Below are 230,686 nucleotides of genomic sequence, written 5' to 3' on the forward strand. Positions count from 1 at the left end.
CAGACCGCGGATTTTCATTTCACCCCATCCTCTAAATGCATTTCCTACGCTCATCCGAATCTTGTCTACACTTTGAGGGTTGTTAGCAGGAGTTCGCGTATTCATGTACCTCGTTGTTGAAGACGATCCCGTCGTCGGCAAAATTCTCAGACATCTGATCAAGCAAACGGTTGGAGACAACGTCGTGTATGCACGCTCCATGGCGGAGCTGAAATCGCAACTGGTGAAATATCAGGGACGCTTCCGGAGTGCGTTGGTCGACCTGGCGTTACCGGATGCAGAAGAAGGTGCGGCGGTTGAGGTGGTGATGCAGTGTGGCGTTCCTTGTGTGGTGTTAACCGCCAGTGAGGACCCGACGGCAAGGGACAAGTACCTGAAAGCCGGTGTTGCCGACTTCGTTAACAAGAACGGCCGCTATTGGTATCTCTATGCGGTACGTATGCTGCGGCGTTTGAGCCTGAATCAGGACATTAATGTCTTGGTGGTTGATGATTCCAAAATGTGTACCGCCACCATGCGACGGATGCTGGAGACCAACCGCTATCGCATTTATGAAGCCGTCAGCGCTGAGAATGCCTTGGAGGTGCTGGAGCGGCGTTCGGATATACATATTCTGGTGGTCGATCATGAGTTGCCGGGTATGAACGGTTTGGAGTTGGTGCAGTTCGTCCGTTACAAATACCCGGACAGGCCGCTGGGTATTATTGCTGTATCCGGATTGAACAAAGGACGCGAGCAGTTGACGGTGGACTTTATCAAGTCGGGTGCGGATGACTTTTTGCCAAAGCCGTTCGATCAGCAAGAGTTCATGTGTCGTATCACCAACAGCACCCAAGCCACTGAGGCGTTTCTGAAGCTGCAAGAGCAAGCTTCCAAGGATTACCTTACGGGTTTGTACAATCGACGCTACTTTGCCCAACAGGCAGGCCTACAGTTAGAGCGCTATCAAAGCAGCACCAATACTCTGGCATTGCTGGATATCGACTTCTTCAAAAAGATTAACGATGAATACGGTCATCAGGCCGGAGACATTGTCCTCAAGCGTTTGTCGGAAGAGCTGCTACAGGCATTTCATCAGTTGCTGCTTGCCCGTGTTGGTGGTGAAGAATTTGCCTTGTTGATGCCAACCGTACCATTGGACAAGGCGCAGGCGCTGATGGATGGCTTCCGTCAGCACATGGAGGGCATCGTGATCGACGTGGAAGACGGCGACTATCTGCGTATTACCCTTAGCATCGGCATTTGTGAATCGGCCAACGCTTCGGTTGAGCAAATGTTTTCTGTGGCAGACGAATGCCTTTATCGCGCCAAGATCGGTGGCCGTAATCAGGTGGTGGGCGTCGTCGAATAAACGCTCTGTCGTTGCAACAGACCGTCATCCTACTTGGGTTGGATTGTACCGGGACAGTGTATTCCCTATTGTGTCGGCATGAACCAAGGAGGATGTCATGTCCGAGCAAGATACCATTTTTGGCCAGATCGCCCGTGGCGAGGCCGACGCCAACATTGTGTTTGAAGACGAGCAGGTAGTTGCTTTCCGCGATCTTTTCCCTGCTGCCCCTACCCACATTCTGATCATTCCCCGTAAACCGATTCCACGCCTCTGTGACGCCGCTGCAGAAGATCAGCAGCTGCTGGGTCATATGCTGCTGGTTGCCAACAAGGTGGCTGAAGCAGAAGGTCTGGGCGACAAGTTTCGGCTGGTGATTAACAACGGTGCCGATGCCGGGCAGTCGGTGTTTCATTTGCACATGCACGTGATCGGCGGCCGCTCACTGACCTGGCCTCCGGGCTGAGGAGTGGTGACGATGAAGTTTGAATCGATACGGGCCCATCTGCACGACGGTCGTTATCTGGTTGTGGACGACTGGCAGTTGCAAGCTGGCCAGCACTGGGCCATTGCCGGAACCAATGGCAGCGGTAAAACCGTGTTGTCGGGCTTGTTCGGCGATCTGGTCCGACTCAGCCATGGTAGCGCGACGGATTTGCCTGACGACGTGGTGTACGTGTCTCTGGAGGCTCAGGCCGAGCTGATTGAGCATGAGCGCAAGACCGACGAAAGCGATATCACTGACATGGCCCACAAGGGCACGCTGGTGCGTGAACTGCTTGAGCCGGTCGAAGCCGTTGCCGAGCTGATCGATGGCCTTGGCATTCGCCATTTGCTGGATCAGGGCTTTCGGTCGTTATCCACAGGGGAGAGTCGCAAGGTGCTTTGGGTCAGCCGTTTGCGGGATGACCACGACCTGCTGGTTCTGGATGAGCCTTATGAGGGTCTGGATGCGAATAGCCGCGAATACGTCAAGCAATGGCTGGATCAGCTGGCGGCCAAAGGGCGCAACATCATCTGGGTGGCCAACCGCATGGATGAGCTGCCGGACTGGATTACTCACATTGCGTTTATCCACAACGCCGAGTTGGTCGCCAAAGGTGAGCGTCAGCAAGTGCTGGATATCCCCGAAGTGCATGCTCTGGTGGCCTTTGACCGTGAATTACCAGAGTTGCCTCCGGCACCGGCAGAGCCGTTGCAGCTGGAAGACGGTGACCCCTTGGTGCGTTTGATCGATGGCAATATCCGCTACGACGAACGCACGCTGTTCGACCAGCTGAACTGGGACATTCAGCCAGGCCAGCACTGGGCCGTTCAGGGACCCAATGGCTGCGGTAAAACCAGTCTTTTGCAAATGCTGACTGGGGATAACCCACAGTGCTATCGCAACAACTTGCGTCTGTTCGGCATTCAGCGTGGAACGGGTGAGTCGATCTGGGACATCAAGAAGCACATCGGCATTGTTTCGGCCTCGTTGCAGTGGCAGTACCGGGCAACCACCAATGTATTGAGCGCCTTGCTGTCAGGCTTGTATGACAGTATTGGCCTGTATAAATCGGTGGGAGACAGCGATAAAAAGCTGGGTCTGCAATGGCTGGAAATTCTGGGTTTGCGGGACAAGGCCAACAAGAGCTTGCAGCATCTGTCCTACGGGGAGCAGCGTCTGGTGCTGATTGGCCGGGCGCTGATCAAGCAGCCAGCCTTATTGATTCTGGATGAGCCGTGTCAGGGGCTGGATGATATCAGCCGTCATATGGTGCTGGCGTTTATCAATCGACTGGTCAGCCAGCAGCGCCTGACCATGCTTTATGTGACTCATCATGCAGATGAAATTCCGGCCGGCTTCCAGCATCGGTTGCAGTTTCAGCCGCAGCCAGATGGCGGCAGCGCGGTGCTTCTGAAGGGGCCTGAGACGGCATAACTGTCCGCCCGGAAGCCCAGGCCTCAGCACTTCAAGCCTCAGAAACAAACAGGGCCGCTATGCGATACAGCATGGCGGCCCTGTTTGGTTTGGCAGCAGCACTGAGTTGTCCGGTGCTCTGTGTTCAAAGCTTGTTAAAAGCCGTTATGGGTTTTGTGGTGCCTGGGCTACTTCCGGGTTCTGGATGGCTTGCAACTGGGCTTCCAGCTGTTGAATGCGTTGCTGTAGTGGCTGACGGATGCTGTCAGCCTGCTCACGGGCTTTTTGCACCAGTGCCAGGGTTTGATCCAGAAATGCCATGTTGCGCAGGTCACCGGCGTTCAGGGCCTCAGCCAGCTGATGCAGGTAGCTTTCAAATCGCAGCGCAGCATGCTCGGCGTCATCAATGTCCATGTTGATGATGCTTTCGGCTTCACGGCCAATGTACAAGGCATGTTGAGCGGCACGCAGAGCACGCAGACCCACATCGGTGGACAACTGGCGATTGCTGTATTGTTCGCGGATGGTGTCTTCAGCTTCCTCGGTGATGGCTTCGGCATTGCTGAAGGTTTCCGGAGCGTAGTCATCAACCCCTTCTTTCTCGGCCTTGGCGAGGGTTTGCAGGGCCGGACGCCAGTGGATTTCCAGCATGGTGTCGCGTTCCAGCTCGTCCATGTCGGCCATCAGATCGTTGATGTCCCCATCGATTTTTGCGGCTTTGCCTGCTTCGATCAGACGGGCCAGCTCCATAATCTGGCTGCGAATGGCGCGGTATTCTTTTGGCAGCACCTTGTCTGCCTTCACATCATCGAGCACGGCTTTCTGACGCAATACCTGCGACAGCAAGTCCCGCACCTGTACACGGGTGACTTCGGCGCTTTCTGCCAGTGTTAGTACCCGTGCGGATGCCGCGACGGAGGCTTCGCTGTTGGAGGCCAGGTCTTCTTTACGTGCGAGTTTGATGGCGTCGTTCATTTGCTGCCAGTGCAACGGCGTCAGCAAGGCGTAGTTTTCGCCCTTGGCTTTGGCAATGGCTTCTTCGGCTTTTTCGAGAGCCGATTGGGTATTACCGGTCAGTTGCTCGGCACGAATGGCAGCCTGGCTTTCGAGGCTGTCTTCATTGGCAATATGGCGGGTCGCACAGCCACTGGAGAAAATGGTGGCAGAGACGGTCAGTGCCAGCAGCAGCGATTTGAGCGGGTCGATCTTGAAGTACATCGGGGTCGGAATCCTCACGATACGGCACAGTCGTTATGCCGCATCGTCGTCAAGTAGGTCAGCTCAGAATAGTCACTCTGAGACTGACCGAAATGTGATCAGTTTCCTTATTCTGATCAGTCCAGCATGGATTTGTCACGAACGGCACCCTTGTCAGCACTGGTGGCGAACTTGGCGTAGGCCTTCAGGGCGGTGCTGACTTTACGAGGGCGCTGTTCTGCCGGTTTCCAGCCGATGGCGTCTTGCTCTGCGCGACGCTGATCCAGTTCTTCCGCGCTGAGCTCAACATTGATAGAGCGGTTCGGGATATCGATGTTGATGATATCGCCGTCTTTCAGCAGGCCGATGGCACCACCAGAGGCGGCTTCCGGAGAGCAGTGACCGATGGACAGACCAGAGGTACCGCCGGAGAAGCGACCGTCAGTCAGCAGAGCGCATTCTTTACCCAGGCCTTTGGACTTCAGGTAGGAGGTCGGGTACAGCATTTCCTGCATGCCCGGGCCGCCTTTCGGTCCTTCGTAGCGGATGATGACAATGTCACCGGCAACGATTTCATCGTTCAGAATGCCCTTAACGGCGTCGTCCTGGCTTTCGAAGATACGCGCACGACCCTGGAATACATGGATGGATTCGTCCACACCGGCGGTTTTCACCACACAGCCATCGAGGGCGATGTTGCCGTACAGAACTGCAAGACCGCCTTCCAGTGAGTAGGCGTTGTCGATGCTGCGGATACAGCCGTTTTCACGGTCGCCGTCCAGCGTTGGCCAGCGGGTGCTTTGGCTGAATGCGGTTTGCGTCGGGATACCTGCAGGGCCCGCTTTGTAGAACTGCACGACCTCTTCGCTTGGGTTGCGCATGATGTCCCACTTATCCAGCGCATCTTTCATGGTGGCGCTGTGAACGGTCGGCAGGTCATTGTGCAGCAGGCCTGCGCGATCGATTTCACCCAAAATGCCCATGATGCCACCGGCGCGGTGAACGTCTTCCATGTGGTACAGCGGTGAGTTCGGTGCCACTTTACACAGCTGGGGAACCACGCGTGACAGACGGTCGATGTCTTTCAGGTCGAAGTCGACTTCGGCTTCCTGAGCCGCAGCCAGCAGGTGCAGAATGGTGTTGGTCGAACCGCCCATGACGATATCGAGGGTCATGGCGTTTTCGAACGCCTTGAAGCTGGCGATGGAGCGAGGCAGTACAGACTCGTCGTCCTGCTCGTAGTAACGCTTGGCGTTTTCAACAATCTTGCGACCGGCTTCGAGGAACAGTTGCTCGCGGTCAGCGTGCGTTGCCAGTACTGAGCCGTTGCCCGGCAGGGCCAGGCCCAGCGCTTCAGTCAGACAGTTCATCGAGTTTGCGGTGAACATGCCAGAGCACGAACCGCAGGTCGGACAGGCGCTGCGCTCGTATTCGGCGACTTTCTCATCAGAGGCAGAATCGTCAGCCGCGATGACCATAGCATCCACCAGGTCGAGCTTGTGCTCAGACAGCTTGGTCTTACCAGCTTCCATCGGGCCGCCAGAAACAAAAATCACAGGGATGTTCAGGCGCAGAGCAGCGAGCAGCATTCCTGGGGTGATTTTGTCGCAGTTAGAAATACACACAATGGCATCGGCGCAGTGTGCGTTAACCATGTATTCCACAGAATCCGCAATGATTTCACGGCTAGGCAGGCTGTAGAGCATGCCGTCGTGGCCCATGGCAATACCGTCATCGACGGCGATGGTGTTGAATTCCTTGGCTACACCACCGGCTTTTTCGATCTCACGAGCAACCAGCTGGCCAAGGTCTTTCAGGTGCACATGGCCTGGCACAAACTGGGTAAATGAGTTCGCAACGGCAATGATGGGTTTCTGGAAATCATCGTCTTTCATACCGGTCGCGCGCCACAGGGCACGAGCGCCGGCCATATTACGACCACCGGTGGAAGTCTTGGAACGATACTCAGGCATGGTGTCTCTCTTTACTGCGTTTCAGGTTGCAGGCAGCTGCTTGGCACTCAGGTGAAGCAGCTATTATTTTGGGCCGCCGGGCTGCGAGTCGAGTCTGGGTGGAGCCGACGGCGGGGTCCCGAATGGCGAAAGGCCAACAGTTTATCAAAAGCCGGGCCGCGACGCAGTCTGTGCTGATGATTATTGCAGCAGGGGCGGAGCGCCATGCGGGTTTGGCTACTTGTCCCGGTCAGCAGCCATGATGTGGACAAGCAGGGACAATACGCAGTTATCCAGTGTTTCTGTGGATAAAAGTCGGGATAACTTTGGGGCAATGGTCCAGAACACCGATGCTACGGGTCTGTGATGGGATTCGTACGTTTTTTGATCAGTCCGGTGGTTTGTGGTTACTACCAATTGCCTTTCTAAAATCCCAATAAAATCAAAAACCTGCGAAAAGCCCTATACGACGCGGCTGAGCAAGGGAAAAACCCGGCCTTAGAATGGCGTTTTCAGGCCTGAAATATGCGCAGTGATTGTTTGAAAGTTGATCAATAGTCGTCGTTGCCAGAGCAGGGTAGAAATGTGGATAAGGTCAGGCTGTCAAGTCACAAGGTTGTGAATAACTCATGGATAAATTCAGGATAGCGGGTTAATAAGCAACAAAACGGCGAAAATGTTCGCTGTTTCCGGGTGCTCTGTTGCGCCTTTTGGATGGCAGTTATCAGAAAATGGCGCGAGTCATAAGCCGCCAGAGTCAGTCGCTGCATGTTGTCAGGAGGTTGCCGGAAAGCTGTCAGCGTTATGTAAGACAGTCGTCGTCAGGCCCCCTTTGTGACCAAACAGCAGCGGCTATTCTTCACCCGAGGGGCTGAATTTGAGATACTCCTGCCCCTTCTTCTAATACCAGATCTGATTCCCTGCTTATGAAACCGCAAATCGCCGAGTTATTGTCTGCTGCTGTTGTTCAACTGAAACAGGACGCCGTCCTGCCCGCTGATTTCGAACCCCGAATTCAAATTGAAAACACCCGCGACAAAGCGCACGGCGATCTGGCCACCAACCTGGCCATGATGCTGGCCAAGCCCGCTGGCAAAAAGCCACGTGACCTGGCCGATTTGCTAGTGGCAGCCCTGCCTGAGAACACGCTGGTGGAAAAAGTGGAAATCGCCGGTCCAGGCTTTATCAACTTTTTCCTGAGTCAGGAATCCACCGCGTCTCTGGTGAAAGCCGTACTGGAAGCAGGCGACGCCTACGGCCGCAACAATTCCGGCGAAGGCAAAAAGGTACAGGTTGAGTTCGTTTCTGCCAACCCGACTGGCCCGTTGCATATTGGTCATGGCCGTGGTGCAGCAGTAGGCGACTGTATTTGTCGTTTGCTGGAAGCCAACGGTTGGGACGTTACCCGTGAGTTCTACTACAACGACGCTGGTGCCCAGATCAACAATCTGGCGCTGTCTGTACAGGCTCGTTGCAAGGGTTTGACGCCGGACGACGAAAGCTGGCCTGCCGATGGTTACCGCGGTGAATACATCGTCGATCTGGCCAACAGCTACATGAATGGCGACACCGTTGAGTCCGAAGACCAGTCTTTCACTGGCGCCAAGGATGCCGACGACCTCGACGCGATCCGTCACTTCGCCGTAGCGTACCTGCGTCGTGAACAGGATCTCGACCTGAAAGCCTTTGGCGTCGATTTCGATGTCTACTTCCTTGAGTCTTCCCTGTACACCGAAGGCAAGGTAGAAGAAGCCGTCCAGACCCTGATCAACAACGGTTACACCTACGAAGACGGCGGCGCGCTGTGGCTGCGTACCACCGACTTTGGTGATGACAAAGACCGCGTCATGCGCAAGACCGACGGCGGTTATACCTACTTCGTACCAGACGTGGCTTACCACCTGAACAAGTGGCAGCGTGGTTTCTCCCGCGTGGTGAATGAGCAGGGTGCTGACCATCACTCCACCATTACCCGTGTGCGTGCTGGCTTGCAGGCGCTGAACGCCGGTATTCCACAAGGCTGGCCAGACTACGTACTGCACCAGATGGTGACCGTGATGCGTGGTGGTGAGGAAGTGAAAATCTCCAAGCGTGCCGGCAGCTACGTGACCCTGCGTGACCTGATCGACGAAGTGGGCCGTGATGCCACTCGTTACTTCCTGGCCGCTCGTAAGGCCGATGGTCAGTTGACCTTCGACATCGATTTGGCCCGTGAACAGTCCTCCGACAACCCGGTGTACTATATTCAGTACGCTCACGCGCGCGTGTGCTCCATCTTCCGCAAACTGGATGACGCTGGTTGGAGCTGGAACAAGGAAACCGGTCTGGCAGCACTGGACAAGCTGGAACTGGATTCCGAGAAAGAACTGATTGTAAAACTGGGTCGTTTCCCTGAAGTGGTTAAAGCCGCTGGCAAGTCCAACGAACCGCATCAGGTGGCCAACTATCTGAAGGAACTGGCGGGTGATTTCCACACCTACTACAACTCCGAGAAAACTCTGGTGGAAGACGAAGGCGTTCGTAATGCTCGTCTGACCCTGGCGGAGTCTGTGCGCCAGGTACTGGCCAATGGTCTGTACCTGCTGGGTGTGAGCGCGCCGGAAGAAATGTAAACGTGACGGTCATGGCGGCTTGTTAATATGGCCGCCTGACACGCCGTAGCAGAAGGACGCAGCAGGAAGTCGATATGTCTGAAAGCCGAATCCCCGGTTGGGTATGGGTGAGCACACCCGCATGTGCCATCGCCTTTGCCGGATTCCTGATTTACCTGAACACCCTGCCGTCCAGCGATGAAATGGAAGCGGTGCAGGGCGACGCCCGCAGTGTGTTGCAGCAGGGCATTGACCGCGCCCGTGATAAGGTGGCAGAAAAAGCCGCCGAGTCGATGGGCGAGGAAACCCAGGCCGCCTACGACTTCTACAAGCTGCTGGAAGAACAGAAAGTCGAAGCGCCCAAGGTCGAGGCTTACAAGTCGACTCCCAAAGGCGCAGCCACCCAATACCAGTACATCCTGCAAGCCGGTTCATTCCGCAACAGCGAAGACGCCGATCGGATGCGCGCCAACCTGCTGTTGCTGGGGCTGGATGCCTACCAGCAAGCCAGCGATAACGGCAATGGCGTCTGGAATCGGGTATACGTTGGTCCTTTCACCAATCGCTCGAAATTGAACAAGGCGATGGATATTCTGGTCAGTAACAACATCAGTCCACTGACACTGAAACGTCCACTGCCAACGGCAAGCAGCGACAATTAAGCGGTTCGTCCGGTATTCGCTTGCTGGCAGCTCACAGTCATTCCAACTGGAATACCGCGGAGACCGCCATGACCCAGCAAGCCGATACCCTCAGCTATACCTACCAGACACCGGAAGGCGTTCGTCAGGGCAGTTATCTGTACTGGCCCTGCACCGACGCCTCAACCAAAGCCCCGCCAGTACTACTTTGTGTTCACGGTCTGACCCGCAACGCCCGCGATTTTGATCCACTGGCGCAAGCCCTGACCGAACACTATCAGGTGATTTGTCCTGACGTTGCCGGCCGTGGCGACAGCGAATGGCTGCACAACCCGATGAACTACGGTTACCCGGTGTACGTGGCGCAAATGCAACAGCTGTTGCAGCAGTTGATGGTCAAACACGACGTCAGTGAGTTTGACTGGGTGGGCACCTCTATGGGCGGCCTGATCGGCATGATGCTGGCGGCGCAGCCAATTTGCCCACTGCGCAAACTGGTGATTAACGACGTCGGCTTTTTTATTCCCAAAGCCTCCCTCGACCGGCTGGCCGATTACGTTGGCAAATCCACTGATTTTCTCAGCATGGACGACGCCGAAGCCTATATCCGCGACATCGCTGCCTCATTTGGGCCGCTCACCGATGAACAATGGCAGCACCTGACCCGCTACAGCGTGGAAGAGCGTGATGGCAAGCTGCAACTGCGCTACGACCCTGCCATTGCCAACGCCTTTTCCGGCGTGCCCATGACCGACGTCGACCTGTCAGCGATCTGGCAAGCCGTGACCACCGATGTGTTGTTGATCCGGGGGGGCGACTCCGATTTGCTGTTACCCGAAACCGCGCGTGAAATGGCCTCGCAGGACAACGTACAGCTGGCGACCTTTGCGGGCATTGGCCATGCGCCGGCCTTGATGGCGCGGGATCAGATTCAGACGATCAAGCGCTTTTTAGTGGCGGCTGGCTAAAGCCCTCAAATTTGGCCATAACGCACACAAAGATGGCGTATTCAGGTCATTATCCGGTACCGTGGCAGCCACAATAAGGTTTCATGTCCGGGTTTGATCAGGGGAGTGCCGAATGCAGGCGGAAAACATCGAAATTCTGGAATTCCTGCGTCAGCATCATCCGTTCAAGGATCTTGATAACGCCATTCTGGAGCGCATTGCCGGCCAGACCGACGTGGCCTATTTCAAGGCCGGTACCCAGATTCTGAATTTTGGCGAAGCCATTACCGACTGGTACATCGTCCGTAGCGGTGCAGTGGAGGTCTATCGTCGTTCTGGTGAGCTGTACGACCGCCTGACCACCGGGGATTATTTCGGCCAGTTTGGTTTGTTGCGCAACAAGCGGATTCGTTTTCCGGCCAAGGCGCTGGAAGACACGCTGGTGTATCTGATTCCCGAGCCGCTGTTCAGCGAGTTGTTTGAAGAATACGAAACCTTTGCCGATCAGGTTGAGGTGGAAGACCGCACCCGTTTGCGCCAGGCGATGGCGCGTCAGGCCGACAGCAATCAGCTGCTGAGCGCCCCGGTTGAAACCCTGATGTTACGCGAGCCATTGACGGTGCCGGTGACCCTGTCGGTACGCGATGTGGCGATTCAGATGTCGGAGGAAAGCGTCAGCTGCGCTTTGGTGGTAACCGAATCCGATGATCAGCCGCTGGCGGCCAACCGGCTGGTGGGTATCGTTACCGACAAGGACATTCGCAACCGCCTGGTGGCTGAAGGCTTGCCCTACGACTCCAGCGTTGAAGACATCATGAGCACCCGCATTGCCAGCGTTGAGCACAATCAGTTTGTGTTTGAAGCGATGCTGATGATGCTGCGGTTCAACGTCCATCATTTGCCCGTGATGCGCCATGGTGTGCCGGTGGGGGTGGCTACTCTGCCTGATGTTATTCGCTATGAATCCCAAAACAGCCTGTTTGTGGTACGCAGTATTTTTGGGGCGCAAACCCTGGATGAGTTGAAAGCACTGCAACCGGACGTGCGTAATTGCTTCAGTCGCATGGTAGCGGAAGACGCTAATTCCCACATGATTGGCACCGCAATGGCGGTGATTGGTCGCAGTTTCAAGCAGAAGCTGCTGGAAATGGCCGAAGAAGAGTTTGGGCCGCCGCCGGTGCCCTATTGTTTCCTGGCGTTGGGCTCGATGGCCCGGGAAGAGCAGCTGATTGTGACCGATCAGGACAACGCCCTGATTCTGGACAACCGCTACGACCCCAAGCTGCATGAAGACTACTTTATCAAGCTGTCGAATTTCGTATGCGACGGCCTCGATGCCTGCGGCTATACCTACTGCCGTGGCGGCATCATGGCGACCAATCCAAAGTGGCGTAAAACCCTGCAACAGTGGGGCGACAGCTTCCTCGATTGGATCAATAACCCGGTGCAGGAAGTGTTGCTGAACAGCTTTATCTTTTTCGACCTGCAAGGGGTGTGGGGAGAAACCCAATGGGCTGAACAGCTGTCGGCGCTGGTGGCAGAAAAAGCCAGCCGTAGCCCCAAATTCCTCGCTTGTATGGCTCGTGGTGCGCTGGGACGAACGCCGCCGCTTGGGTTCTTCAAGGGCTTTGTGATGGAAACCGACGGTGAACACAGCCGCTCGATCAATATGAAACGCCGTGGCACAGCACCGCTGGCGGATTTGATTCGGGTGCACGCGCTGGCGGTGGCGAGCAAGTCGCATAACTCGTTTGATCGGCTCGACGACGTGATCGAAGCCGATATTTTACCGCCGGGCAGCGGTGCTGACCTGCGCGATGCGCTGGAGTTGATCGCCATGGTGCGGATTCGCCATCAGGCGCTGGATCTGGAAGCAGGTCGTGACCCGGACAACAGCATTGAACCCGACAACCTGTCCGATTTTGAACGCCGAACCCTCAAGGATGCCTTTCAGATTTTGAGCAACGCCCAGAAATACCTGAAGTTCCGTTATCAATTCGGACGGGCGTTCTGATGGCCGGCTTTCAACAACGCTTTGCCAGCAAGCTATCTGGCGGCGGTGCAGGGCCGGGCAATGAGCCCTGGCCGGTGTTTTTTGCCCGCATGGCCGAGCAGGCCCAGCACCCGTTGCTGAAACGGTTTTATGCTGCCGGAACCCCGGCCGGTGATACGCCACTGGCCGAGGTCCCGCTAGTAGCCATCGATTTTGAAACCACCGGCTTGGATGCCAGCAAGTGCGACATCGTCAGTGTTGGCATTGTGCCCATGACCCTGAACCGCATCTACAACCGTCAGGGGCGACATTGGTTGGTGCGGCCCCGTACGGCATTGTCTGCCGATTCGGTGGTGTTTCACGGCATTACCCACAGCGATATTGATAACGCACCAGATCTCAGCGAGCAGCTGGACGATATTCTCGAACACCTGCAAGGCAAGGTGGTGATTGCCCACTGTTGTAGCATTGAACGCAACTTTCTCGATATGGCGGTCAAGGCTCGTCTGGGCGAGGGCGTGGTGTTTCCAATGCTGGATACCATGGCTCTGGAAGCGGGCATTCAACGCCAGCCGACACTGATCGAACGAATGTTCGGTGCTCGGCGCAAGTCCATTCGGCTGGCCGACAGCCGCGAGCGTTATGGCCTGCCGTTTTATCATCCTCACCATGCATTGTCGGATGCGCTGGCCTGCGGCGAGTTGTTTCAGGCCCAGATCGCCCATCATTACTCCGCCGCCACCGCGATTGGCAATTTGTGGCAATAAGGCCTTTTCACCGATCAGGGCGCTCAGTGCTGACATTCTTGCCCTGCCAATAATCGGCCTGCCATGAATTGACCAGCGGCTTGCGCCATACTGAAACCTGTACGGATCACAATGGTGCAAACGATTCCGGGGTTACCCATGAAGCAGCTGGTATTGATTGGCTACGGTGCGATGGCGCAGGTTATTTGCAAATACCTGCCGGAAAACCTGACGTTAGCGGGCGTGATTGCGTCTGAGCGCAGTGCTGCACGGCTGCGCGAAGCGTTGTCGGGCGTCAAAGTGGTCACGCAATTTGCTGATCTGAGCGTACAACCCGACCTGGTGATTGAGTGCGGTGGTCAGGCGTCGGTACGCCAACACGGCATGGCGGTCGTTGCGGCGGGGCTGCCGCTGGTGGTGATTTCCAGTGGTGCACTGGCCGACGATGGCTTTCGTCAGCAACTGGTTCAACAGGCTCAGCAGGGCGGTGGCGAAATTCACGTTCCAGCAGGTGCCATTGCCGGTATGGAAACCCTCGCAGCGGCCCGTATTGCCGGTATCGACCGGGTTGAATACATCTCCCGAAAACCGCCACAAAGCTGGCAAGGTTCGATGGCCGAGCAGGCGTTCGACCTTGCCACCATCAGCGAACCAACCGTGCTGTTCGAAGGCAATGCCCGCGATGCCGCTCTGGGCTTCCCGGCGAATGCCAACGTGGCCGCCACCATTGCCCTGGCGGGCATCGGCTTTGAGGCAACGCAGGTTCGCCTGATTGCTGATCCAACCATTCAGGGTAACCAGCATGAACTCACAGCGCGGGGGGATTTTGGCGAGCTGGATATTCGGGTGCTGGGTAAACCCTTGCCGGATAACCGTAAAACCTCGGCGTTGGCGGCACTGTCGCTGGTGCGCCAATGCCAGAATCTCAATCAGTGCCTGAAAATCTGACCCTGTTATCCAATCTCAAATTTCTGAATTTGTAAGTTATTAATAATAAAGGAAAAAGTCTGTTATCTTTGCGGTTTTCTGTATGGATAAACAGGTGTTTCTTGGCGAGTTTTGAAACCCATTTGAGTGGTGCGGCGCTGGTCAGCGCGATGTCGGCATCGGCGGCGGTTGTCAGCCAGTGGTGCTCAATCGAGCAGGGTGTTCTGTTGTTTTTTCTCGGTGCGCTGGGTGGCGTGCTGCCGGATATCGACTCCGACACATCGCGCCCGGTGATCTGGCTGTTTAATGTATTGGCGGCAGCGGCCTGCGCCTTATTCCTGTGGCTAGCGACTCCTTGGCTGGCAAGCTGGAGCAGCTCTGGCGGCAGTCGTATTGTGTGGGGCTGGCTGGGTATGGCCTTGGTCTGGTTGCTGGCAGGGCCGTTGGCGATGCGGATTTTCTTCCGCTTCACCATTCATCGGGGCTTGTTTCACTCACTGCTGGCAGCACTGTTTTTTGGCCTGGCCACGGTATGCATTGCCTGGGCTCTGGCACAGCAACCCGCGCCGTTCAGCTGGCTTTGCGGCTTGTTTGTGGCGGGCGGTTTTGTGGTGCATTTGCTGCTGGATGAGGTCTACGCCGTCGACTTCAATGGCGTACGCCTGAAGAAGTCGTTCGGCACGGCCATCAAACCCTTCAGTGTGGATAACTGGTCCGGCACCCTGATGCTGGCGCTGGTGTGTGGTGCCTTGTGGTACTTTGCGCCTTCGACGGAAGGGCTGGTGCAGGAGCTGCAGTGGTTGGCGGTGCTGGGGCGCTAGCGTGCTGGTATCAGGTAGCCATTCACCACAGATTCAACCCAACCGCTCAATCCTGCCGAGATCAAAAAGCCCCTGCGAGGCAGGGGAAGAGGACTATCACATGGTTTACATGTGATTCTGGACTTGGGCAGGGGCTGGGTCAGGGGAAAAGTCTGTTTCTGTGCGCGACCGTTCATACACCTCAATCGCTGCGGCAAGGTCTTCCAATGCGGTGCCTGTCGACTTGAACAGGGTGATCGCCTGTTTGTCTATCCGGCCACTGATTTCTTGCCGGCACAGGCTGCCGAGGTCGGCAATGATGCTTGCCATCTCAAAGCGACCTTCTGCTGCCGCTTGCAGTAAATCTCCGGCTTCGTGGCGGGCACCCTCAAAGGTATCAACAAAGACCTGTGCTTTTTCCAGACAGTGGCCATCGGTCTCCCGCATCTGTGGGGTAAAAGCCCCGACCAGATCCAGATGAACGCCCGGCGTGAGCCAGTCTCCCTTGATGATGGGGCTGCTCGCCAGCGTAGCGCAGCTGATGATATCGGCTTGTTGGCAGGCTATCGGCAGCTGTTCGGTGGTGATGACGGCGGAGTCGGTAATGGCGCTGAAAGCACCGGTATAGCCGGTGTACTGGCTGGCCAATGCGGCGGCTTTGTGTGGCGAACGGCCATGCACTAACAGCCGCTCTATCGGACGCACGGCGGCATGGGCTTCAATCAGCATCGGGGCCAGTTTACCCGTGCCACATATCAGCAGGGTCTTGCTGTCAGGGTTCGACAGGTAACCTGACGCCAGGGCCGAAGCTGCTGCGGTGCGACGACGGGTCAACTCGTTGCCGTCCAGCAAGGCCAGTAAGGCACCGGTTTCGCCATCAAACAGCTGATAGACACCGTGGATGGCTGGCAGGTTACGCTGGCTGTTGGCTGGGAATACGGTCAGGTTTTTGATGCCAATGTAGCCATCCTGTTGCCAGGCTGGCATCAGTAACAAGGTGGCGGTTTGGTGTGCCTGTTCAATGGTGTGATGGTGACGTGGTGGCACCACAGCACCGTTGATAAAAGCACCCTCAAGTCGGTTGATCAGACGATCCCAGGGCAGTAACTGTTGGATGCGGGCTGCATCGATCATGTTCATGGAGAGCCTCCGGTAAGGGCATCAGCTGAGCCGGAGCTCAGCTGACACAAGGTTTATTTCCAGGGGTTATTTCCAGGCTGGACCGGACATGAGTTCGGGCAACCAGAGCGCGGTATCCGGAATCGCCAACACCGCCGTCAGTACGATCAGCTGAATGATGATGAACGGCACCACACCACGGTACATGTGCGGCAACGTGATTTCCGGCGGCGTGATGGCACGCAGGTAGAAAATGGACGGTGCCAGCGGCGGTGTCAGGTAGCTGGTTTGTAGCACCACCAGGAAGGCGACACAGAACCACACATCGTCAAATCCGAGCATGCGCACCACCGGCATGGCCACCGGCACAATGATCAGCACCACGGACATCATGTCGAGTACAAAACCGGCAATAAAGGCGATGAACAGAATCATGCCGAGAATGGCCCAGGGCTCCAGACCGGTTCCCATCAACACCGATTGCACTGTTGCCATGCCGCCAGCGGCAAAGAACACTCCCGCAAACATGTGGCCACCCAGCACAATCAGCAGGATCATGGCGGAGATATTAACGGTGCTCATCAGTGACTGACGCATCACCGCAAACGACAGGTTACGGTAGCTGGCAGCAAGAATGATTGAGCCCAACGCACCACAGGCGGCGGCTTCGGTCGGGGTTGCCAATCCCATCAGAATGGTGCCCAGTACGGTGAAAATCAGTAGGGCTGCGGGCAACAGGGCGGTCAGTGTCAGGCGCAGTTTGTCGGCCAGGGAAACCGTCACCTCATGCTGCTGTAGTCTGGGCGCTACCGATGGTTTGAGCCAGGCGACGGCAATCACATAGAGAATAAACAGCAGTGCCATCAATAAACCGGGGAGCAGCAAACCACTGAACAGCTGTCCGACCGAAACACCGGCAACCGGTCCCAGCACAATCACGGTAATCGACGGCGGAATGGCGGTGCCCAGTGAACCACTGGCGCAAATAACCCCGGACAGCAGGCTCTTGTCGTACTGGTGTTTCAGCATCACCGGAATGGCCAGCATACCAATGACCGCCTCGGTGGCACCGACCACCCCACTGGCGGCGGCGAACACGGTGCCCAGCAAAATAGCACCCACGCCAAGTCCACCTGGCATTCGGGCGGTCCAGATATGAATGGCCTTGAACAGGCGTTCGGCAATACCGGCTTTTTCCAGCATGGCGCCCATAAAAATAAACAGCGGTACGGCGGCCAGTACGGAGTTGGAAGCCGTCTCTTCGATCTTGCTGAGCAGCTGATAGGCGGTGACGTCACCAAACAACATCAGCCCGAAAATGGACGCCACCAGAATCATTGCAAAGGCGATTTGAAAGCCTGCAAAGATGAACAGCATCAGCAGCGGAAACATCAACAGTGAGAGGTAATCAGCCATGGTGTTCAGCTCCTTGTTCACTGCTGTTGTGTAGTCTGTCTTCCATGCCCATCAAGGTGTAAAGCGCCTTGATCAGCTCGGCCAGCAGTTGCAGCGTAAGGATCAGGAATCCCACTGCCCAGACGCTGTAAACCGGCCACATCAACGGGTTCCAGGCAGAGCGGCCAGAGCGCTCGCTGGTTTCCAGGGCTTCGTGAAAGTAGAGCACCAGCTCCCAGCTCAACCAGCCGCTCAGTGGCAGGAACAGCAGGTAGCAGCAGCACTGGATGGCAGCATTGGTGCGGCGGGAAAGACGCAGCGATACAACATCGACGGTCACGTGCTGGCCCAGACGCAGGGCATTGGCGATGGCCAGCATAAAAATCGCGCCCATGACCATATAACTGATTTCGAACGCCCAGAGCGTGGGGCTGTCCAGCAGGTAGCGGCTGAATACCTCGATAACGAGCGCGGCGATTAAAGGCAGAATCAGCAAGGCTGACAGCACGCCAGCGACGCGAGTGACCACCTCAATGGCGGTGATTGGTTTCATCATGATTTTCCGGGATGTAACAAGGGGAGAAGCAGGGCAGCTATGGCTACCCTGCAAGGGTGAAAGGCCTTAGGTTGTGGATTATTGTTCGTTCGCGCCAATTTGCAGGCGGTACTCCGGCCACAGACTGATCTTCTGCTTGAAGCTGCGTTGTGACTGCAATACGCGTTTGAACCATTCGTTCTTGCTGGCGTATTCGTCTTCCCATTGGCGGGTTTCGGCCAGAATTGCGCTCTGGAATTCCGGGCTCAGGCGGACAATTTCGTTGTCACCTTGCTGCAACTCCTGATAGGCGCTGAGGTCGGCGTAAGACGCGGCCAGCCAGGAATCAAACACCGACAGCCTGGCTGCCTGACGCACCAGATGGCGGCTGGCGTCGTCGAGCTTGTCCCAGACTTTCTTGTTCACTTCACATTCCAGTACCCCACCGGACTGGTGAATGCCTGGTAGCACCACGTAACGGGCGACGTCCTGGAAACCGGTTGGTTTATTCATCTCCGGAGAGCCCCATTCAGCGGCATCAATAACGCCGCGTTCAAGGGCAGAGTAGATGTCGCTACCGGCCATAACCACCGTCGATGCACCCAGTCTCGATGCAATTTCAGCCCAGGCGCCAGAGGTGCGAATTCTCAGCCCCTGAAAATCCTCCAGGGTACGAACCGGCTTGTTGGAGTGCAGGAAAATTTCGGTGCCCAGAATGGAGCACGGGAACGCGACCACACCAAATTCTTCCAGACGGAACTGCTCATACAGCTCAACGCCGCCGCCCTGATACATCCACAGCATGAACTCTTCTGGCGTCAGGCCAGATGAATGCCCAGCCAACAGCGAGGTGGTCGGGTTTTTGCCGTAGTCGTAGTTGATGTAGTTGTGGCTCACGGTGGCGACGCCAGAGCGCACGCTGTCAGTAACCTTCAGGGAACTTCCCAGGGTGCCGCCGGGAAATACCTTGACTTCGATTTCACCGTGACTCAGTGCCTTCACGTGATCGGCAAACGACTGGGCATCACGCTCCAGCCAAGGACCGCCGGACCACGGTGTTGCCATGCGCCACTGTTCAGCAGCGCTGGCATTGACGGAGCCCAGGCTGAGGGTTGCTGCCAGAGCGGAAACGATGGTGGCCCGTTGGTGTTGGCGGAACGAGCGGGTCATCGCGGAGATCATATGGGTCATGCGTTGTTTCATCTTGCTGTCGCCTCATTATTGTTGTGGTGCTGTTGTGGGAATAGTCAGGATGGGGTGGCGGACTCGGTAGCCGATCAGGGCTGACCAAGCTCGCGCTGCATTTCGTTGGCGCGCTCGGCACAGGCTTGCATCGCTTGTTCGATCATTTCGCGAAAGCCGTTGTGTTCCAGCGATTGAATGGCTTTTTCGGTCGATCCTTGTGGTGACATCACGTTGCGCATCAGCTGGGTTGGGTCCAGCTCGCTTTGCTGCGCCATGGCGGCTGCGCCAAGGGCGGTCTGGGCGGCCAGTTGCCGTGCACAATCCGCCGACAGGCCCTGCTGAATACCGGCCTCTTCCATGGCAGCCAGCATCAGAAAGAAATACGCCGGAGCACTGCCTGAAATGGCCGTTGCGGCATCCATCAGCTGCTCTTGCGGCAGCCACTGCACCAGCCCGGTGGCAGAATGAATGCGCTGTGCCAGCTGGCGCTGGTGGCTGCTCAGATTGTCACTGCCGTACAACGCGGTGGCGCCAAGGCCGATCAGCGCCGGGGTGTTGGGCATCGCCCGGACAATGGCCAGATGGTGGCCCAGCCAGCTTTGCAAGGCGTCGATTGGAATACCGGCAGCGATGGAGATGATCAGTGGATTGCGCTGGGCCAGAACCGGCTGCAGCTCGCGACAGACCGCTGCCATGATTTGTGGTTTGACCGCCAGGATCACAACATCGGCCTGTTCGACGGCGGTCGGGTTATGGCTGCTGGTGTGGATTTGGTAGCGTTGCTGAATGGTCGCCAGACTTGCGGTGTCGGGAGAGGTTGCGGTGATTGCCGAGGCTGGATAGCCCTGCTGGATCATGCCGCCAACGATTGCACTGGCCATATTGCCAGCACCAATAAAACAGATGGATTCTGCCATTTAATTTCCCCGTTATTGTTATTGCAGATCTTCTGTCCGCTCTTTCGAAACATAAAATCACGCAGGGGATTGGCTTATCTTGTTCGATTCTCAGATTTTTTTGTTCGATTCTCCGGGGTTTAAAATGTGTTCTGAAAAGCTTATCAAGATCACCGTAGAATGTATCGCTATGTCATAAATGATGAATTGACTTGCCGGAAACTATCCGGTAGTCCTAATAAAAAGCGTTCTCGACTAGAAGGAATTGGTCATTAATTGAAGAATTTCAGCGATGCATACCCAGATAAGAAAAATGTCGCTGTCTAACAGCTGCATGAATCACAACCATGATTATCATCAGCTTGTGATAGCCCATCATGGAATAGCCGATTTTGAAGTTGAGGGGTTAGGAGGACGTATTGACCCCTTTAATGGATGTATTGTTCCGGGTGGAGATATGCACTATTACGAGGGGCTGGGAAACAACAGTCACCTGGTGATCGACATTCCCTCCGATAGCCTTCCCGACTCTCTGGCCCGACTGTTTGAAGGCGGGCGCTACTTCCCTGCAGACAAGGGGCTGCGCCACCTGCTGGTGTACATGTACCAGGAATCGCAAATCTGGAATGCCTACCCTGATGCGGCCGATGGCATCTCAATCACCTTTTTATCGAGCCTCTACCAACGGGTATTTTTTGCGGAATCCAGCACTGGTTATGTTGGTGGAAGAATCGATATGGGAATGATTGATGAATATATCCTGAGGCATATTGACCAAAAGATTTCTGTTGCCACACTTGCCCGTTTAAATAATTTGTGTACAGGCCATTTTCATGATCTTTTCCGACGTTTGAACGGAATTACCCCCGGCCAATACCTTCTGGAAAGTCGTATGAAACATGCCCGGGAATTGGTACTTGGATCCGGACTGCCAATTATTGATATTGCAGAGCAGGTTGGATTTTCCAGCCAAAGTGCTTTGACCCATGCATTTAGAAGACATTACGGAGAAACACCGGGAAGACTCAGACGAGGCGGTTAACCTGATAACTTCTGGCTCATATATTGGCCGAAATTTTCTGTTTATATTCGAGAAGTGTTTTTTGATATTGGATATTCGATACATGCCATTCAATATTGATAATTGAATCAGGTTTAATTATTTGCCATTACGATGGCATGCCCTGTGGACCATCGAAAACTGATGACTGATGCTGGCAAAGTTGAAGGGGATGTGACTTACCGGTGGATAGCTGGCTGCTGGATAGCTGAACGCCAGAAACAAAAAAGCCCCGCAATTGCGAGGCTTCTTTGAGGAATTTGGTGGTGCCCAGAGGCGGAATCGAACCACCGACACGGGGATTTTCAATCCCCTGCTCTACCGACTGAGCTATCTGGGCGTCTTGGCTGACGTTTGGTGTCTCGCTCAAGTGGGACGCATTAAACAGCCATCCCGTTTTTCTGTCAACAACTTTTCTGAATTAATTTTCAGGTTTTTCAGGCACATAGCCTTCGGCCTTGTCGAAATCGCCGCCGCTGAGGAATTTGTCCCGCTGTTCGGTGAGGTATTTGCGGGCTTCCTTGTCCATCATGTTGAGGTGTTTTTCGTTGATCAGGCGGGTCTGGTGCTCGGTCCATTCGGCCCAGGCTTTGGCGGATACGTGGTTGAGGATGTCTTCACCCACTGGGCCCGGGAACGGGGCCTGTGCAAGGGCTTCCAGTTCTTGTTGGTATTTGCGGCAGAAAACGGTGCGGCTCATGAAAAACTCCCGTGTAGGCTGTGGTTTGATGCTCAGAGTTGGTTTTGCAGCAGTTTGATGACGGGTGCGGCCAATCCGAGTTCGCTCGGTTGGCGGGGATTGTACCAATGCACTGTCTGCTCGCCTATGTGGTCGGTCAGGCGCTCCAGTTCAACTTCTACCGGGTGAATATGCAGGTGGTAGTGGCTGAAGGTATGACGGAAGCTGCTGAGCTCCTGAATCTGTTTGACCCGATCCCCGTAGCTGGCTGCAAGCTGTTGTTCGGCGTTGGCCAGTGAGTCGGCTTCGGGGAAGCTCCACAGGCCACCCCAGATGCCGGTTTGTGGCCGTTGTTGCAGTAAAAACTCACCGTTGGGGTTGCGGATCATCAGCAGCCAGGCGTGTTTTTCGGGCTTTTCTTTTTTCGGTTTGCTGTTGGGGTATTGGGTCGGTTTGCCGCTGGCGTAGCCCGCACAGCCTGGTTGCAGTGGGCAAATGCCGCAGGCGGGTTTACTGCGGGTGCAGAGGGTCGCGCCCATGTCCATCATGGCCTGGGTGTATTCCCGGTGGCTGTGCTCTGGTGTCAGTCGTTCGGCAATGTCCCACATGGCGTTCTGAACGGCGGTGGTGCCGGGCCAGCCTTCAATGGCATAGAAGCGGGTCAGCACCCGTTTGACGTTGCCATCCAGAATGGCGGCGCGTACGCCCATGCTGATGGATGCAATGGCGCCTGCGGTTGAGCGGCCAATGCCGGGCAGTTCGGCCAGCTGTTCGACGCTGCGGGGAAATTCTCCGAAATGCTTTTCGACGACGGTTTGGGCGCATTTGTGCAGGTTGCGGCCTCGGGCGTAGTAGCCCAGTCCGGTCCACAGATGTAGCACCTCGTCCTGTTCGGCGGCGGCAAGCGCCTGTACTGTCGGAAAGCGTTCCATAAAGCGCTGGTAATAGGGAATAACCGTGGCGACCTGGGTTTGCTGCAACATGATTTCAGACACCCATACCCGGTAAGGGCTGATGTCTTGCTGCCACGGCAGGTGTTTGCGGCCATGCTGGTGGTACCACTCAAGCACGGTTTCAGAGAACGCCCGATCGTTGTGAGGGGCGTTGGCGGTGATCTGGCTCATCAAATTCTGGCGCTGTTTCTGGTGCTTTTTTGGATTATTTGCTGCTTTCCAGTGTCATTGCACGGGTTTTGGCCAGAAATTCTTCGAGTTGTGGCACGTCCAGCGGTCGGCTGAACAGATACCCCTGGCCTTCGTCACAGCGGTTTTGGCGCAGGAATTCTACCTGATCTTCCGATTCAACGCCTTCTGCCACCACTTGCAGGCCCAGTTTGTGGGCCATGGCGATGACGGCGGCGGTGATGGCCATGTCATTGCTATCGACGGGGATGTCTGTGACGAAGGATCGATCGACTTTTAATACTTCAATCGGCAGGCTTTTCAGGTACGACAAGGATGAATAGCCGGTGCCAAAATCGTCGATGGCAAAGCGGATGCCGTAAGAGCGCAGGGCCGACATGGTAGCGATGGCTTTTTCGACGTCCAGCATCAGGGTACTTTCGGTGATCTCCAACTCGAGGTTGGAGGGCGACATGCCGGTTTCTTCCAGGGTTTTGCGGATCATGTTGGCGAGGTCGGGGTCGGCAAATTGTTTGGCTGACAGGTTGACGGCGATGCGGGTGTCGAATGGCATGTCGCCAGAGGCGATAAATGACTGGATCTCGCGGCAGCTGTTCTGCATTACCCAGCGGCCAATATCAATGATCTGGCCGGTCTCTTCGGCCACCTTGATAAAGCGGTCTGGTGGAATAAAGCCCTTGATGGGGTGGTGCCAGCGGATCAGGGTTTCAACCCCGGTAATGGCGTAGTTTTGCAGGCTGACCTTGGGCTGATACACCAGGCTGAACTGGTTTTCGTGCAGGGCGTCGCGAATTTCCTGCTCCCAGGCCAGGTGCTCCAGAATCTCCTTGTTCATTTCTTCCGAGAAAAACTGGTAGTTGTTGCGACCCAGCTCCTTGGCTTTGTACATAGCCAGGTCGGCGTTTTTCATCAGGGTATTCGGGTCGGTGGAATCCTGCGGCGTCAGGGTTATGCCGATGCTCACCGAGGTGTTGATGTCCTGGCCTTTGATACGAATGGGTTCGGCAAGGGCTTCGAGGATTTTTTCTGCCACGATTTTTACGTCGGAAATGCGTTTTACGTCGGTCAGCAGGATGGTGAACTCGTCACCGCCAATGCGCGATACCGTGTCCTTGTCGCGCACGTTGGCGCTAAGCCGGCGCGATACTTCCTGCAACAGCAGGTCTCCGGCATCGTGGCCCATGGAGTCGTTGATGCGCTTGAACTGGTCCATGTCGAGGAACATCAGCGCCAGAGTGGATTGGGTGCGCTCGGCGGATTTGATCGATTTCGACAGCCGGTTCTTGAACAGTCGCCGGTTGGCCAGCCCGGTCAGGGCGTCGTAGAAGGCGAGGTTTTCCATCTGTAACTGGGCGGATTTCAGCTCTGAAATATCTGAAATCGCCCCCAGATAACCGATCACTTCGCCATCCCGGTCGTGCATCGGGCTGGCCATTAAATGAATCCAGGCATGACTGCCGTCACGCTGTTGCAAGCGCAGGTCGAGCTCAATGCTTTCTTGTTGGGAAACCAGATTTTCCCAAGCAAAGCGGGTGGCTTCGAGGTCGGCGGCCAAAATACAGCTGAACCATTGTTCGATGTCCGGAATCTCGTTGGTGAGGTTGTGGATATCCCGCCAGCGCTGGTTGACGTAACGGAGCACGCCGTTTTTATCGACCTGAAAGATGCCCACCGGCGAGAACTCGGCCAGTTTGCGAAAGCGCTCTTCATTCAGCTTGAGGGTTGATTGGTCGGTTTCGGTGGCGTGCAGCAGCTCGTTTACTTGCAGCAGCAATTTGCCGTAGTCATCGGAAGCCTTGCTGGGCGTTCGTAGCGAGTAGTTGCGCTCGCGGGTGATGCGGGCCAGAAAGTCGGACAGGTCTCGTAAGGGGCCGAATAGCCCTTCCCGAATACGAATCGCCACCAGAAAAGCCAGTGCCATGGAAACTATCCAGATGGCAACACTGATTTGAAGGAAGCGCAGCAGTCGCTGTTGTACCGGCTGGTCATCGTGATTGATGCGCAGCGAGCCAATCACGTTGTTGCTGATGGTGAGTGGCACCACCAGGGTATTGGTACTGCTGACGATACCATTGCTGGTGGCTGGGCAGCCCGATGCGACCGCGGTTTCACGGTCGTAATGGGCCAATAAGCCACCTTGCTGGTTGTACAGGCAGCCTCGGGTGATGGCGGGGTGAACGCTGAGTGATTGCAGGTCGGCCTGTAAAGTGTCGAACTGCTGTTGTTTGATTTCCTGCGCTGCCGAGCGGGCTGCCATTTCTGCAATGGTGTTAATGCGTTGTTTGCTGGCATGACTGGTGAGGTAGTACTCCAGTCCGACGTAGGCGCCGCCGGAAAGCAGCAGCGTTAGCGTGGTGGCAATCACAACGACGATGGTCAGGCGCGCTTTCAGATTGTGTTGGCGGAATAACATGAATACAGCCGTTCCCTGTTAATGCGCCTCTCCGCCGGTGTTGGACAAATACCGTCAGGCCTGTCGACCGGGCGCAGCAATGAAGTTCGCCAACAAGTATGGTTCACAAAATCGGGGTTTGCCGGATTAGACCGAATGTAACTGTACGAACGAGCGTTAATTTTTGTCAGTGTGTGCCGAATGGCCAGTAACTGGCTGAATAGGCTGAGCAGGCTGAGCAGCAGGAGGGTTTTAAGCAGGGTGAGGTTTAGGTAGGGTGAGGTTTAGGTAGGGTGAGGTTTAGGTAGGGTGAGGTTTAGGTAGGAGCGGGTGTATGAGAGAGCTGTAGAAGGTAGCGGGAGGCAAAAGACGCAGGGAAGAGGAATAGTAACTGGGCTGGGGCTTGTCGCCATAAAGGCAACGTGCCTCAGCCCGCAGGTGCGAGAATCAGGCAGCGTTCTGGCTGCCGTCTTTCTGCTCGGCTTCCTGCTTCAGTTCTTCCAGCAAGGCGTCCATACGCTTCGAGGCATTGCCCGGGTTGGTACCTTGCAGGCGGTTGCTCATCTGGTCGCGGTAGGTTTTCACCATGCTCAGACCGGATACCACGGCGTCGTAAACGCGCCATTGGCCATCGTCAGACAGGTAAAGCTTGAAGTCGATCGGGATCACGTTGCCGTTGGTCTGGGTCAGCTGGCCCTGTACCAGTGCGCGGTCGCCCTTGTCGTTGATGCGAGCACTTTCAAAGTTCAGCTTCTCACCACTGAACGCCCGGAATGCGCCGCTGTAGGTGTGAATCTGCAATTCGCGGAAGCGCTCAATAAATTCGGTGCGCTGTTGCGGGGAAGCCAGACGCCAGTATTTACCCATCGCACCCATGGCGATTTTTTCCTGATCAATGGCTGGAACGATGTAGGTCATCACCAGTTGCTTGACCATCTCTTCGGAGCGGTCGGCTTCCGGCGTCTGTTTCAGTTCTTCAATCAGGCCATTGGTCGCCTGGCTGACCACTTCAGTGGGGTTGCTGTTCGCCCAGGCATTGAGGCCGATCAGGCCGAAGGCCAGTACCGCTGCAAAACGTTTGAGCATAGTCATCCTGTTATCCTTGTATTTGTCTCGCTATCTGGATTCGCTGAGTATATTGGGTTGTTAACTCTTTAAAATCCGGCTGTCGCTGGACAGATTGTTGCTATCCCGGCACCAACCTGCCGCCGTTTCACGAAAGTCTCGTCGCTGAGCCGCTGCTGCCAGTTCAGCCGGCAATTGCGTCATCAGTAAGCTCACTTGCTCGTGATCGGCCCATTGTTGCAGCAGGGTGATTGTCTGATGCATGACGCCACGGCGTTGGGTAATAGAGCGCACTGCGGCGTATTCAAGTGTGACCATGTCACCATTTTGCGAACAAAGTATGACACCAACGAGGCGGTCGTTGAATCGCGCTGCAACCAGCCAGTGGCCCTGTTGCAGTGCACTTTCCAGCGCTTCCGGCAGCAGGATTTCGGTGCCTGCATCTTGCTGGATTTTGGCTATATCCTGCCAGTCGGCGGCATCGGGTTGGCGAATATGTTCAAGTTTTACCGGCACGGGAGCTTCTCTTTCGCAATATTAGGCTGGGACAGCGTATCTGGTGCGCATGTTCCCTGGAGGTTTTTCACCTGGGTCTCTATGAGTAACCCGGTGCCCACGCAGAGCCGCGCAGTGGTGTTCATAGAGTCCCCGGCACTTTATAATGGTTTCCTTTTTCTTTGGCGAGAGTTTGGAGTTGTTCCATGGCCCGCACCGCAACGGTCGAACGTAATACCCTGGAAACCCAGATCAAAATCTCCATCAATCTGGATGGTACTGGTAAAAGTAACTTCGACACGGGTGTTCCGTTTCTGGAGCACATGATGGATCAGATTGCCCGTCATGGACTGATTGACCTCGATATTTTCTGCAAGGGCGACCTGCATATCGATGATCACCACACGGTGGAAGACATTGGTATCACCCTGGGTCAGGCGTTTGCTGAAGCCATCGGCGACAAGAAAGGCATTGTTCGTTACGGCCACAGCTATGTGCCGCTGGACGAAGCGCTGTCTCGCGTGGTGATCGACTTCTCCGGTCGCCCGGGGCTGAGCTTCAACTGCGATTTCACCCGTGGCAGCATCGGCCGTCTGGATACCCAGAACTTCTGGGAGTTTTTCCAGGGCTTTGTGAATCACGCCAAGGTGACCTTGCACATTGACAACATCAAGGGCTTTAACGCGCACCATCAGGCCGAGACCATCTTCAAGGCGTTCGGTCGCGCCCTGCGCATGGCGGTGGAAATGGACCCTCGTATGGCCGGTGTGATGCCGTCTACCAAAGGTTGTCTGTAAGGCATTCAGGAAGGATAACGTTTTGACCAGTAAAACATGCGCCGTGATCGACTACGGCATGGGCAACCTGCACTCTGCTCACGGTGCCTTGCAGGCGGTGGCCGGTGATACCAAAGTGATTGTCACCGGTGATCCCGAGATCATTCGCAAGGCTGACCATGTGGTACTGCCGGGCGTGGGTGCGATGCGTGACTGCATGGCCGAAATCCGTGCCCAGGGCATCGACCAGGTGGTCGCTGAAGCCCGCAAGACCAAGCCATTGCTGGGTATTTGTGTTGGCATGCAGGGCATGATGGATCGTTCGGAAGAGAACGGCGGCGTCGACTGTCTGGGCTTGTTCCCGGGTGAAGTGCGTTTCTTCGGCAACGACCTGATTGAAGACGGCGAGAAGCTCAAGGTTCCGCACATGGGCTGGAACAAGGTTCGCCAGATTCACCATCCACTGTGGAATGGGATCGAAGACGACACCCGTTTCTACTTTGTGCATTCCTACTATGTTGAAGCCCAGCGTGCCGAGCACGTCAAAGGCTCTGGCCACTACGGCGTTGATTTTGCTGCTGCCATTGGCGAAGACAACGTCTTCGGGGTGCAATTCCATCCGGAAAAGAGCCACAACGCCGGTTTGGCCCTGTTGAAGAATTTTCTGGAGTGGGACGGTCAGGCCTGATCGTTCTCTCCCTGCTGCTTAAAAGGTTTCTCTCATGCTTGTAATTCCAGCCATCGATTTGAAAGACGGCCAATGCGTACGCCTGCGTCAGGGCCGTATGGACGATTCCACCGTATTTGGTGATAACCCGGTTGAAATGGCCCGCCGTTGGGTCGATGGCGGTTGCCGTCGTCTGCACCTGGTGGATCTTAACGGTGCCTTTGCCGGTACCCCGGTTAACGGCGAAGCCGTGACTGCCATTGCCAAGGAATTCCCGGGTCTGCCTATTCAGATTGGTGGCGGTATCCGTACGCTGGAAACCATTGAAGCCTATGTAAAAGCGGGCGTCAGCTACGTAATCATTGGCACCAAGGCGGTAAAAGAGCCTGAGTTTGTAAAAGAAGCCTGTGCGGCATTTCCGGGCAAGGTGATTGTTGGTCTGGACGCCCAGAACGGTTTTGTGGCTACCGACGGTTGGGCTGAAGTATCCGAAGTGAAAGCGGTGGATCTGGCCAAGCAGTTCAAGAACGACGGTGTATCTGCCATCGTGTATACCGACATTGCCCGCGACGGCATGATGCAGGGCGTGAACCTGGAATCTACCGTGGAACTGGCGGTGGAAGGCGGCATCCCTGTGATCGCTTCTGGTGGTGTCACCAACATCGACGATATTCGCAATCTGGCCAAGGTTGCCAACAAGGGTATTCTGGGTGCGATCACCGGTCGTGCGATTTACGAAGGCACTCTGGACGTTGCTGAAAGCCAGAAGTTGGCTGACGAACTGACTGGTCAGGCGTAAGCAGGAGAATTTCCATGGCATTGGCCAAGCGCATTATTCCTTGCCTCGATGTCGACAAGGGCCGCGTTGTCAAAGGCGTGAACTTTGTTGGTATTCGTGACGCTGGCGACCCGGTTGAAATCGCCAAGCGATACAACGATCAGGGCGCTGATGAAATTACCTTTCTGGACATCACCGCCAGCCACGAAGGCCGTGACACTACTGTGCATATGGTGGAAGCCATTGCCGAGCAGGTGTTTATCCCGCTGACGGTGGGTGGCGGTATTCGTGAGCTGGCGGATATCCGCAACATGCTGAATGCCGGTGCCGACAAGGTGTCTATCAACTCGGCAGCGGTCTACAACCCGGAATTTGTTCGCGAAGCGTCGGAGAAATTCGGTGCCCAGTGCATTGTGGTGGCGATCGATGCCAAGCAGGTTGGCGACAACCATTGGGAAATCTTCACCCATGGTGGCCGTAAACCAACCGGTATCAACGCCGTTGAGTGGGCTGTGAAGATGGCTGAATACGGCGCCGGTGAAATCCTGCTGACCTCTATGGACCGTGATGGTGTGAAATCCGGCTTCGATCTGGGGGTGACGCGGGCGATTTCCGATGCGGTGAACATTCCGGTCATTGCCTCTGGTGGCGTTGGCAACCTCGACCACCTGGTTGACGGCGTGCTGCAAGGCAAGGCCGATGCCGTACTGGCAGCCAGTATTTTCCACTTCGGTGAATTCACGGTTGAACAAGCCAAACAGCACATGGCCGCTGCGGGCATTGAAATGCGCCTGTAAATGGCCAAAAACTGAACATTCGAGGGTCAAACTTTGTTGCGTTTCGTGGAATAATGCCCAGACGTTTTCAAAGGATTGATGTATGGCCCTCGGTGTTCGACGCCCGCTTGTTTGGGCGGCGTGTTTTATTGCTGTGAGTTCCGCTTCTCAGGCCGATGTGTTTGATGAGTTTGAGCCAGACATTCCTACCGTTCTCAGTCCGGTGCGCCTGCACCAGCCTCTGACTGAAGTTCCAGCCAGTGTTACCTTGATCACCGCCGAGCAAATACGCCAATGGGGTATTCGCCGTCTGGTCGACGTTTTTCAGTATGTGCCGGGCATGTTTGTTGCCCAGGAACTCGACAGTAATCAGTCCAGTGTGGTGTACCACTCCGGCGATGTGGCGTTGGCGCGTCGTCTTGAGGTGCTGGTGGACGGTCGCTCTATCTATCGGGCCACCTTTGCCAGTGTCGACTGGGATCAGCTTAATGTTGCGCTGGATGATATCGAGCGTATTGAAATCACCCGCGGTGCCAGTGCCTCAGCCTACGGCATGAACGCCTTTCAGGGTGTAATCAACATCATTACCCGCCACCCGGCTGACAGTGCCCGGGCCGCATTGCGGCTTTCTGCAGGCCAGCAACAGCGTAAGCAAGGCTATGGCAGCATTGGCTTTGAGGCCTTTGGTGCGCCGACGCGGTTATCCCTGTTTGCTCACCATGAAGGCGAGCCAGCCTCCGATAATCCGGTCGAAATGCCAGAGCAGAACTGGGTCGAAGGGGGCCACTGGAGTGGTACAGCGCAGCTGGATGACGATTCTGAATTGAACTGGCAAGTGGGTCGTCAGCGACTGCGTCGTAATCTGTTGGGGGATGAAAACTTCCACACCGGTCAGCCGCAGCAGCAGTCCATCACTGACATGGTGCAGCTGAAGTTGAAAAGTGCCGATGGCTCCAGCGGTAGTTGGCAGGCACGTGTTGCCTGGCAGGCCGAGAATCAGGAAAAACAGTATAAGGCTTGCACTCCGAGTATGGCCTATGACGCCGATCTGGGGCGCTTGTACCGCAACAATCGGTCGCTGGCGATTGCGCTGGGTTATGGCGTTTTGCCGCTGAGTAATCCATCGACATCTGCGGCCGAGCGCCAGCAAATTGAACAGGTTTATCAGGGCCTGGCTTATGGCGTGGTGTCGGCATCACAGTTGGAAGCCTATCTGGCGTCACAAGGGCAAAGCGCTCAGGTGTCTGAGCAAGACTACGAGCTGGTTCGTACCATTGCCGCCCGAGCGGTGAGTGCCGACGCTCTGGGGGAAGTCACTTGTGGCGATGGAGACTACGACCTCTACGAACAACGGCTGGAAATGGAGTTGGAGTACACCCGCTGGTGGAGTGATACCTTGCGTTCGGTGCAGGGGCTGACCTTTCGGCGCGACGAAGCCGCTTCGGAAACATGGTTTGGCGGCAAGCTATCGCAAAGCAATGTGATGGCGTTTTCCAGTGTTGAATATCGCTTTCAGCCAGATTGGCTGGCTTTCCTGTCGCTGACTGCGGATTACCAGCAGAACGACGGCGCGTATTTTTCACCAAGGCTGGCATTGACCCACCTGCTGGACGATCGCAGCAGTGTCCGCTTTCAGTACGCCAGCGGTCATCGCTCGCCAGATCTGGCGGAGCGTTATATGGCGGCCTCTGCTCAGGTGAACGGCCTGACGGACAACTACCTCGGGCTTGCCAGTGGCGAGTTGTTCCTCAGTACTGACGCCTCTGATTGGGAGGGTGAACTGCACGGCGAGTCGATTCACAGCTGGGAGTTGGGATATTACGGCATGTTCAGCGACCCGCGCCTGAGCCTGGATGTGAAGGTCTTTCACGAGCGTATGCAGCGGCTGATTCACGGCAAGGTGAGTTTGCTGAATGGCAGTATGGATGAACACTCTGGTATGAGTCTGACCGGACTGGAGTGGCAGCTTGATTGGGCCCTGAGCAATCAACAGAAGCTGTGGTTGGTGGGGATTGTTCAGAACCGCTCGACGGATTCAGACCGAGGCCAGGAATTGACGGTCGGTGCCGAGAACAGTATGCGTCTGGCCTGGACTGGCCAGCGTGATGATTGGCAATGGATGCTGGGCGGCTGGTTTGATCAAGGTCGTTACCACAGCGGTGGCAGCTATTCCCAGTCTGAGCTTTACACCAAGCGTCGTGTGACCGGGCGGCTGGCACGCAGTTTCCATCGTTGGGAGGTCGCACTGGAAAGCCAGTACGATCCACTGGCTGGGCGACTGCAATATGAACGCAATGAGCGTTGGAACAATTGGCTGACGGCTCGCTGGAGTTGGTGAGGGTTTGTTTACCTGAATCGGCAGCTGACACAGACCATCAACAAAAACGCCCCGACTGCCATTGGCAGCCGGGGCGTTCTTTATGGAGCAGGGATCAGTACAGAACGCGGGCGCGAATAGTACCTTCCACTTCCATGATTTTTTCCAGCGCCAGGTCACTGGTGGACTTGGCCACATCGATCACAACGTAACCGATGTCTTCAACCGTTTGCAGGTACTGACCAGAGATGTTGATGTCGTTCTCTGCAAAGATGCGGTTGATGGCGTTCATCACGCCCGGCACGTTCTTGTGGATGTGCAGGATGCGGTGAACGTTCGGGTTGGATGGCAGGGCAACTTCCGGGAAGTTAACAGAGGCCGTGGTGGTGCCTTTGTCGCTGTAGGTGGCCAGTTTTTCACCCACTTCCTTACCGATGTTTTCCTGTGCTTCCATGGTGGAACCGCCCACGTGTGGGGTCAGGATCACGTTGTCGAATTCACGCAGAGGGCTTACGAACTCGTCGTCGTTGCTGCGTGGCTCAACCGGGAATACGTCGATGGAAGCACCCAGCAGTTTCTTGCTGCGCAGGGCGTCAGCCAGAGCGTCAATGTCGACCACGGTGCCACGAGCCAGGTTCAGGAAGATAGAACCTTGCTTCATCTGGGCAAACTGTTCAGGACCCATCATCCACTTGGTGGATTCGGTTTCTGGTACGTGCAGGGTAACCACATCGGCCAGACCCAGCAGCTCTTCCATGGAGCCCACCTGAGTGGCGTTACCGATTGGCAGCTTGGTGACGATGTCGTAGAAGTACACCTTCATGCCCAGGCTCTCAGCCATCACGGACAGCTGGGTACCAATGTTGCCGTAACCCACGATGCCCAGCTTTTTGCCACGGATTTCGTAGGAGTTGGCAGCAGATTTCTGCCAGCCGCCACGGTGACAAACGGCACTCTTCTCTGGCACGCCGCGCATCATCATGATGATTTCGGCAATGGCCAGTTCAGCAACAGAACGGGTGTTGGAGTATGGAGCGTTGAATACTGCAATACCGCGCTTGGTCGCCGCTTTCAGATCAACCTGGTTGGTACCGATGCAGAAACAGCCAACAGCAATCAGCTTCTCTGCTGCTGCGAAGATTTCTTCGGTCAGCTGGGTACGGGAACGAATGCCGATGAAGTGAGCGTCTTTGATGCGCTCTTTCAGTTCTTCGTCTGGCAGAGACGTTTTCAGGTATTCAATGTTGGTGTAACCGGCGGCCTGGAGCGTGTCCAGAGCGGATTGATGCACGCCTTCCAACAAGAGGAATTTGATCTTGCTTTTGTCGAGGGACGTTTGTGCCATGGGGTACCTTCTTGAGGTGCAGACCAGCAATGGGCGGTCCGGATTATATAGAGATGTGCGGTCGGTCTGTCTTTACAGAGTGCCCACAGGGAGAAAGATCTCCGAAAAACAGGTCGCATATGGTAACATACGTCGCTTTCAAATGTGATACTCCGTCCCAGTCATCATCGCGATGATCCCTCAGGATGGCATGACGAATTCTCATAAATCCCCGGATAAGCCCTGGATAATCAAGCCATGACGCAATTGACCCTAGACGCCCTTGTTGAACGCCTGTCGGCCATTGTTGGTGAAGACAAGGTTCGTACCGATGCCGATTCCCTGGAAACCTTCGGTAAGGACTGGACCAAGATCCTCGATCCCAAGCCTTCTGCCATTGTATTCCCGAAAACCACCGAGCAGGTACAGCAGATTGTGCTGCTGGCCAACGAAGCGGGTCTGGCACTGGTGCCGTCCGGTGGTCGTACTGGCCTGAGCGCTGGTGCGGTCGCGGCCAATGGTGAGGTTGTGGTTGCGTTTGACTACATGAACCAGATTTCCGACTTCAATGCGGTCGACCGTACTGTGAAGTGTGGCGCGGGTGTGATTACCGAGCAGCTGCAACAATTTGCCGAAGACAATGGCTTGTTCTACCCGGTGGATTTTGCTTCCTCTGGTTCCAGCCAGATTGGTGGCAATATTTCTACCAACGCCGGTGGCATCAAGGTGATCCGCTACGGCATGACCCGCGACTGGGTTGCTGGTTTGACGGTGGTAACCGGTAAAGGCGAGATTGTTCGTCTGAACAAAGACCTGCTGAAGAACAACACCGGTTACGATATGCGTCACCTGTTCATTGGTGGTGAAGGCACGCTGGGCTTTGTTACCGAAGCGACCATGCGCCTGACCCGTCCGGCCAAGAACCTGACTGTACTGGTGCTGGGTGTGCCGGAAATGACCGCCATCATGAACGTGCTGCACAAGTTCCAGTCTGGTCTGGATCTGACTGCGTTCGAGTTCTTCTCCGACAAGGCACTGAAAAAAGTACTGGCTCGTGGTGATGTGCAAGCACCGTTTGAGACCGAAACCGAATACTACGCACTGCTGGAATTCGAGGCCGACACCGACGACAAGATGGATGTTGCCATGCAGTTGTTCGAGTCCTGCATGGAAGAAGGCTGGGTTTACGATGGTGCCATCAGCCAGAACGAAACCCAGGCGGCTAATCTGTGGCGTCTGCGTGAAGACATCTCCGAAACCATTTCTCACTGGACGCCGTACAAGAACGACTTGTCCGTAGTGGTTTCCAGGGTACCTGAGTTCCTGGCGGAAGTAGAGGAAGTGGTAGTACGCGAATACCCTGACTTCGAAATCGTCTGGTTCGGTCACATTGGTGATGGCAACCTGCACCTGAATATCCTCAAGCCGGACGATCTGGCCAAGGAAGAATTCTTCGAACGTTGCGGTAAGGTTTCCAAGTGGGTCTTTGAAATTACCGAGAAGTACGACGGTTCGGTATCGGCCGAGCACGGTGTTGGTCTGACCAAAAAGCCATACCTGCACTACTCCCGCTCCGCTGCTGAGATCGCTTACATGAAAGCCATCAAGGCCACGTTTGACCCGAACAACGTGATGAACCCGGGCAAGCTGATCGATATGGACTGATCGGTTCGTACCGATCAGACACAAAAAACCGGCGCGTGCGCCGGTTTTTTTATGCCTGCTGATCTGACCTGAAAGTCAGAACAGCAGCTCAGGGGTGGCGCTCAGGCCGCTGTCGTTATCTTCACCGGTTTGCTCAACGTAGTCTGGCAAGGCGGTTTCCGTCGGCACGTTCTCCTGACGGAAATACTCGAAGATGCCGTTGTTCTGGCTGGGTGCTGCCAGCAGCCCGGTTTTGGGGTCAATACGAACTGACACGATGCCGTCGGGTTGCTCCAGCTGCACTTCGGGCTCGGTTTCCAGTGCCGTGCGCATGTAGTCGACCCAGATTGGCAGGGCGGTGGTGCCACCTTGAGCCCAGCGGCCGAGAGTAGACGGTTGATCGAAGCCGACCCACACCGTGGTGACCAGATTCGGGTTGAAGCCCGAGAACCAGGCGTCGAATTGGTCGTTGGTGGTGCCGGTCTTGCCTGCCAGGTCGTGTCTGTTCAAAGCCTTGGCCCGACGGCCGGTGCCGCGCTGGATCACGTCCTTGAGCATGTTCACCATCAGGAAGTTGGTGCGTTCGTCCATCACGCGTGGCGCAAACACCGGTGACTGTGGTTCAAACACAGCGTCGTTTGCGTCGTCGGAGGATGGTGTTGCAGCACCGGTTGAGAGGTCTTCGCTGATCAGTGCGTCGCTGGCTGCAATGCCGCTGCCGCGAGATTGCTCTTCGGTGGTTTCGTTTTCCAGCATTGCCAGAGTGGCGGCTTGTTCGGCTTCGGCTTTCAGGTCATCGCAACCGTGACGGCAGGCAAGGGCCGGATTGGCCTTGAACAGCAGGGTGCCAGCGGAATCTTCAATGCTATCTATATAGAAGGGCTGAATTGCAAAACCACCGTTGGCCAGGGCGGCATAGCCGGTGGCCAGCTCGATCGGCGCGACCGCGCTTGCACCCAGTGCCAACGATAAATCGGCACTCAGGCGACCTTTCGGGAAACCGAACGGCTCGATGTAGCGAACTGCGGTACGTGGCCCCATTTGCTTCAGGATGCGGATAGAGACCAGATTCTGGGAACGATACAGGCCTTCACGCAGACGCGTTGGGCCATAGAATTTGCCGCTGTAGTTTTCCGGGCGCCAGGTGCTTTCAAGTGACGCATCGCGGAATACCACCGGGGCGTCATTGATGACGCTGGCCGGCGTAAAGCCGTTTTCCAGTGCAGCACTATAAATGAAGGCCTTGAAGGAGGAGCCGGGTTGGCGCAATGCCTGGGTAGCACGGTTGAACTGGTTGGCGGATTGTTCAAAGCCGCCGCTGAGTGCCTGAATCGCACCGTTGTTTGGGTTCAGCGACACAATTGCACCTTCGGCTTCCGGTGGCTCGCCCAGTAACAACTGGCCATCGCGTTCTTCAACCCAGATTTGCATGCCCTGACTTAATACGTCGGCGGTTTTTTCCGGTTTGGCTCCGGTGGCGTTAACGTGGATATAGCGAGCAGCCCATTCCACGCCAGCAAATGGCAAGCGGGCAGTGCCGTCTTCCATCACCAGCCAGGCTCCGTCGTCATCTACTTTGGCAACAATCGCGTGTTGCAGGTTGCCCTTGCTGTCTTCCTTGCTCAATAGGTGTTGCCATTGTTCTATGGTGGATGCCCAATTGATCTGGCTGTCGCTGTTCTGATCTTGTGTTGCCCACTCAGGGAGATCGTCGCTGCTGGTGTTGCTGTTGTCTTCTTCGCCCAGCAGAACCGGTTTGACGCTGTTGGCTTCCCAGCGGTAGCCATGGGCGCGGTCGTAGTTCAGCAGGCCGCGTTGCAAGGCCAGGGTGGCCGCTTCCTGACGGCGGCTGTCGAGCGTGGTTTTAACCACATAGCCTTCGGTGTAGGTCTTGTTGCCATAGCGTTCCACCATGTCGCGGCGCACCATTTCGGCAATATAAGGAGCGGTTACTTCGGACGTGGCGCCATGGTATTCCGCCGTGATTGGGGCAACCAGAGCCTTGTCAAACTGTTCGGTGGTGATCTTGCCCAGTGTGTGCATCCGGGCCAGCACGTAGTTACGACGGGATTTGGCGCGCTCCGGGTTGCGGATCGGGTTGGCGGCGGAAGGCGCCTGCGGCAGGCCGGCGATCATGGCCGTTTCAGCCAGGGTTAATTCGTTTATTGATTTACCGTAATAAACCTGGGCGGCGGCTTCGATACCATAAGCCCGTTTGCCCAAATATATTTTATTAATATAAAGCTCGAGAATTTCTTCCTTGCTGAGCGTTTTTTCGATTTTTAATGCCAGTAATATTTCCGTGAATTTACGGGCGAAGGTTTTCTCGCTGCTGAGATAGTAGTTCTTGGCGACCTGCATGGTGATGGTACTGCCGCCGGATTTCTTTCTGCCAGTGCGAATCAGTTCCAGCGTGGCGCGCAGAAGTCCTTTAATATCGACGCCATAGTGCTCGAAAAACGCATCATCTTCGGACGCCAGCAGTGCATCGATAAAGGTCTGAGGGACTTCGCTGTAAGGCAATGGGGATCGACGTTTTTCGCCGTACTCACTGATGAGCTTGCCATCAGCAGTATAGATTCGCAGCGGCGTTTGCAGATCGACGTCGCGCAGCTGTTCAGGATCGGGCAGATCCGGGGCCAGATATAGATAAATGGCCATGCAGACAATGCCCGTTCCGGAGGCGATTGCCAGTATTAGCCAGCTGAAGAATTTTATTGCAGATTTAAGAAAGCTCATAAGATAAATAGCGTTGACAGCGTAGTCTCTTGCGCAGTCGCGGCATTATAAGCCTTTTTTGTCCTTTTTATAGGATTGTGCTTATAATGACCGCCCAAATATAGGATTATTCTGAGCTTGTTGATGCAAGCTCTCGATTTTCAAGGGGATTTTGTGGTGCTGGCTAGCTTGTTTGGCAAGAAGGGCAAAGCCCTTCTTGGAGTGGACATCAGTTCCACGTCAGTTAAGGTCCTGGAATTAAGTCACTCTGACGCCGGTTACCGGGTTGAAGCCTATGCTTCAGAACCCCTGCCTAACGATGCCATTGTGGAACAGAATATCCACAATGACGAAGAAGTCGGCGAAGCCATCAAAAGGGCGCTGACCAAATCCCGTTCATCTGCCAGTAAGGCAGCGCTTGCCGTCGCCGGTTCCGCGGTGATTACAAAAAATATTCAAATGAACGCCAATCTGAACGATGCCGAGATGGATATTCAGATTCGCGCCGAAGCCGACCAGTACATTCCCTACCCGCTGGAAGAAGTTTCCCTCGACTGGGAGATTCAGGGCACCCTCGAAAATAACGACGGTGTGGTGGATGTTCTGCTGGCGGCCTGTCGTTCCGAAACGGTCGAACGTCGCAAAGATGCGGTCGAGTACGCAGACCTCGAAGCTGCAATCGTGGATATTGAAGCCTACTGTACCGAACGCGCGTTCGAGCTGATCAAGCCGCAACTGGAAGACGAATCCCAGCAAACCGTGGCGATCATTGATATTGGTGCGACCATGACGACACTGAGCGTGTTGCACAATGGTGCTTCTATTTATACTCGCGAACAGCTGTTCGGTGGCAATCAGCTCATTGAAGACATCATGCGTCGCTATGGCCTCAATCATCAGGAAGCCATGCTGGCCAAAACCGGTGATGGTCTGCCGCCAGAATTTGAGCAGGATGTGCTGGAACCGTTCCGTAACGCGGTATTGCAGCAAATCAGCCGCTCCTTGCAGTTCTTTTTCTCGTCCAGTCCGTTCAACGAAGTGAACAGCATTGTTCTGGCTGGCGGCACTGCGGCCCTCGATGGGTTGGCAGAGAAGGTTTCGGAGGAAATGGGGATGCCAACTCTGGTGGCCAATCCGTTCCGCGATATGGCGGTGTCTTCGAAGGTTAACGTCAATGTGCTCAGCGCTGATGCACCATCGCTGTTGGTTGCTTGCGGTCTTGCGATGAGAGGGTCCCGTTAATGGCAAATATTAACCTGTTGCCGTGGCGTGAAGAGCTGCGGCAGGAGAACCAGAAACAGTTTCTGATGCTGGTCGGTTTGGTGGCGGGTGTCGCTGCCTTTCTGATTTTCAGTGTCAGTGGGTATTACGACGGCGAGCTGAGTCAGCAGAACGCACGTAACAACTACCTGAAGAAAGAAATTACCGCCATCGACAAGCGCATTGCCGAGATCAATGAGCTGACGGATACCCGTAAGCAGCTGATTGAGCGCATGGAGCTGATCCAGAATCTGCAAGGTAACCGTCCGGTGATCGTGCGTTTGTTTGATGACCTGGCGCGTGCCGTACCGGAAGACCTGTTCTATACCTCACTGGATGTCACTGGTGACCGGGTGCTGGTGCAGGGGGAGGCCAAATCGAACAACCGGGTAGCCGCGCTGATGCGTACCTTTGATGAATCCGAGTGGTTCACCGACCCGTCTTTGTTGGGGGTGAAGGCACTGGACAATGGCCGTAACCAGTTTGAGGTCGCCATGAAACGCGTAGAACCTCGTAACAACGAGGAGCTTTAAGATGGCTGCCAAGGGTTTCGACTTCAACGCCTGGCGTGAAAAGCTCGGCGAGCTTGATGTTAACGACATCAATGAAATCGACTGGAACGACATGGGCAGCTGGCCGCTGCCGGGTAAGATTTTCTTCTGCGTACTGGTGTTTGTCGCTGTCATTGTGGGTGGTTACTTCCTGCTGGTTGCTGATACCAGCGAAAGCCTGGACCGCGCTATCGCTCAGGAAACCACGCTCAAGAAAGACATCGAGCGCAAGGCGTTTCGGGCTGCCAATCTGGATGCATACCGGGCCCAGCTGGCAGAAATGCAGGAAAGCTTCGGCTCCTTGCTGAAGCAGCTGCCAAAAGACACCGAAGTACCGGGTCTGGTTGACGACATCAGCGCCACTGCACTGGGTGCCGGCTTGCAGTTGGACGCGATTTCGCCACAACCACTGCGCGAAGCGGAATTTTATAACGAGCTGCCGATCACCATTGAGGTGCGTGGCGGCTATCATGAAATGGGTGCGTTTGTGTCCGGTGTGGCGGCTTTGCCACGAATCGTGACACTGCACGATTTTTCGATTTCGTCGGCCAAGCAGGGCAGTGGTGAGCTGAAAATGAAGATCCTGGCCAAAACCTATCAGTACGGTGGTGGCGAGGATGACTAACATGTTCCGACTGATTGCCGTCGTACTGGCTGGATCGTTTCTGGGAGCTTGCTCGGAAACCGGTAACACCGACTTGCAACAATACGTGAAGCAGACGATGGCCAAGCCTCGTGGCCGTATTGAGCCAATCCCGGTGTTCAAGCCGTACGAATATTTCAGCTACAGCGCAGCGGGCCTGCGTTCGCCGTTCGAGTTGCCAGTGGTAGTCGATAAAAGCCTGAGCGGCATGGCGCCTTCCAGTAATGTGCGGCCGGATTTCGATCGCCCGAAAGAACACCTTGAGCAATACCCGCTTGGCGAACTTTCCATGGTGGGTACCATGCGTGGTGCGGATGAGGTGCTGTGGGCACTGATTCGCGACGGCGATGGTAGCGTGGTGCGAGTGCACGAAGGATATTACATGGGCCAGAACCACGGACGCATTCTGTCAGTGTCTGGCAACCGGTTAAGTTTGATTGAAATTGTTCCGAATGGCCTGGGTGGCTGGGTTGAACGTCCTAAAACAATAGCTCTTGAAGGATTAGGCGGAGAAAACTGATATGAACCTCTTTAGCACTCTGGCCAGAACGCTGGTCGCGCTGGGTGTGTTGCTGGCCTCTGGTGTAGCCTCCGCCGCCATGCTGAACGACATCCGTTTTTCGTCCTTGCCGGGCGATGTGACTGAAATTCTGCTCGAATTTGACGGCGCGGCTCCGGACATCAGTGGCTACACCATTGAAAAGCCTGCGCGTATTGCCATTGATATGCCTGGTGTTGTCAGTGGTCTGAAATCCAAACGTCATCAGATTGGTGCCGGTAACGCCCGTTCTGCGGTGGTGCTGACCACCCAGGATCGCTCCCGTCTGGTGATCAACTTGTCTCGCATGGTGCCTTACACAACAACCGCAGAAGGCAACACCCTGCTGGTTCGCGTGGGCTCTGAGCAAGCCCCTGCTACCATCGATACGCCAGACACTGGCGCGATGGTTGCCGTGACTCCGGCTCGCTCGGCTGCCAATGCCGCCCTTAAAGTGGTTAACGTCGATTTTCGCCGTGGTGAGCTGGGCGACGGTCAGGTCCAGATCATGCTGAACGACCCGAAAGCATCTGCCAATATTCGTCGTGAAGGCTCCAAAATTATCGCCGATCTGGAAGGTGTGCGTCTGCCGCGTGAGCTCAGCCGTCGTCTGGATGTAACTGACTTTGCAACGCCGGTTCAGTACGTCGATGCCAAGGATCACGAAGGCGGTACCCGCATTGTGATCGAGCCAACTTCCGATGATTTTGAGTATCTGGCCTATCAGACCGACCGTTTGCTGTCGATCAACGTATCCGAAGAACAGGAAGAAGTCGCCGCCGAGCGTAAGAAGAAATTCCCGTTCACTGGTGAAAAACTGTCACTGAACTTCCAGAACATCGAAGTCCGTGCGGTATTGCAGCTGATTGCTGACTTCACCGGCCTGAACCTGGTGGCCTCTGACACGGTTCAGGGCAGCATTACTCTGCGCCTGCAAAACGTACCCTGGGATCAGGCGCTGGATCTGGTGCTGAAAACCAAGGCTCTGGGCAAGCGTCAGATGGGCTCTGTGCTGCTGATTGCTCCGGCGGAAGAAATTGCCGCGCGTGAGAAGATTGAACTGGAAGCGGTCAAGCAGGTTGAAGAACTGGCGCCGCTGGTGCAGGAGTTCATGCAGTTCAACTACGCCAAGGCCGCTGATATTGCCAACATCCTGACCTCCGGTGAGGGTGGCCTGCTGTCCGAGCGTGGTTCTGCGGTCGTTGATGAGCGTACCAACACCATTTTGATGAAAGACACTGCAGCCAATCTCGAGAAGGTGCGTGAAGCACTGGTGATGCTCGACGTACCGGTTCGTCAGGTGCTGATCGAAGCGCGTATTGTCAGCGCATCGACCACTGTGGGTGAGGAAATGGGCGTTAAGTGGGGCGGTGGCTTCTACAAGGACAACGGTTCCAACTGGACCACCGCCGGTGGCAGCCAGACCACTTTGTCCGAGGCCAATCAGATCCTGTTTGACCGCGCCTCCGGTGACAGCAGCAGTGAGCTGAGCCTGTCTGATTCCAACATTGTTGATTTCGCTGCCACGGCCAGTAATGCGTCGACCTTTGCGATTGGCTATCAGACGGCGGACTACCTGCTCGATCTGGAACTGTCTGCGATTGAGACCGACGGCCGTGCAGAAATTGTTTCCCAACCACGTGTGATTACCGCCGATGGTCAGACCGCCTTTATTGAATCCGGTACCGAGATTCCATACCAGGAAGCGACGTCCAGTGGTGCAACCTCGACCTCCTTCAAGTCAGCGGTACTGCGCCTTGAAGTGACGCCGCAGATCACCCCGGATGACCGCATTATCATGGATCTGGTGATCAACCAGGACTCGGTAGGTGAGACGACCGCATCGGGTATTCCAACGATCAATACCAACGCTGTGCAGACACAAGTGTTGGTAGACAATGGCGAGACAGTGGTACTTGGTGGTATCTTCCGGTCTGAGCAGGTTAAATCCGTCAGCAAGACACCGTTCTTTGGCGATTTACCGTTGATTGGTGCACTGTTCCGCTATACCAGCAACTCGGATGACAAGAGCGAATTGCTTGTCTTCATTACACCGAAGCTGCTGAAGGACTCGTTTAATACAAACTAGAATATGTCGTCCGAACAATCGATTTTCCTTGTAGGGCCAATGGGGGCTGGAAAGACCACCATTGGCCGTTTGCTTTCTGGTGATTTACACCGCGAGTTTGTGGACTCTGACAAATTTATCGAAGAGAAGTGTGGGGCTAACATCCCATGGATCTTTGATATGGAAGGGGAGGCAGGCTTTCGCGATCGTGAAGAACAGGCGATCGATATTCTGACCCAGCGAACAGATCTGGTCCTTGCGACCGGTGGCGGTGCAGTGATGAGAGCGGAAAACCGTAAGCATCTGCGTGGCCGTGGCGTTGTTGTCTACCTCTGCACCTCGGTAGAACAGCAGATTGCCCGTACCGCCAAGGACAAAAACCGTCCCCTGCTGCAAACGGAAAACCCTGCCCAGGTATTGCAGGAACTCTTCAAAAAACGCGATCCGCTGTACCGCGAGGTCGCCCATATCGTATTGCAAACCGACCAGCGCAACCCGCGCTGGGTCGTTAACGAAATCCGCAAGCGCGTCAAGGCTCTGTCATGAAAACCGTGAACGTTGATCTGGGTGATCGTAGCTACCCGATTTATATTGGTGAATCCCTGTTTGAACAGCCTGAGCTGCTGGCTCGTCACGTGCATGGCAAGCAGGTCATGGTGGTGACCAACGAGACCATTGCGCCACTGTATCTGGCCGCCATTGAATCGATGCTGGCAAGCGCTAATCTACAGGTAGATGCGGTTGTGCTGCCGGATGGCGAAAAGTACAAGACGCTGGAAACGGTTAACCTGATCTTCGATGCCTTGCTGGAAAAAGGCCATAACCGTACGACTACGCTGATTGCCTTGGGTGGTGGTGTGATTGGCGATATGTGTGGCTTTGCGGCCGCCAGTTACCAGCGCGGTGTGAATTTTGTGCAAGTGCCGACCACACTGCTGTCGCAGGTGGATTCTTCCGTCGGCGGCAAAACCGGCGTAAACCACCCGTTGGGCAAGAACATGATTGGTGCATTTTATCAGCCGCAAGCCGTGCTGATTAACACCGACACCCTGAAAACACTGCCGCCGCGTGAGCTGTCTGCGGGCATGGCGGAAGTGATCAAGTACGGCCTGATCGCCGACAAGCCATTCTATGACTGGATTGATGCCAATATCGACGGCTTGATGGCAGGCGATTCAGAATTGCTGGCTGAAGCCATTCGTGTTTCTTGTGAATGCAAGGCCGACGTGGTGGCACAGGACGAACGCGAAGGTGGAATTCGTGCCATTCTGAACCTGGGTCACACCTTTGGTCATGCCATCGAAGCCCATCAGGGGTATGGTAATTGGCTCCATGGTGAAGCCGTGGGAACGGGTATGTTGATGGCGGCGGATTACGGCTGTCGCAGCGGTGCGCTGACCAATGCCGAAGTCGCCGACCTGAAAGCCATGCTGGTGAAAGCCGGCTTGCCGGTGGCCGCTCCGTCCGATATGTCCATCGAAGATTTTCTGTCGCGCATGCAAATTGACAAAAAAGTGCTGGATGGCCGGATACGTTTGGTATTGTTGCAGTCTATTGGCAACGCTTTTGTAACTTCAGACGTGGATCAGCAGCTTTTGCGTCAGACCCTGCAACAGGGTGCGCTGGAAAGCTACTGACCAAGGCAATGCAGGAGGATGTATGACATCCACATTGGACGCCACCGCTGCCGGCATGGACGCCTATCATTCCCCGGCTCGCTATCTTGAGCTGATTTGCCATCTCGGAAACTATTCACCTTTGTTGGTCGCAGTGTCCAGTCAGGATGCTGCGCAACTGCAGCAGTTACGCACGGCTGTTGTGGTTCAGCATCAAACGACCTCTGTTGTGATTGCTCTGACTGCCAATCAGCTTGGCAGTCCGGCCTTGTTGACCGGTCTGGTCGCCCAGCAGTTGGGTATTCAGTCACTACCGGCGGATGAGGTGTCTGCCCGGGAAGTGTTGCTGGAATTTGCTCGCCGCCGGGCGGAAGATTCAGACCCCGCCATTGTCATTATTGATCAGGCAGAGCAGCTGTCCGACGACATGCTGGCGGCGATTGGTCAGTTGGCCCTGATGGCCAGCCATGCGATTTCATTTTGTCTGTTTGGTCTTAAAGGCTTTGATAGCCAATTGCGTGAAGGCCCAACAGCGGCACCGGTGTACCGGATTCAGCTGGACACCATGACTGCCGACGATGCCTCCGCCGCCTTCGACGATCTGGAGTTCGATTTCCCCGGTCAGTTGGACGAACTGGAACTGCCGGATGATTTTGACGCCGATCTGGTTGAGTTGTCGGCCGATGCTCGCGACAGTCAGCACCTGCATACCGCTCCGGCTCATTCCGCCAAGGCATCCACCGAGCCTCTGTCTGGTGCGGATGAGGAGCTTCTGGCTTCCTTGAAAGCGGCGTCCGCCAAAGTGACCGAGCAGGCGCAGGATTCTGCTGCCAGTCACAAAGTCATTCGGAGCAAGAGCCTACAGGGGCGGTTAAAGGCGATGATGGCCGGATTCTCGATGCCGCAAGGCAAGGCGTCTATTAAACCGTTGTATCTTATTCTCCCATCCGTTGCGCTGCTGATGCTGTTGGCGCTGGGTTGGCTGTACTCGTCGGAGGAACAGCAGGCGGTGGAAGTCACTCAACTGGAGATCCCGGATGTGGTTCGCAGCAGCGGTACGTCTTCGGTTGCTACTATCAGTAATAGTGGTACTGGAGCCAATGCTGACTTAAACGATTCGGCGTCGTCTTCTGCGTCTACTATTAATAAAGGTAATAACGGTTCACTGAACACGTCATCTGAACCGACATCGCCTTCCACCGATACGCCGGCTGCCATCGCTGACACCGTAGCCAGTGAGTCTGAACAGCCGCCTGTTGCTGCGGTTGCGCAGCAGAGGGCCTCTGAACAAGCGACTACTGATGCGGCAGTCGTTAGTGAAAAGTCGCCAGAATCTTCTGAAACAGTGGGCAATGTGCCCGAACAAGCAACCGCCAGTGGAAGCGCCTATCCGGCCTGGCTGATGTCCGGTGACGGTTGGGGGGTGCAGTTGATTGGCACCTCGGATCAGGCCGGTGCAGCGGCGTATGTTGAACGCTGGCAGCAGTCGGCTGCTGACCATTTGTTGTGGTATCGCACCGAGCGTAACGGCAAACCCTGGTTTGTGGTGCTGGGTGGCGAATTCAAAACGCGAGAACAAGCAACTAATTGGGCCTCCGGATTGCCCGCAAAAATGAAAAATGGCACCCCATGGGTGCGAAAACTTGGCGCAGTTCGTCCTCAAATCGAATTTAATTAACCTGCCTCTTGGCCCAGTGTTTGCTGGGCTTTTCGCCTTGTTATCCGGCTGAAACAGTCGGATTGATCACGCCGTAAACGCCCTCCAATTGTGAGAATCGGCCCACATGTGTAGAATGTGTGTCCTTTTGTCTCTAAATTGCTCGCATTTTGAGCAGCCTGCTGACCCGTCAGCAGAGCATAAAACTAATAGAAATTTTTGGTGAGAGCTGTTCTATGAGAACTGGTCTGTATACTCCAGGCGACTACAAAGACAACTGTGGTTTTGGCCTGCTAGCCCACTTGAAGGGCCAGCCTAGCCATGAGTTGTTGACGACTGCAATCCAGTCCCTGACATGCATGACGCACCGTGGCGGCATTGCAGCGGACGGCAAAACCGGTGACGGCTGTGGCCTGTTGCTGCAAAAGCCGGACTCTTTCCTGCGCGCCGTGGCGCAGGAAGGTGGTATCGAGCTGCCAGCACAATACGCCGTCGGCATGCTGTTCCTTGATTTGGACGACGCCATTGCGGCCGAACAGAAAGCGGCCATTACGACAGCCATTGAAGGTCAGGGTCTGACCGTTCTGGGCTGGCGTCTGGTGCCAACCAACAACGACTGTCTTGGCCCTATGGCTTTGGATTGTCTGCCTCGTTTCGAACAGGTCTTCATCGCTACCGATGCTGAGCTGAGCGATGCCGAGTTCGATGTAAAACTGTTCTACGCTCGCCGTTACGCGGAAAAGGCGCTGGTTCAGTATCCGGACTTCTACATTGCCAGCTTGTCTACCCGCGTACTGTCGTACAAGGGTCTGACCATGCCGGTCGATCTGCCGAATTTCTACCTGGATCTGGGTGACGAGCGTCTGGAAACCGCCATTTGTGTGTTCCATCAACGCTTCTCCACCAACACCATGCCGCGCTGGCAGCTGGCTCAGCCTTTCCGCATGCTGGCGCACAACGGTGAGATCAACACGATTCAGGGTAACCGCAACTGGGCCAACGCCCGCGCCAGCAAGTTTGACAGCCCGCTGCTGCCAAACCTGAGCGACATCGCGCCGGTTGTGAACACCACAGGTTCTGATTCCTCCTCCATGGACAACATGCTGGAGCTGCTGACCACCGGTGGCATGAGCCTGTTCCGTGCTATCCGTATGATGATTCCACCTGCCTGGCAGAACGTGGAAACCATGGATTCTGACCTGCGTGCCTTCTACGAGTACAACTCCATGCACATGGAGCCGTGGGATGGTCCTGCCGGCCTGGTAATCACCGACGGCCGCTATGCGGTCTGTGGCTTGGACCGAAACGGTCTGCGCCCATCCCGTTGGGTGATCACCGACAACGATTTCATCACCGTTGCTTCCGAAGTAGGTACTTACAACTACGCTCCTGAGTCTGTGGTTGCCAAGGGCCGTGTTGGCCCGGGCCAGATCCTTGCGATCGACACCCAGGAAGGCAAGTTGCTGAAGACTGACGATATCGATAACGCCCTCAAGGCCGAGAAGCCTTACAAGAAGTGGCTACGTGAGAACGCCATTCGTATCGAAAGCTCGCTGTACCTGCAGCACGCTGGTCTGGACGACATGACCGGTGACGAGCTTATGTCGCACCAGAAACTGCATCTGGTCACCAACGAAGAGCGTGATCAGGTTCTGCGCCCAATGGGTGAAGAAGGTCAGGAAGCGACGGGTTCCATGGGTGACGATACCCCAATGGCTGTGCTGTCTGGTCGTGTTCGTCACGTTGCCGACTACTTCCGTCAGCAATTTGCTCAGGTAACCAACCCGCCGATCGACCCGCTGCGCGAAGCGATCGTTATGTCGCTGGAAACCTGTGTTGGTGCCGAGAAGAACGTTTTCGAACAGACTCCGGACCATGCTGAACGTATCATCCTGACGTCACCGGTACTGTCTCCGCTGAAGTTTGTTGGTCTAACCAGTAATAAGTCTGATGCTTTCCGCACCCAGCGTCTGCCACTGGCATTCGACCCTGCGGTAGGCCTGAAGCAAGCGATTGTTAACCTGACTGAGGCCGCTGCCAAAGCGATCCAGGACGGTGCTGTGATCCTGATTCTGACCGATCAGGAAGTGGAAGAAGGTCAGCTACTGATCCCTGCCGTGATGGCAACCGGTGCGGTGCACCATCATCTGGTTCAGAATGGCCTGCGTACCAGCGGTAACATCGTGGTTGAAACCGGCGATGCCCGTGATGCACACCAGTTTGCTGTGTTGCTGGGCTTCGGTGCGACTGCTGTTTACCCATGGTTGTCCTACGACATCCTGACCGATCTGCATCGTTCCGGTGAACTGCTGGGTGATCCGCTGAAGTCTCACCACAACTACCGTAAGGCGATTCGCAAGGGCCTGATGAAAGTGATGTCCAAAATGGGTATCTCTACCATCACTTCCTACCGCGGTTCCCAGTTGTTCGAAGGCGTTGGCCTGAGCAAGGAAGTGGTTGATCTGTGTTTCCGTGGTGTAACCAGCCGTATTGGTGGTGCCACCTTTGAAGACTTTGAAGCCGACCTGCAACTGGTTGCTGACAAGTCCTGGAAGAAGCGCAAAAAGCTGGATCAGGGCGGCCTGCTGAAGTACGTTCACGGTGGCGAATACCACGCCTACAACCCGGACGTAGTAAAGAACATCCAGGATGCCGTACAAACCAACAGCCAGGCTGCTTACGACCGTTTCGCCGAGCTGGTGAACAAGCGCTCTCCTGCGACCCTGCGTGACCTGCTGACCTTCCGTAAGGACGTGCAGCCAATCGATATCAGCGAAGTGGAACCGGCTGAAGCCATGTACCCTCGTTTCGATACCGCGGCGATGTCCTTGGGTGCTTTGTCCCCTGAGGCTCATGAAGCACTGGCAGAAGCCATGAATGAGCTGGGTGGTCGCTCCAACTCCGGTGAGGGCGGTGAAGATCCGCTGCGTTATGGCACCAGCCGTAACTCCAAGATCAAACAGATTGCTTCCGGCCGTTTCGGTGTGACCCCGCACTACCTGTCCAGCGCTGAAGTGCTGCAGATCAAGGTGGCTCAGGGTGCCAAGCCGGGCGAAGGTGGTCAGCTGCCAGGTGGCAAGGTGAACGATCTGATCGCGACCCTGCGTTACTCTGTGCCAGGTGTGACGCTGATTTCCCCACCTCCGCATCACGATATTTATTCCATTGAGGATTTGGCCCAGCTGATCTTCGACCTGAAGCAGGTGAACCCGTCTGCGCTGGTTTCCGTGAAGCTGGTTTCTGAGCCAGGCGTCGGCACCATTGCTGCGGGTGTGGCCAAGGCCTACGCCGACCTGATCACCATTTCCGGTTACGACGGCGGTACTGCGGCATCCCCGCTGACGTCCATCAAGTACGCTGGTTCGCCATGGGAACTGGGTCTGTCCGAAGCGCATCAGGCGCTGCGTGCCAACGACCTGCGTGGCAAGGTTCGCGTACAAACCGATGGTGGTCTGAAGACTGGTCTGGATGTGGTTAAAGCCGCTATCCTGGGCGCTGAATCCTTCGGTTTCGGTACTCTGCCAATGGTTGCTGTGGGTTGTAAGTACCTGCGTATCTGTCACCTGAACAACTGTGCAACCGGTGTTGCTACCCAGGACGATCACCTGCGTGACAAGCACTACATCGGTACTGCCGATATGGTGAAGAACTACTTCCGCTTCCTGGCTGAAGAAGTACGTGGCTGGATGGCTCAGCTGGGTATTCGCACCATGAGCGAACTGGTAGGTCGTACCGATCTGCTGGAAGTTCTGGAAGGCGTTTCCAGCAAGCAGCGTCACCTCGACCTGACTCCAATGCTGGCCAACGATCAAATCCCGGCCGACAAACCGCACACTGTTGAAGTTGAGCGTAACGCACCGTTCGATGAAGGTCTGCTGGCTGAGCGCATGGTGGCGGAAACCATCGGTGCCATCGACGCCAAGCTGGGTGGTCATTTCGATTTCGAAATCACCAACTGCGACCGTTCTGTGGGTGCTCGTCTGTCTGGTGAAATTGCCAAGCGTTATGGCAACCAGGGCATGTCCGACAAGCCAATCCGTCTGAACCTGAAAGGTATTGCTGGCCAATCCTTCGGTGTCTGGAACGCTGGCGGTCTGGAAATGGTTCTGGAAGGCGATGCCAACGACTATGTGGGTAAAGGTATGACCGGTGGTAAGCTGGTGATCTACCCGCCAAAAGGCTCCACCTTCAAGACCAACCACACTTCTATCGTAGGTAACACCTGTCTGTACGGTGCGACTGGCGGTAAATTGCTGGCGGCTGGTCGTGCTGGTGAGCGTTTCGGTGTGCGTAACTCCGGTGCTCATGCCGTTGTTGAAGGCGCAGGCGATCACTGCTGTGAATACATGACTGGCGGTGTGGTGTGTGTACTGGGTGAAACCGGTTACAACTTCGGTGCTGGTATGACCGGTGGTTTTGCTTACGTACTGGATCTGGATAACAGCTTCGTCGATAAGTACAACCACGAACTGGTGGACATCAACCGTATCTCCAACGAAGAAACCGAAGCCCATCGCAATCACCTGCGTAGCGTCATTCGTGAGTTCGTTGCCGAGACCGGCAGTGCCTGGGGTCAGGAAATCCTCGACGATTTCGAACGCTTCATTGGCAAGTTCTGGCTGGTTAAACCGAAGGCCGCTGATCTGCAGCAGCTGCTGAAAAACACCCGTGCTCGTCCTGAGTAAGCACGGCTAAACACTGGACGAGTAGAGAGAGGTTCACGATGACAGTACGTCTGAACAATAATTTTCAGTTTGTTGAAGTGGGTCGTCAGGACCCGAAGAAGAAAGCTGTATCCCTGCGTAAGAAGCAGTTTGTAGAAATCTACGAGCCATTTACCCAGGAACAGGTAAATGACCAGGCACACCGTTGTCTGGCCTGTGGTAACCCATATTGCGAATGGAAGTGCCCGGTACATAACTACATCCCGAACTGGCTGAAACTGGCCAGTGAGGGCAACATTCTGGAAGCGGTTGAGCTGAGCCATCAGACCAACTCGCTGCCGGAAGTGTGTGGTCGTGTTTGTCCACAGGACCGTCTGTGTGAAGGCTCCTGTACCCTGAACGACGGCTTTGGTGCGGTGACCATCGGTAACGTTGAGAAATACATTACCGATACCGCCTTCGCCATGGGCTGGAAGCCGGATATGTCCAAAGTGGTACCGACTGGCAAGCGTGTTGCCATCATCGGTGCCGGCCCTGCGGGCTTGGGCTGTGCGGATATTCTGGCGCGTAACGGCGTGACCCCGGTGGTGTTCGACAAGTATCCTGAAATCGGTGGTCTGCTGACCTTCGGTATTCCTGAGTTCAAGCTCGAGAAAACCGTCATGTCCAACCGTCGCGAAGTGTTTGAAGGTATGGGCGTTGAGTTCCGCCTGAACACCGAAGTAGGCAAGGACGTCGATTTCCAGGATATCATCGATGAGTTCGATGCCGTGTTCCTGGGTATGGGTACCTACAACTACATGAAGGGTGGCTTCCCGGGCGAAGATCTGCCGGGCGTTTACGACGCGCTGGATTTCCTGATCTCCAACGTCAACCGCAACCTGGGCTTCGAGAAAGACGAAGCGGACTTCATTTCAATGAAGGGCAAGCAGGTCGTGGTTCTGGGTGGTGGCGACACCGCGATGGACTGTAACCGTACTTCCATTCGTCAGGCCGCCAAAAAGGTCACCTGTGCCTACCGTCGTGACGAAGAGAACATGCCAGGCTCCAAGCGCGAAGTGGTTAACGCTCGCGAAGAAGGCGTCAAGTTCCTGTTCAACCGTCAGCCTGTTGCCATCATTGGTGAAGACAAGGTTGAAGGCGTTAAGGTAGTCACTACCGAAATGGGTGAGCCAGACGAGAACGGTCGTCGTCGTCCACAAGTGGTGGAAGGTTCTGAAGAAATCCTGCCAGCGGATGCTGTGCTGGTGGCCTTCGGTTTCCGTCCAAGCCCGGCGCCATGGTTTGAGAAGTTCGGCATCGAACTGAACAGCTGGCAGGGCGTGGTTGCACCAGCCGAGCAGAAGTACGCTCACCAGACTACCAACGAAAAAATCTTCGCCGGTGGTGACATGGTACGTGGCTCTGACCTGGTGGTTACCGCCATTTACGAAGGCCGTAACGCCGCCGAAGGTATCCTTGATTACCTCGATGTGTGACACATCTCATAAAATGTGATGAACGGTAGAAAACGCGGCTTCGGCCGCGTTTTTTGTAGGTGGTCGTCAGTAAGCCGTAAGTGTTATCCTCCAGCGTCTGTATTTGTCAGGAATTGCCTCAAGGGAGTTTGCCCGTATGTCATTTCGCAGTTTATTGGTCATGTTGATGTTGGCTGGCGGTCTATCGGCGTGTGGCGGTGGCGGCTCAGTGTCGGATGCCAATACGGGTGGTTCGTCTTCAGGTGATTCCACTGGATCTTCCGGTGCGACCGTCAGTCCTGCACTGGGCAGTGGCACGGGTGCCGATTTTGAATCCGGCGTGATTACCCTGTCGGCTGATTATGCCCTCGTGGGTGGCAGCGTCACCGTGACGGTGGATGGCGTTGATACCAACAGCGAAAACGAAAGCCTGACAGACACCTACGGCTATGTATTCAGCGCCGGGTGTGACTCTGCCGAATTCTCCATTGCCAGTACCTTCAGTTCGACCAACTCGGTCAGCACTACCTACCGTAACCGTGGTTGCCCTGATGACGATACCATCACCGTTAGCATGTATAGCGTGGACGCCACGGATGACTCCCTCGGTTCCCTGATCGCAGAAGCGACCACAAGTATTCAAACGGATTATCCATCCCTTGGCTCGTCATCCGGTGCATCGTTTGTGGAAGGCGAGATCGAAGGTGACCTGGAGCTGACCGATGAGGCTGGCACCAGCCTGTCGGTGAATCTGGTTAACCCGCTGGATTCCAATGCCCTGATTACCGATTCAACTTATATTGGCCGTTGGTTCAGTGATTGTGAGGACGGTACGTTTTCGATCATTCGCGCGACCAACTCAACGGGTACCTTTGAAAACCAGTACCTTGCGGACTATGCCGACTGTGCGGGCGACAACAACATCAGCCTGCTCGTCTCGGGCTCCGATACATCAAACTGTAGCCTCGATGACACCAGTGGTTGTTACGCCACATTGAATGCAACCATTGAAGTAACCCTCGGAGAAGATCCTGAGCTGGGTGTACTGGTTGATGACACCTTCTATGCAGAGCTGCTGGTCAACGGCATGCGTGAGAGCGAATACGGTGACAGCCCGACGTCAGACTCTGTGGATGACGAAGACAAACTGGCTGCCGGTGGCACCATGCTGATCAAGGCCAATATCGTTGATGCCAACAACAGCAATGGCCAGATTTCTGGTACGACTTACGGTGTTAGCCTGACATCCGGCTGTGTGGCGGACGGTGATGCAACACTGGACGAAGCAGAGAAAACCACCACGTCCGGCGAAGTTCGCTTCACTTATACTGCTGCCGGCTGTTTGTCCGATGAATTTCAGGCCCACCTGTATACCGTCGAAGACGGTGCACTGGCTACACGTCTGACCACGACGGCCATTACCGGCATTATCTTTATTCAACCGGCAGAGGTTGGTGGTATCAGCTTCGACAGTGTTGATGATACGTCGCTGGCCATCAAGGACACCGGTAACCCGAATATCCCTGAGTATACGACGGTGTACTTCACCGTTTATGACCAGCAAGGTCAGGCTGTTGAAGGCCAGGAAGTTTCTTTTGAGCTGACCAATACCACGGGTGGCATTACCCTGGGCAGTGGCACCGCAACAGCGACCGATGTGTCGGATACCAATGGTGAAGTCTCGGTCTTGATCAACTCTGGCTCCAGCCATGCGGTGACCTCGGTGCGAGCATCCACCGTATCCGGCGCTGGCGTAACCATTTCCACCAACTCACAGCCAATCACGATTACGACAGGATATCCGGACCAGGACAGCTTTGAGCTGGTTGCCGATATCTTCAACCCACGTGGCTACGATTATTCTGGCTCCGAGGTTGAGCTGACCGTATTTGCCTCTGACCAATACCAGAACCCGGTCGCGGATGGCACCGAAGTTAACTTCACGGCCGAAAGTGGCACCATCACCAGCACCTGTGTGATGAGCGGAGGCTCTTGCTCTGTTACCTGGTACAGCAGCGGCACCCGCCCTGGCAATTTCGATGAGGATCTGCACCGTGTGAATGAAACCTATCCGGTGGATGACCCGGGCACTGCCGAGGACGAGACCGCCAACACCATTCTGGGTATGACGACCATTACTGCATACACCACAGGTGAGGGTGGTTACACAGACACCAACGGCAATGGCTTGTTCGATGTTCTGGACAGCGGTAGCCCAGAGCCATTCGTGGGTCTTGCAGAAGCCTTCCGTGATGATAACTGGGACGGTGACCTGAATGTGTATGATGGTGCCCCGGTTGAGAACTTCATGGACTTCGATGCCGACGGCTACCACGATTCAGCGGCTTCTTCCGTGTACCAGGGGATTACCTGTTCTGACAGCGCCCTGTCCGCAGGTCACTGTGCCAGCCTGACCCACGTACGTGACTCTATCCGTATCATTCAGAGTGACTCCAATGTGGTGATGCGTTTGTATGAGTCAGCCGATGGCGTCACCTTTGTTGAGAACAACAGCCTTACCTTGAGCGCTACAGGCAGCGGTTCTTTCTACATTCTGCTGCAAGACGGCAATGGCAATTACCCGGCCGAAGGTGTGAACCTGGCGGTGACCGGTGATGGTTATGACATCTTCGACAACAGTGGTGACGTGAGCACCAATACACTGGGCTTCCTGCGCTCAATTAATTCAAGTTACAGCGGTTTGCCGACCTTCGGTAAGCTCTACTACGTTGAATACGACGACGACGATGACCCGGTTGATATCGAACTGACGGTCTCCCACTCTGACTTTGAAGGCGTGTCGATGCGTCTGACCGCACCTTGATTAGTTCTTTCGACTTGCTACCACTGGAATCAATTCAGGGGTAGCAATCTCTGCTATCATCCGGCACTGAATTTTTCGTGACGGATGATGGCATGTCCCAACTCAAAAACGATCGTTTCCTCAAGGCTCTGCTGCGTCAGCCGGTAGACCGTACCCCTATCTGGATGATGCGTCAGGCGGGCCGCTATCTGCCTGAATACAAGGCTACCCGTGCCCACGCCGGTGATTTTATGTCGCTGTGCAAGAATCCTGAGTTGGCCTGTGAAGTGACCATTCAGCCGCTGGAGCGCTTCCCGCTGGATGCTGCCATTCTGTTCTCCGATATTCTTACCATCCCGGATGCCATGGGCTTGGGTCTGTACTTTGAAACCGGCGAAGGTCCGCGTTTCAACAAGATCATTCGCACCGAAGCCGATGTACAGGCGCTGTCAGTGGTGAACACGGAATCTGACCTGGATTACGTGCTGAAAGCCGTGTCGACCATCCGTTCCGAACTGAATGGCCGGGTGCCTCTCATAGGTTTCTCCGGTAGCCCTTGGACGCTGGCAACCTATATGGTCGAAGGCGGCTCTTCCAAAGACTTCCGCCATATCAAGGCGATGATGTACGACACGCCGGAAGTCATGCACCAGTTGCTGGATGTGTTGGCCAAATCCGTGATTGATTACCTCAACGCCCAGATCAAAGCCGGTGCCCAGGCGGTACAGGTGTTCGATACCTGGGGCGGCAGCTTGAGTGATGTGTGTTACCGCGAGTTCTCGCTGAAGTACATGAAGCAGATTGTTGACGGCCTGATTCGTGAGCACGATGGTCAGAAGATTCCGGTCATTCTGTTCACCAAGGGTGGCGGTCAGTGGCTGGAAGCCATGGCCGATACCGGTGCCGACGCGCTGGGCCTTGATTGGACCACCGATATCGGTAACGCCCGTGCTCGCGTGGGTGACCGGGTGGCGCTGCAGGGCAATATGGACCCGTCGGTATTGTACGCCTCACCGGCGACCATTCGTGCCGAGGTAAAACGCATTCTGGACAGCTACGGCAAAGGCTCTGGCCAGGTATTCAACCTGGGCCACGGTATTCACCAGTTCGTCGACCCGGAACACGCCAAAGCCTTTGTTGAAGCGGTGGTTGAGCTCAGCCCTGAATATCATCTGTAAGCCTGACCACTGACGCGGCCTGACCGGTTCAGGCCGCGCCCTGCGGGGATGGCAGGGCATTGCTGACTCTGTGTCGCTGATTTTTGACTTGACCCGCCAGGCCTGCAAATCAGCTTCGTGATTCAGCGTCGCCCTGTCATCCGGAGCGGGCACCGGGTTTTTCAGAGGGCCCCTGGTGTTTGCTTGCTGGTAATCCTCTTGTCAGCCTCGCTTCAACCTCATTAGCCCCTCCTCAAAGTAGTATTGACGCTGGCTATCTGTCGGAGACAGGCAGTCAACTCATGATCCTAATCATGCTAAGCTCCAGTATGTCTGTAATGGTCGGAAATGCCCCTTTGGGCCCCGGGTGTGACCAGCCCGGTATGATGGACTTAACTGACAGGGCTTTGCCTTTATATGAACGTGTTCTGGATATTGCTGTTACCCATTCTGGGTATTATGGCCCCCTTGCTTGCGGCCAGACTCGGGCGTTCCGCCTGTGCCTGGGCCACGGCAGTCGCGCCTTTTGCGGCACTCGTTATCCTGATGCAGCAAACCTCGGGAGTGTTTGCAGGTCAGGTTGATACCTTCTCCATGGAGTGGATTCCGGTCCTTGGGCTCAATATCGAGCTGCATCTGGACGGACTGGCATACCTCTTCGCCTTACTGATTCTCGGTATTGGCCTGTTGGTCATCCTCTATGCCCGCTATTACCTGTCGGCGCAGGATTCGATGCCCAAATTCTATACTTACCTGATGCTGTTTATGGTGGCCATGTTGGGCATTGTGCTGTCCAACAACCTGATTCAGCTGTGGTTTTTCTGGGAACTGACGAGCATCAGTTCCTTCCTGCTGATCAGCTTCTGGTCTCACCGTACCGATGCCCGTAAGGGTGCTCGTATGGCGTTGACCATTACCGGTGCGGGTGGCCTGGCGCTGCTGGCGGCCTTGTTGATGATTGGCCATGTCACCGGTACTTATCAGTTGGATGAAGTGCTGGGAATGTCCGATGTGGTACATGCCAGCGGCTATTATCCGGCCATTCTGGTGCTGTTCCTGTTGGGCGCTTTCACCAAGTCGGCGCAGTTTCCGTTCCACTTCTGGCTTCCTCATGCCATGGCAGCACCTACGCCGGTAAGTGCTTACTTGCACTCGGCGACCATGGTGAAAGCCGGTATCTTCCTGATGGCGCGTTTCTTCCCGTTACTGGCCGACACCGATGCCTGGTTTATTGTGGTGTCGCTGACGGGTATGGCGACGCTGTTGGTCGGTGCTTACACCGCGTTGTTCAAACACGATCTGAAAGGCTTGTTGGCGTATTCCACTATCAGTCATCTGGGTCTGATTACCTTGTTGCTGGGTCTTGGCAGTCAGCTGGCGGCGATTGCTGCTGTGTTCCACGTGATCAACCACGCCATTTTCAAGGCGTCTCTGTTTATGGCAGCGGGGATCATTGATCACGAGTCGGGCACCCGTGATATGCGCAAACTCAATGGCTTGTTCAAGTACATGCCGATTACCGCCACGCTGGCGATGGTGGCCGCAGCCTCAATGGCCGGTGTGCCGTTGCTGAACGGTTTCCTGTCGAAAGAGATGATGTTCGCGGAAACCCTTAACCAGTACACCCTTGGGGCCTTGTCCTGGTGGATTCCGCTGTTGGCGACCGTTGGTGGTGCGCTGTCGGTGGCGTACTCGCTGCGCTTTATGCATGACGTGTTCTTTAACGGTGAGCCGATTGGCCTGCCGAAAACCCCGCACGAGCCACCACGCTACATGCGGGTGCCGGTCGAGGTATTGGTGGTGCTGTGTTTGCTGGTGGGTATCTTCCCGCAGTTTGCCGTCGGCGATTTATTGAACGCTGCGTCTTCAGCGGTGCTGCAGACCCGCTTGCCGGAATTCCATTTGCACATCTGGCACGGCTTTAACGTACCGCTGGCGATGAGTGCAGTGGCCATTACCGTTGGCTCTATGCTGTATATCAAGCGTCGTCACCTGTTCCATTTCCAGGGCCAGTTCAACGAAATGGACGCCAAAATGATTTTCGAAGGACTGGTTCAAAGAACGGTTCGGATGGCAACGGCAATCCAGAACTGGCTGGATACCGACTCGCTGCAGCGGGCGATGTTCCTGTTGCTGTTGTTGGCGCTGGCGATGGTGTCTTACCCGCTGTTGAGCATGGATTCTGTTGAAGGCTCGCGGCCGCAAATCCCGACCAACTGGGTGGTGACTTTCTGTACCGGCCTGTTGATTGTGTCGACCATTCTGACCGTCTGGTGGAGTCATCGTCGTTTGCGGGCGCTGTTGGCGCTGTCGGTGGTGGGTCTGGTGGTGTCGATCGCCTTTGCCTACTTCTCGGCACCGGATCTGGCACTGACCCAGCTGTCGGTTGAGGTGGTCACCATTCTGCTGTTCCTGCTGGCGCTGTTCTTCCTGCCCCAGCACAGCCCGGCGCTGGACAGCTCCTTGCGCAAGATTGTTCGAGACCTTGGTATTGCCGCCATGTTCGGCAGCGTGGTGGGGACCATCTGCTACGCCATGCTGACGCGGCCGTTGCACTCGATTTCCGAGTTCTTCCTCGCCAACTCGAAATCCGGTGGCGGTGGTACCAACGTGGTGAACGTGATTCTGGTCGACTTCCGTGGCTTCGATACCCTTGGTGAAATCACCGTACTGGGCATTGCGGCGCTGGGCATTTACAAGCTGCTGGCGCGTATTACGCTGGCGATGCCAACCGCCAACAGCGATGGCATTCCATGGTCGAAAGAGAGCCACCCGGTGCTGCTGGCGCTGATCTCGCAGAGCTTGCTGCCGCTGGCGCTGCTGGTATCGGCTTATATTTTCCTGCGTGGTCACAATATGCCAGGCGGTGGTTTTATCGCTGGTCTGATTACCGCCATTGCCTTGATCCAGCAGTACGTTGCCCACGGTGTTGAGTGGATGAAGCAGCGTATGCCGATCAACTATCAGGGGCTGATTGCCAGTGGCCTGTGTATTGCCATTTTGTCCGGGGTGGGTAGCTGGTTCTTTGGCCACAATTTCCTCAAGACCTGGTACGACTATTTCTACCTGCCAGGCATTGGCAAGTTCGAACTTGCCAGTGCCATGGTGTTTGATCTGGGAGTGTATTTGACCGTGATTGGTGCAACCCTGCTGATTCTGGCCAACCTCGGCAAGATGACGACGTCTGAGCGCTTGCGGGGAGGTCAGGAATAATGGAGTTCAGTTTTGCTCTGGGTGTCGGCTTTCTGGCCGGCGCCGGTGTGTTCCTGATGCTACGAGGCCAGACGTTCCCGGTGATTCTGGGGCTGACCTTGCTGTCGTATGCCGTCAACCTGTTCCTGTTTGCCAGCGGTCGACTGATGATCGATGGTGCCGCGATTCTGGGCACTGCCGAGGCGTACTCTGACCCACTGCCACAGGCACTGGTGTTAACGGCCATCGTGATCGGCTTTGCGATGACGGCCTTTGTGATCATTCTGGCCATCCGTGCCCGTACCGATCTTGGTAATGACCAGGTCGATGGACGTGAGTCCTCACTGACCAACGGTGAGTTGCTGGATCGCAAATACCGTAAGGACGTCAAGGAGGCCAAGCGATGATGACGCATTTGCCGGTCTTGCCGATCCTGATTCCGATGGTGATTGGTGCCTTGATGCTGATCCCGCCGTTTAATCAGGTTAATGCTGTGCAGCGCACATTGGGTGCTCTGGCATCCGTATTGATGCTGATGATCTCGATTCTGTTGTTGGTGGAAGTGGATACCAGCGGTACTCATCTGTACGCCGTGGGTGAATGGCAGCCGCCGTTCGGCATCCTGATGGTGGTCGATCGTTTGTCGGCCATTCTGCTGGTGTTGACCAGTGTGCTGACGTTGTCGGTGCAGCTGTTTGCCAGCTCCGGTGAAGACAGCCACGGCCGTTTCTTCCAGCCGCTGCTGATGTTTCAGGTCATGGGCATTCAGGGTGCATTCCTGACCGGCGACATTTTCAACCTGTTTGTATTCTTCGAAGTGCTGCTGATTGCCTCCTATGGCCTGCTGGTACACGGTGGCGGCAAACAGAAAACCGCTGCCAACGTCCACTACGTGATCCTCAACCTGGCCGGTTCGGCCTTGTTCCTAATTGCGCTGGGCATCCTCTACGGCACCTTCGGTACGCTGAACATGGCCGATATGGCCCGTGTAGCACCGACCATTGAAGGCGGTAACCTGACGCTGGCCAAGAGCGGCGCCTTGTTGCTGGTAGTGGTGTTTGGTCTGAAGTCGGCCATGCTGCCGTTGCAGTTCTGGCTGCCAAAAGGCTACAGCGCCGCCCCTGCGCCTGTCGCGGCCTTGTTTGCCATCATGACCAAGGTGGGCATCTACAGCCTCTGGCGGGTGCATCTGGGGATCTTTGGCTCTGAAGCCGGTGGTCTTGCGGATCTTGCACTGCCATGGATCTGGCCATTGGCGTGGTTGACGCTGGTGGTGGGGATTGTCTCGGTTCTGGCCAGTGAAACCCTGCGTCATTTGGCCGCCAATCTGGTGATGGTGTCGGTCGGTAGTCTGCTGTTGATGGTGGCCACTGCTACCGAGACGGCGACCAGTGCTGGTTTGTACTATCTGGTCCACAGCACGCTGGCAACGGCGCTTATCTTCCTGGTGGCCGGACTGGTGGTGAACCAGCGTGGCAAGGCCGAAGACCGTTTGGTATCGGCGCGTGCCATGCCGCAGGCGGCATTGATCGGCACCGTGTTCTTTATTGCAGCGCTGGCGCTGATTGGCATGCCGCCGCTGTCCGGCTTTATTGGCAAGGCGCTGATGATGCAGGCCACACTGGATGCAGGTGAGGCCAGTTGGATCTGGCCGCCGCTGCTGATTTCCAGTCTGGCGGCTCTGGTGATGCTGTCGCGCACTGGCAGTACCCTGTTCTGGCGTACCCGTGAGGGCAAGCCGGGTACGGCTGAGGTGCATCCGTTGCAATGGGCGGGCATCGCGGTCTTGCTGGTGGCTTTGCTGGCGCTGGTGGTTGGTGCTGGCTGGATGAGCGAATTCAGCGAACGTGCCGCGGCCGATTTGTTTGAGGGCATTGATACCTCGGTTCTGGCGGGAGGTGTGTCGAAATGATCAAACGTCTTTTTCCGATGCCGCTGCATGCCGTCATGCTGACGTTGGTGTGGCTGTTTTTGAACGATTTCAGCACCGGTCATCTGGTGCTGGGCTTGATGCTCAGCATTGGTATTTGCCTGTTGGTAGCGCCGATGAGTGACGACCATCCGAAGGTACAGAAGCCGTTCAAGGCGCTGAAATACTTCCTGATGGTGCTGTGGGATATCTTGCTGTCCAACTTTGAAGTGGCGATCCGGGTACTGTCCCCGAACTCCAGCCTGCGTCCCGGTCTGGTGGCCTTGCCACTGGATCTGGAAGGGGAATTCCCGCTGGCGGTGTTGGCCAGTACCATTTCGCTGACACCGGGCACCGTCAGTGTCGATTTTTCCGAAGACATGAAGTGGCTGTACGTGCATGTGCTGCACATGAAGACCGAGGACGATGTGATTCAGTCGATCAAGCAGCGCTATGAAACGCCACTGAAGGAGATTTTCTCATGCTAGCAACCGTACTGCTTGGCGTTGCCGTGCTGGTGGGTCTGGCGCTGGTGCTGAATGCCTGGCGTCTGATCATTGGTCCGACCGTGACCGACCGCATTCTGGCGCTGGATACCATGTACATTAACTGCATCGCGCTGATCGTCTTGCTGGGTATCTATTTCCAGACGGCGTTGTACTACGAAGCGGCGCTGCTGATCGCCATGTTGGGCTTTGTGAGTACCTCGGCGTTGTCCAAATACCTGTTGCGCGGCGACATCATTGAGTAGGAGAGAGTGCAGTGACCGTACTTGAATGGGTTGCGTCGTTTTTGCTGGTATTGGGTGGTTTGTTTGTGCTGATCGGTGCGGTCGGCATGGTCAAGCTGCCGGATATTTACACCCGCTTGCACGCGCCGACCAAAACCACCACGCTGGGGATTGGCTGTATCCTGATTGCTTCCATGTGTTTGCACGTGGCCGAGGGCCGTGGCCTGAGCATTCAGGAAATGGTCATCAGCCTGTTTCTGTTTATCACCGCGCCGGTGTCGGCCTATATGATTGCCAAGGCATCACTGCACCGTCGGGTGTCGATGCTGAAAGGTACGGCCAACAGCGAGCTGGCTGAAAAAGTCCGTGATCGTAAAGCGCCAGAGCAGCCGACCACGGATGAGCAGCGTCCCGCAGAGCACTGATCGCCCGATCAGATCGCTTCGAGCGCCTGTTGCAGGCGCTCAACCCCAATCACCGTCATACCTTCCGGAGACTGTTTCGGCATATTGGCCTTGGGCACAATGGCACGCTTGAAGCCATGTTTGGCGGCTTCCCGAATACGCTCCTGACCGGATGGCACCGGACGAATTTCACCCGATAATCCCACTTCGCCAAACACAATCGTATCCTGTGGGATGGCGCTGTCGCGGAAGCTCGACAGGGCGGCAATCAGCAAGGCCAGGTCGGCACTGGTTTCGGTTACCTTCACACCACCCACGACGTTGATGTAGACATCCTGATCGCCGAGGGCGATACCACCATGGCGGTGCAGTGCCGCCAGCAGCAGGTTCAGACGGTTTTGATCGAGACCGACTGCCACTCGCTTGGGGTGACCAAAATGGCTGTCGTCAACCAACGCCTGAATTTCTACCAGTAGCGGCCGGGTGCCTTCCCAGATCACCATCACCACACTGCCCGGCGACGGGTTGTCGTCGCGGCTGAGGAAGATTGAGCTGGGGTTTTTTACTTCCCGCAGGCCGGTGTCCAGCATCGCAAACACGCCGAGTTCGTTAATGGCGCCAAAGCGGTTCTTGATGCCTCGCAGGGTGCGGTAACGGCTGTCGCCGGAGCCTTCCAGCATGATGGAGCAGTCGATCATGTGTTCGAGCACCTTCGGGCCCGCCAGTGTGCCGTCTTTGGTTACGTGGCCCACCAGTAACAGCACGGTGTTGGTTTGCTTGGCAAAGCGGGTCAGCATGGCGGCACTTTCGCGTACCTGCGACACCGAGCCCGGAGCCGACTCCACCCCCTCGACGTGCATTACCTGAATCGAGTCGATCACCACAATGGACGGCTTGTGTTGCTGCAAGGTGTTGATCAGCTGTTCGACGCTGGTTTCGCTGAGCATGCTGAGCTTGTCGGTAGGAAGTCCCAGTCGATGGGCGCGCAGCGCCACCTGTTGCAGGCTTTCTTCACCGGTCACATAAAGGGCTGGCATTTGAGCCGCCAGGTGACACATGGTTTGCAGCAGTAGTGTGGACTTACCTGCACCCGGATGGCCGCCAATCAGAATGGCTGAGCCCGGCACCAGACCACCGCCTAACACCCGGTCGAACTCCTGCATACCGGAGCTGAAGCGCGGCCGTTCGGCCAGGTCGACGCTGGCCAGCGTCTGGATTCCCGCTTGTCCGGCAGCACCGGCGTAGCCTCCAAAGTTCTGGCTGCGGGCAGCGGTTTTGGACGACGACACCACAAATTCCTGCAAGGTGTTCCAGGCACCACAGCCGGTACATTGGCCCTGCCATTTGGAGTGGTCTGTGCCACAGTCATGGCAAACGTAGGCGGTTTTTTTCTTGGCCATGTCGTTGAACTCTACACCCTGCTATCTCGATGGAATGCAGAATAACACGCTGCACAAGGGCAGTGGGGCGGGCATAATGGCCACCAATTTGAATTTCACTACGGGAGCTGACATGTCGTTCGGTCGTCATATCGCCTTGATGAGCTTTTTGCTGTCGATGGGCACCATCGCGGTTACCTACTGGGTAGCGGCGCTACAGGGCACGGCAGAAATCTGTAACCCCTTTATTGAAGGCTGTACTGACATTACCCACACCGGCATGAAGGGCGATGGTGGCTTTATTTTCCGTGGCGGCATGGTCGCAGCCTGTGTGTATTTTGTGGTCTGGTGGATGCTGATGTCGGTATGGCTGGCACCGGTGGCGGGCAAGGTCAGTCGTGGTTTTATGAGCTTTTTTGGGGTGCTGGCGGCGGTAGGCCTGCTGGCCGGTACGGCGGTGTTGCTGCCGGAAAAAGCCGACACCAACTGGACCGTGCACGTGAAGGGCGCCAACCTGTTTTTCCAGGGCATGCTGATCGCTTTGACCATTAACTACGTACTGATTTTCCGCGCCCGTCGCAGCGGTTTTCAGGTGCCGTCTTTCTGGCTTAAAACCGTGCTGATTGCGTTGCTGTGGTTCCAGTTTATTGCGTTTGCGGGTGTCACCATCGGCGTTGAAATGACCAACGGCAAGCGCATCATCGAATGGTGGGCGACGCTGTTTATCGGTTTTTACTTTATCAGCAGCTGGTGGGACTGGAAGGACGTGCGCATTAGCACCGGGCAGTAGTAGCGGGGCTGGGGTGCGCACTGCGCACCGGAAGCCTGTTTCCTTTCTGATTAAAAATCGCCCCAGACATACTGCAATACCGACACCGCCGCCAACGCCGCGGTTTCGGTACGCAAAATACGTGGGCCCAAAATCAAACCCGAGAATTCCGCCTGTTGGGCCTGTGCCACTTCGGCTTCGGTAAAGCCGCCTTCCGGACCGACCATCAGTGCAATGCTGTAGGGTTTGTCGAGGGTGGCCAGAGGTTTCTGGTTGTGCGGGTGCAGAATCAGTTTGATGTTGGCATCGCAAGCCGCTACCCAGTCGCTCATGTGCTGTACTGGTAGAATCTCGGGGATGCGGTTGCGGCCGCTCTGTTCACAGGCCGAAATGGCCACCTTGCGCCAGTGCTCCAGTTTCTTGTCCATGCGATCGCCTTTCAGGCGCACGTCACAGCGCTCACTGATCAGTGGTGTAATGGCAGAAACCCCCAGCTCGGTGGCTTTCTGGATGGTGAAGTCCATCTTGTCGCCTTTGGAAATCACCTGACCCAATTGAATGTCCAGCGGCAGCTCGTCATCGCTGTGGTTGATGCTGCGTACGCGCACGTCAGCTTGCTTTTTGCCGGCCTGAATAATCTCTGCCTGATACTCGTTACCGTCGCCATTAAACAGCCGAATCGGGTCGCCAACGGCCATGCGCAGCACCCTGAGCAGGTGGATGCTGGCCTGTTCTTCCAGACTGATGGTGGCGTCGACGGTAAGGGCTTCAGGGGTGTAAATGCGTGGGGCGGCCATGGTATCAGCAAACTCGAATGTCGGAGCCAGCATCATACCAAAGCCAGTTGCGGTCAGTCTGGCTGATCTAGGTGTGGGTTGGCTTTTTCCGTGGCTGCTTCAGGGGCCGTGTTGGGAACAGCGGCCAACGCCTTGGCATCAAGGGTGGCTTTTACCTGTCGCCGTTGCAGCTGCATCATATGCTGAACCAACACTTCAAGGTTGTTTTCATCGACCGGCTCGAAGGCTGCTCGCACCAGAGAGATGCCGGGTTCTGAACCGGCTTCCAGCGCCACTATGCGGGAGGTCAGCACCAGATTCATATGGTCTGGCAACAAGGTCAGGTGCAGCCGGATAAAGCGGGCACCTTCAAGGTTTACCGAGGTTTCAAAACGGATGCCGCAGGCGCTCAGGTTGATGTCGACCGGCTTGTCCGGGATCGATACATTGGGGTCCTGATCCAAACCGGCGACCCGGTTCAGTTTCTGGTTCATTAACTGCAACAGCTGGGCAATGTCCGGGTGCTTGGATTCCACCCGATACAGCAGGGTCGAAATCTGCTGTTCCAGTTGTTGCAGGGAGCCGATTTCCGGGGCAACGTCTTCCAATCGTTCGATGATCTCAAGCCCCAGCAGGGCGCGGTCGTCCAGGCGAAAGTATTCACGTCGTTCGACGCCATCCCATGGCGTATTGGAATCAGAAGATTTCATTTGGTCTCAACTCAAAGTCTTCTGGTGCAGCATTCACCGCATCGTTGATTCTGTCCATATCCGGTTCGATTTCCGGCTCGTCGTCGTCGGAGTTAGGTCGGGTACGCAGGATAATGATTTCGACCCGACGGTTGCGTGCCCGGGAGAGGGTGTCCTCATTCGGTACCAGCGGCCGTGCCGAGCCATGACCGACAATCTGGAAGCGGTTTTCATCCAGTTCCGGGGCAATAAACAGCTCTTCTGCAAACGCCACCGCCCGAGCTGCCGACAGCGCCCAGTTGGAGCGGAAGCGGCCGCCACTGACCGGGATGTCGTCGGTATGGCCTTCCACCGAAATCATGCCCGGAATGGTTACCAGCGCGGCCCGGATCTTGTCGATTACCGGCAGAAAGCGGTCGGCAATGTAGTCGGAGCCGGAGGCAAAAGTGCCTCTCTGCTGAATCCGGATGATGATCTTCTGGCCAACAGTTTCAATTTCAATCTGGCCCTGGGCAATTTCTTCTTCCAGCAGGTTGGCCACCTGCAAGGCGTTTTCTTCGGTCGCCTCGTTGCTTTCCGACGGTTCCGGCTGGGTGATGGTTCGGGTTTGTTCGCCCATGTCGTTCTGGGCTTCTTCCTGCTGGGTGATTTCATCCTGACACATCACCTCCAGCGAGCTTTTGGTGATGTCGCTGGTTTTTTGCCGTACCTCGTTGATCGGGGTCGGTTCCGGAATCGATGGACTGAAATGACGGGCAATCACACTGGTGCCTTTTGGCGGATCATCGGCGTTGACCACGGTTTGCACACCGAAGGCATTCCGCAGCTCACCGGCCAGACGCTTGAACTTCAGTGCGTCCATTTCCGAGAACGACAGCAACAGTACGAAAAAGCACATCAACAGCGACATCAAGTCGGCGAAGGTCGCTACCCAGCCGGGTAGCCCCGCGGGGCAGGGGGGGCAATCCTGTTCTTCTTCAGCAGACATACGGCTTATTCTCCTGAAGGTGCGCGTTTGCCTTCGGCAATGTAGGCCTGCAGCATGGATTCAATCACACGCGGGTTCTGTCCGGCCTGAATGGCCAGCAGGGCATCGATGATCATGGCGCGTAAACGGTCTTCCTCGTCCTTGCGCAGCTTGAGCTTGTCGGCAATCGGCAGTGAGAACATGGTCGCCAACATGGCGCCATAGAGCGTGGTCAGCAGTGCCACGGCCATCGCCGGGCCAATGGTTTTGGGGTCATCCATGTTGGCCAGCATGGCCACCAGACCAATCAGTGTACCGATCATCCCCATCGCCGGGCCGGTATCACCAAGGGCTGCGAAAATAGACGAGCCAACGTCATGGCGGTCGCTGGCCAATTTGGCTTCCTTCGACAAAATGGTGCGCACCACGTCCGGGTCATGGCCATCGACCAGTAGCTGAATGCCTTTTGACAGAAAGTCGTCGCTGACTTCCTTGCCCTCCAGCGACAGCAGGCCGCCCTTGCGAGCCAGGCCTGCCAGTTCAACCACTTCTTCAATGATGACTTCCGGCTTGCTGAGCTTGAACGAAAAGCTTTTGCCCATCACCTTGCCCAAACCGAGCACCTGGCCGAGTTCGTATTTGATCATTACGGCAAAAAAACTGCCGACAAATACGATCAGGATGGAGGGTACGTTGATGAACATACCAATATCACCACCCATCACCATCGCCATGACCACGATGGCGAATGCACCAATAATTCCTACCAGCGTCGCGAGATCCACAACGGCTCCTTTTTGAATTCACAGAACCCTGAAATGAGTTTAGACAAACATTTGGTTTCTTCCTCCGAGTGGTCAAAATCCGTCCCGCTGACTTGTTGAAGCGGGGCGCAACCGCTACTGTTGCGCCATGGAACACAGGTGCAGATATGTCTGAACAACAGAATTTTGATTTTGAGCAGTCGTTGGCCCAACTGGAGGGCCTGGTGGAACAGCTGGAAAGCGGCGAAATGACACTGGAGCAATCGCTGGGTGCGTTTGAGCAAGGGGTGCGTTTGACCCGCGCCTGCCAGCAAGCACTGGCCGATGCTGAGCAAAAAGTACGGCTGCTGACGGAACAGAACGGGCAGAGTGTAGAGCAAGCCTTTACACCGCCGCAGCAAGGCGGCTTTGAATGACCGATCTGAAAGCCCGACTGGGTCAGGTACAGCAACAAATGGACGGCCTGCTGCAACAGGCTGTTGACCAGCTTGGCAGTCTTGACGCCCGCCTTGCCGAGGCCATGAACTATGGCTTGTTGAATGGTGGCAAACGCCTGCGCCCACTGCTGGCCATGGCTGCAGCAGAGGCTGTGGGTGGCCAGAGCGAGCAAGCCCATTCTGCGGCCGTGGCGATGGAAATGATCCACAGCTACAGCCTGATTCACGATGATCTGCCAGCCATGGACGACGACGATCTGCGCCGTGGCAAACCCACTACCCACATCGCTTACGACGAAGCCACCGCGATTCTGGCTGGTGACGGCTTGCTGACCGGCGCGTTTGAAATTCTGCTGGCAGATGCCACCTTGCAGCCGGGGCAACAGGTCGCCATGACCCGCTTGCTGGCACGCGCCGCGGGTGCTGCGGGTATGGTTGGTGGCCAGTCGATCGACCTTGGCCATGTTGGCAAGGCCATGACGCTGCAACAGCTGGAAGCCATGCACCGTGGCAAAACCGGTGCCTTGATTCTGGCGTCGGTGCAACTGGGTGCCATGGCGGTGCAATGGCCGCTGCCAGACAGTAGCAAGCAGGCACTGATAACCTATGCCGAAGCCATTGGTTTGGCGTTTCAGGTGCAGGACGACATTCTTGATGTCGAGGGTGATACCGCCACGCTGGGCAAACAGGCAGGTGCTGATATGGCACTCAACAAGCCAACCTACCCGGCTTTGCTGGGGATGGACGAAGCCCGTTTGAAAGCCCGTGAACTGGTCGAACAGGCGCTGCAAGCGTTGGATTGCCTGCGTCAGCAGGGGGGCGAAACCCGCCTGCTGGAGCAGTTGGCGCGTTACGTCATCGAACGGGATCATTGACTACAATCCCCCTGAATAACGGGTCAGCAACGGTTGGCCTACTCTTTGACGGCCACAATCGTTAGAATGGTCGCCCTTTTTTGCCAAACCCGCATCAGCTCAGACGCCGACGTCCGGGTTGATTGACCGGAAACTCGACCGTGATGTTTACCGAAATACCGAGTTTGCGCCCGGAAACACCGTTACTGGACGCAATAAACAGCCCTGCCGACCTGCGAGAATTGCCGCCAGAGCAGTTGCAGGAAGTTTGCCGACAACTGCGCGAATTCCTGCTCTACAGCGTTGGCCAGTCGGGCGGGCACTTTGCTGCCGGTCTGGGCGTGGTCGAATTGACCGTGGCCCTGCATTACGTGTTCAGCACCCCGGACGATCAACTGGTGTGGGACGTGGGCCATCAGGCGTATCCGCACAAGGTACTGACTGGCCGTCGTGAGCAAATGACCAAAATCCGCCGTGAAGACGGACCGGCGGCATTCCCGACGCGCGACGAATCCGACTACGACACCTTTGGTGTGGGGCATTCCAGCACCTCCATCAGTGCGGCGCTGGGCATGGCTTTGGCGCATCGCCAACAAGGCCGTGAGCAAGACACCGTGGCCATCATTGGTGACGAAGCCATTACCGCCGGTATGGCGTTTGAAGCCCTCAACCATGCAGGCCACGAAAAGGCCGACATGCTGGTTATCCTCAACGATAACGACATGTCGATCTCCAACAACGTTGGCGCTCTGAACAAATACCTGACTCGAATCTGGTCCAGCAAAACCTACTCCGCCATGCGCGCAGGCAGCAAAAAGGTACTGGAGAAGATTCCGGCGGCGTGGGAATTTGCCCGCCGTACCGAAGAACATATGAAAGGCATGGTGGCTCCGGGCACCCTGTTTGAAGAATTCGGCTTCAATTACTTTGGCCCGGTTGATGGCCATGACATTGAAGAGCTGGTGAAAACACTGCGCAATCTGTCCGAACTCAAGGGCCCACGCTTCCTTCATATTGTGACGCGCAAGGGCAAGGGCTTCCTGCCAGCAGAGCAGGACCCTATTGGTTATCACGCACTCAAGCCGGTCGCCAGCAGTGCCAGTGCGGGTAAGTCGAAGCCGACCTATTCGAATGTGTTTGGTGAGTGGCTGTGCGACATGGCCGCTGCCGACCAGCGTTTGGCGGGCATTACCCCCGCCATGCGTGAAGGCTCTGACCTGATTCGTTTTTCCCATGAATACCCGGATCGCTACTACGATGTGGCGATTGCCGAACAGCACGCTGTGACGTTGGCGGCGGGCCTGGCTTGTGAAGGCAGCAAGCCGGTGGTGGCGATTTACTCCACCTTCCTGCAACGGGCCTACGATCAGCTGATTCACGACGTTGCGCTGCAAAATCTGGATGTGCTGTTTGCCATCGACCGTGCTGGTCTGGTCGGCGAAGATGGCCCAACCCATCACGGTGCCTACGATCTCAGTTACCTGCGCTGCATTCCGAATCTGGTGGTGATGACACCATCCGATGAAAACGAATGCCGTCAGATGCTTTACACCGGCTATCAGTTTGAAGGCCCGGCGGCGGTGCGCTACCCACGTGGCAGCGGTACCGGTGCGGCGCCAGAAAACACCATGCGATCCTTGCCAATGGGCAAAGGCCGCATGATGCGTGAATCGGCGGCGGGAGCAGGTAAGCGAGTCGCCATTCTGGCGTTCGGTGCGCCTTTGGCCAACGCGCTGCAAGTGGCGGAATCGCTGGATGCCAGTGTTGCCGACATGCGTTTTGTGAAACCGATCGACCATCAGCTGATTGCCGAGCTGGCAGCCAACCATGACCTGCTGGTGACGTTGGAAGAAAACGCCACCATGGGCGGTGCTGGCAGCGCCGTACTGGAATCCATGGCCGAGCAAGGCATTGCCTGCCCGGTGCTGTTGCGCGGTATTCCGGATCGCTACATTGAACACGCCAGCCCGGCCCGTCAGTGGCAGGACATTCAGCTGGATACCGAACAGCTTCTGGCCGCCATTGAGCAACGCCTGAGCCGCATCTGAGCGGCTTCTGATTCATAGCCAAGGACTGCTGACGGCTACGGCAGCCCGGTTTATCAATCATCTATCAATCTCGGATACCCGTCTGATCCCCTCAAACACACTCCGCAACCCGCGTTGTTATTCGGGGTTACAAAGCCGCCCTGCGTTTTCCCGAAAAACTGCTTAACTTACTGGTAACACTGTACGTTAGGGGGTAGCGGTGGTCGTCAATCGCTTGCTCGTTTTACCAGCCTTGATTCTGGCCGCAGCCTTGTGGTTTGCGCCGACCAGCACCGTTGCCTGGGTGGTTGTCGCCATGGCGGCAACGGCGTGGGTTTTTCGGTCTGCGCCGCGGTCTGACACTGCGCTGTCTGAAGCTGGTTTGCAGCCAGAGCCTGAAGCGCATGCGGCGGCAACCGATACCGGCGCGGGTCTGGTCATTTCTTTCGAACGCTTGCAGCAAATTGAACAAACCGAGCGACTGGCGGCGTTGGGCCAGTTATCGGCGGGCATTGCCCATGAAATCAACAATCCGGTGGCGTATGTCGACAGCAACCTGCGTGAGTTGCAGCAAGACTTCGACAGCCTGCGTGATTTCATCAAGTCGATGGATAGTGCCGCCGACCTGATCGGCCGGGATCATCCTGCCACCCAGCACATGCTCTCGGCTTATCGTCAGAATCGCATTCCTGAAGTGCTCGAGTTCTTGCCTGACCGTCTGGAAGATGCGGTGAATGGCATTGAGCGCATTGGCCAGATCGTCCGTGACATGAAGCGGCTGGTGAAGGGCGGTCACGGCCCCAAGGTGCCGTGCGTTATCAATGAAGAGCTGCGAGCCATTGTTAACATCGCCAAAACCCGCCTCAAGGGTGGCTTGTCGCTGGACGCCGAGCTGCTGGACGTCAGCCCGACGCTGCTGTGTAACGCCTCCCAGGTTGGTCAGGTGGTACTGAATATTCTGGTTAACGCCATTCAGGCAGTAGACCCGGAGTCTGGTCATATCCGCTTGCTGGAACGACTGCACGAGCGTGAGCTGGAACTGGTGATTGAAGATAATGGCCCCGGCATGACCGACGAAGTTCGGGAAAAAATATTTGATCCTTTTTTTACCACCAAGAGCGACGACGACGGAACCGGTATGGGGTTGTCCCTGAGTATGCAGTTGGTGCGCGAACACAACGGGCGCATCGAAGTGGAGAGTGAGGCTGGCAAGGGCACCACATTCAGGATTTTCCTGCCTTTGCCCCGGCAAGAGGAGAGCGGCAATGTTTGATGATTTCGTGGTTGAAGACACCAATGAAAAGTCCGGTAGGATTCTTCTGGTCGACGACGAACCGGCGGTATTGCAGGCGCTGAAACGATTGCTGTATCGCCAATACGAAGTGGTAACCGCAGAAGGTGGCGAAGCCGCGCTGCAAATACTGGAAGACGAAGAGTTTGATCTGATCATTTCGGACATGCGGATGCCCGGCATGACCGGCGATGTGTTGCTGAAAACCTGTTACGAGCGTTATCCGGACATGGTGCGGGTGCTGCTGACCGGCTATTCCGACATTGAATCGACCATCAAGGCGGTTAATGAAGGCAACATCTTCCGCTACGTCAACAAGCCATGGGACAACCAGGAGTTGCGCGGCATCATTGCCGATGCCCTGCAAACCGCGGTACTGAAAGACGCCAACCAGCGTTTGCAGGCGCGCATCGTTGACCAGAACGCCGAGCTGGCTCGCTTGAACAAGGAACTGTCGAGTCAGGTTGAGGTTAAATCCTCGGAAGCCGGTGCCGCAGAGGCCAAGCTGGATACTGCCTATCGCAGCCTGGTACAGGAATTCAACAGCATGGTGCACCTGCTGGTGGGCATCGTTGAGCAGCGCATTGGTGAAGAGCCGGGCAGCAGCGAACGACTGGCGCGCTTGTCGAAGTTGTTTGGTGAATTTGCCGGACTGGTGGGGCAGGAAATTCAGGACCTGTATTACGCCGCCTTGTTGAAAAACATCGGCAAGGTGCCACTGCCAGATGTGGTGCTGGTGAAGTCGCTGACCGATATGAACCTGGTCGAGAAAAAAGAGTACTCGCGCTTTCCCGTGAACGGCCAAACCACCCTGATGCTGCTGGAGCCTTTGCAGAACTCCGCCAATATCATTCGCTCGCACATGGAACTGTTCAACGGCAAGGGCTTCCCCGACAAGCTGGAAGGCAAGGCCATTCCGTTGCCAGCCCGACTGCTGCGCATTGTTACCGACTTTGCTGACCTGCAACGGGAGCACAACTTTTTGGGCGAGAAAATGAAAGACGCCGACGCCCGCGCTTTTCTGTTGAAATCCGCGGGCAGCCGCTATGACAGGGAGCTGGTCGACCTGTTTATGGAAGTGCTGGACGACTTTGGCGAAGGTGTAGCGTCGAATCTGGACAAGGTGCCGGTAGAAGAAGCGCGTGCCGGGATGGTGCTGGCATCCAGTTTGGTCAGCCCGGCAGGCGTGGTGCTGTTGTCAGAAGGTACCAAACTGACAGACCGTCATGTGATCAAAATGGCCGCGCTGGCGCGTCAGTACGAAGGTCACAAGATCTTGCTGACGGTGAAAGAAGGGACGGATTAAAACCAGATAGACTGAGCTGCCAGCTGAACGCTTCAGCTGGCGTGGTCGTCCTGATGAGTGATCTCGGCCGCAGGCGCTGCCTGAGCGGTCATCATATGGCCCAGTTTGCTGGCCTTGGTGTTCAGGTAACCGTCATTATGAGGGTTGCGGCCGACTTCAATCGCTACGCGCTCCACCACGTTCACACCGGCATCGCTGAGGGCTTTGACCTTGCGCGGGTTGTTGGTCATCAAGCGGATGGAATGAATGCCCAGATGGCTCAGCATCGGCTCACACATGCTGTATTCACGCATATCTGCACCAAAGCCCAACTGTTCATTGGCTTCTACTGTATCGGCGCCCTGATCTTGCAGGTTGTAGGCGCGAATCTTGTTCAACAAACCAATACCACGACCTTCCTGACGCAGGTACAACACCACGCCGTGGCCAGCTTCGGACACGGAACGCAGAGCGGTTTCCAGCTGATAACCACAGTCACAACGCATGCTGAACAAGGCATCGCCGGTCAGGCACTCTGAGTGCGCGCGAGCCAGTACCGGTTCACCATTGGCCACATCACCCATCGTCAGAGCGACGTGCTCTTTGCCGGTAATCGTGTCTTCAAAGCCGTGCATGGTGAAGACACCGAAGGGCGTCGGCAATTTGGATGATGCGATGTACTGAATGGTCAAGGCTTCCACCTCCGATGAAACAGGCGGCGTAGTCTACCAGCAGTCGCAGTGTTCACCAAAGTACGGGTTACAATGGTCAGGCGTCATCGGCTGTCGTTTGTTGGCACTGGCAGCCGTTACATGGGAGCAGGGGCGCAGAAATGGCCAAAATCGGCACAAATCTGAGCTGAATCGTCGTTAAACTGTGCTCTGTGGTTAACCCCCGCCAACACTGTGTTTCATTCATGCAGGTGCGCTTTTTATGTTGATCGTGATGTCAGTGCTGATTTTGTTGGCCATCGTGTTGCTGCCCAATCTCTGGGTGCAGTATGTGCTGCGCAAACACAGCAAGGTGCGCAAGGATTTTCCTGGCGACGGTGCGGACATGGCGCGCCATCTGATTGCCCGTCATGGCATCGACGGCGTGGTGGTAGAAAGTACGGAACTGGGGGATCACTACGACCCATCAAAACGAGCGGTGCGGCTGACGGCAGACAAGTATTCACGCCGTAGCCTGACCGCCGTGGTGGTCGCTGCCCATGAAGTGGGTCATGCATTGCAGCATCATCGTCAGGAGCCCATGTTCATAACCAGGGGGCGGCTGGCAGTGTTGTCAGCCTGGGTGCAACGGCTGGCTCCGGTGGCGCTGTTGGCCACGCCGCTATTGGCGTTTGTGAATCCGGCGGTCAGTCGTTGGTCAATCCTGATTGCACTGGGAGCCATGCTCATCAGCACATTGGTGCATCTGGTAACCCTGCCGGTGGAATTGGATGCCAGCTTTGGCAAGGCGCTGCCGATGTTGCAGCAAGGGGAATATCTGGATGCCCGTGATATGGCCAAGGCAAGGACGATTCTGCGGGCGGCGGCCTTTACCTATGTGGCAGGCTCATTGATGAACCTGCTGAATGTGTGGCGTTGGTTGCGATTTCTGCGGCGCTGACGCCAATGTGTGGCGTTGGTAGCGTTATTTTAGAGGATTAGCCAAGCCACCAGGCGGCTAGCTGGATAATCCCCAAAGCCATCAAACCCGCGAGAATATCGTCCACCATAATGCCAAAGCCGCCGTGCACCTGATCGTCGAGCCAACGGATTGGCCAGGGCTTGAGAATGTCGAAGAAGCGGAACAGCACAAAGGCGGCCACGATCCACGGCCAGCCCGCGGGCAGGGCAATGCAGGTAATCCAGAAACCGACCCACTCGTCCCAGACAATGCCCGGATGATCGTGCAGGTTCATGTCATGGGCGGTTTTTCCACACAGATAAATACCCAGCACACTGGTGGCTACCAGCATCACCAGATACGCCGTCATCGGCAGGTCTTGTAACAGCAACCACCAAACCGGGACGGCTGCCAGGGTGCCCCAGGTACCCGGTGCTTTGGGTGCCAGGCCCGAGCCCAGTCCGAATGCCAGCCAATGCTGCCAGCGCGTGAGTGTGTTGGTGGCCAAGGTGATTCCCCCGCAAGAAACAAGGTCGGGGATGATAAGGCAGCGGCCGCCGAATACAAAAACTATTGACCAGCCGCGGAGCTCGGATCAGGCGGATTGAGCGCTGGCCAGCGGTTGCTGTGGCACGTCTTCAACGCCGAGTCGGGCCGGGTCAATCACCATAATGGTTGGCCGCACGCCCTCCACCAATTTGACGTGTTTGAGCCAGCCGCAGGCAAACGACGGCAGGAAACCATCGGAGCTGGAGTCCCGTTGGGGCTCGCTGGTCGAAAAGACCTCACCGATGGTTTCGACTTTCAGGCCAACCATGCTGGTGTCGTTTTTTTGCAGCATGATGATGGTGGGGCGCAAGCTGCCAGACACCAGTTCGCGGGCGTCGGCAAACAGGTCGCGTAGCCGTTGCAGGGTGGTTTCACGGTGGTGTTGCAGTTCTTTCAGCGCCTGTTGCTGGTGGCCGTCGGCGGCCAGTGTCAGCAATTCACCGGCCAGCTGATGGATACGACGGTGGGGCTGGTCAAATTTTTTCAGCAGGTGGGTCAGGTTCTGGTCATCGCTGTGGAAGTCGTTGTACCAGCGGCCAAATTTGCAGGTGTCGGGGTCGCGGCTGAGCGCAAATTCCTTGTTGTTACGAAGGGCCTGCTCGAGGGCATCCATCCACTGAAGGTGGTCTTGTTCCCGGTCTTTTAGCAGTTGGGTCAAATCCTGAATTTCGTGGCGCTTGGATGCCGCCCCCAGCAGCTCTTCCATGCCCAATAGCTGGCACACCTGCTTTTCAAACTGCACCGTGTTGATCATCTTCTTGCCGTTCTGGGCGATCGGCGTTTCCGGCAAGCTGTTGTCGGCGGCGATGTAGCGGACCCGATTCAATGACACGGCGTAGTGATTGTCATCGTGTGAAAAGCTGAGATATTCCATGGCAAAACCTGATGCTGATAGGCGTTTTCGCGGTTGCCCTGAGTATAGTCAAGGCTGACGGTTTTGCCGGGCGGGCTTCAAATGGTATCCGTGGGGTCAATGTCCAGGTGCCAGCGCACCTGATGGAAGCCTTTCAGACTTTGCAGGTAATCAATCAGGGGGTCGAGCTTGCTGTGCAAGCCACCACGTTCCGGGCTGAACAGCTGCAACTGCTGGCGGAAGCGACCGGCGCGACGTTCCATAATGGCTGGAAACGGGCCAACCAGCACCAGCGGTGCCGGGCCATCGCTGACCTGAATGGGTGTGGATATCTGTTGCAGGAAGCCGCGGGCCTGATGCAACAGCTGCTCGGCCAGATGCTTCTGCGGTGATTCGGCCCGCAAAATCGCCATATAGCCGTGGGGCGGCAACTGCTGGTGCAGACGTTCTTTTAACAAGGTTTGGGCAAGGGCGTGGTAGCCGTCGTTGATCAGCAGGTTCAGCTGCGGATGGTCGGCGTAGAGGGTCTGAATCCAGACTTCGCCCGGGTGTTCGGCCCGGCCAGCCCGGCCAGCCACTTGCAGCACCAGCTGAGCGGTGTGCTCCATGCCGCGGAAATCGGCGCTGAACAAACCGGCATCAGCATCCAGAATCACCACCATGGTAACAGCCGGAAAGTGATGGCCTTTGGCCAGCATCTGGGTACCAATCAGAATCCGTGGGCCAGGCTCGTGAACCTGCTCCAGCAGTTCTTCAAAGGCATTACGAGTACGAGCGGTATCGCGGTCGACCCGGGTGATAGGCACCAGGGGGAACAGCACAGCCAGGTCTTCGGCCAGTCGTTCGGTGCCCTGACCCAGTGCGGTGACCTTGTCGCTGTGGCACTTGGGACAAAAGGCCGGTACTCCGTGCTGGTGGTCGCAGTGATGGCAGTGCAAACGCAACGGTGACTGGTGCAGTGTCATGCGGGCATCACAATGCTGGCATTCCGCCAACCAGCCACAATCGGGGCAGGCAAACAGCGGCGCATAGCCCCGGCGGTTGATAAAAATCAGCACCTGACGACCGGCTTCCATGTGTTTCTGGATATTGGCCAGCACCGGCTGGGCCAGCCCGAAGGTCAGTGGTTGATGCAAAATGCTGTGCAGCTTCATGCCCGGTGGCCGGGCGTTGCCCGCACGCTGGGTCAACTTCAGATGCAGGTAGCGACCGCTGAGGGCATTGTGGAGAGTTTCCAATGCCGGCGTTGCCGATCCCAACAGCACCGGCACGCTGGCTTTCTGGGCCCGCACCAGCGCAAAGTCGCGGGCGGAGTAGCGCACCCCATCCTGTTGCTTGAACGAGCCGTCGTGTTCTTCGTCCAGTACGATCAGGCCAAGCTCTGGCATCGGTGTGAATACGGCGGAACGGGTGCCAATCAGAATGCGGGCCGTGCCATTGCGGCACAGGCTCCAGGCCTGCAGGCGTTCACGGTCATTAAGACCGGAATGCACCGACACAATCGGTACACCAAAGCGTTCCTTGAAACGCTGTACGGTTTGCGGTGTCAGGCCAATTTCCGGCACCAGCACCATGACCTGATCACCGCGCTCGAGAGCAGCAGAGATCAGCTGCAAATACACTTCGGTTTTGCCTGAGCCGGTAACACCTTCCAGCAGCGCCGGTTTGAAGCTGCCTAATAGCGGCAGCAGGGCATCGAGGGCTTTTTGTTGTTCGCTGTTTAATGGCAGCGCTTCGCGCAGCTCGGTTTCGACCTCGGGCACTGGCAGGGTACGAGTGGCCTCAATCAGGCCAAGCTCCTCCAGGCGGCGCATTTGCGCAGCACCAAAGCCCTGGCTGGTGAGTGCCTTGTGGGCCCACTTGGGTTGCTGCTGAAAACAGGCCCATAGCGCCTGTTGCTGACTGCCACGCAGGCTGGGTTCCTGTTCATGGGGGCGGCGATGCCAACCGTCTTCCAGAGCTTCGTCCAGTGAACTGCCCTTACGCAACAGCGCGGGCAGCATCAGCTCCAGCACTTCGCCAATGCTGTGGTGGTAATAGCGGCTCAGCCACTGTCCCAGTTGCAGCTGTTCAGCGCCGAGCACCGGCTCATTGTCGAGCCGCTCCAGCAAGGGTTTGAGCTTTTTCTCGGGCACGTCGGTGTCGGTTTCGGTCGACAGTACAATGGCGGTCAGCAGCTGCTGACCAAACTGCACCCGTACCCGCTGTCCGGCCTGCCAGTCACTGCGTTGGCTGCCCTCGGTGGGCAGGTAATCAAAGCTGCGCCGTAACGGCACTGGCACGGCAACCCGTACAACGTAAAAAGACATGAAAAAACTTGCTGGTTGAAAAGTGTCTGGTATTATGCGCGTCCTTATTGTCTTCGCAAGGGGCTGGATCGCTTGAAAATAGCCAAGCCAGCCATATAAAGCCGAGGCAACCTTAACTTGGTAGCCTGTTAATCAGGTCAATAACAGTAGCGCGGTGGCATCCTACAAGGTGTTAGCGGCGTGAAGATTTCGAGGTGTTCCATGAAAGACGGTATTCATCCAGCATACGCTGAACTGACTGCAACCTGTTCTTGCGGTAACGTGATCAACACTAAATCCGCCAAGCCAGGCGAAATGTACCTGGACGTGTGCTCTGCATGTCACCCTTTCTACACTGGTAAGCAGAAAGTGGTAGACACTGGTGGTCGTATCGACCGCTTCAAGAAGCGTTTCGGTGGTTTCGGCAAGTAATTTTACTGCCACACCAACGCTCACAAAAAAGCCCGCCATTGTGCGGGCTTTTTTGTGAGCGTCGTTTGGGCGACGTTGCGGAAGAGTCTTGTAGGTTGGGCGGGCCCCAGCCTACGATGGTTCTGTCGACATCCGACATCCGACTCTTCAGCCCCTGTGATCTGACACAAACGGGTTGCTGCGGCGTTCTTGTCCGAAGCTGGATTCCGGGCCGTGGCCTGGAATAAAGCGCACGTCATCACCCAGCGGGAAGAGTTTTTCACGGATGGAGTGAATCAGGTCGTCGTGGTTACCTTTGGGGAAGTCGGTGCGGCCAATGGAGCCGTTGAAGAGCACGTCGCCCACTTGTGCCAGCTGTTGTTCTGGCTGGTAGAAGATAACGTGTCCCGGGGTGTGGCCGGGGGCATGGATAACGTTCAATTCCACGTTGCCTATCTGCACTGTGTCGCCGTCGTTAAGCCACTGATCGGGCGAGAATCCTTCCACCGGCGCAAAGCCGAACATCTGTACTTGCTGGGCCAGGGCGTCAATCCAGAAGCCATCGTCTTTGTGTGGGCCAATGACCGGCAGCTGATGTTTGCTGGCCAGTTCGGCGGTACCGCCAACGTGATCCAGGTGACCGTGGGTCAGCAGGATTTTGTCCGCTTCTGCGCCCATCTCGGCCAGTGCCGCTTCGATCTTTGCGATGTCGCCACCGGGGTCAATGATGGCGGCTTTTTTGGTGTCTTCGCACATGAAGATGGTGCAGTTCTGCGCAAAGGCAGTAACGGGAATGACCCGGTAGATCAGTGCCACGGTGTTGGCCCTTCGCTGTTGTTATCGTGAATGGTGGTTGCGACTGGCAGTGTATCAAACTCCCGTCCTGAGCATCGAGAAGCTGCTGCTCTACACACCGCCTGACAAACAGCCCGGCTCAGAAGCAGCCGGTTTAAAAGCCGGTCAGCGTGGGCGTCAGCTTGCTGTACTGTGGCATCACCATGCCGACGTTGGCGTTCACAAAGGTCGGGTCGGCAATGACGTAACGCTTGCCGTTTTGCTGCCAGGCCGTCCCTTCCACCTGGCCACGGAAGTTGATCGCCGTTGCAACATGGCCCGGGAAAGACACTATCACGGTGTCCAGTCCCAGCAGTTCGTTGACCAGCCAGGAATAGAGAATGGCGCGGTCTTCGCAGTCGGAGTAGGGGTAATACAGGGTCTCGGCCGCAAACAGGTAATTCTCCTGCTGGAATTGCTGTTCGTCGGTTTCATAGGCGAATGCTGTTTGCACAAAGCGAATCAGGCGGTTGGCGGCTTCCAGTTCGGTTTGATCTTTGACCAGTGGCTGCAACTGTTGCAGCAATTGTTGGCCAATGGCGGTGGGTACGCCAGCGCGGAAATAGCTGGCTAATGCCAGTTGCGGGTATTGGGCGTAGTAACCGACGTAGCCTTGCGGCAAGTCCAGTTGCACCGACCAGGGTTGGCCGTTGTATTTGAACCTGAGAGTACGGCGCTCGGTGTTGCCGCCCGCGACAAACCGGTTGGGTTGATCGAAGCGGATCGGTGCTTTACCCAGATCGTGTTGGCCGTCGTAGGTGTACACAGAGCTGGCGGTCAGGTTATCGCCGTTGAGGTTGACCGAGTAGTAGCGCTTGCCGTTGAGCGTAAAGAAGGTGACACCGTAAAGTTGCTCGGAGGTTGCGATTAACAGGTAAACCTGTTTGTCGTCATAGGCGACGCGGGCATCGTAGCCAGCCTTGACCAGCAGGAACCAGCTGGTGAGTACCCGGCTGTGTTCGGAAATATTAAGGCTGCGAACAAATTGGTCGAACAGTAATGCTGCACCCCAGTCGTTCAGTTGCAGCTGCTGGACGGTTTGCTGTAGCTCACTCACCAATGCCTGATGCGGGGTTTCCGCGAGGGTTTGCCAGGCCTTGGCGATGCCGTCGCTGCTGACGCGACGGAAGAAGCGTTGCTGGCGAAAGGTTTTCGGGTAGTGAATGGTGATGCGGTCGCCAAAGAAATCCAGCTGTGCCTGCCGCTGGTTTTTCGGTGCGGCTGGGGTGGCTGTTGTATCTGAATCTGTATCTGCGTCTTTTGGTCGTGGTGTCGGCTTGTCTGGTACTTCTGGCAGTATAGGCGGCAGGGTGACCAGCGGCGTGTCGTCTTTAATGATCGGTTCCGGTTCTGGTGCTTGCGGAAGATCGACAGGCTTGGGGGTGTTATCGCGCTGTTCCGGCGCGGAGATATCCACAACCTCCCACTGCTGTTGCAGGAATCCCAGAAATGCCTTGTCGTTGGCATCCAGATAGGCCTGATATTCCTTGCGGGTTTGTTGTAGCCATTGCTGGTATTCGGAATTGGCGAGGCTGCTAAGTGGCAGTAACGCCAGCGCACCGGCAAGTAATCTGGTGGACAGGGTCATCACAGAACAATGAGCCATATCGGCCCTCACAACGAATACAGTGTCAGAAACAACAAAGCCGGCAATCGCCGGCTTTATCGTCTGGCGAGTCGGTTACTCGCCTTTCATGGCAGCAATGTCTTCTGCCATTTCATCGAACGCTTTTTCAGACTGGAATTTCTGCCACAAAGCGCGATCGTTGGCCATCGAGGTCTTCAGCGCGGTTTCGGCAATTTCACTGACGCCTTCCGGGTTCAGACCAACCAGCACGGCCAGACCGCCATTTGGCATCGAAACCTGCTTCAGGATACGGGTGCCAATCAGGGTTTCCGAGGTGATCTGCTTGGTCACCGAGGTGTTCACCAGATCGACGGTTTCATCGTCGCCAGCGCCGGTGGTTTCGGCATACTGCTTGATCATGTTGGACACTTCCACCTTCATGGTGGTGGCCAGTTCCGCACGGGCTGCAGCAGAAGCCATTTGCTTCATGAAGTTCATGCCTGCACCGGACTTGTCGGCAAAGCCAACGGCGGTCAATCCAGCGCCTTCAGGGGCTTCACCACACACCCAGGCAGGTGCCGGTTGGTTGGTGCCCGGGTAAGGACAGTCGACGGCCTGGGGTTTGGTTTCACCACAGGCGGCCAGGGTCGCGGCAGCAGCCAGCATGACCAGGGTAGTACGAATCTTCATCATCTTCTCCTTGATAGGGGAGGCAAAGCCAGAAGGCTGTGACGGTCAAATGCATCGTGTTGGCAGCTTATCACGCCGCTGCCACACTGCGATGCCCTTTTGGGTACAGAACAGTATGCCAGCAACTGGATGGCCGGATACAGGTTGCAGGTCAGATTTTCGACCATCCATGTGACCGTTTTGCGGGCTGTTTAGCTGTGGCAGTGACCGCCCGCGTGAGCATGGCCGTGGGCCAGTTCTTCGGCGGTCGCTTCGCGAACGCTGCTGATCTCGACAGTAAACTCGATGGTTTTACCTGCCAATGGATGGTTGGTGTTGACTTCCACCATAAAACGGCCTGGTTTGATGACGCGTACCTTGCGTGGACCATTGTCCGTCTGAACGTCGGCCAGCATGCCTGCTTTCCATTTTTTGGCCCCTTGCAGGTGCTTGACTGGAATGCGCATGGTGGCGTCTGGTTTCGGTTGGCCGTAGGCCTGTTCCGGGCTCAGCGTTACAGTGAATGTGTCGCCTTCCTTATGACCTTCCACTTCGGCTTCAAAGGCTTCCAGCATCTGGTTGTGGCCGTGCAGGTACAAAATGGGGTCGCTGTTGGCAGCGCGGGTGGATTCGATCAGTTCGCCGCCTTTTTCAGACAGTTCGTAATGCAGTTCAACGACGGAATTTTTGGTAATCATGGTGTGTCTCTTGTCTGGGTGTGGCGCGCTTGCGGTCACGGCGTGTGTCCGGGCGAAGCGTGCCTCTGGCTGCGCAGTGTCTACACCGGCGGGCGGCTTGGCAATAGTCTGTTTGAGAACAATTCTGGTCTGCGCTGTTAGCCCCTTGATTTCAAAATTGTTGCCCCCATTTCTCTCCTTTAACCGAAAGCCGACAGGAAAAACGTATGACAACGATTGTATCCGTACGCCGTGGCGACCAGGTGGTGATTGCCGGTGACGGCCAGGTTTCCCTGGGCAATACCGTGATGAAAGGCAACGCCCGCAAGGTTCGTCGCTTGTACAACAACAAGGTGCTGGCCGGGTTCGCAGGCAGCACGGCGGATGCATTCACCTTGTTCGAGAAATTCGAAGCCCAGTTGCAGCAGCACCACGGTCAGCTGACCCGTGCGGCGGTGGAACTGGCGAAAGAGTGGCGTTCCGACCGCGCACTGCGCAAGCTGGAAGCCATTCTGGCCGTGGCTGACCATACCGCTTCCCTGATTATTACGGGCAACGGCGATGTAGTGCAGCCGGAAGAAGATTTGATTGGTGTGGGTTCCGGCGGTCATTTTGCGCTGGCGTCTGCCCGGGCGTTGTTGCGTAACACCGATATGAACGCCCGCGATATTGCCGAGAAGAGCCTCGCCATTGCCGGTGAAATTTGTGTCTTCACCAACGACAATATGACCATTGAATGTCTGGAAGGCGCAGACGTCAACGGCGGAGAAAACGTATGAGCCAGATGACTCCAAGAGAAATTGTTCACGAGCTGGACCGCCATATTGTCGGCCAGCACGATGCCAAGCGTGCGGTGGCGATTGCCCTGCGTAACCGCTGGCGTCGGATGCAGCTGAATCCTGAGCTGCGCGACGAAGTGACCCCAAAGAATATTCTGATGATTGGCCCGACCGGTGTGGGTAAAACCGAGATCGCCCGTCGTTTGGCCAAGCTGGCCAACGCGCCGTTCATCAAGGTGGAAGCCACCAAGTTCACCGAAGTGGGTTACGTTGGTAAGGACGTTGAATCCATCATTCGTGACCTGGTTGAAACCGGCATCAAGCTGCTGCGCGAGCAGGAAATGAAGAAGGTCGGCAACAAGGCCGAAGAAGCCGCTGAAGAGCGTATTCTGGATGCCCTGCTACCGCCAGCCCGTCCGGCTTCTGACTGGGATACCACCACCGAGCCGAAGCGCGAAGATTCTTCTACCCGCCAGGTATTCCGCAAGAAACTGCGTCAGGGCGAGCTGGATGACAAGGAAATCGACATCGAAGTGGCGCAAGCGCCAATGGGTGTTGAGATCATGACCCCGCCGGGCATGGAAGAGATGACCAGCCAGCTGCAAAACATGTTCTCCAATCTTGGCAACGAGAAGAAAACCTCTCGCAAGATGAAGATCGCCGATGCCATGAAGCTGATTCGTGACGAAGAAGCCGCCAAGCTGGTGAACATGGAAGACCTGAAGGTTCGTGCGGTCGAGCTGGTGGAACAGAACGGTATTGTCTTCATCGACGAAATCGACAAGGTTGCCAAGCGTGGCGAAAGCGGCTCTGGCGGTGACGTCAGCCGTGAAGGGGTTCAGCGTGACCTGCTGCCATTGATTGAAGGTTGCACGGTTTCCACCAAGCACGGCATGGTCAAGACTGACCACATCCTGTTTGTGGCGTCTGGCGCGTTCCATCTGGCCAAGCCGTCTGATCTGATTCCTGAACTACAAGGCCGTTTGCCAATTCGGGTTGAACTGCAGGCACTGACGCCGAACGATTTCGAGCGCATCCTGACCGAGCCTAGTGCATCACTGACCGAACAGTACCGTGCGTTGCTGAAAACCGAAGGGGTGGATCTGGAATTCCGCGAAGACGCCATCAAGCGCATCGCAGAAATCGCCTACGACGTGAACGAAACCACCGAAAACATCGGTGCCCGTCGTCTGCACACCCTGCTGGAGCGTCTGCTGGAAAAAGTCTCGTTTGAAGCCACAGACCTGACCGAAGCCGTTGTGATCGACGCCGCTTATGTGGACGAACAACTGGGTGCGGTGGCCAAGAACCAGGATCTCAGCCAGTTTATTCTCTGATATCTGTCATTGAAGAAAAATGAAGAAACCGGCCGTGCATCGCACCGCCGGTTTTTTTATGGGCGTTTTGCGGCCATAAAAAAGCCCGCTTCCGGGGAGGAGCGGGCAAGGACGCCAATGGCGTCGTCGAGTAGAGAGCGTCAGTCAAACATGGATGGCGTCAGGCCCGGAAACGGGCAATCAGCGAACTCAGGGATTGGGTGCTGCTGGCCAGGGTTTTGGCGGTAGCTTCGGTGCGGCCCATGTTGTCGGCAATGCGGCGCGATGCTTCGGCCACTTCGTTGACGTTGCCGCTGATTTCGTTGGCCGCCGCGCTTTGCTGTTCCACCGCACCGGCGATGCTCAGGTTCATTTCAGAAATGGTGCTGACCGCGTCGGAAATGGTTGAAATGGCTTCGCTGGCGTAGCGCGACATTTCGGAGGTGGCTTCCGAATGGCGGGCGTTTTCTTCCATGGAACTGACCGCCTGGGCGGCCTGGTTTTGCAGTCGGGAAATCATCTTGTTGATTTCTTCGGTGGATTCCTGGGTGCGCGACGCCAGGGTCCGCACTTCGTCGGCGACCACCGCAAAGCCGCGGCCTTGCTCACCGGCACGGGCGGCCTCAATGGCGGCGTTCAGTGCCAGCAGGTTGGTTTGTTCCGCGATGCCACGAATCACATCCAGCACCGAGCCAATGGCGTCGGTTTCAGATTGCAGGCCACGGATCACATTGCTGGATTCATCGATGTTGGAGGCCAGCTCCATGATGCGTTCGCGGGTTTGCTTCATGGTCTGCAAGCCGCGCTGGGCGTTGTCATCGGCGTCACGGGCAGCGGCCGCCGCCCGTTCGGCATTACCGGCCACTTCCTGAATGGTCAGGCTCATTTGCTGGGAGCCAGTGGCGGCCTGATCGGTTTGTTGCAGCTGGCTGTCGGCCATCTGGCGGGTTTCGTTGCCAAGGCCGGTGATCTCACTGGTCAGGCCTGACAGGTTACGCGCTGTTGATTGGCTCTCGCGCACCAGATTCTGGATGGTTTCCACAAACAGGTTGAAATTCTGGGCAATGGCGGTGATTTCATCGTCGCCACGTGCGGGCAGTCGCTGGGTCAGGTCACCTTCGCCCTGGGCTATGTTCGACATGGCGTTGTTGAGGTTCGACAGCGGCTGGCCGATGCTGCGGGAAATCATCAGAATCACGGCAACCAGCAGGCCAACAAAGATTACCGAGGTGGTCATCATGGTGATACCGGCATCGCGGCTGGCGGCGGCCACATCATCCAGATGCACGCCGGTGCCTATGATCCAGCCCCACTCCTTGAACAGGCGCACATAGCTGACCTTTTCCATTGGTTGCTTCTGTTCCGGGTGTTCCCAGAAATAGGACACGAAGCCACCGGCCGGATTCTCGGCGGTCACCTTGCTCATCTCACGGAAATGGTATTTGCCGTTGGCGTCCTGATTGTTGGTCAGGTCCTTGCCGATCAGCTGGGGTTTGATCGGGTGGCCGACCATCACGTTCTGTGGCGAGGTAATGAAATAGTAGCCCTTGCCATCGTCGTAACGCTTGGCCATCAGCACTTTCATGGCGTCTTTCTGGGCCTGCTCTGTGGTGGTCAGGCCTTCACGCGCGTGTTCGGCGTAGTGCTGGACGATGCTGTAGGTGTCGTCCACCAGATTCTTGGTGAAGGCCTTCTTGGCTGCCAGAGTCGACTCGTAGGTCTGGTTCAAGCCTTGCAGTACGATGACGGCAACGCACACGATGGTGGCAGCCAGCAGCATCCACAAGCGGGTTTTGATACTCAATTGGCGCAGTGAATTCATTCCCGGGTACCTGTATTGCTCTCATTCTTGTCGGTCACGCCTTGCGTCCGGCAAGGGCGATAGTGTGGGTCGACCATCGTCCGCCTGCGGGCGGATTTCATAGATGGTCTTTTGAGTCTAGGTTATATTTCAGACTTGCAATGGTTATCGTCAGAAAGGTGGCATGAGTGAAGCCAGATGGCATAAAAGTCAGAAAGAACAGTCGCTGCGTTGAACTGCGCTACGGCGAGCAAGTGTATGCACTGAGCTTTGAATTCCTGCGGGTGTGGTCACCCTCGGCCGAGGTGCGCGGGCACGGCACCGGTAATGGTGTGCTGCAAACCGGCAAGAAAAACGTTGGCCTGCTGCGCATTGAACCGGCGGGCAATTACGCTCTCAAACTGGTGTTTGATGATGGTCACGATTCCGGCCTCTACGACTGGAACTACCTGCGTCATGTGTGCCTGAATCACGACAGCATGTGGCAGGAATACCTCGACCAGCTTGAGCAAGCCGGTGCCAGCCGCGACAGTCTCAATATTAATTTCAAGGCGCTGTAACCTGAAATCAGCCTGAAAAATAGCTGACCCCGAAAGCAGGCGCGTCAGGCCTGCTTTCGGTATACTGTGCCAATACTACCAATCTGCCGGTGCTTCCGAACACCGGCTGAACACCGCAGGCCGTGCCGCAACCGAACCGATGGCAAGCCCCGGTGCCCCTTACAAGCATCAACATAAGGAGCCGACCCTTGGCGGATTCCCCTTCCAAAACCCCGGTCATCAACGATCCCAATGCCGCGCAGGAAGCGCAGAAGTACGACAATCCGGTGCCAAGCCGGGAAGCGTTACTTGCTTTTCTGGACCAAGCCGACCGGCCGATGACCCACGAGGAAGTGTGCCAGGCGTTGGCTGAAACCGACGAAGAGCGGGTTGAAGCCCTGCGTCGTCGCCTGATCGCCATGTGCCGCGACGGCCAGCTGATGAGCAATCGTCGCAATCAGTTTTTCCCACTCGAAAAAGCCGACCTGATTGTTGGCAAGGTGATGGGCCACAAAGACGGCTTTGGCTTTGTGCTGCGCGACGGCGATGACGATATTTTTCTGTCCAACCGCCAGATGCGTAAGGTCTTCCATGGCGACAAGGTCGCGGTGCAGATCATGGGCCACGACCGTCGTGGTCGGCCGGAAGGCAAGATCGTTCAGGTGATTGAGCGCAACACCCGCCAGATTGTCGGTCGTTATTACGACCAATCCGGCATGGGCGTGGTGCAGCCAGACAACAAGCGTATTCCGCTGGAAGTGCTGATTGCGCCGGAAAATCGCAATAAGGCAGAACACGGCCAGTTTGTGGTGGTGGACATTACCCAGCAGCCGAACCCGGGCAGCATGCCGCTGGGTCGAGTGGTGGAAGTTCTGGGCGAACACCTGGCGCCGGGGATGGAAATTGAAGTGGCGATTCGCAGCCACGACATTCCCAACGAATGGGGTGAAGGCGTTCAGGAAGAAACCGACGCCATTCCGTTTGAAGTGGCGGAAGCCGACAAGGTGAACCGCATCGACCTGCGTCACCTGCCGTTCGTGACCATCGATGGCGAAGACGCCCGTGACTTCGATGACGCGGTGTACTGCGAAAAGAACAAGAGCACCGGTGGCTGGCGTTTGTACGTCGCCATTGCCGACGTATCCCATTACGTCAAAGCCGGCTCCGAGCTGGACAAGGAAGGCCACAAGCGGGGTAACTCGGTGTACTTCCCGGGCTTTGTGGTGCCGATGCTGCCAGAGAAGCTCTCCAACGGCCTGTGCTCGCTGAACCCGAACGTTGATCGTCTGGTGATGGTGTGTGAAATGACCATCTCCAAGGCCGGTAACATCTCCGGCTACAAGTTCCAGGAAGGCATTATTCACTCCCATGCCCGCCTGACCTACAACAAGGTCTGGTCGATGATTCAGACGCCAATCACCGACGCCGGTCAGGAATGGCGTGACCACTACGGTGAGCTGGTTACATACATCGACAACCTGTACGAGCTGTTCAAGCTGCTGCGTAGCAAGCGTGAAGAACGTGGCGCGATGGACTTCGATTCGGTCGAAACCCGCATCCAGTTCGATGCCGAGCGCAAGATTCAGGAAATCGTGCCGACTGAGCGCAACGACGCCCACATGCTGATCGAAGAGTGCATGCTGGCGGCCAACGTCTGTACCGCCAACTTCCTGCAAAAATACGAAGTGCCGTGCCTGTACCGCGTGCACGCTGGCCCAAGTGCCGACAAGCTGGAAAACCTGCGGGCTTTCCTTGGCGAAATGGGCCTGTCGGTGAACACCGGCAAGCGTGATCCGCATCCGAAGGACTACCAGATTCTGCTGGAGCAAATTGCCGACCGTCCGGATTCTCATCTGATCCAGACCGTACTGCTGCGCTCGCTGAGCCAGGCGGTTTATCAGCCGGACAACGAAGGTCACTTTGGTCTGGCCTACAAGGCCTACACCCACTTCACCTCGCCGATTCGTCGTTACCCGGACTTGCTGGTGCACCGCGCCATTCGCAGCGTGATTCGCTCCGAACAGGAATGCCGTAACTGTGTGCGGGTGGAAACGGCCAAGCCGCTGCCGAAATCGGAAATTTACCCGTACGACATGGCCAAAATCATCGAGCTGGGCGAACACTGCTCAATGACCGAACGCCGTGCCGACGACGCCACCCGCGACGTGACCGACTTCCTCAAGTGTGAGTACATTCGCGATCGCGTGGGTGAAGTGTTTGAAGGCGTGATTTCCGCCGTCACCGGCTTCGGTTTGTTTGTTGAACTGAAAGACGTTTACGTTGAAGGTCTGGTACACGTGTCCTCACTGGGCAACGACTACTACCACTTCGATGCCGTCAAACACCGCATGACTGGCGAGCGCACCCGTCGCAGCTTCCGCCTCGGCGACAGCCTGTGGGTGATGGTGACCGCGGTCGACCTCGACGAACGCAAGATCGACTTTGAACTGGCCACAGCGCCAACCAACAGCGGCCGCCAGTCAATGCCGGAACCGGCGCGAGTACCACGCAAACGCGTAGCGACCGTCAAGGGCGTTGAAGAGCAGCCATTGAAGGCCGGCAACAAGCCGAAAAATCGCACCAAAAAACCGCGTCTGAACGCCGATGTCGGCAAAGCCGTTGACCCGATGACTGGTGAACTGGTCGACGTGGTACCGGCAGAAGACCGTCCGTTTGGACCGAAAAAATCCGGCTCTGGCAAGCGCAAACCGGCCAAAAAAGGCGGCAAAAAGCCATTCGGCAAGAAGCCTTCAGGCAATGCTGACAGCAGTGAGTCGGCACCCAAATCCGACAAGAAAAAGCCCAGCAAACGTCAGAAGCTGAACGCCAAAAAGAACGCCAAGAAAAAAGCCGCCAAGAAGGCGAAGAAGGCTTAATTTCTGGCGTCTGGCGTCAGACGCACAGCACTTAGCAAAACCAACAGCGCGGCCTGATTTCTGGCCGCGCTTTGCTTGATACCACTTAACACCGAACCATCAGAGAAATCACCGTATGAAACTCGAAGCCGTCTATGGACTCCACGCCGTTACCACCTTGCTGCAGCGCAGCCCGGATCAGGTAACCGAAGTCTGGGTGCAGAAAGGCCGCCTCGACAAACGGATGGAGCGGGTGTTGGATGAAGCCATGAAGCTCGGCATCGCTGTGCGTGAAGCCGACAAGGGCCTGCTGAACCAGAAGGTCGATGGTAACCATCAGGGCGTGATTGCGTTCCGCAAACCGATCCAGCAAGCCTCCGAACGCAACCTGCCGGATATTCTGGAAAAGATCGAAGGCACGCCGTTTATCCTGATTCTGGACGGCGTGACCGACCCGCATAACCTCGGTGCCTGTATTCGTACTGCCGACGCCGCTGGTGTGCATTTGGTGATTGCGCCGAAAGACAAATCGGCGCCATTGAACGCCACTGCCGCCAAAGTTGCCTGTGGCGCAGCCGAGGTGGTGCCTTACGTGCAAGTGACCAATCTGGCGCGCACCATGAAAGATTTGCAAGAACGGGGTATCTGGATCATCGGCACCGCCGGTGAGGCGACGTCATCCGTGTACCAGCAAGACCTCAAAGGCCCGCTGGCGCTGGTGATGGGAGCCGAAGGCGCTGGCATGCGTCGCCTGACCCGTGAACACTGCGACGGCCTGATCAATATTCCAATGGCCGGTGAAGTCAGCTCGGTGAACGTTTCCGTCGCCACCGGTATCTGCCTGTTTGAAGCGGTACGTCAGCGCGGTTTGTAATGGCTGTTATTGAATAGCGGAACCCCAAAAGCGAGCCCAGGCTCGCTTTTTTATTGGTGTTTGCCCGCTAATCAGAACCGGTAGCCGATCGCGCCAATGTACTCGTCGTAATAGAAGGTCTGGCTGGCGCGGTCGCTGCTGTATTTGCTGGTAAGGACATCGTCCATATCGGCGTAGCCGTATTTGCCAATAAAGCGCACAAACAGGCCTTTCCAGAGGTTGGCTTCAACGCCCACTTTCACCAGCGTGCTGTAACCGGCCACGTGCCATTCGTCGTTGCGGTCGCCGCCCATCAGGGTGACGTTACTTTTCGGGTACAACACCCCGGCACCAACACCGGCAAACAGCGCGATATCCCGGTCTTCACTGAATTGCCACACCGGCAAGTAGGCTTCGGTTTCCAATGAAATCTGGTTAAAGCCGTCGGTGTGTTCGTAGGTCAGGAAGTCGCTGCTGAGCACTTTGTCTTCAGCCGCCGGATCACTTTTCTCGAAGCCTTCGCGCTCATTGGTGCCGGTCATGGTGACGGTCTGGCCCTGGTCCATCACGTACTTCATGTGGTCCCAGCCCAGCGATACCGACCAGTTGTCGGCAACAAAATAACCAACACGCCAGTTGTACTGGGGAATCGTCAAGCGGCCCGGATTGAGGTAGCTGTGAAAAATCTGGGCGATGCTGAACGGTGTCTGACGGTCACTGGCGCTGACGTTGTGCAATGTGTAGTCGTAGTCATCGCCTTTGAAGTGAATATCGCTGTCGGAGTAGGTGGCGTTGTTCCAGCCCCAATAGCCGTAAAACTGGCCTTGTTGGCGCATGGCGGCACTGGCTGGGTTGGCCATACCAAGGAAAACAACAGCGCTGGAAGCCAGCAGTCCAAAAGAGCGAAGGGAGCGTGAGTGCATGAAAAGCCTGTGGTTCTTTTATGGGGCGACGGGAGGATGTCGCTGGGGGTGTTACGGTTGCGCTAGCCGTTACAACACCTGGGTGTTATTCCGGGACCTGAGTGTTATTTCAGGACATTAGAAGCGCTTTAAGAAAGGACAGCGAGACTATCGAATTTGTTTTATTTAAAAAGACTTCAAAAATGGAACAATAAATTCAGGCTATTCAGTGTAAATAGCAAGAGAGCTTTTCTTGTCCAGCGCGGCGGGTTGTGAACACAGCGGGACATTCCGGCTGCCATTTATCCCATCACTGGCGCCCGCGTCAGAGGCGCTGATTTTCGTGTCTATTCTGTAGAGAGTATCCGGAATAGCGAGGCCTTCTATCTATGGCCACATCTGCCATCCCCAATATTGTTGGAATCGACATCGCCAATGCGCTGCAACGCATGGACGGTCACGAAGACTTGTTCTGGCGTTTGCTGGCCGGTTTTAACGACATGCTGGTGACTGCGCCAGCCAGCTTGCAATCCTTGCAGGGCGACGAGCTGCAATCCTGGTTGCATCAGCTCAAGGGCAACAGCGGCAATATGTCGGCCGCCAGCCTTCAAGCCATGGCCAGCGACTGCGAGCAAATCCTGAAGCAGGGTGATGCCCTGACGGATGACCACAAGCGCCAGTTGCTGCAAGCGATTGAACAGCTGTCGGCTCATTGCTCAGCGGCGCTGGTCAGTCGCTCGGAAAGTCAGGCCGAATGTGCAGGCGAGCCAACGGGCACGGCCGAGCTGAACCAACAGCTGGCCGAGGTGTTGTCGTTGCTGGAAAGCGACTATGGCGCAGCCATGCAGTGCTTTGAAGCGCTGGTGCCGCAACTGGCGGGCACCGCTGCCGGGACGCTGGCCAACCAAACCCTCGATACCCTGTTCGAATTCGATGCCGAAGCCAGCCAACAGGCTGTGCGCCAACTGATTGATCACCTGGAGGGCGCATGAGCGAGTTACCCCATATCTTGCTGGTCGACGATAACCCCAATGACCTGATGCTGTTGATGAACAAGCTGAAGGACGATTACCGGGTGAATGCTGTTCGCAGTGGTGCCGCGTGCCTGGAAAAGCTGGCCGCTGACGACCTGCCGGACATCGTTATCATGGATATTTCGATGCCGGAAATGGATGGCTATGAAACCTGTCAGCGAATGCGCAGCGAAGAGCGCCTGCGCGCCATTGATGTGATTTTCCTGTCGGCTAACGACACCACGGAAGAAAAGCTGCTGGGGATGGAAGCCGGTGCGGTGGACTACATCACCAAGCCGTTCGACAGCGAAATACTGCGCAGCAAGATTCGTTACTGCATTCAGCAGCAGCACCAGCGTCAGGCTCTGGCGGCGGAAAAGCAGCAAGCCTTTCAAACGGCGATGACGGCGCTCACCAATGCCGGTGAACTGGGCATTGTGCTGGAGTTTATGCGTGCATTAAGCGCTACCGATGATCTTGATGAATTAGGTTCGTTGGTGGTGCAGTGTGTTTCTCGCTTCGGCTGCAGTAGCGTATTCCAGCTGCGTAATGGTGATGAAACTCGTCACTATTCATCCAGCGGTGATGTTTCCGGTCTGGAACGGGAGCTGCTGACTCAACTTAAGGACGGCGGTCGTATTGTCGAGCGTGGTCAGCGTTCCATTTTCAACTTCCGCAACCTGTCGTTGCTGGTGAAAAACATGCCCGACGACGATGACCTGCGCGGCCGTTACCGTGACCATGTGCCGACCTTGCTGGAAGGCACCGTACCCAAGCTGGAGGCGTTGCTGGCCCGCGAGCGCAACAAGATTCTGATCGGTGTGTGCCAGGACGCCCTGCAACGTTTTGAAATTGCCAACCAGAACCATCAGGACAGCTGCCGCAGAATCCTCGATAAAGTGGTCAGCGACCTGCAGGAATCGTTTCTGACCATGGGGCTTGATGATGAGCAGGAGACTCGCCTGCTCGGTCTGGTGGAAACGGGGCTGGATGAAATGATGGATCAGCAGGACGTCGGCGCGTCGATGGAGCACGATCTGAAATCGATTCTTGATGCGGTCAATAAAATCCAATGAGCCACGATACTTCGCATGGCATGTCCGTGCCCGACTGGCTGGTAAAGTACGGCCGCTTGATGCTGTTACTGGGGCTGGTTCCGGTGATGTTGCTTGGCTGGCTGTGGTCTGAATGGCTGGCGGAACGCACCATCAGCAAGCTGCTGGAGAGCAAGGTGGTGCAGCTGGAGGCCGAAGCCTCGATGTTCCGCATCCAGCTCAACGAAGATCTGGAGCACATCGACAGTCTGGCCCATGAAACCTCAGTCATCGACTACCTCGACAAGATCGAATTGGGCTTGCAGCCAGAGCGGGTGGAGTCGTTGGTTACCTTGCTGCAACGCAATCCGGACTACTACCAGATTCGGCTGATTCGATCCGACGGCCAGGAGCTGATCCGGCTGGAACAACCCCTTGAGAGGGAAAGCAATGCCAGCGTTCTGGGGCAGTCCGGGGTGGAGCTGAAAGAGACCCAGAACAAGGCTGGCCGCTATTACATCAATGACCTCAATATGATGTGGGACGGTGGCATATACGTCAGCCCGGTGGACTTTAATATTGAAAACGACGCCGTGGAATTGCCACTGTTACTGACCGTTCGGCTTGGTACACGCCTGCGCAGCAGCTCGGGAGATACCACCGCGTTTGTGGTAGTGAATATTTCGATGCAGCGGGCGCTGAACCTGATTGGCGAGTGGACGCTGCGCGACCCCGGCGTGACCGCCTTCTATTTTTCCTCTGGCATCTGGCTGCACAAACAAAGTGGCGATAGCCCCTGGCAGTACGGTCCTCCGGCTAATTTCCCGGTCGAAGACGACGTTTTGTTTAAAAAGCTGCAGTTAACGGATCATCGGGTCGGCGGCACGGTCGACCGTGCCGAATACTGGGTATGGGGCTCGGTGCTGCCTCCTGAACGTACCAGTTTGGCAGCGGATACGAACGCCATGGGTATATTGGTGCATCGCCTGTCGGATCAGGAAATTGCGGCGGCCAAACGACTGTACCGGTTGTCGGTGTTCGGCTTCTTTACGCTGTTGGGCGTGGTGCTGTTTGTACTGCTGGAGTTCTACAGAGGCTGGGTTCGGGGTCAGCGTAATGCCAGTCTGGCGCGCCAGAAAAGCGAAGAATTCCAGCGTAAATTGCAGCAGTTCAATGACGATGAGCAGCGCTTTCGCAGCGTCTTTAACGCCACCGCGGGCGGCATGATCGTGGTGAACAAATCCGGCATTGTGGTGATGGCCAGTGATCCGGCTTGCCAGATGTTTGGTTACAGCCGCACCGAAATTGAAGGCATGGAGCTGGAGCAACTGGCCCCTTCGGCCATGCACTCCGGGGTGTATGTGGCAACGTCCAGGGACGACGAACCGGAGCCTGCGGCAGCGCTGGCGGATGCCAACCGGGTGTTGGCCGTGCGTAAGGATGGCTCGGTTTTTCACACCGAAGTACTGCTGAATCAGTTCGTTTTGTGGGACGAGCCCCACATCATTGCCCGCATGGACGACGTGACTGCCCGGGTTGAAGCCGAAGAACTGGCGGCCACCTTGCAGCAGGAAAAAATGTATCAGCTCGACCTGGCCCGCCAGCAGGCCATCGACACCGCCCGTTTGAAAAGCGATTTTCTGGCCAACATGAGCCACGAAATTCGTACCCCACTGAACGCCATCATCGGCATGAGCGAGATTCTGGCCCACAGCAAAACCCTGTTTGGCAAGGACCGGGACACCATCGGCAAGATTAATCAGGCTGGCAGCAATCTGCTGACCATCATCAATGACGTACTGGATTACTCCAAGATTGAAGCGGGCAAGCTGACGCTGGAGCAAGCCCCTTTTGCGCTTGATGACGTCATCAGCAAACTGCACAGCATTTTTGATCTGGCGGTTGAGAAAAAAGGGCTGCAACTGAAACTGCACCACACCCTGCAAGCGGAGCTACTGCTGGTGGGCGATCGCGCCCGACTGGAGCAGGTACTGATTAACCTACTGGGTAACGCCATCAAGTTTACCGAGCAAGGTGAAGTTGCATTGGAAATCGAAGCCCAGCTCATACAAGGCGAGCAATGGCAGTTGGCGTTTCGCGTCAGCGACACCGGCATCGGCATGACGGAAGAACAAAGCAAGAACATCTTCAGTGCCTTTAATCAGGCCGATAACTCGGTCACCCGTCGCTTTGGTGGCACCGGACTGGGGCTGTCGATCTCGCGGGAGCTGGTGCAATGCATGGGCGGTGAGCTCGGCGTCACCAGTGCTGAAGGCAAGGGCAGTACCTTCTGGTTTGAGCTGGAGGTCGAGACGCAGCAACGCGCCGCGGGTACGACAGACAGCAACCTTGAACAAACGCTGGATTTATCGGGCAAACACTTGTTGGTGGTGGACGACAACGCCTTCAACCGCGAAGTCGCAGAGGAATTCCTGCGTTTGTGGGGCTGCTCTGTGCATACCTTTGAAGGGGGCCAGGAGGTATTGGCCTACCTGTCGCAAACGCCGCCACCCGAGGTGGATCTGGTGCTGATGGACCTGCAAATGCCAGACATGGACGGCTTCCAGACCACTCGCGAAATTCATCAGCTGGACGCCTGGGCCGAATTGCCGGTTCTGGCCTGCTCCGCCGGGGTGACTCAGTCACAGCGGGAGCAGGCGCAAGAGTCAGGCTTGTGCGGCTTCCTGCCAAAACCCTTTACCCAACAGCAGCTGCGCCAGCAAATGGTCAGCTGTGTACCCGGCATCCAGGTCGAGGCGGAGGCTTCTTCCAAATCGACGGCGGCCAAAGAGGCACCGCTGCTGGACAGTTCGGCTGCTGTGGCCAGCTGGGGCAGCGAGGAACGCCATACCAACTTCCTGGAAAAATTCGCCAGCCGCTTTGGGCCAACACTCGATGTCTGGTTTGCGGAAGAACAATCGGTGATCTTTGAAGGCTTACAAGCCGACCTGCAACGGATTGGTAAAGCCGCCGCTCACGTGCAACTGCTGAGGCTATCCGAGAGCCTTGCGGCACTGGCGACTGCGTTGGAGCAGCGGCCCGAAGTGGATTGCCAGCCAGCCAAAGGCGTATGGTTACAAACCCGCGAAGCGATTCGTAACCAGCTGGGTGGTGATGTGTAATCTGTCGGGTGTCGGGTGTCGGGTGTCGGGTGTCGGGTGTCGGGTGTCGGGTGTCGGGTGTCGGGTGTCGGGTGTCGGGTGTCGGGTGTGTTTGTGGGAGAGAGCTTGCTCTCGATAAGTCGAAGTCATCGGCAGCAAGCTGCCTCCCACATCACTACCTATTCCCCAAAATTGGCGTTGGAATTCTGCGCCCATGTCACTTGTCCAACCGCGTTAATTTGATACGCTGCCGCAGCCAACGGCGCTTCATCTGACGACGTGCAAGGACCACCATGCTGAATATCGATATCACCAGTCTGCCTGCCTGGTGGCAGGATTTGCTGAACCAGAATTACGACTGGTTCTGGGACGTTTCCATTGCCTTGACTCTCACTTTGGTGGTGGGGTTTGTCTGGCGTTTTGCCCGTCGACGCTTGTTGAAGCTGGTCACCCGCACCAATAACCAGTGGGACGATGTGGTGGTGGAAGCTGTGGGTGTGCCGGTTAACTGGATCATTCTGGCGGTGGGTGCCAGCTGGATTGCGGACATCACCGCCCGCAATTTCGATCTGGATATGATGACCAGCATCCCGCTGGCGCGTCAGCTGTCGCTGATTGTACTGGTGGCCTGGGCGATCTGGCGTCTGATCAACCGGGTGGAGCATCGCCAGATCAGCCGCGGGGCCGATCCGACCACCATCGAGCTGGTGGGGAAAATTGCCCGGGTGGTGGTGATTGTTTTGATGGTGCTGCCGATTCTGCAGGCGCTGGGCATTACCATCTCGGGCCTGTTGGCGTTTGGTGGTATGGGCGGTCTGGTGGTCGGCTTGGCAGCTAAGGACTTGCTGGCCAACTTCTTTGGTTCGCTGGTGGTGTACATGGACCGCCCGTTCCGTGTTGGCGACTGGATTCGTTCGCCGGACCGTAATATTGAAGGCACGGTCGAGAGCATCGGCTTCCGGGTAACCTGCATTCGCACCTTCGACAAACGGCCGTTGTACGTACCCAATTCGGTGTTTACCAGCATTGCGGTAGAGAACCCGTCGCGGATGTTGAACCGCCGCATTAACGAAACCATTGGTGTGCGTTACGAAGACAGCCATCGCATGGCGACGGTGCTGAGCCGGGTAGAAGACATGCTGCGCAACCACGATGACATCGACACCAATCAAACCCTGATGGTGAATTTCAATGCCTTTGGGGCATCGAGTCTCGATTTCTTTATTTACTGTTTTACCAAAACCACCGACTGGGCCACTTTCCACAAGGTGAAGCAGGACGTGATGTTGCAGATCATCAACATCATTCACGATGAAGGGGCTGACTGTGCCTTCCCGACTCGTACGCTGCATCTGGAGAGTATGCCGGAAAACCTGCAACGCTCGATGCAGGCTCCGGCCTCCAATCCGTCGTCCGCACCAGTGCCAGAACCGGCTCAGACGACTGCGCGATAGCAATCACAGCAGCGCGTAACCGCGCTGAAACACGCCAGACACCGCTGCAGCCAATGGCTCGCAGCGGCTGGTTTTTACTTCCTGATTGGCCGCTCTGGCCAGCCCACACTTCTGCTACTGCTGTTATCGGCAGATGATTCTGCAACCGAAACCGGCGTACACTGGTCACAGCCAGTGTCCATTCGTCACGGAGGTTTCATGCCTGAGTCATCGTCCATTCCCTTGTCATCCCATTGCTGGAATACCCGTCTGAATCTGCTGGGTGAGCAGCTGCGGCAACAGCAGGACTTTCTGGTGATTCAGGATCTCGACGGCGTCTGCATGGGGCTGGTGAATGATCCTCTCAGCCGTACCATTGCGCCGGACTACGTACGGGCGGTGCAAAAGCTGGACGGCCGCTTCTACGTGCTGACCAATGGCGAACACGTGGGAAAGCGTGGCGTAAACCCTATTATTGATCGCACCTGTGGCCGTGATTTGGCCAAACACGAAGGCTTGTACCTGCCCGGGCTGGCGGCCGGTGGGGTGCAGTGGCAAAGCCGGTTTGGCAAGGTCAGCCATCCTGGGGTTGAATCACAAGAGCTGGCGTTCCTGCTTCAGGTGCCGGTGAAGGCGCGCTATTTCCTGATCAACCTGCTGGGCAATCCGCCATACAGCCTGGCCAAGGAAAACATTCAGTTGTTGGCCGAAACCGTGGTGCTGGATAACCGGGTGTCGCCCACCATTAACGCCAACCTGCTGTGCGCAGTGTTGGGCAGTGTCTCGGCGGTGAGCCAGTTGCAGGCCGATATTCAGCGCTTTATGAACCAGCTGCTTCAGGAAGCCCGTGATCAGGGCATGGAGGATTCCTTCTTCGTGCACTACGCCCCCAACCTGGGACGTGATCCGTCAACCGGGGTAGAGCGCATCAAGCCCGCCAGTGGCAATCATTGGGGCACCACCGATTTTCAGTTCATGCTGCGAGGTGCGGTCAAGGAAGCTGGGGTGATGGCCTTACTGAACGACTATTACTTCCGCAAGACCGGCGACTACCCGCTGGGTGAGGATTTCAGCGCCCGCAACGCGCCAGCCTCCCACGATGATCTGGTGACCCTCGCCAGAGCCCGCTTCGATCCCGACTTGATGCCCAGAATCATCGGCGTTGGCGACACCATTACCTCATCGACCATTGAAACCGAAGGCGTTGAGCAAACCCTCCGCGGGGGCAGCGACCGCGGCTTTCTGACGCTGGTGCAAGACCTCGGGCTGGCGTTTGAATCCGACAACGTAGTGCTGCTGGTGGACAGCAGCGGTGGTGAAGTGATGCGGCCCTCTGTGGATGCCGCCAGCCTGCAACAATACGGCCCGCAGGACAGCAACTTCTGGCAGGGGGTCTCCGGCCTGTCCGACCAGCATGACCCTTTGCGGGTGAACTGGGTAGCCGCCGACGGTTACCGCCAGTACACCCAGTTCTTCAATCATTATCTTGGGACCCGCTGAGTAAGCTCTCTACAGCTCAGCTATAACCTCTCAACAATGGTTGTATTCGCTGACATTTCGCCACCAATTTGTCACACAGAATGGCGGAACTGTCGGCGTATGATGGTTGCCGAAGCGATGTGCTGTGGCGATGCCCGTGACTCAGTGGCAGCCACCGTGCAATGCTGATGTTCGGTTACAGCCCGATGGAATCGGCTGATCAGGCAAATCTATCATGGTGTTTGAAAACATCAATTTTCGCTATTGCTTGATCGGGTGCACTATAGATTCTGTTTCCTAACCCATGATCCAAACGATTTGGAGAACGACAATGATCAACACTGAAATCAAGCCATTTGCAGCTACCGCTTTCAAAAACGGTGAATTCGTAGACATCACCGAAGCCGACGTTAAAGGCAAGTGGGCCGTATTCTTCTTCTACCCAGCCGACTTCACTTTCGTTTGCCCTACCGAACTGGAAGACCTGGCAGACAAGTACGAAGAACTGCAGAAAATGGGCGTAGAAGTATTCTCTGTATCTACTGATACCCACTTCTGTCACAAAGCATGGCACGACACTTCCGAAGCCATCGGCAAGATCAACTACTACATGGTTGGCGACCAGACTGGCACCATCACCAACAACTTCGGTGTAATGCGTGAAGGCGTTGGCCTGGCAGATCGTGCTACCTTCCTGGTCGATCCAGAAGGTGTTATCCAGGCGATGGAAATCACTGCTGAAGGCATCGGCCGTGACGCAGAAGACCTGCTGCGCAAAGTTAAAGCCGCTCAGTACGTTGCTTCTCACCCAGGTGAAGTTTGCCCAGCCAAGTGGAAAGAAGGTGAAGCGACTCTGGCTCCTTCTCTGGATCTGGTTGGCAAAATCTAATCTGACTTCGTCTATGGGCGAGCTGCGGTGTTACGGTCTTCATTCGGCCTTTCGCCTACCGAACCGGTATGTTTCGGGGTCTCATTCAGTCGCGCCTTGCAGCTCATCCCATAGCCTGTGTCAGACTGGCTGCCTCGCCAACGCTTCGGTGTTGGATGAATAGGTAGTGTGGGCCACGCCCACAAACCAGCGGTGCCAACGCTTTTGGTTTGGCACCAGCTTGAAGGCGGATCTATTGGGTCCGCCTGCTTCTTATCCAGCCTCCAGGCTGTTGTTATCAGAAGCAAACAACCGATTTTTATGGTTCTGCCCCGATGTTATTCACCGTCACTCCGAATGCATCGGTGGCGGGGCCGCCCAAACAGGTTGCGGTTTCCAGACAGGTGTCGGAAATGCAACCAGGCAGCTTCAGGGGGCTCCGAAATCCCTGCAGTCAATACAACAGCTGTATCTTCGGATATGGCTGTTTTTGTTTGTGGCAAGCGCCAGTGGCGGTGCTCCGTAGGTCAGAGCAAGGCCAGTAAAGCGCAGATATCACGATGGTTAGCGGACATTTTTATAGCTTTCTTCTATTAGATGTTTTTAGTTGATAGCTATCAAGGCCTTAGGAAAGATTGATTTATATAATCAGAAAGGCGGCGCTAATATATTTACATCATCTGAACAAAAGCGCTTGTCACTGCCAGCGATGGCGATACGAGTGAAACTAACGAATTTGGGAGTTCATCATGCTTGATACAGCAATGAAGCAACAATTGGGCACTTACCTGCAGAACATCCAGCGTCCGATTGAAGTGACTGTTTTCACCAAAGAAGGTAATGACAAATCCGCCGAGCTGGAAAGCCTGGGTAACGACATTGCCGGTTTGTCTGCCAAGGTGTCCCTGAAGATCGTTTCTGGCGACAGCGGTCGTACTCCACGTATGACGGTTGGCCCGGAAGGCGAAGCCGCCCGTGTTACCTTCGCTGGCGTACCAATGGGCCATGAGTTCACCTCGCTGGTGCTGGCACTGCTGCAAGCCGGTGGTCACCCAAGCAAGGCAGCCCCAGAGCTGCTGGAGCAAGTGAAAGGCCTGACCAAGGCGCTGAACTTCGAAGTTTACGTATCGCTGTCCTGTCACAACTGTCCGGACGTGGTTCAGGCCATCAACCTGATGGCGGTACTGAACCCGAATGTTCAGGCCACCATGATTGACGGCGGTGTGTTCCCGAAAGAAGTGGAAGAAGTCGGCATCATGGCAGTACCAACGCTGATGCTGAATGGCGAACCATTCGGTAACGGTCGCATGACCCTGGAAGAGATCGTCAACAAGGTTGACGACGACGCTGAGGCCAAAAAAGCGGCTGAAATTTCTGCCAAGGAACAGTTCGACGTTCTGGTTGTCGGTGGTGGTCCTGCCGGTGCTTCTGCGGCGATTTACACTGCCCGTAAAGGTATTCGTACCGGTATCGTTGCCGAACGCTTTGGTGGTCAGGTGATGGATACACTGGCAATTGAGAACTTCATCTCTGTCAAAGCTACCGATGGTCCAAAGCTGGTGGCTGGCCTGGAAGAACACGTAAAAGATTACGACATCGACGTGATGACCAATCAGCGTGCCAAAGAGATTCGTGAGATCGAAGTCGATGGCAAGAAGCTGAAGGAAGTCGAGTTGGAAAACGGTGCGGTACTGACCACCAAGGCTGTAATTCTGGCCACCGGTGCACGTTGGAGAGAAATGAACGTTCCGGGTGAAGACCAGTACAAGACCAAGGGTGTTGCTTTCTGCCCACACTGCGACGGCCCGCTGTTCAAAGGCAAGCCAACCGCGGTCATTGGTGGTGGTAACTCCGGTATTGAAGCGGCCATCGACCTGGCTGGTATCGTCGAACACGTGACCGTACTGGAATTCGGCGACACCCTGCGTGCCGATGCCGTGTTGGTGAAGAAAGCAGAATCCCTGCCTAACGTCACCATCATCAAGAACGCCATGACCACTGAAGTGGTTGGTGATGGCAGCAAGGCGACGGGTCTGAAGTACAAGGATCGCCTGACTGGCGAAATGCACGACCTCGACGTTGCTGGCATCTTCGTTCAGATCGGTCTGGTACCGAACAGCGAATTCCTGCAGAACACGCTGGAACTGACCAACCGTGGTGAGATTGTGATCGACTCCAAAGGCCAGACCAGTATGGACGGCGTATTTGCTGCCGGTGACGTGACCACCGTACCGTTCAAGCAGATCATCATCTCGATGGGTGCTGGTGCGACCGCTGCACTGGGTGCGTTCGATTACCTGATTCGTAACTGATTCAGGCTCCTGATTCGGCTTGCCAACAGAACGAACAGGCAAGCCAACAAAGTGACTGCCGAAGACTTCCATCCTTCGGCAGTGGCTGGCTACTGCGGTAGCCAAAGGCCGGATGTTTCCGCCTTATCCCTTTAAACCGCTGCCCCCACAGCGGTTTTTTTATGCTCACCCAGACCCGTTCGAACGGCACTCAACACCTCCTGCTGCAACGCCTCATCGGCCAATGCCCGGGCAATGGCCACACCACCAATCATCATCACCATGTTTCGCAATATCTGATCACGCTCGGCCTGGCTGACAGCGGCCAATTCCTCTGCCATGCCACTGAACAAGCGCGTATAGGTTTCTCGTATGGCGTCATCCTGCTGTGCCACATCGGTAACCAGAAACGCCAGCGGACAGCCACTGTCGGTGGTATTCAGGTGCATATCGGACAAGTAACCGCGAATCAGCTGGCCGACGTTGATTCTGGATTGAGGGTTGCTGGGCTGCGGGTTGTTGGGGGATGTGTCGTCGGCAGCAAGCGGGCATTCCAGTGCCATTTGAAAACGGCTGCGGGCGGCGTGCTTCATGGCTTCGCAGTAAAGATCGGACTTCGACTTGAAGTGACTGTAAAACGCCCCTCGTGTCATACCGGCTTCGGCCATCACCTGATCGATGTTTACACCATCAAACCCCTGCTGCGTAAACAGCCGCGCTGCGGCGCTGATGATTCTGCTGCGACTTTGCTGTTTGTGATCCTTGCTCCAGGCCATGACCCTGCTTACTCTTGAAATATGTTGTTGAACATATTGTGGTGGCATCTAAAGTGCGTCAAGTCCCTCACGTTATCCACAAGGAGCCTTTATGACCGATTCACTGAAACTCTACGGAGCCCCGTTCAGCCCATACGTTCGAGCCGTGCGTTTATACGCTGCCGAATTGGGCATTGAGCTTGAAAGCAGCATGGCGCCGTTTGGTGAAAAAATTGAATTCAAATCGCCACAGCATCTGGCGTTGAATCCATTTGGGCTGATGCCTGTGCTGATTGACGGCGACTTCAGCTTGTTTGAAAGCGCGTCCATCTGCCGTTACCTGGATGCTGTTGCCAGCAAAGAGGCTACAGAGCAAAAACAGCAAGCCCTGATTGACCAGTGGGCCGGGGCGGTTTCGTTTCATGCGGGCCAGAGTTTAATGAACGGTTTACTGCTGGAGCTGGCTTTTCCTAAAGGAGAGAACGGCAAACCACGATTGGATGTGGTAGTGGAAAACCTGCCCAAGGCACGGGCATTTCTGGCCATTATTGAACAGCAGCTACAAGCTCAGCAGGGCAAGGAACAAGGTGGCCTGGCGACAGCCAACTACAGCTACGCCGACAGCATCCTGACCCCATTCATTGATTACGCCGCCTCAGTACCGGACCTCGATGGCAACGGCAAACTGGTCAGCGACGATTCGGCCACAGGCCAATGGCTGCACGCCATGTGCCAGCGGCCATCGGCTTGGGTGCTGGCGCAGAAGTGATAGATAAGTGATAGCAGCCGAAGCGCTATGGTTGCTTCGCCCGCCTGCTCAACCACACATCCAGCCCCTGGGCGTTTAATTCAATGTCCTGCGCCAGCCAGTGGCTGGCTTGTGCGGGGCTGACGTGTGGAAAGTACCGCTGCACTTGCTCCAGCAGCCAGGTTTTCAGGCCTGCGGCAATCTTGTCTTTGCGGCCTGTGGTGGTGTGTTCAAAGGCGTTGCTGATGGCGACGAAGGCGTGAATTGAATCACGCAGCTGGCGCAGGTTATCCGGGCTGGGTTGAATCTGGCCGTAATGCGTCAGGTAAACGAAGTCGGCCTCGAGTGATGCCAGTGTGTCGATGCTTTGCAGCAAGGCTTCCGGGTTGAACTGTACCGGGGTGGTGGAGGCAAACAGCAGGTTGCGGCCATCGGGGGTGTCGAACACTGGATAGGAAATGCCAAAGGTGTCGCCGCTGAAAATGCTGTTGCTGGCGCTGTCGTGTACGCAAAAGTGGTGGTTGGCGTGGCCGGGGGTATCAATAAAAGTGATGGTTCGGCCATGAAAGTCGATGCGGAACTGGTCGGGGGCTTCAATGATGCGTTGTGGGTCGACGGGGATCAGGCTGCCATAAAGCGCCTCGTATTTATCGTCGCCATACACCGCCCGGGTGCCGGCTTCCAGTTTGGTCGGGTCGACCATGTGGACACGCCCGCGAGGGTGGATCACCAGTCGGGCGTTGGGGCAGTGGGCCATCAAATGACCTGCACCGGCGGCATGGTCCAGATGCACGTGGGTTGGGATCACATAGTCGACCTTCTCCGGGCTGAGTCCCAGCACCTGAATCTGGTCGAGCAGGTGCGGCACGCTGTGAACGGTACCGGTTTCAACAATGGCCAGCCGGTCGCCCTGTTCTATCAGATAGACACACGCCGCGCCCTCGGTCACATAGTCGGCATCCAGCTGCCAGACCCCGTGTGGGTGGTTGTGTGGGCAAGGGTATTTGCCGGTTTCCGGTGTGCTGCGAGTGCTCATGGCTGGGAGTCCTTTCCTGGCGCAATTGGTCTTTTCTGAGTCATGTGGTCCAGTAGACCGCGTTAGCAAAGGGGCCTCAATCCGACTAAAGAGGAACACCAAGAGCCGGGCGTTATTTCATTTGTGCGGCGGTCTGCTTTTGCAGCAGCTCGCGCATGCTGCGAATAAAGGGTTCTCGGCTACGGCCACGTCGGTACAACATGGAAAACTCCGCCTGATAGCCAAATTCACTCGGCAGCAAGCAGCGCAGCTGGTTGGAGTGAGCCCATTGACTAACGTAGTGCTCGGGTAAATAGCCTATGTATTGCCCGGACAGAATCAGCATCAGTTGTGCTTCCATGCTTTCGACGGTGGCGGTGCTGTACAGAAAGCCACGTTTCTTCAGATCGGCGGCGTTCCAGTAGCTGCGGGTCACAATGCCTGCGTTCATGATGTCTTCGCGCTGAATGTGCGATTGCTGGTACAGCGGGTGTTGGCTGCTGCAAAACAGCCAGTGCTGTTCGCGGTACAAGGGGTCGGTAATGACGTTATTGACCGTGGTTGGGTAGTTGCCAATGGCAAAATCCAGCTGATTGTTCAGAATGGCATGAACTTGTTCGTAGGGGCTGCGAATTTGCAAATTCAAATGCACCGCGGGGAATTGCTGCCGGAATTGGCCAATCACAGAGGGCATCGACAAGGCCGGTTCCGAGCTGGTGGCATCCAGAATCGCCATGCGAAAAGTACCGCCCATATCGTCTTTTAGCGCCTCGGTCTGGCGCTCCAGTTCCTCCAGTTCATCAAGGGTTCGGCGTGTTTGTTGCAGAAACTGCTGGCCTTTCTCGGTTAACGCAAAACCCCCACGGCCACGTTGGCATAGCACGAAGCCAGTGCGACTTTCGAGTTCGCTGATGTAATTGCTGATGGCGGAGGTCGTCAGGTTCAGTTCCTGTTGGGCGCCGGAATAGCTCTGATGCCGAACCACCGCCGAAAAAACCTGTAAGTGCCTGATATTAAATCCTTTTTCCAAAATCAAATGCCTCTCGTCTGGAAAGTTTAAGTTCAGCAATTCATGAACTGATTATCACGCTTCTGATATTTAACCCGCAAGGGTGCTCTTTCAGGATGAGCACATGATTCAGCAGCGGCCCGATGCCTGGGCGCTGATCGTGTTGATATGAGGTTTGTAACGATGGAAAAAGTACTGCACCAGCCCCAGGGCGGAAATGAGATGCCACGCTTTGGCGGTCGCGGCACCATGTTGCGTTTGCCCTTTGTGGAAGACCTGAGCGGGCTGGATGTGGGGTTTGTGGGCATACCACTGGATGTGGGCACGTCACAGCGTCCGGGCACCCGTTATGGCCCGCGCGGCATTCGCAATGAATCCGTGATGATTCGTCCATACAACATGGCCACTGGAGCCGCGCCGTTTGATTCGTTGTCGGTGGCGGATATCGGTGATGTCGCCATCAATACCTACAGCTTGCTGAAATCGGTCGAGCTGATCGAAGAACACTACACCCGCTTCAACGACTACAACCTGATTCCGCTCACCATGGGCGGTGACCACACCGTCACGCTGCCGATTTTGCGGGCGCTGACCAAGAAACACGGCCCGGTTGGACTGATTCATATCGATGCCCACACCGACACCAACGACAACATGTTCGGCGAGAAAATCGCCCACGGCACTACTTTTCGCCGGGCGGTGGAAGAAGGGCTGCTGGACTGCAACCGGGTGGTGCAGATCGGCCAGAGGGCTCAGGGCTACACCGCCGAGGACTTTCGCTGGGGTGAGGATCAGGGCTTCAAACTGATCACCGCCGAGCAGTGCTGGCACAAGTCGCTGGAGCCCTTGATGGCACAGGTGCGCGAAATCATGGGTGATGGTCCTGTCTATCTGTCGTTCGATATCGACGGCATCGACCCGGCCTGGGCGCCGGGCACCGGTACCCCGGAAGTGGGTGGTCTGACGTCTATTCAGGGGTTGGAGATCGTTCGCGGTTGCAAAGGCCTGAACCTGATTGGCGGTGATCTGGTGGAAGTGTCTCCCCCTTACGACGTCAGCGGCAACACCTCTCAGCTAGGGGCCAATTTGCTGTACGAAATGCTCTGTGTGCTTCCCGGTGTGAGCTATCGCTAACGGCTGTCAGTCAGGAGGCACATTCAAATGCAACTGGATATACACCGCACCCTGTGGGGCGTAACGGATGACTGGCCACAAGTGGTTTATGAACTGCGCGCTGCTGGCTGTGTGGGCATTGAAGCCCGGGTGCCATTGCAAGCAACTGCACGACGTCAGCTACAGCAGCGACTGCACAGTGACGACTTGAGCTACATCGCCATTTTGTTCAGCGGTGGCGACGTGATTCCAGATCAGTCCGAAGGCCCGCAACAGCATCTGGATCGACTGCACGACATGCTACCGAAAGCGGCCGAATTAAGCCCAGAGCTGGTGAACATTCTGCCCGGTAATGACCGTTGGTCGCTTTCGATGCAAGTGGATTTCTTTGGCGCAGCGCTGGAGTTGTCCCGGCAGTCGGGTTTGCGTTGCGTGTTCGAGACGCACAGGGGCACCTCGTTGTATTCCCCCTGGGTCACGCTGGAACTGCTGCAGCAATTACCCGAGCTGCGCTTTACCGCAGACATCAGTCATTGGGTGCTGGTAGCCGAGCGGCTGCTGGATCACCCCTTGGACTGGCAGGCGATGCAGCCATTTATAGAACGGGTTGACCACATTCAGGCCCGGGCAGGTTATCCACAGGGGCCGCAGCTGCCTCATCCGGCAGCACCGGAATACGCCAACGAGCTGGCCTTCTTTGAAGCCTTCTGGCAGCGCGTCTGGGCCAGCCAACAGGCCCGCGGGTTCAGCAAAACCACCCTGACACCGGAATTTGGCCGTGATGGCTATTTGCACCACTTGCCGTTTACCAATGTGCCGGTGGCCGATCTTTGGCAGCTCAATGCCTGGATGGCCAAACGTCAGCGCCAGCAATTCGATCAATGGAGATAATGAGCATGACCACCAATACGAGCAGCGGTGCTGCGAACAAAAGCGCGTTTCAGGCGCTGCCTGTGATCAATGTAGCGGGCTTGTTCAGTGATTCACTGGACGAGCGTCAGGCGGTGGCCGGGCAACTGGGTCAGGCTGCCCGTGAGGTGGGTTTTTTCTACGTTACGGGCCATGGTATTTCCGCTGAGCGCATGGCCGGTATCCGGGCGGCCGCGAAGGCATTTTTTGCCCAGCCGCTGGACGCAAAAATGGCCTATTACATTGGCTCATCGGCCAGTCACAAGGGCTTTGTGCCACGGGGTGAGGAAATCTATGGCTCGGCCAAACCGGATTTGAAAGAAGCCTTTGATGTCGGCTTTCAGGCACCGCTGGACCACCCTCTGGTACAAGCCAACACCCCTTTGATTGGTCCCAACGAATGGCCTCCACTGGCGGATTTCAAACAGCCGGTATTGGCTTATTACGACGATGTGTTTGCCTTCGGTCGTACCCTGTTTCGCGGATTTGCACTGGCATTGGGCCTCGATGAGCACTATTTCGATGCAATGGTGACGTGCCCGCCATCAAAGCTGCGACTGATTCATTATCCATACGATGCTTCGGCTGAAGACGCGCCCGGTATTGGTGCGCATACCGACTATGAGTGCTTCACCATGTTGCTTGCAGACCAGCCTGGCCTAGAAGTGCTGAACGAAGACGGAGACTGGATCGATGCGCCGCCGGTATCGCTGCAGGGCGAAGAGGCCTTTGTGATCAACATTGGCGACATGCTTGAAGTGATGACCGCCGGCCAGTTTGTCGCCACGTCGCACCGGGTGCGCAAGGTCTCTGACGAGCGTTACTCATTCCCGTTGTTCTTTGCCTGCGATTACCACACGCAAATCCAGCCATTGCCACAGTTCTTGCAGGGGGCTGAGGCGAGCGAGTACGAAGCGCTGAGTATTGGCGATCATATGTACAGTCAGGCCCTGCAAACCTATTCCTACTTGCGCGACCGGGTGGCGGCAGGCGAGTTATCGCTGCCTCAACGGGCTCGTGGGGTGGCCACCTTTGGCCATATGAAAAAGAAGGCTGCCAACAGCCTCGACCCTGAATGCACTGCATCAACCCGCTGAAACCCACTGACTTTGAAAACCAAACTCTTGATGAAGGAGAGTCATCATGTTGAACACTGATAACACCCAATCCCTGTTCCGTCGGGCAACGCTGGCGCTGGGTATGGCGGCTGTGCTGGCCCCCGCTTCGATGCTGTCTTCACAGGCGGTTGCCGATCCTCTGCTGAGCGGCGACACCATGAAAGTAGGCATGGAAATCAGCTACCCACCGTTTGAATCCTACGAGGGCGACAAAGTCGTTGGTTTTGACCCGGAAATGTCGGCCTTGCTGGCCACCAAACTGGGTGCCGAGGCGAGCTTTGTGGATACCAAATTCACCAGCCTGATTCTGGGTCTGGGGGCCAACAAGTTTGATGCGGTGATCTCTGGCATGTACGTCACTGACGAGCGTCAGAAACAGGCCGAAGCCATCCCTTACGCCCGTACAGGTGCCTACATCATGGTGAACAAGGGCAGCGACATTCAGCCCAAAACCAAGGAAGACCTGTGTGGCGTGGAAGTGGGTCTGCAGCAAGGCACTGCCTGGGTCAAACAGTTGACGGAACTGTCGGCCAGCTACTGTGTGCCGAATGGCAAAGAAGCCATCACCATTCGTGAATTCCCGTCAGCACCGGAAGTTTCGCAAGCACTGCTGTCCCGTAACGTTGAAGCTCAGCTGGAAATTGCCGGTGCCGCGATGATGTTCGCCGAGCGTACCCGTGGCCGCATTGAGATCAGCTCGCCGGATCTGGTGTACCCGCAAACCCTGGGTATCTACGTGAAAAAGGGCAATACCGAGCTGAAGCAGGCGCTGCAAACCGCGCTGGCTGAAATCACTGCCGATGGCGATTACCCTGAGCTGCTGAAGAAGTACAACCTGCTGGCGGCGGAATAATCCCCGCGTTCTGACGTTTTCATTTGCTGTAATACAGGAGCCAGTATGAGTCTGGACTGGGACTATTTTTTCTCGCTGTTCACCATGTCGTCGTTTTGGCAGGCATGTGTCACCGTGGTGGTGCTGAGCACCTTGTCATGGGGCATTGGACTGGTACTTGGCTTCCTGTTGGCGATTGCCAAAATGTCGAAGCACCGCTGGTTGTCTGTACCGGCGGGTGTGTACATCTGGTTTTTCCGCAGTGTGCCGCTGCTGGTGGTGCTGGTGTTTGTGTACAACCTGCCGCAACTGTTTCCGGCGGCCGGTTCGGTACTGGGCATTCCGTTTGTGGCAGGCCTGGTCAGTATGGTTGCGACCGAGGCCGCTTACATGGCTGAAATCCACCGCGGTGGTCTGATCTCTGTTGCTAAAGGGCAGCGTGAAGCGGGCCATGCACTGGCGCTGGGTTTCGCCGGTATTCAACGCCTGATTGTGATCCCGCAAGCGTTCCGTATCTCGCTGCCCACCATGATCAACGAGTACGTCACCATCATTAAACTGAGCTCGTTGGTGTCGGCGATTTCTCTGCCAGAGCTGCTGATGACAGGCCAACGGCTGTATGCCCAGAACTTTCTGGTGCTGGAAACCCTGTTGGCGGTGGCGGTGTACTACGTGTTGATTGTGACCGTCTTCGGCGCGGTGTTGCAGTGGCTGGAGCGTCGGATAGACATTCCTTCCCGCAATCCGGGCACCTTGTCTGACAGCACCGTGGCGGCGCTGCGCACCAGCTTGCAAGGCAAGGGGGCGGTCAGCAAATCCGTAAGCCTGCGAGCGGGAGAGCCGCCCGCGCTGAATCTGATGCACTTGTCAAAATCCTACGGTGACCATCAGGTGCTGAAAGACATCAACCTGAACGTCTCCAGCGGTGAGGTGATCAGCATCATTGGCCCGTCAGGCTCGGGCAAAACCACCCTGATTCGTACCATCAACCAGCTTGAGACCCTCGACAGTGGCGAAGTGGTGCTGTTTGGTGAGGGCTATATTCGCGGTGGAGAACACGCCGATAAAACCACCTTGCGCAACGGCATTCGCCGCATTGGTATGGTGTTCCAGAGCTTCAACCTGTTCCCGCACTATACCGTCGCCGAAAACGTCATGCTGGCACCGCGCTACCACGGCCAGATTGAATCGAAGCAGCTGGCTCGCGAACGGGCGTTACATCTGCTCGATCAGGTGGGCATGTTGGCCCATGCCGATAAATACCCGCATCAGCTGTCCGGTGGTCAGCAGCAGCGGGTGGCCATTGCGCGCACCCTGGCGCTGGACCCGGACATCATTCTGTTTGATGAACCGACCTCAGCGCTGGATCCGGAAATGGTCGGTGAGGTGCTGAAGGTGATGCAGGATCTGGCCAAGGCCGGTTTGACCATGCTGATTGTGACCCACGAAATGGAGTTTGCCCTGCAGGTATCTGACCGGGTAATGATGATGGAACATGGTGTGGTGCAGGTTGATGCTGCCCCGGATGCCATTCGTGATAGCTCGGTTGTCAGCCCTCAGCTGCAACGCATTCGCCACTTTATGGGATTGGTGACCGAGCCTGCTAACCAGGGAGGCGCTCATGTCTGATGCCACTCAACACCCACAGGCAAGCGAGCAGCAACTGCGCGAAGAGCTGGCTGCCGCATACCGATTGGCCGCCATGTTCGGCTGGGACGACACCATTTACACCCACTTTTCGGTGCGTTTGCCGGGTGGTGGAGAGCCCCGGTTTTTGATCAATCCGTTCGGTTTTCTGTTCGAGGAAATCTGCGCCAGCGACCTCGTCGTTGTGAATCTCAAGGGCGAAGTGGTGGACGGTGATCAGGCCTATAACCCGGCCGGTTTTACCATTCACAGCGCAGTGCATATGGCGCGCGGCGACGCCCATTGTGTGATTCACACTCATACCTTGCCGGGCATGGCGGTGGCCGCCTGTGAGCATGGCTTGCTGCCAATGAATCAGATCAGCGCCGAGTTTTACGAGCGCGTTGGTTATCACGATTACGAGGGGGTGGCGTTCAACCTGGAAGAGCGCGAGCGCATTCAGGCGTCGTTGGGCAGTAACATTGCCATGATCCTGCGCAGCCATGGGCTGCTGTCGGTAGGGCCAACCATCGCCGATGCCTTCCAGATTATGTACACCCTCAATCAGGCTTGCGACATTCAACTGGCAGCGGCGCAAATGGCGGCGCTGACACCGGTCCAGCCGATCGAGGCGCAATTGGCCCGTCATGTCTGCGACCAATTTCGTGGGGTAGAGCACGAACGTCAGTTGGTCTGGAAGGCCTGGTTGCGTAAGCTGGACCGTATCGACCCTTCCTACAAACACTGAGCGCCCGCAACCGAGTTCACTATGAAAACCCATCACACACCGCTGAAAATTGTTTTCGCCACCAACGACAGCGGCTTTGCCGACCGCCTGATCAGCCGCATGGAAAGCTGGTACGACGACGTTACCTGCTATCGTCTGGATGACCCGGAAGCGGTTAACGCCGACGTTGCCGCCTGCTGGTATCCACCACAAGACCTGTTGCAAACCTGTCCCAATCTGAAACTGTTGCAAGCGGTGTCGGCGGGGGTGGATCACATTCCGGTCAGCCTGATGCAGGCCGGACTGCCGGTTTGTCGGGTGGTCGATGAAGGCCAGAAACAGGGCATGCTGGAATACGTGTTATGGGGCGTGCTGCATTACCAGCGCGACTTCGACAAGGCACTGGCGCAACAGGCCGACAAGGTTTGGAAACTGCATCCACAGCGTCGTGCAGGCAAAATGCGTATTGGCGTGATGGGCATGGGACAGCTGGGCTGCTTTATTGCCGAAGGGCTGGCCAAATTCGGCTATCCGGTAGCGGGCTGGTCGCGTTCGGAAAAGCGGGTCGATCAGGTCAGCTGCTTCTGGGGCGAAGAAGACCTGCCGGAATTCCTGTCACGCTGTGACCTGCTGGTGAACCTGCTGCCACTAACCCCTGCAACCGACGGCATTTTGAACCAGTCGTTGTTTCAGCAGCTGCCGCAAGGTGCGGTGGTGATGAACTGTGGTCGCGGCGAACACCTCAACGAAGCCGACGTGATTGCCGCGTTGGAAAGTGGCCACCTGCGTGGCGCGGTGCTGGATGTGTTCCCGCAAGAGCCGTTGAATACAAATAACCCGCTGTGGAGCACCGCAGGCGTGGTGGTTACCCCACACATGGCCTCAGCGGCCTCCGGCAAAGCCATCCTTGGCCAGCTGGTGGACAATGGTCGTCACATACTGGAAGGCAAGCCCTTGCTGCATCCGGTGGATACAACCAAGGGCTACTAAGGCTTTTCTTATTGACGCCCTGGCCCTTACTGCAAGGGTGGCAGCATTGGAAGATCGCTGTTGGAGAGGCGATTTTCCTGCTCTGATGCGTCGTTGTTGGCTTCGGTCAGGGAAGCTGTCATATCGGCATAATCGTCGTTGGACGCTTGTGTCATGACGGCTTGCAAGACGATGTTGGTGACGTCCGTCATACTGATATCCGTTACCGCCTGATTGCTCTCGGTGACAGCCTGCAAGGCTTCCTCGACGCTGCTGCTCTGCGGTGCATAGACCCGCAATACACTGGCGGCCATTAACTGGTCTTGCAGTTGTGCTGTGTCGAGGCTGGAGTCCGTCACGTCCTGTACCTGGATCTGGTCCGGACGGCTGTACAGCGAGAAGGTGCTCTGGATATCCGCATAGGCGTCGTCCAGAGCGCTGTCAGATGGTGCACTGTTGAACTGCTGGGCAGCAGCATGGGTAAACGGGTTGATGCTGAACGACTGCTGGCGTGCCTGTTCGGCGGTTATCCAGCCTGTCAGTTCAAAGCTTTCATCTACGTGTTGCCATTCACCAAAGTCGATCACACCGTTGTTGTTGCTGTCTTCGTCCTGGCTGTTGGCCGCTCCGCATTCTGACCAGTCACATTGCATCATGGTGGAACCATCTGTGGCTGCGGTAACGCGTACGAAGATGACATCCGGCATGGCGTCCAGTTCGACGGTAAATACGCCGTTGCTGTTGGTGGTGGCTTGCGCCAGTAACTCGCCATTGGCTGACGTCAGGACGTTCACCTGACCGCCGACCACCAGCCCTTTGCTGACGCTGCCTTGCAGACTCTCCGTGCTGTTCCCGGAGCCACCGGAACCGCCGCTACAGGCGGTCAGTCCGATGGTTGCCAGCAGTGCTGGCACTATGGCTTTCTTGCTTATGGTCTTGTTCATTGCTTGGTCACCCAGAAGCCTTGACCGGATTCAATGCTGTCGAGCACGCTGTAGCCGGAGTTCTGCAGCTGGATCAGCAGGTTCGCGTCAGGAGACCAGCCTTTGAAGGCACCGTCTTCGTATACCCACACAAAGCGCACGTCGCTAAAGAAACTGTCCAGGTCAGTAATGTCCGTTGATGCTCCCAGCAGGTGCGTACCGGCTTCCAGAGCGGCAATGTCTTCCGAGGTGTTCATGACAACAGCCAGACCGTAGGCTGCCGGGTTGTCGAGTACTGCCTGAACTGCAGCACTGATTTGTTCATCAAGCGCATCGGTTGTTACCAGGCCATAGTCGCCAGGGCTGGCGATGATGGCGCTTTCACGCTCTGCCGCAGCCTGGTCAATCAGAGCTTGCTCCACATCGGACAGGTTCAGTACCGAAATGGTCAGGCTGGCAGAAGCGCTGGCATTGTCGGTCAGAGCCTGCACCAACGGTGTATAAATGGCTTCAGCGTTGTAGCTGACGGTTACTTCCGTACCGGATTCATACGCTTGTGGACCGTTGCCATCGTTCAGGTCCAGCAGCATATAGCTGCCTTCCGGAGAGTCAGAGGACAGCTCTGCAACGAAGGTCATTGGATAGCCAACGCGCGGCAGGCCGGAGTACTCAAAGCGGCTGATTTGAGGGTATTCAATATCTGCTCCAGCAACCATCAGCGACATCTCGTCTGTCAGTACCGGGTTGTTGAGGCTGTAGGTTTCGCCATAGCCATCAAATTCAAAGCCGACGGTTGCCGAAGCGCCGTTGCTGACACTACTGTCTGAGGACGTCACCGACTGGTAGTTGAACATGACAACGGGCAGGGACTCGTTCAACACAACCTGGAAGGTGACCGTGCTGGATCTGGAGCCAAAATAGTTGATGTTGTTGTAATTAATGACCAGTTTGCGGTCAGGTGCCGTACCTGTGATGGCGTAGGAATAGCTACCACTGCCTGCATCGATCAAGTCGTCCCAATAAGGTGCCAGCACCTGATCCATCTCAAGGCTTGGCAATGCCTGGTTGCTGTAGCGGCTGGTGTAGTCATTACCCGTGAATACCAGGCCATTACTGGACATACGAACACGGGAGGTGGTGCCAAAAGGCGTGGTCAGGGCAAAATCGAGATCGATGTTCGCTACCGAATCATCACTGCTCGCCAATACGGTGGTGCCTTCAACGTCTTCCCACTGGTATTCCACTTCCCGGATCGATGGCATGTCGATCCCGGTCAGGGTGAAGTTTTCGTCGTCATAACCATTTACGGATACGCTGGCTTCGCCGAGCCAGTCGATGGTAATGGTGCCGGAATACAAGCCGTCGCCAGCAATGCTGTCGGAACCGGTTCCATCATCCACCAGGGTGATATCGTTACCGCGGTAGCTGATGCTGATGGCACTGCCCGGTTCAGCGCATTGAAAGCTGGCGTAGCTTACGTCGATGGTGTTGCCATATACGGCGGTCACGGCGTCGCTGGCGGGGCTCACCCGGCTGACAAAGGTGCTGTCGGTGCAGTTGATGGCGCCTTCACCAGCAGGATTAACAAGTTGCAGGCGGCCTTGACGGGTGGCGCTGCTGTAAAGCTCCTGATCGGTTGCGCTATTCAGCAGCAGGGTTTTCAGTCCCTGTGCCCGGGCGTTGGAATATTGGGCTGCCATCAGTGCCAGTGCGCCGGTTACGTGTGGCGCGGCCATGGAGGTACCAGAATAGCTGTCGTAGGCATCACCTGGAACAGAGCTGTAGATCTCTACACCTGGGGCGGCAATATCAACGGAAGCGGCACCGTAGTTGGAAAAATCAGCCAGGGCACCGTCTTCGTCGATTGCTGCTACTGAAATGATGTTTTCGACGTCGTAAGAGGCTGGATACGTGGGTGACAGGTCGTTGTTGTTGGAGGCGTTACCCGCCGCAGCAACAAACAGAATGCCAAGCTCATTGTGGGCTTCAATGGCATCCATCAACACCTGATTGAAAGCACCGCCGCCCCAGCTGTTGTTGGTTGCCACCAGGTTGATGCCCTTGTCTGACTTCAGGCTGGCGAGGTAATCCAGACACTCGATGGCACCGCTGGCATAGCCACCATAGTAATCCAGAAAACGGCAAGGGATCAGGGTTGCCTGCCAGGCGACCCCGGCAACACCGATGGCGTTGTTGCCAACACCGGCGATGGTGCCGGCGACATGGGTGCCATGGCCAACATCGTCCATTGGGTCGGAGTCGTAGTCGCGGGTATCAATACCGTGTACATCGTCGATGTAGCCGTTGTTGTCGTCGTCGATGCCGTTGCCAGCAATTTCATCCGGGTTGGTCCAGATATTGGCGGCCAGGTCTTCGTGGTTGTAATCAATACCTGTGTCGAGCACCCCAATCACAACGTCCTGACTGCCAGTGGTGTAGTCCCAGGATTCGGGGGCGTTGATATCGAAATCGGTGTCGCTGTGCATGCCCCACAGGCGGTCATACGCCGGGTCGTTCGGGGTGGTGAAGGCTTCGACAAAATAGTCCGGGTAAACGGCCTTCACACCGGGAATGCTTTCCAGCGCGGAGATGCTTTGTTTCAGGCTCTGGCCAGAGGGTTTTTGCAGGGTTTCGATGTTGTTCAGATGACGGCCCTGTTTCAGCTGCGTCATCTGGTTGTAAGCGCTGTAACGCCCGCTAGAAGCCTTGCTCTTGTCTGCTTCGGTATCCCAAACGACGATCAAGCGTGAATCGTGAACTTCATGCCCCATATACTGGGCGGCATGGGTGGTAGGCACATAAGCGGCGGCTACCGCCAGTGCGAGTGCAGGCAAGCGTGTCATCTCGTTCCCTGAGGTATGTTTGAAAAAGATGACAGATCCTAACAATCGATCGATCCCTGATCAAACTCCAGGTGAGAATTTTCTCGATTACACCTGACTCAGAGCAGCTTGTTGTTCACACTCTTCCGGCTGCGCAATTTGTCAGCGTTTTGCCTGCATGACCCACTCCAGTGCATCCAGGCGCTTCTGACGGTCGTAGATGTCGTTGGTGAACATCAATTCGTTGACTCCCAGATCCTCAACCAGTGCTTCCAGTTTGGATTTCAGGCTGGCGGGGCCACCGGTGACTTGCATGGCCAGAAATGACTGCACCTGTGCCTGAGTGGGGATATCCCAGAGTTCATCCATATTTTCCACCGGTGGTGGCAGAAACAGCGGTTGTCCGGTCATCAGCGCCATCACCCGTTGTTGGCTGCTGCTGGCCAGATAGAAGGCTTCGGCATCGGAAGCCGCTGCAATCAATGGAATACAGGCCATCACGTAAGGCTCTGACAGGTGTTCAGAAGGCTGGAAATCACGCTTGTAGATGGCAATGGCGTCGCGCAAATACCGCGGAGCAAAATGTGCTGCAAAGGCATATGGCAAACCGCGCATGGCGGCCAGTTGAGCACTGAACAAACTGCTACCCAGCAGCCAGATAGGCACGCCGCTGCCTGCACCGGGGTACGCTTGCACGCGTTTGTCTGTGGTCACCTGTTTGCCTAACAGCCGTTCCAGTTCGGCGACTTCTTCCGGAAACCGTTCAGCCCGCATGTCGTCACGGCGGAGGGCTCGACTGGTGATCGGGTCTGTGCCTGGCGCACGGCCCAGCCCCAGATCAATTCGATCACCGTAGAGTGCCTGCAAGGTGCCAAATTGTTCAGCGACTACTAACGGCGGATGATTCGGCAGCATGATGCCGCCGGAGCCAATGCGAATATGTTGGGTCGCCGTGGCCAAATGACCAATTAACACTGAGGTGGCCGAGCTGGCGATGCCTGGCATGTTGTGGTGTTCGGCCAGCCATAGCCGCTTGAAGCCGAGTGCGTCTGCATGACGGGCATGCTCGGTCACGGATTGCAGGGTTTGCGGCACGTCCATGCCCGTTGGCACGGTGGCCAGTTCCAACAGTGAAAAGGGAAGTTCGGCGAGTACGGACATAGCAACCTCAAGCGTGTTCAAGCTGTTTATGCTGACATTGAGCATGCTGGAACAACAGTGGGGGCATTGGTAATCAGTGTTTCGATTTTGTGGTGCGCTTGAGATTCAGGGGGAACAGCGTGGTGGCATTGGTGCTGTGCGTGGCCAGCCCCCAGCAGCTGGGGCGTTCTACCCAGGTATGGGACGCTGAAGTGACGGCCGAAGCTAGCGAAAAGCGGTTGGCATTGTTCCGGTGTCCGAACAGGGTGTTGTAACCGAAAGGCTGAATATCAGTACCTTTGTCAGCATACGCAGATCAAGCTGGTAAAGCGCTTTTCATTGGCGTAGATAGGCGTAAAGTACGCCAGCTTGAGCGACGAGGCCTCGTATCGTAACGGAGGAGCAAGCTTGCTGGCTTTATTTCAACCCGTGCTGTTTGTATGCGGCATGCTGGCAATCAGCATGGCGGTATTTATGTTGGTGCCCATGCTGGTATCGGTCGCAACGAATGACCATGAGTTACCGGCGTTTCTGATTGCCTCGGCCTGCTCGGCAGGGATGGGCTTGTTACTTCTGCTGTTTAACCGCCCCCGTCACTTCAACCTCAATGCCCGCCAGCTGTACCTGCTGACCAGCCTGACCTGGTTGATGCTGTCGTTCTTCAGCGCGTTGCCGCTGACCCTTACCGATCATCCGTTAAGTCTGACCGATGCGGTGTTCGAAGCCGTCTCCGGTATTACCACCACGGGTTCTACCGTGATGTCGAATCTGGACCACACACCGCCTTCGCTGCTGCTGTGGCGGTCGATGCTGCAATGGATTGGTGGCATTGGCGTGATCGGCATGGCGGTGTCTATATTGCCGTTCTTGCGGGTTGGGGGAATGCGGCTGTTCCAGACCGAATCTTCCGACTGGTCGGAAAAATCCATGCCCCGCTTTCAACATCTGGCGCGTGCCCTGGTGCTGGTATACATCGGTATGACGGTGCTGTGCGCGCTGGCCTACTGGTTTGCCGGTATGACCGGCTTTGATGCTATTAACCATGCCCTGACGACGGTGTCGACCGGTGGTTACGCCACCAGTGACGCTTCCATGGGACGCTTTAACGACGCGATTTTGTGGATTGCGGTGGTCTTTATGATGCTGGGAGGCATGCCTTTCACGCTGTTTATTCGGATGCTGTCACGGCCCAGCTGGCGCATTCTTCAAGACGACCAGATTCGCGGATTTGTCTGGATCATCGTCGGGTTGATTACAGTGTTGTTTTTGCAGCAGTGGCTAACGACCGATCGAGCGCCGTTTGAAATCCTGACCCAGGCGGCCTTCAATATTGTTTCTGTGATCACCACCACCGGGTTTGCCTCTGCCGACTACACCTTGTGGGGCAGCTTCAGTATGGCGCTGTTCTTTTTCGTAACCTTTATTGGTGGCTGTTCCGGGTCGACCAGTGGCGGCATGAAGATATTCCGATTCCAGCTGTCGTGGCTGTTCCTGCGTGACCAGATGCGCAAATTGGTGCATCCCCGTGGCTATTTTGTGGTGCGCTACAACGGCAAAGCCGTGACCGATGACATCATGGTCTCGGCGGTCGCATTTTCCTTCCTGTTCTTCCTGGTACTGACCATCACCACGCTGGCGCTGGCCCTGACTGGCCTCGATGTCCTGACCTCGCTGACCGGCGCTGCCACCGCGTTGACCAACGTTGGCCCTGGCCTCGGCGACATCATTGGCCCGGCGGGCAACTTCGCCTCCCTGCCAGATAGCGCCAAATGGATACTGAGTTTGGCGATGATCCTTGGGCGGCTGGAGCTACTGACGCTGATGGTGTTGCTGTCGCCAGTGTTCTGGCGCGGGTGAGGGTGGTGGTTAGGTGGTGGGCTGATGCTGCAGGTCGCAACGTTATGCAGGTTGCAGCATAAGGAAGGTCACGCGCGCTTATCGGTTTGGAAGTACACCTCAAAGCCTTCAGCAATAGTGATCGGAAGGCCCGTTAACTGGGAAAGCGCGTGGGCTTTCTTCATGATTTTGCGGGGTGAGCGGGTGGTGTAAAAGTTCGACAGGCAGACCTCCGCTGTTGCGCTGGGGTCATTTGCAGGTTTGACGAGAAGGGATATGTAAAAGTAGGAGAACGCGTGCTCTTGGGCATTGTGTACCGATCTGAAGTTGATCTTCAGCGACTCGAAGCCAGCGACAGGCGCGCTTGTCGCATCCGATGTATCAAACAGGCTCTGTCGCACAGTTACCGTTTCGGCGTTGATACTGACGCATCCATTGGCTCGCATGAGCCGAATGGCAGCGGCCATAAAAAACGCAGCGACCGCCAATGGAATGACCACGGCTCCGTCGTTAACCAGAATCAGGTAGACCGTTACCAGCACTATTATTGCCAAAATCCAGCCAAGACTTTTGACGATACGGCTGGTTTCCGAGGTCATCCGTATAGCATAGTGCTTCATCGCGGTTTCCTAACCTTGGTGATGGCGAGATATCTGCCTGGGTCACGTTCATGGTGCGCGGTGCGCACCCTACGTCTCAAAAATAATCATGTAGGGTGCGGAAACCCGTCAATGTAGGGTGCGCACTGCGCACCGAAAACCCGCTGAAACCCGCCGTTAAGCACCCAGTACGTGAATAAACACCATCACGATCAGCACAATGTTCACCAATAGTGCGACGCTGAAGAAGTAACTGCGTGGGCTGGGGTTTTTCTCGGTGGCGATGGCGTAGTAGAGCACCATGTGACAGATTCGCGCGATGGCATACACCCAGCAAATTGCTCCCAGCTTGAACGGGTCGAAACCACTCAGAATGCCAATGATGGCCGGGCCAGCCAGCAACGGCAGGTTCTCCAGTGAGTTCATAAAGGTGCGATGGCTGCGGAACACAAACGATTCATGCCCCAGCTTTTCATCCACCACGCCCGGCACATAATGTTGCTGCTTGCGGTGGGCAATCATGGCTATCACGCTTTGCGCCATCACCGTGGCGAAAATCAGCATCAGTGCCTGCAGCGCCATGCTGTATTCGGTCAGGATTTCGTTCATCGGGTTTCCTCTTCGGGGGTTTGTGTCGCTGGGCTTTGAAGTATCAGGCCATTAAAACAATGCCAGTCGCTTGGCCATTTCCTGCCATTCCCGCGAGCGGGCATCGCTGCTGGCGCGCTGACTGGCTACTCCGTCGACCAGCATATTGCTGGCCAGGTTCAGTCCCCAGGTGGATTCCAGAAACAGACTGGCCTTCGATTTGTTGTGCAGCACGTAGGGAGTGTAGTCGCTGGCCCAGTGGCAAAACTCATCGGTCAGGATCACCAGTTGCACGCCTTTTTCCACCGCTATGTCACAAATAATGCGGGTTTCGCGGGCGTAGGGAATCACATCGATCAGGATCAGTACTTCATAGCCTGACTGCCGTTCAGGTGTACCTAGCAGCTCCCCCAGCATGCCGTCATGGGCTGACAGATAATGCACTTTCGGCCGCGCCAGCGACAGTCGGCGACAAAAATCCTCGGCCAGTCCACGCACGGTTTGAAAGCCGGACACGAACACCCGTTCGGCAGTGCTGACATGGCGAATCATGCTTTGCCAATCGTCACTCTGGAACTGTTCGAACAGCCGCATCATGGCTTGCATCTCGTGATCAAGCACTTCCTTGTGGCGACGGATTTCCGCACTGGGCTGATGACGTTCCGACACCACCGGAATCATTTCCTGCTGCAATTCCTGTTTCAGTGCCGAAATGCCCTGGTAACCCGCCCGTTTCAGAAAACGGCTGACGGTAATGGCACTGACGGCGGCTTTTTCGGCAATCGAAGCACCGGTTTCGTAACCGATACGTTCAAGGTTCAGCAATATGTACTGGGCGACACGGGCTTCCGATGGGCTAAGTTGTGGAATCAATTCCTTGATGTGTTGGGCCGAACGAGTGGCCAGGTACTCGGGTTTGGACGAAAACGTGTTCTGCATGCTGGCCTCGATGTTAGCGGTTCGGTCTGTTTTTGGCGGGGATGTCCCTGTGTGGTGCGTACTTTGGTATCAATGCACCCAAATCAGTGGTTAGCGAGTGGGCAATATGAGCCAACCCCATGGCTTTATTCTTATAAGTTTTTGATTTATATGTATTTATTTAAAATGTTATAAATCTAACATATTCTGTTCTTGTGTGATTTATACCCGATTTTACACTGGGGATCATCTGTTGAACGACTGTCCGTCTACCGACTCCGAGGTGATCCATGAAACTGAAGACCCCTGTGACTGCTGGCTGCCAGCAACTGACTCGCTCGTTAACCCTGGCCTGTGCACTGTCTGCAGCAGCGCTTTCTGCCCCTGTCATGGCGGCGGAAGAGCTGAATCTCTATAACTGGGGTGACTACATCAACCCGGAAGTGCTGACCCGCTTCACCGCTGAAACCGGCATTGAAGTAAACCTGGATACCTACGGCTCCAACGAGGAAATGCTGGCCAAGTTACAGGCCGGTGCGACCGGTTACGACATCGTTTTCCCGTCGGTGCATATGCAGGACATCATGTCTCATCTGAAGCTGCTGCATAAAACCAACATTAATCAGTCGGCCGGTTTCTCGAACATTGCTGCGGCCAACCTGAAGGCCAAAACCGACCCCAAGGGTGAGTACTGCCTGCCATACGCCTGGGGTTCGGTAGGGATTGTTTACAACAAGACGCTGGTGCCTGAGCTGAGCAGCTGGAAAGAGTTTTTCGCACTGCCGGATCAGGGCAAGAAAATCGCCATGCTGGACGATATGCGGGAAGACATTGGTGTTGCCTTGATCCTGCAAGGTGAGAGCGTCAACAGCGTTGATCGTGACCAGCTGAAAGAAGCCCAGTCGTTCCTGGTTGAACAAAAACCGAAGGTATCTGCGTTCACCTACGACAGCATTCCAATGGTGCAATCCGGCGACATTGCCGCAGCCCAATGGTACGTCGGCGCCATGATGTACGTGCTGGATGATCCTGAAAACCTGGCGTACGTGATTCCGGAAGAAGGCGCGACCATGTATCAGGAGAACATGTGCGTACTGAACAGCGCGCCAAACAAGGCCAATGCCAAAGCCTTTATGGAATTCTTCCTGAAGCCTGAAATTGCCGCCCTGAACGCTACCCAGCAGGCCAATGGCACCGCCAATACCGCCGCTGTACCACTGTTACCAGAAAGCCTGCGTGCTAACCCGGCGGTTAACCCTCCGGCTGAGGTGATGGACAAGCTGCAGATCTTCGAAGACCTTGGCAAGGGCCTGAAGCTCTATGACCGCGTCTGGACCAAGGTACGTACCGCTTCCTGACGGTCGCTAGTGTGGCTGGTGCGATAGCGTATCAGCCGCCCTTTTCAGAGCAGCCATTTCAACCCTTTCTCCAATCTCTTCTTCAACCAAAGTCGCCGCGTATTCGAGTAGTTGCCGGCGACTGCCGAGGTGTTTATGTCGATAGCGTTTTCCCACAATCCAGCCACAGATTACCTGCGGGTGCGTAATGCCATTCGTCATTTCAATACACCGGAAGGTGGGGTGGTGAAGGCGCTGGACGGCATCAACCTGAACATTGGCCAGAGCGAATTTATTACCTTGCTGGGGCCGTCCGGTTGCGGCAAAACCACGCTGCTGAAAATCATCGCCGGGTTTGAGCGACTCGATAGCGGCAAGATCACTCTCGACTCACAAGCACTGCTGGAGCTACCTGCCCACCGTCGTCCGGTCAATACCGTGTTTCAGTCCTACGCTTTGTTCCCGCACATGAGTGTTGGCGACAACGTTGGTTACGGTCTGGAAGTGGCGGGGGTGAAAAAGCCGGAACGCATTCAACGTATTGGCGAAGCGCTGGAAATGGTTGGCCTGGCGGGCATAGAGAAACGCCTTCCCTCACAGTTGTCCGGTGGCCAGCAACAACGTGTAGCACTGGCGCGTGCGATTGTGAATCGCCCCAAGGTACTGCTACTGGACGAGCCGCTGTCGGCACTCGATCGCCATTTGCGCATGAAAATGCAGATCGAGCTGAAGAACCTGCAAACCGAGCTGGGCATCTGTTTTTTGTTTGTGACCCACGATCAGGAAGAAGCGCTGACCATGTCGGATCGCATTGTGGTGCTGAATGGCGGCAAGGTAGAGCAGCTGGGAACGCCGACCGAAATTTATCACCGTCCTGCCAGCCGTTTTGTCGCCGATTTTATTGGCGAGAGCAACGTGTTTGAAGGCAAGGTGGCGCGCTTCGATGATTTCGGTTCCGAAGTGCAGTGTGGTGAATTGCGGATTCGAACCGAGGATCGCAACCTGATTACCGGTTCGGCCGTGGAAGTCATGCTGCGGCCAGAGCAGTTCACATTGCTGGATTCCAGTGCATTGGTCACTGGCCAGCAGGTGCTGACTGCGACGCTGGAGCAAGCCGTGTTTGTGGGCAGTGATCACCAGCTGGTTTGCCGTCTGCCTTCGGGTCAGCAAATCAGCGCGCTGGTTCGAGGTAATGGTCATCACTTGCAGGTTGGTCAGCCGCTGCAGCTGGCGTATTCAGCGGCGGATGTCCACACCATCCCGGCCGACTATTAAGAGGGCCGACGCATGAAAACCCTCTCTCGTGAAACCACGCAACTGGCCCTGCTGCTGACACCGGTCAGTCTGTTTCTGGCGACTTTCTTTCTGGTGCCACTGGGCATCATGGTGGTGTACAGCCTGCTGGAGCCCGGCCTTTACGGCGGTGTAGAGTGGAATTTCTACCACTGGAACTACGGTCGTATTCTGGGCTGGGCCGATGGCTTTATTGAAGAATTCGACATCGTTTACCTGCAGGTACTGGGATGTTCGATGGGGCTGGCGGCACTGACGGTGATCAGCACGCTGGTGCTGTGTTTTCCGGTGGCATTCTGGATCAGCCGTTTGCCATCCAAACAGAAAAATCTGTTTATTTTCCTGATCACCTTGCCGTTTTTCACCAGCATGATTGTGCGTTTGTATGCCTGGGTGCTGATTCTGCGGGATTCCGGTTTTGCCAATCAGTTTCTGCAATGGCTGGGACTGATTTCAGAACCACTCGACCTGATGTTTACCGGCACGGCTGTGATCATCGGCATGGTGTACATCTTTATTCCATTCATGTTCCTGCCGATTTATTCCAGCATCGAAAAGCTCGATATGTCGCTGGTGCAGGCGTCGCAGGACCTCGGCGCTTCACCGTTTACCACCTTCCGCAGAATCATTTTGCCAAGCGTGATGCCGGGCGTGATTGCGGGCTGCATCCTGGTGTTTATCCCCAGCCTCGGAAACTTCGTAGTGCCGGACCTGTTGGGCGGCGCGCGGGTAGTGATGATCGGCAATCTGGTCGAGCAGCAATTCCTTTACGCCCGTAACTGGCCGTTTGGCGCTGCGTTGTCGATGGTGATCATCGCCGTGATGATGCTGCTGATGGTGGTTTACCTGTTCCGTATCGTCAAAGCCGATAGCCATCGTTAATCCAGCGAGGAGAAGATTATGAACCGATCGTTAGGTAACCGCTTGCTGACAGGCTATGGCTGGCTGTTCTTTGTGTTTCTTTATGCGCCCGTGCTATTGATTGTGGTGTATTCCTTCAACGCCAACCCGATCAATGTAATGACCTGGCAGGGCTTTACCTGGGACTGGTACGTTGGTCTGTTTGGCGGTGCCACCACCGTGTCGGAATCCTCCCTGTATGTGGACTCAACCGACCAGTTGTTAGATGCGTTGCTGACCAGCCTTAAAGTCGCCTTCAGCGCCACTGTCATTGCCACCGTCATGGGTACCTGTGCCGCATTGGCGATGGCGCGTTACCGCTTCCGCTTCAAGGGTTTTTATCAGGCGCTGTTGTTTGTGCCTATGGTGATGCCCGACATCGTACTGGGCATTGCACTGCTGATTTTCTTCGTCAGTGCGGGCATCAGCCTGGGCTCTACCAGCATTGTGATTGGTCACTGCACCTTCCTCACCAGCTACGTCTTCATTGTGGTGAGCGCCCGACTGGCAGGCATGAACCCGCTGGTTGAGGCCGCTTCTGCCGACCTTGGTGCCAACGAGTGGGTGACCTTCCGCCGTATTACCTTGCCGCTGATTTTGCCGGGGGTCATTGGTGGTGCGCTGCTGAGCTTCATTATTTCGATGGATGACCTGGTGATTACCTATTTCATCAGCGGCGTCGATGCCACCACCTTGCCGGTGTACATCCTCAGCATGATCCGCCGCGGCATCAAACCCGAAATCAACGCCATTGCCACCCTGATGCTGCTTGCTTCCATCGCCATCGCAGCGGCGGGCATCTACTTCAAATCCAGAAATACCGCTCATTGAGGGACTGACTATGAACACTCCAAAGACCAAATTGCGTGGCCGCGAACTGGGCCTGCCGTTTCCCGGTGTCACTGGTCCCAATAATGCCATCACCGACGTTGCCGGTGTTGAAGTGGGCTACACCACACTGATTGACGACAACCCGAAATCGCCCGCCCGAACGGGTGTTACCGCGATTCTGCCGCGTGGCAAGGATCACACCCCACGGCCAGTGTGGGCAGGCACCTTTGCGCTCAACGGTAACGGTGAAATGACCGGCAGCCACTGGATTCAGGACGGCGGCTATTTTGTTGGCCCAGTGATGATTACCAATTCCCACGGGGTGGGCATTACTCACCACGCTGCAACCAAGTGGATGATTCGCCACTACGGCGAGAGTTTCGATAATCACCACCTGTGGGCCATGCCGGTGGTGGCCGAAACCTATGACGGTGTACTCAACGACATCAACGCCCAGCACGTATCCGAAACCGATGCGCTGGCGGCACTGGAATCTGCACGTAGCGGTGCCATTGCCGAAGGTAATGTTGGCGGCGGCACCGGCATGATTGCCTACGACTTCAAAGGCGGTACCGGTACATCCTCACGACTGGTAGAGATCGACGGAGAAACCTACACCGTCGGCGTGCTGGTACAGGCCAACCATGGCTTGCGCCCATGGCTGAATGTCCTCGGCGCACCGGTCGGCAAAGCCATGCCCGACAACCGCATTCACGATGCTCATGAACAAGGCTCGATCATCGTTGTGATTGCCACCGACGCCCCGATGCTGCCACACCAGCTGCGCCGCATGGCCAAACGCGCCGCCATTGGCATTGGCCGCAACGGCTCACCGGGGGGCAATAACTCCGGCGATATCTTTATGGCCTTCAGCACCGCCAACGAACAGGACCTGCCACAACTCTCTGGCAGCATGCGCCATATGAGCTGCCTCAACGACGAAGTGTTCGATGATTTCTACATGGCCGCCGTCGAAGGCATTGAAGAAGCCGTGATCAACGCCATGCTGGCGGCGGAAGACACCCCGACCTTCAAACAGCCGGCAGGCAAGGTCTGTGAAGCAATTGATGGTGAAGCACTGGCGGCGCTGATGAACAGCTATCACCAGCGGCAGTTGAGTGCGTGATGGGATGTTTGTAGCATTCTGGTGAACCGCTTTTGTTGTCGGGTATGACAATATAAGTTAGTGGCAAGCCCTGCTGCTGGTAAACGGAGCACCAGATGACCACCTTGCTGATATGGATTGTCCTTGCCATCTTTTTACTGATGCTGATCGGCGCTTCTTCGTTTGTTTCGACGATCCTGCTGAATATATCTGGTCATGATTCTGATGACTGAACCTGGGCGGTTCAGTCTGTCCGGCCGATCTTTCTGATCCACCGGTTTCACCCCTTCAACCTCTCCCGATACCGGGCTTCAATTTCCAGCAGCTGGTCCTGCACATAATCGACAAACGCTTTGGTGACCGGGTTGGGTTGTTTCTCGTTCAGGAACGCCAGACACCAGGAGCGTCGCAGCGGGAAGCCGCTGACCGGCAGTTCGGTGAGGCGGCCGCTGTTCAGTTCTGAAAGGGCGGTCAGGCGCGGTACTACTGTCACACCGAGGCCTGCCATGGCGGCGTGTTTCAAGCCGTCGTTGGAGTCAATTTGCAGTACCGGCTCAAGGGTTACCCGTTGTTTGGCGGCCCAGTCTTCGAGGGTGCTACGGGTGCCTGAAATCTCTTCCCGCACGATGATGCCGGCCTTGAGGAATGCTTTTACGGAAACCTGTGGCTGTGTTGCCAGCGGGTGGTTGGGGGCGGCTACGGCAATCAGTTCGTTGTCGAGAAACGGCAGGGTATCAAGGGTTTTATCCACCGGGGCCATGCCCATCACCACCAGATGGTCGACGTTGTCGCTGAGGCGTTTGACGACTTCATGCCGTTGCACAATCCGGACGTGAACCTTCACTTGTGGGTGCTGTTTCATAAAACCACCCAGCAGCCATGGAAGCACGCAGTGGGCGGTGTCGATGGCGGCGATATAAAAGTCCCCGGCCACCTGGCTGCCCATCACCACCAGTTCGTTTTGTAGCAGTTTCAGTTGTTCGAACATCTGGTCGATGCAGTTGGCCAGCAGCTCTCCGGCGGCGGTGCAGAAAAGTTTGCGACCGGCGTATTCAAATACCGGTTGTTCTAACGCTTGTTCCAACTGACGAATTTGCGAGCTGACGGCGGGTTGTGTCAGGCCAAGTTGCTCACCAGCCTTGCTGTAGCTGCGGTGCAGATAGACGGCACGAAATACCTGTAACTGCCGGAATGACAATCGGCTGACCAGTTTTTGCACTGAATGGGGCATGTTCGCAGGGATCTCCTGTTGGGCTATCTCCTGTGGGGCTCAGGATTGTTATTGTCTATGTATAAGCTAAAGCTTATGGATAACCAAACAATTATCAATTTTTAATTTATAGGTTGCTGCCGTACTTTCTTTACATGCTCTAATTGTTGAGGCCCGACTCATGTTGAAGAAGGTACTGATTGCCAATCGTGGCGAGATCGCAGTTCGCATCGTGCGAGCCTGCGCAGAAATGGAAATTCGCTCGGTAGCTATCTACACAGAGCCGGACCGTTATGCCCTGCATGTGAAACGTGCGGACGAATCCTATTCCCTCGGGGAAGATCCGCTGGCCGGTTATCTCGACCCGCTGCGCATTGTGAACCTGGCGGTGGAAACCGGTTGTGACGCCATTCATCCGGGTTACGGTTTTCTGTCTGAAAACGCCGAATTTGCCCGTCTGTGCGAAGAAAAAGGCATCACCTTTATTGGTCCAAAATCGTCTGTGATTCATGGCATGGGTGACAAAACCCAGGCCCGTGATTCCATGCGTGCCGCTGGCGTCCCGGTAACGCCGGGTTCTGACGGCAACCTCGCCAATGTGGAAGAAGCACTGACGCTGGCGGAAGAAGTGGGTTATCCGGTGATGATCAAGGCCACTTCCGGTGGTGGTGGTCGTGGTATCCGTCGCTGTGATACGCCGGAAGAGCTGCGCCAGCAGTACCCGCGAGTGATCTCTGAGGCTACCAAGGCCTTTGGTTCCGCCGATGTGTTCCTTGAAAAATGCATTGTGAACCCGCGCCATATCGAGGTGCAGGTGCTGGCCGACAGCCATGGCAACGTGATTCACCTGTATGAGCGTGACTGCTCGATCCAGCGTCGTAACCAAAAGCTGATTGAGATTGCACCAAGCCCGCAGCTGACCCCTGAACAACGTGAGTACATCGGTAACCTGGCCGTCAAAGCCGCCGAAGCGGTGGGTTACGAGAACGCCGGTACGGTGGAATTCCTGCTGTCGGGCAACAAGGTGTACTTCATGGAAATGAACACTCGTGTTCAGGTGGAGCACACCATCACCGAGCAGATCACCGGTGTGGATATTGTGCGCGAACAGCTGCGCATCGCGTCCGGCCTGCCACTGAGCTACCGCCAGGAAGACATCAGCTACCGTGGCTTTGCCTTGCAGTTCCGTATCAACGCCGAAGACCCGAAAAACGATTTTCTGCCGAGCTTTGGCCGTATTACCCATTACTACGCGCCGGGTGGTCCGGGCGTGCGGGTCGATACCGCCATTTATACCGGTTACGAGATTCCGCCGTATTACGACTCCATGTGTCTGAAGCTGATTTGCTGGGCGCTGACCTGGGACGAAGTCATCGCCCGTGGCAAGCGCGCCCTCGACGACATGCGTCTGCGTGGCATCAAGACCACAGGTACCTATTACCAGCAGATTCTCGACCACGCCGACTTCAAGGCGGCGAACTTCGACACCAGCTTTGTACCGACGCATCCGGAGTTGCTGAATTACTCCGAGAAACGCGACCCAAGCGAAATTGCCCTGGCACTGGCCGCCGCCATTGCTGCCCACATGGCTGCCTGATCAAGGAGATATGAAGATGAGCAAGAAGCCAGTACAGGTAACCGACGTTACATTGCGCGATGCCCACCAGTCGCTGATCGCCACCCGCATGCGTACCGAAGACATGCTGCCGATCTGTGAAAAACTCGATGCCATCGGCTTTTGGTCGCTGGAAGTGTGGGGCGGTGCCACCTTTGACGCTTGCGTGCGTTTTCTGAAAGAAGATCCATGGGAACGCCTGCGCCAGCTGCGTGCGGCGCTGCCGAACACCCGTCTGCAGATGCTGCTGCGTGGCCAGAACCTGCTGGGCTACCGCCACTACGCCGACGACGTGGTAGAAGCCTTTGTTCACAAGGCCGCCGAAAACGGCATGGACGTGTTCCGTGTGTTCGACGCCCTGAACGATATTCGTAACCTCGAAACCGCCATGAAAGCGGTGAAAGCGGCGGGTAAGCATGCCCAAGGCACGCTGTGCTACACCACCAGTCCGGTGCATACGCCAGAGTTGTATGTGCAGCAAGCCAAAGACCTGATCAACATGGGTGCCGATTCCATCGCCATCAAGGACATGGCCGGTCTGCTGACCCCGTACGCCACCTTCGATCTGGTGAAGGCTTTGAAAGACGCGGTGGATGTCGATGTGGTTATCCACAGCCACAGCACCGCCGGTCTGGCGCCGCTGGTGCAGTTGAAAGCCATCGAAGCCGGTGCGGATCGCATTGATACGGCGATTTCTTCCTTCGCCAGTGGCACCAGTCATCCGGCCACCGAGTCTCAGGTTGCCGCACTGAAAGGTACCGAGTACGACACCGGTTTGGACCTGGAGAAACTGGGCAAAATCGCCGATTACTTCCGCGAAGTGCGCAAGAAGTATCACCAGTTTGAATCCGAGTTCACTCGTGAAGACGTGTCGGTGCAGATCAATCAGGTGCCGGGCGGCATGATGTCGAATTTGGCCAATCAGCTCAAAGAACAGAACGCCCTCGACAAAATCCGCGATGTGTTTGACGAGATTCCTCGGGTGCGTGAAGACCTCGGCTTTCCGCCACTGGTGACGCCAACCTCGCAAATTGTCGGCACTCAGGCGGTGTACAACGTGCTGTCTGGTGAACGCTATAAAACCATCACCAACGAGGTAAAGCGTTACCTGCAAGGTGGTTACGGCAAGGCACCTACTGCCGTGAATGCCGAGCTGCAAAAGAAAGCCATTGGTAACGAGATCGCCATCGAACACCGCCCGGCAGACGATCTGGCACCGGAAATGGCCAAATTGAAAGCCGATATCGGCGAGCTGGCCCAAACCGACGAAGACGTACTCACCTTCGCCATGTTCCCGGACCTTGGCCGTGAATTCCTGCAACAACGCGCTGCTGGCACCTTGCAGCCAGAAGCACTGCTGCCGGTCGACAGCGGCGAGAAGAAAATGGGCATCGCCACTGAGTTTGCCATTGATGTACACGGCGAAAGCTACGACATCGCCGTCACCGGAGTCGGTGACTTCGGTGCTGGCAAGCGCAAGATCTATCTGTCGATGGACGGCGTACCCACCGAAGTGGTGTTCGAGCCGTTGAATGAATACGTCGATGGTGGCGAAACCAAAGGCCGTAAACGGGCTTCTGAACCGGGCCATGTCACCGCTGCCATGCCGGGCAATGTGGTTGAGGTACTGGTGAAAGAGGGCGATGAAGTAAAAGCCGGTCAGGCGGTATTGATTGCCGAAGCCATGAAAATGGAAACCGAAATCCACGCCAACGTGGCTGGCAGCGTGAAGGCCATTCATGTGGTGAAGGGCGACCGTGTTACGCCCGGCGAGGTGCTGATCGAGATCGGCTGATTTAAAGAATCAGGAATTTGTGCCGTTTGTGTGCGACTTACCCCTCGTGCAAACGGCCAAATAAAGTGCCCCACCGCTCATCCGGGGTGCTTTTCTTTGGTGGCTGAAGCCCGGTTTGAGGCGGTTTTAAGCGTCTGAATTGTTCGCTTCAGTCACAATTTTTATTCCAGAGCCCTGTTGGCTGAATTTCTTGCATTCAACAGGTGTCTATTTGTCCGCGCTGTCGTAGTCTTCAGCCAAAGATGACTGCGTCGAGCGCGGATAGCCGTATTGAAAATGTGTAATTCCAGAGTGGGAGCTGCGATGAAAAAACTGGTTCAGGGTGTGCTTAATTTCCAGAAAGATGTTCATCCGGAAAATAAAGAGCTGTTTGATGAGTTGGCTACAGGCCAGAGCCCGGAAATCCTGTTTATCACCTGTTCTGACTCCCGTATCGACCCCAACCTGGTGACGGGTTCGGAGCCGGGCGATCTGTTTATTTGCCGTAACGCTGGCAACATTGTGCCGCCGCATGCGCACCACACCGGTGGTATGACAGCCTCCATCGAGTACGCTGTGGCGGTACTGGGTGTGCGCCATATCATTATCTGTGGCCATGCTGACTGTGGTGCCATTAAAGGCGCACTGGACATGAGCAAGGTGGAAGGTTTGCCACACGTGCACGAGTGGCTGGGTCACTGTCGCTCGGCCATGGACATCGTCCGTGAGCGTCACCAGATTCCACGCACCAACCCGATTGATGGCTGCCACCTGAACGAGTGCATCAGCGAAAACGTGTTGCAGCAGGTTCAGCACATCCGTACTCACCCGGCGGTTGCTTCCAAAGTAGCGACGGGCAAGGTATTTGTTCACGGTTGGGTATACGACATCAAGAGTGGCGACATTCAGGCCAGTGACGAACACTGCACCAAATTCCTGCCATTCGATGAGCGTTATAAAGACGTGATCGAACAGCTGTAAGGCTGAGTCATTTCATCCGGCGGCAGGTGCCGTCGTGGTGATATGGGAGAAGTTCTCCCTAAGAGGCAGTGTGATTGGACCTGTTGCTCCCTAGCGCGGCAGCATCAGGTTCCATTTGATGGCACTGATACGCACCATAAACACCAGCAGCAAGGTCGAAATCACCGCTGCATTGGCATCCACCTTGTGCCACAGCACTGCGTACAGCATCGACCCCGCCCAGCTGGCGGTGGCGTAGAACGGCCCCTTGAACACCAGTGGCTCTTCGTTCAGCAAAATGTCTCGCAAAATCCCGCCGGCAACACCGGTAATCACACCCATAAAGCTGGCGACCAGCCAATTGGTGCCCACCATCAAGGCCGCTTGTGTACCGGCAATGGTGTAGAGCGCCAGCGCGATGGCGTCGGGAATTTCAAACCAGCGTGCCTCCAGTTCGATACGTCGGGCCACCCAGAACGTCAGCAGTGCGCCGACCCAGGTGATCACCAGATAGCTGGGGTCGCCAATCCAGAAAACCGGCCGATCCAGAATCACATCCCGCAGGGTGCCACCGCCCAACGCGGCGCAGAACGCGATGATCATTACACCGAACAGGTCGAATTTTTTCTGGCGGGCGTCAATCACCCCGGCAGCGGCGGAAAACACCGAAGCAAACAGGGTAGACCAGTACAAAATGGCGGCGGTATTGGGGGAAAAGTCCATCACGTTCAGTGGTGCTCAGGGTCAGAGAACAGAAAGTGGCGGACTTTATCAAAGGCGACTGTGGCTTGAACAGACACAGTCGGGGTTAGGCAGGTTGCCGAAACACGACAGTTTATTGCCCGATCAGCATTTCCAGCACGAACTTGGAGCCAAAATACGACAGGATCAGAAAGGCGGTGCCGGTCAAGGTCCATCGACTGGCCGTAACGCCGCGCCAGCCGTAGCGGTAGCGGCCGAACAATAATACGGCAAACACCGCCCAGCCGATGCTGGCAAACGCCACCTTGTGCACCAGATGCTGGGCTTGCATATCGCTGACGCTGGGCCAGCCAATGGCAAACGCCAACGTCAGCAGGATTTCACCCAGCCAGATCATCTCGAACAGTAGCAAATCCATGGTTTGCAGTGGTGGCAGAGCCTGAATCAGACCGTGGGTCTTGTGGCTGCGCAGATGGCGGTCCTGCAGGTACAGCAACACCGATTGCACAGCGGCAATCACGAACACGCTGTAAGCCAGAATCGACAACAGAATATGCCAAACCAGACTGTAGCTCAGGTGGTCGAGAGAGAACTTCTGGTTGGTTGCTGCGGCCAGCAGCAACACCAGACTGATCATCGGTAGTAGCCCAACCAGCAGGTTTTCGACCGGTTTTCTAAGGCTCGAAAACAACACCAGCAGCACCATCACCAAACCGATGACAGCACCAATATCAAAGAAGGCAAAATTGATGCTGGGGTGGTCCACCGGTGACGCATAAAGCACGGCGTAACCCACATACACCAGGTGGGCGATGGCCCCCAGCATGCTGAACGTCAGCACCTGATTGCGAGCAGCGGGACGCTTTCCTGTCACCACTTGCCATTGACGAAACGCCGCCAGCGCGTAGAGCACGATGGCCGGCAGTACGATAAGAATTTCAGACATAACCAGTGTTCCATTAAGACTGGCTCAGTGTCGCACATGGCCTTTGCTTAGCAAAGTCGATGAGAGTCAATTTCATCCGCCTGGATCAAGACAGCGTGACCTGATTATCGTGAAGTCTTGACCTGCTGCAGCCATTGTTGATCTCGCCAGCTGCGGTTGTCGTTCAGGTTGGCTCTGGCCCAGTGCAGGGCCTTGATGTGGTTGCCCTTGATGTTGTGGTAGTAACGACTGATTTCGTAAGCGTGGACGCTGGCCTGATTGTGCAGACGGTAATGAATACGGTGGGCGATCAGCGACTTCCAGCGTTTGGCGTCGCGGGCTCGCGGCTGACTGTGCAGCCAGGCTTCGCTGACACGTAACATCAAGGCGTCGTCCATCAGCGAGTCTTTGGCGTACAGCCGCGGCAGGGTGTGGATAACCGCCTGATATTGCTGGGTTGCCAGCGCGCTGTCTGCCCATTGAGCCCAGAATGCCACCGGCAAATTCTCGGCCGGGTATCTATGGACGATGCTGTCTAACACCTTGAAGGCTTGCTGGCTGTTGTTTGTGTCGTGATGACCTTGCTGTTCCAGATACTCGGCGTGCAACTGGCTCAGCCAAACGTCCATGTAACGAGGCAGGGTGCGGGACTCGGATTGGGCTTCGGGTTGAGGGGCGGCTCGGGACTCGGTATTGGATAAGCCGCCCTGATTCGTCTGCCGGAAGCTGGTGTCTTGCGGCTGGAAAGCTGTTTGAGAAGACAGCGCCTGCTGAATAATGGCTTGCAGGTTGGCGTCCTGATTACTGCGCGCATCAGACAAACAGGCGCTGACGACCAGCGTGGACGCTTTTAACAGCAGGGATTTACAGCTGGCCTCGGCAGCCTCGGATTCGCCCAGCATCACTTCCGTGCGAGCCTTCATCAGCATGGCGCTCGGCCAGTAGCGGCTGGTGGGTGAAATCTGCTGCAACTGTTCCAGTGTCGTCGCAAAGCGATGGTTGTATTGATCGATGCTGGCCAGCGTCAGACGCTGCCAATCCGTCGGGGTTTGTTCAAATACTTGAGGGTGTTGTTGGATCAGGGTCTCGGCAATGATCACGTGGTCCGAGCCGGATGGCAGTGCACGACGAGCCAGTTGCTGGTCGATGTAATCCTGAAATTCCACCGCAGAAAATTCAGCCGGTGTTTGCGCCAGCAGTTGCTCCAATCGTTTGGCAATATCTGGCACCGAATGCGACCAGACAGAAGTGGCCATGGCGGCCAATAACGTAAAGACGAACAAGGGTTTCATAGCCAGGATCGCTCGTTGGGTGGCCATCCCGGCCGATGATTATGGAAGAACGTCGGATTTTCCCCAGTTCCCCCTGCCACCCCGGCGACCGCTTGCTTCCATAGCGGTGCCGGGGGCTGGGAGGAAAACACAGGGTCTCAATCTACTGGTTAAGTAAATCCTGTAGTTGGGACGTTTCCAGCTCGGTGCCGGTAAAGGTCAGTTCGTCGATGGCGACGGGTTCCGCCGTCAGGGGGTCACTGACGGCAAAGGCATCGTTAACGAAACTGAGCAGGTCGGCTTCTTCAGTACCGTTGTCCTGATACTGATCCAGCGTGTCGGTCAGCTTGTTGGCGTCGTCGCTGTCTGAACAACCTGCCAGCAACAATGCCGTGGCAGCAACCGCCGGGAGCATTAATGGTTTAAGCATCATGGCTGCCTCCTCAGTTACTGGAACCCGGCAATGGGGCCTTGAAGTAAGGGAATGTGGCGTCGAAGTAGCTGACGTTCACCGGTGCGCGGTCGGTCAGCTCGGCGGTGCCAACCGGTGCATCGCTGGTTTCGCAGAGGCCAAGGTTGTCTCCGGCATCACCGGCGGTGCCACTGCCATCCAGATCGACAGCAATGGGGTGGCACAGGGCGCCCATTACCACGCGCAGGGCAATGTCGACCACATCGTCACCGGGACGACGACCGTTGGGGAAGCCGGCCAAATCACCAGCAACCACGCCAAAGGTGCTTTGCTCAGAGGCGGTCGTGGCCGCCACGGCGGTGTTCAGACGCACCATTTCCGACAAGGTACCGTCCGACAACTGATTCACACCGGGGAAGCCGGTCAGGAAGGCCGTCACCAGATCGGCACGAGGGAAGTTGGTCGGCGCGATGTTGGCGTTGGCATCGCCGGTCAGGGCTTCACCAAACAGAATATTGATCAGGGCTGGCAGCGTTGGGTGGGTTACGTAGTCGGCGAACTGGGTGTCGTTCACCGGCTCAGAGGCATTGAAGGTGTCTTTTTTCGACAGGCCAATCACAACTTCATTCACCAGCGGCATGCCCAGTCGGGACACCTGCACATAAGCACCGCCATACACGTCTGGCTTGTCGAAGTCGGCATTTGGATTCTGGATACGCACCTGCTGGGTGCTGGCGGTGGTCCAGCCACCAATCACCGTACCGGACTCGCCCAACAAACAGTCTTTATGCAGTTTCAGCGCAATGGTGGTGACGTTCTTGTCGGCCAGGTCGTCGTTGGCGTCGTCCTGAATGCCTTGCCAGGTTTCATCGCCCAGTGGCAGCGGAATGTAATTCACCAGATCGAAGGTCTTGCCCAGATTTACCACAAACGGGTCTTTGCGTTGGCCAACAAACACTTCACCGCCGGAGCAGCTGTCGATGCTCAGGTCGTGTACAAAGCCTGCGGCGTAACTGGCGTAGTCAGCAAAGGATTTCTCACCGATGTTGTCCATCGGCTTGTCGTAACTCATGCCACCGTTCAATACCTTACGGGTGCCACTGCGGCGGTCGCCGGTGACCATCGCGACGGTGTAGGTTTCCATAAAGTTGGTGGCGCTGGCAGCCGGGTCGGTGGTGTCGATCTGGCCGAAGTTTTTCAGGGGAATATCGACGTCGCGGTCGTCAATGGTCAGAGCCACACCACCGTCACCGCCGAGTGCTTGGCTGAATTGAAACTGGAAGGTGACGTCTTCCATGCCATCGCCGTTTTGGTCGATGTGAATTTCGTACAGGCCGTTAGGGTCCAGGCTGAAATAGTTGGGGCCGCCGTAGGCGTCTTGCAGAGGCACGTAGTTGGCCATCAGCACCACGTGATCCGGATTATCCGCCATGCCGTTATCATCGGCGTCGGTGTAATCCATGAACATGTAGAAGTCAGCGGCATCGAGCGTCGGAGTACGAGTGATGGCCGGGGCTTCACGGTGACTGGAGGCGAGCACGGTTGGAGCGGACAGGGCAACGGAGGTTGCCACGGCCATAAAAGCCGCTTTGGGGAGTGTGTTCAAACTGCGAACCTCTTGTTATTGGATGTGGGCTGCTGTCTATACAACCCTAGATGACAATGGCACGGGCTCGCGTTTTATCGGTGCGGTATTTTGTTAAGAAACACTGCATCAGGTTGGGTTATGTGACTAGGGACCCTCTGAATAACTCGGTGCCCGCTCTGGATGACAGGGCGACGCTGAATCACGAAGCTGATTTGCAGGCCTGACGGGTCAAGTCAAAAATCAGCGACACAGAGTCAGCAATGCCCTGCCATCCCCGACGGGCGCGGCTTGCAGCCCGCCAGAACGGTGTTGGCGAACCTGCGCGGCCCGATTTGGAAAGGTCTAGCCATTCCGCTGCATTCGCCGCGAGGTTGTAGAGAGCCAATGACAACCAGCAGGACTCGCGCACGACTGCATGGATGCAGGAGGTAGGGCGAAGCAGGAAGCCAGAGCCGAGAGCTGTGCAGAGTTATTCAGAGGGTCCCTAGGCTGTTGGTTTTCGCTATTTGGCCGCTGCCGTGGGAGATTTGAACACTTCCGCACTGCTGGCCGCGACCGGCAGTGGCAGGCGGAAATTCCAGGCGATCAGTAGGTTCATGACCAGCGCAGCCCAGAACGAGTACAGCACCAGCGTAAATGGCATGCACCACAGCGCGATGGCAAACAGCACCACGTCGAACGCCAGATGTACCCAGCCAGCGCGAATACCAAAACGGGTATCGACCAGCAGCGCCACAACACCCATGCCTCCGGGACTGCAGTGGTGTCGGAACAGGGCAATGACGCCAATCCCCACGCAACAACCGGCCAGTGTCGCCGCCAGCATGGGCGAAATGGATTCAAACACCAGAGCGGTTTTCAGCCACGGCGTCAGTGCGGAAATACCGGCCACCGCAAACAGCGTACGCAGGGTGAAGTCGGTGCCTTTCATACGCCAGCACAGCCACATAAAGGGCACGTTGATGATGGCGTACCAGAGCCCGAAATCAACCTGGCTGAACATCCCCAACAGGACTGCCAAACCGGCAAGCTGACCGGTGATCAATTGGCTGGATTGCAGGAACACCACCCCCAGGCTGATCATAATGATGCCGAAGGCAATGCCTTGCAGATCGTAGTAGCTGGGCAGGTGAGCGTGCAGTGGTTTGCAGAGGTCGCGAACATGGCCAAACAGGCCCGGCGCACCCCAGCGGGTTAGCGGGAACAGGCGGGTTTTCATACAGTGTCTCCGGGCCTTGTGAGCCATGTTGGAAGTGCCGCGTGCCTTGTGGGCGGGCCTTGTGAGCGCGAGCGGCGGTATAGAAATCCTTATAGCGCGAGATGGGTCACTTCACCAGTTGTACCTTGGACGGAGTCGCCATTGGGAGCATTCGGGTGTCTGAGGTCTGGAGTTGGGAGTCGGGATACGTTGTGGGAGAGAGCTTGCTCTCGATAAGCCGCATGACTTCACAAACAGTTGCAGCCCTGTGACGGAATCGACGCTGATATTTTCCGGTTGCCTTATTGCCAATCCGCTTAGGCGAACGGCCCCTGTTCGGGGTATACTCCGCACAATTTTTATTCGCTGTTGTATCCAAAGTGCCGATGCGTTCTTGCCGCAGGCCACAGCAACCGACCAGATAACGAGTATTGTTATGTTCGAGAGTTTGACCGACCGCCTTGGCAAAGCCCTTAAAAGTATTTCGGGCCAGGCCAAGCTGACAGAAGACAACATCAAGGGCACCGTCCGCGAAGTGCGCATGGCACTGTTGGAAGCCGACGTTGCCTTGCCGGTGGTAAAAGCCTTTACCGATCAGGTAAAAGAGCGCGCCATTGGTACCGAGGTTCTGAAAAGCCTGAACCCGGGTCAGGTATTCCTGAAAATTGTCCATGAAGAGCTGCAGGCTGTCATGGGCGAAGCCAACGAAAAGCTCGACCTTGCTACCCAGCCGCCAGCCATTGTCATGATGGCCGGTCTGCAAGGTGCCGGTAAAACCACCACCGTGGGTAAATTGGCCAAGTATCTGGCCGAGCGTGAAAAGAAAAAGGTGATGGTGGTTTCTGCCGACGTGTATCGTCCGGCGGCGATCAAGCAGCTGGAAACCCTGGCGGGTGAAGTCGGCGCTCTGTTCCACCCATCCAGTGTTGACCAGAAGCCCATCGCCATTGCCAATGGTGCGATTGAAGCGGCCAAAAAAGCCCACGCCGACGTACTGCTGGTAGATACCGCCGGTCGTCTGGCGGTAGACGAACAGATGATGGCCGAGATCAAGGATCTGCACGCTGCCATCAATCCGATTGAAACCCTGTTCGTGGTTGACGCCATGACGGGTCAGGATGCGGCCAACACCGCCAAGGCCTTCAATGAAGCGCTGCCGCTGACCGGTGTGGTACTGACCAAGGCCGACGGTGATGCCCGTGGTGGTGCCGCGCTGTCGGTACGTCACATTACCGGCAAGCCGATCAAGTTCATGGGTATGGGTGAAAAGACCGATGCTCTGGAGCCGTTCCACCCGGACCGTGTTGCGTCCCGTATTCTGGATCTGGGTGACGTACTGACCCTGATCGAAGAAGCCGAGCGCAAGATCGACAAGGACAAGGCCGACAAGCTGGCCAAGAAGATCCAGAAAGGCAAAGGCTTCGATCTGGAAGACTTCCTCGACCAGCTGCAGCAAATGAAGAACATGGGCGGTCTGACTGGCATGCTCGACAAGCTGCCAGGCATGGGCAACATGAACCAGATGGCCAAGCAAACCGCAGCGGCCGAAGGTCAGTTCAAGCAGATGGAAGCCATCATCTTCTCCATGACGCTGGACGAGCGTCGCTTCCCGGACAAGATCAACGGTTCACGCAAGAAGCGTATTGCAGCGGGCTCCGGTACCCAGATTCAGGACGTTAACCGCGTGCTGAAGCAGCACAAGCAAATGCAAAAGATGATGAAGAAGGTCACCGCCAAAGGCGGCATGAAGAAAATGATGCGCGCCATGGGTGGCATGGGCGGCGGTCCAGGTGGAATGGGTGGTGGCGGTATGCCGCCAATGGGAGGCGGCGGCTTCCCTCCGATGCGCTGATCTGAGTGCCCCTTTTTAGCCGCTGATTAGCGCGCTAAAACCATCAGCTCCAGACACAACAAAGCCCGGAATTCCGGGCTTTGTTGTTTTTACTTGTCGTTGTTACCGGCGGCAGCTCAGAACCCTTGCTGCATACCAAACACTACGTAGTTAACGGTGTTGTCTGCCGATTCGGTTTTGATTTTCTCCGAAGCCGCCCCCAGAGTCAGGCGACCAAGGCCCGCATAGGCCGGCAAGATCAGTTTGGCGCTCAGACGGGTGGTTTTCTGCTTCAGGGTTACGGTTTCTTCGTTGAAGTCATCACCGTCACTGTTCAATACGTCGAAGTCGTATTCCAGTGGCAGGTAGTCGTATTCTGCTCCCAGCTCCAGATCGAGGTCGAAGCCGCTTTTCAGTACCAGCCCAAGCTGTGCGCCATAGGCTGGTTTCATAGTGCCGCTGTTGCTGCTGTCGGCATTGGCTTCGCCGTTGTAGCTAACCCAGGTGTCCTGCTCGACGGTCAGGGAACCATAAGGCGACAGGTCGCCCCCAACGCTGATTTCCAGGTGCTCGCTTTGCCAGCGCATTTCGCCTGAAACGACCGCTCGATACACTTCCACCTCAACGCTGTTGTCCAGCAGCAGGGTCTGGCTATTGAACTCACCGTAGCCAAATTCTTCACGATTGATACGAATGGCTTCAGCGCCACCGGCCAGCTGCCAGTTCATACCTGATCCGCTGCTTTGATAACCCAGCAGGTCCAGTCGCAGGTACTGATCACGGATGGTTTGTGAGCTGCGTTGCATCAGTTCACTGTCGTCGACTTCGCCGTAGGTCACGCTGCGGTAGCTGATTTTGCTGAAGTATTGCTCAGACCATTGCAGCGGAAAGCTGCTGATCGGATCAACATCGCCGTCCTTGTTCAATTGCATTTCAACGTTTACGCCCTGGGCCTGGCTGACGGCGCTCAGTAGCAGCAGGGAAGGGATCAGAATTCGTTTCATTATACGTCCTGTAAGTTGGAGCTGTTCTCTATGCATGTATATCCGGGCTCGGGCCTGTTGAGGAATATCAGGCCCGGGTTCTTTAGTGGTCGTGGGCTCAGGGCTGGCCAACCGTCACTTCAAAACTGTTGTTGTAGGTAGTGCCATTGCTGTCGGTGAAGACCAGCTCAATGGTTGCACTGTGGCCATCCGGCGTGTCTGCTGCGACGTTGATGATCACATCACCACTGCTGTTGCGAGCCAGGTAATCGTCGCTGTCTTGTAATTGGCAATCGCTATCGATGTTATTGCCGGGGTCTACCCAGCAACCGAGTGTGCCATCACTGCTGGCAGTGATGTACTCATCGCTGGTCGAAGCGGTTATCGATTCCCACACCAGCGCGGTATTACCGCTGTTGCTGACGGCCACTTCAACCCGTGCGCTTTCACCGGCTTCCAGCAGGCCGTCACCGTCGCCACTGGATTCACCAAACTCAAAGCTGGCCTGATCGTAGTATGCGGAACGGCCTGCGTATTCCAGCGCACTGCTGAGTGTTTCGCCGGTAGTGACCTCGAATGAGGTGCTGTAGGTCGCACCGTCGCTGGCGTTGATGACGACGTCAATGGTGGCTGAATGGCCAACGGGGGTATCCGCTGCGGCGCTGATCAGCAGGTCACCGTGGTAAGTACGAGCGAGGAAGTTGGTTTGGTCTGATGGGGTCTCATCGTCGGTATCGACGATGCTGCCACCAGGGATGTCGTAATTGAATGTGGCATTGGATGCGATGCTGGCGGAGATATAGCTGTCGCTGCTGGAGACCGTCAGGCTGGATACCGTAAAAGCGGTATTGCCGAGGTTTTGCAGGGCAATTTCAATACGGGCGCTTTCACCGGCATCCAGTACGCTATCGCCGTTGCCAGAGGATTCGCCGAGGGTGCTGACCTGGTCGTAGTAGGGCGAGCGGCCGAAATAGACCGGGTTAATGGTGTCACTGGACACTTCCACTTCGAAATAGTCGACCCATTGGCTGCCGCTGCGGTCGGTCATTGTCAGCATCAATTCGGCGCTGTGTCCCGCAGGTGCATCGTCGGCCACTGTGATCATGAAATCACCGGATATACGGCGTAGGTAATAGCGGTGAGTGGACAGGCGGTTGTCGGAGTCTTCACTGCTGTAGGCTTCAATTTCGCTCAGGGTGCGTGCCGACTCGTCGGTCCAGTTCACCGCGGTGATGTAATCGTCGTCGCTGCTGACGCTGAGTACGACATCCATGGCGCTGGAGCTGCCCAGGTTGGATACCCCAACGTTGAAGCTGGCCGACTCGCCGGCGCTGACGACGGCGTTGTTGTTGCCTCGCACGCCATTGACAGTGTCGTAATCGTAGAGTGGCGACAGATCATCAAACACCAGCTCGGCGGCGACGGCGGTAACGGTCACTACGAAACTGTCCTGCCACTGGTTGCCGTACTCATCTGTGTAGGTGATGTTGATGGTGGCTTCATGGCCCGCAGGGGTGTTGCTGGCGGCAGAAATACTGAAAGCACCAGCACTTTCGCGACGCAAGAAGTAGCTGTCTGTTGATAAGCGTCTGTTGGTGTCCCGAATTTCACCGGCGTCGATGTCCACTGCTGTGGTTTCCAGGTTGCTGACGGTCACGTAATCGTCAGTGGTGGACAGTGTGGTCACAACGCCCATGGAAGCGGCGCTGCCGGTGTTCTCTGCAGCCAGATCAAACTGGGCGGTTTCGCCCGGGTTGAGGAGCGTATCCTCGTTGCCTGAGGTGCCGGAGCTGGAATCAACGTCGTAGAACGGTGAGTGATCGTAGTACACAAACTGGGCACCGGTTTGTTCCACTGTGATGGTGAACTGGTCGGTCCAGCTGTTGCCGTGACCATCGGTGAGGGCAATATCAATGGTTGCCTGATGACCTACTGGTGTATCGGTGGCAATGGTCGCAGAAAAGTCGGCATTGGAGCTGACACGGCCATAATAGCTGTTGTCACTGGTGCGGCCGTCGGAGTCTGTGATGTTCGGCGTCTGATAGACGGTGAAGGTGTTGCTGTTGAGGTTTTCCACACTCACATAAGCATCACTGGTGCTCAACGTAGCGGTCAGTCCGGTGATGTCGCTGTATCCGCGGTTGCGGAATGCGAGGTCAAACAGCACAGTTTCGCCGCGTCCAAACAGGCCATCGCCATTGGCGAGAGCAGCGCTTTCGTAAATGGCGGTCACGGCATAAAACTCCGGCTGGGAGTCTTCCAGTTGCTCGTCAGACTCCGGCATGTCGATGGTGAAGTAGTCTATGTCGCCAATGTGCAGGAAGGCTGAAACCGCCTCGCCCGGAGCCATGCTGGTGGCTTCGCTTTCGGTGTCGTTGGGCTCGAACGCGCCGGTGTCGCTGAAGTCGGTCAGGTCTTCAACGGCGGTGCTGTAGCCGATGCTGTAGGCGGTTTCGGTATTGATGTCATTGTTCGCCAGCACGATCTGGTATTGCTCGCCCGGCAAGTAGGGCAGGTAGGTGGTGGAGCTGCGTACGCTGATTTGTTTCAGCTCATGGCCCGGCAAAATGATGTAGCCGGAAACGCTCGACTGGTTGGCCTCGACATTCAGCGCCAGCGGTCGCTTGTACACCTCGAACTCCATGTAGTCGTTCCACTGGCGGTCATCCACATCTTCGATGCTGGTGTAGATACGCACCGACTCAATGGCTTCTTCGAGATAACCAAAACTGAGTTCGACCGGGAAGGAAACGCTTGAGCCAGGGTCGATGGAGCGCGACTGATTGGTGATGTCGCAGCTGGCAATCAGTGTATCGCTGCAGTCAAAGCTGTAGCTCAGGCCTGTGCCCCGCAGGCTGCCGTTGTTGTATACCCGGATGGTGCCCGTGACGGTTTCGTAGTTGCCGTAGGGTATCGAGTTAAGGGTCAGCTCGGACTTGAAGTTGTAGAGGTTGTCATCGGCAACCGTGACAACGCCAATATCGTTATCTGTGCCTTCAACATCGACCGTGATGGTGGCGGATTCGCCATCAACATCGGCGTCCAGGCTGTATTCACCGGTTGGAATTTCGGCTTCGAAGCTGCCGTCATCATCTGTGGTGACGACCACTGCTACATCGCCGTCTTCAAGGTTGCGCAACACCACATCAGCACCACCGATGCCGGTGAATCCCGAGGTCATTATTTGTCGGCTGGAGGCACTGGCCGTGCTGGAACCAATCGCGGAAAGGGTTCCGGTAACGGTGCTATTGTTGTTGCCAGAGCGCAGGGCATACAGATACTCGCCATCGCTGGTGGTGATACGCAGCAGGCCATCCCCGACTTCGGTGACCTCCAGTTCGCTGTCCTGATCGAGGTAGAACGAGCGCCCATTGTGGACGTACAGGTATTCGCCGATGAGATCAGATGGGATATTGGCAGAAGAATTGTCGCTGGAGTCATCGCCGCCTGAAGCGCCACGACCACAGCCACTCAGCAGGGCAGAAGACAGCAGCAGGCCAGCAGCATCGGTTTGGCATTCATGTCGTGACGTCCTTGTTTACTTGATAACGGTCAGGGTCATTCTGACCGGGGCGATATTACTGAAAACGGTCAGTAAATCAAAAACTACCCCGCTCTGCGGGAAGCCGGTTTGTGTGCCGCAGGAAATTTACAGGCTTCCTATGGAACATCCTCGCTCCGGCGGGGGAGGTTTTGTTTTTACGCACAGTAAATTACTGAACGGGCGTTATATATTGTTTCTTGGGTGGAACTAATATGGTTATTAGTATTTTCATTGTTGACTTGAGGTGGTGAAATAAAACAATTCTGACAGTAGAATTGTCCTACCAACGTGTTGTGGGTAGGAAACATGGAACGAGTCCTTCTAAAGTCAGCAGCCCGATATCGTCGTTGCGCTTCCGGCCAGCGCGGATTAGCCCTTATTGAAGTGCTGGTGTCAGTCGCCATTTTTAGTATTGGTGTGCTGGGGTTGATGGCGCTGCAAAGTCAGTCTGTTGGGGTCAACAGTGATGCCATGCATCGTTCGGTGGCCAATATCCTGATCTCCGATATGTTCGAGCGCATGATCGCCAATCGCCCGCAGGTGGTGGACGGTTCCTACAACCTTGCCCTCAGCGATTTCTCAGACCTGTCCGGGTCGGTTTCTACCATTCCGCAGCAAGACATCAACGACTGGTTGTCATCCATCGGCAGTTGGCTGCCGAGTGGCGAAGGGGCGATCAGCTGTGACAGCAATGCCATCTGTCAGGTTGAAATCCGCTGGTTGCGGCGCTTTGAACAAGGCGATATGGACCAGCAAGGAAACGTCGATGCGGACGATGCCATCCAGCAGCTGGTGATGGTGAGTCAACTATGAAAACACTGCGCCAGCAGGGGTCCTTGCGTTTGCAGCGTCAAGGTGGCCTTACCCTGATTGAGCTGATGATTGCACTGTTGCTGGACGTCATGATTGTGATGGGCGCCATGTCGGTGATGGCGGGTAATCAGAAAGTGTTTCGGTTGGATGAAGCCCTTGGCAACTTGCAAGAGACCATGCGTTTCAGCGATTACCTGATCACTAGCGAAGTCCGGGAGGCCGGTTTTGGTTGCCTGGACGATGTGTCGACGGTGGTGAATACCCTCAATAGTTCACAAGCTCTGGATTACAGTTTTGGTACTCCGTTGGAAGGGTATGACTCTGCTACCGGTTACCCCGATGCGGTCAGCGCTGACGTGATCAACGGCACCGATGTGTTTGTGATTCGTTCGGCGGAAGGCACTGAAGTCACGCTGGAATCCGAAATGCCCGACAGCAGTGCGGTGTTGAAAACCACCGTACTGGACCCCGCTCCGATCGCTTCCGACGACATCGTACTGGTGACCGACTGCGCCAGTGCCGCTGTTTTCCAGGTCACCAACTACACCGATGCTAACGGCAACATTGTGCATAACACGGGCAATGGTACGCCGGGCAATGCCACCAAAAGCTTTAATCACAGCTTTGCTGCCGGCTCCCGGGTGATGAAGGTACACACCAGTGTGTATTACCTGACGGAGGATGACTCGGGTCGCCGGGTGCTGTATCGCCGCACCAACGACAGCGGAACGGTATCCACAGTGCCGCTGCTGTATGGCCTTGAAAACATGCAAATTACCTATGGCGTCGACACCGATACCGTAGCGGGTGTCGACAGCTACCTCGAAGCGTCAGCCGTGACGGACTGGAATCAGGTGTCATCCTTGCGGTTTGAGCTGTTGTACGCCAGTCAGGAAGACAATCTGCTGGATGGCTATCCAACCTATACCTTCGACGGCACTGAAGTCACCGCCGATGACCGGCGTTTGTACCGTCGAATGAGCTTTGTCACTGCTTTGCGCAACCGGGCGGAGTAAATCATGAGACAACCACTTACTGGCTTGCAGCGCCAACAACAAGGCGCAGCCCTGTTGGTCACTCTGGTGATGTTACTGGTGATGACCGTGCTGGGAACACATAGCATGCAAGGGTCGACCATGCAGCAGAACATGGCGACCAAAATGGAAGACCGCAATCGGGCCTTTCAATCGGCCGAACGGGCGTTGCGAGAAGCCGAAAGTCATATCCAAAGCTTGCTGGACAGCACCACGGGCCTGGATAGCTTCGGTGTTACCAATGGCTTGTATCGGGCACTGGAAGACAGCGAAGGCGAGTGCATCAGTCACTCCAATTGGCGCAGTTCGGTTGCCAGCTGGGATGTTGAGGATTCGTTTGAAGTAAACATTCGTTCAGTGTCTCCGTTCAGTCAAATGGGGTTGCGTGCCAACCCCCGCTACATGATTGGACTGGATACTGAAACCGACCCGCTCAGCGTGTGTTATTCCAGCACCGTTGCTGACGGGTATTCCGACAGCGCCAGTGGCGCAGGCGCCAATATCGATGTGCTGCGTTTTACCATTACCGCTATTGGCTATGGCAAAGGGGAAGGCAGCAAGGTTGTGCTGCAAGAAACATGGAGTGTTAGCTTATGAAAGCTCATTCATCCGGGCGTTGTTCCAACCCGTCAGGCGGTCGTCTAGGGGCGGCGAAAACAGCCAAGGGTTATCCGTCGGGTTTATGTTCTACCCTGATCTCCAGTCCGGCATTACTGCTGTCATCCCTGGTGGTCGCAGGGGCTTGCAGTGTCGGTGGAATAGAGCCGTCAATTTTGGGTGTGTACGAGTCGAGTGACGGCTACGGCATGATCTACATTGGTGACAGCGTCAGCTATTCCCGCCTGGGTGCCAATCTTGCCGCGCGAGGTGATGAGTGCGAACTGAGCCTTATCGGCGGCGGTCTGGGCACGGTGAATGTTCAGTCCGCTAATCTTGATACGGCAGGCGACGAAAACTGTGGCGTGACGGCCTCCGATAGCTCGCTTGGGCAGCTGACGCTGCCTGCCTTTGAAACCAACAGTAATAACAACTCAGCCAAATTCACCACCGGTGATGATGAGTTGCGTATTCACCAAACCTACACTGAATCCAGTAACAACGACTCGCTGAGTAACAGGACCATTTATCACCCCGGCCTGCTCACAGCAGCGCAGGGTTTTTGGTGTGATGAAGAAGATGAAGAGGATCAGACTCTGGCGGGGTGCTTCGAGGTCGATGAAGGCACCGCCCGACTGGACTTTGTGGATAACTTCGCGATTGGTGTGAAAAGCATGATTTTCTCCAATCGCGATTGGGGGCGGGTATACGCTGACGACGTCGATCGACCGGTCTACTTCGAGTACGACGCAGACGCAGACCCTTACCACATCGGCTATTTCCGCTTCGATGATACTCCGGTTGTCATCATGGAGCCGGGTACCTATTACATCTCTCATGCCCAGTTTGACGGTGTAAATCTATTGGTGCGTGCTGTGGACGACGACGGCAATGCGCTGGGTGATGGTTCTGGCAAGGTTAAGCTCTATATCAACAACACCCGTTTGGACGACGACGCCACCAGTGCCAGTAGCGAAAACTTCTTCGACGGTTACGTCTGTATGAATATGGATGTGGTGGAGGAGTTGACCAGCCTTGATGATCTCAGTTGTGACTATCAGAACCGCGATGTGGTGACCAACACCGATAACGTCCGAGCGGATCGACTGGCTATTTTTATTTACAACGACTTCCTGTCACTGGATGACGATGGCAGTAATGTCGCCGCCAGCATCTATGTGGCCGACGGCTATTTTCGGGTTGATGCAGAAGACACCACCATTGTCGGCGAGATCATTGCCGAAGACATCCTGATCAAAAACGAAGAAACCATCACGCTGGCCTACCAGGACACCGGTACCTTTGCCGAGTTATACACAGGCGGCACCGTGGCTCGAAGCGGTGAATACAGCCTGGCTAATACGGCGTCTGCCAGCCAAACCAGCACCGGCGACTATGTATATGTGCCATCGCAAACCGACAACACCAGCGAGTCGGGCATTACCGGCCACATCAAGGCATTCGCGTTGCAAGACGACGGTACGACCAGCAGCACTGCCAGCTGGGATGCCAATGCATTGATGACGGCTGATCTCAGACGGGAACTGCTCTGGTCGACCGACGCCGACGGCGCGCTGGTCAAACTGACCGCCCTGGACGACGAGGCCTTTGCCATCACCAATAGCCTCAGCGCCGATACCATCATCGAATACACCATTGACCCGAACTATTCTGAAGGCGCTTATCTGGGCAGCCGCGATAGCAGCGCCATGATCGGTGCACCTTACATCAGTCAGCCAGTAGTGATGGGCGGTATTGTTGTGTTCCAAACCGACGACGGCTTTGTCTATGGCATTGACGGCAGCAGCGGAGAACTGAAGTGGGGCTATATCCCACGGCCATTGGTGGCCGGGCTGCAAGAGTACGACAGCTTCTACACCACCCATCCGATGGCGGGCCAGCTGGCGGTTCTGACCGACAGTGACAGCAGCACCAGTGGCTATGTGGTCGGAACCGGCCAGTCCGGTGACCTCCATTACGCGCTCAGAATCGACAGTAGCGGCAACCTGTCATCGGCTTTGTGGACCGATCAACGCAGCGCTAACCTGGCTCATTCGCCGCTGTTGATGAAGATTGGCAGCACGCCATATGCCATTTGGCTGGCAGGCAACAGCACCGTGGTTGCTCGCTCGCTGAGCAGCAGTCCGACAGAAAAAATCTACGATGTCTCCAGCCGTCTGGAAGACTCCGACAGCCAGCTGACAGCAGCCCCGATGGCCGTAGTCGACTATGTACTCGACAGCAGTGGTAATGCCCGGGTGCAAAGGGCCGATCTCTACCTGGGTGACAGCGATGGTTATATCTATCAGGGTGAATTGGTCAGTGGCAGCAGCCTGAACAGCAACTACCGCATCTCGACACTGGGCCATATTGGCACCAGCTCGGCGGTCTCTGATGCCGTACTGTATCTGGAGCACGCCACCAAAAGCAGCGCCGAATACGTAACGGCCCAGTCCTCCACCCGCTTGAAAACCTTCCGCATGCCATCGGACGATGACGACTATCGCCCGGACTGGACCAGCTACGCCGGAGGCTCGGGCTATTGGGATGAATCCGGTACTGCCTACACCGCAGAAACCACCTTCACACCCAATACCGAACACATCCAGAAATTGCCATCCAGTGGTGCCACCATCACGGATCAGGTGACCATTGCCGCCAGCGTTATCTTCCTGCCGGTACAGGAAGAAACCGACACCAGCTGCAATGCGTACTACTACCTCTACCGATTGGAAGACGGCTATTTCCCGGATAACACCCTGTATGGCAGCAATCTGACCTACGACAACGTACTGATCGGTACTGGCACGGCCTACCAGGCCAACCTGATGGTACTGAACAACAAAGTGGTGGTGCAGGGCAGCAGCGACACCAACCTGGGTGATATCTCTGGCGTGGATGACGTGTTCTCGTTCACGACGGCACCAAGCGGCCGCAGTGGTTGGCGTGAAGTGACCTCGGAGTAGTTGTCAAGCGATGAGGGTGGCGATCAGTCGTTGCCCTCAAACTCTTTCAGAATCGGGCAGTCCGGCCGATCGTCCCCGGCGCAGCAGCTCACTAACGACTGCAAGGTAGCGGCCATCGATTGCAGTTCGCTGATCTTCTGATTCAGCACGTCGATGTGCTGTTGGGCCAGTTGTTTCACATCCTCGCTGTGACGGGATTGGTCCTGCCACAGTGCCAGCAGCTCGCCAATTTGTTCCACTGAAAACCCCATATCACGGGCCCTGCGAATAAATCGCAAGGTATGGATATCTGCTTCGTTGTACTGTCGATAGCCAGAGCTGGTGCGGCTGGCAGGCTGGATCAGCCCGGTTTCCTCGTAATACCGAATCATTTTGGCGCTGATGCCAGAGGCCTTGGCGGCGGCTCCGATGTTCATATTGATACCTTTCTTAGCTTGAGCGCATTACCCACCACAAACACCGATGATAGCGCCATGGCTCCAGCGGCAACGACGGGTGACAGTAACAGTCCAAACGCCGGGTAGAACACACCGGCTGCAAGCGGTATCAGAGCTGTGTTGTAGGCAAAGGCCCAGAACAGGTTCTGACGAATGTTACGCATGGTGGCCTTGCTCAGCGTAATGGCATTGACCACGCCCTGCACCGACCCGGACATCAACACCACATCGGCGGCTTCAATGGCCACATCGGTACCGGTGCCGATGGCCATGCCAGCATCTGCGGCAGCAAGCGCCGGGGCGTCATTAATACCGTCTCCGACAAACACCAGCTGTTCATCTTCATTTAACGCCTGTTTGAGCTGCCGGATTGCCTCCACTTTGCCTTCTGGCATCACTTCAGCGACCACGTGATCAATACCCAGCTGGTGAGCAATCGCGTTGGCTGTGTGCTGGTTGTCGCCACTGATCATGGCGACTTTCAAACCCAGATTATGCAGCGCCTGGATGGCTGCCGGAGTGGACTCCTTGATGGGGTCAGCCACCGCCAGCACCGCAGCCAGCCTGCCATTCACCGCCGCATACAGCGGAGTTTTTCCTTGCTGGGCCAGTTGTTCGGCTTGTGATTGCAGTGAAGAGGTTTTGTCAGAAGACATATCCACAGACTGCTGCTGCATCAAGCGGTCTGCCCCCAGCAGAACCTCAATCGATTCACCGTCATGTTCAATGGTTCCGGAAACGCCAAGTCCGGTAAGCGACTGGAAGTTCGTGGGCTTATCTATGGTCAGTTGTTGTTCCACGGCGGCACTGACGATGGCCCGAGCAATCGGGTGCTCAGACTGGCTTTCCAGCGCGGCGATGGCGGCCAAAACGGCTTTTTCATCAAAGCCTTCGGTAACGCTAAAATCGGTCAATGCCGGTTTGCCTTCGGTCAGCGTGCCGGTTTTGTCGAACGCGACAACCGCCGTGCTTTCCAGTCGTTGCAATGCATCGCCCTTGCGAAACAGAACACCGGATTCTGCCCCGCGGCCGGTGCCTACCATGATCGACGTGGGCGTTGCCAATCCCATGGCACAGGGGCAGGCAACGATTAATACCGCCACCGCGTTGACCAGGGCAAAGGTCAGCGCCGGTTCGGGGCCGAAGATCAGCCAGCTCAGAAAGGTCAGGGTCGCCAGCGCCATCACCGCGGGCACGAACCAGCGCGTGATGCGGTCGACCAGTGTCTGGATCGGCAGCTTGACCCCTTGCGCCTGTTCGACCAGCTGAATAATGCGCGCCAGTACGCTGTCTTCGCCGACGGCTGTGGCTTTAATCGTCAAGGCACCAGTCTGGTTGAGGGTACCACCAATAACCTGACTGCCTTGCAGTCGTTCGACAGGTTCAGGCTCGCCGGAGATCATGGATTCATCCACATAGCTTTGGCCGCTGATCACTTCGCCATCCACCGGAATGCGCTCGCCGGGACGGATTGCCAGTTCATCGCCGTTTTTCACGTCAGATAAATCCAGCTCCATGGTCTGCCCATTCCGTATCACCCGAGCCGTTTGTGGCCTCAGTTTCACCAGCTGCTGAATCGCCTGTGATGTTTGGCCTTTGGCGCGGGCTTCCATTAATCTTCCCAGCAAAATCAGCGTGACGATGACCGCTGCCGCTTCAAAATACACATGCACCGTGCCTTGTGGCAGCACGGCGGGAATAAACGTCGCGATGGTCGAATAGCCCCAGGCGGCGAGGGTGCCAACAGCAACCAGCGAATTCATATCCGGCGCAGCATGAGCCAATGCCGGTATTCCGCGCTGATAAAAACGCAAACCGGGGCCGATCAGTACCAGTGTGGTGAGTACAAACTGAAGAACCCAACTGGTTTGTTGGCCAATGGCCTCGAACAGCCAATGATGAAAGGCTGGCACCAGATGGCCACCCATTTCCAGCACAAACACCGGCAGGGTCAGTAGTGCGGCAATCATCATGTCGCGTTGGTAAACACTGGCTTCCTGATCGCGTTTTTTGCGGGTATCAATAGACGACTGGCCAATGTTCTGTGGTTGCTGACTGATGGTTGTGGCATTAAAGCCTGCCTTACGAACGGCATTAATCAGTTCTTCAGTCCGGGTGCCTGGCAAGGCTTCAATATGAGCGCGCTCGGTGCTCAGGTTCACATTGGCAACGGTGACTCCGGATTGTTTACCTAACACACGTTCCAGTCGAGATGAACAGGATGCGCAGGTCATGCCTTCAATCGCAAGCTCAATGGGTTGTCCTGCGGGAACGGCATAACCGGCTTTTTTTACCGCGTCGATCAGCTCATCGAGCTTGGCCTTGCCAGTAACGGTGGCGGTTTCGGTAGCCAGATTGACGCTGGCGCTTTCTACACCGTTCACTTTCGACAGTGCTCGTTCAACCCGGCCGGAACAGGATGCGCAGGTCATGCCCTCGACCGGAAGGGACAGTGGTTTGTTCATGCTGTCGGTCCTTGTTGATTCTGATGACGATGATCATAAACCTTCCCATGCTGGGAAGGTAAAGGGGCGAAACGGGTTTGTAGCGAGATGCAGGCAACCCTGCTCCTACGGCTTCTCCTGCGCGTCGATATTCCCATCTATTTGCAGGAGGCAATTTATTGCCGAAAGCGGGTTACTCTGTGATGGGAGCGCACTGATGTCGCAGGCAAACCAGGCCACCTGACCAACATCCTTGGTCTGGCACTGTTGACCTTACCACCATGGTAAGCTTTAAAGTGACGCCTGAAACATGTGATCTGGAGGTTTTTATGAAATTACAGGTAGAAGGCATGACCTGCGGCGGCTGTGTCAAAGCTGTGACCAATATCATCCATGAGCTGGATGACGCTGCTGAGGTAGCGGTCGACCTGGAAACTGGTGTGGTACAAACCACGACCAAAGCCGATGCTGACGCTGTGTGCGAGGCGTTAGACGACGGCGGTTTTCCAGCTCGGGTGTCTGGCCAGGGCCCCTCTGAATAACTCGGTCCCTCTAATAGAGCGCCCCAGGGCGCCTTACTGTTTTTATCCATATCCATATCCCTTCCCGCTCTGTTCTCCCTGCTCTTATTCTTTCTGTGCTTATCCTGTCCGTTTGTGTCTTGTTTGTTTTTGGCGTTTCTTTTTTGGCATTTTGGGGACCTGAGTCTTAAAGCCTTTTCCTGCTCAGTCAGGTCACCAGGCCACTGGAGTTTCTTGTGCTGCGACAATGTGACGCAGTTGGAAATCATTATTATTTGTAAAAATCCTCGCTTAGCCTCTGCTGTAACGTTAACTTCATGATAAAAATGTAATAACATTACCACAATTGCTGACTCTTTCTTATCATAACTAATCAGACCTATGACGCCCTTGAACACTCGCCCTCACTTGCTCGCTCTGGCGGTAGCTGCTGCTGCCCTGAATATTCAACCGGTACTGGCGGAAGACGCCGCTGCAAACGCCGATATGGAAGAGGTGTTTGCCACCTATGTGCCGGCCTACCGGGGCGATGTCCCTGAAAACCAGCGACCACAGGCAATCGAAAATCTCGGTCGTGACGCCATTGTGGATGCCGGTCTGAACGATTTTCAAAGCGTTCTGGATATGTCGGCCACGGTGTCGCGTCAGAACAACATGGGTGGCATGTTCGACAGCTTTGCCATGCGTGGCTTCCCGGGCAATGAAAACATGCCGTCTGGCTACCTGATCAACGGTTTCAGTGGTGGTCGTGGTTATGGCGGTCGTCGTGACGTTTCCAACATTGAAAATGTTGAGGTGATCAAGGGACCGGGCTCGGCCCTGTTCGGACGCTCGGAGCCGGGTGGTACGGTCAACATCACCACGTTGAAACCTGAGTTTTTCCGCGAAGGGCATATCAAGGCCGAGGCGGGCAGTTACGATCACAAGCGTCTGGAAGGAGATATTACCGGTGCGCTGGCTGACAACGTTGCTGGCCGAATCAACGGTGCATGGCAAGACAGTGACAGTTTTCGCGACCACGTTGAGTTCCGCAAACAGACGCTGTCGCCGTCCTTGCTGATCGACCTGAGTGATCGCACGTCACTGTTCTATGAAATGGAATACATCAAGCAGCAAGCGCCGCTGGATCGTGGTGTGGTGGTTCTGGACGACGATATCGACACGCTGCCGCGCAGCCGTTTTCTGGGCGAGCCGGACGACGGCCCGATTACTTCCAAGGCCTGGGGGCACCAGCTGACGTTGCAAACCAGCTTCGACAACGACTGGAACCTGAGCGCCGGTTTCAACCAGCGTTATTCTTCTCTGGAAGGCTATTCCACCGAAGTTGATCCGGCCTACGGGAATCAGCCAAGTGTGACCGATAGCGACGCTGGCGAGGCTACCGAAGTCGCCCGCCAGCGTCGCTACCGCGACTATGGCGCGGTTGACCGTTCGGTGCGGGTGGAACTGAGCGGCAGCTTTGAGACTGGCGCGATCGAACACCATTTTATGGTTGGCGCGGACGGCTACCGCTACTTCTTGGATAACTACATGACCCGTTATCGCGGTAGTGACTACAACCTCGATATGTACAACCCGGTCTACGGTTCGGTCGCCCCGGCGATGAGCGTCAATACCAATACCTCCGAATTCCAGCGTGCCGCCGGTTTGTATCTGCAAAACCAGATGGACCTGAGCGATCGTCTGCACCTGCTGCTGGGCATGCGTTATGACAACTACTACCAGCAACTGAACAACCTCAAGACGGCCACCAAGGGTGACCGCCATGGCCACAACTTCAGCCCTCGACTGGGACTGACCTACGAGTTTAGCGATGACCTTATGGTCTACTACAGCTACTCCACCGGCTTTATGCCGCTGACAGGTCTGGATAGCATCACCAACGAAATGTTTGAGCCGGAAGAAAGCTTCTCGCGGGAAATTGGCTCGAAATTCCAGCTGCTGGGCTGGACCGGTACCGTGGCGGTATTTGATGCCTACAAATCCAATATCCTTACCGCCAACACCGCTGAGGATGCGGCTACCGGCTCAACCCAACTAGGGCAGATTCGCAGCACCGGTGTGGAACTGGACCTGCAAGGCAATGTGACGGAGAGCCTCAGCGCCCGCGTTTCCTACGCGTACCTGAACACCCGCACCAATACCTCGTACGCCGATGCAGCCTGGTGGGAGACCATTGAAAAAGGTGCGCCTATCATCAATGTGCCGGAAAACACGCTTAGCCTCAGCGCTCGTCAGGAGCTGGTAATTGCAGGCAAGACCGCTCATATCGGCGGTTCTTTCCAGTATGTGGACGACCGTCTGGGCGATACCGTGGACCAGTCCTATCGACTGCCTTCCTACTGGCTGCTGAACCTTAACGCCGGGGTTGAACTGGCTGAAGGCATTAGCGGTAAACTGGCAATCAACAATCTGTTTGATAAAACCTACATATCCAACAGTTATAACCAGTGGTGGAGCCAGCCGGGCGAGCCTCGCACGGTAAAAGCCAGCGTGACCTATTCCTTCTGACGGGTCACCACTACCTGAAAAAACAACGGCAGCTTCGGCTGCCGCTTGTCGTTTGGAGCACAACGAATTGAACGTTCCTGGTATGGCTGCCGGCGCAGCTGATATGACCCAAGCCACCGTGAAAAAAGCCCGCATCCGCAGCATTGATGCCATGCGTGGTCTGGTGATGTTGATCATGTTGATCGACCACACCCGCGAGCGATTTTTCCTGCATCAGTACGTTACCGACCCGATGGACGTACAGCAGACTGATCCGCTGTTGTTCTGGACCCGCATGGCTGCGCATTTATGCGCGCCCACCTTTGTATTCCTGACCGGCTTGTCGGCCTGGCTCTATGCCCACCCCGCGTCAGGTTACCGTTCTCCGGCGGGCTTTTTGGCCAAACGGGGGCTGTTTCTGATTTTCCTCGAAGTGGTGGTACTGACTGGCCTCTGGTTTGTACTGGCCAATACCATTTACTTGCAGGTGATCTGGGCGATTGGTTTGACCATGCTGGTGCTGGCAGCTTTGTGTCGACTGCCTTACGGCGTTCTGCTGACGCTGGGCTTGCTGATTACGTTGGGTCATAACGCGCTGACGCCTATTCAGTTTGAGCCGGGTGAGTGGGGCTATGGCCTTTGGACCATCCTCCATGACCGCGGCATGTTATGGCGTGGTGATTTGTTTGGTATGGCGCTGGGCTTCAAGGTCAGCTACCCGCTGCTGCCGTGGATCGGCGTGATTTTGCTGGGTTACTGCGCCGGGCCACTGTTTGCCCGCAGTGCCGATGCCCAATGGCGTCAGTGCTGGCTGTTGAATCTGGGGCTGGGCTGTCTGGGTGTTCTGCTGATTCTGCGCGGTATGAACCTCTACGGAGAAACCCTCGACTGGCAGATGCAGGGCGACTGGGTGCGCACCCTGATGGACTTCTTCAACTACACCAAATACCCGCCGTCCCTCGACTTCCTGCTGCTGACGCTGGGCATCATGTTCTTGACCCTGCGGGTACTGGAGCGTTGTCCACGGCTGCAAGGCAGCAAGGCTGAGCAGGTGTTGGTCGATTTTGGCTCCGCGCCAATGTTCTTTTACCTGCTGCATTTGTACCTGCTGATGGGCCTGTACTACCTGGCGGTTGCCATTTGGGGTCTGAATCACGGCCAGTTTTTTGGTGTTGAACACGTCAGTCAGGTCTGGCTGATAACTGCGTTTATGGCGTTTGTTACGTACTGGCCAACCCGTTGGTTCAGTCACTACAAGCACGCTTCGTCACAACCATGGATCAAATACCTATGAACAATCGTACGACACTTGCAGCGGTGATCGCTGCGTTGGGATGTTTTAGCGCTCCGGTAATGGCAGCGGCGGGTCACGCTCACGAACATGGCGTGGCGGACCTGACGCTGGTTCAGTATGGCGATGAATTGCAGCTGAACCTGGTCAGCCCAATGGCGAATCTGGTTGGTTTTGAAGGCGCGGCCGATACGCCGGAGCGCAAGGCGGCGTTGGCGAAGCTGCAACAGCAGTTGAACACCCCATTGATCACAGTGAGTGGCTGTCGCGTGGCCAGCTTCGATGCCGAGCTGCCGGATATGGACGATGACCATGAAGAGCATGACCACGAAGACCATGATCATGACCACGAAGACCATGATCATGACCACGAAGAGCACGATCATGACCACGAAGACCATGATCACGACCACGAAGACCATGATCACGACCACGAAGACCATGGTCACGACCACGAAGACCATGATCATGACCACGAAGACCATGATCATGACCACGAAGACCATGATCACGGCCATGAAGAGCATGATCACGGCCATGAAGAGAGCGCACACTCAGACCTTGAAGCCAGCTGGTCGTTTACCTGCGAATCCAACGCCGATCTGGTGCTAACCAGCAAGCTGTTCGACAGCTTCCCGGGTATTAGCACGCTCAAGCTGCAATGGATTACCGATGCCGGGCAAGGTGCTACAAGCTGGACGGAAGATCGCAAGCTGGAATTGAGATAAATCGGTTTGCCAACAGAGGGTGGGCACCAGTGCCTGCCCTCTGTGTTTGAAGCTGAGACAGGATGGCCTGCATCCTGTTCAGTGAGCCCTCAGTCGTAGTAGGGCTTGATGGTTTTCACATCCAGCGAGTAGGCCGAAGCGCCCAGATCGTTGGCGGTTTCTTCAATCTGCATGGTGCCTGTCAGCCATACCGGATCAGCAATGGACTCCATCTGATAAGGCGCTGACAGCTGTACATGAATGATCTGGTTGGGTGGTGGCGGCGGCACGTGAATGCAGGCCCCGAAAAACGGCACCAGAAAAAATTCGCTGACGTTCTGATTTTCGTCAAAATCCAGTGGTACAACGAATCCCGGAATCTTCACCTTACGGCCATCAAACTCTGGCCGGGTAGTGGTTGATTTCAGCGCCGCGTCGTAGCGTTGCCAGGCAGCCGACTGTTCCAAGGTCAAATCGCTGGATGGCAAGCTGCCGCCCTGGTCTGCTGCGGAACCTTCAGCAATGTTGTTAATAAAGTCCGGCCGGTTCTCCAGTGCTTCCAGATCGCTATCGGGAAGCAAATCGGTCCAGTCAATTTCCGGGTAGGTTGCTGCCTGAACCAGGCTGCTGACAAACATCAGGCTAACCAGGCTCAAAGCAGCCATGCTGCGGCGCGCACAGGCGAACAAACGGGCAAGCGTTATTGCCGGCATAGTGGGAATCATTGAATTAATCCGCTGTCGTTTATGCCTGTTACCCTATAACACACTTGGACGCATGAGCAGACCATGTTGGCTATCGAACTGAACAGGCTGTTGTTTTCCTATCACAAGGACCAACCAGCCAACCTCGACATTCCCCATTGGCAACTGGAGCAGGGCCAGCGTTGCTTCCTGTACGGTCGGTCGGGCAGTGGTAAATCCACGCTGTTGCGTTTGCTGTGTGGCTTGATGCCGCCACAGCAAGGGCAAATCCATTTACTGGGCAACGATATTACCACCATGAAAAGCACGGTGATGGATCGTTTTCGGGCGGCCAATATTGGCCTGGTATCCCAGCAACTGCATTTGCTGCCTTATCTGACCGTGGCCGAGAACATTGGTTTGGCGGCCCGTCTGGCAAACAAACACAGTGAGGATCTTGGTGATCGTATTGGCGAACTGTTACAGCATTTGCAGTTACCGGACGGCATCACACATCAACCAGCCCATCAGCTCAGTCAGGGGCAGCAGCAGCGGGTTGCTATTGCACGGGCGTTAGTCAATCAGCCACCGCTGGTGCTGGTGGATGAACCGACGTCATCGCTCGACTATGAATCGGCCGATGCTTTTATGCACCTGCTGTTGGAAACCCTCGAACCGGAAACCACCGTGCTGATGATCAGCCACGACAAGCGCCATGCGTCGCTGTTTGATCAGGCGCTGTCGTTGCAGCAAATCGTTCGTGATGGCAGTGACCAGACACAAGGGGATGACTGATATGTTGTGGCGTATCGCGCGTAAGAGTTTGTGGCACCGCCGGGTAACGGTAGGTCTGATTGTGCTGGCCATGTCGATTGCCTTTGCCGTGCAGCTGGCGGTGCAGCACGTTCGCAGTGAAGTGCAGAGCACCTTTCAGGGTACGGTATCCGGTACGGACCTGATTGTGGGGGCTCGCACCGGCTCTACCAACCTGTTACTCAGCTCCCTGTTTGGCATTGGCAGTCCGACCCGTAATGTCAGCTGGGAAGCGTTTGATCATTGGCAAAACCAGAAACAGGTGGCGTGGGCAGTGCCGATTTCGATGGGCGACACCCATCGTGGTCATCGGGTCATTGCCACCACCGACGGTTTTTTTGAACACTTCAAATACGGCCAGAAAAAGCCACTGGCCTGGCAGCAAGGGCACAAGTTCGAAACCAATAAGGACGTGGTGATTGGCGCGGCAGTGGCCCGTCAGCTGGGCTATGGCATGGGGCATCAGCTGGTACTGTCGCATGGCTCCGGCAAAACCAGCTTTACCCAACACTCGGATCACCCGTTTACGGTGGTGGGCATTCTTAAACCCACGGGCACCCCGGTAGACCAGACGGTGTTTATTAATCTGGATGCCATGGATGCGATTCATGGACACTCGTTTGCCGAATCAGGCCGTGACCATCCACAAAGCGTCAGTGCGGCGCTGTTTGGCCTTAAAAATCGTATTTATACCTTTGTGTTGCAGCGGGCCATTAACGAATACCCGGACGAAGCCCTGATGGCGATTTTGCCCGGCGTGGAGCTGAGCCTGCTGTGGGAAAACCTCAGCTGGGTCGAGAATGGCCTGCGCTCAATATCGGCGTTGGTGTTGCTATCTTCACTGCTGGGTATGATCACCTTGCTGTTGGTGAATTTACAGCAGCGACAGGGCGAATTCGCTACCTTGCGGACGTTAGGGGCAGGGCCGTGGCCCCTGTTTGCGCTGATTGAAATGGAAGTGCTGTTGATTACTCTGGTGGCACTGGTCAGTGGGCTGTTGCTGACCTGGGGTGGCACCGCGCTGGCGGGCTATTGGTTGGAACGTTGGCTGGGGATTCCAATGGCCGCCTTGCAACCTGACCTGGATATGTTGATCTGGTTTGGCAGTCTGTTGGGCATCACCTTATTGGTCGCGGCTCCATTGGCCTGGCGTGCCAGCCGCAAGACCTTACTCAAGCAGCTGCACAGTGATGCCCACTGAGGCATCACGAGGTGCGTTGGTCAGCCCGGCTGAGTTGACCAGACGCTGTTGGCCACACCGTGCAGGGCCCGCAGGTGAACCTTGCGGGCCAGCAACAGAAACCCAATGGCGCTGACCAGCAAGGCCGCGTCGACGGCCGTCAGTTCAACCGCCTGACCGATAATGCCAGCGGCATAGATCAGGCTCAGGCACAGGGTGACGGCACACATCACGCCGCTGGCGGCCAGCAAATCCCGACACGCCAATGCGGCGGGCCGCCACATTGCCCAACCACAGGCGAGCGCCAACACCAACCAATAGCCACTGAGGAGGTCGATCAGCGGCTGCTGGTTGTTCAACAGCTCTAGCCGGGTCAGTGCAAACAGGCTGGCAATGGCCAGACAGCAACCGGCGCAGATTCCTACTGTCAGTGATGCCAACAAGCGGTGACTGCGTGCTTGCAAGGCCGCTCGCTTGTTACGGCGAGCTTCCAGCCATAACAGGTTACCGGAGAAGAACAGCACGCACCCCAGCAGCCCCAGCAGGCAATAGGTCGACATCAACAGCAGGCCACTGGAGCGGCCATCCGACGGCATCAGGTCGGCACCATAGTCGCCATAGTGGAGGGCAAAAAAGCCCGATAAAGCAGCCATCCCGGCAGGACGCTCTCCCGGCATTTGAACCCCCATGATGTCGCCGCTGACGCCAGCGACAACCACCCGCACCCGGTGCGCCAGAATGCCCGGCATATCGCCCATGATGGAAACTACGGCATCGGCGCGACCAGGGTTGGTGACCATTATGCCGTAGGGCTCAAAGCCCGGGTGTTCGGCTTGCACGGCTTTGACGATCTCCAGCGTCGGCCGCGACGTCGCCGGGCTGTCGTCGGGCGCTAACTGGTGTGGCAGCACTGCTTGCATCATCAGTTGGCGGCCGTTGTCCGGGTAAATCACCTTGTTCATGATTTCAAACATAGGGTCGTGCAAACACATCACTGCGCCGGTCAGGGCGAAAACGATATGAAACGGCAAGCTCAGGGTACCGATGGCGGCGTGGGCGTTGAGCCATAGCCGCCGTACCGGTGAATCCGGACGCCAGCTGAACAGGTCCCGCAGCAGGGTTGGCAAAAACAGCATCACTCCGGACACCAGCGCCACGCCGTATAGCAGTGCGGCGGTGCCCATGATCCATTCCCCTTCGTGGCCGGGAATACCGGCGCTGCGGTGCAGATGGTCGACCACTTTCGACAACGGGCTGACCACCTCTTCGCCAAAGTGCAACGAGCCATCCTTGTTCAGCGCCGCACTGCCTACTTCGCCGTCGGGCTTGCGCCACTCCGCCATCAGCCCCGGTTCATGGCCACCGGGCAGGGCAATGCGCATGCCCCGCTGGGCAACTGGGTCATGGGAGACGATGGCGTCGACAAAGTCGGGCACCAGCGCCAGTGATTCGTCGGTCAGCAACTGATTTTGCTGATACTGCCAGTGGGTAATTGCATCGCGGAACAGGGTGATGGTGCCGGCAAAAAACGCGATAAACAGCAGCAGGCTTGCCAGCAGTCCGACCCAGGTGTGTATCAGTTTGAAGCTCTGCAGGGTCACGGGTTGCAACTTCATGGGGTGTCTCTTTTTATGGATTCTCTTTTTATGGATTTTGGAGTTGTCTGAACCGTCAGGGAGCCTGTTGCAAGGCATAAAGCCCGAGCCAGCAGATCACATTGAGCCCAATCATCAGCAGCCAGGCGATGCGCGCCTGTTTGCACCAGATGCAGAGACTGAAAAAGGCCACCCAGACGGGAATAAACAGCCACAGCAGCAGCATGTAGCGGTCGGCCATGCCATCACGGCTACTCCAGCCGTACAGTCCGGCGAGGGCAATCGACAGCAGTAAGCCACCGACGGCCCCAGCCACTACCCGCAGCCACAGCGAGGTGTGGCGGCGGGAACGAGGCATTGCAAATGTCATATCAGCGGTTTCCTGAAGCGTCGGGTGGCAAGTTCGCTGGCAAGTCCGGTGTCGAATTTGCCGGAGCAGGGCGGCCGGGTGGCTTTCGAATCAGAGGCACCAGAGGTATCAGGAACAACAGCAGCAGGCAGGCGGCCATCCACAAGGCGGTGGTGATGCACACCGCCGCCAGCAGGTTGACGTTCTGGTGCCAGCAGATCAGTGCGGTTATCCACAGCAGCAGTCCCGGTAGCCACGTACGGCGCTGGCTGGTACCGCCGGACGAACGGTACCAACAGCTCGCCGCACTGGCACCGCACAGCAGTAGTCCCAGCCATGGGGTGAGCGCAGACGTTGTCATCATCGGAACTTGATCAGAACTTCATATCAACGCCAACACCGGCGTTACGCGGTTGCACAATGTAGGCAACGTCGTCCGCCTGAGTGGCACCCACGGTGCGGTAGTAGGTGACGTCGTCGGCATCGAACAGGTTCTTGATGTAGCCGAACAGGCGCAGGTTGTTGTACTTCCAGGCCGCTTCGGCGTTGGCAACCCAGAAAGCGCTGGTTTTGACACGTTCGGTGTTGTCGATATCAACGTAGTAGGCGCTGGTGTAACGGGCGTTCAGTCCCAGTTCGATGTCATCGTCGGAGTAGTTCACCGCCAGTGAGCTGGTCAGGTCTGGAGAGCGTGGCAGCTCATTGCCCTGATAGCTGGAGTCCGGGTATTTGCTGATGTCGGTTTGCAGCAGGCCGATGTCGCCTGAAACGCTGATGTGGTCCACAGGCAGCCACTGCACGCCGGTTTCCAGACCGTAGGTTTGCACCGATTCGGCGTTGCGAATCACGATCGACTCAGATGCCAACTGGTAAGGCAGCTGCATATCGGTGTAATCGGCGTAGAAGGCGTTGGCGTTGACCGCCAGATGGTTGTTCAGCAGGCTGGAGCGCAGGTAGGCCTCGTAGTTCCAGACGGTTTCCGGGTCGTACTCGTACGAGGTGTATGGGTCGGCGAAGGTCACCCCGGCACCGCCACCGTTAAAGCCTTTGGAAACCTGCAGGCCGACGGTGGTGCTGGTGGACAACTGGTAGCCCAGCCCCAGCTTGGGCATAAAGGCCGAGTAGGTTTCGTCCAGATCAACGTTGGACGCTGCAAAGCTGCCGCCCCCTTCGCGCTGACGATGCTCGCGTTCATAACGGCCACCCAACGTCAGTTGCAGTGCCTGGCTCAGCTGAATTTGCGATTCACCAAAAATGGCGGTGGTGCGGGTGGCGTCGTCGTAGAGGCTGGCCCACAGGTCAATGTCCTCGTCCTGGCTGGAATTGAACAGGTACAGGCCAACAAAGCCGCTGATGGTTTGGCTGCCGGTGTAACGCAGGCGCGGCTCCAGCAGGTATTCACTGCCCTCAATGTCGACGTTACCCCGACCGGCGGTCGGCACCGTGCGATTGATGTTGAAGTCCGACCAGCTGAGGGTATTTTCCAGTTGCCAGTCGCTGTTCAGCGGCACCACGGTTTCCATGCTGGCGTTGGTGCTCTTGGGGCTGAAGGTCGCGGTTTGGGCGGAGTCTGGCTGGTGGTCCGAGAAGGGGTATACCAGTTGCTCGCCTTGTGGGCCGTGGTAGTCCTGATAGCTGACGGTGATCAGGTTGGTGAGGTCGGGGTTGGCATCCGGCTGATACAGCAATTTGGCGCGTACGTTGTTGGAGCGGAACTCGCCCGGATTTTCATCCGCCTCGTAGCCTTCAAAGTCGATAAAGCTGTCGCGGGCCTTGTATTCACCGGCTACCCGGAAGGCCCAGTCACTGTTGATCGGAGCCGATACCGCCGCTGCATACTGACGGCTGTTGTTGTTACCGAAGGCCACCCGGGCCGCACCTTCCGGGGTAAAGCTGGGGTCTTTGGTTTTCATCACCATGGCACCGGCAATGGAGTTGCGACCATTCAGTGTGCTTTGGGGACCGCGATACACCTCGACCTGCTCGACATCCCACAGGGAGGAGTCGGCAAACACCAGCTCGTTGAAGCCCGCCGGACGACCGTCAATGATCAGCCCCAGACGGGAGCGGGTGCCAGCGAAGAAGGCAATGGCGCCGCGAGCCGGGCCGGTGCCATCCAGACCACGAACAGCCGGCGCATAGTTGGTCGTTTCGTTGCCTACCTGGTTGCTGACCAAGGCGTTGAGGTCGTTACCGGAGGTGATCGAGGTGTGTTGCTCGATGCTGGCTGCATCCATCACTTCGACGCTGGAGGCGGTTTCGCGCAGGGAGCGTTTTACCCGTTCGCCAGTCACCGTGATGGGCGGCAGGGCAATGTCGTCGCCATCGACGCTATTTTCAATCAGGGTCACGCGATTGCCGTTAATGGTGTACACCAGCTCGGTGCTGGCCAGCAGGCTGTCGAGGGCCTGTTCCACCGTCATGCTGCCCGTCAGCCCCGGGGTGCTCAGCCCTGCGGTCAGGCTGGGGGAATACATCAATACCAGTCCCGATTGCTGGCCCAGCAGGTTCAGCGCCTTGGTCAGGCTGCCAGCGGGAATGTTGTACTGGATAACGGCATTGACTGGTGTCTGGGCGTTAGCGCTGGCGGACGCCAACAGTGCAGGTGCCAGCACACTGGCAGCAGGCAGCAGGGCCAGCGACGCGCTGACCATCAACGACAGAGGGTGTTTTGTGAATTTCGAGCGATGCATGGGTATTCCCGACAGCTGGTTCTTGGGTGATGTCAGACGACGTTTTCAGGTGTTCTGAATACCTTGTCGAATGAGAATCAAAATCAGCTCAAATTTTTTAGCAATTTTTCGGAATTACGCGATGGGGGCTGCTCTGGCGTGTCAGAGCGCCGGGTTATTCGGGCAGAACCCGAATCCACAGCTCGGTAAAGCGCTGTACTTTTACGGGCAAAATGCTGGCCAGGTGATCAAGGGCAATATCGGCCTGATCGATCGGGTAGGTGCCTGACACCCGTAAGTCGGCAGCGGCCGGGTCGACTTGCAAAACCCCGTGACGATAGCGGTTCAGTTCGCGCAGAAAGTCGTCCAGCCGCATGTTGTCGGCGACGATCATGCCCTGGGTCCAGGCTGGCTGCGGCTGGCTTAGCGGTCTGGCAGTGGTGCTGCTGGCGTTGTTGAAGCTGGCTTGCCAGCCCGCTTCAATGTTGCTGGCTGAGCCATAACGGGGCTGCAAACGCACCGCTCCCTGATACACCTGCACATGGATACTTTGCTGTTGCTCGTGAACGTTGAAGCGGGTTCCCAGTGGGGTGACCAGGCCGTCGCGGGTACGAACGGTCAGCGCCTGATGACTGGCCAGTTGCGCGTTTGCATGGCCGGTTTCGACATAGGCTTCGCCATACAGTAATTCAATGTCGCGCTGGCCGGGGCCAAAGTGCACCCGCACGGCGCTGTCGCTGTTGAGCTTCAGCAAAGAGCCGTCGGCCAGCGTCCAGCTGCCTTGCTCGCCCTTGCCGGTGCGGTAAGGGGCCGCCAGCAGGCCTTGCAGGGTGTCCGAGCGCCAGGCCGGAATCGACACGCCAACCGCAAAGGCCGCCAGCGCCAGGGTTTTCAGCATTTGACGACGGTTGCTCGGTTGCATCAGCGCTTGTTGCGCCGGGCCACTGCTGAGCTGCTCAAACTGCTGGTTTACCTGTTCCATGTGTTGCCATGCACGTTCATGGTCCGGGTGTTGGCTGCGCCATTGGTCGATCTGCTGGCGTGCTTGCTGCGGCTGTTCTGACATTTGCCATTCTACCAGCAGCTCGACGGCCCGCTGGGCAATCTGGTGTGGGATCGGTGCGCCCTGAATCATGCGTCGTTCTCCGTGCTGCTGTGTTCCAGCGTCAGTGCGAAATAGCACTGGGCACTGGCTTGCACCAGATAACGTTTAACAGTGCTTTGCGAAATATTGAGTCGTTCGGCAATGGCTGCCAGCTTCATGCCGTCGAGGCGTGCCAGCAGGAAGGCTTGTTTCACCGGGGTTGGCAAACCATCCAGACGACGGTCAATTTCCAGCAGGGTGTCGAAGACTTCGTGCTGCAACTCGGCCGACGGCGCGACGTCTTGCGGCAGCTGTTCCAACGCTTCCAGGTAGGCTTGTTCCAGCTGTTCCCGTCGCCAGTGATCCACCAGAACCCGTTTGGCCACGGTCATCAGGTAGGCCGAAGGTTGTTCCATGGCAGGTTGTTGTTCGCGTCCTAACAGGCGCACAAAGGTATCGTGCATCAAATCGGCGGCGCGAAACGAGCAGCCCAATTTCTTGTTCATCCAGCCCTGCAACCAGCGATGGTTCTCGAGGTAGAGGGTTTCGATGCTGGAATCCTGGGAATGATCGGGCTGGTTCATGGCTGAGTCCGGGCAGAACATCAATGGGGGGTAATGTTTATGCTAGCCTCAAATAAGAATTATTATCAAGTGTGGGTGATGATATTGACATGAATTTGCGAATCAGCCAGTCAGTTTGAAAAAATTGTCAAAACACTGTCGCAAATGAGAATCGTTATTGTTAGTCTTTGTGGAATGGGAACGCACTTGAACACACACTGAAGACAGCAAGCGACACTGCCACTATGGAAACTCCCGAACAACGGGCGCAACGCATTGTGCGCCACGACAAGTATCTGATTGCCCACGAGCAAGCCAACACCGCGCTGTACCTGGCCAGTGTGGCGCTGCAAACCAGTCCGACAACCTCGTCACTGCAACAGCTGTTGCAACGTTTTGACGCCCAATTGCAGGTGCTGGAGCAATTCGACAAGCCATTGCAGGCGCTGATGATGCGGCTGCAGCTGGTGTTCAAATTGCAAAGTGAGCAACAGCGGTCGGATGTTGAAGCAGATTACGTGTTCGAGTGTGCAATGGCGTGTGACGCGGCGGAATTGGCCGCCCGTGATGCCTGCACCCAGCAGGGCAACAACATTGCCCCGATGTTTCGTCGCTCCCGGGTGGAGCGCAAGGAAGGTTGGCACAGTCGTAAAGGGATGTGAGGGGCGACTGGCCTAACCGTGAAGCCGCCTGTTGTTGGTGATGGCAACAGGCGGCTTTTTTACGCCCGGGTTATTGATGCCCAGGCGCTTTATGCGCAGATTATTTTACCTGTGCCAGATAATCATCCAGACGAGTCTGGTTCATCATAAAAGTAGCGGTCAGGGCTTTGGAATCGGCTTTCACCTGTTCCAGATTGACCGGCTTGCCAGCCACCACGACACCGACCATGCCCATCATGGCGTGCGGCGCACACTGATAGACGTACACACCTTCCTTGTCGATCGTGACCGTAACCGGCTCATTGATGGCACCCAACCAGCTGGCACTACCGGCCGGTTTGAGGGTATCCACAGATTGGGAGTTGTGCGCCATATCCGTCGGCACAAACTTGACGGTATCACCCACCGCCACATTCAGTACCGCAGGTTCAAACACCATCATGCCTTCGGCACCGGTATTTTTCATGGCAACGGTATGCTCGGCTGCCTGTGCGGTAACGGCCGTCAGGCCCAATGTCATGGCAACTAACAGGGGTAAGGTTTTCATAGGCTGACTCTTGACTCCGAAAGCGAGGAACCTCCAAGCCTAGAGCTTGATTAGTGTTATGTAAATGATTCTTATTTGTACTTTTGGGCTAAACGTCTCGGACGTGAGAGACATCAAATAGTCGTGCTTCATTATTCCGACGGGGCTCATGGTTGCTGAATATTCTGGCCAATGCGCCAAAGTACACCGGACGGGTCGGTGACAACGAAATCCCGCATCTTCCATGGCTGGTCGACCGGCTGCCCAAGACGCACGCCGTACTTTGCTGGCAAATCCTGCTGCAACAATGCCTCGTACCAGCCGTCAACATCACTCACCAGCAAGTGCATCATCACGTTTCCGGCGTGTTCTGGGTGGTAGAAATCCTGCAGCAGAAAACTGCAATTTTGATGGTGAAAGTAAGCAATGCCGCCTTCGTCAGACGCCATGGTGAAGCCCATGTCCTGATAAAACTGCTTCGACAGTTCAAAGTCCCGAGCTGGGACAAAGGCTTTGATTTCAATGCTATTTAGTGCGTGAGTGGTCATGGTGAGACACCTGGGTGATGGTTGACCCCAGATTACCCCCGGCCGTGAGCCAAGTAGAGCCATATGTTGGAATTGCAGGTTGCCGAATTTGATATCCGCGTTTACCCGCTTGATATCGCGTTGAAAACAGGCTGGTTAGTCTCGGGCTGTCTTTCATTCGCAGCGGGAGCGTTTTGTGCTTCATTCAACGACTGGCCCAGCCGATGCCGGGTCGCCCTCGATGGCAGCAGCGCTGCCCGGAAAGTCCTTTATTCCGATGTTTTTAACCCTGATTTGCAGTGCCGTCGGGCATGCCTATTTTGTGATTACGTTTCCGGCGTTGGCACGGGAGTATTCGCTAACGGACATGCAAGCGGGTGTGGTGATGGGCGGCGGTGCTTTGGTGCTGACGTTGGCTGCGCCTTTCTGGGGCTGGATTTGCGACGCCAGGGGACGGCGTTTTGTGATGCTGTTCGGCGCCTTTGGTACTGCTATGGGCTTTGGGCTACTGGTGTTGGTGTTTGAAGCCGGTGCCAGACAGTGGCTGCCAATGCAAACCCTGCTGATGTCGGTGCTGGCGGTTCGGTGGGCACATGCCTGCGCCAGTGGCGGCCTGATGCCCGCGGCACAGGCGGTGATTGCGGATTTGACCGTGCCGGAGCAGCGTAGCCGCGGTATGGGTTTGCTGGGTGGCTCGTTCGGGATTGGCACTGTGCTGGGAGGTGTGTTGGCCATGACCACCGGTGGCGATCATGTGTTGGAAGGGTTTTACCTGATTGCCCTGTCCTTGCTGGGTTGCAGCATTTGGCTGGGGCTCAGTCACCCCGAAACAGAGCAAGTCGGTTTGGATGCAGGACAAGCGGCCGCGCAGCCAGAGGTGGCTAATCCAGAGTCAGCGGCTGCGGCCAATGCCTCAACAGGCTTGACAGGCGCGGTAGGTCGCTGGTCGGTAATGCTGCCATTTTTGTTGACCACGTTGTTGTGCCTGACGGTGTACAGCCTGATCCAGCAAGTCACCGCGCTGCGACTGCAGGATGATTTTGGCTTCGACTTCAATGCGTCTATCCAGTTTGCCGGGCGCATCATGATGCTGTCGATGTTGGCGATGATTTTCTCCCAGTTGGTGCTGGTTGCGCTGTTGAAACTGCCTCCCCGAATGATGGCGACGGTGGGAGCCGGGGTTGCGGTGCTGGCTTTGATTCTGGCGGCACTGGCGACAACGCCGCAGGCTTTGTTGCTGTCGATGGCGTTGATGGGGTTGGGGATTGGTGTGTTGTTACCCTGTAATCTGGCGTTGCTGAGTCTTGTGGTGACGCCCCGGGACCAGGCCAAGGCGGCAGGCATAAACGGTTTTGGTAAAGGTGTTGGTATGGCCATTGGGCCGATTACAGGCGCGGCTGTATTGGCTGTCAGTACCGCGATGCCGTATTGGCTGGGCGCGGTTTTGCTGGCAGTGGTGTTGCTGGTGTTTGTGACTCTGAACGGTTGGCAACGGCTGCGATCGTTTGCTTGGCGGGCCTGATTGCTTAGCAGGCCCCACCCGGAAGCTGCTCCCGGTATTGCGCCGGTGAGCAGCCATACTGCTTTTTGAAGCACTGGCCAAAATGGCTGGCGCTGCTGAAACCACATTGGTGGGCGATGTCGGTGATCGAACGCTGCTCATCGGCGAGGTAGTGCTGGGCCCGTTCCAGTTTGTGGGTACGGAACCACTCAAAGACGGTCATCCCGTACTGTTTGCGAAAATGCCTGTTCAAACAGGTGTGGCTGATGCCTGAAGCGCGGGCCAGATCCTGCAAGCTGGGTGAGCGGGTCAAATCACTCACCAGCTGTGCCATAACCTGTTTGAGGGCATCGGAGCGTGGAGAATGATCGTGGTTTGCGGCAAGGGACGTCGGCTGGCTGCGGCTGTCTGCCGCTGCGACCCAGTGCGCCAGAATCTCCAGTGCCCGGGCTTCGGCCAATATCCGCGATGACGGTGTTTGCATGGGATTTTCTGTAATCCGCGACACCCGCTGATCCAGTGGCTGCTGACGGGCCAACCGCACGATACGATTTTGATCCAACAGCTGGTGGATATCGTCTGCTTCGGTGAAGGCTTCGTTGATGCGCGCGGTCGCGTATTTGAGCACCACCATGTTGGCGCGCGTTCCCTTCGGTGTATGTCGTTCGATCGGTTCACCGACGGTGTTGATGAGCCAGACATCCCCCTCTCTGACGACGCACTCAGCACTGTGATCGGCAAAGCGGAAATGGGTTTGTCCCTTAAGGCCGAATACCAGCAAGGTGACGGGTTGGTCGTAAGGAATCTGGTTATCAAAGTCCTCGGTCAGATTACAGTCACTGACGGTGCAGCTGATCTGGCTGCACAAGTGACAAATCCGGAAGTCAACGCTGCCAGAGCTGGCCGGTAACGTCTGGACCACCCAGGAGCCGCGTTTAAGCGCGGAGCTTCCGGGGAAACTGCTCATGGCAATGCGACTGGCGCTTGCAGTCATTGGCATGCTGGCTCCTGAGTGTATGGATGATTTTTTCAATCTTAATGAGAATCATTACTAAAAGTAAAGCTGGTTGAATTCCGTATGCTCGTTATTTAACAGCCCGGTGCACGGCGTTTGATAGTCGCCAGTCTGCTTGCTCTGAAATCATCGTCTGCGTTTTTTAGGGATGTTTTCAGAGGACACATAATGACCCAATGGCAATGGATCAGGCTGCCAGGCCTGATTGTGATGGCAACGTCTGCCACTCAGGTGTGGGCTACTACAAGCGACGATGCAGCGATTCCCGAGGTGGTGGTGCAAGCGCGTTATTGGCAGGAAGCCCCGGCAGATGTACCAGATACCGTAAACGTTATCGACAGTGAAGAGAGCGACCTGGGTATCGCAGCGTTGGCTGCCTTTGCACCCAATGTACGGATTGAAGACTCCAGTGTTCAAACCCGGGTGGTGGTGCGTGGCAGCGGCGGCTTTGACACCGGCTTGTACGAACCGGTGGCCTATTACTACGACGGTGTGGCTTTGCCACTGGGCGGCAGCCAGCTACCAGCACTGGACAATGCCCGTCAGATTGAACTGGTAAAAGGACCGCAGGGTTCGCTCTATGGCCGTAACTCTGAAGCGGGCGTGATCAAGGTTTACAGTCAGCAGCCATCGGCACAGAGGCACTTTCAGGCGCAATTGAATTCCGGCCAACTGTCCGGGGCGGACGGCGACGCGGCTCATCAGTTGATCAATCTGGGAGCCAGTGGTGAGCTGGTTGCCGATGCCATACAAGGCAGCATAGGTCTGAGCTGGCAGGACTCCCAGGGGCCGAATCTGAATGAGGTCACCGACGACAATGAGAGCGGCTCGCAAGATCGCCGTACTATCAATGCCGGTTTGAAGTTTCTGACCGGTTCAGCGGGCCATGTGCAGTTCAATACGCTGATGGAATCCCGTCGGGATGGCAAAGGTCGCTTGCGCTACGACACTGGCATGATGGCCACGGACCGCTACACCACGAACTACAATACCGACAGCCATGACGATCGTACCAGTCGCATTCACTCCATCAACGTGGTGCAGCAGCTGGGCGATCTCAAGCTGGAAGCGGTCACAGGCCTGACCCGTTTCGACCGCGATTTTGTACAAGACCTGGACCTCAACGCCATGGCGTCCTACTACTCCGAGCTGGACTTGCAGGACCGCATGCTGTCGCAGGAAGTGCGTCTCTCTTCCGAGCAGGGCGACCTCAAATGGTTGGCCGGTTTGTACGCCTTCAAGGAACACACCGACGTCTACTTCGAGCAGGCGGCGATGGTGCCTCAAGCCCGCACCACCGACATTAAACAACGCGGAGTGGCGCTGTTTGGTCAGGCGGAACTGGCATTGACCAGTGCGTTGAAAGTCGGCTTTGGCCTGCGTGGCGAAAAGCTCACCCAGCAAGGCGACCAAACCCGTTTGATCAACGGCTTTGAATCCAGTTACGGCGATGACAGCAAAAGCACCACCTGGTTGCCCAAAGTGTTTGCGTCCTATGCGCTGGCGGACGACCGCTCGGTTTACCTCAGCTATGCCAAAGGCTATATGCCGGGCGGCTACAACTACACCGGTGCGGGATCGGCTGACACGCTGGTGTATGACAAGGAAACCAGCCGCAATCTGGAAGCGGGCTTCAAGCTGGCGAGTCTGGACCAACGCCTGAACCTGCAAGCCAGTGTGTTCCACATTGCCACCCGTGATAAACAGGTTACCGATGTGTCCCAGGACTTCTCGTTCCATACCTCGAATGCCGCCAGCGTTGTCAGCCAGGGTGCAGAAGTGGCAGCGGAATACCGCTTTGAGAATGACTGGAGCCTGAAAGGCCAGCTGGGTTATCTGAACACCGAGGCGGAAGACTACGAGGTATCCGGGCTGGTGAATTACAACCTGGTGGCGCAGGACTATTCCGGCAATGACCTGCCTTATGCCCCCAAAGCCAGCTATGGTCTGACAGCCCAATACGATCCTTACTATGGCTTCTTTGCCAGCGTGAACCTGCACGGCAGCAGCGAGTACTACTTTGACTCTGCCAACAGCATCAAGCAGGACGGCTATCGCATGATCGATGCCGACCTCGGCTACCGCTTCGCAGAGTCCCAGCTGGGGCAGCTCGAAGTCGCCCTGGTGGCAACCAACCTGACCAACGAAGAAGTGTTTGAACGAGCCGTCACCGTGTCAGGGGTTGGGGTTGCGGTGGAAGACAAAGCGCCACGTTATATCGGTGTTCGTATTGGAGCCGATTTTTAATGACAGCCTCAAAGCAATTACTGGAATGGGTGCAAGCGCCCATTCACTGGAACTTGCTGCAAGCTGCGCTGGAGCTGAAGGTCTTCGACTTTCTGTTCCAGCCGGTCAAGGCAGCGCATGTCGCCGAGCAGACCCGGTTGAATCCGGACAAGTTAGGCCTGTTACTGGATGCACTGGCCAGTCTCGGCATTCTTCACAAGCGGCAGCAGCGGTACCAACTGGCAGAGCAATACCAAAGCCTGTTGAGCTCGAACGATCCGCGCAGCATGGTGGCCAACCTGCTGCATATGGCGAAGGTTAAACAGATGTCGGTTGACCGCATCAAGCAGTTACTGGCGGCAACCCCGTCAGCCGCCGACGACGCCAACGACCAGTCACGGATGAATTTCCGCGATGCCAATTTCTGGCAAACGGCCTCTGACAACTTGCTGGCATTCCATCGCAGCACCAGTAACGACTACGTATTGGGCTTGATAGAGCCCTGGGCTGATACGCTGGCGCAACGTGCCGTTGGCGACTGGCAGATGCTGGACCTGGGCGCTGGATCGGAAACCCTGGCGTCGTCCTTACTTGAGCGATACCCGGCGCTGACGCTGACGCTACAGGACCTGCCGCAAAGTATCGACTGCATCCGTCAACGGCTCGACCAGCTCCCCGCGGACAGCCAAACGCGCCTTAACCTGCTGGCAGGTGACTTCAACAAGATTGAACTGGGTGGGCTGTACGATCTGGTTTGGTCGTCCATGGCACTTTACTTTGCCAATGACCTCGACGGACTGCTCATGCGGCTTAAACAGCAGTTGAAGCCCGGCGGTGTCATGCTGTCGTTACACGAAGGCTTGTACAACGAACGAACCCAACCAAGCTACCACGTGTTAGGCCGATTTACCCCGGCCATGAATGGCAATGACTTGTCGTTTAATCAGGGCGATATACAAGCCGCACTGACGCGCACCGGCTATGTTGATGTGTGTAGCGAAAAGCTCGACACCCCGTTTGGCCCAATGGTGCTAACCAGCGGCATGCGGCCGGGGTAACCGATAGGGGACATCTATTTAATCCGGTGCTCGCGCAGAGCCGTGCAGGATTAAATAGATGTCCCTAGTGCCCTCAATTGGGTTGCACGTCTTCGACCTGCTGCCATGTCAGGTTTTCACCTTAGAGTGCTCTGAATAATCCTGTAAAGCTCTCGCTCTGGTTCTGTCTCCGTACAGAGTTATTCAGAAGGGGCCTACGCCTTTGTCATTCAAAAAACGTCAGAATATGAATATTAATAAGACGCAATTTTTGTGATCTTGTTCGTATATTTAAACTTGTTATTGTGATTTGCAAATTAGAGTGCAAATTATTATCAATAATGCTCTTTAATTTATAGTCCGCTGTTCATGTTTTTATAGTTGCTGGAAATGCCCCTCGATACATTGGTTGCAGAATTTAATAGCGATAGCTACTGCAAAAGTTGGCAAAGAGGTTGGTATGAAAATAGAAACAACCAGCTCGGAAGTATTAAATAACGAAGAAGTTGCTCGATACAGTCGTCACCTTATTCTTCCTGAATTTGGTTTGGCGGGTCAGCAAGCGCTGAAGTCCAGCCGCGTTTTGTTTGTTGGGGCTGGTGGTTTGGGGTCTCCCTGTTTGCTGTATCTTGCTGCAGCTGGGGTAGGCACCATTGGCATTATTGATTTTGATGTTGTCGATACATCCAACCTGCAGCGTCAGGTCATTCATGGAATGGCGGATGTGGGTCGCAAGAAAATTGAAAGTGCCCGTGATGCCATCCTGGCCATTAACCCGCACGTACAGGTCGAGTTGTTTGATGCTGGTCTGAGCAAGGATAACGCTCTCGACATCATTTCAGGTTTTGATCTGGTGTTGGATGGTACTGATAACTTCCCCACACGTTACCTCGTCAATGACGCCTGCGTTCTGGCCGGCAAGCCTTATGTTTGGGGGTCAATCTATCGCTTCGAGGGGCAGGTCTCGGTGTTTTGGGAGCAGGCTCCCGATGGCCGGGGCATCAACTATCGTGATTTGTACCCCGAGCCACCACCGCCGGAGTATGCGCCTTCCTGCTCTGAAGGTGGTGTGCTGGGCGTTCTGTGTGCTGCCATCGGGTCCATCATGGCCACTGAAGCCATCAAACTGATTGCTGGTATGGGTGACAGCTTGCTAGGAACCCTGATGGTTTATGACGCCCTCGGCATGACTTTCCGAAAATTTCCGATTCACAAGGCGGAAGACCGCTTCGTACCGGATGCTCTGGTTGATTACGAATATTTCTGCGCAGCTACGTCGTTGCAGACGCCCGCCGAATCCGCCGTTGAAGTCGAGACCGTTGACGTTCACTGGCTTTCCAGTCTGCTCAACAGTGACGAACGTTTCCACTTGATTGATGTGCGCGAGAAGGGCGAAACCGACATCGTCAAGCTCGATCAGGCCGTCAATATTCCATCCAGCGATCTTTCACTTGCCTCGTTTGAAGGTTACGGCAAAGACGAACGCATCGTGGTGATGTGCAAGAGCGGAGCCCGCTCGTTGAAGGTCGCAAGGCTGCTGGTGGAATCGGGCTATTCGAACGTCAGTAACCTTGATGGCGGAATCATTTCCTGGGTTCGGGAAGTGGAAACCGACCTGCCCGTTTATTGAGTTAAGGAGGGGACGCAGTGATTGAAATTTCCAAATCCATTGTTGAGTCGCTGGTGTCATTTGCTGAGGCAAAGCACCCGATTGAAGCCTGTGGTTTGTTGCTGTCGAAGAAAGAGTCGCCAGCACAAACCCGCTTTGTGCCCATGGATAATGTAGCCAACTCTGAAGAGTATTTTCAGTTCAATCCAGCTGAGCAATTGAAGGTCTGGAAAGAGATGGAAGCCAACGGTGAATTTCCGTTGGCGGTGTTTCATTCGCACACTCATTCAGAGGCCTATCCAAGTCGCACGGATGTCGAGTTTTCTGGTCATCCGGAATGCCACTATCTGATTGTTTCGACCGATGCGGCTGTTGAAGACAAGCTCAGAAGTTTTCGTATTTCATCGAATATTGTCATTGAAGAAAGTGTTCGGATTTTAAATTGATCGGGGAAAATGATGGATATTAAAGTCAATGTGCCTGCGGTTATGTTGCCGCTGACAAAACAGCAAAAAGTTATTACCGGAAATGGCAGTACGATACGAGACCTTATTGATGATTTGGAACAAGGTAACCCGGGAATAAAAGATCGCCTGGTTTCTGCTGATGAGCTTAATCGATATGTGAATATCTTTGTTAACGAACAGGATATTCGTTTTTCAGGCAAGCTCGATGCCACAGTTAAGGCCGGTGATGAAATTACCATTTTACCAGCCGTTGCTGGCGGTTAAATAACGGCCTTTCATTCACAGGGGCCTTTGTCCAGAGGGCCCTTGATCGGCGTTATATGTCTGTATTTAAACGAACAAGTGGTGATCTCCGCTGAGTTTACTGCGTCCAAAATTTCCATAGAGAGTATTTCCATGACGGATAATCAAAAGCGGTCAAATCTGGTCGCAGAAGGGTCAATGCCTGAGGCCAATGCCAAAACCAGCTGGATGGACCAGCTTAATCGTAAGCGGGTTCCCGGTCCTCGTACGGCCAATCACCATACTCTGGATCGCAGCATGGGTGCCTCGACGCTATCGGTACATGCGGGCACTTATCAGGACCCGGTTTCTGGCGCTGTCGGGACGCCAGTTTTCCACAGTACGACCTTTCTGTTTGGTGACAAAACCTACGATGCTTTCTTTGAAGGCGTGACGCGAGATGTGCCGATTTACACGCGCTATGGCAATCCGACCCAGTGGAGCGTGCAGGAAAAAGTCGCGGCGCTGGAGAATGCGGAAAGCGCCGTGGTGTTTTCTTCCGGCATGTCGGCCATTGCGACCACTCTGTTCGCTCTGACAAACCGTGGCGGTCATATTATTTCCTCGTACGACGTGTATGGCGGTACCTACAATCTGCTTCGTGAAGACCTTCACCAGGCTGGCCGTGAAGTGGCCTTTGTGGATTCAACCCGGCTGGAAGACATTGAAGCGGCAATCAAACCGAACACCCAGATGTTTCTGTTTGAGGGATTGTCGAACCCATTGCTGAAGGGATTGCCGCTTAAATCCATCTGTGAGCTGGCCCGCAAGCACGACATTCTGGTGGTGATCGATAACACCTTCCTGTCTCCAACGGCGCTGCGGCCGCTGGATCTCGGTGCCGATGTGGTTATTCACAGTGCGACCAAATACCTCAACGGACACAGTGACATGACCGCCGGCGTTGCGGCGGGCTCGCGCAAGTTTATGGATCGGGTCTGGGCGCAGATGTTGCGTCTGGGAGGCCAGCTGGACCCGAACTCCTGCTTCTTGCTGGAGCGCGGTATGAAAACCCTGTCGCTGCGGATGCAGGCTCACGTCAATAACGCCAACTACATTGCCCAGTCGTTGGCCCGCCACGATTGCATCGAGCAGGTGTATCACCCATCGCTGGACGACTACGAATTCACCGAAATGAAGCAACTTTGCGACGGCCAATACGGCGGCGTGGTCAGCTTTGTGGTGCGCGGTGGTGATGAAGCTGCCCTGCGTTTCCTGGAGGGGCTGACCATCCCACAGGTTGCCACCAGTCTGGGCGGTGTCGAGTCGCTGGTGAGCATGCCGTTCAACACATCGCACAGTTCTTTAAACGATCATCAGCGTGAGTTGATCGGTATTCGTCCGGGTCTGGTGCGTCTGTCTGTGGGCATTGAAAACGCCGAAGACCTGTTGCTCGACCTGGATCAGGCGCTGCGAGCGGCTGCGTCAGCTCAGCAGACCGAGCCGGTGATGGAGTCCTGACACCCGTAATCAAGCAGCCAGGCAGCGGATGGCGCTGCCGGTTAAGACCAATTTATCGATGGATGAACTTATGAAAAATGGTGTGAATGTCGCTGGTGTCAGCGAGTTGATGCATGAGATTCGTGATGATTTTGCCCAAGGTGTTTTTCAGTACGATGCCGAGGCCCAGTGGGCCGGCGGTAACGCGCTGTTGGCCTTCGTCAATTCGGCTCGTATTGGCTCGGTGAAGAGTGCTCGTGATTTTCAATGGCGAGTCACCTTTGCTGAAGATGCTTCGGTATCCGAGGTGGCCGGCGGCGAGCTGGTCTTTACGCCAGAAGAGCTGGCGCTTACGGGGTTGGGTGCCTGTGCCATGCTGACCATGGTCAAAGGTGCGACTACCTGTGGGCGCAACATTCAGAGCCTGCGCTTCACCGTCAAGGGTAAGCACTATCCGAAGGACGCTCAGCAGCCGGCGATTCTGAAAGACTTTGACTACCGGGTGGACTTTGAGGCGGAGTCCGAGCAGGACAACTTGTTGTTTGCCGAGGTGTTGAAAAAGCTCTCCAACCACAGCCCAAATCACCGCACCATTGTTGAGCGTAACGCCATCCAGGTTGGAGACTCCAACCTCGAACTGGCGTCCGTGAAAGCCGTTGAGCCGGAATCCACGGCGCGCGAGCTGATTGTTCGGATGGATTGGGAATACGGTTTCCAGCTGCTGGTGACCTACGACGAAGTACGTTACACCCGGGTTGATCAGCCGAAGCAGGCGGGAGGGATTGATAAGGGTGCCAACCCGCAGGAAATCCTGATGTCGGCGTTTGCCGCCTGTCTGTCGAAAACCTTCATTGCCCTGGCCGCGGACGAAGGCTTGTCTCTGAATGGCTTGAATGTTCGTACCACAGGTTACGTTGATATGCGTGGCATGCTGGGCATCGACCCTTCTGTGCCTAGCAAGCTGCAGGCCATCAAGGCCGATTTCCGAATCGATAGCGAGCTGCCAGCCAGTACATTTGACGACCTGATTACCAGAGCGATCGAAACGTCGCCGGTTGCCCGCCTGTTGATTGAACCCCAGCAAGTCAAATTGAACCTGTTCCGTGATGGCCAGCAACTGCTTGAGTTGGTGAGTCAGGGCTGACATCTGGTGACAGGGATACTGCATGGGCTTTGCTCGCCCTTGCCAGCATCGCTGTTGCAGCGGACTCGGGCGGAACAATCGGTGAGTGACAGTCGGTGTTGGTAAGAGGCACCGGCTGCAGGAGAAGGCAGCATGACATCACACAGTCAACAGATTGGGCGGACGCAGCCACCACAGACACTGCTACAGGTGGTCGGGTATGGCGTATCCGGTCTTGGTATCGCTTTTGCGGCGGATGCCCGGCAACAACTGGAGCAGTTGGCCGAGCTGGGGCTGGTGTATCTGGATGCGCGTCAGCAAGCAGATTTCGCTGGCTTGAAGTTTCATATCAATTCCAATTCACCGGCCAATGACTTCCTTGCCGGTATTCCGCGCAATGGCTTCTTCCGCGAACTCTTCGAGCACGGCAGCGGGCAACAGCTATTGGACATGCAGCAACAGCGCACGCCACTGACCCGGGTGGCTGATTTTTTCCAGCAGGCCTCGTTACAGCTGAGTCGCTATCTGGATCAGCAAGAGAACTCGGATGTGATGTGGCAAGCCCCGGTCGCAAAACTGCGAGTGGAGCAGGATGGCTCGTTCACCAGCCTGGATGCCAATGGCCGGCCGTTGGCTCGCAGTCGTTATGCGGTGCTGGCTGCGGGTGGCAGCGAACATCCCAACCCCAGCGTGGAAGCGCATGCCAACCAGTTCCAGTGTCCGCTGCGGATGTCCGAGGCTGTCTTGCGGGGACATATTGATGATGAACTGAAAGCGTGTATCGCCGCTGGCCGTCAGGTTCTGGTGGTTGGTGGGTCTCACAGTGCCTTTTCAATTGCCGATTATCTGCTGAATCGCTTTGCCCCGATGTTGACTGTTGGACAGGTTGTGCTGGCAACCCGCAGCCCAGTGCGGGTGCACTATCGCGATATGCCTGAGTTCAGTGCCAACGCCGATGCCGGAGCGCCATGCTGCATCGATTTTGAAACCCGTAGTATCAACCGTTTCTCTGGCCTGCGGGGGGATGCCAAGGCGTTGTACCAGGACATCGTGGCTGGCCTTGAGCCCAAGGTGCAGTTACTGGAGGCGTTGGCATCGCAGCTATCATCCGGGGTGGCTGGGTCATGTTGCAACAACGTTGGTCTGGTTGTTCAGGCGGCCGGTTACCGTTCGGCGTTTCCACCACTGGTGGATCACCAGCATCAACCTCTGGATTGCCGGCGGGAACAACAGTTGGCGGCGTTGAATGGCCAGTATCAGGTTTGCTGTTCGCAACATCAGCCAATCAAAGGGCTGTTTGGCATCGGTCTGGGTGGCTTTGTGCCAGAGGGTATTGCCTATTCAACCAGCCGGGAAATTCCGGTCGGCGTCAATATCTACCATCAACAGGACGCTGCCATTGTGCTGGATGCCATTTTTGATGAACTACGGCGCACGGGTGGTCTACCGTCCGCAGCAGCTGGCGGGGCCCGTTCCGGCAGCCATAGTGGTCGCCGCAAAGGCCTGCATGACGCCCCGGCCGCGTTCGAAAAAGGAACATGCTAGTGACATATTCATCCACCAGGCTGGCCAACGACGCGCTGCTGGCTGGCCTCCAATTGACCATTGCTCTGCCAGCCGGTTTGGCTTTCCGCGGTTTTGCCGACGGACTGCGACGGCAGTTGGATCGCAACGCAGAGCGGCTTGGCATCCACTTGAATGGCGTTCAAACAGAGGCGCTGGACGCAGAGCGCGGATTAACCCTGCGGGCGCTGCTCGCGGGAGCTGACTGGCACGTCGAAACACGGGTGCCGCTGTTGGATCAGCACGGCTGCTATGTGTCAGAACTGACGTTGCAGGCGATGAGTGGGGTGATGGCCGTTCATAGCCGCAAACAGCCGGGGCTGGAGCCGCTTGGGGTGGACTATATCACCAGCATGGTGGCTATTTTTGTGCTCAACGGTTTACTGGCCCAGGCCCGGCAACGGCTGATTGCGGATACCGATTCAACGGCGGCTGTCAGTATCTGTTCACCAGTGGCGGTGGCGTTGTTAAGCGTTGGTCAGTACCTGGCCGATGCCACCGCAGAGGAGCCGTTTCCGTTACCGGATGGCTTTGATGACCCAGCCCGCCAGCCGCCTTTCCGGTCTGCTGACGGTGTTGTCTTTGAGTTGGAGTCGCTATCGGCGGAGCCATGGCGGGCGTTCTGGCAGCAATTGGGCGTTTCTGACCGGGATGCGGCGGTGAGCTGGAGCAATTTTCAGCTGCGCTATGCCAAGGCGGTGTCGCCCATTGCCAGTAGCATGGTGGCGGCCCTTGGCCGTCACACCTATGCCGATATCGCATCCCGCTGCGAGGCCAGTGGCATGCAAATAGCACCGTTGCAGAACTTGTCCGGGACCGCCCAATCCTCCTTGTTTAATACCCTTTGGCAACAAGGCCCCTGGTATTTCCGCCCATTGTCGGCAGCGGCGGCAAGTACTGTGGCGGCGCCTGCGGCATCGGCCCCGGGTTCGACCGATACACAGGTGGGCCCACTGAACCGCATTCGGGTGATTGAGTCATGCCGTCGAATTCAAGGCCCATTCGCGACTCATATTCTGGGATTGCTGGGCGCAACCGTAGTGCGACTCGAGCCGCCGGGTGGCGATCCATTGCGCGGTATGCCGCCGGTCGGTAACGGCTGCTCGGTGCGCTTCGATGCCTTGAATCGATTGAAGTCTGTCGTTGAGGTGAATATCAAAACGGCCGCCGGGCGTCAGCAAATCAGCCAACTCGCCAGCAGTGCAGACGTATTTATCCACAACTGGGCGCCGGGTAAGGCGCAGCAGCTGCAGTTATCGGACACCCATCTCTGTGAGGCCAACCCGCGGTTGATTTACAGCTATGCCGGTGGCTGGGCAGAGTCGATCGGAGGTGAATCCGAGAGCGCTGGCCTGCCCGGCACGGATTTTGTGGTGCAAGCCCGCTCCGGCATTGCCAGCATCATCAGTCAGGCCTCCGCCAGGGGCGTGCAGAGCAGCTTGTTTACTGTGCTGGATACCCTTGGAGGAGCACTGGCCTCGCAAGCGGTGTTGGCGGCTTTACTGAGCCGTGCGATGCACGGTGCGGGGCTGTATGTCGAAACCTCGTTATTGGGAGCTGCGACCTTGCTTTCGGACTCCCAGCTGACGGCTATCTACAGCGATCAAACGGTGGCTGCGAGCGTCGATCGTACTGCTCTGGTATTGGCAACCGCCACTGAGCCGGTAGCCGTGGATTTGCCCGCACTGGATCAAGCCGTTGAACTGGCGCAGTTCCTCGGGCTTGAAACCTCGGTTCACTTTTGTCGCGACAACCGCGAACGCGATGCCATGATCCGGCAGGCGTTCCAGCGTTTTTCTGCCCAGCAACTGATGGAGGCGTTGCCTGCCTTCAACGTTGCCATTGCACCTGTTTGCCAGGATTTGTGCCAGCTGTATGAGCAACCGCTGACAAGACCCTGGTTATACAAACAACACTACATCGGTGTTATGTCTCCATGGAGCTACCTATGAACGAAGCTGGAATCATTGATCTCGTCCCTCAGTCGCTGCGCAATCAATGGAAAGCCGACGGCTCGTACCCCAACATCTCTGTGTATCAGGCGTTTGTTGACAAGGCCCAACGCTTTCCCGACAAAATCGCGATCTATTCGCCGGATCGCAATGTCAGTTTTGGAGAGTTGCTCGACAAGAGTCAGCGGCTGGCGAACAGCTTTTCACAACTGGGTGTCGTCGCTGGCGACACCGTAGCTTATCAACTGAATAACGGTTGGCGTTGCTGCGCTATTGATCTGGCCTGCGCCGCCATCGGCGCGGTGGTAGCACCGTTTCCACCGGGACGTGGTCGACTGGACCTTGAATCGTTGCTGAAGCGCAGTTGTGCCCGGGTGGTGATTATTGAGCCAGAGCACAAACAGGTCGACTTCTGCCAGGTGATTGAATCGATTCGACCTTTCAGTATTGGCCTGCGCCATCTGGTTGTGAATGGCACCGCGCGTTACGGCTGGCTGGCCCTTGAAAGCCTGTTCAACAGCGAACCGATCGAGGCGCACAACTTACCAACGGTGAATCCGGATTCGCCAGTGCGGATGCTGGTGTCGTCCGGTACGGAGTCGGAACCCAAACTGGTGGCGTATTCCCATAACGCCATGCTGGGTGGTCGCGGGCGCTTTTTGCAGCGTATTTATCCTGGAGACGATCAGGATTTCCGTGGCATGTATCTGGTGCCACTGGGGTCATCCTTTGGCTCAACGGCCACCATCGGCATCCTCAGTTGGCTTGGTGGCTCCCTGGTATTGCAACCTGCGTTTGATGTGGACGCGGCCATTGAGGCCATTGAACAGCACCGGCCAACTCATATTCTTGGTGTGCCGACCATGATGCAGCGTCTGATGAACAGTCCCCGATTGGCGCAGATCGACAAGAGCAGCCTGGTGGCGCTGGTGAGTGGGGGCGCGCTGATCGACAAGGCCACCATTGAGCGCTGCATGGAAAACTTTGGCTGCGCGTTCATCAGCCTTTACGGTTCGGCGGACGGTGTGAATTGCCACAACACCATGAGCGATGGTCTGGATGTGATCGCTTCCAGTGTGGGTAAGCCCAATCCGGCTATTTGTGAAATCCAGATTGTGGACGACCAGCGTATTCCCGTCGCCGATGGTGTGGTTGGGGAAATCCGTGCCCGGGGGCCGATTTCGCCGATGCAGTACGTTAACGACGCTGCCCTCAATGAAAACTATCGGGACCGCGGGGGCTGGGCCTATACCGGCGATCTTGGCTGTATTGATGCGCGTGGGTATCTGGTGCTGGCTGGCCGCAAGAAAGACATCATCATTCGTGGTGGTAGCAATATCAGTCCGGCTCAGATTGAGAACCAGGCGACCGCTCACCCGGACATCATCAGTGCTGCCTGTGTGCCGATTGCCGACGCCGATCTGGGGTGTCGGGTGTGTATTTGCGTGACCTTGCGCGATGGCGCCAAGCGGATGTCGCTGAAAGCGCTGGCGTCGTTCCTGCAACAACGAGGTCTGGAGGTGAACAAGCTGCCTGAATATCTGGTGTATTACCGTCAGCTACCACTCAGTCCCGCTGGCAAACTCGACAAGAAGCAATTGGCCAGCGAAGTGTCCTGGTTGGCGGAGAACATCACGGACATCTCCAGTGCGGATACCAGTGATGACAAGGCAACTGCGGCTCAACCGGGCGCAATCAGTCCGACAACGGCGGGGGCGCTATGAGCAACACCAGTTTGCTACGGCAGCGGGTTCGTACCTTTGTTGCCGAACAGGTGCTGCCGTTCGAAAACCAGCTGGCCATGATGGACGCTGGGGCTGAGTCCCGGTTAGAGCAGCTGACCGCAGCAGCTCGACAGGCTGAACTCTGGGGTTTGCTGTTTCCGGTGGAGTATGGCGGCCAAATTGAACGCTTGAGTGATTACGTCGACATTGGCTTTGAAGAGGGAAGGAGCGAATTTGCTTCAACGCTCTTTGGAGGCTTGGCAACGGTGGATGCCCGGATGTTATCGCGCTATGGCAATGAAACGATCAAATCCCGTTTTCTGTTGCCTCTGAGCCAGGGACGGCTGACGTCTGCCTATGGAATGACAGAGCCCGACCAGCCGGGTTCTGTGCCTGACACTCTTTCATGCCAAGCGCGTCAGGATGCGGGTGGTTGGCGTATTAATGGCAGCAAGTGGTACATCTGCAATGCCACCAAAGCCGATTACATAACGGTGTTGGCGGTGACCGATCCCTCGGCTCGTCTACAACAGCGCCTGACCATGTTTGTTGTGCCGATTGCCAGTGAGGGCTGCATCATGGAGCGTTCGCTGTCGGTGTTTGGACGCCAATTAGGGCAGGGGCAGTTCCGTTTTGACGATGTGCTGGTTGCTGACGAATACCGTTTGGGCGAGCCTGGTAGCGGTTTTGAAATCATGCAGAGCCGGGTCGCACTGGGGCGTATTTTGCGCAGTATCCATTGGCTTGGAGCTGCCGATCGTTGCCTTGAGTTGATGCAGCAGCGCATTCACAGCCCAAAAGGCCAGGCCGCCCGTCTGGCCGACAAACAGTTGATTCGCCAGCGTGTGTATGACGTGTATGCCGCGATTACCAGTACCCGGTTGATCATCCGTCAGGTAGCCAGTGACTACGATCTGCAACCCCTGGATTGGTCGCTGTTGAATCTGGCGAAAATCAGCGCTGCCAGGGCGGTTTCTTGCGCTGCAGATCATGCCATTCAGGTGTTTGGCGCGGCCGGGGTCGGAGACGACACGCCATTGGCTGGTATTTATCAGATGGCTCGCAGTGCGAGAATTCTGGACGGTGCTGAAGACGCTCTGATAAACACCATCGGCAAAGGGCTTATTGCTGCTGAAGTGCCCTCTGACACTGCCGCAACATCGTGATTGACGGCGATCCGAAGACGCCGATGTCATTGGCGTCTTTGAACCTCCGTCTGGAGGCATTGTTGCCAGCCTTGTTCCGGCGCATGGATGTCATTGAACAACAATGCCCGACGGGAACATTGCCGGTTTATCGCGAGGGTCTCACCAGTGACGACTGGTTCTGTTCCCGTGGCGGTTCATGGTCGGGAGGATTTTGGGCGGGTTGCTGGTGGCTGCGTGCCCGCTATGACGCTGAACTCACCCGCCAGCGCCTGTGGATAAACAAGGCCCGTGCCATTGAGCAGCAATTGGCCGATAAAATCGCCATCAACAGCGTTAATCGCGGCCTTATTTTCTGGCCCGCCAGCGGTATAGGCTGTGGTCCGGCTGCTGCGGTTGATGCTGCTTTTTCTTTTACTCGTCTTCATTCGGTTGCCGCAGCATTGGCCGATCGTTTCGATACGGCTATGGGGGCAATTCCACTTGGTTCGGCAATGGGTGCCGGAGCGGCTGGCGAACGCTGTATTTCGGTCGACAGCCTGGCCGCAATCATTCAATTGCGCTATCGCTCCCAGCCGATCAAGGCCGATGTTTCCAATCGCCTGCAAACCCACATACGAACGCTGATTCGACAGGGCTTTGACGAACATGGCCGCTGGCACTCGACGATGCACTTTGCGGACGGGGGCTATTGTGCCGATGACCCCGCCGGGCGTTGGTGTCGTGGGCAAGCCTGGGGCACGCTGGCGCTGGCGTTGATGGCTTTCTATGAAGGCGGTCAGTACCTGCAGCAGGCACGCCGTTCGTTGAGCTACTGGAAGTGTTTTGTGGAGAATGGATTGGCACTCGATAGGCTGGAAAATGATCTGTTAGCAGGCCCGTCGGATGAGCCGGAGTTCTGCTCGGTCCGACTGCAAGATGCCAAGCATGACGTTAGCGCCATGATGATTGCCGCTGTCGCAGCCTTGATTTTGTTTCGGGCCAGTGGTGACCGCAGTGCTTTGCAAGATGCCGGTGAACTAATGCAGGCGATGTTGCACAGTGACTTTCTGGAGTACCCGGATGATGGTACGGCGATCTTTCACGGTGCCTGCGCAGTTTCTCGTGACGGTACCAAACGGATGCTGGAAACGCCGTGGGCTCTCTATTGGCTGTTGTCGGGGTCGATGGCTTTGAATGGCCAACTAGACCCGGCTTGTTGCTAAGGACCCTCTGACAAACCCGGTGCCGCGCCCCGTTATCCAGAGCGGGCACCGGGTTGTCCAAAGGGGCAAGGGGTGATTCAGAGAGGGCCGAGCTCTTGCTGGGCCGATAACGTCACCAGAATGTCGTCCGGGGTGTCGATGTAGCAAAGGGATTCGGCATCACTTAATAGTTGAATCAGGCGGCCGTCCTGGCCTGCATAACCGTTTCCGCCACAAAGCCGACTGGCATCATGCACCAGCTGTGTCAGGCTCATTGAACAGGCGGCTTTGGTGCGATAGGCCGCCGCTTGAGTCAGGCGTTCCTCGCGGTGTTGGATCAGGGCAAACTCAAAATGAGCCTGAATCGACTCTTGCAGCATCCGGATACGGCCCCACTGATGATAAACCGTCGCGCGTGACACAGAATCCTTGAGTTCCAGCTGCAAGTGTTGGCGGGTTTGCTGCACCAGGGCATCGGCAATGCCACTGGCGCGGGCAGCAAAGTTGAGCGAAGGCGCGGGTTGATAACCACAGGCCACGGTGCTGACATCGCATTCCACACCACCAATGATACGGTCGGGCGTAATCTCGATGTCGTCAAAGGTTATGGCCGTCAATGACACTCCCTGCAAGCCTCGCCGATGGTGCTCGGGGTGAATGGTCAGTCCGACCATACCCGGGGTTACGATGACGGCACTGCAACCGCCGTGAATGTCGTTTTTTGCAATCACAATCACCAGGTTGGCGATGGCGGCATTGAGCACCCATTCCTTCCTGCCAGACAGGCGGTATTTTCCGTGCTGGCAATACAGTCGGGTGTCGAATTGCTCCGGGGCACGTTTACTTTTTTCGTGATAGGCATGGGCTGCAATCCATTCGCCTGTGGCCATTGAGGGCAAGTAGTGTTGTTGCTGTTGGTCGCTGCCAAAGCGCGACAGGTATTGGCTGGCTCGGGCATGGATACCATAGATGGCCGGAATGGCCAGCCAGAAGCGCGATAGCAGTCGGTTGATGGGAATATTAAGCGCCGCGGGATAGTGGCCGCCGCCAAATTCTGGCGCAATGGCCGCTCCAAACAGCCCGAGTTTGGCCATCTGCTGACGCAAGGGTTGGCAGTCAATGGCAGCCCAGTTCTGTTGTTCCAGATAAGGTATGACTGAAGAAGTGCAAAAAGACTCAATGTCTTGCAGGATCGGGTGACTCATCACATGCGTGTCTCTTGTTAACCGTACACAATGGATAGCAGCGATCTGATCGGTGTGAAGGATGTGCCGGTCAGAGCGTGCAGACTTCCGAAAGGCGCATGGCCAGGCGGTATTCTGCAGATAGCTCTGCAAACTAGCATGATGGTCGGGGCTTCTCTGTCAATCGGGGAACGGCGGGCTATTAAGTGAAGAACCCTGCCGCTGTCGCCCGGCCGCTGCCTCTTGTTCAGGGTACTAAACAAGAGGCGGCTGGTGGATTGCCGTAAGGCTCAGTACACGTCGCGGACGTAGCGCTTCTGGCTCTTGAGGTTATTCACATAGGCTACGGCGTCGGCTTCGCTGAAGCCGCCGTGTTCGGCCACCAATTGGTGCAGGGCGGCGTCGACGTCCTTGGCCATGCGGTAGGCATCGCCGCAGATGTAAAAGTAGGCGCCTCGTTCAAACCACTCGAACAGTTCCTTGCCGTGTTCCAGCATGCGGTCTTGCACGTAGATTTTCTCGGCCTGATCCCGTGAGAAGGCGAGGTCGAGTCGGGTCAGCAAGCCGGATTGTTGCCAGCCTTCCAGTTCCTCGCGATAAATAAAGTCGGAGGCGGCGTTGCGGTCGCCAAAGAACAGCCAGTTGTCGCCCCGGGCTTCGCGCATTTCACGTTCTTCCAGGAACGAGCGGAACGGCGCGATGCCGGTTCCCGGGCCAACCATGATGATTGGCAGGCTGTCGTCCTGCGGTACGGCGAAGTGCTTGTTCGGTGCGAAGTAGCAGGAGACCTTGGCGCCTTCATCCAGTTCGTCGGCCAGCCAGGTCGAGCACACGCCGTTATGGTCGCGGCCGTTGCTGTGGTAGCGCACGCTGCCGATGGTCAGGTGGACTTCGTTGGCGTGTTTGTTGATGCTCGATGAAATCGAGTAGGCCCGTGGTGCCAGCGGCTTGCTGAGGCTGACGAATTCGTCGCCATCCAGATTGGCCGGAATCAGCGTCAGCAGATCGACCACGTCCTTGCCCCATAAATAGTCATTCAGCGGCTCGTTGTCGTCGCTGTCCAACAGTTGTTTGAGCTTGGCGGCTTCAGCACCTTCGGCTTGCGCCAGTCGTGCCAGTAACTCTTTCGACGGCGTGCGGATTTCCAGCTGCTCGGTCAGCAAGGTGCGCAGTGGCTGGCCGTTAACGGACTGTTCGGCGTTGCTGTTCAGCCGTTGCAGCAGCTCGTCGACCAGGTCGGCGCGGTTGTGCGGAATCAGGTTGAGGGCGTCACCGGCGTCGTAGTATTCGCCGGAATCCCCCAGATTGAATTCAAAGTGACAAATCTGCTTGCTGGACGCGTCGCCGGTCAGTACTGCCTTGCGGCTCAGCACCGCTTGCAGCGGGTTCTGGCGGTTGAATTTGGACTTGGCTTTCAGGGGCGCTTCCGAAGCGGTCGAGACCGCGGCTGCGGCCTGATCGCCACGGCTGGAAATCTCTGGCAGTACGGCGTCAATCCAGCTCTGTGCCGGGGCTTCAAAATCGACGTCGCAGTCGACCCGGTCGGCCACCCGTTGGCCACCCAATTGCTGCAGTCGCTGATCCCACAATTGACCGGCGACACAGAAACCGTCGTAGCTGGTGTCGCCCAGCGCCAGGACCGAGAAGAAGGTGTTGGCGAAGGAGGGCGCGTCGTCGCTGCTGATGGCGTCCCACAGCATCTGGGCGTTGTCGGGCATTTCGCCTTCGCCATAGGTGCTGGTGACTACTAACAGGCGTTCAGCCTGGGCCAGTTCGGCAAGGCTGACGTCGTCCATGTCCTTGACGCTGGCCAGCATGCCGTGGGTGCTGGCTTGCTCGGCGGCCAGCTCGGCCATGCTTTCGGCGTTACCGGTCTGGGAGCCATAGATAATGGTCAGCGGCTTTTGCTGCACGGCAGCAACAGGGGCGACGGCCACGGCGCTTTGTTCATTCACCAGCAGGCGGTTGTGCAGGCCTGCCATAAAACCGGCCAGCCAGTGTTGCTGGTCGCTGTTGAACGGCAGGTTGGCCGGTAAGCCTGGCACCTGTACGGCGTCCGGTTGCTGAGCCGCGTTGGCGGATGGATTCAGATTGGTGTTGGTATTGGTCATCATACTTCTCCGTCAGGCGGCCGCAGCACGAGCTGCTTCGGCCAACAGGCTGGCGTATTGCTGCGCCAGCTTGAGGTCAAAGGCTGGGAATTGCGCCAGTTGCTGGCGGTTGATGCGCTGGCATTCCAGAATCCAGACGCTGGTGCCCAATGCCTGGGTATCCCAGACTTCGCGGCGGCGTAAGGAGTCCTGATAGTCGCTCAGGCGCTTGTGCGCCAGCAGGCAGGCCAGGGCGTCTTCGTCGTAGTCGCTCAGGGCGTTGCTGGCGTCCTTGGTGAGGGCATCCAGCAGTTTTTTGTCTTGCTGTTCAATCAGTTCGGGCACCCGCGCATCGGTCTGTTGAGGGTCGGTTTTTTGCGCGCACTCCAGTGCCCGGCGCAAGGCGCCAGCGGCGTTGATCATGTGCAGCATCAGCGGGCTGTCGGTGTCACCGTAGGTCGGCACCCGACCGTCAAACAGGCCCTTGCAGTGTGGCTGTTGGTAGGCTTCCTTGAGGTTTTCCAGCTGACGCTCGGCACTGCCACTGGCCAGCTCGTCGATCATCGCCTTGCGGTTCATGCTGTGGCGGATCGGTTCGGCGCGGTGGTAAGCCAGCAGCGAGCGCGGAATCAGGTAATAGAAGTCATTGCGGGCACTGTCCCAGTTGTCCAGCAGCTGTTGCGCCAGCGCTGAGCCGGTGCGCTGCTGGTGCTGTTGCAGGTGCCAGCGCAGTGCTTGCTCCTGACCGCGGGCCAGCTCGTTGTCTTCATTGAGGCAGAAAGCCACCACGGAATCCTGGCTGCAACGTTCAGCAACCCGGTGTTGCGGGTCGTACTGGTAGGCGGTACCGCCACTCATACCATTGCCCAGACCTTTGCCGTAGCCGCCCAGATTGACGATGCTGCCGTTGGTCATGTACTCGCAGCAGAAGTCGCCAACCCCTTCCACCACAGCGACCGCACCGGAGTTACGTACGCCAAAGCGGTCACCGGCCTGGCCTTGTACGTACAGCTCGCCGCCGGTAGCGCCGAACAGGGCGAAGTTACCCACCAGTACGTTTTCGTTCAGTGTTTCGGTTGCCGGGGTTGGGTCGCGGACAATAATGACACCACCGGAGGCACCTTTGCCGACGCCGTCGTTACAGGTGCCGCTGTGATCCATGATCACGCCGCTGTTGTTGAAGGCCGCAAAACTTTGGCCGGCAGAGTTGTGGGTGTTGACGGTGACGCTGTCGCGGGCCAGTACCTTGCGGCCGTTAGCCAGTTGCTGGATGGCCGGGTGCGCCTGCTGCTGAGCAACATCGAGGCCGTAGTTCAGCAGTCGTTCGATATCAATCGAAAACTGACCGCCGACGGTTTTGTTGCAGTTGTTGAGCTTGGGTCCGGCAATCTGGATGTTGCTGCGTTGCTGGTCGATGAACAGCGACTGGAACTCGGTCAGGAAGCGGTCGTCCGGCTCAAAGTTGGCTTCCAGATACACCGGCTTGGCAATCTGGATTTCCTGCACTTCGCGCAGCATCGCCGACATATCCAGCTGGCCCACCATGGCCGGGTGGTCAATCAGGTTCAGCAGCCAGGTTTGGCCCCGCACGGCGCGCAGGGATTTGAAGCCCAGTTGCGCCAGCACTTCGCGGGTGTCGTGGGCTATGTTGATGAAATACTGCGCCAGCGCCCGAGGGTCACCAGCGTACATCTCAGCATTGGTGGTCAGACCCGCCGGGCATTTGATGTTGCAGTTTTTCGCCATTACGCACTTCAGCATCATCAGGGCGGTGGTGCCAAACTCGAACGAGTCGGCCCCCAGAATGGCGGATTTCACCACGTCGAGGCCAGTCTGGTGGGCATTGGAACAACGCAGTACCACTTTTTCACGGAGGCCGTTTTCAGCCAGCGCCTGATGCACTTCGGCAATGCCGAGGTCGGCTGCCCGGCCGGTGTTTTTCAGCGAGGTTACCTGGGCGGCACCGGTACCGCCGGTGTTACCGGCAATATTGATGACGTCGGCGCCGGCCTTGGCCACACCCACCGCGATGGTGCCGACCCCTTCCGACGACACCAGCTTGACGATGACCCGCACGCGGGCGGCTTTGGCGTCGTGAATCAGCTGGCCGAGGTCTTCAATGGAATAGGTGTCGTGGTGTGGCGGTGGCGACACCAGTTCCACCCCCGGCGTACCGCCACGGGCAGCGGCGATTTCGACATTCACCTTGGGTGATGGCAGCTGGCCACCTTCGCCGGGCTTGGCGCCCTGGGCGATCTTGATTTCAATTTCCTGCAGCGACGGGTCGGCCAGATAGCCAGTCCAGACACCGAAGCGACCGGAGGCAAACTGCTTGATCTTGCTGGCTTTGACGCTGTTGTAACGGCGTGAGCTTTCGCCGCCTTCGCCGGAGTTGCTCATGGCACCGGCAATGTTTGTGCCCTGTGCCACGGCTTCATGGGCACGGGCGACCAGTGCCCCGTGACTCATGGCGCCGGATGCCAGACAGGCGGTGATTTCAGCGGCGGGCTGAACTTTCTCAAGGGCGATGGCCGACGGGGCGTACACCAGCATGGCGAGGTATTCGGCGGCTTTGCCGTTGGCACGTACGTGTTTACCCGGCACTTTTTTCGACGAGGCAATGCTGCTGACGTCGTTGCCGAAGGTATCGCTAAGGGCGCTCAGCAACGCGGCGTAGCGATCCTTGCTGGCGTTATCCAGCGTTAGCTGCCAGTCGCGGTCGGCCACCCGTTCGGTGTGCAGGCCCTGAACGCTGTAGTTGAGGTTGCCGCGCGGGTTGTAGCGGGTCAGCAAGGCGGCAAATTCTGCTGCGGTGTTGGCGCTGTTGAAGTCGAGCGGCAAGCTCAATACATCGCGCAGGGTGGCTGGCCGCTGTTCGCGTTCGGCGTACAGTTCGCGCTGGAACTCCCGGTAGGCCGGGGTAATACCGGCCCGGTTGATTTGCTCCGGGGTACGGGCGCTGTAGCCAAGGTCCAGATGCGCGGTTTCCGCCGGTGGGGTGATGCGCGGCTCGTCTTCTGGCTGTTCGCTGTTTGGCTGTTCTGGGTGTGGCTGTTCGTTCTGTAGCGAGCCGGTGTACTGAATGGCCTCTTCGGTCATGTTGACGTATTCGCGGACGGCGGTGGTGCCGAACGCATGTCCAGCGCCTTCCGCACGTTCCTTGAACAAGCCCAGCAGCGGGATCTCGTTTTCCTGCTGTACCGAACGCACGCGGCTGTGCCAGTCGGCGCAGCTTTGGGCAATGTCGGCAAACTGCACGCCGCCCACTGGCGAATGAATGTTAGGGAATACCGGTGCCAGTACCGGGTCGGCGGTATCAATAAAGTTGGCTTCGAAAAACTCACCGCCAATGTAGCTTTCGGCGGTACACAGGCCGAATTTGCCCATGGTTTTCATCAATGCTTTTTCGACCGCTTTCTGGAACTTGTTCAGTGCGGTTTGTACACCGGCCTGATCAGCGGCCAGTTCCTGAGCGCGGTGGTACACACTCAGCGGACATACGGCGGCAGCACCAAAGCCCAACAGGCAGGCAATGTCGTGGGTGCTGGCAGCCTGACCGGTGAGGTACACCACGCTGGCATTAAAGCGCAGGCCCTGACGAATCAGTCGCTGGTTGACGGCGGAAATCACCATGATGGCGGGCAGCGCGGCATCCAGCATGCTGATGTTCTGGTCGCTCAGCACAATCACGTCGTAGCGTGAACGGGCGGCGGCTTCGGCATGACTGCACACTCGTTCGAGGGCTTCCAGCAGGTTGCTGCGGTTGCGCTCGGGGTTGTCACTGTCGGCTTCATACAGGGTGGCGATGGTTTCAATCCGCAGTTCCTGCTGGGCATAGATTTGCAGCAGCTGCTGGGGTTGCAAAATAGGTGACGGAATCACCAGCTGGCGGCCGGGATTGTCGCTTTGGCTGAAACCGGGCTTGGGGCCCAGAGCCACTCGCAAGGTCATGCCGTCGGCTTCGCGAATGCTGTCCAGCGGCGGGTTGGTGACCTGGGCAAAGCGCTGGCTGAAGTAGCGCGACATACCGCCTTCTTCGGCATTCAGCGCATTGGGCGCAAGGCCGTACCCCATTGCCGAGATTTTCTCCATGCCGCTTTGCAGCATGGGGTCGAGCATGAACTTGAAGCTTTCCTGGTTGAGGCTGTAGGCCACGTGACGGGCGGATACTTTCAGCTCGCAAAGGTCCTGAAAGGCTGCCAGAGGTTGCTCTGGCAGCTCCGCCAGATTGATGCGGGCATTGGCCAGCAAGGCTTTGTAATCCTGCGCCTGAGCCAGTTGTTGCAGCACCTCGTCATTTTCCAGAATGCGCTGTTGGCGGTGGTCGAACACCACCATGCCACCGGCTTCAATGCGGCCCCGGCGCAGTACATCTTCAGGGTTGAAGTCGATCTGGCCGGCTTCACTCATCACCGCGAAATAGTCGTGGGTTTCTACCGTGCGCAGTGGTCGCAAGCCAAGGCGGTCGAGACGCGCACCCACCTTGATGCCATCACCAAAAATCAGTGCTGCCGGGCCGTCGTTCTTTTCTTCCGAGAGGCTGAAATACTCCAGCATGGCACGCACGTCGTCGTTGAGGTCGGCGTCGTTTTCCCACGCTGGCGGCATCATCGCCAGTGCCGCGTGCACAATGTCCATGCCGTCTTCGGTAATGCGGCGGGCGAAGGTCTGGTCGAGGCGGGCAGAGTCCGACTGGCCATCCGGAAAGATCACTTCTTCACCTTTAAGGCGGGCAATGGCGTCTTCGCTGAGGCGGTTTTTCTTGTCGGTGTTCAACTCGCCGTTGTGGGCCATGCGCCGGAACGGCTGCGCAAACATCGGGTTCGGCGCCGTGTTGGTGGAGAAGCGGGTGTGGAAAAACAGCGTATGAATGTGGTGTTCCGGGTGAGTCAGATCGCGGAAGTAGGGAATCACCTCCCAGCTGTTCAAGCGACCTTTATATACCTGGGTGTAGCTGCTCATCGACAGCGGGTAAAAACCGGCCAGCTCCGGGCGGGTAAATGCCGGGTATTCAATATCCAGCAGCGCAGCGTTAATACGGGCTTCAAAGTCGGCTTGTTCGGCCAGTTCTTGCGGGCGGCTGAACACCACCTGACGGATCGACAGCTGCGCCTGTTGGCTGGCCTTGTTGAGGGCTTTGCCGTTTACCAGCACATCGCGCCACATTAATACCGGCAGGCCATGATCGCGCAGGGCCTTGTTGATGATTTGCTCGGCTTCATCGTGCAGCAGTGGATTGCGGGGATAAAAGAAGTTGGCTACCCCGAAATCGCCGTATTGCAGCGCGTCGTTGCCGGTCAGGTAACGGTAGAAGTTGACTGAAATATCCACATTGACACCGGCGCCATCGCCAATGCCTTCAGAGCTCATGCCGCCACGGTGCGGAATCTTGCACAGCGCCTGATGGGCAAGTTCCAGCAGTTCGTGGGTCTGCTGGCTGTGCTTGTTAGTAATAAAGCCTACGCCGCAGCTCGAATGCTCCTGATTCGGGTTATATAACGTTCGCATCTGAGTCAAATCTCCGTAACTGACGAACGCCAGCAATTGGCGTTTCTTGCGGGTCTGGCTGGCACCAGAGTTGCGTTTGTATGGGGTCCCAGGCCCTCACGGGGCGCAGCAGGATACAAATGCAAAAACACTAATGCAAATAATTTGCATTTAGGTAAGAGTGATATCGGCTTTTTGGGCGATGAAGGCAGTGGAAAAGACTGAATCTGGCGGGCTTTTAGTGGAACATGCTGGTTGGGTGGTCAGTAGAGCGGGTGCTGGGTTATTCAAAGGGTCCCTGGCCTTGCATGACGGCTCTGTGACCAAAACGCTCTGTTTTAAAACTGAGAGAGTTTCTCATTCAACCCATGAGCTGCTAGTCTGCGTTTCCTTTTCATTGTGCTGTGATGATTGCCCTGCGATGTCTGATCCTGTGAATACTGCACCTGCCTGGCCAACGGCCAAGTCCATTTCGCTGAATCTGTTGCGCCAGTGGCACTGGGTCAGTTCGGCCCTGTGTCTGGTGGGTATGATCCTGTTTGCCGTCACCGGCATTACCCTGAATAACGCGGCGCATATTCCCGCCGAGCCGGTGGTCACCACGGTTGAAACGGAGCTTTCGCCCGGCTTGCTGAGCTTGATGGAAGACCGTGATGAAGGCCCGCTGCCTTTGGCGGTACGTGAGTGGTTACGGCAAAACCACGACCTCGACATTCCCGCGTCCGATGCCGAATGGGACGGCTCGGAAGTGTATCTGGGGCTGCCGCGCCCGGGTGGCGATGCCTGGCTGAGCATTGATCTGGAATACGGCGAATTGATTTACGAGCGCACCGATCGCGGCACCGTGTCGTTCCTGAATGACCTGCACAAGGGCCGCAATACCGGCACTGCCTGGAGCTGGTTTCTGGATGTGTTTTCCATTACCTGCCTGGTGTTTTCCCTCAGCGGTATGTGGCTGTTGGTGCGTTATGCCCGCACTCGTCCCGGCACCTGGCCGATGGTGACGCTGGGGGTGGTGATTCCGCTATTGGTGATTGTGCTGTCGATTCATTAAGCCGTTTGTAAGCGATAAAGAGTTTGTCAGCAATTGTTCATCAGGCGGGCCGCTGCGTTGGTGAGATAGAGGTAATTTGTTAACGCAACGTTAACCTTGCATTTGATATTGATTCTCAATAACGTGACCGGCGTTTTGCCGATTCCAGATCCGCTTCTATTCAATTCATTGTTCGTAAGGAAGTCTTATGTCATTCGTAAAACCCTTGTTGCTCGGCGCAGCCTCCGGTTTGTTTGCGCTGCACGCCAGTGCCGCTGAATTGCGCGTTGGTGTCGAGATCCCTGAACTGTCCGTGGCCGAATACCACAAGCCTTACGTGGCGATCTGGCTGGAAAACAAGGACAACCGCGAGGTGACCAACCTGGAAGTCTGGTACGACGCCGGTATGGAAAACAACAAGGGCAACAAGTGGCTGAAAGACATGCGTCAGTGGTGGCGTAAAAGCGGTCGTGAGCTGGATATGCCGGTAGACGGCATCACCGCAGCGACCCGTGGCCCGGGCAAATACGACATCAGCTTTGAAGCCTCTGACGCCCGTTTGAAAGACCTGCCAGCGGGTAACTACCAGCTGCGTGTGGAAGCGGCTCGTGAAGTGGGCGGCCGTGAGCTGATCTCGATTCCGTTCAGCTGGCCTGTCGACAAGGCCTTCACAGCATCCAAAAGCGGCTCCAAGGAGCTGGGTGAAGTGGCTCTGAGCATCGAGCCTTAAATACAGCACCATAAGCCGATCACAAGGACCGCTTGGCGGTCCTTGACTGCCAATTTTTCAAAAGGAGCACGTATGAAACCGATCAAACTGATGAGCGCCGTCGTTCTTGCCGGTGCCACCCTGATGGCCTCTCAGGTCAATGCCCACCGCGCCTGGTTGCTGCCGGATGCAGCGTCTTTCTCGGGTGAGAAACCGATTGCTACCTTCGATGCTGCGGTATCCAACGAAATTTTTAACTTCGACCATTTTGCCCTGGACCCAAAACAGTTCCAGGTGACCGCCCCGGATGGCAGCAGCGTTGAGGTAGAAAACGGTGCCAAGCTGCGTTACCGCGGCGTGTTCGACGTGACGCTGAAGCAGCAAGGCACCTACCGTGTGTTCACTGCATCCCAGGGCATGCGTGCGATGTGGAAAGACGCCGATGGCAAGCGTCAGATGTACCCGGGTCGTGGTCAGGCGTTTGATCAGGCCGAGTTCGACAAAGTGGTTCCAAAGAAAGCCGACGGCCTGACCGTAAGCCAGTTCTCCCGTCGTCTGGAAACCTTTGTGACCAACGGTACGCCATCCGACAACGCCATGAAGGTGTCTGGCAAAGGCTTTGAAATGAAGCCACTGACGCACCCGAACGATCTGTACGCCGGTGAAGAAGCCACGTTTGTGTTCCTGATGGATGGCAAGCCGGTTAAAGGCGCTGACGTTGTACTGGTGCGTGAAGGCACTCGCTACCGCGACGATCAGGACAGCATTGAAGCCAAAACCAACGCCAAGGGTGAAATCACCGTTGAATGGCGTGGTGCCGGTCGCTACTTCATGGAAGCCGAGTACGAAGACAACAAAGCCAAGGCGCCAGCTACTGAGCGCAAGGGCAGCTACTCTCTGGTGCTGGAAGTCCTGCCAGAATAATGGCGTTGAACTGATCCGGGAGAGCTGGAGTGATGGGGTTTGGGGTGAGCGTCGCCGAATGGCAGGCAGCGGGATTGATTGCTGCCTGGCTGGTGTTTACCGGTTGGAGCTATCGTGAGGCGTTGGCCGAACGTTGGCCCACCCTGCTGGGCTTTATGGCGGCTGGCGACAGCCCTGTCAGTAGCTCGCAGACGGCGTCGCAAACTGCCACTAACGGGCGTCCATTGTTATTGGCGTACGCCAGTGAAAGTGGTCATGCCCGCACTCTGGCGCAAGCCTGTCAGCAGCAGCTTGGCGCTCAGTCGAGCCGCTTGCTGACGCTGAACCAGCTGCTTCCGGAGCGGCTGCAAAATGCCGATGTGCTGGTGTTTGCCAGCACCACCGGCGAAGGCGACGCGCCAGACAATGGCGCGCGTTTTCTGACTCACTTGAACCGTTCAGGCCTTACGGCCGAGCACGCTGACCGCCGTTTGGCGAATACCCGCTTTGCCGTCATGGCGTTGGGTGATGTCAGTTATCCCCACTATTGCGCTTTTGGTCTGACGCTTCAGCAAGCGTTGCAACAGGCGGGTGCTACTCCTCTGTTTGATGCGGTGTGTGTGGACGATTTGAACCCCGCCGATATCGACCTGTTTTATCAACAGTTGGCCGCCGCTGCCTCTGTTTATCCCGATTTGCCGTTTGATGCGGTGTCTTTGGCGGGCTCTGGTCAGGGGGCTGTTGAAGAGGTTTCCCAAAGCACTTCGAGCTCCGGTTCTGGTTCCGCCCCTGAACCAACGTCATTAACGCTGCTCGAGCGCCAGTGTTTGAACGAAGGCACGTTGGGCGAAGGTATTTACCAGATCGACTTTGCCTTGCCTGTAGAGCCTGAACGGGCATTACAGTGGCAAGCCGGTGATGTTGCCCGCTTGCACCTGCCAGCGGCTGACGGTAGTTGGCAGCATCGTGACTACACCCTTGCCAGTTTGCCATCCGAAGGCACACTGCGGTTGCTGGTGCGACAGCAGTTTCATCCGCCCAAAGGCAATCAGCCACGTCAGCCCGGTTTGGGCAGTGGCTTGTTGACCTCGTCGTTGGCAAGCGGTGATGCCGCCCGCTTTGAGATTATCCACAACCCCAATTTCCACAGCCCGGCAGCCGATGTTCCGATGATTCTGATTGGTAATGGCACCGGCTTGGCAGGGCTCAGAGCGCACCTGAAGCAGCGTGAAGGTCTGGCGCAGGCGCGCCACTGGCTGATTTTTGGTGAGCGCAGCCTGGAGCACGACGCGCTGTGGCACGATGAAATGTCGGCCTGGCTGCAAAACGATACCCTGAGCCGGCTTGATCTGGCCTTTTCCCGCAGCACCATCGAGCAGCTGCAACAGACCCCTGTTGATGCTGCTAACCCTGCTGGTTTTGCCGAATGCGGTGGTCAGCTGTGGCACGGCTATGTGCAACACGCCATTGAACAGCAGCTGGATACGCTGAAACAGTGGCTCGACGACGGTGCCATGATCTATGTGTGTGGCAGCCGTGCAGGCATGGCCAAAGGCGTGGATCAGGTGTTGCGGGCCGGCTTCGGCGATGACTATGTGGATGATCTGGATACGAGCGGTCGCTATCGTCGGGATGTATACTGATTCTTATTTGTAATCAGCATCAGGAACCGACATGCCTTCCTACCTTAACCAGATTCCGCCCGATCTGGCGTCGCTGTCCGACTATCAAGCCTATGCCCAGCGCAATCTGACCGAGCAGGCGTGGGCATACATTCATGGCGGTTCTGCCGACGAAGTCACCTTTCAACGTAACCTGAGCATCTACAACCGGCTGCAACTCAATAGTCGGGTGTTGGCCGATGTATCCAAGGGCAACACCGAACTGACGCTGCTGGGCCAGCGCTTGGCGCACCCGATTCTGGTGGCGCCGGTGGCTTACCAAAAGCTGGCACATCCGGACGGTGAAATTGCTTCAGCCATGGCGGCTGCGGCTCAGGACGCGGTATTTTGTTTGAGCACGCTGGCCAGTCAGAGCCTGGAAGAGGTGGCCGAACATTGCGACGGACCGCGCTGGTTTCAGCTGTATTTTCAAAGCGAGCGGGAACACACCCTGGCGCTGGTTCGACGCGCCGAACAGGCCGGTTACCGGGCTTTGATGGTTACTGTGGATGCCCCTGTTAATGGATTGCGCAACCGCGAGCAGCGGGCAGGCTTTCAGTTACCCGCAGACGTACGGGCGGTGAATGTCACCGCACCAGCGGTACCGGTGCAAATCCAGCAGGGCGACAGCCGGGTGTTTCAGGGACTGATGGCACAAGCGCCACGCTGGGCGGATATTCAATGGCTGCGACAGCAGACACAGCTGCCGATTATTCTGAAAGGCATCACCAATCCACAGGATGTCGACAAGGCGCTGGCGCAGGGTATTGATGGGCTGGTGCTGTCGAATCATGGTGGCCGCACGCTGGATGGCTTGCCGAACCCGATAGAGGTGTTGCCGGACATCGCCGAACAGGTGCAAGGCCGTGTGCCCTTGATTGTCGACAGTGGTATTCGCCGTGGTGGCGACGTGGTGAAAGCGTTAGCCTTGGGGGCTGATGCGGTGATGATTGGCCGACCGGTGATGTACGGTCTGGCGACCGCAGGAGCCCTGGGTGTCGCCCATACCTTGCGGCTGTTAAGGGATGAGCTGGAGCTCACCATGGCGTTGTGTGGTTGCGCCAGTTTGGCCGATATCACCCCTGATTTGGTGCGTTATCCGACGTTTTGATGCGGGCAGTTGAGTAGGGTGTAGCTTGCTGTCGATGATGGCTATCGAGAGCAAGCTCTCTCCCACAATGTTGTCCAGACCTCAGACCTCAGACCTCAGACCTCAGACCTCAGACCTCAGACCTCAGACCTCAGACCTCAGACCTCAGACCTCAGACCTCAGACCTCAGACCCCAGACCCCAGACCCCAGACCCCAGACCCCAGACCCCAGACCTTCTTACGTCTCCGACCACTGTTGCAGCAGTTTGTGGTAAACGCCGGATAGCCGCACCAGTTCCGGGTTATCGGGGTTTTGGGCGGTGATGGCCTGAATGCTGAGGTCGAGGTCGTAAAGGGTGCGACGCTGGTCGTCGCTGCGGATCAGGCTTTGTATCCAGAAGAAGGAGGCCAGTCGGCGGCCTTGGGTAACGGGCGTTACCCGGTGCATGCTGGTGGACGGGTACAGCACCGCGTCACCAGCGGCAAACTTCACTTTCTGCTCGCCGTAGGTGTCGAGCACTTCCAGTTCACCGCCTTCATATTCATCCGGATCTGAAAAGAACACCGTCATCGACAAATCCGTACGGACTTTCACCGATGTACCAGGCACCCGGCGGATGGTGTTATCGACATGAAAGCCGTATTCGCCGCCGCCCTGATAGCAGTTGAACATCGGCGGGAAAATCTTGTTTGGCAGCGCCGCCGCCATAAAGGTTTGTGATTGGCCAAGGCAGGCCAGAATAAAGTCGCCCAGCTGGCGTGCTTCCGGGCTGTCGTCGGGCAGTTGCAGGTTACGCTTGGCCAGTTGCGCCTGATGACCCGCTGTCGCCGCACCATCGACCCAGTCGGCTGCTTCCAGCAAGGCTCGGGCTTCCGCGATCTGTTCGCGGCTGATCAGTTGTGGAATACGTATCAGCATGGCTGTTCCCTGAAGCACCCAAAAAAATATCCGGACCAAGATAACCTGATCCGGACAGTGTTACAGCAACGTCCTTGTTGGCCAACCCACAACCGCAGCTGCTAATGAGCTATCAACAGCGGCTGCGTCCGGGCTGGCTATCCGCACTGGCCTATCAGAAGTTGTAGGTCAGGCTGCCTTTGATGCTGCGTGGGTTGCCTGGCTTGAAGTGGCCTTTGGCGCTGTAGTCGGTGATGTATTCTTCGTCAGTCAGGTTGTCGATGTTCACTTGCAGTTTCAGTGCATCGGTTGCCTGATAAGCCGCCATTGCCGACCACAGGGTGTAGGCATCTACGGTGAAGTAGGCGGTGTTACGACGCCAGTAGGTTTCACCGGAGTTGTAGTTACCACCCGCACCCAGCGTCAGACGGTCATCCATGCCGGTGTAGCTGATCCACAGGCTGGCGGTGTCGTCTGGTGAGCTTTGCAGGCCGAGGCCTTCGGATTCTTCGGTCAGGTCTTCGGTGACTTCAGTATCCAGGCTGGTGTAGCTGGCATTGATGGCCAGGTTTTCAGTGATGTTACCCACCGCACCCAGTTCAAACCCTTTCGATTGCTGTTCACCAGTCACGTAGTAGTAGCGGGTGGTAGTACCACTCTCATCGGTGATGCGTTCGCTGTCCTCCGTGGACTTGGTGGTACGGAAGGCGGCGGCGGTCAGCAGCAGGCGCTCGTCGAACAACTCCCATTTGCTGCCCAATTCCAGGGTTTTGGTTTGCTGTGGTTCCAAATTGTTACGCTCTTCACTACTGCTCAATGCCAGGTTGGTGCCCGGTGGCTGCTTGGAGTTGGCATAGCTCAGATACACAGAACCGGTTTCGGTCGGCAACCAGCTGGCAGCAACGCCATAACTGAAGAAATTGTTGGACGCGTCCAGGCCGGTATAGCAGGTCACGGTGCTGCGGCCGGAGCAGGTTTCGCCGGTCATTTTGAAACGGTCGTAACGGGCGTTGATGTCGAGCTGGAAGTTGCTGCCAAACTTCAGTGTGTCGAAGGCATAAACGGCCAGAGTGCGTGCATCGCCTGTGGTGTCATTGCCATTGCGTACCAGTCCGCCTGTGGCGCGTACGGTGTTGGAAGCCGGGTCCAGTGGGTCGATGTATGGCGTGGTATCGGTGCTGTCTGAACCCTGAACGCCACCTGTGTAGGTGTAGTCTGCGGTCACGCCGTAGTCGGTGGACTCTTCTTTGGCGTATTCAGCACCAATAACGATGTCCTGGGTAAAGTCATCAGCGCCCAAGGCAATGATGGCGTCCAGTTGGGTCACGAACAGCTTATTGCTCTCGTCCGTGGCCTGCAGGCGTGATGCGTTCAGTTTGGTGTTGCTGTCGCCCCACCATGGACGGCCGATCACCGATTCCTTATCGTTTTTACCAAAGCGGGTCTGAGAGCGCAGGGTGGTGAATTCGTTGAGCTCGTGGTTGATCGTCAGCGTCAGCATTTTGGTGTCGACTTCTTCGTAGTCGCGACCTTTGACGCTGTAGTACTCATCCCAGTCAGACGAGCTGATTGGACCTTCTTCCAGACCGGTGGCTGCTGCTGCATTTTCAGTCACAAATGGCAGGCCGATCACTGGCACGTTGTCCTGCTTCATGACCATGGCATCCAGCGTCATGCTGGTTTGTTCGCTGGCCTGGAACAGTACAGACGCTGCACCGGCGACGGTTTTGTAGTTTTCAACGCCGTTGTCCAGGGCATCGCCACCATCGCTGTAAAGCAGGTTTACACGGGCGGCGGTGTCGTCACTGAGTTGTTTGTTGCCATCCAGTGTCAGACGTTTGGTCTCGGCAGTGTCGTAGGAAGCGCCTACAGAACCAAAGTCGTCCAGCTTAGCGCGCTTGGTGGACAGGTTAACGCTACCACCGCCGGTGTTACGACCTTCCAGAGAACCACTTGCCCCCTTGGTCACTTCCACATTTTCGTAATTGAACAGGTCGCGGCTATAGCCGGATACATCGCGAATGCCATCAACATAAATGCTGGAACGGGCGTCAAAACCACGAATGGTGACCTTGTCGTTGGCAGAGACAATGCCGCCGCCGCCTTCACCACCACCAAAGGTGGATACACCAGATACGTTACGCAGTGCGTCGTTCAGGCTGGTCACCCCCTGGTCTTGCAAGGTTTCACCGGAAATTACGTTGATGGTTTTCGGTGTTTTGGCAATAGGCTGGGTCAGTTTGACTGAAGAGCTCTTGTCAACCTTGTAGCCTTCTTCGGCTTCGGCAGATGCCTTGGAAGTTGGCAGTTGGCGAACTTCTTCAGCCATCAGGCCAGCAGAAGGAATGGCGGCGGTGATAGCCAGGGCAAGGGCCTGCTTTTTCCAGCCGGAAGTGGGATTACGCTTTTCCATCATGATCGTCCAGATTCTAATTTTGGGTCTGTTACCAACCCCGGTTACTGCGGCGCGGACTACGCTTGTTGTTATTCTTTGCGGATTGTCGCTTTATTGTTATTTGCTGGCACACAGGCTCTGTTCCGGAAACGGAATAAACCGGTCGAACCTGTGCGACTGCGTTCCAGCGGGGTGGCAACATATCTTTGCACTCGCACAAATGCAAACCATTTTTATTTACAAATGAGTCTGTTCACGAAATAATCGCTTCCTATCAGGCACGACTTCAGCTTGGCCGCCGGTCGACTTTCTCATCTGCCTCGGTCAACACGACAGGACGATTCAGTGAACAGATTCCCTTCCAAACCCCTGCTGGCAGCGACCTTGCTGCTGTCTTTTGGTACTTCTCATGGCGACGATGTAGTGCGTCAACTGGACGGTTTATCCCGCCAGTGGTTGATGACCGAGCAACAGGCCAGTCACATTGAACAGAGCTGGCGGCAGCAAAAGCCGGTGCTGGAACAGCGCATCAGCTTGCTGAAAGCCGAGAAAAGCGAACTGTCCGAGGTGATCAAACGCAGCAAAACCAGCAGCAACGACGTTGATGAACAGCGCATTGCCCTGCTCGAAAAGCAGACCCAGGTTGAGCAGGATCAGGCTCGTATCACCGAAGTGACCCAGTCGCTGAAGTCCCGTCTGGATGGCTATTTCTCGATGTTGCCACCACCGTTGCAGCAAGACTGGATGAACGACGACGAGGTTGAACCTTCGGAGTTGTTGCGTCGTCAGCTGGCGCGTCTGAGCCGTCTGGAAGAATTCAATGATCGTCTTACTGTGGTGTCCGCACGTTTGCCTGCGGCCACCGTGGGTGCTGCCAGTGGCAGTGACGATGTGTTGGTCAAGCAGCTGTATCTGGGGCTGGCGCAGGCCTGGTTTGTCAGCGCCGATGGCAGCTACAGCGGCGTTGGCCGGGTAGTGGATGGTGAATGGCAGTGGTTGCAGGACCCGGCCATCGACCCGCAAGCGGTACTGGCTGCCATCGATGCCGCCAACTCACAGGTGCCTACCGAACCTGTGTCCCTGCCTTTGGCACTGTCTGACTCCCTGACAATGGGACAAGACGCCACCACCATTACCACCACGGAGGGCGAATAATGAACTGGCTATCCCGATTGACGCTGGCGAGTCTGGCGCTGGTAGCAGGCTCCGCGGTTCAGGCGGCGTCGCTGGAAGCGCAAATGAGCGAGCGCATCAAGCAGTCCCAGGCCCAGTTGGCCCGCACCGAGCGTACGGTGACCAATGAACAAAACAAACTGACCAAGCAGTTGAACGCGCTGGAGCGCGATGTCATTGCCCTGCGTAAGGAAAGCGAAGCGGCGCGCCGTCTGGCGGACGAACGCAACCTCAGCCTCGACCAGTTGCAGGGCCGCCTGAAAGAGTGGAGCGCCCAGAACAACTACCAGCTCAACCTGATTCAACAGTACCTGCGTTCACAAGGTGCCGAGCTGGGGCAGGAGTCCACGCTGGATGACAAAACCCTGCAACTGCTACGCACCTCTGCGCAGGTGGAAAACTGGTTGACGCCGCATTGGCAGAGCCGCGACGTGGTATTGCCATCCGGTGATATCCGCTCACTGAAACAACTCGATACCGGCCCGCTGCACTGGGCTCTGGATGGCGCCAGCGCCTACCGGGTGGCGGAACAGGAAGGCGAGTGGCAGGTACTGGAAGCATTGTCGCCAGAGTCCTCGTCGGCGCTGACCTCGGTGCAACAAACCGGCAATGGCAGCATCCGCTTTGACCCATCTCTGAACACCCAGGCCAATGCCCCGAGCGAAAGCCTGCTGGAACACGTCGAGCGTGGCGGTTTGTGGGCGATGCCAATTCTGCTGTTCGCACTGGTGGCTTTGGTGATCGCGGTTCTGAAAGCCGTGCAGCTGCTGCGCTTGCCAGCGGTGCGTCAGATTTCCAAAAACGGCGTGGTGAAACTGCTGCAAGGTCAGGGGGATGCCCTGCCAAAAGGCAGCATGCAGGCCCGTTTGCTGGAACTGGCACAGCACAGCGACAGCGCCGCCGAGCGCGATGACCAGTTGCTGCTGCAACTGGGTCAGGACCGTCACCAGCTGGAAAAACGCCTCACCGCGGTGGCCGTGACTGCTTCGGTCGCACCGCTGCTGGGTCTGTTGGGGACGGTCAGCGGCATGATCGAAACCTTCCGCATGATGACGCTGTTTGGCAGTGGTAACCCGGAAGTGGTGTCTGGCGGAATCGCCCAGGCGCTGATCACCACCGAACTGGGTCTGGTGGTTGCCATCCCGGCGTTGGTGATTCACTCACTGCTGTCCCGTCGCGCCAAATCCTACTACCAGCAGCTGGAAAACTTCGCCCTGGTACTGGCCAGTGACGAACAAGTGATCAAACCGGAACAGGGCGCTGCATCCAGCGACGCCGTTGCTCAACCGGCATAAGGAGCGCGAACGATGAATATTGAAGTGTTTTCCGATATGGCCCATAGCGCCATGTGCTGGGTCATTCTGGCCACTGCGTTGTTCTGTTATCACCGCATGGCGCTGCAATGGATGGCCGGTGAACTGCACGCCCAGAAAGAAGACCAGATTACCCGCACGCTCACCAGCGCCCTGCCGCTGCTGGGCCTGCTGGGCACCATCATGGGTTTGTTGGGCTGCTTCAAGGCGATGTCGGCCGGTGCCACCGGGGTGACCCTGTTCAGTGCCGGCATCGGTGATGCCTTGCTGACCACCCAACTGGGACTGCTGTGCGCCATCCCGGCGTGGATTCTGCAACACCTGCCACAGCGTGCGCTGGCCCGCCAGGAGTCCTGATCATGCAGGCCAGATTGCAACAACGACTGGAACAACAGCAGCCGCAAGGCATTGATATGTCGCCGCTGCTGGATGTGGTTTTTATTCTGCTGATCTTCTTTATTGTGACCACGGTGTTCGTGCGCGAAACCGGTGTTGAAGTGGATAAACCGCAAGCGGTATCGGCAGCCACGCTGGAGCGTAACGTCATTCTGATTGCGGTGACGGACACCGGTGAAGTGGTCTACGACGGCAGCAACATTGGTGTTGAAGGCGTACGGGCACTGGTGGCCGACTTGCAGCAGCGCTCTGAGAAGCCGGTGGTGATTCAGGCCGACAAAAACGTCGTAACCGAACGTCTGTTAGCCGTGATTGACGAAGCCAAACTGGCCGGTGCTCCGGCCGTCAGCATTGCAGCCCTGCGAGACTGATATGGCCGAGCATCTTTCTGTTGAAGCAGGCCCGGCCGGTCGCCATGGCGTTCGTCGTCATCTGATTGCGGCAGTGCTCGGGCTTGGGCTGATTGCGGTACTGATGTTGCTGCTGCTGTTGGGGCAGGGACTGGAAGAACAGGTATCGCCGACGCTGGAGGTTCGTAATATCAGCATGGCGCCGCCACCACCTCCGCCACCACCACCGGCGGCGGTGACGCCACCACAAAACGACATGGTGCTGGAACTGGCGGTCAGTGGTGCAGGCCCGGCGTTGCCGAACCTGGATGTGCCGAAAAATATCGACCTTGGCAATCTCGATGCCCCTGATTTCAGCATGCCGGATGTGCAGCTGACCGAAATGGCTCCCGACTTCAGCACCTTTGGTCTGAACGAGCTGGACCAGCTGCCAACCCTGCTGACACCGGTGAGCATCACCTTGCCACGCAGCCTGACCCGTCAGGGCGTCAAACGGCTGTCGTTACAACTGGACATCACCATTGATGAAAAGGGCAAGCTGACGCTGAACCGCATCATCAAGAACGACTATCCGCAAATGGAACCTGAAATTCGCCGTCTGATTCGCACCAGCCGATTCAGCGCGCCGACCAAGGACCAGAAAAAGGTCCGGGCCCGCTTCGTGTGGCCATTGGAAATTGAGGCTTGAAAACGTGTTAAATCTGAACAAAACCCAGCCGTCTGATGTTTCTTCCTTGCCCTTTGCTGGCAAGACCCTGAGCCTGATTCTGGCCGGTTCCGTGCTGTTGGCGTCGAGCCTGTTCAGCCAACCGAGTGAAGCGGCCAAACCGCGCGGCGACCGTGGCATGGAGCGCGGCGTTGGCGACAACGGCATGTTCGAAGCGCCAATCAGCGATGTGGCGCTGGTGATGCCGGACCAGAGCTGGTCTTTCGTGATTGATACCCGCGGGTTGCCGTCAACCGCCGACGAGCTGAGCCCGGAAGAGCGCACGCTGGCGCGTGAGCTGCAACCGCTGCTGGACCAGAAACAATACAGTCAGGCACTGACGCTGTTGAACGCTCGTCCGGCGGATCAGGACTCGGTGCGCATGGCGTTGCTGCGTGGCCAGATTCTGCTGACCCTGGATAAATTCAAGGCCGCTGAAAGCTCGCTGAAGCGCGTCATTGAGCTGAAGTCCGACAGTGCTCCGGCGCACCGCGGACTGGCCATGATTTACATGAAAAACCAGAACTTCAAAGCCGCCCGTCAGCACCTGCAAAAAGCATTGGCGCTGGGGGGACAAGAAGCCCAGTTGTTTGGTCAGCTGGCCTACGTAAACCTGCAAATGGACAACGCGGCGGCAGCGGTTTCCGGCTACCAGCAAGCACTGTTCCTCGATGCCGAAAACAAACAATGGGCGCGGGGTTTGTTGTTTGCACTGACTCGCAGCCAGGCGTTTGATCAGGCTCAGGGACTGGTGGAAGAACTGATTGCCAGCACCCCGGACAGCGCCGAGTTCTGGCTGATTCGCAGCCAGATTGCACTGCGTCAGGACCGCTACAACGAAGCCCTCAGCAGTTTGGAATACGCCATGATGCTGGGCGACAACAAGCCGTCGAACATGCTCACCGCGGCGCAGCTGCACAGCCGTTATGGCAGCCTTGATCGCACCATTGAGCTGTTGACCGATCGTCGTCTGCTGACCGGCAAGCAATCTCGCGGTGCGGTGAATACCCTGATTCAGACCGCCGACTGGCTGGCCAGTGAAGAACGCTGGAAAGCGCTGCGCTCGCTGCTGGCCAAGGTCAACAAGAAAGACCTGCCTAAACAGGCCGGTGGCCGTCTGGCCATCAGCGAAGCCCGTCTGGCGATGGCCGAAGGCAAGTCGACCCAGGCCGAAAAACTGCTCAAACAAGCGGTGGACCGCCACCCGGGCAATGGCGATGCCTTGTTGCTGCTGGCGCAATTGCTGGCCGACAAGCAACGTTATCAACAGGCGGGCATGATCTACCTGCGGGCAGAATCCATCGACCGCGTGCGTGAACGCGCCATGCTGGGCCGTGCCCAACTGGAAATTGACCAGCGCAACTATAAGGAAGCCCTGCGTCTGATTTCCTCCGTGGTACGCGAAAATCCGGCCCGTACCGACCTCAGCGCCAGCATTCAATCATTGCAGAATCTGGTTCAGACCCAGGGCTAAGCCGTGCCGGTGCAAGACCGGCACTGCACTCTTTGCCCAAAGCGGGTACACTAGCGCACTTTCTGTTCAGGGGCGGGTTCATTCCCTCGAATTGGCCGTCCCTGGCTGCTCATATTCAAAGCATTCGGGTTTCACACCATGATGAAATACATCTCCACTCGGGGTAATGCGCCAGAGCTGGCGTTTGACGACGTTCTGTTAACCGGTCTGGCCGCTGATGGCGGTCTGTACGTACCGAAGGAAGTGCCACAGTTCTCTCTGGAAGAGATTGAGTCCTGGCGCGACCTGCCTTACACCGAACTGGCTCACAAGGTGATTTACCCGTTCGTTGAAGGCTGTGTGGAATCCGACGCGCTGAAAGAGATGCTGGAATCCGTCTACAACAACGACGTATTCGGCCACAAGGCCATCGCCCCTGTGCAGCAGATCGACCACAACGAATACGTTCTAGAGCTGTTCCACGGCCCGACATTGGCGTTCAAGGACTTCGCCCTGCAAATGCTGGGTCAGCTGCTGGACTACGTACTGGCCAAGCGCGACGAAAAAGTCGTGATCATGGGTGCGACCTCCGGTGACACCGGTTCCGCCGCCATTGAAGGCACCAAGACCTGTAAGAACGTCGATATCTTCATCCTGCACCCGCACGGTAAGGTATCCGAAGTTCAGCGTCGTCAGATGACCACGGTTGAAGGCGACAACATCCACAACATCGCCATCGAAGGTAACTTCGACCAGGCCCAGGACATGGTCAAAGCCTCCTTCGGTGACCAGGCCTTCCTGCGTGGCGAGCGCAAGCTGGTTGCAGTAAACAGTATCAACTGGGCGCGCATCATGTCCCAGATCGTTTACTACTTCTATTCCGCGCTGAACCTGGGTGGTCCGGTTCGTCCAATGGCGTACTCCGTACCAACCGGTAACTTCGGTGACATCTTCGCCGGTTACATGGCCAGGAAGATGGGTCTGCCTGTTGAACAGCTGATCATTGCCACCAACGAAAACGACGTGTTGCACCGTCTGATGAGCAACAACCTGTACAAGGTTGAGCCGCTGAAGCACACCATCACGCCGTCCATGGACATTGCGGTGTCTTCCAACTTCGAACGTCTGCTGTTCGACCTGTACGACCGCGATGGCGCCGTCATGTCTGAACTGATGGGCAAAATGGCCGACCGCAGCGTTGAAGTGGAACTGTCTGAAGAGAAGCTGGGCAAAGCCCGCGAAGTATTCGACAGCTACGCCGTGACCGAAGACGTGGTGGTAGAAACCATGCAACAGGTATTCGGTGAATCCGGCTACCTGCTGGACCCACACACTGCGATTGGCGTAAAAGCCGCTCGTGAATGCCGTCGCAACAAGAACATCCCGATGATCACCCTGGGCACCGCCCACCCGGTGAAATTCGAGGAAGCGGTTCTGCGTGCCGGTTACGAGATGCCAAAACTGCCGCATCACCTGGCCGACCTGATGGACCGCGAAGAGCGCGTAGACGTGCTGCCAGCGGACCTGAAAACCGTGCAGGAATTCATCGCCAAAAACACCTTCAAGGATTAATTCCTGAAGGTGATGTATAGGTGTGCAGCGCACACCTTGCAGAGTCGATCCAGGGAGCGGTGCGCAGTGCGCACCCTACCCACAGAAGATAAACGCCCGCCGGAGCAATCCTGCGGGCGTTTGTGTTTGTAGCGCTTGCAGGTCATGGCTCTGGGGTACGTAGGAGCGAATTCATTCGAGGGACCCTCTGAATAACTCTGCACAGCTCTGCGCGAGTCCTGCTGGTTGTCAGAACAAGGCGGCGAATGCAGCGGAATGGCTGGCCCTTTCCAAATTCGCCAACGCCGTTATGGCGGCCTGCAGGCCGCGCCCAACGGGGAAGACAGGGCATTGCTGACTCTGTGTCACTGATTTTTGACTTGACCCGTCAGGCCTGCAAATCAGCTTCGTGATTCAGCGTCGCCCTGTCATCCAGAGCGGGCACCGAGTTATTCAGAGGGTCCCTAGCTGCCATCTGACACCGGTTCTGGTGCCAGGCATCGAGAGCAAGCTCTCTCCCACCATATTGCCCGACACCCGAGCCTGCGCGGCCCGCACTACACTCGACCCCCGACACTCGCAGACTTTTTTGCTACCCTGCTGACTTCTCTACTCTCGACCCAATCTTCAGGACTCACTATGAATTACGTTCCGCTCAGCGACTTTAAATGGGGCTGGATTTTCCGCCACCGCGAACTGCCCATCCCGTCCGAGCATCTGGAACTGATTCGACCGCTGGCCAAAAACGCCGCCAATCAATATTGGAAAACCCATATCAGCAAGGAAGCCGCCCACGCGGTGAATTTCCTCGGTGATGATTGGCCTTCCCATAACGGCGTCTGGAACGACAAGGAAAACTGGGAAGCGGCCTGGGACAGCGATAGTCAGGAATTACCGGAAGCTCTGGCCGAACATATCCAATGGGAAAGTAACGTAACCGTATTTTTCTGTTACGACGTCGACCATGTTGTACAAACCCGTTGGGATATATTTCAACAGCACTGGAAAAACTTTCTGTTTGTCGATGACGAACCGATATTGTTGGGAAAGAATCGCAATGAGTGTGTGCGATTTCATTCCGATGGCAGCTATCAGACCGGAATGAAACCAAAACGCTAATCTTTCTTGTTTGTGGGTGGGAATGGGTTTAATAAATATCTATATGTTAAATTTAAAAAACCCTTTAAAATCAATGATTTGAATCTTCTTTAAATGTGCTTGTGAATGTATTTGATATTCGATATCAAATACATTTGCTCATAAATTATCAAATAACGCCTTATTATATTTCTTTACTTGTTGAATTCATTTTTAAGCCCTAAACTCCACCTCAATAATTAATTCACAGGGCGATAGGGTATGAAAGGCGATAGCAAGGTTATCGAATACCTGAACCAGGTACTCACCATCGAACTTACTTCCATTAACCAGTATTTCCTGCATGCACGCATGTACAAAAACTGGGGCTTCGAAGAGCTGAATGAGAAGTGCTACAAGAAATCCATCAAGGATATGAAACAGGCCGACGAATTGATCGAGCGTGTTTTGTTCCTCGAAGGCCTGCCGAATCTGCAAAAACTGAATCGTCTGCGCGTTGGTGAACACACCGAAGAAATGCTGCAGTGCGATATGGATCAGATCGACGAGCAAATGACCCTGCTGCGTGAAGCCATTGCCTACTGTGAATCCGTCAGCGACTTCGTTAGCCGTGAACTGCTGAAAGAGATCCTGGAATACGAAGAAGAACACTTCGACTGGATCGAAACCCAGCAGCACCTGATCGAACAGACGGGCATCCAGAACTACTTGCAATCCATGATGAGCGACGACTGAAGGACAGACACATGAAAGGTAATCCTCAAGTAATTGAAAAACTGAACATGCTGCTGGCCGGTGAACTGTCTGCCATGGACCAGTACTTTATCCACTCCCGCATGTACGCCGACTGGGGCCTGTGGAAACTGTACGAGCGCATCGACCACGAATTCTTCGACGAGCGTGAACACGCCTCTGAACTGATCAACCGCATCCTGTTCCTGGGCGGTATTCCAGACATGGTGACCCGCGTTGATATCAACGTTGGCAAAGACGTTCCAGCAATGCTGAAAAGCGACCTGGACCTGGAATACAAGGTAGTCGACGACCTGCGCGAAGTGATGGCTTACTGCGAATCCGTTCAGGATTACGTCACCCGCGACATCCTGCTGAAAATGCTGGACGACACCGAAATCGACCACGCCTGGTGGTTGGAGAAACAACTGAAGCTGATCGATCGCATTGGTCTGGAAAACTACCAACAGTCGATGATGGGCGAAGAGCCAGCCAACACCGGCGGCGCTCACTGAACATTTGTAAAATTTGCGAGCCACAGCACCCGGTTAGCAGTTATACTATGAGTCAGAGTTAGACAGAATTTGCTTTGATGAGAGAGCAAATCAAAAGCCCCGATACCCGCAGAAGGTATCGGGGCTTTTTTATGGTTCAAATTCGGGGCTCATGCTGTATAGCGGCTTTGCCCGAATTACCCACTAAGGCCTAGCAAGCCGCCAATGAGCACTCCGCTCAACCAGAGATAAAGAGAAATACTCAGGGTCAGTCCCAATCGCTTATCGAACCGGGTGCCGTAATGGCGCACGGTTTCACCATCAATTGAGGGATCGTATTTGTGATTGAATATGCTGCCGTACGGTAGAGAAATCACATTGGCTATCCAGAGCGTCCTCAGTCCCAAGCCATCCCATCCGCAGGCTTTGGGGTGGCCATTCTGTTCCATCTGGCGGTCAATCCTGGGCACTGATACGCTTGAAAACAGCATCCAGGAAAGAGCCGCAACGAAGAAAAGAATCAAGGATGCCCAGTCATAAATATTCATTGGAGTGATCCATGGTCGTGCTGTTTTGAAGCCTACGTTGATCTTCGTAGTCAGCAAGGCCTACTGGTCCCAACCCAGTAGCTGCCCAAGTAGCAAAATTGCAATAAAGATAAGGCCAGAAAGAGACAAAATCAGAGCCAAGGCTCTGTCGAAGCGACTGCCGTATTGGTGAACTGTTTCACCATCAATCGAAGGATCGTATTTGTTATTCAGAATGCTTCCGTACGGGAAGGCAACCGCAGTGGCAATCCAGAATGTCCGCATCCCCAGCTGGTCCCAGCGACAAGCACGGTCATGGCCATCAGCCATCATTCGCCGGTCGATCGCAGGTACAGACAGTCGCGCAAAAAGAACCCAGCTGACCAAAAAGGTCAGCATTGAAAGTCCACCGGCCCAGTTGTATATGAAATCTGCAATCATTGGCTGTCGTATATTGATGCTGCTTTTTCTTGGCCAAAGTTATCGGCCGCTTGTCCTGCGAAATAGCCTGCCACTAAGCTACCGGCAAAAACTACCCCCATCACTGCCCATCCTACTGGTCCTGCCAGAGTTAAGCCCGCTTGCGCAGCAACCCAGCCAGCCCCAGCCATACCAGCGGCGAATGTTACCCTGCCTGTTGCCGTTCCCACAGCAGCTCCCGTACCAAATCCAGTGACTTGTTTGGCGCTTTCCCGCATCCAGTCGCCACCACTTTCAGCAACATCGTGGACTTTATTAACCCGCAGGCCGGCATCAACGGCCAGGGCGACCGAACCAAGGTGGTTGATGGTTTTGCTGGCTTTACCCAGTTCAGACGCCTGTACTTTGGAGACGATATTTAGCCTATGGCTGCCTTTGGAAGATGTCGCTGCTCGCTCGGCCAGTGTAATGCCGCGCTGATAGCCGGTCAGTGCATCGCCGCGGTTTTTTCCCTGAATGGCCAGTGGGGCAAAGCGGGCGAGTTCTTTGGGATAAGCAGTTTGCAACTTCTCATATGCCAGTTTAGCCAGACGTTTGGCTTTAGTTAGCTTTTCAGCATGACCGCGTCCATAGCCTGAGCCGCTGAGCTTTGTCACACGATTAAGTGCCACCTGGTACGCCAGTACAACTTGTTCGAATTGACTCAAGCGCTCACCAGCGGCAGTGGCTGCAGCGCCAATCATGCTGTTCATTGATGCGTAACTATCGGCACTGGATGGGGAGCGATTTGAAGAGGATGTTCCCTGAGAAGAAAGCTGTTTGATAACCCGATCCAGACGTTGCAGGTTTTCATCGCTGAAATAGCGGTTGATAAAAGCCGCCAGGGCGATGGACTCGCTGTCCGTGTATTCCACCAATTGCTGTAGGGTACTTTTTTCTGCGGGTGTGAGTGTATTGAAGCCCGCGGCAATATCGATGGAGTAGTCATCGACTGTGAGTGACAGTGGTGTGCCGGGAAACACCCAGCTATTGGGAGACAGCGCGTTAGCCGTGCAAACCTGATTGATGTCTGATTCTGTCAGGAATCCCAGAATATCTTGCGCTCGTCCTGCTCGTCCGGATACCAAAATATCGGCCATCTCACACTCCCTTGATTGAATAGAAAAGCAGGGAGTGTATGGGGAGCGGCCAGAGAAAAATCAGAGCCAGTTAACGAGTCAGAACAAAGGTATTCGGGCAGCAAATCCGGATTCTGAATCTGTGACCTGCTGCCGTATTTCTAGTTGTGTTGTTTACTCTTCCTCATGCTCCAGCGAAAACGATAACGTGGCCAGGTGTTCAACCTTGTCTTCTTTCTTCGGGTCCATGGCTGGGCCTTCGTAGCTGGCGGCGACGACGTTCAAGCCCTGATTACGAATGGCAAGGGTGGCTTTGCCGTCTTTGCCGGTGATCACGGGTTTGGCATCCGGGTCGGTGACCAGGTCGGCGATCACATGGGCGCCGGCGACTGGTTTACCTTCGTATAGCACCTGATAGGTTACGTCGTGGCCGAGGTGATGAGGGAAGTGTTTGTGCTTGCCCTGGGGTTCCAGCGGGATGATTTGCAGGCGCTGGTTTTCAATCACGGGTACGGGTTTCAGTTCGCCTTTCAGGTGCACGGCGTATTTGAAGGTGGTCAGGCTCAGCACGGAATCCGGTACTTCATCGCGGCCTTTGGCGTGCCATTTACCATCCGGAGTTTTGCTCCAGATGCCGTTGTTCATAACCACCGAGACAGCGCTTGATTTGTTGTCAGTATCAATCAACAGCATTGGGCCTGCTGGAACCAGTTCGGTGCTGCTGGCGTTCCAGTTGGCGTCGTACAGCATCGGCGTACGGAATTTGTGCTGGCGTTTGATGGTATCCAGGTCTTCGGCGCCATCGCCATAAACCACGGCCAGTTTGGAGGAGCGTTCAGCAAACCAGACGCCGTGGGCGTTGGCTGCGTTGGAGACAAGCAGAACAGAGCTCAGCAGCAGTGTGTGGGCGAGGGTTTTCATTCGTTATCAGCACCATGATCGGGTTGGAATTTTCCATCATGGTAACGAGATTGGTTCTTGAATGAAATGATGTAACTTTTATTTGTGCGGGGTGCTGGTTTCTGCTCGGGTAGGGCTCTCCCTACGGTAAAAAGCTCAAAGCTAAAAAGCCGAGGGATCAGAAGCCCTTTGCAAAAAAGCCCGGTTTTCCCACTACAAAAAAACCGGGCGAAAGCGGCGTTTGGTCAACAAACGACCGGGAGCACAGTGTCTGCCAACACAGCTCCGGAGAATGCGCTGTGGTGGCATCGAGTTATTCAGAGGGTTCTCAGCTGAAGGATTACTTCAGCCCCAATACACCCTCTTGCAGCTCATCGGCGTAGAGTTTCTTCACCGTGTCGGAGCGGTTTTCCAGAATCGAGCGCTGGTTCAACGAGCCTTTGTCGGTGATTTCGTGGGCGTCCAGCTGCGGTGCGTTGGCTTCGATAGTCAGCCGCACAATCTTGTTGGAGCTGCCGGTTGCTGCTGAAGCCATTTCAACCAGCAGGCCCTGGAATACCTCACGGGTGTGAGGGTGGTCGACCAGTGCCTGTGGGTCGCTGCTCTGTGGCAGGCCGGTGAGCTTACTCAGCTGCGCCATGTCCGGGAAGACCATCACGCTGATGTAGCTGCGGTCGTGGCCTGCCACCACCAGATCCTGCACGTACGGTGCACACTGGTGAATGGTTTGCTGGCGCAAGGCGCCGACGCTGACCCAGGTGCCGGTATCGAGTTTGAAGTCTTCCGATACCCGGCCGTCGAAGCGGAAACCGCGGTTGGGTTCGCTGGCGTCGATGTATTTCAGCGCATCACCGAGACAGTAGTAGCCTTCTTCGTCGTACGCCTGTTCGGTTTTTTCGGCATCGCGCCAGTATCCCGGGGTAATGGAATGGCCTTTGATGCGAGCTTCCAGTTTGCCGCCGTTTGGTACCAGTTTGATTTCACAACCCGGTGACGGGGTGCCTACCACGCCAGAGGCGCATTCGGCGATTGAGGCAAACAAGGCACCCGGGCCGGTTTCGGTGGCACCCATGCCGGTCATCATCGGTACTTTCTTGCCAGTGATTTCTATTGCCAGTTCATCCAGTGCATCCCAGACGTGCTGTGCCATGCCGGCACCGGCGAAGTACATCACGTTGAGGCGGCTGAAGAAGTTTTCGGCCACATCGCGGTTGGCGCGCAGTTCCTGTACCAGCAGTTCGTAGCCCTTGGGCACGTTGAAGTAGATGGTCGGGGCCACTTCGCGCAGGTTTTCCAGCGTTTGCTTCAGCAGTTTTGGCGTGGGTTTGCCCTGGTCAATGTAGAGCGAGCCGCCGTTGTATAACGCCAGATAGGTGTTGTGGTTGCCACCGAAGGTGTGGTTCCACGGCAGCCAGTCGACCAGCACTGGCGGTTCGTTACGCACAAAATTGAAGATGTCGGCCAGAATTTCCTGATTCGAGGCCAGCATACGGTTGGGGCAAATCACCCCTTTGGGCATGCCGGTAGAACCCGAGGTAAAGAGAATTTTGGCAATGGTGTCCGGCGTCACTTGCTGGTGGGCAATGTCGACGGCCTCGGTCACCGGGGTGGCCAGGATCTGTTCAAAGCGGCTCAACTCACCCTTGAGGTTATCGTCGCCGTGTTCGGTAATCACCGACAGCACTGGCAAGCCTGGCAGTACGGCGTCGATGGCGTTGCGGTACGGCCCAAGGTTGTCGGCAAACACCAGTCCCGGCGTCATCAGACCGGCGATGTGGCGCAGCTTGCCGAAGTCGGTCGAAATGGTGGAGTAGGCGGTGGAAATCGGTGCGTAGGGAATGCCTACGTACATGGCCGCCAGCGACAGTAACAGGTGTTCGGTACTGTTGCCGGACAGTACGATGATCGGCCGCTCGACGCCCAACGGCTCGCCGTCTACGCGCAGGTCCAACAGCCACTGGGCAATGGCGCGCACTTGCTGGTGGGCTTCGGCGTAGCTGATGGCTTCCCAGTGGTTCAGTTCGGGGTTGTTAATGCAGCGCTGGGCAACAAACAGCTGATCCGGGGTTTTGGCTGCCCATTGGTCGAGGCAGTCGGTAATGCGGTCCGGGTATTGGCCAAGCTCGCCTTGTGGGCGAACAATCTGGCTGCCATCTTCACGATGTTCAACGGTGACCTTGTGGGCCGTGACGTCGACGGGGCGAAATTCCGCGTTCATTGTGTATTCTCCATGCCGCCTTTTTTATGTTTATGGCGGCTGCTGAGCTTCTTTAATTGTAATGTTCTATTCGGTCAATCCTGACGTTGGTCGTCAGGAGCTGCGCTGCGGGCTTATTCACCCGCCAGTGCAAAATCAAATTCGCTGAGGCCGCTGGTGGCGTTGGCAACCGTGGTCAGTAAGGCATGAATCTGCGGCATGCCGTGGGCGAAGTAGAATTTCGCCAGTGCCATCTGATTGCGGTGGTAGGCCGGGTCACGGTCTTGCTGCACCTGTTTGTGGGCCAGGTTGGCCAGCAGCGCCAGTTGCCAGCCACTGCACAGTCGGCCAATGGCTTCCAGCATGGGTACAGAACCGGCGTGCAAACGAGCCTGGTCGGCTTGTTTGCCAATGCCGCCGTTGGCGTTCGGTTGCAGTTCCAGCAGGGTGCGCAGTTGGCCGTGAATGGCGGCTACGGCGGATACCAGTCCGGCACGCAGTTCTTGCAGCTCGCCCGGCAGTTGGTCGGCGTCGCTGGAAATCTGTCGCAGCAGGTTTTGCAGCGCGGTGCCGTTGTCGCCAAGGATTTTGCGGAACATCAGGTCGCGGCCCTGAATGCCGGTGGTGCCTTCGTAAATGGTGGTGATACGAGCATCACGAATAAACTGGGCCACGCCGGTTTCTTCAACAAAGCCCATGCCGCCGTACACCTGGGTGCAGGTACCGGCCATCAGGTTGCCCTGTTCGGTCGAGAAGGCTTTCATGACCGGTGTCAGCAGGGCGATGCGCTCGCGCAGGGCTGCGACCTGTTTTTTGTCGTCGGACTGCTCGGCCATGTCGATCCAGGCGGCAATGGAGTAACCCAGCGCCCGCAAGCCGGTGGTCTGGCTGGCGATCGACAACAGCATGCGTTGTACGTCCGGGTGACGGGCAATGGTGACCCGTTCGCCGGTTTGGTAGTCGGCGCCCTGGGTACGTTCCAGCGCATAGCCAAGAGCGTGTTGATAACTCAGCTCGCCAAAGGCAACGCCCTGCAAACCGGTGCTCAGTCGGGCTTCGTTCATCAGCACAAACATCGCCATCAGGCCCTTGTTTTCCTGGCCAATCAGCTCGCCAATGCAGTCGTCGTTGTCGCCGTAGGCCATCGAGCAGGTAGGGCTGCCGTGCAGACCCATCTTGTGTTCAATGCCGCTGCACACCACGTCGTTGCTGTCGCCCAATGAGCCGTCCGGGTTAATGCGGAACTTGGGCACCGCGAACAGTGAAATACCACGGCTGCCTTCCGGTGCATCGGGAGTGCGGGCCAGCACCAGATGGACGATGTTCTCGGCCATGTCGTGCTCACCGTAGGTGATGAAAATCTTCTGGCCCCTGATCTTGTAGCTGCCATCGCCCTGTGGAATGGCTTTGGTGGTGGTGTTGGCCAGATCAGAACCGGCAGACGGTTCGGTCAGCGCCATGGCCACCGACCAGCGGCCGCTGACAATGGGTTCCAGATAGGTTTGCTTCTGGGCCTCGGTGCCAAAGTGCATCAGGATTTCACTGCCGCCCTGGGTCAGCGCCTGAAACATCACAAAGGCCAGGTTGGCCGACAGCCACATTTCGTTCACCGGCTGGGCGATGATGCGAGGCAATTCCTGACCGCCGTAAATGGCGGGCAGCGCCAGTCCGGTCCAGCCGTTTTCAGCAAACTGGGCGTAGGCTTCTTTCCAGCCATCCGGGGTGATGACTTTGCCCTTTTCATCGCCGTCGGCAATGAAACGGCAGCCTTGCACGTCGCCGCTGGCATTCAGTGGCGCCAGTGCACCGCTGGCGAATTTACCGGCTTCTTCCAGAATCGCAGCGACAAAATCCGCCGGGTACTCCGCGAGGGTGTCGAAGCGGTCGAGTTGGTTGTATTCACGCACCATGTCGAGCGTGAACAGCATGTCTTTTAACGGGGCTTGGTAGTCACTCATGATTGCTGACCCTGTAAATTATCCAAATTTTTCCAACAGCACGGCGATGCCCTGACCGCCGCCGGCACAGGCTGACGAGATGGCGAACTGGCCATCGGTCTGGTTCAGCTGGCGGGCAACGGTGTGAGTCAGGCGCACGCCGGTAACCCCTAACGGGTGACCGATAGCAATGGCGCCACCGTGAATATTCAGGCGTTCGCGGTCCAGTCCCAGCTCGCGTTCGCACGCCATGACCTGAGCCCCGAAGGCTTCGTTAATTTCGTAGCGGCAGACGTCGTTGACGCTCATGCCACGGTCGTTCAGCAGCGAGCGAATGGCCGGTGCCGGGCCAATGCCCATGATTTCTGGTGGCACGCCAACGACGGAACCACCCGCTATTCGCGCCAGCGGCTTGAGGCCGTGAGCGCGCATGTAGTCACCGCTGACTACCAGTACTGCTGCCGCGCCATCAACAATGGCGGAGCTGTTGCCACCGGTTTGAACGCCGGTGTCGTAGGCATCGGTGTATTGGCTGGAACGGAATGCCGGACGCAGTTTGGCCAGTGTTTCAAGGCTGGTGGGGCGCACGTGGCCGTCGTGTTCGAACGACGTAGCGCGGTCGGCCAGCTTGAGTTTGCGCGGCTGATAGCCTTCCAGCGTCCATTCGCTGTTTGCGACCGAGACCACTTCGTCATCGAAGTAGTCGTTTTGTTGGGCGGCTACGGCATTGGCGAAAGAGCGCGCGGCATAGGCGTCGACGTCTTCACGCGAAATGCCATAACGCACGGCGAGGTTTTCAGCCGTGTGGCCCATGCCGATGTTCGGCGCGGTGTCGATGGTGGCTTCCCAGAGGAAGTCCTTGAATTCGACCTGGCCCATGCGGAAACCGGCGCGGTGGGTGTAAGCGGCGATCGGGTTGCGGGACATGGATTCGGTGCCCACCACCATCGCGACCTTGGCTTTGCCCAGCGTAATCTGGTCGGCAGCGGTCAGAATGGCTTCAAAACCGGTGCCGCATAATCTGTGAACCAGCACGGAAGGTGCTGACTGTGGCACGCCTGCGTAGAGGCCAATATGACGAGGCATAAAGAAGGCGTCGTAACTGGCCTGGGCGACGTTGCCAGCAACAATAAAGTCGACGTCTGTGGCCTGAATGCCGGACGTTTTGCCAACTTTGTCGAGCAGCGCGCGGGCGGCATAAATGCCGAGATCGGTAGGCGACACATCGCGCAGGACGCCGGTGTAGTCGGCGAACGGGGTGCGGGCTCCGTCGACGAGCCAGATGTCGTCGTAGCGGGAGATCATTGCGCCTTGTTCTGATGCTGCGAATGCGTTCATACCAGAGCTGCCATGTTCGGGTTGTTGGGGCCTGACGGCTTATTGTTGTTTTGGTCTTGCCAGTACTGCGAGTGTTGCAGTGGCGGGGGTTGGTCCTCTTCAGGGGTCTTACCCCTGGTCCGGACGGCAAACCCCGCTTCGCGCTGCCGATTCGCTGATCGGTTATGGCTGCCAACACCCTGCGGTAACGTGCAGATTCAGCATCCCTGCTTCAACTGCGCTGCCCGGCCATCCATGGCCGGTGCTACCTGTGTGTTGTTGCTCTAACCGGCTCATCTTGAGGCGCATGAGGTGGCGCAGGTGCGGTTCCTGAAAACCGCTTTTCAGGCTTACTGGCCTTGCTTGGACTTGTCGTAAGCGCCCAGACCTGGCTTGTAGGTCTTGTCGTCGATGAACTGCTTGATGCCTTCCTTGCGACCGTCGTTGTCGAAGAAGTTAGCGGCTTCCTGGGCGCGTACCAGGAAGTCTTCGGCGTTGTCGTAGGTCATTTCCTGCACCCGACGTACGGCGTCTTTGGTGGCCTTCAGGGCAACCGGGTTTTTCTGCAGCAGTACGGAGCACACTTCCTGTACACGTTCTTTCAGTTGCTTGGCCGGTACCGCTTCGTTGATCAGGCCCCATTCCGCTGCGGTTTTGCCGGTGATGTTTTCGCCCATCAATGAGTGGTACATGGCGTTGCGGAACGACAGCAGGTCGGTGGCCACTTTGGTGGCACCGCCGCCTGGCAGGATGCCCCAGTTGATTTCGGACAGGCCGAATTGAACGTCTTCAGCGGCGAATGCCAAATCGCAGGAATACAGCGGGCCGTAGCCGCCACCGAAGCACCAGCCGTTTACCATGGCGATGGTTGGTTTCTGGTACCAACGCAGGCGACGCCACCAGCCGTAGGATTCACGCTGGGCGCCACGGGTCGCACCCAGACCTTTGGCTTCGTTTTCGCGGAAGTATTCTTTCAGGTCCATACCGGCAGACCAGGCAGTGCCTTCACCGGTCAGTACCAGTACGCCCACGTCGTCGCGGAATTCCAGTTCGTCCAGCACGCGCATCATCTGGCGGTTCAGCTTCGGGCTCATGCAGTTGCGTTTTTCCGGGCGGTTGAAGCTCACCCAGGCAACGTTATCCACAACTTCAAAGGCAACGGTGTCCAGCTCGTCCTGCGGGATGTCTTTTTCGTAAATGCTCATGTCTCTCAACCTTTTTAAATTCTTGTCAGTGGTCAGTCAGCACAGCCACGGCGGCTGCGCTGATGGAATGGGTTTTATTAATTTGTCGTAATAAATGGGCGTCTTAGATTGGCGCTTTAAATGGGATAGTGACCCGGCTCGGTTTCCATGGTGATCCAGCGCAGCTCGCTGAACTGGTCGATGCCAGCCTGACCACCAAAACGGCCATAACCGGAAGCGCCAACACCACCAAATGGCATCTGGGCTTCGTCGTGTACGGTGGCACCGTTAACGTGGCAAATACCGGAATGGATTTGCTTGGCCACTTTGAGGCCGCGGGCAGTGTTCTGGGTAAATACCGAAGCACTCAGGCCGTATTCGCTGTCATTGGCGATACGGATGGCATCGGCTTCATCCTTGGCCACGATCATGGCGCACACCGGACCAAAGCTTTCTTCGCTGTAGATGCGCATTTCCTTGGTGACGTTACCCAGCAAGGTGGCTGGCATCAGCACGGAATCGGCTTTGCCGCCCGCCAGAATGGACGCGCCTTTGGATACGGCGTCGTCGATCAGCTCATTCACTTTATGGGCGGTTTTCAGGTCCACCACAGCACCCAGCGGGGTGTTGTTTTCGCGTGGATCGCCGGTTTCCATTTTGGAGACCTTGGCGGCCAGCTTGGCAGCGAAGGCTTCAGCCACCGACTCAACCACCACCAGACGTTCGGTCGACATACAGATCTGACCCTGGTTCATATAGGCACCGAAGGACGCAGCTTTTACCGCTTCGTCCAGGTCGGCATCTTCCAGCACCACGAACGGGGCTTTACCGCCCAGCTCGAGCAGACATGGCTTCAGGTGTTCGGCGGCGCGCTTGGCAATGATGCGACCCACGTCTGTAGAACCGGTGAAGTTAATGCGTTTTACCTGTGGCGCGTCGATCAGGGCGCCAACCACCTCACCGGCATCCGCAGGTGCGTTGGTAACGTAGTTGACGGTGCCTTCCGGGAAACCGGCTTCGGCCAGTGCTTCAATAATCAGTGAGTGGGTGCGCGGGCAGATTTCTGAACACTTGAGGATTACAGCGTTGCCACATGCCAGTGCGGTCGAGATAGCACGCACACCCAGAATGATAGGGGCGTTCCATGGCGCAATGCCCAGAATCACGCCGACGGGCTGGCGCACGGCCATAGCCAAACAGCCTGGCTTGTCGGAAGGGATCACTTCGCCGGAAATCTGGGTGGTCAGGGAAGCCGCTTCGCGCAGCATGGAGGTGGCCAGCATAACGTTGAAGCCAGCCCAGCCAGCGGTCGCGCCAATTTCGTTGGCCATGGCATCAATAAAGTCGGCCTGACGGGCAGCCAGTGCATCAGCGGCTTTCAGCAATACAGTACGACGGGCGTTAGGGCCCATTTCCGACCAGGCTTCAAAGCCTTTCTGAGCGGTTTCTGTTACCGCGGCAATATCGCTGGCTTGCATGGCAACAGCAGTGCTGGCGACGTCGCCAGTCAGTGGGTTCAGGCGTTCAAAGTTCATTGTTATCTCCGTTTTTATTTTGAGTGGATAACGTTGTGGCTTGGGTACGCGCTGCAGTAACTGGCCCGAATCGAGGCGGTGTCTGGCGAGTACAGTAACCGCATCAGCGGTGGTTTTCGGGCTCGGGTTATTGAGCTTCGATCTTATTGTTGCCTGAAAATATAGTTTAGTACCACAACAATTTTCAACGGATTTCTGAAACGACTAAGACCAAAGGCGTAGACCGGACGGCTCAGATCAGCCTGGCCTGTTTTGTTACAGCCGCGGGTTTTCGGCAGAATAGGGTTCTTAAGTATTTGAATTTAAATAAAAAATTGGAATCTTTACGGCGCTGTCTGGTGACGTGTTGACGACCTGTGATGACCCGGACTAGGTAATGGTGACGACAAATTGTTGTTGACATAAACAATGTGCGTAAAACACACTCGTTGCCATCAGATTGGTGATGGATCGGCTGATCGACTGCCCACGGCGGGCATCAGCCACGGCAATCTGAAACACAAACCAATATAAAAATAACCTGGGTGTGAACCATGAAGATCAAGACTCTGCTGGTGTCGTTGGGCATCACGCTGGGCAGCCTGACCGCAGTGAATGCACAGGCCGCTGAACCCGAATACTCATTCAAGCTGCATCACTTTCTGCCGCCTATGTCGATGGCGCATCGCCAGTTCCTGCAACCCTGGGCCGACAAGGTGATGAAGGAATCCGACGGTCGTATCAAGATTGATGTGTACCCGGCCATGCAGATGGGCGGCAAACCACCGCAGCTGTTTGACCAGGCGCGCAAGGGCGTTGCCGACATTACCTGGACCGTTGCCGGTTATACGCCGGGCCGATTCCCGAAGGGGTCTGTGTTTGAGCTGCCGTTTATGCCAGCCAGCGCAGAAGCGACCTCTATGGCGCTGCAGGAATACGCCGAAACCGAGATGCAGGACGAGCTGGATTCTGTCCATATTCTGGCGCTGCACACCCACGCGCCAGGTTCACTGCATGCGCGTAACAGCCAGATAAAGCAGGTATCGGATCTTGCCAACCAGAAAGTGCGTGCGCCGAACAAGGCCATGGCCGAGGTGTTCAGCAACGTTGAAGCCAGCGCGATCTTTATGCCAGTGACCCAGATGACCAGTGCCTTGTCGAAAGGGGTTCTGGACGTGGCGGTGCTGCCGTTTGAAGTGGTTGCGCCACTGAAGATTCACGAGCAAACCACCTATCACACCGAGATCAAGGGCGAGCGTGGCCTGTATGCCCAGTTCTTTGCGTTCAGCATGAACAAGAAGGCTTACGACAAGCTGCCTGACGACTTGAAAAAGGTGATCGACAACAACTCCGGTATTCCGCTGGCTCAGCATATTGGTCAGCTGTTCGATAACTACGAAGCCACTGCTCGTGAAGTGGCTGTGAAGAACGGCAACAGCTTCTACACGCTGCCAGAATCCGAAGTGTCCATGTGGCGCAAGCAAGCGCAGTCAGTGACCGATGACTGGATTGACGACATGGACGACGACGGTCAGCGCCTGTACGACAAGGCCAATGCCCTGATCGAGAAGTACCGCAAGCAGGTTGGTCACTAACCACTGGTTAGCGCAATCGGTTTGGAAGCCGATGCCAGTTAGCTCCCTTGCACCGGGGCGCTGGTGTCGGTTTCCTCCGCGCCCGACACTCAATTCCTGAAACGGCTTGCGATGGCTCAGGAAGGTCACCTTTGTTGCATGGCGTTATAATTGCAGTTTGCTACAATCTGGCAATTATCGTTTCTGTCTCAAGGCACTTCCTTTTCCCATGTCCGCTTCTGACAATCCCTCCGATACCCTCGATTTTGGCATGTTGCATGAACTCATCGGCTACCGTTTACGCCGTACTCAAATGGTGTTTTTCAACAGCTTTGCAGACGCCTGTAACGACCTTGGCATCAGCCCGGGCCTGTTTGGTGTACTGACGCTGGTGAAGGAAAACCCGGGCCGTACTCAAACCGCCATTGCCCAGGCGCTGGGCAACGACCGTTCGGCCATGGTGGCCGCTGTCGATAAGCTCGAAAAGCTCGATTTGGTGGAGCGCAGGCCGTCTCGCACCGACCGTCGTTCCTACGCCTTGTACCTGACGGACAACGGCGAAAGTTTTTATGAAAAGCTGCGCCAGCGGGTGTTACAGCACGAAGGTGAGCTGGAAAAAGTGTTGCGTCCGGGGGAAAAAGAGCTGCTGCTGGATATGTTGGCACGGCTGTGTGCCGCACGTGATGGCGACGACTGACAACGCCTTTATGTCCCTTCAAAGCGCACGTAAAACGCAAGTCTCAAAACCGGCCAAGTGCCGGTTTTTTGTGTCTGGAGCGAAGTTCTCATATCCGTTAAATGTAATGGCTTTTGATATAAAACTTATTGGATAGACTGATTGCTTTAAAAAACAATTGTTTTGCACTTAAACAAAAATAACAAAACAATTTGATGGAGCTTTCCAATGACTCGTCAGCACTCCGCGCAGAACGCGGACAGCGGCCGTATGCCGTTTGTTCGTCCCTCGCTGGCTACCGCACTGGTAGCGGCTGTGTTGTTAACCGGTTGCGGTTCAGACAACGACAGCAGCGATAACAACGTTGCGACAAACCCGATCCCACAACTCAGCGCTGCCACCGCCAGTACCTTCACCGGTTCGTGCGACTCACTGGCCGGTACGCTGGCTTACGACAACACCACCATCACCTCGGTTGAAACCATCGCCGCAGGCACGTTAACCGTGGCGGATACCGCCATCGGCGAACACTGTCTGGTGTCTGGCTATATGAACCCGCGCACCAGTGACGTCGATGGCAAGGACTACGCCATTGGCTTTGAAATCCGCTTGCCGGTCGACTGGAATGGCCGCTTCTTCTATCAGGGTAACGGTGGACTGGACGGCAGTGTACGCACCGCCGAAGGTGCCCACGGCGGTGGTTCCTTGTCTAACGCTCTGTCGATGGGCTTTGCGGTGATCAGTTCTGACGCCGGTCATAGCCCGGGCCTGCCGACCTTTGGTTACGACCCACAAGCCCGTCTGGATTACGGCTATCAGGCAGCTGGAACACTGACGCCAATGGCCAAATCGGTGATTGAACAAACCTACGGCAAAGGCCCGGATCGCAGTTATTACGGTGGTTGCTCCAACGGTGGTCGTCACGCCATGGTGGCCGCGACCCGTTATGCCGATCAGTACGACGGCATTCTGGTCGGTGCTCCGGGCTATCGTTTGCCAAAAGCCGCCGTGGCCAATATTGGCGGCGCACAAGCCTATGCCACCATTGATGGCACCGACACAGCTGATTTGAGCACCGCGTTTACTGCCGCAGAACACGCTACGGTGGCAGCGGCTGTGCTGGAGCAATGTGATGCGCTGGACGGTGTGGAAGATGGCATGGTGCAGGACTTCCAGGCCTGTCAGACGGCGTTTGATATTCAGACCGATGTGGCGACCTGCGACGTCGAACGGGATGGCAGCTGTCTGACCCAACAGCAGAAAGACGTGATTGAAGCCGTCTACGCCGGGGTGCAAACCTCCACCGGTGAGACCATCTATAACTCCTTCCCGTTCGACCACGGCATTTCCGGTTCTGACGTGATGAGCTGGGACTTCAGCGCACCGATCACCCGCGATTCCGGCGCAGTGGCGATGATCTTCAACACTGCCCCGGTTGAGCTGGCGGATTTCAACATTGCCAACTTCGATGGCTCGGCGTTTGTGTTCGATTCTGACCTCGATACCCTGGCGGCCAACACTGAAACCACCACCGATGTGTACACCGAATCGGCGATGGATTTCATGGCTCCGCCAAGCCCGCAAGACATGAGTACGCTGAAAGATCGAGGCGGCAAGATCATGGTGTATCACGGCGTGTCCGATGCCATTTTCTCAGTGCA

188 protein-coding genes and 1 tRNA gene (1 of these 189 cut by a window edge) are annotated in these 230,686 nt (G+C 56.2%); 115 read left to right on the forward strand and 74 right to left on the reverse strand.

Features of this window, described 5'->3' with window-relative positions:
• The first annotated feature begins 103 nt into the window (after window positions 1-103).
• From ACXADJ_RS16835 to ACXADJ_RS16845, 3 genes are all read left to right on the forward strand, one after another.
• The gene (locus ACXADJ_RS16835; RefSeq protein WP_475068256.1) at window positions 104-1,351 is read left to right on the forward strand and encodes a diguanylate cyclase; all 1,248 of its coding nucleotides are present in this window, start codon (window positions 104-106) and stop codon (window positions 1,349-1,351) included.
• A gap of 97 nt (window positions 1,352-1,448) precedes the next feature.
• Complete coding sequence (locus tag ACXADJ_RS16840) at window positions 1,449-1,796, forward strand: histidine triad nucleotide-binding protein (RefSeq protein ID WP_028293726.1); 348 nt, start codon at window positions 1,449-1,451, stop codon at window positions 1,794-1,796.
• Window positions 1,797-1,808: 12 nt separating this feature from the next.
• Window positions 1,809-3,251: an ATP-binding cassette domain-containing protein gene (locus ACXADJ_RS16845; RefSeq protein ID WP_475068260.1), complete on the forward strand. Its 1,443-nt coding sequence runs from the start codon at window positions 1,809-1,811 to the stop codon at window positions 3,249-3,251.
• A 144-nt stretch (window positions 3,252-3,395) separates the two neighbouring features.
• Here the strand turns inward: ACXADJ_RS16845 and ACXADJ_RS16850 are convergent, their stop codons facing one another.
• On the reverse strand, window positions 3,396-4,448 hold the full coding sequence (locus tag ACXADJ_RS16850) for a hypothetical protein (protein ID WP_475068262.1): 1,053 nt from the start codon (window positions 4,446-4,448) through the stop codon (window positions 3,396-3,398).
• A 116-nt stretch (window positions 4,449-4,564) separates the two neighbouring features.
• Window positions 4,565-6,400 carry a dihydroxy-acid dehydratase gene (gene ilvD, locus ACXADJ_RS16855; RefSeq protein WP_475068265.1) on the reverse strand — a complete coding sequence of 612 codons (1,836 nt, stop codon included), beginning with the start codon at window positions 6,398-6,400 and terminating at the stop codon, window positions 4,565-4,567.
• A gap of 905 nt (window positions 6,401-7,305) precedes the next feature.
• On the opposite strand from ilvD, the gene argS reads away from it, so the two are divergent.
• From argS to ACXADJ_RS16890, 7 genes are all read left to right on the forward strand, one after another.
• Entirely contained in the window at window positions 7,306-8,991 is a 1,686-nt protein-coding gene (gene argS / locus ACXADJ_RS16860) for an arginine--tRNA ligase (protein WP_475068267.1), read from the forward strand.
• Between the two features lie 74 nt (window positions 8,992-9,065).
• Window positions 9,066-9,632, forward strand: coding sequence for an SPOR domain-containing protein (locus ACXADJ_RS16865; RefSeq protein ID WP_475068269.1), 567 nt, complete (start codon window positions 9,066-9,068; stop codon window positions 9,630-9,632).
• Window positions 9,633-9,700: 68 nt separating this feature from the next.
• Entirely contained in the window at window positions 9,701-10,579 is an 879-nt protein-coding gene (locus tag ACXADJ_RS16870) for an alpha/beta fold hydrolase (protein WP_475068270.1), read from the forward strand.
• 112 nt (window positions 10,580-10,691) lie between these two features.
• Complete coding sequence (locus ACXADJ_RS16875; protein WP_475068272.1) at window positions 10,692-12,572, forward strand: DUF294 nucleotidyltransferase-like domain-containing protein; 1,881 nt, start codon at window positions 10,692-10,694, stop codon at window positions 12,570-12,572.
• Complete coding sequence (locus tag ACXADJ_RS16880; RefSeq protein WP_475068274.1) at window positions 12,572-13,318, forward strand: 3'-5' exonuclease; 747 nt, start codon at window positions 12,572-12,574, stop codon at window positions 13,316-13,318. Before ACXADJ_RS16875 ends, ACXADJ_RS16880 begins: the two co-directional genes overlap by 1 nt.
• A 138-nt stretch (window positions 13,319-13,456) precedes the next feature.
• Entirely contained in the window at window positions 13,457-14,245 is a 789-nt protein-coding gene (locus ACXADJ_RS16885; protein ID WP_475068276.1) for an aspartate dehydrogenase, read from the forward strand.
• Window positions 14,246-14,346: 101 nt separating this feature from the next.
• Window positions 14,347-15,045 (forward strand): metal-dependent hydrolase, encoded by a 699-nt coding sequence (locus ACXADJ_RS16890; RefSeq protein WP_475068279.1) that lies wholly within the window; start codon window positions 14,347-14,349, stop codon window positions 15,043-15,045.
• A gap of 105 nt (window positions 15,046-15,150) precedes the next feature.
• On the opposite strand, the gene lhpI is transcribed toward ACXADJ_RS16890, so the two are convergent.
• From lhpI to proC, 5 genes are all read right to left on the reverse strand, one after another.
• Complete coding sequence (gene lhpI, locus ACXADJ_RS16895; protein ID WP_475068281.1) at window positions 15,151-16,164, reverse strand: bifunctional Delta(1)-pyrroline-2-carboxylate/Delta(1)-piperideine-2-carboxylate reductase; 1,014 nt, start codon at window positions 16,162-16,164, stop codon at window positions 15,151-15,153.
• Between the two features lie 66 nt (window positions 16,165-16,230).
• The gene (locus ACXADJ_RS16900) at window positions 16,231-17,559 is read right to left on the reverse strand and encodes a TRAP transporter large permease (RefSeq protein WP_475068283.1); all 1,329 of its coding nucleotides are present in this window, start codon (window positions 17,557-17,559) and stop codon (window positions 16,231-16,233) included.
• Window positions 17,552-18,094: a TRAP transporter small permease subunit gene (locus ACXADJ_RS16905; RefSeq protein WP_475068285.1), complete on the reverse strand. Its 543-nt coding sequence runs from the start codon at window positions 18,092-18,094 to the stop codon at window positions 17,552-17,554. The genes ACXADJ_RS16900 and ACXADJ_RS16905 overlap by 8 nt, the downstream gene beginning before the upstream one ends.
• 78 nt (window positions 18,095-18,172) lie before the next feature.
• On the reverse strand, window positions 18,173-19,264 hold the full coding sequence (gene dctP, locus ACXADJ_RS16910; protein ID WP_475068287.1) for a TRAP transporter substrate-binding protein DctP: 1,092 nt from the start codon (window positions 19,262-19,264) through the stop codon (window positions 18,173-18,175).
• Window positions 19,265-19,350: 86 nt separating this feature from the next.
• Window positions 19,351-20,175: a pyrroline-5-carboxylate reductase gene (proC, locus tag ACXADJ_RS16915; protein WP_475068289.1), complete on the reverse strand. Its 825-nt coding sequence runs from the start codon at window positions 20,173-20,175 to the stop codon at window positions 19,351-19,353.
• 271 nt (window positions 20,176-20,446) lie between these two features.
• Here proC and ACXADJ_RS16920 point away from each other — a divergent pair, with 271 nt between their 5' ends.
• On the forward strand, window positions 20,447-21,196 hold the full coding sequence (locus ACXADJ_RS16920) for a helix-turn-helix domain-containing protein (protein ID WP_475068291.1): 750 nt from the start codon (window positions 20,447-20,449) through the stop codon (window positions 21,194-21,196).
• A 282-nt stretch (window positions 21,197-21,478) separates the two neighbouring features.
• Here ACXADJ_RS16920 and ACXADJ_RS16925 read toward each other — a convergent pair.
• From ACXADJ_RS16925 to ACXADJ_RS16950, 6 genes are all read right to left on the reverse strand, one after another.
• Window positions 21,479-21,554, reverse strand: a tRNA-Phe gene (locus ACXADJ_RS16925).
• A gap of 81 nt (window positions 21,555-21,635) precedes the next feature.
• Window positions 21,636-21,914, reverse strand: a complete 279-nt coding sequence (locus tag ACXADJ_RS16930) for an oxidative damage protection protein (protein WP_028293715.1) — start codon at window positions 21,912-21,914, stop codon at window positions 21,636-21,638.
• A gap of 32 nt (window positions 21,915-21,946) precedes the next feature.
• On the reverse strand, window positions 21,947-23,017 hold the full coding sequence (gene mutY, locus ACXADJ_RS16935) for an A/G-specific adenine glycosylase (protein ID WP_475068295.1): 1,071 nt from the start codon (window positions 23,015-23,017) through the stop codon (window positions 21,947-21,949).
• A gap of 34 nt (window positions 23,018-23,051) precedes the next feature.
• Window positions 23,052-25,448 carry an EAL domain-containing protein gene (locus ACXADJ_RS16940; RefSeq protein WP_475068299.1) on the reverse strand — a complete coding sequence of 799 codons (2,397 nt, stop codon included), beginning with the start codon at window positions 25,446-25,448 and terminating at the stop codon, window positions 23,052-23,054.
• Between the two features lie 426 nt (window positions 25,449-25,874).
• The gene (locus ACXADJ_RS16945; RefSeq protein WP_475068302.1) at window positions 25,875-26,519 is read right to left on the reverse strand and encodes an MlaC/ttg2D family ABC transporter substrate-binding protein; all 645 of its coding nucleotides are present in this window, start codon (window positions 26,517-26,519) and stop codon (window positions 25,875-25,877) included.
• A gap of 54 nt (window positions 26,520-26,573) precedes the next feature.
• Entirely contained in the window at window positions 26,574-27,008 is a 435-nt protein-coding gene (locus ACXADJ_RS16950; RefSeq protein ID WP_475068305.1) for an acetyl-CoA sensor PanZ family protein, read from the reverse strand.
• 185 nt (window positions 27,009-27,193) lie between these two features.
• Between ACXADJ_RS16950 and hisB the strand changes: the two genes are divergently transcribed.
• The 5 genes from hisB (at window position 27,194) to ACXADJ_RS16975 (ending at window position 32,322) form a co-directional block, all read left to right on the forward strand.
• Entirely contained in the window at window positions 27,194-27,784 is a 591-nt protein-coding gene (gene hisB / locus ACXADJ_RS16955; protein ID WP_028293711.1) for an imidazoleglycerol-phosphate dehydratase HisB, read from the forward strand.
• Window positions 27,785-27,806: 22 nt separating this feature from the next.
• The gene (hisH, locus tag ACXADJ_RS16960) at window positions 27,807-28,451 is read left to right on the forward strand and encodes an imidazole glycerol phosphate synthase subunit HisH (protein ID WP_028293710.1); all 645 of its coding nucleotides are present in this window, start codon (window positions 27,807-27,809) and stop codon (window positions 28,449-28,451) included.
• Window positions 28,452-28,485: 34 nt separating this feature from the next.
• Window positions 28,486-29,229: a 1-(5-phosphoribosyl)-5-[(5-phosphoribosylamino)methylideneamino]imidazole-4-carboxamide isomerase gene (gene hisA, locus ACXADJ_RS16965; RefSeq protein ID WP_028293709.1), complete on the forward strand. Its 744-nt coding sequence runs from the start codon at window positions 28,486-28,488 to the stop codon at window positions 29,227-29,229.
• A gap of 14 nt (window positions 29,230-29,243) precedes the next feature.
• Window positions 29,244-30,005 carry an imidazole glycerol phosphate synthase subunit HisF gene (hisF, locus tag ACXADJ_RS16970; protein WP_475068312.1) on the forward strand — a complete coding sequence of 254 codons (762 nt, stop codon included), beginning with the start codon at window positions 29,244-29,246 and terminating at the stop codon, window positions 30,003-30,005.
• An 82-nt stretch (window positions 30,006-30,087) separates the two neighbouring features.
• A complete protein-coding gene (locus ACXADJ_RS16975) occupies window positions 30,088-32,322 on the forward strand; it encodes a TonB-dependent receptor plug domain-containing protein (RefSeq protein ID WP_475068314.1) in 2,235 nt (744 codons plus the stop codon).
• Window positions 32,323-32,416: 94 nt separating this feature from the next.
• Here the strand turns inward: ACXADJ_RS16975 and serA are convergent, their stop codons facing one another.
• Window positions 32,417-33,646: a phosphoglycerate dehydrogenase gene (serA, locus tag ACXADJ_RS16980; RefSeq protein WP_475068316.1), complete on the reverse strand. Its 1,230-nt coding sequence runs from the start codon at window positions 33,644-33,646 to the stop codon at window positions 32,417-32,419.
• Between the two features lie 237 nt (window positions 33,647-33,883).
• On the opposite strand from serA, the gene ACXADJ_RS16985 reads away from it, so the two are divergent.
• Complete coding sequence (locus tag ACXADJ_RS16985) at window positions 33,884-35,290, forward strand: FAD-binding oxidoreductase (protein WP_475068318.1); 1,407 nt, start codon at window positions 33,884-33,886, stop codon at window positions 35,288-35,290.
• 75 nt (window positions 35,291-35,365) lie between these two features.
• Here the strand turns inward: ACXADJ_RS16985 and ACXADJ_RS16990 are convergent, their stop codons facing one another.
• Window positions 35,366-37,930 carry a penicillin-binding protein 1A gene (locus tag ACXADJ_RS16990; RefSeq protein WP_475068320.1) on the reverse strand — a complete coding sequence of 855 codons (2,565 nt, stop codon included), beginning with the start codon at window positions 37,928-37,930 and terminating at the stop codon, window positions 35,366-35,368.
• Between the two features lie 201 nt (window positions 37,931-38,131).
• On the opposite strand from ACXADJ_RS16990, the gene ACXADJ_RS16995 reads away from it, so the two are divergent.
• The 18 genes from ACXADJ_RS16995 (at window position 38,132) to ACXADJ_RS17080 (ending at window position 62,657) form a co-directional block, all read left to right on the forward strand.
• Window positions 38,132-39,229 (forward strand): pilus assembly protein PilM, encoded by a 1,098-nt coding sequence (locus ACXADJ_RS16995; RefSeq protein WP_475068323.1) that lies wholly within the window; start codon window positions 38,132-38,134, stop codon window positions 39,227-39,229.
• A complete protein-coding gene (locus tag ACXADJ_RS17000) occupies window positions 39,229-39,780 on the forward strand; it encodes a PilN domain-containing protein (protein WP_475068325.1) in 552 nt (183 codons plus the stop codon). Before ACXADJ_RS16995 ends, ACXADJ_RS17000 begins: the two co-directional genes overlap by 1 nt.
• Window position 39,781: 1 nt before the next feature.
• Complete coding sequence (locus ACXADJ_RS17005) at window positions 39,782-40,423, forward strand: type IV pilus inner membrane component PilO (protein WP_475068327.1); 642 nt, start codon at window positions 39,782-39,784, stop codon at window positions 40,421-40,423.
• Window positions 40,416-40,961 carry a pilus assembly protein PilP gene (locus tag ACXADJ_RS17010; RefSeq protein WP_475068329.1) on the forward strand — a complete coding sequence of 182 codons (546 nt, stop codon included), beginning with the start codon at window positions 40,416-40,418 and terminating at the stop codon, window positions 40,959-40,961. Before ACXADJ_RS17005 ends, ACXADJ_RS17010 begins: the two co-directional genes overlap by 8 nt.
• 1 nt (window position 40,962) lies before the next feature.
• Entirely contained in the window at window positions 40,963-43,068 is a 2,106-nt protein-coding gene (locus tag ACXADJ_RS17015) for a type IV pilus secretin PilQ (protein WP_475068331.1), read from the forward strand.
• A gap of 3 nt (window positions 43,069-43,071) precedes the next feature.
• Complete coding sequence (gene aroK / locus ACXADJ_RS17020) at window positions 43,072-43,593, forward strand: shikimate kinase AroK (RefSeq protein ID WP_475068333.1); 522 nt, start codon at window positions 43,072-43,074, stop codon at window positions 43,591-43,593.
• A complete protein-coding gene (gene aroB, locus ACXADJ_RS17025) occupies window positions 43,590-44,684 on the forward strand; it encodes a 3-dehydroquinate synthase (RefSeq protein ID WP_475068336.1) in 1,095 nt (364 codons plus the stop codon). Before aroK ends, aroB begins: the two co-directional genes overlap by 4 nt.
• A gap of 22 nt (window positions 44,685-44,706) precedes the next feature.
• Entirely contained in the window at window positions 44,707-46,341 is a 1,635-nt protein-coding gene (locus tag ACXADJ_RS17030; RefSeq protein WP_475068337.1) for an SPOR domain-containing protein, read from the forward strand.
• Window positions 46,342-46,556: 215 nt separating this feature from the next.
• Window positions 46,557-51,005 (forward strand): glutamate synthase large subunit, encoded by a 4,449-nt coding sequence (gene gltB, locus ACXADJ_RS17035; protein ID WP_475068339.1) that lies wholly within the window; start codon window positions 46,557-46,559, stop codon window positions 51,003-51,005.
• Window positions 51,006-51,043: 38 nt separating this feature from the next.
• Window positions 51,044-52,462: an FAD-dependent oxidoreductase gene (locus ACXADJ_RS17040; protein WP_475068341.1), complete on the forward strand. Its 1,419-nt coding sequence runs from the start codon at window positions 51,044-51,046 to the stop codon at window positions 52,460-52,462.
• 136 nt (window positions 52,463-52,598) lie between these two features.
• Complete coding sequence (locus tag ACXADJ_RS17045) at window positions 52,599-55,265, forward strand: hypothetical protein (RefSeq protein ID WP_475068345.1); 2,667 nt, start codon at window positions 52,599-52,601, stop codon at window positions 55,263-55,265.
• 92 nt (window positions 55,266-55,357) lie between these two features.
• Complete coding sequence (hemE, locus tag ACXADJ_RS17050) at window positions 55,358-56,422, forward strand: uroporphyrinogen decarboxylase (protein ID WP_475068347.1); 1,065 nt, start codon at window positions 55,358-55,360, stop codon at window positions 56,420-56,422.
• A gap of 396 nt (window positions 56,423-56,818) precedes the next feature.
• A complete protein-coding gene (locus ACXADJ_RS17055; RefSeq protein ID WP_475068350.1) occupies window positions 56,819-59,614 on the forward strand; it encodes a monovalent cation/H+ antiporter subunit A in 2,796 nt (931 codons plus the stop codon).
• The gene (locus ACXADJ_RS17060) at window positions 59,614-60,000 is read left to right on the forward strand and encodes a Na+/H+ antiporter subunit C (RefSeq protein WP_475068352.1); all 387 of its coding nucleotides are present in this window, start codon (window positions 59,614-59,616) and stop codon (window positions 59,998-60,000) included. The genes ACXADJ_RS17055 and ACXADJ_RS17060 overlap by 1 nt, the downstream gene beginning before the upstream one ends.
• Entirely contained in the window at window positions 59,997-61,505 is a 1,509-nt protein-coding gene (locus ACXADJ_RS17065) for a monovalent cation/H+ antiporter subunit D (RefSeq protein WP_475068354.1), read from the forward strand. Before ACXADJ_RS17060 ends, ACXADJ_RS17065 begins: the two co-directional genes overlap by 4 nt.
• Window positions 61,502-61,990 (forward strand): Na+/H+ antiporter subunit E, encoded by a 489-nt coding sequence (locus tag ACXADJ_RS17070; protein ID WP_051219281.1) that lies wholly within the window; start codon window positions 61,502-61,504, stop codon window positions 61,988-61,990. The genes ACXADJ_RS17065 and ACXADJ_RS17070 overlap by 4 nt, the downstream gene beginning before the upstream one ends.
• Entirely contained in the window at window positions 61,984-62,253 is a 270-nt protein-coding gene (locus ACXADJ_RS17075; protein ID WP_028293687.1) for a K+/H+ antiporter subunit F, read from the forward strand. The genes ACXADJ_RS17070 and ACXADJ_RS17075 overlap by 7 nt, the downstream gene beginning before the upstream one ends.
• Window positions 62,254-62,264: 11 nt before the next feature.
• Window positions 62,265-62,657, forward strand: a complete 393-nt coding sequence (locus ACXADJ_RS17080; RefSeq protein WP_475068358.1) for a Na+/H+ antiporter subunit G — start codon at window positions 62,265-62,267, stop codon at window positions 62,655-62,657.
• A gap of 8 nt (window positions 62,658-62,665) precedes the next feature.
• On the opposite strand, the gene radA is transcribed toward ACXADJ_RS17080, so the two are convergent.
• Window positions 62,666-64,036, reverse strand: coding sequence for a DNA repair protein RadA (gene radA, locus ACXADJ_RS17085; protein WP_475068359.1), 1,371 nt, complete (start codon window positions 64,034-64,036; stop codon window positions 62,666-62,668).
• A 76-nt stretch (window positions 64,037-64,112) separates the two neighbouring features.
• On the opposite strand from radA, the gene ACXADJ_RS17090 reads away from it, so the two are divergent.
• Complete coding sequence (locus ACXADJ_RS17090) at window positions 64,113-64,805, forward strand: Frag1/DRAM/Sfk1 family protein (RefSeq protein ID WP_475068361.1); 693 nt, start codon at window positions 64,113-64,115, stop codon at window positions 64,803-64,805.
• A gap of 50 nt (window positions 64,806-64,855) precedes the next feature.
• On the opposite strand, the gene ACXADJ_RS17095 is transcribed toward ACXADJ_RS17090, so the two are convergent.
• From ACXADJ_RS17095 to pomA, 4 genes are read right to left on the reverse strand one after another with little or no spacing between them, the layout of a single operon-like run.
• Window positions 64,856-65,581 (reverse strand): 16S rRNA (uracil(1498)-N(3))-methyltransferase, encoded by a 726-nt coding sequence (locus ACXADJ_RS17095; RefSeq protein WP_475068363.1) that lies wholly within the window; start codon window positions 65,579-65,581, stop codon window positions 64,856-64,858.
• Between the two features lie 53 nt (window positions 65,582-65,634).
• Window positions 65,635-66,270, reverse strand: a complete 636-nt coding sequence (locus tag ACXADJ_RS17100) for a hypothetical protein (protein WP_475068366.1) — start codon at window positions 66,268-66,270, stop codon at window positions 65,635-65,637.
• A complete protein-coding gene (locus ACXADJ_RS17105) occupies window positions 66,257-67,237 on the reverse strand; it encodes a flagellar motor protein MotB (protein ID WP_028293681.1) in 981 nt (326 codons plus the stop codon). The genes ACXADJ_RS17100 and ACXADJ_RS17105 overlap by 14 nt, the downstream gene beginning before the upstream one ends.
• A gap of 5 nt (window positions 67,238-67,242) precedes the next feature.
• Window positions 67,243-68,001: a flagellar motor protein PomA gene (pomA, locus tag ACXADJ_RS17110; RefSeq protein WP_028293680.1), complete on the reverse strand. Its 759-nt coding sequence runs from the start codon at window positions 67,999-68,001 to the stop codon at window positions 67,243-67,245.
• 146 nt (window positions 68,002-68,147) lie between these two features.
• Between pomA and ACXADJ_RS17115 the strand changes: the two genes are divergently transcribed.
• The 5 genes from ACXADJ_RS17115 to nosR all read left to right on the forward strand — a co-directional run bounded on the left by ACXADJ_RS17115 (window position 68,148) and on the right by nosR (window position 73,895).
• On the forward strand, window positions 68,148-68,396 hold the full coding sequence (locus tag ACXADJ_RS17115) for an exodeoxyribonuclease VII small subunit (protein WP_028293679.1): 249 nt from the start codon (window positions 68,148-68,150) through the stop codon (window positions 68,394-68,396).
• Window positions 68,393-69,292 (forward strand): polyprenyl synthetase family protein, encoded by a 900-nt coding sequence (locus ACXADJ_RS17120; RefSeq protein ID WP_475068371.1) that lies wholly within the window; start codon window positions 68,393-68,395, stop codon window positions 69,290-69,292. The genes ACXADJ_RS17115 and ACXADJ_RS17120 overlap by 4 nt, the downstream gene beginning before the upstream one ends.
• Window positions 69,293-69,435: 143 nt before the next feature.
• On the forward strand, window positions 69,436-71,319 hold the full coding sequence (gene dxs, locus ACXADJ_RS17125) for a 1-deoxy-D-xylulose-5-phosphate synthase (RefSeq protein ID WP_475069131.1): 1,884 nt from the start codon (window positions 69,436-69,438) through the stop codon (window positions 71,317-71,319).
• A gap of 214 nt (window positions 71,320-71,533) precedes the next feature.
• Entirely contained in the window at window positions 71,534-72,571 is a 1,038-nt protein-coding gene (locus ACXADJ_RS17130) for a sensor histidine kinase (protein WP_475068372.1), read from the forward strand.
• Complete coding sequence (gene nosR, locus ACXADJ_RS17135; protein WP_475068374.1) at window positions 72,564-73,895, forward strand: response regulator c-di-GMP phosphodiesterase, NosR family; 1,332 nt, start codon at window positions 72,564-72,566, stop codon at window positions 73,893-73,895. The genes ACXADJ_RS17130 and nosR overlap by 8 nt, the downstream gene beginning before the upstream one ends.
• A 32-nt stretch (window positions 73,896-73,927) precedes the next feature.
• Here the strand turns inward: nosR and ribA are convergent, their stop codons facing one another.
• A complete protein-coding gene (gene ribA / locus ACXADJ_RS17140; RefSeq protein WP_028293674.1) occupies window positions 73,928-74,566 on the reverse strand; it encodes a GTP cyclohydrolase II in 639 nt (212 codons plus the stop codon).
• Between the two features lie 241 nt (window positions 74,567-74,807).
• On the opposite strand from ribA, the gene ACXADJ_RS17145 reads away from it, so the two are divergent.
• The gene (locus tag ACXADJ_RS17145; protein ID WP_475068376.1) at window positions 74,808-75,485 is read left to right on the forward strand and encodes a zinc metallopeptidase; all 678 of its coding nucleotides are present in this window, start codon (window positions 74,808-74,810) and stop codon (window positions 75,483-75,485) included.
• Window positions 75,486-75,522: 37 nt separating this feature from the next.
• Here the strand turns inward: ACXADJ_RS17145 and ACXADJ_RS17150 are convergent, their stop codons facing one another.
• From ACXADJ_RS17150 to ACXADJ_RS17160, 3 genes are all read right to left on the reverse strand, one after another.
• Window positions 75,523-75,993 (reverse strand): phosphatidylglycerophosphatase A family protein, encoded by a 471-nt coding sequence (locus ACXADJ_RS17150; protein WP_036535922.1) that lies wholly within the window; start codon window positions 75,991-75,993, stop codon window positions 75,523-75,525.
• Window positions 75,994-76,080: 87 nt separating this feature from the next.
• The gene (locus ACXADJ_RS17155) at window positions 76,081-76,908 is read right to left on the reverse strand and encodes a CZB domain-containing protein (protein ID WP_475068380.1); all 828 of its coding nucleotides are present in this window, start codon (window positions 76,906-76,908) and stop codon (window positions 76,081-76,083) included.
• Between the two features lie 77 nt (window positions 76,909-76,985).
• Entirely contained in the window at window positions 76,986-79,196 is a 2,211-nt protein-coding gene (locus ACXADJ_RS17160; RefSeq protein WP_475068382.1) for a primosomal protein N', read from the reverse strand.
• Window positions 79,197-79,397: 201 nt separating this feature from the next.
• Here ACXADJ_RS17160 and rpmE point away from each other — a divergent pair, with 201 nt between their 5' ends.
• Window positions 79,398-79,607 (forward strand): 50S ribosomal protein L31, encoded by a 210-nt coding sequence (gene rpmE / locus ACXADJ_RS17165; RefSeq protein ID WP_028293669.1) that lies wholly within the window; start codon window positions 79,398-79,400, stop codon window positions 79,605-79,607.
• A gap of 147 nt (window positions 79,608-79,754) precedes the next feature.
• Here the strand turns inward: rpmE and ACXADJ_RS17170 are convergent, their stop codons facing one another.
• The 4 genes from ACXADJ_RS17170 to ACXADJ_RS17185 form a co-directional block, all read right to left on the reverse strand.
• The gene (locus tag ACXADJ_RS17170; protein WP_475069133.1) at window positions 79,755-80,396 is read right to left on the reverse strand and encodes an MBL fold metallo-hydrolase; all 642 of its coding nucleotides are present in this window, start codon (window positions 80,394-80,396) and stop codon (window positions 79,755-79,757) included.
• 139 nt (window positions 80,397-80,535) lie between these two features.
• Window positions 80,536-82,026, reverse strand: a complete 1,491-nt coding sequence (locus tag ACXADJ_RS17175; protein ID WP_475068384.1) for a hypothetical protein — start codon at window positions 82,024-82,026, stop codon at window positions 80,536-80,538.
• A gap of 75 nt (window positions 82,027-82,101) precedes the next feature.
• Window positions 82,102-82,677: an LPP20 family lipoprotein gene (locus ACXADJ_RS17180; protein ID WP_475068386.1), complete on the reverse strand. Its 576-nt coding sequence runs from the start codon at window positions 82,675-82,677 to the stop codon at window positions 82,102-82,104.
• A gap of 191 nt (window positions 82,678-82,868) precedes the next feature.
• The gene (locus tag ACXADJ_RS17185) at window positions 82,869-83,354 is read right to left on the reverse strand and encodes an FKBP-type peptidyl-prolyl cis-trans isomerase (protein ID WP_475068388.1); all 486 of its coding nucleotides are present in this window, start codon (window positions 83,352-83,354) and stop codon (window positions 82,869-82,871) included.
• Between the two features lie 206 nt (window positions 83,355-83,560).
• On the opposite strand from ACXADJ_RS17185, the gene hslV reads away from it, so the two are divergent.
• Together hslV and hslU are read left to right on the forward strand one after the other, a co-directional pair.
• Window positions 83,561-84,112, forward strand: coding sequence for an ATP-dependent protease subunit HslV (gene hslV / locus ACXADJ_RS17190; protein ID WP_028293664.1), 552 nt, complete (start codon window positions 83,561-83,563; stop codon window positions 84,110-84,112).
• A complete protein-coding gene (hslU, locus tag ACXADJ_RS17195) occupies window positions 84,109-85,449 on the forward strand; it encodes an ATP-dependent protease ATPase subunit HslU (RefSeq protein ID WP_028293663.1) in 1,341 nt (446 codons plus the stop codon). The genes hslV and hslU overlap by 4 nt, the downstream gene beginning before the upstream one ends.
• 160 nt (window positions 85,450-85,609) lie before the next feature.
• Here the strand turns inward: hslU and ACXADJ_RS17200 are convergent, their stop codons facing one another.
• A complete protein-coding gene (locus tag ACXADJ_RS17200) occupies window positions 85,610-87,250 on the reverse strand; it encodes a methyl-accepting chemotaxis protein (RefSeq protein ID WP_028293662.1) in 1,641 nt (546 codons plus the stop codon).
• Window positions 87,251-87,417: 167 nt separating this feature from the next.
• Here ACXADJ_RS17200 and ACXADJ_RS17205 point away from each other — a divergent pair, with 167 nt between their 5' ends.
• From ACXADJ_RS17205 to rlmB, 3 genes are all read left to right on the forward strand, one after another.
• Window positions 87,418-87,789, forward strand: a complete 372-nt coding sequence (locus ACXADJ_RS17205; RefSeq protein WP_028293661.1) for a gamma-butyrobetaine hydroxylase family protein — start codon at window positions 87,418-87,420, stop codon at window positions 87,787-87,789.
• A gap of 188 nt (window positions 87,790-87,977) precedes the next feature.
• On the forward strand, window positions 87,978-90,644 hold the full coding sequence (gene rnr / locus ACXADJ_RS17210) for a ribonuclease R (protein ID WP_475068391.1): 2,667 nt from the start codon (window positions 87,978-87,980) through the stop codon (window positions 90,642-90,644).
• A 115-nt stretch (window positions 90,645-90,759) separates the two neighbouring features.
• Complete coding sequence (gene rlmB, locus ACXADJ_RS17215; RefSeq protein WP_475068393.1) at window positions 90,760-91,497, forward strand: 23S rRNA (guanosine(2251)-2'-O)-methyltransferase RlmB; 738 nt, start codon at window positions 90,760-90,762, stop codon at window positions 91,495-91,497.
• Between the two features lie 71 nt (window positions 91,498-91,568).
• On the opposite strand, the gene ACXADJ_RS17220 is transcribed toward rlmB, so the two are convergent.
• Window positions 91,569-92,399, reverse strand: coding sequence for a hypothetical protein (locus tag ACXADJ_RS17220; RefSeq protein WP_475068395.1), 831 nt, complete (start codon window positions 92,397-92,399; stop codon window positions 91,569-91,571).
• Between the two features lie 368 nt (window positions 92,400-92,767).
• Between ACXADJ_RS17220 and ACXADJ_RS17225 the strand changes: the two genes are divergently transcribed.
• The 7 genes from ACXADJ_RS17225 (at window position 92,768) to ahpF (ending at window position 103,618) form a co-directional block, all read left to right on the forward strand.
• Window positions 92,768-93,370 (forward strand): Hpt domain-containing protein, encoded by a 603-nt coding sequence (locus ACXADJ_RS17225; RefSeq protein WP_475068397.1) that lies wholly within the window; start codon window positions 92,768-92,770, stop codon window positions 93,368-93,370.
• Window positions 93,367-94,467: a response regulator gene (locus ACXADJ_RS17230; protein WP_475068399.1), complete on the forward strand. Its 1,101-nt coding sequence runs from the start codon at window positions 93,367-93,369 to the stop codon at window positions 94,465-94,467. Before ACXADJ_RS17225 ends, ACXADJ_RS17230 begins: the two co-directional genes overlap by 4 nt.
• A complete protein-coding gene (locus ACXADJ_RS17235) occupies window positions 94,464-97,547 on the forward strand; it encodes an ATP-binding protein (protein ID WP_475068401.1) in 3,084 nt (1,027 codons plus the stop codon). The genes ACXADJ_RS17230 and ACXADJ_RS17235 overlap by 4 nt, the downstream gene beginning before the upstream one ends.
• A 272-nt stretch (window positions 97,548-97,819) precedes the next feature.
• Entirely contained in the window at window positions 97,820-98,980 is a 1,161-nt protein-coding gene (locus ACXADJ_RS17240; RefSeq protein ID WP_475068405.1) for a mechanosensitive ion channel family protein, read from the forward strand.
• 198 nt (window positions 98,981-99,178) lie between these two features.
• Window positions 99,179-100,459: a glucosylglycerol 3-phosphatase gene (gene stpA / locus ACXADJ_RS17245; RefSeq protein ID WP_475068407.1), complete on the forward strand. Its 1,281-nt coding sequence runs from the start codon at window positions 99,179-99,181 to the stop codon at window positions 100,457-100,459.
• A gap of 310 nt (window positions 100,460-100,769) precedes the next feature.
• Window positions 100,770-101,327: an alkyl hydroperoxide reductase subunit C gene (ahpC, locus tag ACXADJ_RS17250; RefSeq protein WP_475068409.1), complete on the forward strand. Its 558-nt coding sequence runs from the start codon at window positions 100,770-100,772 to the stop codon at window positions 101,325-101,327.
• A 728-nt stretch (window positions 101,328-102,055) separates the two neighbouring features.
• A complete protein-coding gene (gene ahpF / locus ACXADJ_RS17255; protein WP_475068411.1) occupies window positions 102,056-103,618 on the forward strand; it encodes an alkyl hydroperoxide reductase subunit F in 1,563 nt (520 codons plus the stop codon).
• A gap of 131 nt (window positions 103,619-103,749) precedes the next feature.
• On the opposite strand, the gene ACXADJ_RS17260 is transcribed toward ahpF, so the two are convergent.
• Window positions 103,750-104,373: a TetR/AcrR family transcriptional regulator gene (locus ACXADJ_RS17260; RefSeq protein WP_475068413.1), complete on the reverse strand. Its 624-nt coding sequence runs from the start codon at window positions 104,371-104,373 to the stop codon at window positions 103,750-103,752.
• A gap of 91 nt (window positions 104,374-104,464) precedes the next feature.
• Between ACXADJ_RS17260 and ACXADJ_RS17265 the strand changes: the two genes are divergently transcribed.
• Window positions 104,465-105,121: a glutathione S-transferase family protein gene (locus ACXADJ_RS17265; protein ID WP_475068415.1), complete on the forward strand. Its 657-nt coding sequence runs from the start codon at window positions 104,465-104,467 to the stop codon at window positions 105,119-105,121.
• 25 nt (window positions 105,122-105,146) lie between these two features.
• Here the strand turns inward: ACXADJ_RS17265 and ACXADJ_RS17270 are convergent, their stop codons facing one another.
• Together ACXADJ_RS17270 and ACXADJ_RS17275 are read right to left on the reverse strand one after the other, a co-directional pair.
• On the reverse strand, window positions 105,147-106,136 hold the full coding sequence (locus tag ACXADJ_RS17270; RefSeq protein WP_475068417.1) for an MBL fold metallo-hydrolase: 990 nt from the start codon (window positions 106,134-106,136) through the stop codon (window positions 105,147-105,149).
• A 112-nt stretch (window positions 106,137-106,248) separates the two neighbouring features.
• A complete protein-coding gene (locus ACXADJ_RS17275) occupies window positions 106,249-107,184 on the reverse strand; it encodes a LysR family transcriptional regulator (RefSeq protein WP_475068418.1) in 936 nt (311 codons plus the stop codon).
• A 123-nt stretch (window positions 107,185-107,307) separates the two neighbouring features.
• Here ACXADJ_RS17275 and speB point away from each other — a divergent pair, with 123 nt between their 5' ends.
• The 7 genes from speB to ACXADJ_RS17310 are packed head-to-tail and all read left to right on the forward strand — an operon-like array spanning window position 107,308 to window position 114,439.
• Window positions 107,308-108,258, forward strand: a complete 951-nt coding sequence (gene speB, locus ACXADJ_RS17280; protein WP_475068422.1) for an agmatinase — start codon at window positions 107,308-107,310, stop codon at window positions 108,256-108,258.
• A gap of 27 nt (window positions 108,259-108,285) precedes the next feature.
• Window positions 108,286-109,128, forward strand: a complete 843-nt coding sequence (locus ACXADJ_RS17285; protein WP_475068424.1) for a sugar phosphate isomerase/epimerase family protein — start codon at window positions 108,286-108,288, stop codon at window positions 109,126-109,128.
• Between the two features lie 5 nt (window positions 109,129-109,133).
• Window positions 109,134-110,243 (forward strand): isopenicillin N synthase family dioxygenase, encoded by a 1,110-nt coding sequence (locus tag ACXADJ_RS17290; protein WP_475068427.1) that lies wholly within the window; start codon window positions 109,134-109,136, stop codon window positions 110,241-110,243.
• A gap of 46 nt (window positions 110,244-110,289) precedes the next feature.
• The gene (locus ACXADJ_RS17295) at window positions 110,290-111,117 is read left to right on the forward strand and encodes an ABC transporter substrate-binding protein (protein ID WP_475068430.1); all 828 of its coding nucleotides are present in this window, start codon (window positions 110,290-110,292) and stop codon (window positions 111,115-111,117) included.
• A gap of 45 nt (window positions 111,118-111,162) precedes the next feature.
• The gene (locus ACXADJ_RS17300) at window positions 111,163-112,725 is read left to right on the forward strand and encodes an amino acid ABC transporter permease/ATP-binding protein (RefSeq protein ID WP_475068432.1); all 1,563 of its coding nucleotides are present in this window, start codon (window positions 111,163-111,165) and stop codon (window positions 112,723-112,725) included.
• A complete protein-coding gene (locus ACXADJ_RS17305) occupies window positions 112,718-113,470 on the forward strand; it encodes a class II aldolase/adducin family protein (protein WP_475068435.1) in 753 nt (250 codons plus the stop codon). The genes ACXADJ_RS17300 and ACXADJ_RS17305 overlap by 8 nt, the downstream gene beginning before the upstream one ends.
• 21 nt (window positions 113,471-113,491) lie before the next feature.
• A complete protein-coding gene (locus ACXADJ_RS17310) occupies window positions 113,492-114,439 on the forward strand; it encodes a 2-hydroxyacid dehydrogenase (RefSeq protein WP_475068437.1) in 948 nt (315 codons plus the stop codon).
• A 26-nt stretch (window positions 114,440-114,465) separates the two neighbouring features.
• On the opposite strand, the gene ACXADJ_RS17315 is transcribed toward ACXADJ_RS17310, so the two are convergent.
• The 3 genes from ACXADJ_RS17315 to ACXADJ_RS17325 form a co-directional block, all read right to left on the reverse strand.
• A complete protein-coding gene (locus tag ACXADJ_RS17315; protein ID WP_475068439.1) occupies window positions 114,466-115,362 on the reverse strand; it encodes a hypothetical protein in 897 nt (298 codons plus the stop codon).
• Entirely contained in the window at window positions 115,359-118,184 is a 2,826-nt protein-coding gene (locus ACXADJ_RS17320) for a S8 family peptidase (RefSeq protein WP_475068440.1), read from the reverse strand. Before ACXADJ_RS17320 ends, ACXADJ_RS17315 begins: the two co-directional genes overlap by 4 nt.
• A 141-nt stretch (window positions 118,185-118,325) precedes the next feature.
• Entirely contained in the window at window positions 118,326-119,324 is a 999-nt protein-coding gene (locus ACXADJ_RS17325; RefSeq protein WP_475068441.1) for an LLM class flavin-dependent oxidoreductase, read from the reverse strand.
• A gap of 387 nt (window positions 119,325-119,711) precedes the next feature.
• Here ACXADJ_RS17325 and ACXADJ_RS17330 point away from each other — a divergent pair, with 387 nt between their 5' ends.
• Window positions 119,712-121,160, forward strand: a complete 1,449-nt coding sequence (locus ACXADJ_RS17330; protein ID WP_475068443.1) for a TrkH family potassium uptake protein — start codon at window positions 119,712-119,714, stop codon at window positions 121,158-121,160.
• A gap of 68 nt (window positions 121,161-121,228) precedes the next feature.
• Here the strand turns inward: ACXADJ_RS17330 and ACXADJ_RS17335 are convergent, their stop codons facing one another.
• The 3 genes from ACXADJ_RS17335 to ACXADJ_RS17345 form a co-directional block, all read right to left on the reverse strand.
• Window positions 121,229-121,759 (reverse strand): hypothetical protein, encoded by a 531-nt coding sequence (locus ACXADJ_RS17335; protein WP_475068445.1) that lies wholly within the window; start codon window positions 121,757-121,759, stop codon window positions 121,229-121,231.
• A 156-nt stretch (window positions 121,760-121,915) separates the two neighbouring features.
• A complete protein-coding gene (locus tag ACXADJ_RS17340; protein ID WP_475068447.1) occupies window positions 121,916-122,347 on the reverse strand; it encodes an MAPEG family protein in 432 nt (143 codons plus the stop codon).
• A 51-nt stretch (window positions 122,348-122,398) separates the two neighbouring features.
• Entirely contained in the window at window positions 122,399-123,265 is an 867-nt protein-coding gene (locus ACXADJ_RS17345; protein WP_475068451.1) for a MurR/RpiR family transcriptional regulator, read from the reverse strand.
• A 269-nt stretch (window positions 123,266-123,534) separates the two neighbouring features.
• Here ACXADJ_RS17345 and ACXADJ_RS17350 point away from each other — a divergent pair, with 269 nt between their 5' ends.
• The 5 genes from ACXADJ_RS17350 to ACXADJ_RS17370 all read left to right on the forward strand — a co-directional run bounded on the left by ACXADJ_RS17350 (window position 123,535) and on the right by ACXADJ_RS17370 (window position 128,731).
• A complete protein-coding gene (locus tag ACXADJ_RS17350) occupies window positions 123,535-124,602 on the forward strand; it encodes a polyamine ABC transporter substrate-binding protein (RefSeq protein WP_475068454.1) in 1,068 nt (355 codons plus the stop codon).
• Between the two features lie 135 nt (window positions 124,603-124,737).
• Window positions 124,738-125,856 (forward strand): ABC transporter ATP-binding protein, encoded by a 1,119-nt coding sequence (locus ACXADJ_RS17355; RefSeq protein WP_475068456.1) that lies wholly within the window; start codon window positions 124,738-124,740, stop codon window positions 125,854-125,856.
• A 12-nt stretch (window positions 125,857-125,868) separates the two neighbouring features.
• Complete coding sequence (locus tag ACXADJ_RS17360) at window positions 125,869-126,756, forward strand: ABC transporter permease (RefSeq protein ID WP_475068458.1); 888 nt, start codon at window positions 125,869-125,871, stop codon at window positions 126,754-126,756.
• Window positions 126,757-126,774: 18 nt separating this feature from the next.
• Window positions 126,775-127,605, forward strand: coding sequence for an ABC transporter permease (locus ACXADJ_RS17365; protein ID WP_475068460.1), 831 nt, complete (start codon window positions 126,775-126,777; stop codon window positions 127,603-127,605).
• A 10-nt stretch (window positions 127,606-127,615) separates the two neighbouring features.
• Window positions 127,616-128,731: a DmpA family aminopeptidase gene (locus ACXADJ_RS17370; protein WP_475068462.1), complete on the forward strand. Its 1,116-nt coding sequence runs from the start codon at window positions 127,616-127,618 to the stop codon at window positions 128,729-128,731.
• A gap of 259 nt (window positions 128,732-128,990) precedes the next feature.
• On the opposite strand, the gene ACXADJ_RS17375 is transcribed toward ACXADJ_RS17370, so the two are convergent.
• Window positions 128,991-129,941: a LysR family transcriptional regulator gene (locus ACXADJ_RS17375; protein WP_475068464.1), complete on the reverse strand. Its 951-nt coding sequence runs from the start codon at window positions 129,939-129,941 to the stop codon at window positions 128,991-128,993.
• A gap of 160 nt (window positions 129,942-130,101) precedes the next feature.
• On the opposite strand from ACXADJ_RS17375, the gene ACXADJ_RS17380 reads away from it, so the two are divergent.
• The 3 genes from ACXADJ_RS17380 to ACXADJ_RS17390 all read left to right on the forward strand — a co-directional run bounded on the left by ACXADJ_RS17380 (window position 130,102) and on the right by ACXADJ_RS17390 (window position 134,290).
• Window positions 130,102-131,517: an acetyl-CoA carboxylase biotin carboxylase subunit gene (locus tag ACXADJ_RS17380; protein WP_475068468.1), complete on the forward strand. Its 1,416-nt coding sequence runs from the start codon at window positions 130,102-130,104 to the stop codon at window positions 131,515-131,517.
• Between the two features lie 16 nt (window positions 131,518-131,533).
• Window positions 131,534-133,330: a sodium-extruding oxaloacetate decarboxylase subunit alpha gene (oadA, locus tag ACXADJ_RS17385; RefSeq protein WP_475068470.1), complete on the forward strand. Its 1,797-nt coding sequence runs from the start codon at window positions 131,534-131,536 to the stop codon at window positions 133,328-133,330.
• A gap of 303 nt (window positions 133,331-133,633) precedes the next feature.
• A complete protein-coding gene (locus ACXADJ_RS17390; protein ID WP_475068472.1) occupies window positions 133,634-134,290 on the forward strand; it encodes a carbonic anhydrase in 657 nt (218 codons plus the stop codon).
• 90 nt (window positions 134,291-134,380) lie between these two features.
• Here ACXADJ_RS17390 and ACXADJ_RS17395 read toward each other — a convergent pair whose 3' ends face one another.
• The 6 genes from ACXADJ_RS17395 to ACXADJ_RS17420 form a co-directional block, all read right to left on the reverse strand.
• Window positions 134,381-134,992 (reverse strand): trimeric intracellular cation channel family protein, encoded by a 612-nt coding sequence (locus ACXADJ_RS17395; protein ID WP_028293942.1) that lies wholly within the window; start codon window positions 134,990-134,992, stop codon window positions 134,381-134,383.
• Between the two features lie 112 nt (window positions 134,993-135,104).
• Window positions 135,105-135,917 carry a cytochrome C assembly family protein gene (locus tag ACXADJ_RS17400; RefSeq protein WP_475068475.1) on the reverse strand — a complete coding sequence of 271 codons (813 nt, stop codon included), beginning with the start codon at window positions 135,915-135,917 and terminating at the stop codon, window positions 135,105-135,107.
• A 104-nt stretch (window positions 135,918-136,021) separates the two neighbouring features.
• A complete protein-coding gene (locus ACXADJ_RS17405; RefSeq protein WP_475068477.1) occupies window positions 136,022-137,188 on the reverse strand; it encodes a hypothetical protein in 1,167 nt (388 codons plus the stop codon).
• Between the two features lie 142 nt (window positions 137,189-137,330).
• Entirely contained in the window at window positions 137,331-137,600 is a 270-nt protein-coding gene (locus ACXADJ_RS17410; protein ID WP_475068479.1) for a hypothetical protein, read from the reverse strand.
• Window positions 137,601-137,610: 10 nt separating this feature from the next.
• The gene (locus ACXADJ_RS17415) at window positions 137,611-139,185 is read right to left on the reverse strand and encodes a DUF4331 domain-containing protein (protein WP_475068482.1); all 1,575 of its coding nucleotides are present in this window, start codon (window positions 139,183-139,185) and stop codon (window positions 137,611-137,613) included.
• Between the two features lie 484 nt (window positions 139,186-139,669).
• Window positions 139,670-140,386 (reverse strand): YitT family protein, encoded by a 717-nt coding sequence (locus ACXADJ_RS17420; protein ID WP_475068484.1) that lies wholly within the window; start codon window positions 140,384-140,386, stop codon window positions 139,670-139,672.
• 415 nt (window positions 140,387-140,801) lie between these two features.
• On the opposite strand from ACXADJ_RS17420, the gene ffh reads away from it, so the two are divergent.
• Entirely contained in the window at window positions 140,802-142,217 is a 1,416-nt protein-coding gene (gene ffh / locus ACXADJ_RS17425) for a signal recognition particle protein (RefSeq protein ID WP_475068486.1), read from the forward strand.
• Between the two features lie 116 nt (window positions 142,218-142,333).
• Here ffh and ACXADJ_RS17430 read toward each other — a convergent pair whose 3' ends face one another.
• Together ACXADJ_RS17430 and ACXADJ_RS17435 are read right to left on the reverse strand one after the other, a co-directional pair.
• Entirely contained in the window at window positions 142,334-143,200 is an 867-nt protein-coding gene (locus ACXADJ_RS17430) for a hypothetical protein (RefSeq protein WP_475068488.1), read from the reverse strand.
• 97 nt (window positions 143,201-143,297) lie between these two features.
• Window positions 143,298-146,360 carry a COG1361 family protein gene (locus tag ACXADJ_RS17435; RefSeq protein WP_475068489.1) on the reverse strand — a complete coding sequence of 1,021 codons (3,063 nt, stop codon included), beginning with the start codon at window positions 146,358-146,360 and terminating at the stop codon, window positions 143,298-143,300.
• 669 nt (window positions 146,361-147,029) lie between these two features.
• Here ACXADJ_RS17435 and pilV point away from each other — a divergent pair.
• The 4 genes from pilV to ACXADJ_RS17455 are packed head-to-tail and all read left to right on the forward strand — an operon-like array spanning window position 147,030 to window position 152,133.
• Window positions 147,030-147,536: a type IV pilus modification protein PilV gene (gene pilV / locus ACXADJ_RS17440; protein ID WP_475068491.1), complete on the forward strand. Its 507-nt coding sequence runs from the start codon at window positions 147,030-147,032 to the stop codon at window positions 147,534-147,536.
• Window positions 147,533-148,552, forward strand: coding sequence for a PilW family protein (locus ACXADJ_RS17445; protein WP_475068493.1), 1,020 nt, complete (start codon window positions 147,533-147,535; stop codon window positions 148,550-148,552). Before pilV ends, ACXADJ_RS17445 begins: the two co-directional genes overlap by 4 nt.
• Window positions 148,553-148,555: 3 nt before the next feature.
• Entirely contained in the window at window positions 148,556-149,167 is a 612-nt protein-coding gene (locus ACXADJ_RS17450; RefSeq protein WP_475068495.1) for a pilus assembly PilX family protein, read from the forward strand.
• Window positions 149,164-152,133: a pilus assembly protein gene (locus tag ACXADJ_RS17455; protein ID WP_475068497.1), complete on the forward strand. Its 2,970-nt coding sequence runs from the start codon at window positions 149,164-149,166 to the stop codon at window positions 152,131-152,133. The genes ACXADJ_RS17450 and ACXADJ_RS17455 overlap by 4 nt, the downstream gene beginning before the upstream one ends.
• A 23-nt stretch (window positions 152,134-152,156) precedes the next feature.
• Here ACXADJ_RS17455 and cueR read toward each other — a convergent pair whose 3' ends face one another.
• Together cueR and ACXADJ_RS17465 are read right to left on the reverse strand one after the other, a co-directional pair.
• Window positions 152,157-152,549, reverse strand: a complete 393-nt coding sequence (gene cueR / locus ACXADJ_RS17460) for a Cu(I)-responsive transcriptional regulator (protein ID WP_475068500.1) — start codon at window positions 152,547-152,549, stop codon at window positions 152,157-152,159.
• Window positions 152,546-155,035: a heavy metal translocating P-type ATPase gene (locus tag ACXADJ_RS17465; protein ID WP_475068502.1), complete on the reverse strand. Its 2,490-nt coding sequence runs from the start codon at window positions 155,033-155,035 to the stop codon at window positions 152,546-152,548. The genes cueR and ACXADJ_RS17465 overlap by 4 nt, the downstream gene beginning before the upstream one ends.
• A 308-nt stretch (window positions 155,036-155,343) precedes the next feature.
• Here ACXADJ_RS17465 and ACXADJ_RS17470 point away from each other — a divergent pair, with 308 nt between their 5' ends.
• From ACXADJ_RS17470 to ACXADJ_RS17485, 4 genes are all read left to right on the forward strand, one after another.
• Complete coding sequence (locus ACXADJ_RS17470; RefSeq protein WP_475068504.1) at window positions 155,344-155,556, forward strand: heavy-metal-associated domain-containing protein; 213 nt, start codon at window positions 155,344-155,346, stop codon at window positions 155,554-155,556.
• Between the two features lie 360 nt (window positions 155,557-155,916).
• Complete coding sequence (locus tag ACXADJ_RS17475) at window positions 155,917-158,046, forward strand: TonB-dependent siderophore receptor (RefSeq protein ID WP_475068506.1); 2,130 nt, start codon at window positions 155,917-155,919, stop codon at window positions 158,044-158,046.
• A 103-nt stretch (window positions 158,047-158,149) separates the two neighbouring features.
• The gene (locus ACXADJ_RS17480; RefSeq protein WP_475068508.1) at window positions 158,150-159,319 is read left to right on the forward strand and encodes an acetyltransferase domain-containing protein; all 1,170 of its coding nucleotides are present in this window, start codon (window positions 158,150-158,152) and stop codon (window positions 159,317-159,319) included.
• Window positions 159,316-160,044, forward strand: coding sequence for a ZrgA family zinc uptake protein (locus ACXADJ_RS17485; protein WP_475068510.1), 729 nt, complete (start codon window positions 159,316-159,318; stop codon window positions 160,042-160,044). Before ACXADJ_RS17480 ends, ACXADJ_RS17485 begins: the two co-directional genes overlap by 4 nt.
• Before the next feature lie 89 nt (window positions 160,045-160,133).
• On the opposite strand, the gene ACXADJ_RS17490 is transcribed toward ACXADJ_RS17485, so the two are convergent.
• Window positions 160,134-160,748, reverse strand: a complete 615-nt coding sequence (locus tag ACXADJ_RS17490; protein ID WP_475068513.1) for a DUF3299 domain-containing protein — start codon at window positions 160,746-160,748, stop codon at window positions 160,134-160,136.
• Between the two features lie 63 nt (window positions 160,749-160,811).
• On the opposite strand from ACXADJ_RS17490, the gene ACXADJ_RS17495 reads away from it, so the two are divergent.
• Both ACXADJ_RS17495 and ACXADJ_RS17500 read left to right on the forward strand, forming a co-directional pair.
• Window positions 160,812-161,501, forward strand: a complete 690-nt coding sequence (locus tag ACXADJ_RS17495) for an ABC transporter ATP-binding protein (protein WP_475068515.1) — start codon at window positions 160,812-160,814, stop codon at window positions 161,499-161,501.
• Between the two features lies 1 nt (window position 161,502).
• Window positions 161,503-162,720 carry an ABC transporter permease gene (locus ACXADJ_RS17500; RefSeq protein ID WP_475068518.1) on the forward strand — a complete coding sequence of 406 codons (1,218 nt, stop codon included), beginning with the start codon at window positions 161,503-161,505 and terminating at the stop codon, window positions 162,718-162,720.
• 20 nt (window positions 162,721-162,740) lie between these two features.
• Here the strand turns inward: ACXADJ_RS17500 and ACXADJ_RS17505 are convergent, their stop codons facing one another.
• From ACXADJ_RS17505 to ACXADJ_RS17530, 6 genes are all read right to left on the reverse strand, one after another.
• Window positions 162,741-164,315 carry a PepSY-associated TM helix domain-containing protein gene (locus tag ACXADJ_RS17505; RefSeq protein WP_475068520.1) on the reverse strand — a complete coding sequence of 525 codons (1,575 nt, stop codon included), beginning with the start codon at window positions 164,313-164,315 and terminating at the stop codon, window positions 162,741-162,743.
• A 55-nt stretch (window positions 164,316-164,370) separates the two neighbouring features.
• Window positions 164,371-164,664, reverse strand: coding sequence for a hypothetical protein (locus tag ACXADJ_RS17510; RefSeq protein WP_475068522.1), 294 nt, complete (start codon window positions 164,662-164,664; stop codon window positions 164,371-164,373).
• A 1-nt stretch (window position 164,665) separates the two neighbouring features.
• The gene (locus ACXADJ_RS17515; protein WP_475068524.1) at window positions 164,666-165,004 is read right to left on the reverse strand and encodes a hypothetical protein; all 339 of its coding nucleotides are present in this window, start codon (window positions 165,002-165,004) and stop codon (window positions 164,666-164,668) included.
• 13 nt (window positions 165,005-165,017) lie between these two features.
• Entirely contained in the window at window positions 165,018-167,336 is a 2,319-nt protein-coding gene (locus tag ACXADJ_RS17520; protein ID WP_475068526.1) for a TonB-dependent receptor, read from the reverse strand.
• Between the two features lie 154 nt (window positions 167,337-167,490).
• Entirely contained in the window at window positions 167,491-168,450 is a 960-nt protein-coding gene (locus ACXADJ_RS17525; protein WP_475068529.1) for a FecR domain-containing protein, read from the reverse strand.
• Complete coding sequence (locus ACXADJ_RS17530; protein WP_475068533.1) at window positions 168,447-168,983, reverse strand: sigma-70 family RNA polymerase sigma factor; 537 nt, start codon at window positions 168,981-168,983, stop codon at window positions 168,447-168,449. Before ACXADJ_RS17530 ends, ACXADJ_RS17525 begins: the two co-directional genes overlap by 4 nt.
• A 224-nt stretch (window positions 168,984-169,207) precedes the next feature.
• Between ACXADJ_RS17530 and ACXADJ_RS17535 the strand changes: the two genes are divergently transcribed.
• Entirely contained in the window at window positions 169,208-169,624 is a 417-nt protein-coding gene (locus ACXADJ_RS17535; protein ID WP_475068536.1) for a hypothetical protein, read from the forward strand.
• Between the two features lie 100 nt (window positions 169,625-169,724).
• Here the strand turns inward: ACXADJ_RS17535 and ACXADJ_RS17540 are convergent, their stop codons facing one another.
• Window positions 169,725-170,171 carry a pseudoazurin gene (locus tag ACXADJ_RS17540; RefSeq protein WP_475068539.1) on the reverse strand — a complete coding sequence of 149 codons (447 nt, stop codon included), beginning with the start codon at window positions 170,169-170,171 and terminating at the stop codon, window positions 169,725-169,727.
• Window positions 170,172-170,317: 146 nt separating this feature from the next.
• A complete protein-coding gene (locus ACXADJ_RS17545; protein ID WP_475068542.1) occupies window positions 170,318-170,698 on the reverse strand; it encodes a VOC family protein in 381 nt (126 codons plus the stop codon).
• A gap of 175 nt (window positions 170,699-170,873) precedes the next feature.
• Between ACXADJ_RS17545 and ACXADJ_RS17550 the strand changes: the two genes are divergently transcribed.
• On the forward strand, window positions 170,874-172,199 hold the full coding sequence (locus ACXADJ_RS17550) for an MFS transporter (RefSeq protein ID WP_475068544.1): 1,326 nt from the start codon (window positions 170,874-170,876) through the stop codon (window positions 172,197-172,199).
• 4 nt (window positions 172,200-172,203) lie between these two features.
• On the opposite strand, the gene ACXADJ_RS17555 is transcribed toward ACXADJ_RS17550, so the two are convergent.
• On the reverse strand, window positions 172,204-173,178 hold the full coding sequence (locus ACXADJ_RS17555) for a helix-turn-helix domain-containing protein (protein ID WP_475068546.1): 975 nt from the start codon (window positions 173,176-173,178) through the stop codon (window positions 172,204-172,206).
• 183 nt (window positions 173,179-173,361) lie between these two features.
• Between ACXADJ_RS17555 and ACXADJ_RS17560 the strand changes: the two genes are divergently transcribed.
• From ACXADJ_RS17560 to ACXADJ_RS17615, 12 genes are all read left to right on the forward strand, one after another.
• Window positions 173,362-175,440, forward strand: a complete 2,079-nt coding sequence (locus ACXADJ_RS17560; RefSeq protein ID WP_475068548.1) for a TonB-dependent receptor — start codon at window positions 173,362-173,364, stop codon at window positions 175,438-175,440.
• Window positions 175,440-176,477, forward strand: a complete 1,038-nt coding sequence (locus ACXADJ_RS17565; RefSeq protein WP_475068551.1) for a methyltransferase family protein — start codon at window positions 175,440-175,442, stop codon at window positions 176,475-176,477. The genes ACXADJ_RS17560 and ACXADJ_RS17565 overlap by 1 nt, the downstream gene beginning before the upstream one ends.
• A gap of 439 nt (window positions 176,478-176,916) precedes the next feature.
• Window positions 176,917-178,086, forward strand: a complete 1,170-nt coding sequence (gene moeB / locus ACXADJ_RS17570; protein ID WP_475068553.1) for a molybdopterin-synthase adenylyltransferase MoeB — start codon at window positions 176,917-176,919, stop codon at window positions 178,084-178,086.
• 17 nt (window positions 178,087-178,103) lie between these two features.
• Window positions 178,104-178,511, forward strand: a complete 408-nt coding sequence (locus tag ACXADJ_RS17575) for a M67 family metallopeptidase (RefSeq protein WP_475068555.1) — start codon at window positions 178,104-178,106, stop codon at window positions 178,509-178,511.
• 12 nt (window positions 178,512-178,523) lie between these two features.
• Window positions 178,524-178,796, forward strand: coding sequence for a MoaD/ThiS family protein (locus ACXADJ_RS17580; protein WP_475068557.1), 273 nt, complete (start codon window positions 178,524-178,526; stop codon window positions 178,794-178,796).
• Between the two features lie 132 nt (window positions 178,797-178,928).
• A complete protein-coding gene (locus ACXADJ_RS17585) occupies window positions 178,929-180,275 on the forward strand; it encodes a trans-sulfuration enzyme family protein (RefSeq protein WP_475068559.1) in 1,347 nt (448 codons plus the stop codon).
• A gap of 70 nt (window positions 180,276-180,345) precedes the next feature.
• Window positions 180,346-181,398: an OsmC family protein gene (locus ACXADJ_RS17590; RefSeq protein ID WP_475068561.1), complete on the forward strand. Its 1,053-nt coding sequence runs from the start codon at window positions 180,346-180,348 to the stop codon at window positions 181,396-181,398.
• A 132-nt stretch (window positions 181,399-181,530) separates the two neighbouring features.
• Window positions 181,531-182,922, forward strand: coding sequence for a hypothetical protein (locus ACXADJ_RS17595; RefSeq protein ID WP_475068563.1), 1,392 nt, complete (start codon window positions 181,531-181,533; stop codon window positions 182,920-182,922).
• Window positions 182,922-184,892: a CoA transferase gene (locus ACXADJ_RS17600; protein ID WP_475068567.1), complete on the forward strand. Its 1,971-nt coding sequence runs from the start codon at window positions 182,922-182,924 to the stop codon at window positions 184,890-184,892. Before ACXADJ_RS17595 ends, ACXADJ_RS17600 begins: the two co-directional genes overlap by 1 nt.
• Window positions 184,889-186,616: a class I adenylate-forming enzyme family protein gene (locus ACXADJ_RS17605; protein WP_475068569.1), complete on the forward strand. Its 1,728-nt coding sequence runs from the start codon at window positions 184,889-184,891 to the stop codon at window positions 186,614-186,616. The genes ACXADJ_RS17600 and ACXADJ_RS17605 overlap by 4 nt, the downstream gene beginning before the upstream one ends.
• Entirely contained in the window at window positions 186,613-187,782 is a 1,170-nt protein-coding gene (locus tag ACXADJ_RS17610; RefSeq protein ID WP_475068571.1) for an acyl-CoA dehydrogenase family protein, read from the forward strand. Before ACXADJ_RS17605 ends, ACXADJ_RS17610 begins: the two co-directional genes overlap by 4 nt.
• Before the next feature lie 23 nt (window positions 187,783-187,805).
• Complete coding sequence (locus tag ACXADJ_RS17615; protein WP_475068573.1) at window positions 187,806-188,966, forward strand: hypothetical protein; 1,161 nt, start codon at window positions 187,806-187,808, stop codon at window positions 188,964-188,966.
• A gap of 77 nt (window positions 188,967-189,043) precedes the next feature.
• Here the strand turns inward: ACXADJ_RS17615 and ACXADJ_RS17620 are convergent, their stop codons facing one another.
• The 3 genes from ACXADJ_RS17620 to ACXADJ_RS17630 all read right to left on the reverse strand — a co-directional run bounded on the left by ACXADJ_RS17620 (window position 189,044) and on the right by ACXADJ_RS17630 (window position 197,727).
• Entirely contained in the window at window positions 189,044-190,150 is a 1,107-nt protein-coding gene (locus ACXADJ_RS17620) for an acyl-CoA dehydrogenase family protein (protein WP_475068575.1), read from the reverse strand.
• A 269-nt stretch (window positions 190,151-190,419) separates the two neighbouring features.
• Entirely contained in the window at window positions 190,420-192,240 is a 1,821-nt protein-coding gene (locus ACXADJ_RS17625) for a sulfite reductase subunit alpha (RefSeq protein WP_475068577.1), read from the reverse strand.
• 12 nt (window positions 192,241-192,252) lie between these two features.
• Window positions 192,253-197,727 carry a glutamate synthase-related protein gene (locus tag ACXADJ_RS17630; protein WP_475068579.1) on the reverse strand — a complete coding sequence of 1,825 codons (5,475 nt, stop codon included), beginning with the start codon at window positions 197,725-197,727 and terminating at the stop codon, window positions 192,253-192,255.
• 400 nt (window positions 197,728-198,127) lie between these two features.
• Here ACXADJ_RS17630 and ACXADJ_RS17635 point away from each other — a divergent pair, with 400 nt between their 5' ends.
• The 5 genes from ACXADJ_RS17635 to ACXADJ_RS17655 all read left to right on the forward strand — a co-directional run bounded on the left by ACXADJ_RS17635 (window position 198,128) and on the right by ACXADJ_RS17655 (window position 203,123).
• On the forward strand, window positions 198,128-198,760 hold the full coding sequence (locus ACXADJ_RS17635; RefSeq protein WP_475068581.1) for a PepSY-associated TM helix domain-containing protein: 633 nt from the start codon (window positions 198,128-198,130) through the stop codon (window positions 198,758-198,760).
• Between the two features lie 187 nt (window positions 198,761-198,947).
• Window positions 198,948-199,469 (forward strand): DUF2271 domain-containing protein, encoded by a 522-nt coding sequence (locus ACXADJ_RS17640; protein ID WP_028293616.1) that lies wholly within the window; start codon window positions 198,948-198,950, stop codon window positions 199,467-199,469.
• Window positions 199,470-199,541: 72 nt separating this feature from the next.
• Window positions 199,542-200,372 carry a DUF4198 domain-containing protein gene (locus ACXADJ_RS17645; protein ID WP_475068583.1) on the forward strand — a complete coding sequence of 277 codons (831 nt, stop codon included), beginning with the start codon at window positions 199,542-199,544 and terminating at the stop codon, window positions 200,370-200,372.
• A gap of 32 nt (window positions 200,373-200,404) precedes the next feature.
• A complete protein-coding gene (locus ACXADJ_RS17650) occupies window positions 200,405-201,994 on the forward strand; it encodes an NADPH cytochrome P450 oxidoreductase family protein (protein WP_475068585.1) in 1,590 nt (529 codons plus the stop codon).
• Window positions 201,995-202,025: 31 nt separating this feature from the next.
• Window positions 202,026-203,123, forward strand: a complete 1,098-nt coding sequence (locus ACXADJ_RS17655; protein WP_475068587.1) for an alpha-hydroxy acid oxidase — start codon at window positions 202,026-202,028, stop codon at window positions 203,121-203,123.
• Between the two features lie 217 nt (window positions 203,124-203,340).
• On the opposite strand, the gene ACXADJ_RS17660 is transcribed toward ACXADJ_RS17655, so the two are convergent.
• Entirely contained in the window at window positions 203,341-204,021 is a 681-nt protein-coding gene (locus tag ACXADJ_RS17660; RefSeq protein ID WP_475068589.1) for a Fe2+-dependent dioxygenase, read from the reverse strand.
• Between the two features lie 154 nt (window positions 204,022-204,175).
• Window positions 204,176-206,413, reverse strand: coding sequence for a TonB-dependent receptor (locus ACXADJ_RS17665; protein WP_475068592.1), 2,238 nt, complete (start codon window positions 206,411-206,413; stop codon window positions 204,176-204,178).
• 327 nt (window positions 206,414-206,740) lie between these two features.
• On the opposite strand from ACXADJ_RS17665, the gene ACXADJ_RS17670 reads away from it, so the two are divergent.
• The 10 genes from ACXADJ_RS17670 (at window position 206,741) to bfr (ACXADJ_RS17715) (ending at window position 215,682) form a co-directional block, all read left to right on the forward strand.
• Window positions 206,741-207,550: a DUF3450 family protein gene (locus ACXADJ_RS17670; protein WP_475068594.1), complete on the forward strand. Its 810-nt coding sequence runs from the start codon at window positions 206,741-206,743 to the stop codon at window positions 207,548-207,550.
• The gene (locus ACXADJ_RS17675) at window positions 207,550-208,863 is read left to right on the forward strand and encodes a MotA/TolQ/ExbB proton channel family protein (protein WP_475068596.1); all 1,314 of its coding nucleotides are present in this window, start codon (window positions 207,550-207,552) and stop codon (window positions 208,861-208,863) included. Before ACXADJ_RS17670 ends, ACXADJ_RS17675 begins: the two co-directional genes overlap by 1 nt.
• 12 nt (window positions 208,864-208,875) lie before the next feature.
• Window positions 208,876-209,238 (forward strand): MotA/TolQ/ExbB proton channel family protein, encoded by a 363-nt coding sequence (locus ACXADJ_RS17680; RefSeq protein ID WP_051219245.1) that lies wholly within the window; start codon window positions 208,876-208,878, stop codon window positions 209,236-209,238.
• A gap of 2 nt (window positions 209,239-209,240) precedes the next feature.
• Window positions 209,241-209,648: an ExbD/TolR family protein gene (locus ACXADJ_RS17685; RefSeq protein ID WP_028293608.1), complete on the forward strand. Its 408-nt coding sequence runs from the start codon at window positions 209,241-209,243 to the stop codon at window positions 209,646-209,648.
• A 1-nt stretch (window position 209,649) separates the two neighbouring features.
• Window positions 209,650-210,315 (forward strand): hypothetical protein, encoded by a 666-nt coding sequence (locus ACXADJ_RS17690; RefSeq protein WP_475068599.1) that lies wholly within the window; start codon window positions 209,650-209,652, stop codon window positions 210,313-210,315.
• Window positions 210,316-210,319: 4 nt separating this feature from the next.
• The gene (locus ACXADJ_RS17695) at window positions 210,320-211,807 is read left to right on the forward strand and encodes a tetratricopeptide repeat protein (RefSeq protein ID WP_475068601.1); all 1,488 of its coding nucleotides are present in this window, start codon (window positions 210,320-210,322) and stop codon (window positions 211,805-211,807) included.
• A gap of 141 nt (window positions 211,808-211,948) precedes the next feature.
• Window positions 211,949-213,358, forward strand: a complete 1,410-nt coding sequence (gene thrC / locus ACXADJ_RS17700; RefSeq protein ID WP_475069135.1) for a threonine synthase — start codon at window positions 211,949-211,951, stop codon at window positions 213,356-213,358.
• Between the two features lie 618 nt (window positions 213,359-213,976).
• Window positions 213,977-214,456 carry a DUF2947 domain-containing protein gene (locus tag ACXADJ_RS17705; RefSeq protein WP_028293606.1) on the forward strand — a complete coding sequence of 160 codons (480 nt, stop codon included), beginning with the start codon at window positions 213,977-213,979 and terminating at the stop codon, window positions 214,454-214,456.
• Window positions 214,457-214,696: 240 nt separating this feature from the next.
• Window positions 214,697-215,170, forward strand: a complete 474-nt coding sequence (bfr, locus tag ACXADJ_RS17710; protein WP_028293605.1) for a bacterioferritin — start codon at window positions 214,697-214,699, stop codon at window positions 215,168-215,170.
• An 11-nt stretch (window positions 215,171-215,181) separates the two neighbouring features.
• Window positions 215,182-215,682 carry a bacterioferritin gene (gene bfr / locus ACXADJ_RS17715; protein ID WP_028293604.1) on the forward strand — a complete coding sequence of 167 codons (501 nt, stop codon included), beginning with the start codon at window positions 215,182-215,184 and terminating at the stop codon, window positions 215,680-215,682.
• Window positions 215,683-215,858: 176 nt separating this feature from the next.
• On the opposite strand, the gene ACXADJ_RS17720 is transcribed toward bfr (ACXADJ_RS17715), so the two are convergent.
• The 9 genes from ACXADJ_RS17720 to ACXADJ_RS17760 form a co-directional block, all read right to left on the reverse strand.
• Window positions 215,859-216,209 (reverse strand): hypothetical protein, encoded by a 351-nt coding sequence (locus ACXADJ_RS17720; protein WP_475068605.1) that lies wholly within the window; start codon window positions 216,207-216,209, stop codon window positions 215,859-215,861.
• A gap of 60 nt (window positions 216,210-216,269) precedes the next feature.
• Window positions 216,270-216,629: a hypothetical protein gene (locus tag ACXADJ_RS17725; protein ID WP_475068608.1), complete on the reverse strand. Its 360-nt coding sequence runs from the start codon at window positions 216,627-216,629 to the stop codon at window positions 216,270-216,272.
• Window positions 216,626-217,747, reverse strand: a complete 1,122-nt coding sequence (locus tag ACXADJ_RS17730) for a hypothetical protein (protein ID WP_475068610.1) — start codon at window positions 217,745-217,747, stop codon at window positions 216,626-216,628. Before ACXADJ_RS17730 ends, ACXADJ_RS17725 begins: the two co-directional genes overlap by 4 nt.
• A 153-nt stretch (window positions 217,748-217,900) precedes the next feature.
• Complete coding sequence (locus tag ACXADJ_RS17735) at window positions 217,901-218,647, reverse strand: DUF4198 domain-containing protein (RefSeq protein ID WP_475068612.1); 747 nt, start codon at window positions 218,645-218,647, stop codon at window positions 217,901-217,903.
• Window positions 218,648-218,966: 319 nt separating this feature from the next.
• Window positions 218,967-220,844 carry a feruloyl-CoA synthase gene (locus ACXADJ_RS17740; protein ID WP_475068614.1) on the reverse strand — a complete coding sequence of 626 codons (1,878 nt, stop codon included), beginning with the start codon at window positions 220,842-220,844 and terminating at the stop codon, window positions 218,967-218,969.
• Window positions 220,845-220,957: 113 nt separating this feature from the next.
• Window positions 220,958-222,781, reverse strand: a complete 1,824-nt coding sequence (locus ACXADJ_RS17745; protein ID WP_475068617.1) for an acyl-CoA dehydrogenase — start codon at window positions 222,779-222,781, stop codon at window positions 220,958-220,960.
• Window positions 222,782-222,799: 18 nt separating this feature from the next.
• Complete coding sequence (locus ACXADJ_RS17750; protein WP_475068620.1) at window positions 222,800-224,098, reverse strand: thiolase family protein; 1,299 nt, start codon at window positions 224,096-224,098, stop codon at window positions 222,800-222,802.
• A gap of 329 nt (window positions 224,099-224,427) precedes the next feature.
• On the reverse strand, window positions 224,428-225,282 hold the full coding sequence (locus ACXADJ_RS17755; RefSeq protein WP_051219238.1) for a p-hydroxycinnamoyl CoA hydratase/lyase: 855 nt from the start codon (window positions 225,280-225,282) through the stop codon (window positions 224,428-224,430).
• A 116-nt stretch (window positions 225,283-225,398) separates the two neighbouring features.
• Window positions 225,399-226,796 (reverse strand): aldehyde dehydrogenase, encoded by a 1,398-nt coding sequence (locus ACXADJ_RS17760; RefSeq protein ID WP_475068623.1) that lies wholly within the window; start codon window positions 226,794-226,796, stop codon window positions 225,399-225,401.
• A gap of 533 nt (window positions 226,797-227,329) precedes the next feature.
• Here ACXADJ_RS17760 and ACXADJ_RS17765 point away from each other — a divergent pair.
• The 3 genes from ACXADJ_RS17765 to ACXADJ_RS17775 form a co-directional block, all read left to right on the forward strand.
• A complete protein-coding gene (locus ACXADJ_RS17765; protein ID WP_475068626.1) occupies window positions 227,330-228,370 on the forward strand; it encodes a TRAP transporter substrate-binding protein in 1,041 nt (346 codons plus the stop codon).
• 208 nt (window positions 228,371-228,578) lie between these two features.
• Window positions 228,579-229,046 (forward strand): MarR family winged helix-turn-helix transcriptional regulator, encoded by a 468-nt coding sequence (locus ACXADJ_RS17770; protein ID WP_475068628.1) that lies wholly within the window; start codon window positions 228,579-228,581, stop codon window positions 229,044-229,046.
• Window positions 229,047-229,253: 207 nt separating this feature from the next.
• On the forward strand, window positions 229,254-230,686 hold the 5' portion of the coding sequence (locus tag ACXADJ_RS17775) for a tannase/feruloyl esterase family alpha/beta hydrolase (protein WP_475068630.1). 343 nt of this gene lie beyond the right edge of the window; only the first 1,433 of its 1,776 coding nucleotides appear in the window; the start codon lies at window positions 229,254-229,256; its stop codon lies beyond the right edge, outside the window.

The organism is Oceanobacter sp. ABM4_470, from assembly GCF_056158645.1.

Excerpts from the sequence above, each read along its gene's own strand:
- ACXADJ_RS16835 (WP_475068256.1), top strand. The coding sequence starts at position 104 with ATGTACCTCGTTGTTGAAGACGATCCCGTCGTCGGCAAAATTCTCAGA.
- ACXADJ_RS16840 (WP_028293726.1), top strand. The coding sequence starts at position 1,449 with ATGTCCGAGCAAGATACCATTTTTGGCCAGATCGCCCGTGGCGAGGCC.
- ACXADJ_RS16845 (WP_475068260.1), top strand. The coding sequence starts at position 1,809 with ATGAAGTTTGAATCGATACGGGCCCATCTGCACGACGGTCGTTATCTG.
- ACXADJ_RS16850 (WP_475068262.1), bottom strand. The coding sequence starts at position 4,448 with ATGTACTTCAAGATCGACCCGCTCAAATCGCTGCTGCTGGCACTGACC.
- ilvD (WP_475068265.1), bottom strand. The coding sequence starts at position 6,400 with ATGCCTGAGTATCGTTCCAAGACTTCCACCGGTGGTCGTAATATGGCC.
- argS (WP_475068267.1), top strand. The coding sequence starts at position 7,306 with ATGAAACCGCAAATCGCCGAGTTATTGTCTGCTGCTGTTGTTCAACTG.
- ACXADJ_RS16865 (WP_475068269.1), top strand. The coding sequence starts at position 9,066 with ATGTCTGAAAGCCGAATCCCCGGTTGGGTATGGGTGAGCACACCCGCA.
- ACXADJ_RS16870 (WP_475068270.1), top strand. The coding sequence starts at position 9,701 with ATGACCCAGCAAGCCGATACCCTCAGCTATACCTACCAGACACCGGAA.
- ACXADJ_RS16875 (WP_475068272.1), top strand. The coding sequence starts at position 10,692 with ATGCAGGCGGAAAACATCGAAATTCTGGAATTCCTGCGTCAGCATCAT.
- ACXADJ_RS16880 (WP_475068274.1), top strand. The coding sequence starts at position 12,572 with ATGGCCGGCTTTCAACAACGCTTTGCCAGCAAGCTATCTGGCGGCGGT.
- ACXADJ_RS16885 (WP_475068276.1), top strand. The coding sequence starts at position 13,457 with ATGAAGCAGCTGGTATTGATTGGCTACGGTGCGATGGCGCAGGTTATT.
- lhpI (WP_475068281.1), bottom strand. The coding sequence starts at position 16,164 with ATGAACATGATCGATGCAGCCCGCATCCAACAGTTACTGCCCTGGGAT.
- ACXADJ_RS16900 (WP_475068283.1), bottom strand. The coding sequence starts at position 17,559 with ATGGCTGATTACCTCTCACTGTTGATGTTTCCGCTGCTGATGCTGTTC.
- ACXADJ_RS16905 (WP_475068285.1), bottom strand. The coding sequence starts at position 18,094 with ATGATGAAACCAATCACCGCCATTGAGGTGGTCACTCGCGTCGCTGGC.
- dctP (WP_475068287.1), bottom strand. The coding sequence starts at position 19,264 with ATGACCCATATGATCTCCGCGATGACCCGCTCGTTCCGCCAACACCAA.
- proC (WP_475068289.1), bottom strand. The coding sequence starts at position 20,175 with ATGGCAGAATCCATCTGTTTTATTGGTGCTGGCAATATGGCCAGTGCA.
- ACXADJ_RS16920 (WP_475068291.1), top strand. The coding sequence starts at position 20,447 with ATGCATACCCAGATAAGAAAAATGTCGCTGTCTAACAGCTGCATGAAT.
- ACXADJ_RS16930 (WP_028293715.1), bottom strand. The coding sequence starts at position 21,914 with ATGAGCCGCACCGTTTTCTGCCGCAAATACCAACAAGAACTGGAAGCC.
- mutY (WP_475068295.1), bottom strand. The coding sequence starts at position 23,017 with ATGAGCCAGATCACCGCCAACGCCCCTCACAACGATCGGGCGTTCTCT.
- ACXADJ_RS16940 (WP_475068299.1), bottom strand. The coding sequence starts at position 25,448 with ATGTTATTCCGCCAACACAATCTGAAAGCGCGCCTGACCATCGTCGTT.
- ACXADJ_RS16945 (WP_475068302.1), bottom strand. The coding sequence starts at position 26,519 with ATGACTATGCTCAAACGTTTTGCAGCGGTACTGGCCTTCGGCCTGATC.
- hisB (WP_028293711.1), top strand. The coding sequence starts at position 27,194 with ATGGCCCGCACCGCAACGGTCGAACGTAATACCCTGGAAACCCAGATC.
- hisA (WP_028293709.1), top strand. The coding sequence starts at position 28,486 with ATGCTTGTAATTCCAGCCATCGATTTGAAAGACGGCCAATGCGTACGC.
- hisF (WP_475068312.1), top strand. The coding sequence starts at position 29,244 with ATGGCATTGGCCAAGCGCATTATTCCTTGCCTCGATGTCGACAAGGGC.
- ACXADJ_RS16975 (WP_475068314.1), top strand. The coding sequence starts at position 30,088 with ATGGCCCTCGGTGTTCGACGCCCGCTTGTTTGGGCGGCGTGTTTTATT.
- serA (WP_475068316.1), bottom strand. The coding sequence starts at position 33,646 with ATGGCACAAACGTCCCTCGACAAAAGCAAGATCAAATTCCTCTTGTTG.
- ACXADJ_RS16985 (WP_475068318.1), top strand. The coding sequence starts at position 33,884 with ATGACGCAATTGACCCTAGACGCCCTTGTTGAACGCCTGTCGGCCATT.
- ACXADJ_RS16990 (WP_475068320.1), bottom strand. The coding sequence starts at position 37,930 with ATGGCCATTTATCTATATCTGGCCCCGGATCTGCCCGATCCTGAACAG.
- ACXADJ_RS16995 (WP_475068323.1), top strand. The coding sequence starts at position 38,132 with ATGCAAGCTCTCGATTTTCAAGGGGATTTTGTGGTGCTGGCTAGCTTG.
- ACXADJ_RS17000 (WP_475068325.1), top strand. The coding sequence starts at position 39,229 with ATGGCAAATATTAACCTGTTGCCGTGGCGTGAAGAGCTGCGGCAGGAG.
- ACXADJ_RS17005 (WP_475068327.1), top strand. The coding sequence starts at position 39,782 with ATGGCTGCCAAGGGTTTCGACTTCAACGCCTGGCGTGAAAAGCTCGGC.
- ACXADJ_RS17010 (WP_475068329.1), top strand. The coding sequence starts at position 40,416 with ATGACTAACATGTTCCGACTGATTGCCGTCGTACTGGCTGGATCGTTT.
- ACXADJ_RS17015 (WP_475068331.1), top strand. The coding sequence starts at position 40,963 with ATGAACCTCTTTAGCACTCTGGCCAGAACGCTGGTCGCGCTGGGTGTG.
- aroK (WP_475068333.1), top strand. The coding sequence starts at position 43,072 with ATGTCGTCCGAACAATCGATTTTCCTTGTAGGGCCAATGGGGGCTGGA.
- aroB (WP_475068336.1), top strand. The coding sequence starts at position 43,590 with ATGAAAACCGTGAACGTTGATCTGGGTGATCGTAGCTACCCGATTTAT.
- ACXADJ_RS17030 (WP_475068337.1), top strand. The coding sequence starts at position 44,707 with ATGACATCCACATTGGACGCCACCGCTGCCGGCATGGACGCCTATCAT.
- gltB (WP_475068339.1), top strand. The coding sequence starts at position 46,557 with ATGAGAACTGGTCTGTATACTCCAGGCGACTACAAAGACAACTGTGGT.
- ACXADJ_RS17040 (WP_475068341.1), top strand. The coding sequence starts at position 51,044 with ATGACAGTACGTCTGAACAATAATTTTCAGTTTGTTGAAGTGGGTCGT.
- ACXADJ_RS17045 (WP_475068345.1), top strand. The coding sequence starts at position 52,599 with ATGTCATTTCGCAGTTTATTGGTCATGTTGATGTTGGCTGGCGGTCTA.
- hemE (WP_475068347.1), top strand. The coding sequence starts at position 55,358 with ATGTCCCAACTCAAAAACGATCGTTTCCTCAAGGCTCTGCTGCGTCAG.
- ACXADJ_RS17055 (WP_475068350.1), top strand. The coding sequence starts at position 56,819 with ATGAACGTGTTCTGGATATTGCTGTTACCCATTCTGGGTATTATGGCC.
- ACXADJ_RS17060 (WP_475068352.1), top strand. The coding sequence starts at position 59,614 with ATGGAGTTCAGTTTTGCTCTGGGTGTCGGCTTTCTGGCCGGCGCCGGT.
- ACXADJ_RS17065 (WP_475068354.1), top strand. The coding sequence starts at position 59,997 with ATGATGACGCATTTGCCGGTCTTGCCGATCCTGATTCCGATGGTGATT.
- ACXADJ_RS17070 (WP_051219281.1), top strand. The coding sequence starts at position 61,502 with ATGATCAAACGTCTTTTTCCGATGCCGCTGCATGCCGTCATGCTGACG.
- ACXADJ_RS17075 (WP_028293687.1), top strand. The coding sequence starts at position 61,984 with ATGCTAGCAACCGTACTGCTTGGCGTTGCCGTGCTGGTGGGTCTGGCG.
- radA (WP_475068359.1), bottom strand. The coding sequence starts at position 64,036 with ATGGCCAAGAAAAAAACCGCCTACGTTTGCCATGACTGTGGCACAGAC.
- ACXADJ_RS17090 (WP_475068361.1), top strand. The coding sequence starts at position 64,113 with ATGGCCACCAATTTGAATTTCACTACGGGAGCTGACATGTCGTTCGGT.
- ACXADJ_RS17095 (WP_475068363.1), bottom strand. The coding sequence starts at position 65,581 with ATGGCCGCCCCACGCATTTACACCCCTGAAGCCCTTACCGTCGACGCC.
- ACXADJ_RS17100 (WP_475068366.1), bottom strand. The coding sequence starts at position 66,270 with ATGAAATCTTCTGATTCCAATACGCCATGGGATGGCGTCGAACGACGT.
- ACXADJ_RS17105 (WP_028293681.1), bottom strand. The coding sequence starts at position 67,237 with ATGTCTGCTGAAGAAGAACAGGATTGCCCCCCCTGCCCCGCGGGGCTA.
- ACXADJ_RS17115 (WP_028293679.1), top strand. The coding sequence starts at position 68,148 with ATGTCTGAACAACAGAATTTTGATTTTGAGCAGTCGTTGGCCCAACTG.
- ACXADJ_RS17120 (WP_475068371.1), top strand. The coding sequence starts at position 68,393 with ATGACCGATCTGAAAGCCCGACTGGGTCAGGTACAGCAACAAATGGAC.
- dxs (WP_475069131.1), top strand. The coding sequence starts at position 69,436 with ATGTTTACCGAAATACCGAGTTTGCGCCCGGAAACACCGTTACTGGAC.
- nosR (WP_475068374.1), top strand. The coding sequence starts at position 72,564 with ATGTTTGATGATTTCGTGGTTGAAGACACCAATGAAAAGTCCGGTAGG.
- ACXADJ_RS17145 (WP_475068376.1), top strand. The coding sequence starts at position 74,808 with ATGTTGATCGTGATGTCAGTGCTGATTTTGTTGGCCATCGTGTTGCTG.
- ACXADJ_RS17155 (WP_475068380.1), bottom strand. The coding sequence starts at position 76,908 with ATGGAATATCTCAGCTTTTCACACGATGACAATCACTACGCCGTGTCA.
- ACXADJ_RS17160 (WP_475068382.1), bottom strand. The coding sequence starts at position 79,196 with ATGTCTTTTTACGTTGTACGGGTTGCCGTGCCAGTGCCGTTACGGCGC.
- rpmE (WP_028293669.1), top strand. The coding sequence starts at position 79,398 with ATGAAAGACGGTATTCATCCAGCATACGCTGAACTGACTGCAACCTGT.
- ACXADJ_RS17175 (WP_475068384.1), bottom strand. The coding sequence starts at position 82,026 with ATGGCTCATTGTTCTGTGATGACCCTGTCCACCAGATTACTTGCCGGT.
- ACXADJ_RS17180 (WP_475068386.1), bottom strand. The coding sequence starts at position 82,677 with ATGAAGATTCGTACTACCCTGGTCATGCTGGCTGCTGCCGCGACCCTG.
- ACXADJ_RS17185 (WP_475068388.1), bottom strand. The coding sequence starts at position 83,354 with ATGATTACCAAAAATTCCGTCGTTGAACTGCATTACGAACTGTCTGAA.
- hslV (WP_028293664.1), top strand. The coding sequence starts at position 83,561 with ATGACAACGATTGTATCCGTACGCCGTGGCGACCAGGTGGTGATTGCC.
- hslU (WP_028293663.1), top strand. The coding sequence starts at position 84,109 with ATGAGCCAGATGACTCCAAGAGAAATTGTTCACGAGCTGGACCGCCAT.
- ACXADJ_RS17200 (WP_028293662.1), bottom strand. The coding sequence starts at position 87,250 with ATGAATTCACTGCGCCAATTGAGTATCAAAACCCGCTTGTGGATGCTG.
- rlmB (WP_475068393.1), top strand. The coding sequence starts at position 90,760 with ATGAAACTCGAAGCCGTCTATGGACTCCACGCCGTTACCACCTTGCTG.
- ACXADJ_RS17220 (WP_475068395.1), bottom strand. The coding sequence starts at position 92,399 with ATGCACTCACGCTCCCTTCGCTCTTTTGGACTGCTGGCTTCCAGCGCT.
- ACXADJ_RS17225 (WP_475068397.1), top strand. The coding sequence starts at position 92,768 with ATGGCCACATCTGCCATCCCCAATATTGTTGGAATCGACATCGCCAAT.
- ACXADJ_RS17230 (WP_475068399.1), top strand. The coding sequence starts at position 93,367 with ATGAGCGAGTTACCCCATATCTTGCTGGTCGACGATAACCCCAATGAC.
- ACXADJ_RS17235 (WP_475068401.1), top strand. The coding sequence starts at position 94,464 with ATGAGCCACGATACTTCGCATGGCATGTCCGTGCCCGACTGGCTGGTA.
- ACXADJ_RS17240 (WP_475068405.1), top strand. The coding sequence starts at position 97,820 with ATGCTGAATATCGATATCACCAGTCTGCCTGCCTGGTGGCAGGATTTG.
- stpA (WP_475068407.1), top strand. The coding sequence starts at position 99,179 with ATGCCTGAGTCATCGTCCATTCCCTTGTCATCCCATTGCTGGAATACC.
- ahpC (WP_475068409.1), top strand. The coding sequence starts at position 100,770 with ATGATCAACACTGAAATCAAGCCATTTGCAGCTACCGCTTTCAAAAAC.
- ahpF (WP_475068411.1), top strand. The coding sequence starts at position 102,056 with ATGCTTGATACAGCAATGAAGCAACAATTGGGCACTTACCTGCAGAAC.
- ACXADJ_RS17260 (WP_475068413.1), bottom strand. The coding sequence starts at position 104,373 with ATGGCCTGGAGCAAGGATCACAAACAGCAAAGTCGCAGCAGAATCATC.
- ACXADJ_RS17265 (WP_475068415.1), top strand. The coding sequence starts at position 104,465 with ATGACCGATTCACTGAAACTCTACGGAGCCCCGTTCAGCCCATACGTT.
- ACXADJ_RS17270 (WP_475068417.1), bottom strand. The coding sequence starts at position 106,136 with ATGAGCACTCGCAGCACACCGGAAACCGGCAAATACCCTTGCCCACAC.
- speB (WP_475068422.1), top strand. The coding sequence starts at position 107,308 with ATGGAAAAAGTACTGCACCAGCCCCAGGGCGGAAATGAGATGCCACGC.
- ACXADJ_RS17285 (WP_475068424.1), top strand. The coding sequence starts at position 108,286 with ATGCAACTGGATATACACCGCACCCTGTGGGGCGTAACGGATGACTGG.
- ACXADJ_RS17290 (WP_475068427.1), top strand. The coding sequence starts at position 109,134 with ATGACCACCAATACGAGCAGCGGTGCTGCGAACAAAAGCGCGTTTCAG.
- ACXADJ_RS17295 (WP_475068430.1), top strand. The coding sequence starts at position 110,290 with ATGTTGAACACTGATAACACCCAATCCCTGTTCCGTCGGGCAACGCTG.
- ACXADJ_RS17300 (WP_475068432.1), top strand. The coding sequence starts at position 111,163 with ATGAGTCTGGACTGGGACTATTTTTTCTCGCTGTTCACCATGTCGTCG.
- ACXADJ_RS17305 (WP_475068435.1), top strand. The coding sequence starts at position 112,718 with ATGTCTGATGCCACTCAACACCCACAGGCAAGCGAGCAGCAACTGCGC.
- ACXADJ_RS17310 (WP_475068437.1), top strand. The coding sequence starts at position 113,492 with ATGAAAACCCATCACACACCGCTGAAAATTGTTTTCGCCACCAACGAC.
- ACXADJ_RS17315 (WP_475068439.1), bottom strand. The coding sequence starts at position 115,362 with ATGAACAAGACCATAAGCAAGAAAGCCATAGTGCCAGCACTGCTGGCA.
- ACXADJ_RS17320 (WP_475068440.1), bottom strand. The coding sequence starts at position 118,184 with ATGACACGCTTGCCTGCACTCGCACTGGCGGTAGCCGCCGCTTATGTG.
- ACXADJ_RS17325 (WP_475068441.1), bottom strand. The coding sequence starts at position 119,324 with ATGTCCGTACTCGCCGAACTTCCCTTTTCACTGTTGGAACTGGCCACC.
- ACXADJ_RS17335 (WP_475068445.1), bottom strand. The coding sequence starts at position 121,759 with ATGAAGCACTATGCTATACGGATGACCTCGGAAACCAGCCGTATCGTC.
- ACXADJ_RS17340 (WP_475068447.1), bottom strand. The coding sequence starts at position 122,347 with ATGAACGAAATCCTGACCGAATACAGCATGGCGCTGCAGGCACTGATG.
- ACXADJ_RS17345 (WP_475068451.1), bottom strand. The coding sequence starts at position 123,265 with ATGCAGAACACGTTTTCGTCCAAACCCGAGTACCTGGCCACTCGTTCG.
- ACXADJ_RS17350 (WP_475068454.1), top strand. The coding sequence starts at position 123,535 with ATGAAACTGAAGACCCCTGTGACTGCTGGCTGCCAGCAACTGACTCGC.
- ACXADJ_RS17355 (WP_475068456.1), top strand. The coding sequence starts at position 124,738 with ATGTCGATAGCGTTTTCCCACAATCCAGCCACAGATTACCTGCGGGTG.
- ACXADJ_RS17360 (WP_475068458.1), top strand. The coding sequence starts at position 125,869 with ATGAAAACCCTCTCTCGTGAAACCACGCAACTGGCCCTGCTGCTGACA.
- ACXADJ_RS17365 (WP_475068460.1), top strand. The coding sequence starts at position 126,775 with ATGAACCGATCGTTAGGTAACCGCTTGCTGACAGGCTATGGCTGGCTG.
- ACXADJ_RS17370 (WP_475068462.1), top strand. The coding sequence starts at position 127,616 with ATGAACACTCCAAAGACCAAATTGCGTGGCCGCGAACTGGGCCTGCCG.
- ACXADJ_RS17375 (WP_475068464.1), bottom strand. The coding sequence starts at position 129,941 with ATGCCCCATTCAGTGCAAAAACTGGTCAGCCGATTGTCATTCCGGCAG.
- ACXADJ_RS17380 (WP_475068468.1), top strand. The coding sequence starts at position 130,102 with ATGTTGAAGAAGGTACTGATTGCCAATCGTGGCGAGATCGCAGTTCGC.
- oadA (WP_475068470.1), top strand. The coding sequence starts at position 131,534 with ATGAGCAAGAAGCCAGTACAGGTAACCGACGTTACATTGCGCGATGCC.
- ACXADJ_RS17390 (WP_475068472.1), top strand. The coding sequence starts at position 133,634 with ATGAAAAAACTGGTTCAGGGTGTGCTTAATTTCCAGAAAGATGTTCAT.
- ACXADJ_RS17395 (WP_028293942.1), bottom strand. The coding sequence starts at position 134,992 with ATGGACTTTTCCCCCAATACCGCCGCCATTTTGTACTGGTCTACCCTG.
- ACXADJ_RS17400 (WP_475068475.1), bottom strand. The coding sequence starts at position 135,917 with ATGTCTGAAATTCTTATCGTACTGCCGGCCATCGTGCTCTACGCGCTG.
- ACXADJ_RS17405 (WP_475068477.1), bottom strand. The coding sequence starts at position 137,188 with ATGAAACCCTTGTTCGTCTTTACGTTATTGGCCGCCATGGCCACTTCT.
- ACXADJ_RS17410 (WP_475068479.1), bottom strand. The coding sequence starts at position 137,600 with ATGATGCTTAAACCATTAATGCTCCCGGCGGTTGCTGCCACGGCATTG.
- ACXADJ_RS17420 (WP_475068484.1), bottom strand. The coding sequence starts at position 140,386 with ATGAAAACCCGCCTGTTCCCGCTAACCCGCTGGGGTGCGCCGGGCCTG.
- ffh (WP_475068486.1), top strand. The coding sequence starts at position 140,802 with ATGTTCGAGAGTTTGACCGACCGCCTTGGCAAAGCCCTTAAAAGTATT.
- ACXADJ_RS17430 (WP_475068488.1), bottom strand. The coding sequence starts at position 143,200 with ATGAAACGAATTCTGATCCCTTCCCTGCTGCTACTGAGCGCCGTCAGC.
- ACXADJ_RS17435 (WP_475068489.1), bottom strand. The coding sequence starts at position 146,360 with ATGACCTCGGGATTCACCGGCATCGGTGGTGCTGATGTGGTGTTGCGC.
- pilV (WP_475068491.1), top strand. The coding sequence starts at position 147,030 with ATGGAACGAGTCCTTCTAAAGTCAGCAGCCCGATATCGTCGTTGCGCT.
- ACXADJ_RS17445 (WP_475068493.1), top strand. The coding sequence starts at position 147,533 with ATGAAAACACTGCGCCAGCAGGGGTCCTTGCGTTTGCAGCGTCAAGGT.
- ACXADJ_RS17450 (WP_475068495.1), top strand. The coding sequence starts at position 148,556 with ATGAGACAACCACTTACTGGCTTGCAGCGCCAACAACAAGGCGCAGCC.
- ACXADJ_RS17455 (WP_475068497.1), top strand. The coding sequence starts at position 149,164 with ATGAAAGCTCATTCATCCGGGCGTTGTTCCAACCCGTCAGGCGGTCGT.
- cueR (WP_475068500.1), bottom strand. The coding sequence starts at position 152,549 with ATGAACATCGGAGCCGCCGCCAAGGCCTCTGGCATCAGCGCCAAAATG.
- ACXADJ_RS17465 (WP_475068502.1), bottom strand. The coding sequence starts at position 155,035 with ATGAACAAACCACTGTCCCTTCCGGTCGAGGGCATGACCTGCGCATCC.
- ACXADJ_RS17470 (WP_475068504.1), top strand. The coding sequence starts at position 155,344 with ATGAAATTACAGGTAGAAGGCATGACCTGCGGCGGCTGTGTCAAAGCT.
- ACXADJ_RS17475 (WP_475068506.1), top strand. The coding sequence starts at position 155,917 with ATGACGCCCTTGAACACTCGCCCTCACTTGCTCGCTCTGGCGGTAGCT.
- ACXADJ_RS17480 (WP_475068508.1), top strand. The coding sequence starts at position 158,150 with ATGACCCAAGCCACCGTGAAAAAAGCCCGCATCCGCAGCATTGATGCC.
- ACXADJ_RS17485 (WP_475068510.1), top strand. The coding sequence starts at position 159,316 with ATGAACAATCGTACGACACTTGCAGCGGTGATCGCTGCGTTGGGATGT.
- ACXADJ_RS17490 (WP_475068513.1), bottom strand. The coding sequence starts at position 160,748 with ATGATTCCCACTATGCCGGCAATAACGCTTGCCCGTTTGTTCGCCTGT.
- ACXADJ_RS17495 (WP_475068515.1), top strand. The coding sequence starts at position 160,812 with ATGTTGGCTATCGAACTGAACAGGCTGTTGTTTTCCTATCACAAGGAC.
- ACXADJ_RS17500 (WP_475068518.1), top strand. The coding sequence starts at position 161,503 with ATGTTGTGGCGTATCGCGCGTAAGAGTTTGTGGCACCGCCGGGTAACG.
- ACXADJ_RS17505 (WP_475068520.1), bottom strand. The coding sequence starts at position 164,315 with ATGAAGTTGCAACCCGTGACCCTGCAGAGCTTCAAACTGATACACACC.
- ACXADJ_RS17510 (WP_475068522.1), bottom strand. The coding sequence starts at position 164,664 with ATGACATTTGCAATGCCTCGTTCCCGCCGCCACACCTCGCTGTGGCTG.
- ACXADJ_RS17515 (WP_475068524.1), bottom strand. The coding sequence starts at position 165,004 with ATGACAACGTCTGCGCTCACCCCATGGCTGGGACTACTGCTGTGCGGT.
- ACXADJ_RS17520 (WP_475068526.1), bottom strand. The coding sequence starts at position 167,336 with ATGCATCGCTCGAAATTCACAAAACACCCTCTGTCGTTGATGGTCAGC.
- ACXADJ_RS17525 (WP_475068529.1), bottom strand. The coding sequence starts at position 168,450 with ATGATTCAGGGCGCACCGATCCCACACCAGATTGCCCAGCGGGCCGTC.
- ACXADJ_RS17530 (WP_475068533.1), bottom strand. The coding sequence starts at position 168,983 with ATGAACCAGCCCGATCATTCCCAGGATTCCAGCATCGAAACCCTCTAC.
- ACXADJ_RS17535 (WP_475068536.1), top strand. The coding sequence starts at position 169,208 with ATGGAAACTCCCGAACAACGGGCGCAACGCATTGTGCGCCACGACAAG.
- ACXADJ_RS17540 (WP_475068539.1), bottom strand. The coding sequence starts at position 170,171 with ATGAAAACCTTACCCCTGTTAGTTGCCATGACATTGGGCCTGACGGCC.
- ACXADJ_RS17545 (WP_475068542.1), bottom strand. The coding sequence starts at position 170,698 with ATGACCACTCACGCACTAAATAGCATTGAAATCAAAGCCTTTGTCCCA.
- ACXADJ_RS17555 (WP_475068546.1), bottom strand. The coding sequence starts at position 173,178 with ATGCCAATGACTGCAAGCGCCAGTCGCATTGCCATGAGCAGTTTCCCC.
- ACXADJ_RS17560 (WP_475068548.1), top strand. The coding sequence starts at position 173,362 with ATGACCCAATGGCAATGGATCAGGCTGCCAGGCCTGATTGTGATGGCA.
- ACXADJ_RS17565 (WP_475068551.1), top strand. The coding sequence starts at position 175,440 with ATGACAGCCTCAAAGCAATTACTGGAATGGGTGCAAGCGCCCATTCAC.
- moeB (WP_475068553.1), top strand. The coding sequence starts at position 176,917 with ATGAAAATAGAAACAACCAGCTCGGAAGTATTAAATAACGAAGAAGTT.
- ACXADJ_RS17580 (WP_475068557.1), top strand. The coding sequence starts at position 178,524 with ATGGATATTAAAGTCAATGTGCCTGCGGTTATGTTGCCGCTGACAAAA.
- ACXADJ_RS17585 (WP_475068559.1), top strand. The coding sequence starts at position 178,929 with ATGACGGATAATCAAAAGCGGTCAAATCTGGTCGCAGAAGGGTCAATG.
- ACXADJ_RS17590 (WP_475068561.1), top strand. The coding sequence starts at position 180,346 with ATGAAAAATGGTGTGAATGTCGCTGGTGTCAGCGAGTTGATGCATGAG.
- ACXADJ_RS17595 (WP_475068563.1), top strand. The coding sequence starts at position 181,531 with ATGACATCACACAGTCAACAGATTGGGCGGACGCAGCCACCACAGACA.
- ACXADJ_RS17605 (WP_475068569.1), top strand. The coding sequence starts at position 184,889 with ATGAACGAAGCTGGAATCATTGATCTCGTCCCTCAGTCGCTGCGCAAT.
- ACXADJ_RS17610 (WP_475068571.1), top strand. The coding sequence starts at position 186,613 with ATGAGCAACACCAGTTTGCTACGGCAGCGGGTTCGTACCTTTGTTGCC.
- ACXADJ_RS17615 (WP_475068573.1), top strand. The coding sequence starts at position 187,806 with ATGTCATTGGCGTCTTTGAACCTCCGTCTGGAGGCATTGTTGCCAGCC.
- ACXADJ_RS17620 (WP_475068575.1), bottom strand. The coding sequence starts at position 190,150 with ATGAGTCACCCGATCCTGCAAGACATTGAGTCTTTTTGCACTTCTTCA.
- ACXADJ_RS17625 (WP_475068577.1), bottom strand. The coding sequence starts at position 192,240 with ATGACCAATACCAACACCAATCTGAATCCATCCGCCAACGCGGCTCAG.
- ACXADJ_RS17630 (WP_475068579.1), bottom strand. The coding sequence starts at position 197,727 with ATGCGAACGTTATATAACCCGAATCAGGAGCATTCGAGCTGCGGCGTA.
- ACXADJ_RS17635 (WP_475068581.1), top strand. The coding sequence starts at position 198,128 with ATGTCTGATCCTGTGAATACTGCACCTGCCTGGCCAACGGCCAAGTCC.
- ACXADJ_RS17640 (WP_028293616.1), top strand. The coding sequence starts at position 198,948 with ATGTCATTCGTAAAACCCTTGTTGCTCGGCGCAGCCTCCGGTTTGTTT.
- ACXADJ_RS17645 (WP_475068583.1), top strand. The coding sequence starts at position 199,542 with ATGAAACCGATCAAACTGATGAGCGCCGTCGTTCTTGCCGGTGCCACC.
- ACXADJ_RS17650 (WP_475068585.1), top strand. The coding sequence starts at position 200,405 with ATGGGGTTTGGGGTGAGCGTCGCCGAATGGCAGGCAGCGGGATTGATT.
- ACXADJ_RS17655 (WP_475068587.1), top strand. The coding sequence starts at position 202,026 with ATGCCTTCCTACCTTAACCAGATTCCGCCCGATCTGGCGTCGCTGTCC.
- ACXADJ_RS17660 (WP_475068589.1), bottom strand. The coding sequence starts at position 204,021 with ATGCTGATACGTATTCCACAACTGATCAGCCGCGAACAGATCGCGGAA.
- ACXADJ_RS17665 (WP_475068592.1), bottom strand. The coding sequence starts at position 206,413 with ATGGAAAAGCGTAATCCCACTTCCGGCTGGAAAAAGCAGGCCCTTGCC.
- ACXADJ_RS17675 (WP_475068596.1), top strand. The coding sequence starts at position 207,550 with ATGAACTGGCTATCCCGATTGACGCTGGCGAGTCTGGCGCTGGTAGCA.
- ACXADJ_RS17680 (WP_051219245.1), top strand. The coding sequence starts at position 208,876 with ATGAATATTGAAGTGTTTTCCGATATGGCCCATAGCGCCATGTGCTGG.
- ACXADJ_RS17685 (WP_028293608.1), top strand. The coding sequence starts at position 209,241 with ATGCAGGCCAGATTGCAACAACGACTGGAACAACAGCAGCCGCAAGGC.
- ACXADJ_RS17690 (WP_475068599.1), top strand. The coding sequence starts at position 209,650 with ATGGCCGAGCATCTTTCTGTTGAAGCAGGCCCGGCCGGTCGCCATGGC.
- thrC (WP_475069135.1), top strand. The coding sequence starts at position 211,949 with ATGAAATACATCTCCACTCGGGGTAATGCGCCAGAGCTGGCGTTTGAC.
- ACXADJ_RS17705 (WP_028293606.1), top strand. The coding sequence starts at position 213,977 with ATGAATTACGTTCCGCTCAGCGACTTTAAATGGGGCTGGATTTTCCGC.
- bfr (WP_028293605.1), top strand. The coding sequence starts at position 214,697 with ATGAAAGGCGATAGCAAGGTTATCGAATACCTGAACCAGGTACTCACC.
- bfr (WP_028293604.1), top strand. The coding sequence starts at position 215,182 with ATGAAAGGTAATCCTCAAGTAATTGAAAAACTGAACATGCTGCTGGCC.
- ACXADJ_RS17720 (WP_475068605.1), bottom strand. The coding sequence starts at position 216,209 with ATGAATATTTATGACTGGGCATCCTTGATTCTTTTCTTCGTTGCGGCT.
- ACXADJ_RS17725 (WP_475068608.1), bottom strand. The coding sequence starts at position 216,629 with ATGATTGCAGATTTCATATACAACTGGGCCGGTGGACTTTCAATGCTG.
- ACXADJ_RS17730 (WP_475068610.1), bottom strand. The coding sequence starts at position 217,747 with ATGGCCGATATTTTGGTATCCGGACGAGCAGGACGAGCGCAAGATATT.
- ACXADJ_RS17735 (WP_475068612.1), bottom strand. The coding sequence starts at position 218,647 with ATGAAAACCCTCGCCCACACACTGCTGCTGAGCTCTGTTCTGCTTGTC.
- ACXADJ_RS17740 (WP_475068614.1), bottom strand. The coding sequence starts at position 220,844 with ATGAACGCGGAATTTCGCCCCGTCGACGTCACGGCCCACAAGGTCACC.
- ACXADJ_RS17745 (WP_475068617.1), bottom strand. The coding sequence starts at position 222,781 with ATGAGTGACTACCAAGCCCCGTTAAAAGACATGCTGTTCACGCTCGAC.
- ACXADJ_RS17750 (WP_475068620.1), bottom strand. The coding sequence starts at position 224,098 with ATGAACGCATTCGCAGCATCAGAACAAGGCGCAATGATCTCCCGCTAC.
- ACXADJ_RS17755 (WP_051219238.1), bottom strand. The coding sequence starts at position 225,282 with ATGAGCATTTACGAAAAAGACATCCCGCAGGACGAGCTGGACACCGTT.
- ACXADJ_RS17760 (WP_475068623.1), bottom strand. The coding sequence starts at position 226,796 with ATGAACTTTGAACGCCTGAACCCACTGACTGGCGACGTCGCCAGCACT.
- ACXADJ_RS17765 (WP_475068626.1), top strand. The coding sequence starts at position 227,330 with ATGAAGATCAAGACTCTGCTGGTGTCGTTGGGCATCACGCTGGGCAGC.
- ACXADJ_RS17770 (WP_475068628.1), top strand. The coding sequence starts at position 228,579 with ATGTCCGCTTCTGACAATCCCTCCGATACCCTCGATTTTGGCATGTTG.